Origin of the sequence: Luteimonas vadosa, assembly GCF_039543545.1 — a bacterium.
Taxonomy (GTDB): Bacteria; Pseudomonadota; Gammaproteobacteria; order Xanthomonadales; family Xanthomonadaceae; genus Luteimonas; species Luteimonas vadosa.
Map to the genome: position 1 here is coordinate 1 of NZ_BAABJY010000002.1, position 223,705 is coordinate 223,705.

General features: G+C 68.6%; 215 protein-coding genes, 12 tRNA genes, 1 other RNA gene and 1 pseudogene (1 of these 229 cut by a window edge). 125 read left to right on the forward strand and 104 right to left on the reverse strand.

The genetic code is table 11. From position 1 onward, the window contains the following. Positions 1–228: 228 nt before the first annotated feature. The 11 genes from ABD970_RS05765 to ABD970_RS05815 all read right to left on the reverse strand — a co-directional run bounded on the left by ABD970_RS05765 (position 229) and on the right by ABD970_RS05815 (position 8,181). Complete coding sequence (locus ABD970_RS05765; protein ID WP_345294578.1) at positions 229–564, reverse strand: hypothetical protein; 336 nt, start codon at positions 562–564, stop codon at positions 229–231. 83 nt (positions 565–647) lie between these two features. Beyond that, positions 648–938 carry an excalibur calcium-binding domain-containing protein gene (locus ABD970_RS05770; protein ID WP_345294579.1) on the reverse strand — a complete coding sequence of 97 codons (291 nt, stop codon included), beginning with the start codon at positions 936–938 and terminating at the stop codon, positions 648–650. Between the two features lie 133 nt (positions 939–1,071). Then, positions 1,072–1,596 carry a DUF2726 domain-containing protein gene (locus ABD970_RS05775; protein ID WP_345294580.1) on the reverse strand — a complete coding sequence of 175 codons (525 nt, stop codon included), beginning with the start codon at positions 1,594–1,596 and terminating at the stop codon, positions 1,072–1,074. A 130-nt stretch (positions 1,597–1,726) separates the two neighbouring features. Continuing rightward, positions 1,727–2,098, reverse strand: a complete 372-nt coding sequence (locus ABD970_RS05780; RefSeq protein WP_345294581.1) for a hypothetical protein — start codon at positions 2,096–2,098, stop codon at positions 1,727–1,729. A 124-nt stretch (positions 2,099–2,222) separates the two neighbouring features. Further along, a complete protein-coding gene (locus ABD970_RS05785) occupies positions 2,223–2,486 on the reverse strand; it encodes a hypothetical protein (protein ID WP_345294582.1) in 264 nt (87 codons plus the stop codon). A 132-nt stretch (positions 2,487–2,618) separates the two neighbouring features. Beyond that, positions 2,619–2,861 carry a hypothetical protein gene (locus tag ABD970_RS05790; protein ID WP_345294583.1) on the reverse strand — a complete coding sequence of 81 codons (243 nt, stop codon included), beginning with the start codon at positions 2,859–2,861 and terminating at the stop codon, positions 2,619–2,621. Between the two features lie 477 nt (positions 2,862–3,338). Then, positions 3,339–3,707, reverse strand: a complete 369-nt coding sequence (locus ABD970_RS05795) for a hypothetical protein (RefSeq protein WP_345294584.1) — start codon at positions 3,705–3,707, stop codon at positions 3,339–3,341. A 138-nt stretch (positions 3,708–3,845) separates the two neighbouring features. Beyond that, a complete protein-coding gene (locus ABD970_RS05800) occupies positions 3,846–4,586 on the reverse strand; it encodes an FRG domain-containing protein (protein WP_345294585.1) in 741 nt (246 codons plus the stop codon). 1,242 nt (positions 4,587–5,828) lie between these two features. Continuing rightward, the gene (locus ABD970_RS05805; RefSeq protein ID WP_345294586.1) at positions 5,829–6,200 is read right to left on the reverse strand and encodes a hypothetical protein; all 372 of its coding nucleotides are present in this window, start codon (positions 6,198–6,200) and stop codon (positions 5,829–5,831) included. 494 nt (positions 6,201–6,694) lie between these two features. Next, entirely contained in the window at positions 6,695–7,051 is a 357-nt protein-coding gene (locus ABD970_RS05810) for a hypothetical protein (protein WP_345294587.1), read from the reverse strand. Between the two features lie 464 nt (positions 7,052–7,515). Beyond that, entirely contained in the window at positions 7,516–8,181 is a 666-nt protein-coding gene (locus ABD970_RS05815; RefSeq protein WP_345294588.1) for a hypothetical protein, read from the reverse strand. An 811-nt stretch (positions 8,182–8,992) separates the two neighbouring features. On the opposite strand from ABD970_RS05815, the gene ABD970_RS05820 reads away from it, so the two are divergent. Then, positions 8,993–9,940 carry an integron integrase gene (locus tag ABD970_RS05820; protein ID WP_345295654.1) on the forward strand — a complete coding sequence of 316 codons (948 nt, stop codon included), beginning with the start codon at positions 8,993–8,995 and terminating at the stop codon, positions 9,938–9,940. Between the two features lie 75 nt (positions 9,941–10,015). Here the strand turns inward: ABD970_RS05820 and ABD970_RS05825 are convergent, their stop codons facing one another. The 8 genes from ABD970_RS05825 to ABD970_RS05860 are packed head-to-tail and all read right to left on the reverse strand — an operon-like array spanning position 10,016 to position 15,304. After that, positions 10,016–11,080 (reverse strand): acyltransferase family protein, encoded by a 1,065-nt coding sequence (locus ABD970_RS05825; protein WP_345294589.1) that lies wholly within the window; start codon positions 11,078–11,080, stop codon positions 10,016–10,018. A gap of 11 nt (positions 11,081–11,091) precedes the next feature. Beyond that, positions 11,092–11,892 (reverse strand): M15 family metallopeptidase, encoded by an 801-nt coding sequence (locus ABD970_RS05830; protein WP_345294590.1) that lies wholly within the window; start codon positions 11,890–11,892, stop codon positions 11,092–11,094. 9 nt (positions 11,893–11,901) lie between these two features. Next, a complete protein-coding gene (locus ABD970_RS05835) occupies positions 11,902–12,513 on the reverse strand; it encodes a hypothetical protein (RefSeq protein WP_345294591.1) in 612 nt (203 codons plus the stop codon). A gap of 10 nt (positions 12,514–12,523) precedes the next feature. Further along, entirely contained in the window at positions 12,524–12,649 is a 126-nt protein-coding gene (locus ABD970_RS05840) for a hypothetical protein (RefSeq protein ID WP_345294592.1), read from the reverse strand. A 46-nt stretch (positions 12,650–12,695) separates the two neighbouring features. Further along, positions 12,696–14,042, reverse strand: a complete 1,347-nt coding sequence (locus tag ABD970_RS05845) for an alpha/beta hydrolase (protein WP_345294593.1) — start codon at positions 14,040–14,042, stop codon at positions 12,696–12,698. A gap of 1 nt (position 14,043) precedes the next feature. Continuing rightward, the gene (locus ABD970_RS05850; RefSeq protein ID WP_345294594.1) at positions 14,044–14,223 is read right to left on the reverse strand and encodes a hypothetical protein; all 180 of its coding nucleotides are present in this window, start codon (positions 14,221–14,223) and stop codon (positions 14,044–14,046) included. Next, positions 14,220–14,405, reverse strand: a complete 186-nt coding sequence (locus ABD970_RS05855) for a type II toxin-antitoxin system antitoxin (RefSeq protein WP_345294595.1) — start codon at positions 14,403–14,405, stop codon at positions 14,220–14,222. The genes ABD970_RS05850 and ABD970_RS05855 overlap by 4 nt, the downstream gene beginning before the upstream one ends. 35 nt (positions 14,406–14,440) lie before the next feature. Continuing rightward, positions 14,441–15,304 (reverse strand): SPFH domain-containing protein, encoded by an 864-nt coding sequence (locus ABD970_RS05860; protein ID WP_345294596.1) that lies wholly within the window; start codon positions 15,302–15,304, stop codon positions 14,441–14,443. A 165-nt stretch (positions 15,305–15,469) separates the two neighbouring features. On the opposite strand from ABD970_RS05860, the gene purT reads away from it, so the two are divergent. Together purT and ABD970_RS05870 are read left to right on the forward strand one after the other, a co-directional pair. After that, positions 15,470–16,684: a formate-dependent phosphoribosylglycinamide formyltransferase gene (gene purT / locus ABD970_RS05865; protein ID WP_345294597.1), complete on the forward strand. Its 1,215-nt coding sequence runs from the start codon at positions 15,470–15,472 to the stop codon at positions 16,682–16,684. A gap of 37 nt (positions 16,685–16,721) precedes the next feature. Next, a complete protein-coding gene (locus ABD970_RS05870) occupies positions 16,722–17,288 on the forward strand; it encodes a hypothetical protein (protein ID WP_345294598.1) in 567 nt (188 codons plus the stop codon). A 181-nt stretch (positions 17,289–17,469) separates the two neighbouring features. Here ABD970_RS05870 and ABD970_RS05875 read toward each other — a convergent pair whose 3' ends face one another. From ABD970_RS05875 to ABD970_RS05885, 3 genes are read right to left on the reverse strand one after another with little or no spacing between them, the layout of a single operon-like run. Then, the gene (locus tag ABD970_RS05875; RefSeq protein WP_425563061.1) at positions 17,470–18,708 is read right to left on the reverse strand and encodes an endonuclease/exonuclease/phosphatase family protein; all 1,239 of its coding nucleotides are present in this window, start codon (positions 18,706–18,708) and stop codon (positions 17,470–17,472) included. After that, positions 18,705–19,424: an arginyltransferase gene (locus ABD970_RS05880; protein ID WP_345294599.1), complete on the reverse strand. Its 720-nt coding sequence runs from the start codon at positions 19,422–19,424 to the stop codon at positions 18,705–18,707. The genes ABD970_RS05875 and ABD970_RS05880 overlap by 4 nt, the downstream gene beginning before the upstream one ends. Positions 19,425–19,427: 3 nt before the next feature. Continuing rightward, on the reverse strand, positions 19,428–20,018 hold the full coding sequence (locus ABD970_RS05885; RefSeq protein WP_345294600.1) for a phosphatase PAP2 family protein: 591 nt from the start codon (positions 20,016–20,018) through the stop codon (positions 19,428–19,430). Between the two features lie 189 nt (positions 20,019–20,207). On the opposite strand from ABD970_RS05885, the gene ABD970_RS05890 reads away from it, so the two are divergent. Continuing rightward, positions 20,208–20,867, forward strand: coding sequence for a hypothetical protein (locus ABD970_RS05890; protein ID WP_345294601.1), 660 nt, complete (start codon positions 20,208–20,210; stop codon positions 20,865–20,867). Positions 20,868–21,266: 399 nt separating this feature from the next. Here ABD970_RS05890 and ABD970_RS05895 read toward each other — a convergent pair whose 3' ends face one another. From ABD970_RS05895 to ABD970_RS05905, 3 genes are all read right to left on the reverse strand, one after another. Continuing rightward, positions 21,267–22,097 (reverse strand): hypothetical protein, encoded by an 831-nt coding sequence (locus tag ABD970_RS05895; RefSeq protein ID WP_345294602.1) that lies wholly within the window; start codon positions 22,095–22,097, stop codon positions 21,267–21,269. A 16-nt stretch (positions 22,098–22,113) separates the two neighbouring features. Continuing rightward, on the reverse strand, positions 22,114–23,019 hold the full coding sequence (gene tesB, locus ABD970_RS05900) for an acyl-CoA thioesterase II (RefSeq protein WP_345294603.1): 906 nt from the start codon (positions 23,017–23,019) through the stop codon (positions 22,114–22,116). 195 nt (positions 23,020–23,214) lie between these two features. Continuing rightward, on the reverse strand, positions 23,215–23,763 hold the full coding sequence (locus tag ABD970_RS05905; protein WP_345294604.1) for an N-acetylmuramoyl-L-alanine amidase: 549 nt from the start codon (positions 23,761–23,763) through the stop codon (positions 23,215–23,217). Positions 23,764–23,849: 86 nt separating this feature from the next. Here ABD970_RS05905 and ABD970_RS05910 point away from each other — a divergent pair, with 86 nt between their 5' ends. The 4 genes from ABD970_RS05910 to ABD970_RS05925 all read left to right on the forward strand — a co-directional run bounded on the left by ABD970_RS05910 (position 23,850) and on the right by ABD970_RS05925 (position 27,996). Next, on the forward strand, positions 23,850–24,350 hold the full coding sequence (locus ABD970_RS05910) for an MOSC domain-containing protein (protein ID WP_345294605.1): 501 nt from the start codon (positions 23,850–23,852) through the stop codon (positions 24,348–24,350). A gap of 2 nt (positions 24,351–24,352) precedes the next feature. Further along, on the forward strand, positions 24,353–24,886 hold the full coding sequence (locus ABD970_RS05915; RefSeq protein ID WP_345294606.1) for an alpha/beta family hydrolase: 534 nt from the start codon (positions 24,353–24,355) through the stop codon (positions 24,884–24,886). A gap of 3 nt (positions 24,887–24,889) precedes the next feature. Further along, positions 24,890–27,034 (forward strand): bifunctional 23S rRNA (guanine(2069)-N(7))-methyltransferase RlmK/23S rRNA (guanine(2445)-N(2))-methyltransferase RlmL, encoded by a 2,145-nt coding sequence (gene rlmKL / locus ABD970_RS05920; RefSeq protein WP_345294607.1) that lies wholly within the window; start codon positions 24,890–24,892, stop codon positions 27,032–27,034. A gap of 98 nt (positions 27,035–27,132) precedes the next feature. Further along, complete coding sequence (locus ABD970_RS05925) at positions 27,133–27,996, forward strand: pirin family protein (RefSeq protein ID WP_345294608.1); 864 nt, start codon at positions 27,133–27,135, stop codon at positions 27,994–27,996. A 57-nt stretch (positions 27,997–28,053) separates the two neighbouring features. On the opposite strand, the gene ABD970_RS05930 is transcribed toward ABD970_RS05925, so the two are convergent. From ABD970_RS05930 to ABD970_RS05960, 7 genes are all read right to left on the reverse strand, one after another. Beyond that, positions 28,054–28,512, reverse strand: a complete 459-nt coding sequence (locus ABD970_RS05930; RefSeq protein WP_345294609.1) for a hypothetical protein — start codon at positions 28,510–28,512, stop codon at positions 28,054–28,056. An 83-nt stretch (positions 28,513–28,595) separates the two neighbouring features. After that, complete coding sequence (locus ABD970_RS05935; protein WP_345294610.1) at positions 28,596–29,456, reverse strand: pirin family protein; 861 nt, start codon at positions 29,454–29,456, stop codon at positions 28,596–28,598. Between the two features lie 102 nt (positions 29,457–29,558). Beyond that, entirely contained in the window at positions 29,559–29,978 is a 420-nt protein-coding gene (locus tag ABD970_RS05940) for a hypothetical protein (RefSeq protein WP_345294611.1), read from the reverse strand. A gap of 47 nt (positions 29,979–30,025) precedes the next feature. Further along, positions 30,026–30,700, reverse strand: a complete 675-nt coding sequence (gene nfi, locus ABD970_RS05945) for a deoxyribonuclease V (protein ID WP_345294612.1) — start codon at positions 30,698–30,700, stop codon at positions 30,026–30,028. Then, positions 30,697–31,227 carry a SixA phosphatase family protein gene (locus ABD970_RS05950; protein ID WP_345294613.1) on the reverse strand — a complete coding sequence of 177 codons (531 nt, stop codon included), beginning with the start codon at positions 31,225–31,227 and terminating at the stop codon, positions 30,697–30,699. Before ABD970_RS05950 ends, nfi begins: the two co-directional genes overlap by 4 nt. An 82-nt stretch (positions 31,228–31,309) precedes the next feature. Continuing rightward, entirely contained in the window at positions 31,310–32,023 is a 714-nt protein-coding gene (gene murU / locus ABD970_RS05955) for an N-acetylmuramate alpha-1-phosphate uridylyltransferase MurU (protein WP_345294614.1), read from the reverse strand. A 127-nt stretch (positions 32,024–32,150) separates the two neighbouring features. After that, positions 32,151–33,173, reverse strand: coding sequence for an aminoglycoside phosphotransferase family protein (locus tag ABD970_RS05960; RefSeq protein WP_345294615.1), 1,023 nt, complete (start codon positions 33,171–33,173; stop codon positions 32,151–32,153). Positions 33,174–33,259: 86 nt separating this feature from the next. Here ABD970_RS05960 and ABD970_RS05965 point away from each other — a divergent pair, with 86 nt between their 5' ends. The 3 genes from ABD970_RS05965 to cysC all read left to right on the forward strand — a co-directional run bounded on the left by ABD970_RS05965 (position 33,260) and on the right by cysC (position 37,618). Then, positions 33,260–34,678: a mannose-1-phosphate guanylyltransferase/mannose-6-phosphate isomerase gene (locus tag ABD970_RS05965; RefSeq protein WP_345294616.1), complete on the forward strand. Its 1,419-nt coding sequence runs from the start codon at positions 33,260–33,262 to the stop codon at positions 34,676–34,678. Between the two features lie 27 nt (positions 34,679–34,705). Then, complete coding sequence (gene cysD / locus ABD970_RS05970; RefSeq protein WP_345294617.1) at positions 34,706–35,650, forward strand: sulfate adenylyltransferase subunit CysD; 945 nt, start codon at positions 34,706–34,708, stop codon at positions 35,648–35,650. 144 nt (positions 35,651–35,794) lie between these two features. Next, positions 35,795–37,618, forward strand: coding sequence for an adenylyl-sulfate kinase (gene cysC, locus ABD970_RS05975; RefSeq protein WP_345294618.1), 1,824 nt, complete (start codon positions 35,795–35,797; stop codon positions 37,616–37,618). A 60-nt stretch (positions 37,619–37,678) separates the two neighbouring features. On the opposite strand, the gene ABD970_RS05980 is transcribed toward cysC, so the two are convergent. From ABD970_RS05980 to ABD970_RS05990, 3 genes are all read right to left on the reverse strand, one after another. Further along, positions 37,679–37,960: a GlsB/YeaQ/YmgE family stress response membrane protein gene (locus tag ABD970_RS05980; protein ID WP_345294619.1), complete on the reverse strand. Its 282-nt coding sequence runs from the start codon at positions 37,958–37,960 to the stop codon at positions 37,679–37,681. A 49-nt stretch (positions 37,961–38,009) separates the two neighbouring features. Further along, positions 38,010–38,333, reverse strand: coding sequence for a GlsB/YeaQ/YmgE family stress response membrane protein (locus ABD970_RS05985; RefSeq protein WP_345294620.1), 324 nt, complete (start codon positions 38,331–38,333; stop codon positions 38,010–38,012). 79 nt (positions 38,334–38,412) lie between these two features. Beyond that, positions 38,413–39,921 (reverse strand): M20 family metallopeptidase, encoded by a 1,509-nt coding sequence (locus ABD970_RS05990; RefSeq protein ID WP_345294621.1) that lies wholly within the window; start codon positions 39,919–39,921, stop codon positions 38,413–38,415. Between the two features lie 218 nt (positions 39,922–40,139). Here ABD970_RS05990 and ABD970_RS05995 point away from each other — a divergent pair, with 218 nt between their 5' ends. Both ABD970_RS05995 and ABD970_RS06000 read left to right on the forward strand, forming a co-directional pair. Continuing rightward, positions 40,140–40,490: a ComEA family DNA-binding protein gene (locus ABD970_RS05995; protein WP_345294622.1), complete on the forward strand. Its 351-nt coding sequence runs from the start codon at positions 40,140–40,142 to the stop codon at positions 40,488–40,490. A 212-nt stretch (positions 40,491–40,702) separates the two neighbouring features. Beyond that, positions 40,703–41,305, forward strand: a complete 603-nt coding sequence (locus tag ABD970_RS06000) for a HutD/Ves family protein (RefSeq protein ID WP_345294623.1) — start codon at positions 40,703–40,705, stop codon at positions 41,303–41,305. A 169-nt stretch (positions 41,306–41,474) separates the two neighbouring features. Here the strand turns inward: ABD970_RS06000 and ABD970_RS06005 are convergent, their stop codons facing one another. The 16 genes from ABD970_RS06005 to ABD970_RS06080 form a co-directional block, all read right to left on the reverse strand. Then, positions 41,475–42,113, reverse strand: coding sequence for a PepSY-associated TM helix domain-containing protein (locus tag ABD970_RS06005; protein ID WP_345294624.1), 639 nt, complete (start codon positions 42,111–42,113; stop codon positions 41,475–41,477). Between the two features lie 59 nt (positions 42,114–42,172). Continuing rightward, the gene (locus ABD970_RS06010) at positions 42,173–44,326 is read right to left on the reverse strand and encodes a TonB-dependent receptor (RefSeq protein ID WP_345294625.1); all 2,154 of its coding nucleotides are present in this window, start codon (positions 44,324–44,326) and stop codon (positions 42,173–42,175) included. Between the two features lie 104 nt (positions 44,327–44,430). Continuing rightward, positions 44,431–44,754, reverse strand: a complete 324-nt coding sequence (locus tag ABD970_RS06015) for a non-heme iron oxygenase ferredoxin subunit (protein WP_345294626.1) — start codon at positions 44,752–44,754, stop codon at positions 44,431–44,433. A gap of 113 nt (positions 44,755–44,867) precedes the next feature. Beyond that, positions 44,868–45,398, reverse strand: coding sequence for a GNAT family N-acetyltransferase (locus tag ABD970_RS06020; protein WP_345294627.1), 531 nt, complete (start codon positions 45,396–45,398; stop codon positions 44,868–44,870). Further along, entirely contained in the window at positions 45,395–45,652 is a 258-nt protein-coding gene (locus ABD970_RS06025) for a hypothetical protein (protein ID WP_345294628.1), read from the reverse strand. The genes ABD970_RS06020 and ABD970_RS06025 overlap by 4 nt, the downstream gene beginning before the upstream one ends. Positions 45,653–45,679: 27 nt before the next feature. After that, the gene (locus ABD970_RS06030; protein ID WP_345294629.1) at positions 45,680–46,966 is read right to left on the reverse strand and encodes a cysteine desulfurase; all 1,287 of its coding nucleotides are present in this window, start codon (positions 46,964–46,966) and stop codon (positions 45,680–45,682) included. After that, on the reverse strand, positions 46,963–48,204 hold the full coding sequence (sufD, locus tag ABD970_RS06035) for a Fe-S cluster assembly protein SufD (RefSeq protein WP_345294630.1): 1,242 nt from the start codon (positions 48,202–48,204) through the stop codon (positions 46,963–46,965). The genes ABD970_RS06030 and sufD overlap by 4 nt, the downstream gene beginning before the upstream one ends. After that, a complete protein-coding gene (gene sufC, locus ABD970_RS06040) occupies positions 48,201–48,968 on the reverse strand; it encodes a Fe-S cluster assembly ATPase SufC (RefSeq protein ID WP_345294631.1) in 768 nt (255 codons plus the stop codon). Before sufC ends, sufD begins: the two co-directional genes overlap by 4 nt. 85 nt (positions 48,969–49,053) lie before the next feature. Beyond that, positions 49,054–50,493 carry a Fe-S cluster assembly protein SufB gene (gene sufB / locus ABD970_RS06045; protein WP_345294632.1) on the reverse strand — a complete coding sequence of 480 codons (1,440 nt, stop codon included), beginning with the start codon at positions 50,491–50,493 and terminating at the stop codon, positions 49,054–49,056. A gap of 10 nt (positions 50,494–50,503) precedes the next feature. Then, a complete protein-coding gene (locus ABD970_RS06050; protein WP_345294633.1) occupies positions 50,504–50,986 on the reverse strand; it encodes an SUF system Fe-S cluster assembly regulator in 483 nt (160 codons plus the stop codon). A gap of 221 nt (positions 50,987–51,207) precedes the next feature. Beyond that, positions 51,208–52,263 carry a succinylglutamate desuccinylase/aspartoacylase family protein gene (locus ABD970_RS06055; RefSeq protein WP_345294634.1) on the reverse strand — a complete coding sequence of 352 codons (1,056 nt, stop codon included), beginning with the start codon at positions 52,261–52,263 and terminating at the stop codon, positions 51,208–51,210. 4 nt (positions 52,264–52,267) lie between these two features. Then, positions 52,268–53,173, reverse strand: coding sequence for a 30S ribosomal protein S6--L-glutamate ligase (rimK, locus tag ABD970_RS06060; RefSeq protein ID WP_345294635.1), 906 nt, complete (start codon positions 53,171–53,173; stop codon positions 52,268–52,270). Beyond that, positions 53,170–53,712: an ATP-dependent zinc protease family protein gene (locus ABD970_RS06065; protein ID WP_345294636.1), complete on the reverse strand. Its 543-nt coding sequence runs from the start codon at positions 53,710–53,712 to the stop codon at positions 53,170–53,172. Before ABD970_RS06065 ends, rimK begins: the two co-directional genes overlap by 4 nt. A 299-nt stretch (positions 53,713–54,011) precedes the next feature. Further along, complete coding sequence (locus ABD970_RS06070; protein ID WP_345294637.1) at positions 54,012–54,416, reverse strand: hypothetical protein; 405 nt, start codon at positions 54,414–54,416, stop codon at positions 54,012–54,014. Between the two features lie 75 nt (positions 54,417–54,491). Further along, positions 54,492–56,570 carry a TIR domain-containing protein gene (locus ABD970_RS06075; RefSeq protein WP_345294638.1) on the reverse strand — a complete coding sequence of 693 codons (2,079 nt, stop codon included), beginning with the start codon at positions 56,568–56,570 and terminating at the stop codon, positions 54,492–54,494. 107 nt (positions 56,571–56,677) lie between these two features. Then, a complete protein-coding gene (locus ABD970_RS06080) occupies positions 56,678–58,378 on the reverse strand; it encodes a hypothetical protein (protein WP_345294639.1) in 1,701 nt (566 codons plus the stop codon). Between the two features lie 276 nt (positions 58,379–58,654). Between ABD970_RS06080 and ABD970_RS06085 the strand changes: the two genes are divergently transcribed. Both ABD970_RS06085 and ABD970_RS06090 read left to right on the forward strand, forming a co-directional pair. Continuing rightward, positions 58,655–59,125 (forward strand): SET domain-containing protein, encoded by a 471-nt coding sequence (locus ABD970_RS06085; RefSeq protein ID WP_345294640.1) that lies wholly within the window; start codon positions 58,655–58,657, stop codon positions 59,123–59,125. A 155-nt stretch (positions 59,126–59,280) separates the two neighbouring features. Beyond that, positions 59,281–61,548: a DUF5916 domain-containing protein gene (locus ABD970_RS06090; RefSeq protein ID WP_345294641.1), complete on the forward strand. Its 2,268-nt coding sequence runs from the start codon at positions 59,281–59,283 to the stop codon at positions 61,546–61,548. 28 nt (positions 61,549–61,576) lie between these two features. On the opposite strand, the gene ABD970_RS06095 is transcribed toward ABD970_RS06090, so the two are convergent. From ABD970_RS06095 to fusA, 7 genes are all read right to left on the reverse strand, one after another. Next, positions 61,577–62,266, reverse strand: a complete 690-nt coding sequence (locus tag ABD970_RS06095) for a hypothetical protein (RefSeq protein WP_345294642.1) — start codon at positions 62,264–62,266, stop codon at positions 61,577–61,579. A 7-nt stretch (positions 62,267–62,273) separates the two neighbouring features. After that, complete coding sequence (locus tag ABD970_RS06100; RefSeq protein WP_345294643.1) at positions 62,274–62,837, reverse strand: YceB family lipoprotein; 564 nt, start codon at positions 62,835–62,837, stop codon at positions 62,274–62,276. Positions 62,838–62,924: 87 nt separating this feature from the next. Then, complete coding sequence (locus tag ABD970_RS06105; RefSeq protein WP_345294644.1) at positions 62,925–63,377, reverse strand: hypothetical protein; 453 nt, start codon at positions 63,375–63,377, stop codon at positions 62,925–62,927. Positions 63,378–63,469: 92 nt separating this feature from the next. Next, complete coding sequence (locus tag ABD970_RS06110; RefSeq protein ID WP_345294645.1) at positions 63,470–64,081, reverse strand: M23 family metallopeptidase; 612 nt, start codon at positions 64,079–64,081, stop codon at positions 63,470–63,472. A gap of 179 nt (positions 64,082–64,260) precedes the next feature. Then, positions 64,261–64,647 carry an HU family DNA-binding protein gene (locus ABD970_RS06115; RefSeq protein ID WP_345295656.1) on the reverse strand — a complete coding sequence of 129 codons (387 nt, stop codon included), beginning with the start codon at positions 64,645–64,647 and terminating at the stop codon, positions 64,261–64,263. A 163-nt stretch (positions 64,648–64,810) separates the two neighbouring features. Then, on the reverse strand, positions 64,811–65,221 hold the full coding sequence (locus ABD970_RS06120; RefSeq protein WP_345294646.1) for a DUF2784 domain-containing protein: 411 nt from the start codon (positions 65,219–65,221) through the stop codon (positions 64,811–64,813). Between the two features lie 261 nt (positions 65,222–65,482). Beyond that, the gene (fusA, locus tag ABD970_RS06125) at positions 65,483–67,531 is read right to left on the reverse strand and encodes an elongation factor G (protein WP_345294647.1); all 2,049 of its coding nucleotides are present in this window, start codon (positions 67,529–67,531) and stop codon (positions 65,483–65,485) included. A 219-nt stretch (positions 67,532–67,750) separates the two neighbouring features. On the opposite strand from fusA, the gene ABD970_RS06130 reads away from it, so the two are divergent. The 3 genes from ABD970_RS06130 (at position 67,751) to ABD970_RS06140 (ending at position 71,058) form a co-directional block, all read left to right on the forward strand. Further along, entirely contained in the window at positions 67,751–68,185 is a 435-nt protein-coding gene (locus ABD970_RS06130; protein WP_345294648.1) for an OsmC family protein, read from the forward strand. Between the two features lie 237 nt (positions 68,186–68,422). Continuing rightward, positions 68,423–69,148 (forward strand): glycine zipper 2TM domain-containing protein, encoded by a 726-nt coding sequence (locus ABD970_RS06135; protein WP_345294649.1) that lies wholly within the window; start codon positions 68,423–68,425, stop codon positions 69,146–69,148. A 242-nt stretch (positions 69,149–69,390) separates the two neighbouring features. Beyond that, on the forward strand, positions 69,391–71,058 hold the full coding sequence (locus ABD970_RS06140; protein WP_345294650.1) for an amidohydrolase: 1,668 nt from the start codon (positions 69,391–69,393) through the stop codon (positions 71,056–71,058). 154 nt (positions 71,059–71,212) lie between these two features. Here ABD970_RS06140 and ABD970_RS06145 read toward each other — a convergent pair whose 3' ends face one another. Both ABD970_RS06145 and ABD970_RS06150 read right to left on the reverse strand, forming a co-directional pair. Then, the gene (locus ABD970_RS06145; RefSeq protein ID WP_345294651.1) at positions 71,213–72,094 is read right to left on the reverse strand and encodes a PhzF family phenazine biosynthesis protein; all 882 of its coding nucleotides are present in this window, start codon (positions 72,092–72,094) and stop codon (positions 71,213–71,215) included. 195 nt (positions 72,095–72,289) lie between these two features. Continuing rightward, complete coding sequence (locus ABD970_RS06150; protein WP_345294652.1) at positions 72,290–73,165, reverse strand: PhzF family phenazine biosynthesis protein; 876 nt, start codon at positions 73,163–73,165, stop codon at positions 72,290–72,292. A gap of 106 nt (positions 73,166–73,271) precedes the next feature. Here ABD970_RS06150 and ABD970_RS06155 point away from each other — a divergent pair, with 106 nt between their 5' ends. From ABD970_RS06155 to murD, 3 genes are read left to right on the forward strand one after another with little or no spacing between them, the layout of a single operon-like run. Next, a complete protein-coding gene (locus ABD970_RS06155) occupies positions 73,272–75,866 on the forward strand; it encodes a bifunctional aspartate kinase/diaminopimelate decarboxylase (RefSeq protein ID WP_345294653.1) in 2,595 nt (864 codons plus the stop codon). After that, a complete protein-coding gene (murL, locus tag ABD970_RS06160) occupies positions 75,863–77,323 on the forward strand; it encodes a UDP-N-acetyl-alpha-D-muramoyl-L-alanyl-L-glutamate epimerase (RefSeq protein ID WP_345294654.1) in 1,461 nt (486 codons plus the stop codon). Before ABD970_RS06155 ends, murL begins: the two co-directional genes overlap by 4 nt. Continuing rightward, complete coding sequence (gene murD / locus ABD970_RS06165; protein WP_345294655.1) at positions 77,304–78,743, forward strand: UDP-N-acetylmuramoyl-L-alanine--D-glutamate ligase; 1,440 nt, start codon at positions 77,304–77,306, stop codon at positions 78,741–78,743. The genes murL and murD overlap by 20 nt, the downstream gene beginning before the upstream one ends. 21 nt (positions 78,744–78,764) lie before the next feature. Here the strand turns inward: murD and ABD970_RS06170 are convergent, their stop codons facing one another. Beyond that, positions 78,765–79,784, reverse strand: a complete 1,020-nt coding sequence (locus tag ABD970_RS06170; protein ID WP_345294656.1) for a polyprenyl synthetase family protein — start codon at positions 79,782–79,784, stop codon at positions 78,765–78,767. A 152-nt stretch (positions 79,785–79,936) separates the two neighbouring features. On the opposite strand from ABD970_RS06170, the gene ssb reads away from it, so the two are divergent. The 8 genes from ssb (at position 79,937) to ABD970_RS06210 (ending at position 90,056) form a co-directional block, all read left to right on the forward strand. Next, the gene (gene ssb / locus ABD970_RS06175) at positions 79,937–80,407 is read left to right on the forward strand and encodes a single-stranded DNA-binding protein (RefSeq protein ID WP_345294657.1); all 471 of its coding nucleotides are present in this window, start codon (positions 79,937–79,939) and stop codon (positions 80,405–80,407) included. Between the two features lie 86 nt (positions 80,408–80,493). After that, on the forward strand, positions 80,494–81,552 hold the full coding sequence (gene rfbB / locus ABD970_RS06180) for a dTDP-glucose 4,6-dehydratase (protein ID WP_345294658.1): 1,059 nt from the start codon (positions 80,494–80,496) through the stop codon (positions 81,550–81,552). Further along, positions 81,549–82,436 (forward strand): glucose-1-phosphate thymidylyltransferase RfbA, encoded by an 888-nt coding sequence (rfbA, locus tag ABD970_RS06185; protein WP_345294659.1) that lies wholly within the window; start codon positions 81,549–81,551, stop codon positions 82,434–82,436. Before rfbB ends, rfbA begins: the two co-directional genes overlap by 4 nt. After that, entirely contained in the window at positions 82,433–82,990 is a 558-nt protein-coding gene (gene rfbC, locus ABD970_RS06190) for a dTDP-4-dehydrorhamnose 3,5-epimerase (RefSeq protein ID WP_345294660.1), read from the forward strand. Before rfbA ends, rfbC begins: the two co-directional genes overlap by 4 nt. Next, complete coding sequence (gene rfbD / locus ABD970_RS06195) at positions 82,987–83,877, forward strand: dTDP-4-dehydrorhamnose reductase (RefSeq protein ID WP_345294661.1); 891 nt, start codon at positions 82,987–82,989, stop codon at positions 83,875–83,877. The genes rfbC and rfbD overlap by 4 nt, the downstream gene beginning before the upstream one ends. A gap of 98 nt (positions 83,878–83,975) precedes the next feature. Continuing rightward, on the forward strand, positions 83,976–85,967 hold the full coding sequence (locus ABD970_RS06200; RefSeq protein ID WP_425563062.1) for an alpha/beta hydrolase family protein: 1,992 nt from the start codon (positions 83,976–83,978) through the stop codon (positions 85,965–85,967). Positions 85,968–86,623: 656 nt separating this feature from the next. Beyond that, positions 86,624–88,732, forward strand: coding sequence for a S9 family peptidase (locus ABD970_RS06205; RefSeq protein WP_345294662.1), 2,109 nt, complete (start codon positions 86,624–86,626; stop codon positions 88,730–88,732). A gap of 73 nt (positions 88,733–88,805) precedes the next feature. Continuing rightward, positions 88,806–90,056 (forward strand): DUF819 family protein, encoded by a 1,251-nt coding sequence (locus ABD970_RS06210; RefSeq protein ID WP_345294663.1) that lies wholly within the window; start codon positions 88,806–88,808, stop codon positions 90,054–90,056. A gap of 160 nt (positions 90,057–90,216) precedes the next feature. Here ABD970_RS06210 and ABD970_RS06215 read toward each other — a convergent pair whose 3' ends face one another. Further along, on the reverse strand, positions 90,217–91,581 hold the full coding sequence (locus ABD970_RS06215) for a hypothetical protein (RefSeq protein WP_345294664.1): 1,365 nt from the start codon (positions 91,579–91,581) through the stop codon (positions 90,217–90,219). A 329-nt stretch (positions 91,582–91,910) separates the two neighbouring features. On the opposite strand from ABD970_RS06215, the gene ABD970_RS06220 reads away from it, so the two are divergent. Next, complete coding sequence (locus tag ABD970_RS06220) at positions 91,911–92,090, forward strand: hypothetical protein (protein ID WP_345294665.1); 180 nt, start codon at positions 91,911–91,913, stop codon at positions 92,088–92,090. 85 nt (positions 92,091–92,175) lie between these two features. On the opposite strand, the gene ABD970_RS06225 is transcribed toward ABD970_RS06220, so the two are convergent. The 4 genes from ABD970_RS06225 to ABD970_RS06240 all read right to left on the reverse strand — a co-directional run bounded on the left by ABD970_RS06225 (position 92,176) and on the right by ABD970_RS06240 (position 95,962). Beyond that, complete coding sequence (locus ABD970_RS06225) at positions 92,176–93,351, reverse strand: lipoprotein N-acyltransferase Lnb domain-containing protein (protein WP_345294666.1); 1,176 nt, start codon at positions 93,349–93,351, stop codon at positions 92,176–92,178. 136 nt (positions 93,352–93,487) lie between these two features. Further along, complete coding sequence (locus ABD970_RS06230; RefSeq protein ID WP_345294667.1) at positions 93,488–94,369, reverse strand: CorC family transporter; 882 nt, start codon at positions 94,367–94,369, stop codon at positions 93,488–93,490. A gap of 90 nt (positions 94,370–94,459) precedes the next feature. Next, positions 94,460–94,948: an rRNA maturation RNase YbeY gene (ybeY, locus tag ABD970_RS06235; RefSeq protein WP_345294668.1), complete on the reverse strand. Its 489-nt coding sequence runs from the start codon at positions 94,946–94,948 to the stop codon at positions 94,460–94,462. 9 nt (positions 94,949–94,957) lie between these two features. Then, positions 94,958–95,962: a PhoH family protein gene (locus ABD970_RS06240; RefSeq protein WP_345294669.1), complete on the reverse strand. Its 1,005-nt coding sequence runs from the start codon at positions 95,960–95,962 to the stop codon at positions 94,958–94,960. Positions 95,963–96,495: 533 nt separating this feature from the next. On the opposite strand from ABD970_RS06240, the gene ABD970_RS06245 reads away from it, so the two are divergent. The 4 genes from ABD970_RS06245 to ABD970_RS06260 all read left to right on the forward strand — a co-directional run bounded on the left by ABD970_RS06245 (position 96,496) and on the right by ABD970_RS06260 (position 100,335). Next, complete coding sequence (locus ABD970_RS06245; protein WP_345294670.1) at positions 96,496–97,119, forward strand: TetR/AcrR family transcriptional regulator; 624 nt, start codon at positions 96,496–96,498, stop codon at positions 97,117–97,119. A gap of 40 nt (positions 97,120–97,159) precedes the next feature. Continuing rightward, on the forward strand, positions 97,160–98,083 hold the full coding sequence (locus ABD970_RS06250; protein WP_345295658.1) for an HlyD family secretion protein: 924 nt from the start codon (positions 97,160–97,162) through the stop codon (positions 98,081–98,083). Between the two features lie 204 nt (positions 98,084–98,287). Next, complete coding sequence (locus tag ABD970_RS06255; RefSeq protein WP_345295659.1) at positions 98,288–99,223, forward strand: ABC transporter ATP-binding protein; 936 nt, start codon at positions 98,288–98,290, stop codon at positions 99,221–99,223. Then, entirely contained in the window at positions 99,220–100,335 is a 1,116-nt protein-coding gene (locus ABD970_RS06260; RefSeq protein WP_345294671.1) for an ABC transporter permease, read from the forward strand. The genes ABD970_RS06255 and ABD970_RS06260 overlap by 4 nt, the downstream gene beginning before the upstream one ends. A 68-nt stretch (positions 100,336–100,403) precedes the next feature. Here the strand turns inward: ABD970_RS06260 and ABD970_RS06265 are convergent, their stop codons facing one another. Together ABD970_RS06265 and miaB are read right to left on the reverse strand one after the other, a co-directional pair. Further along, positions 100,404–100,640 carry a hypothetical protein gene (locus tag ABD970_RS06265; protein WP_345294672.1) on the reverse strand — a complete coding sequence of 79 codons (237 nt, stop codon included), beginning with the start codon at positions 100,638–100,640 and terminating at the stop codon, positions 100,404–100,406. A 2-nt stretch (positions 100,641–100,642) separates the two neighbouring features. After that, positions 100,643–102,094 (reverse strand): tRNA (N6-isopentenyl adenosine(37)-C2)-methylthiotransferase MiaB, encoded by a 1,452-nt coding sequence (gene miaB / locus ABD970_RS06270; protein WP_425563063.1) that lies wholly within the window; start codon positions 102,092–102,094, stop codon positions 100,643–100,645. 255 nt (positions 102,095–102,349) lie between these two features. On the opposite strand from miaB, the gene ABD970_RS06275 reads away from it, so the two are divergent. From ABD970_RS06275 to ABD970_RS06300, 6 genes are all read left to right on the forward strand, one after another. Next, positions 102,350–103,282 (forward strand): lytic transglycosylase domain-containing protein, encoded by a 933-nt coding sequence (locus ABD970_RS06275; RefSeq protein ID WP_345294673.1) that lies wholly within the window; start codon positions 102,350–102,352, stop codon positions 103,280–103,282. A gap of 186 nt (positions 103,283–103,468) precedes the next feature. Next, positions 103,469–104,128 (forward strand): ubiquinol-cytochrome c reductase iron-sulfur subunit, encoded by a 660-nt coding sequence (gene petA, locus ABD970_RS06280; RefSeq protein WP_345294674.1) that lies wholly within the window; start codon positions 103,469–103,471, stop codon positions 104,126–104,128. Between the two features lie 3 nt (positions 104,129–104,131). Then, a complete protein-coding gene (locus ABD970_RS06285; RefSeq protein ID WP_345294675.1) occupies positions 104,132–105,391 on the forward strand; it encodes a cytochrome b in 1,260 nt (419 codons plus the stop codon). Further along, positions 105,384–106,145, forward strand: coding sequence for a cytochrome c1 (locus ABD970_RS06290; RefSeq protein WP_345294676.1), 762 nt, complete (start codon positions 105,384–105,386; stop codon positions 106,143–106,145). Before ABD970_RS06285 ends, ABD970_RS06290 begins: the two co-directional genes overlap by 8 nt. 175 nt (positions 106,146–106,320) lie before the next feature. Beyond that, complete coding sequence (locus ABD970_RS06295; protein ID WP_345294677.1) at positions 106,321–106,956, forward strand: glutathione S-transferase N-terminal domain-containing protein; 636 nt, start codon at positions 106,321–106,323, stop codon at positions 106,954–106,956. 62 nt (positions 106,957–107,018) lie between these two features. Continuing rightward, positions 107,019–107,453, forward strand: a complete 435-nt coding sequence (locus ABD970_RS06300) for a ClpXP protease specificity-enhancing factor (protein WP_345294678.1) — start codon at positions 107,019–107,021, stop codon at positions 107,451–107,453. A gap of 28 nt (positions 107,454–107,481) precedes the next feature. On the opposite strand, the gene ABD970_RS06305 is transcribed toward ABD970_RS06300, so the two are convergent. Then, a complete protein-coding gene (locus ABD970_RS06305; RefSeq protein WP_345294679.1) occupies positions 107,482–107,790 on the reverse strand; it encodes a DUF3301 domain-containing protein in 309 nt (102 codons plus the stop codon). 162 nt (positions 107,791–107,952) lie between these two features. Between ABD970_RS06305 and ABD970_RS06310 the strand changes: the two genes are divergently transcribed. Next, on the forward strand, positions 107,953–108,759 hold the full coding sequence (locus tag ABD970_RS06310; RefSeq protein WP_345294680.1) for an FHA domain-containing protein: 807 nt from the start codon (positions 107,953–107,955) through the stop codon (positions 108,757–108,759). 18 nt (positions 108,760–108,777) lie between these two features. Here the strand turns inward: ABD970_RS06310 and nadC are convergent, their stop codons facing one another. Continuing rightward, entirely contained in the window at positions 108,778–109,683 is a 906-nt protein-coding gene (gene nadC, locus ABD970_RS06315) for a carboxylating nicotinate-nucleotide diphosphorylase (RefSeq protein WP_345294681.1), read from the reverse strand. Further along, the gene (locus tag ABD970_RS06320; RefSeq protein WP_345294682.1) at positions 109,680–109,949 is read right to left on the reverse strand and encodes a Trm112 family protein; all 270 of its coding nucleotides are present in this window, start codon (positions 109,947–109,949) and stop codon (positions 109,680–109,682) included. Before ABD970_RS06320 ends, nadC begins: the two co-directional genes overlap by 4 nt. 70 nt (positions 109,950–110,019) lie before the next feature. Here ABD970_RS06320 and purE point away from each other — a divergent pair, with 70 nt between their 5' ends. The 7 genes and pseudogenes from purE (at position 110,020) to ppnN (ending at position 118,572) form a co-directional block, all read left to right on the forward strand. Then, positions 110,020–110,535, forward strand: a complete 516-nt coding sequence (purE, locus tag ABD970_RS06325) for a 5-(carboxyamino)imidazole ribonucleotide mutase (protein WP_345294683.1) — start codon at positions 110,020–110,022, stop codon at positions 110,533–110,535. A 37-nt stretch (positions 110,536–110,572) separates the two neighbouring features. Then, on the forward strand, positions 110,573–111,742 hold the full coding sequence (locus ABD970_RS06330) for a 5-(carboxyamino)imidazole ribonucleotide synthase (protein ID WP_345294684.1): 1,170 nt from the start codon (positions 110,573–110,575) through the stop codon (positions 111,740–111,742). A gap of 112 nt (positions 111,743–111,854) precedes the next feature. Beyond that, positions 111,855–112,181: a Grx4 family monothiol glutaredoxin gene (gene grxD / locus ABD970_RS06335; protein WP_345294685.1), complete on the forward strand. Its 327-nt coding sequence runs from the start codon at positions 111,855–111,857 to the stop codon at positions 112,179–112,181. Continuing rightward, entirely contained in the window at positions 112,178–112,936 is a 759-nt protein-coding gene (locus ABD970_RS06340; protein WP_345294686.1) for an SDR family NAD(P)-dependent oxidoreductase, read from the forward strand. Before grxD ends, ABD970_RS06340 begins: the two co-directional genes overlap by 4 nt. Beyond that, positions 112,933–113,464, forward strand: a pseudogene (locus tag ABD970_RS06345) (MarC family protein). Before ABD970_RS06340 ends, ABD970_RS06345 begins: the two are co-directional and overlap by 4 nt. Positions 113,465–113,734: 270 nt before the next feature. After that, the gene (locus ABD970_RS06350) at positions 113,735–116,983 is read left to right on the forward strand and encodes a TonB-dependent receptor (protein ID WP_345294687.1); all 3,249 of its coding nucleotides are present in this window, start codon (positions 113,735–113,737) and stop codon (positions 116,981–116,983) included. 185 nt (positions 116,984–117,168) lie between these two features. Then, positions 117,169–118,572, forward strand: coding sequence for a nucleotide 5'-monophosphate nucleosidase PpnN (ppnN, locus tag ABD970_RS06355; RefSeq protein WP_345294688.1), 1,404 nt, complete (start codon positions 117,169–117,171; stop codon positions 118,570–118,572). Between the two features lie 16 nt (positions 118,573–118,588). Here the strand turns inward: ppnN and ABD970_RS06360 are convergent, their stop codons facing one another. After that, entirely contained in the window at positions 118,589–119,002 is a 414-nt protein-coding gene (locus ABD970_RS06360) for a type IV pilin protein (RefSeq protein ID WP_345294689.1), read from the reverse strand. 168 nt (positions 119,003–119,170) lie between these two features. Here ABD970_RS06360 and ABD970_RS06365 point away from each other — a divergent pair, with 168 nt between their 5' ends. From ABD970_RS06365 to ABD970_RS06385, 5 genes are all read left to right on the forward strand, one after another. Further along, positions 119,171–119,761, forward strand: coding sequence for a pilus assembly FimT family protein (locus ABD970_RS06365; protein ID WP_345294690.1), 591 nt, complete (start codon positions 119,171–119,173; stop codon positions 119,759–119,761). Then, the gene (locus ABD970_RS06370) at positions 119,761–120,405 is read left to right on the forward strand and encodes a PilW family protein (protein WP_345295660.1); all 645 of its coding nucleotides are present in this window, start codon (positions 119,761–119,763) and stop codon (positions 120,403–120,405) included. The genes ABD970_RS06365 and ABD970_RS06370 overlap by 1 nt, the downstream gene beginning before the upstream one ends. A gap of 4 nt (positions 120,406–120,409) precedes the next feature. Further along, complete coding sequence (locus ABD970_RS06375) at positions 120,410–122,167, forward strand: pilus assembly PilX family protein (RefSeq protein ID WP_345294691.1); 1,758 nt, start codon at positions 120,410–120,412, stop codon at positions 122,165–122,167. A 24-nt stretch (positions 122,168–122,191) separates the two neighbouring features. Next, positions 122,192–124,543, forward strand: a complete 2,352-nt coding sequence (locus tag ABD970_RS06380; protein WP_345294692.1) for a prepilin-type N-terminal cleavage/methylation domain-containing protein — start codon at positions 122,192–122,194, stop codon at positions 124,541–124,543. 46 nt (positions 124,544–124,589) lie between these two features. Next, positions 124,590–124,666, forward strand: a tRNA-Asn gene (locus ABD970_RS06385). Positions 124,667–124,771: 105 nt separating this feature from the next. Here ABD970_RS06385 and ABD970_RS06390 read toward each other — a convergent pair. Beyond that, positions 124,772–125,317 (reverse strand): GspH/FimT family protein, encoded by a 546-nt coding sequence (locus ABD970_RS06390; RefSeq protein WP_345294693.1) that lies wholly within the window; start codon positions 125,315–125,317, stop codon positions 124,772–124,774. A 329-nt stretch (positions 125,318–125,646) separates the two neighbouring features. Here ABD970_RS06390 and uvrB point away from each other — a divergent pair, with 329 nt between their 5' ends. The 3 genes from uvrB (at position 125,647) to ABD970_RS06405 (ending at position 128,455) form a co-directional block, all read left to right on the forward strand. Then, positions 125,647–127,689 (forward strand): excinuclease ABC subunit UvrB, encoded by a 2,043-nt coding sequence (gene uvrB / locus ABD970_RS06395; RefSeq protein WP_345294694.1) that lies wholly within the window; start codon positions 125,647–125,649, stop codon positions 127,687–127,689. A 92-nt stretch (positions 127,690–127,781) separates the two neighbouring features. Continuing rightward, positions 127,782–128,276, forward strand: coding sequence for a peptidoglycan-binding protein LysM (gene lysM, locus ABD970_RS06400; protein ID WP_345294695.1), 495 nt, complete (start codon positions 127,782–127,784; stop codon positions 128,274–128,276). Positions 128,277–128,380: 104 nt separating this feature from the next. Then, positions 128,381–128,455: transfer RNA gene (locus ABD970_RS06405), tRNA-Val, on the forward strand. A gap of 163 nt (positions 128,456–128,618) precedes the next feature. Here ABD970_RS06405 and ABD970_RS06410 read toward each other — a convergent pair. Both ABD970_RS06410 and ABD970_RS06415 read right to left on the reverse strand, forming a co-directional pair. Further along, positions 128,619–129,362, reverse strand: a complete 744-nt coding sequence (locus ABD970_RS06410; RefSeq protein WP_345294696.1) for a sulfotransferase-like domain-containing protein — start codon at positions 129,360–129,362, stop codon at positions 128,619–128,621. Continuing rightward, complete coding sequence (locus ABD970_RS06415; protein ID WP_345294697.1) at positions 129,359–130,291, reverse strand: aminotransferase class IV; 933 nt, start codon at positions 130,289–130,291, stop codon at positions 129,359–129,361. The genes ABD970_RS06410 and ABD970_RS06415 overlap by 4 nt, the downstream gene beginning before the upstream one ends. Before the next feature lie 290 nt (positions 130,292–130,581). On the opposite strand from ABD970_RS06415, the gene thrS reads away from it, so the two are divergent. The 10 genes from thrS to ABD970_RS06465 all read left to right on the forward strand — a co-directional run bounded on the left by thrS (position 130,582) and on the right by ABD970_RS06465 (position 140,060). Then, positions 130,582–132,489 carry a threonine--tRNA ligase gene (gene thrS, locus ABD970_RS06420; RefSeq protein WP_345294698.1) on the forward strand — a complete coding sequence of 636 codons (1,908 nt, stop codon included), beginning with the start codon at positions 130,582–130,584 and terminating at the stop codon, positions 132,487–132,489. An 84-nt stretch (positions 132,490–132,573) separates the two neighbouring features. Then, the gene (infC, locus tag ABD970_RS06425; protein WP_345295661.1) at positions 132,574–133,107 is read left to right on the forward strand and encodes a translation initiation factor IF-3; all 534 of its coding nucleotides are present in this window, start codon (positions 132,574–132,576) and stop codon (positions 133,105–133,107) included. Between the two features lie 489 nt (positions 133,108–133,596). Beyond that, entirely contained in the window at positions 133,597–133,794 is a 198-nt protein-coding gene (gene rpmI, locus ABD970_RS06430; RefSeq protein ID WP_166295503.1) for a 50S ribosomal protein L35, read from the forward strand. Between the two features lie 11 nt (positions 133,795–133,805). Then, positions 133,806–134,165, forward strand: coding sequence for a 50S ribosomal protein L20 (gene rplT, locus ABD970_RS06435; protein WP_345294699.1), 360 nt, complete (start codon positions 133,806–133,808; stop codon positions 134,163–134,165). A gap of 235 nt (positions 134,166–134,400) precedes the next feature. Continuing rightward, a complete protein-coding gene (gene pheS / locus ABD970_RS06440; protein ID WP_345294700.1) occupies positions 134,401–135,411 on the forward strand; it encodes a phenylalanine--tRNA ligase subunit alpha in 1,011 nt (336 codons plus the stop codon). 10 nt (positions 135,412–135,421) lie between these two features. Further along, a complete protein-coding gene (gene pheT / locus ABD970_RS06445) occupies positions 135,422–137,830 on the forward strand; it encodes a phenylalanine--tRNA ligase subunit beta (RefSeq protein ID WP_345294701.1) in 2,409 nt (802 codons plus the stop codon). Between the two features lie 19 nt (positions 137,831–137,849). Beyond that, positions 137,850–138,161, forward strand: a complete 312-nt coding sequence (locus tag ABD970_RS06450) for an integration host factor subunit alpha (RefSeq protein WP_345294702.1) — start codon at positions 137,850–137,852, stop codon at positions 138,159–138,161. Further along, positions 138,154–138,510, forward strand: a complete 357-nt coding sequence (locus ABD970_RS06455) for a MerR family transcriptional regulator (protein WP_345294703.1) — start codon at positions 138,154–138,156, stop codon at positions 138,508–138,510. The genes ABD970_RS06450 and ABD970_RS06455 overlap by 8 nt, the downstream gene beginning before the upstream one ends. Positions 138,511–138,725: 215 nt before the next feature. Then, positions 138,726–138,802: transfer RNA gene (locus ABD970_RS06460), tRNA-Pro, on the forward strand. A 187-nt stretch (positions 138,803–138,989) separates the two neighbouring features. Further along, complete coding sequence (locus ABD970_RS06465; RefSeq protein WP_345294704.1) at positions 138,990–140,060, forward strand: TraB/GumN family protein; 1,071 nt, start codon at positions 138,990–138,992, stop codon at positions 140,058–140,060. A gap of 395 nt (positions 140,061–140,455) precedes the next feature. Here ABD970_RS06465 and dxs read toward each other — a convergent pair whose 3' ends face one another. The 12 genes from dxs to ABD970_RS06525 form a co-directional block, all read right to left on the reverse strand. Beyond that, on the reverse strand, positions 140,456–142,369 hold the full coding sequence (gene dxs, locus ABD970_RS06470; protein WP_345294705.1) for a 1-deoxy-D-xylulose-5-phosphate synthase: 1,914 nt from the start codon (positions 142,367–142,369) through the stop codon (positions 140,456–140,458). 79 nt (positions 142,370–142,448) lie between these two features. Beyond that, positions 142,449–143,528 (reverse strand): hypothetical protein, encoded by a 1,080-nt coding sequence (locus ABD970_RS06475; protein ID WP_345294706.1) that lies wholly within the window; start codon positions 143,526–143,528, stop codon positions 142,449–142,451. 238 nt (positions 143,529–143,766) lie between these two features. Then, positions 143,767–144,453, reverse strand: a complete 687-nt coding sequence (locus ABD970_RS06480) for an HNH endonuclease (protein WP_345294707.1) — start codon at positions 144,451–144,453, stop codon at positions 143,767–143,769. A gap of 153 nt (positions 144,454–144,606) precedes the next feature. After that, entirely contained in the window at positions 144,607–145,356 is a 750-nt protein-coding gene (gene mddA, locus ABD970_RS06485) for a methanethiol S-methyltransferase (RefSeq protein WP_345294708.1), read from the reverse strand. A gap of 120 nt (positions 145,357–145,476) precedes the next feature. Further along, a complete protein-coding gene (locus ABD970_RS06490; RefSeq protein ID WP_345294709.1) occupies positions 145,477–146,544 on the reverse strand; it encodes an alpha/beta fold hydrolase in 1,068 nt (355 codons plus the stop codon). Between the two features lie 148 nt (positions 146,545–146,692). Beyond that, the gene (locus tag ABD970_RS06495; RefSeq protein ID WP_345294710.1) at positions 146,693–148,483 is read right to left on the reverse strand and encodes an acyl-CoA dehydrogenase C-terminal domain-containing protein; all 1,791 of its coding nucleotides are present in this window, start codon (positions 148,481–148,483) and stop codon (positions 146,693–146,695) included. 124 nt (positions 148,484–148,607) lie between these two features. Continuing rightward, entirely contained in the window at positions 148,608–149,084 is a 477-nt protein-coding gene (locus ABD970_RS06500) for an LEA type 2 family protein (protein ID WP_345294711.1), read from the reverse strand. A 145-nt stretch (positions 149,085–149,229) separates the two neighbouring features. Further along, entirely contained in the window at positions 149,230–150,768 is a 1,539-nt protein-coding gene (gene ppx / locus ABD970_RS06505) for an exopolyphosphatase (protein ID WP_345294712.1), read from the reverse strand. Then, on the reverse strand, positions 150,765–152,819 hold the full coding sequence (gene ppk1, locus ABD970_RS06510) for a polyphosphate kinase 1 (protein ID WP_345295662.1): 2,055 nt from the start codon (positions 152,817–152,819) through the stop codon (positions 150,765–150,767). The genes ppx and ppk1 overlap by 4 nt, the downstream gene beginning before the upstream one ends. A 79-nt stretch (positions 152,820–152,898) precedes the next feature. Then, entirely contained in the window at positions 152,899–154,245 is a 1,347-nt protein-coding gene (phoR, locus tag ABD970_RS06515) for a phosphate regulon sensor histidine kinase PhoR (RefSeq protein WP_345294713.1), read from the reverse strand. Positions 154,246–154,254: 9 nt separating this feature from the next. Continuing rightward, positions 154,255–154,944 carry a phosphate regulon transcriptional regulator PhoB gene (gene phoB / locus ABD970_RS06520; protein ID WP_345294714.1) on the reverse strand — a complete coding sequence of 230 codons (690 nt, stop codon included), beginning with the start codon at positions 154,942–154,944 and terminating at the stop codon, positions 154,255–154,257. A gap of 83 nt (positions 154,945–155,027) precedes the next feature. Beyond that, positions 155,028–156,698, reverse strand: a complete 1,671-nt coding sequence (locus ABD970_RS06525; RefSeq protein WP_345294715.1) for a M48 family metalloprotease — start codon at positions 156,696–156,698, stop codon at positions 155,028–155,030. 191 nt (positions 156,699–156,889) lie between these two features. Between ABD970_RS06525 and grxC the strand changes: the two genes are divergently transcribed. From grxC to ABD970_RS06540, 3 genes are all read left to right on the forward strand, one after another. After that, positions 156,890–157,174, forward strand: coding sequence for a glutaredoxin 3 (gene grxC / locus ABD970_RS06530; protein WP_425563092.1), 285 nt, complete (start codon positions 156,890–156,892; stop codon positions 157,172–157,174). Continuing rightward, positions 157,171–157,563 (forward strand): carboxymuconolactone decarboxylase family protein, encoded by a 393-nt coding sequence (locus tag ABD970_RS06535; RefSeq protein ID WP_345294717.1) that lies wholly within the window; start codon positions 157,171–157,173, stop codon positions 157,561–157,563. Before grxC ends, ABD970_RS06535 begins: the two co-directional genes overlap by 4 nt. Positions 157,564–157,749: 186 nt before the next feature. Beyond that, positions 157,750–158,757: an isocitrate dehydrogenase gene (locus ABD970_RS06540; RefSeq protein WP_345294718.1), complete on the forward strand. Its 1,008-nt coding sequence runs from the start codon at positions 157,750–157,752 to the stop codon at positions 158,755–158,757. 79 nt (positions 158,758–158,836) lie between these two features. On the opposite strand, the gene ABD970_RS06545 is transcribed toward ABD970_RS06540, so the two are convergent. Beyond that, positions 158,837–159,598, reverse strand: a complete 762-nt coding sequence (locus tag ABD970_RS06545) for a Bax inhibitor-1/YccA family protein (RefSeq protein WP_345294719.1) — start codon at positions 159,596–159,598, stop codon at positions 158,837–158,839. Positions 159,599–159,776: 178 nt separating this feature from the next. On the opposite strand from ABD970_RS06545, the gene ABD970_RS06550 reads away from it, so the two are divergent. The 13 genes from ABD970_RS06550 (at position 159,777) to ABD970_RS06610 (ending at position 170,160) form a co-directional block, all read left to right on the forward strand. Then, positions 159,777–159,853, forward strand: a tRNA-Pro gene (locus ABD970_RS06550). 38 nt (positions 159,854–159,891) lie between these two features. Beyond that, positions 159,892–159,965 (forward strand) — tRNA-Arg (locus tag ABD970_RS06555). Positions 159,966–160,008: 43 nt separating this feature from the next. Continuing rightward, positions 160,009–160,085, forward strand: a tRNA-His gene (locus ABD970_RS06560). Between the two features lie 37 nt (positions 160,086–160,122). Continuing rightward, positions 160,123–160,198, forward strand: a tRNA-Lys gene (locus ABD970_RS06565). Between the two features lie 304 nt (positions 160,199–160,502). Continuing rightward, positions 160,503–160,587: transfer RNA gene (locus ABD970_RS06570), tRNA-Leu, on the forward strand. A gap of 565 nt (positions 160,588–161,152) precedes the next feature. Next, positions 161,153–162,454: a trigger factor gene (tig, locus tag ABD970_RS06575; RefSeq protein WP_345294720.1), complete on the forward strand. Its 1,302-nt coding sequence runs from the start codon at positions 161,153–161,155 to the stop codon at positions 162,452–162,454. A gap of 78 nt (positions 162,455–162,532) precedes the next feature. Beyond that, positions 162,533–163,162, forward strand: a complete 630-nt coding sequence (gene clpP / locus ABD970_RS06580) for an ATP-dependent Clp endopeptidase proteolytic subunit ClpP (RefSeq protein WP_345294721.1) — start codon at positions 162,533–162,535, stop codon at positions 163,160–163,162. A 145-nt stretch (positions 163,163–163,307) separates the two neighbouring features. After that, on the forward strand, positions 163,308–164,594 hold the full coding sequence (gene clpX, locus ABD970_RS06585) for an ATP-dependent Clp protease ATP-binding subunit ClpX (protein WP_345294722.1): 1,287 nt from the start codon (positions 163,308–163,310) through the stop codon (positions 164,592–164,594). 228 nt (positions 164,595–164,822) lie between these two features. After that, positions 164,823–167,291 (forward strand): endopeptidase La, encoded by a 2,469-nt coding sequence (gene lon / locus ABD970_RS06590; protein ID WP_425563064.1) that lies wholly within the window; start codon positions 164,823–164,825, stop codon positions 167,289–167,291. A gap of 223 nt (positions 167,292–167,514) precedes the next feature. Next, on the forward strand, positions 167,515–167,805 hold the full coding sequence (locus tag ABD970_RS06595) for an HU family DNA-binding protein (protein ID WP_345295664.1): 291 nt from the start codon (positions 167,515–167,517) through the stop codon (positions 167,803–167,805). Positions 167,806–167,843: 38 nt separating this feature from the next. After that, a tRNA-Val gene (locus tag ABD970_RS06600) sits at positions 167,844–167,918 on the forward strand. Positions 167,919–167,960: 42 nt separating this feature from the next. Next, a tRNA-Asp gene (locus ABD970_RS06605) sits at positions 167,961–168,037 on the forward strand. 146 nt (positions 168,038–168,183) lie between these two features. Then, positions 168,184–170,160 carry a SurA N-terminal domain-containing protein gene (locus tag ABD970_RS06610; RefSeq protein WP_345294723.1) on the forward strand — a complete coding sequence of 659 codons (1,977 nt, stop codon included), beginning with the start codon at positions 168,184–168,186 and terminating at the stop codon, positions 170,158–170,160. Between the two features lie 103 nt (positions 170,161–170,263). Here the strand turns inward: ABD970_RS06610 and ABD970_RS06615 are convergent, their stop codons facing one another. Genes ABD970_RS06615 through gloB form a run of 3 tightly spaced genes read right to left on the reverse strand, consistent with a single transcriptional unit; the run spans position 170,264 to position 173,119 of the window. Beyond that, the gene (locus ABD970_RS06615; protein ID WP_345294724.1) at positions 170,264–171,058 is read right to left on the reverse strand and encodes an enoyl-ACP reductase FabI; all 795 of its coding nucleotides are present in this window, start codon (positions 171,056–171,058) and stop codon (positions 170,264–170,266) included. Between the two features lie 28 nt (positions 171,059–171,086). Continuing rightward, positions 171,087–172,352, reverse strand: coding sequence for a lytic transglycosylase domain-containing protein (locus ABD970_RS06620; RefSeq protein ID WP_345294725.1), 1,266 nt, complete (start codon positions 172,350–172,352; stop codon positions 171,087–171,089). Next, positions 172,349–173,119 carry a hydroxyacylglutathione hydrolase gene (gene gloB / locus ABD970_RS06625; protein ID WP_345294726.1) on the reverse strand — a complete coding sequence of 257 codons (771 nt, stop codon included), beginning with the start codon at positions 173,117–173,119 and terminating at the stop codon, positions 172,349–172,351. The genes ABD970_RS06620 and gloB overlap by 4 nt, the downstream gene beginning before the upstream one ends. Before the next feature lie 46 nt (positions 173,120–173,165). Between gloB and ABD970_RS06630 the strand changes: the two genes are divergently transcribed. From ABD970_RS06630 to dnaQ, 3 genes are all read left to right on the forward strand, one after another. Continuing rightward, the gene (locus tag ABD970_RS06630; RefSeq protein WP_345294727.1) at positions 173,166–173,834 is read left to right on the forward strand and encodes a class I SAM-dependent methyltransferase; all 669 of its coding nucleotides are present in this window, start codon (positions 173,166–173,168) and stop codon (positions 173,832–173,834) included. After that, positions 173,831–174,295 (forward strand): ribonuclease HI, encoded by a 465-nt coding sequence (gene rnhA / locus ABD970_RS06635; protein WP_345294728.1) that lies wholly within the window; start codon positions 173,831–173,833, stop codon positions 174,293–174,295. The genes ABD970_RS06630 and rnhA overlap by 4 nt, the downstream gene beginning before the upstream one ends. Positions 174,296–174,398: 103 nt before the next feature. Then, complete coding sequence (dnaQ, locus tag ABD970_RS06640; RefSeq protein ID WP_345294729.1) at positions 174,399–175,115, forward strand: DNA polymerase III subunit epsilon; 717 nt, start codon at positions 174,399–174,401, stop codon at positions 175,113–175,115. Between the two features lie 40 nt (positions 175,116–175,155). Here dnaQ and ABD970_RS06645 read toward each other — a convergent pair whose 3' ends face one another. Together ABD970_RS06645 and ABD970_RS06650 are read right to left on the reverse strand one after the other, a co-directional pair. After that, positions 175,156–175,860, reverse strand: a complete 705-nt coding sequence (locus ABD970_RS06645) for a PP2C family protein-serine/threonine phosphatase (protein ID WP_345294730.1) — start codon at positions 175,858–175,860, stop codon at positions 175,156–175,158. 705 nt (positions 175,861–176,565) lie between these two features. Then, positions 176,566–176,656: transfer RNA gene (locus ABD970_RS06650), tRNA-Ser, on the reverse strand. Between the two features lie 116 nt (positions 176,657–176,772). On the opposite strand from ABD970_RS06650, the gene ABD970_RS06655 reads away from it, so the two are divergent. Beyond that, positions 176,773–177,180: a DUF6165 family protein gene (locus ABD970_RS06655; protein WP_345294731.1), complete on the forward strand. Its 408-nt coding sequence runs from the start codon at positions 176,773–176,775 to the stop codon at positions 177,178–177,180. 66 nt (positions 177,181–177,246) lie between these two features. On the opposite strand, the gene ABD970_RS06660 is transcribed toward ABD970_RS06655, so the two are convergent. Continuing rightward, on the reverse strand, positions 177,247–178,308 hold the full coding sequence (locus tag ABD970_RS06660) for a glycosyltransferase family 9 protein (RefSeq protein ID WP_345294732.1): 1,062 nt from the start codon (positions 178,306–178,308) through the stop codon (positions 177,247–177,249). A 19-nt stretch (positions 178,309–178,327) separates the two neighbouring features. Here ABD970_RS06660 and ABD970_RS06665 point away from each other — a divergent pair, with 19 nt between their 5' ends. The 7 genes from ABD970_RS06665 to ABD970_RS06695 all read left to right on the forward strand — a co-directional run bounded on the left by ABD970_RS06665 (position 178,328) and on the right by ABD970_RS06695 (position 183,218). Then, complete coding sequence (locus ABD970_RS06665) at positions 178,328–179,077, forward strand: 3-deoxy-D-manno-octulosonic acid kinase (RefSeq protein ID WP_345294733.1); 750 nt, start codon at positions 178,328–178,330, stop codon at positions 179,075–179,077. A 1-nt stretch (position 179,078) separates the two neighbouring features. Next, positions 179,079–179,837, forward strand: a complete 759-nt coding sequence (locus tag ABD970_RS06670; protein WP_345294734.1) for an MBL fold metallo-hydrolase — start codon at positions 179,079–179,081, stop codon at positions 179,835–179,837. Beyond that, positions 179,834–180,856 carry a GTP 3',8-cyclase MoaA gene (moaA, locus tag ABD970_RS06675; RefSeq protein ID WP_345294735.1) on the forward strand — a complete coding sequence of 341 codons (1,023 nt, stop codon included), beginning with the start codon at positions 179,834–179,836 and terminating at the stop codon, positions 180,854–180,856. The genes ABD970_RS06670 and moaA overlap by 4 nt, the downstream gene beginning before the upstream one ends. Before the next feature lie 97 nt (positions 180,857–180,953). Next, positions 180,954–181,478 (forward strand): cyclic pyranopterin monophosphate synthase MoaC, encoded by a 525-nt coding sequence (gene moaC, locus ABD970_RS06680; RefSeq protein ID WP_345294736.1) that lies wholly within the window; start codon positions 180,954–180,956, stop codon positions 181,476–181,478. Then, positions 181,475–181,720: a MoaD/ThiS family protein gene (locus tag ABD970_RS06685; protein ID WP_345295665.1), complete on the forward strand. Its 246-nt coding sequence runs from the start codon at positions 181,475–181,477 to the stop codon at positions 181,718–181,720. Before moaC ends, ABD970_RS06685 begins: the two co-directional genes overlap by 4 nt. Then, complete coding sequence (locus ABD970_RS06690) at positions 181,717–182,157, forward strand: molybdenum cofactor biosynthesis protein MoaE (protein WP_345294737.1); 441 nt, start codon at positions 181,717–181,719, stop codon at positions 182,155–182,157. The genes ABD970_RS06685 and ABD970_RS06690 overlap by 4 nt, the downstream gene beginning before the upstream one ends. Next, entirely contained in the window at positions 182,154–183,218 is a 1,065-nt protein-coding gene (locus ABD970_RS06695; protein WP_345294738.1) for a cytochrome D1 domain-containing protein, read from the forward strand. Before ABD970_RS06690 ends, ABD970_RS06695 begins: the two co-directional genes overlap by 4 nt. A gap of 329 nt (positions 183,219–183,547) precedes the next feature. On the opposite strand, the gene ffs is transcribed toward ABD970_RS06695, so the two are convergent. Further along, an RNA gene (gene ffs / locus ABD970_RS06700) (signal recognition particle sRNA small type) lies at positions 183,548–183,644 on the reverse strand. 43 nt (positions 183,645–183,687) lie between these two features. Further along, positions 183,688–183,780: transfer RNA gene (locus tag ABD970_RS06705), tRNA-Ser, on the reverse strand. Between the two features lie 170 nt (positions 183,781–183,950). Here ABD970_RS06705 and dnaX point away from each other — a divergent pair. The 4 genes from dnaX to ABD970_RS06725 all read left to right on the forward strand — a co-directional run bounded on the left by dnaX (position 183,951) and on the right by ABD970_RS06725 (position 187,137). After that, the gene (dnaX, locus tag ABD970_RS06710) at positions 183,951–185,651 is read left to right on the forward strand and encodes a DNA polymerase III subunit gamma/tau (protein ID WP_345294739.1); all 1,701 of its coding nucleotides are present in this window, start codon (positions 183,951–183,953) and stop codon (positions 185,649–185,651) included. 36 nt (positions 185,652–185,687) lie between these two features. Then, a complete protein-coding gene (locus ABD970_RS06715; protein WP_345294740.1) occupies positions 185,688–186,014 on the forward strand; it encodes a YbaB/EbfC family nucleoid-associated protein in 327 nt (108 codons plus the stop codon). Positions 186,015–186,143: 129 nt separating this feature from the next. Next, complete coding sequence (recR, locus tag ABD970_RS06720; RefSeq protein WP_345294741.1) at positions 186,144–186,743, forward strand: recombination mediator RecR; 600 nt, start codon at positions 186,144–186,146, stop codon at positions 186,741–186,743. Positions 186,744–186,789: 46 nt separating this feature from the next. Continuing rightward, positions 186,790–187,137, forward strand: a complete 348-nt coding sequence (locus tag ABD970_RS06725; protein WP_345294742.1) for a histidine triad nucleotide-binding protein — start codon at positions 186,790–186,792, stop codon at positions 187,135–187,137. Positions 187,138–187,224: 87 nt separating this feature from the next. On the opposite strand, the gene ABD970_RS06730 is transcribed toward ABD970_RS06725, so the two are convergent. From ABD970_RS06730 to ABD970_RS06745, 4 genes are all read right to left on the reverse strand, one after another. Then, on the reverse strand, positions 187,225–187,719 hold the full coding sequence (locus tag ABD970_RS06730) for a Slp family lipoprotein (protein WP_345294743.1): 495 nt from the start codon (positions 187,717–187,719) through the stop codon (positions 187,225–187,227). A 61-nt stretch (positions 187,720–187,780) separates the two neighbouring features. Further along, positions 187,781–189,736 (reverse strand): transglutaminase TgpA family protein, encoded by a 1,956-nt coding sequence (locus tag ABD970_RS06735; protein ID WP_345294744.1) that lies wholly within the window; start codon positions 189,734–189,736, stop codon positions 187,781–187,783. Positions 189,737–189,761: 25 nt separating this feature from the next. After that, on the reverse strand, positions 189,762–190,742 hold the full coding sequence (locus ABD970_RS06740) for a DUF58 domain-containing protein (protein ID WP_345294745.1): 981 nt from the start codon (positions 190,740–190,742) through the stop codon (positions 189,762–189,764). Positions 190,743–190,748: 6 nt separating this feature from the next. Then, positions 190,749–191,702, reverse strand: a complete 954-nt coding sequence (locus tag ABD970_RS06745; protein ID WP_345294746.1) for an AAA family ATPase — start codon at positions 191,700–191,702, stop codon at positions 190,749–190,751. A 105-nt stretch (positions 191,703–191,807) separates the two neighbouring features. Between ABD970_RS06745 and ABD970_RS06750 the strand changes: the two genes are divergently transcribed. Continuing rightward, positions 191,808–193,670 (forward strand): glycosyltransferase family 39 protein, encoded by a 1,863-nt coding sequence (locus ABD970_RS06750; RefSeq protein ID WP_345294747.1) that lies wholly within the window; start codon positions 191,808–191,810, stop codon positions 193,668–193,670. Between the two features lie 27 nt (positions 193,671–193,697). On the opposite strand, the gene ABD970_RS06755 is transcribed toward ABD970_RS06750, so the two are convergent. Further along, the gene (locus ABD970_RS06755; RefSeq protein WP_345294748.1) at positions 193,698–194,273 is read right to left on the reverse strand and encodes a Maf family protein; all 576 of its coding nucleotides are present in this window, start codon (positions 194,271–194,273) and stop codon (positions 193,698–193,700) included. Between the two features lie 11 nt (positions 194,274–194,284). Continuing rightward, positions 194,285–194,650, reverse strand: coding sequence for a hypothetical protein (locus tag ABD970_RS06760; protein ID WP_345294749.1), 366 nt, complete (start codon positions 194,648–194,650; stop codon positions 194,285–194,287). A gap of 137 nt (positions 194,651–194,787) precedes the next feature. Between ABD970_RS06760 and ABD970_RS06765 the strand changes: the two genes are divergently transcribed. The 13 genes from ABD970_RS06765 to ABD970_RS06825 all read left to right on the forward strand — a co-directional run bounded on the left by ABD970_RS06765 (position 194,788) and on the right by ABD970_RS06825 (position 205,594). Next, positions 194,788–195,312: a YceD family protein gene (locus tag ABD970_RS06765; protein ID WP_345294750.1), complete on the forward strand. Its 525-nt coding sequence runs from the start codon at positions 194,788–194,790 to the stop codon at positions 195,310–195,312. Positions 195,313–195,351: 39 nt separating this feature from the next. Next, positions 195,352–195,546 (forward strand): 50S ribosomal protein L32, encoded by a 195-nt coding sequence (gene rpmF, locus ABD970_RS06770; RefSeq protein ID WP_345294751.1) that lies wholly within the window; start codon positions 195,352–195,354, stop codon positions 195,544–195,546. Between the two features lie 129 nt (positions 195,547–195,675). Beyond that, positions 195,676–196,656 (forward strand): beta-ketoacyl-ACP synthase III, encoded by a 981-nt coding sequence (locus tag ABD970_RS06775; protein ID WP_345294752.1) that lies wholly within the window; start codon positions 195,676–195,678, stop codon positions 196,654–196,656. Positions 196,657–196,703: 47 nt separating this feature from the next. After that, positions 196,704–197,408, forward strand: coding sequence for a BUD32 family EKC/KEOPS complex subunit (locus ABD970_RS06780; protein WP_345294753.1), 705 nt, complete (start codon positions 196,704–196,706; stop codon positions 197,406–197,408). A gap of 123 nt (positions 197,409–197,531) precedes the next feature. Then, positions 197,532–198,473 (forward strand): ACP S-malonyltransferase, encoded by a 942-nt coding sequence (fabD, locus tag ABD970_RS06785; RefSeq protein ID WP_345294754.1) that lies wholly within the window; start codon positions 197,532–197,534, stop codon positions 198,471–198,473. 34 nt (positions 198,474–198,507) lie between these two features. Beyond that, on the forward strand, positions 198,508–199,254 hold the full coding sequence (gene fabG / locus ABD970_RS06790; RefSeq protein ID WP_345294755.1) for a 3-oxoacyl-ACP reductase FabG: 747 nt from the start codon (positions 198,508–198,510) through the stop codon (positions 199,252–199,254). 117 nt (positions 199,255–199,371) lie between these two features. Next, positions 199,372–199,611, forward strand: coding sequence for an acyl carrier protein (gene acpP / locus ABD970_RS06795; protein ID WP_345294756.1), 240 nt, complete (start codon positions 199,372–199,374; stop codon positions 199,609–199,611). 210 nt (positions 199,612–199,821) lie between these two features. Then, positions 199,822–201,060, forward strand: a complete 1,239-nt coding sequence (fabF, locus tag ABD970_RS06800; protein ID WP_345294757.1) for a beta-ketoacyl-ACP synthase II — start codon at positions 199,822–199,824, stop codon at positions 201,058–201,060. A 22-nt stretch (positions 201,061–201,082) separates the two neighbouring features. Further along, the gene (locus ABD970_RS06805; protein WP_345294758.1) at positions 201,083–202,447 is read left to right on the forward strand and encodes an aminodeoxychorismate synthase component I; all 1,365 of its coding nucleotides are present in this window, start codon (positions 201,083–201,085) and stop codon (positions 202,445–202,447) included. Positions 202,448–202,540: 93 nt separating this feature from the next. Further along, positions 202,541–203,596, forward strand: a complete 1,056-nt coding sequence (mltG, locus tag ABD970_RS06810; protein WP_345294759.1) for an endolytic transglycosylase MltG — start codon at positions 202,541–202,543, stop codon at positions 203,594–203,596. An 11-nt stretch (positions 203,597–203,607) separates the two neighbouring features. Then, on the forward strand, positions 203,608–204,273 hold the full coding sequence (tmk, locus tag ABD970_RS06815) for a dTMP kinase (protein ID WP_345294760.1): 666 nt from the start codon (positions 203,608–203,610) through the stop codon (positions 204,271–204,273). Beyond that, a complete protein-coding gene (locus tag ABD970_RS06820; protein WP_425563065.1) occupies positions 204,255–205,238 on the forward strand; it encodes a DNA polymerase III subunit delta' in 984 nt (327 codons plus the stop codon). The genes tmk and ABD970_RS06820 overlap by 19 nt, the downstream gene beginning before the upstream one ends. Then, complete coding sequence (locus tag ABD970_RS06825; RefSeq protein ID WP_345294762.1) at positions 205,235–205,594, forward strand: PilZ domain-containing protein; 360 nt, start codon at positions 205,235–205,237, stop codon at positions 205,592–205,594. Before ABD970_RS06820 ends, ABD970_RS06825 begins: the two co-directional genes overlap by 4 nt. Before the next feature lie 434 nt (positions 205,595–206,028). Here the strand turns inward: ABD970_RS06825 and ABD970_RS06830 are convergent, their stop codons facing one another. Beyond that, on the reverse strand, positions 206,029–208,083 hold the full coding sequence (locus tag ABD970_RS06830; RefSeq protein ID WP_345294763.1) for a 3-hydroxyacyl-CoA dehydrogenase NAD-binding domain-containing protein: 2,055 nt from the start codon (positions 208,081–208,083) through the stop codon (positions 206,029–206,031). Positions 208,084–208,333: 250 nt separating this feature from the next. Here ABD970_RS06830 and rpoE point away from each other — a divergent pair, with 250 nt between their 5' ends. The 9 genes from rpoE (at position 208,334) to recO (ending at position 217,383) form a co-directional block, all read left to right on the forward strand. Continuing rightward, positions 208,334–208,948 carry an RNA polymerase sigma factor RpoE gene (gene rpoE / locus ABD970_RS06835; RefSeq protein ID WP_345295666.1) on the forward strand — a complete coding sequence of 205 codons (615 nt, stop codon included), beginning with the start codon at positions 208,334–208,336 and terminating at the stop codon, positions 208,946–208,948. Then, complete coding sequence (locus tag ABD970_RS06840) at positions 208,945–209,931, forward strand: RseA family anti-sigma factor (RefSeq protein ID WP_345294764.1); 987 nt, start codon at positions 208,945–208,947, stop codon at positions 209,929–209,931. The genes rpoE and ABD970_RS06840 overlap by 4 nt, the downstream gene beginning before the upstream one ends. 87 nt (positions 209,932–210,018) lie before the next feature. Next, positions 210,019–211,548: a DegQ family serine endoprotease gene (locus ABD970_RS06845; protein WP_345294765.1), complete on the forward strand. Its 1,530-nt coding sequence runs from the start codon at positions 210,019–210,021 to the stop codon at positions 211,546–211,548. 149 nt (positions 211,549–211,697) lie between these two features. Continuing rightward, positions 211,698–213,494: a translation elongation factor 4 gene (gene lepA, locus ABD970_RS06850; RefSeq protein ID WP_345294766.1), complete on the forward strand. Its 1,797-nt coding sequence runs from the start codon at positions 211,698–211,700 to the stop codon at positions 213,492–213,494. A 153-nt stretch (positions 213,495–213,647) separates the two neighbouring features. Beyond that, positions 213,648–214,439 carry a signal peptidase I gene (lepB, locus tag ABD970_RS06855; RefSeq protein ID WP_345294767.1) on the forward strand — a complete coding sequence of 264 codons (792 nt, stop codon included), beginning with the start codon at positions 213,648–213,650 and terminating at the stop codon, positions 214,437–214,439. 30 nt (positions 214,440–214,469) lie between these two features. Next, positions 214,470–214,853, forward strand: a complete 384-nt coding sequence (locus tag ABD970_RS06860) for a DUF4845 domain-containing protein (RefSeq protein ID WP_345294768.1) — start codon at positions 214,470–214,472, stop codon at positions 214,851–214,853. A gap of 11 nt (positions 214,854–214,864) precedes the next feature. Continuing rightward, positions 214,865–215,557: a ribonuclease III gene (gene rnc / locus ABD970_RS06865; protein ID WP_345294769.1), complete on the forward strand. Its 693-nt coding sequence runs from the start codon at positions 214,865–214,867 to the stop codon at positions 215,555–215,557. A gap of 104 nt (positions 215,558–215,661) precedes the next feature. Further along, positions 215,662–216,582: a GTPase Era gene (gene era, locus ABD970_RS06870; protein ID WP_345294770.1), complete on the forward strand. Its 921-nt coding sequence runs from the start codon at positions 215,662–215,664 to the stop codon at positions 216,580–216,582. Positions 216,583–216,621: 39 nt separating this feature from the next. After that, positions 216,622–217,383: a DNA repair protein RecO gene (gene recO, locus ABD970_RS06875; protein WP_345294771.1), complete on the forward strand. Its 762-nt coding sequence runs from the start codon at positions 216,622–216,624 to the stop codon at positions 217,381–217,383. Here recO and ABD970_RS06880 read toward each other — a convergent pair. Further along, on the reverse strand, positions 217,359–218,072 hold the full coding sequence (locus ABD970_RS06880; RefSeq protein WP_345294772.1) for a response regulator: 714 nt from the start codon (positions 218,070–218,072) through the stop codon (positions 217,359–217,361). The two genes, recO and ABD970_RS06880, sit on opposite strands and share 25 nt — an antisense overlap. A 36-nt stretch (positions 218,073–218,108) precedes the next feature. On the opposite strand from ABD970_RS06880, the gene ABD970_RS06885 reads away from it, so the two are divergent. The 5 genes from ABD970_RS06885 to ABD970_RS06905 all read left to right on the forward strand — a co-directional run. Further along, positions 218,109–220,145: a translocation/assembly module TamB domain-containing protein gene (locus ABD970_RS06885; RefSeq protein ID WP_345294773.1), complete on the forward strand. Its 2,037-nt coding sequence runs from the start codon at positions 218,109–218,111 to the stop codon at positions 220,143–220,145. Between the two features lie 438 nt (positions 220,146–220,583). Then, entirely contained in the window at positions 220,584–220,886 is a 303-nt protein-coding gene (locus ABD970_RS12470; protein WP_425563093.1) for a YdbL family probable chaperone protein, read from the forward strand. A 92-nt stretch (positions 220,887–220,978) separates the two neighbouring features. Further along, a complete protein-coding gene (gene rlmD, locus ABD970_RS06895) occupies positions 220,979–222,310 on the forward strand; it encodes a 23S rRNA (uracil(1939)-C(5))-methyltransferase RlmD (RefSeq protein ID WP_345294775.1) in 1,332 nt (443 codons plus the stop codon). 126 nt (positions 222,311–222,436) lie between these two features. Then, entirely contained in the window at positions 222,437–223,444 is a 1,008-nt protein-coding gene (gene nagZ, locus ABD970_RS06900; RefSeq protein WP_345294776.1) for a beta-N-acetylhexosaminidase, read from the forward strand. Beyond that, positions 223,441–223,705 carry the start of a hypoxanthine-guanine phosphoribosyltransferase gene (locus ABD970_RS06905; protein WP_345294777.1) on the forward strand. It continues 293 nt past the right edge of the window, so 265 of the gene's 558 nt are visible here — the first part of the coding sequence; the start codon lies at positions 223,441–223,443; its stop codon lies beyond the right edge, outside the window. The genes nagZ and ABD970_RS06905 overlap by 4 nt, the downstream gene beginning before the upstream one ends.

Genomic DNA, 223,705 nt, shown 5'->3' on the forward strand with positions numbered 1-223,705 from the left:
TGCCACTGGCCGGGTCGTATGAGTCCACATGAAGCGTCAATTGCCTTTCAACGGGGCTGGGCGAAGTTGCGCAAGCAGAGAGGCATAGAAACAGAACAAGCAAGATGCATCTCATGGGCCCTAACGCTAGAGTTAAGCCGACCCGCAGCGGGGCGGCGACTGAGCGCAATATAGCCGAAGGCGGGCGCTTAGGCGCCGCCCTGATGCGGGTTCGGCTTGAACGAATTGTTAGGCGGCAGCCTGCTCAAGCAACACCGCCAGCCTACGAGCATCCTCACGCGAAAGAGTGATGGGAGTCATGCTGTAACTGGTGAAGGTCTTGCTGACGAGCTCAATCGCAACTGCGCAACTGGCCTTGGAGCCATCTAAGGCGTGGACGCGGATGGTGTTGCGTCCAAGAGTGGAGTAATCCGGAGAGATTTCGCCAACGGTGCGCTTGACGCTGGCGCCAAAGAACGCAGCTTTGAGTCCGCCATGCTTAATTGCCCGAACGACGATCCATAGGAAGATCGTAGCGAACGCGCCAATGGCTATGAACGTAAAAACATCTTCCACGTCGCGCACCCCTTGTTCTGCCGCCTAACGCCTGAATTAAGCCGACCCGCGAAGCGGGTTCGGCTTGAATGAATTGTTAGGCCACGTGGCCACTATTGGCACCACTGCCGCTCACAGGGGACGCCGTCACCATCTCCGTCCATTTCCGTATTGGGGCAGTGCTGCAGAAAGTACGTCGCCTCTGTGCAGGATCGCATTTGGGAGCAATGGGTTCGACCGTCACACTTTGCCGGGGAAGAACCCACGGGCAAAGAGGGTGATGCCGGCGGGGAGGCCGACGCAAACGATTCCGCTGCAGCCGGTTGGGCGCGTGGACCCTTGAAGTGGTTGTAGCCGGACCAGACGACGGCGCCGAGGATGAGGACGATCAGCAGGTTCTTCACGTTGCGGGTTCCTCACGCACGGGGCCTAACGCCTGAGTTAAGCCGACCCGCAGCGGGGCGGCGACTGAGCGCAATATAGCCGAAGGCAGGCGCTTAGGCGCCGCACCGATGTGGGTTCGGCTTGAACGAATTGTTAGGTGCCAATCTTGACACCAACAGGCACGGGCTCTACTGCCGCCAAGAACTGAGCCCGTACATCTTGGGGTGAATATGCGGCCTTAGCTGGAACCGTAAGAAGCGGCAAGTCAATGACCCGGCAAACATTGGCCAGAAGCTCGTCACGAGACTGCGCCTTGCGGCTACCGTGTGACTTGTCGTTGAGCTCAACGGCGCAGATCACCGAAAGATCCCCGGAGCGGCAGATAACGAAGTCAAAGTGCTTGGCAGCTATGCGATTGAGTGCTCCTTGCCGGGCAGAGTTGCTCAAGCCAGGTTTGACCGCAGCGACATCTGCGACCCGGACCTTGCCAAAGACTCGATGATCTGGCCCAACAGCCTGATCCAGCACGCCGAGGAAAGATCGCTCTGCGGCTGAAAAGAGCGGCTTGCCGCGCTGGTACGGGAAGTCGATGGAGCCGACGCGGCCAGATTTGCCTTTGAGCGCGCCCAAAACGACAAAGGCAGCGACTACGAGAAGGAGCAACCAGATCCATGACATGCGATGTGCTCCCCTTGGCACCTAACGCCTGAGTTAAGCCGACCCACAGCAGGGCGGCGACCGGGTGCAAATATAGCCGAAGGCGCGCACCTGGGCGCCGCCCTGATGGGGGTTCGGCTTGAACGAATTGTTAGGCGTCACCTGCACGACGGCTACGCCCGAATGCCAGAAGAACACACACTAGAGCAAGCCCGAAGCCACCGATGACCAGAGTGTCATGTGCGTCAAGCCAGAGCAAAGTGACAACGCCCAGCGCTGTTGCAATGCAGCCGCCCCAAAAAACAGCAGCGGGCCTGCCGCGCAGGCGAACCACATTTACACCATGAGCAAAGAGGCCCGACAGCGCGACGAAGCCGCCGCCAACCGCTAACGAGGCAGCTGCCATTGCGCCGAGTCCGAGCCAAGACAGAACCTCGATGTAGAGCAAGAATGCGAGCAGCGGTACTAGAACCGCAAGGTACCCAATCGCTTCTCCAAACTTTCCGTTGAGGCTGACTTTCATGTGACGCCTAACGCCTGAGTTAAGCCGACCCGCAGCGGGGCGGCGACTGAGCGCAATATAGCCGAAGGCGGGCGCTTAGGCGCCGCCCTGATGCGGGTTCGGCTTGAACGAATTGTTAGGCCTCTCAATCTGCACGATTGACGTCCGAAAGCTCATTGCGCCGGTTGAGGAATGCCAGCGCGAGACTCAAGAGTGAGAACAGCAGGCCGATTGCTACAAGTGCCCAAGCTACGTACCAAGGCCAGACAGAGCCAGGCATGAGTAGCGTGGCGATCCAGGCCAGCCCAAACCAGATGACAGCCTTAATCACAGTCTTTACTAAAACCCGCAGCGACAATGCTCCGAGCAAGTCTGATGCTGTCTGTGTGTCTTGCGATTGATCGCTCATGAGAGGCCTAACGCCTGAGTTAAGCCGACCCGCAGCAGGGCGGCGACCGAGTGCAAATATAGCCGAAGGCGCGCACTTGGGCGCCGCCCTGATGTGGGTTCGGCTTGAACGAATTGTTAGAGGGCGAACCCATCAGTTGAACTTCCTAGTATCAGCAACAGGGAACTCATACATGTACTCCGCCGCTCCGCCGAACTTATGCAAATGTTGCGGGTCGAGTGCAGCGATTGCTGCGGGAGTCTCATTGCCTCCGTCAGTTGACTCCCACTCGAAGACAAGATGCGGGACGTCATTGATAAAAATTAGGTCTGTTATGAAGTGGCCAAGAACCTGACCATTACGCTCTAGCAAGTGCCAGCACTTGTGAACATCCATGATGTATCCCGAGCCCTCTAACGCCGGAGCTAACCGGACCCGCCGTGGGCCCGTTCCGAGCCGATCATAGCCGCAACCCCAGGCGAAGGGGCAGCCGCGATGCGGGTTCCGGTTGAGCGACTTGTTATGGTGCAGCGGCCGGTCCACTCACGGCCTTGGAAGCATCAGCTCGGGTACGCGATCCGCCAGAGGTCCAGAAGCGGTTGCGAGGGTCCAGAAAAGCGGTGAACCCGCCGCCGCAAAGGCGGCTTTGCGGCGACGTGTCGCGCCGCTTTTCTAGCATTTTTCAGAGCAGAGCGGCAGTCGGTAAGCGGCGCCCTGTGCTGTCAGGCTTTTCCTAGGCAAGGAAGATCGTTCCCGCCTGCAGCATAACGCCTGAGTTAAGCCGACCCACAGCAGGGCGGCGACCGGGTGCAAATATAGCCGAAGGCGCGCACCTGGGCGCCGCCCTGATGGGGGTTCGGCTTGAACGAATTGTTAGGCGCCACGCTCACGCGCCATCTCAATTAGCGATTTCCCGCTGTCACGAAGCCTTGGTGAGATCTGTGTAACCCGCTCCGCAATTGCTAATGCCTCGTCTGGGCGGTCGAGCTCAAGTAGAGCTACTGCTTGGAACACTAGAGCGTCAGCGTTGTTCGGAAGTTCTTTCAGGCGACTAGTGGCGAATTGGTAGAGCTCTTGAATTTGGTTCTTGTCGAACATCGAGGCCATGACGTCCTCGGGAGAGGGCTTGTCACGCTCTTTGATGCGGGAATAGTTGCAGTACCCGGCGGCTAGCAGCAGCAGAAATAGAAGACCCGTCAGCACCCACAGGTGTGTCTGTATTGCATGGATCTCAGAAACCATCGGACCGTCCTGTGGCGCCTAACGCCTGAGTTAAGCCGACCCGCAGCGGGGCGGCGACTGAGCGCAATATAGTCGAAGGCGGGCGCTTAGGCGCCGCACCGATGCGGGTTCGGCTTGAACGAATTGTTAGGCCGCGAATCAGTACCCTTTGATCTGCAGAGCCGCATTGCAGTGAGCTCCCGCGCCGAAGAGATCAGGAAAAAGTGACAGATGATTAATGTTCATGCGGTTCAGGGTCCGCAGGCATTGTGGTCTGTCTGCGGTCGGGATCGAAATCTTTACCAGGCATGCTTCTCCTGAGGTTGAGGTGAAGTTGCTGGTTACCCATTTGTCAACTGTGATCTGTAAAGGTGTTTTCGTGAATAAGCCGCCTTGAGCAACGAGGCGAGCGTTCTCGTCCTGGCTTGGCCGTATGTATTCGAGGATAGGCGGATCATCTCCGGTGTGAGAAGCCTTGATACGCCGGTTAATTTTGGTAATCTCACCACCGCCAAGTGCCCAAACAGCCCGTTCACCGGAAGCCGGAGATGTATCTTTGTGGAATGCGAAGTACAGCGCAACGAAAGGTGACTCTGTCCAGTCGAGAAGAGGGGTGGCCATTCCGTTGTGCTGCGCAATAGCCCACCATTCGTTTTCGCTTTCGATCTTCTGTGGATTGCTTCCGCGCCGCCCACGACTGGCCAGTTTGAACTTGCCAAAGTGGCGTCGCACTAACGCCGGCCTGCCAGAGACCGGCGTGCCGCGAAGAGCGCGATCCAAGCTTGTCTCAAGCGGCCAGATGGCATCTCTCTGGCCTCGCCAAACATAGTTTGGAAAATCCAAAAACTCCTGTCGGATGTAATCGTGGAAGTATTTCCACGAACTAAGGCGGATATGCATGAATCCATCCGCGTAGCTAACTTGCTTCCATCTCGGGGTCTTTGCCATGGCGCACCTGTAACCTCGACTAGCGGCCTAACGCCTGAGTTAAGCCGACCCACAGCAGGGCGGCGACCGGGTGCAAATATAGCCGAAGGCGCGCACCTGGGCGCCGCCCTGATGGGGGTTCGGCTTGAACGAATTGTTAGGCTGCGTGACGCTGCAGCGGTGGGAAAAAGAGGAGAAGAAGGCCATACAGTACATGCGCCCCTATTAAAAGGAGAGATGCTGTCAGGCCAAAAATGATGGCGACAAGAGCAGAGGCGACTACGCCAACTAGGACAGTCGAGCCCACGTGGGGCCTTAGCAGCAGTAGAGACGCGAGCATAATGGGTAGCACGAGGTGCAAGTTTGACTTGACGATTGCCACCAGGGTATGTGGCGGTATAGGTCGTGGCTGCGGGTCTAGTGTTTGATGAAATGCCGCAATCTCTTCCGGAGATGCAGACGGATTGCGCTCAACATAGGCAGGCATCTCACTCTCGATGCGATGAGCAAGGTCCGGATCTTCCCAGTAGCCAGAGAACGCACCGAACAGTGTGCACAAAGTTAGCGCTAGCAACAGCGCTGCAAGTGCTCTAAGGATTTCAATTCGGTGACGCTTCATCAGCAGCCTAACGCCTGAGTTAAGCCGACCCGCAGCGGGGCGGCGACTGAGCGCAATATAGCCGAAGGCAGCGCTTAGGCGCCGCACCGATGTGGGTTCGGCTTGAACGAATTGTTAGGCCTCTCCACGCGGGAGGCCAGCGGCGACAAGCTTTAGCCGAACCATAGCCTCTTCGGGGCCAAAACGACCCGCCTTACCGTAACTACCCTTAGCAGCGTTGGTGTCAGAGCAGACATGGGCCAAGACGGTATTGGCCAATTCTTGGTGTGGTGCGATGCGCGCCGCGAACTTGTCCAGGACCGCTTGACCAGTAGGGTCAGACTCATGGCCGTCCAAGGCATACGCCCAATAGAAGTTGTCGTATGCCGCGCAGAAGTCCCAGAACCCCAAGTGCCCGTCAGCGCACTGCGATAGCAACCTATCGTGGTGATCGAGGGCAGCGACTAGCTCTGACTCTGAAGGGAAGGTAGCCATGTGCTCTGAGAGGCCTAACGCCTGAGTTAAGCCGACCCGCAGCGGGGCGGCGACTGAGCGCAATATAGCCGAAGGCGGGCGCTTAGGCGCCGCACCGATGCGGGTTCGGTTTGAACGAATTGTTAGCGCCCAAGTTGACGCCGCTCAAGGAAATAAGCGCCAAGCCCGGCCAAGAATGCTGCACCCACAAGCCATGCCGCAGCAGTAAGCAGCGGAATGGAAATTCGAACGCCGAGGATGAGGAAAGCCAGACAGACCGCAGTGCCGAGAAAGCCAACCAACGCTCCATGCCCTTGGGCGTTGGATTGGACCCAGCGAGCAGCAAAGGCGCCAGAAGCGAATGGAACGAGCAGAACAAGGCCAACAGAGAGAAGCCAAAGCGGGGAATACGGCTCATGCGGAAATAGTGAGCCAAGAAGCAGACAGGCGCCGTAGCCGATGACGTAGGCGATTGTGCCGAGAGAGATTGCTTTGAAGTCGCTAGGCAATGTCATTGGGCGCTAACGCCTGAATTAAGCCGACCCGCCCTGGGGCCGTGTCCGAAGCCGATGATAGCCAAATCTATCCGAGAAGCCGAAGCCGCGAAGCGGGTTCGGCTTGAATGAATTGTTAGGCGCGCCCAGCCGATCCACGCCGAACTCCAGCCAAACCGACGCAAACAAAAATAAGGCTAAGCAAGATGAGCCCGGCGTATATGAAGCCGGCCTCAAAGCCGAAGAATGTCATGCCGAATTTGCGCCAAGAGAAGTACAAGAAGCCGGCTTGCCACGACTGAAATAGCCCCAATGAGAACGCTACAAGACCGAACGCCCCAGCGAGCAAAAAGGTCCAGTCAAAGAAAGCGCTTCTTGTCTCCGTAGCCATCGTTGCGCCTAACGCCTGAGTTAAGCCGACCCACATCAGGGTGGCGACCGGGTGCAAATATAGCCGAAGGCGCGCACCTGGGCGCCGCCCTGATGGGGGTTCGGCTTGAACGAATTGTTAGGCCTTACTGGCCGGGTGTTTCAATTTGAATCGAAGGATTACGCGCCGCTAACTCAATGATCTCATTGGCGCTCAAGCCTGCGACCTTGTCTTTGATTCTACCTATCGACGGAGACTGAAGCTCCGGGTTGTCCACCACTTCACGGGCACTTTCCACTCCTTCCATGTTCAGCATCAGCACCGCAAGAGCGAGTCTTTGCTGATCAGCCTCAGATCGTTCGCTCATCATTGCTTTGTAGGACGCTTCGGCGGAGTCGGTACTAGTTGCGTCGATACGAAGAACATCCTGTGTTGCAGGGGCAGTGGCGCAGGCGACTGCGAAGAAGGAAGAAAGCATTACGATTGTGAAGGCTTTCAACATCAGTGAACTCTCCTTGTAAGGCCTAACGCCTGAGTTAACCCGACCCGCTAGCGAGAGACCATCAGGTCAGAGCGGTAACGATGCGGGTTCGGGTTGAACGAATTGTTAGGCGCGATCATGTGACCAACTAGCAGGCCCGGCAAGCCCGGGAACCGGGCACCGGTCAAACAACCGGGAGACGCACCGAGGCGGGGCAATGAGCACCAGGTCAGGCTTGCCCTGGCAACCACCAGCAGCGATCCGTTGGGGTGTTGTGTCCGAAGCCACCCGCCGGGCGGAGCGATGAACTCTCACGCGGTCCCACGCGGCCCAATCTGTAACCGAAGAAGCTCAACAAGCTTTGGCGTTTATCGCGCCTAACGCCTGAGTTAAGCCGACCCGCAGCGGGGCGGCGACTGAGCGCAATATAGCCGAAGGCGGGCGCTTAGGCGCCGCACCGATGCGGGTTCGGCTTGAACGAATTGTTAGGCGCCATCGCCGCCATGCTCAACTCGCCATCCCGACGCTCCGTGGACGAAGCGAACCACGTGCATCCCCGGCTCCCAATCACAATAGAAGGTTTGAACGAGACTAACGGCTTGATTTGTGGTCAAGCTGACAGCGGCGCGGCTCATCTTAACCAGACGCGCGTAAGGCAATGAACTACAACTCTTTGGCTCCCGTAGTGCCGGCCGATCTTCCGGAGCAGGGATGTAGATAACGCCGGGAACTTGTGGATCTGAGTTATAGGTCACGTCATCAACAGACCTCTGCAGCAATTGTTGCAACGGCAGAGGAATGTCAAGGTTGGAGCGGTCGATCAAAGTGTCGTCTCTCGCTGTTAGAATCGTATATTCGTCTATGGGCTCTGGCGTGGATATTGGAAGTAGCTGAGCTGCGTGCCTGTCGAAGTATGTTGTGAAATCGCTGCAACCTTCATTCTCGGGGCACCACGTCACTTGTTGATCGAGTTGAGATAAATAGGCCCGAACAATTAGATTCTGGGTCGTCGGGTCGGCAAGTACGAAGCTGTTCTTGAAATCACGGTCAGATTTCCACGCAACTACCAACGGAGCCACTAGAGCCAGCGCAACAGCCGCAGCAGCAACTACGGTGACTGCAAGAATGGTCTTGGGTTGAACTTTGGTCATGGCGCCTAACGCCTGAGTTAAGCCGACCCACAACAGGGCGGCGACCGGGTGCAAATATAGCCGAAGGCGCGCACCTGGGCGCCGCCCTGTTGTGGGTTCGGCTTGAACGAATTGTTAGGCCTACAGCGCACCGCCTACATGCACCTCTACCCCTGACGGAGAGTGAGGAAGGCACGCGACTAGCGCGGACTCAACCTCTGTGCTCTCACCAAACGATAAATGAAGTACTTCAAGGGTCGCCTCACGTAGGTAGAGAGAGTATTGGCCCGCACCGCTGGAAGTCGCGCGTGAGCGAACTAAAAAAGGCGACGTATGTGCGGAGCAGAGAAAGCTATTGCCAAGAAAAGCAGCTAGATCCGCATGGTCCAATGGAGTGAACTTGGCACGACCAAGTTTCTCCATAGCGCGTCCAAGGTGAGCGTAGGGGACTTCCCGAAATTCTTGGTCCGGAATGCGTTGAAGCTCATCCCAATCCTGCTGGGGGAAGGGGTCAAGTGAATCCCACGGGTCAGCAGCCGTGGCCGGACTGCCTAAGGCTAAGAGAATCAGTATGGGCAGAAGGGACATGTAGGCCTAACGCTTAGTAGACCCCTGAAGCGGGGTGTTCCACTGGATGTTCATGTTGGGGGCAGCTGGAGTCAAGGAGAGAATTCCTACCTGAAAACAGGGGGATAACCGCTATCCATCCGCAGCACCGCCGTCCACGCTGGACTGCAATATCCAGCAAGGACGGGTCGGTATGGGATATGCATCCGGAGGCGGGGTGGTATCTGGCGGCAGGGGTGAGGCGGCTCGAGCAGGCAAATCCGGCCTGTTGGAGGAAGTTCGCCGCAAGATCCGCTTCCGCCACTACAGCTTGCGCACGGAGCGGGCGTACGTTGGATGGATCTGGCGCTTCATCCTGGCCAATGGGCGTCGCCACCCCCGGGAATTGGGAGCGCCGGAGGTCGAGGCTTTCCTGACCCGGTTGGCGGTGGAGGGCCGGGTCGCGGCGAGCACGCAGAACCAGGCCTTGTCCGCCTTGCTGTTCCTCTACAAGGAAGTCTTGGGGCTCGACCTGCCGTGGATGCAGGAGGTGGTGCGCGCGAAGCGCCCGCAACGGATCCCGACGGTGCTGTCGCGCGGGGAGGTGCAGGCGGTGCTGGCGCAGATGGATGGCCGGCCGTGGCTGGTGGCCAGCCTGCTGTACGGCACCGGCATGCGGTTGATGGAATGCCTGCGCCTGCGGGTGAAGGACGTGGACTTCGCACGCAACGAGATCACGGTGCGCAACGGCAAGGGGGGCAAGGATCGGCGGACGGTGCTGCCGGCGTCCCTCGTCGAGCCGTTGCAGCGGGAACTCGAACGGGTCACGGTCCTGCACCAGCGGGACCTGCAGGCGGGGTTCGGGGCGGTGTACTTGCCGCATGCGCTGTCGCGCAAGTATCCCAACGCGGCGCGGGAGCCGGGCTGGCAATATGTGTTCCCGGCGAAGTCGCGGTCGGCCGATCCGCGCAGCGGCACGGAGCGACGGCACCATTGCGACGACGCGGTGCTGACGCGTGCGCTCAAGCGAGGCTGCCGCGAGGCGGGGATCGTCAAGCCGGTGAGCGCGCATACACTGCGGCATTCGTTCGCGACCCACATGATCGAGGCCGGATACGACATCCGCACGGTGCAGGAATTGCTCGGCCACGCCGACGTGGCCACCACGCAGATCTACACCCACGTGCTCAACCGCGGCGCCGGTGGCGTGTTGAGCCCGCTGGATCGGCGCTAGTTAAGGCGGATCGCGCGGGGCGGGGACGGCGGGTTGTCAGGTTGCCTCGGCGATCTCCCGGCGCGTTGCCCGGGGTCAGGTCGGGACTTCTTCCACCGGGATCGCCGGCGTGGCCTTGCGCCTCGGAACCCAGCGACGCTTCAGGCGCAATGCGGGTCTTTCGACTAGGAACCACGACAACCCGGCGCACGCGACGGCCAGCAGGCTGGCGGCCAGGGTATTCGAAACCACGCTCGCGGCACCCAGGAGCACTGCCACCTGCTGCATGGGCCAGCCATACAGGTAAAGGCCGTAGGAAAGGTCGGTGCGCTCGATGACGGGGAGTTGCGGGAGGAACGCGAGGCAGAACGTGCCGTGGACCACGGTGGCGAAGTAGGCCGGGACGAACCACGGCGTGCCCCGGGCCAGCACGGCGACCGCCACCATCGGCAGCAACCACCATGCCGAGAGCACGACCTTCTCGCGCAGGACCCAGAGCAAGGTGCCGGTGATGAAGAAGGCGGTGACCCAGGTGAGGTACTCGAGGTGCTCGGGCAACGGTCGTTGCGTCCATGCGAAGGCGCAGGCGCCCGCGATGGCGAGGCCCCACGCAGGCAGGTAGCGTCGCGGCACGAGCATGCCCAGGACGCCCGCGACCAGGAGCGCCAGATACAGGCGGATCTCGATCGGCAGCGTCCAGAGCGAACCGTTGGCGGCGGTGCGCGGCAAGGTGTCGAAGACACCCGGGAGGAAGTATTCGGCCCGCCACAAGGTGGCGTTGCTCCAAAGGTATCGCCATGTCTCGGGGTCCCGCCAGTAGGCGGGGTCCGTGGTCAGCAGCGGGCCCAGCACCAGGACGGTCAACGCGACGCAGGCCAGCAGGGCGGGATATATCCGGAGCCCCCGGGCCAGCAGGAACGGAACCACGCGGTTGCGCTGCAGGCTGGCGGCCACCAGGAAACCGCTGATGACGAAGAACACGTCGACGGCCAGGGCGCCGGCGGTGCGGCCGGTGAACTGTCCGAACGGATCGCTGCCCGGCGTCCCCGTGATCGGCCACGCGTGGCTCCAGATCACCAGCCACGCGGCGAACAGGCGGATGAGGTTGAAGTTGTTGCGCCGTCGCTGCCACGCCTCGGCCAGGGAAATACGCTGTGTCATGTGCGGTGCAATCAGCCGCGCCAGCACCAGTGCCAAGGCTCGTACACGATGCCGTGCGGGTTGTCGCGCGGGTAGGTCATCGCGAACCCGTAGCCGCCGGCGTGCTCGCGCAGCCAGGCGAAGGCGGGCGTGGCCTCGAAGGATTCCTCGGCAGGCGGTTCACCCGGCGTGCCGATGTCGAGTGCGCGGCCCGAGTGGTGTTCCGAGAAGCCGGGTGCCGCGTTGACGCGCAGGATGTCCTCGACCGTGTCGCCGCGGGCGCGCTTGCGCTCGAAGATGCCGAGCTGGTAGTCGTGGCTGCGATAGCCGGAGATGGCTTCGAGCACGACGTCGTCGCGTCGCGCGGCGGCTTGCAGGTGGTTCCAGGCGCGTGCGGCCGTGGCATGCAGCCAGAGTGGGCGACGGTAGCGGTCGAATCCCGCGAACGCGAGCCGTTCGGGTTCCGGGACCAGCACCAGGCCGGTGCGGTCGGCATAGGCGTCGGCGTCGATGTCGAGGGCGTCGAGGCGTTCGTGCAGGCGCTGCAGGGGCAGGGTGTGGTCGCGCTCCAGGCCGGTGCGAGCGGGCACGCCAACGGAATCGAGTGCGTCGAGGGCCTCGTCGATGCCGGGCTCGTGCACCAGGCGCGGCACCAGGGGCACCAGGCCTGTGTCCAGTGCGGCGGCCAGGTAGCGGCCATCGCGTTTGCGCCGCAGGACCTGGCGCGAACGCGCGAGCACGCGCGCATCGCGGTTGCTGCTTGGACGCAGCAGGCCGGCGGGCCACAGTTCGATATCGGGCGTATTGACCAGGATCCGGGGGGTGTTGCGCATGCGGGCAGCTTAACGACGCGCGGGGGTGCTTGCCATCTCGCGCAGGGTGTCAAGCAGTACCTGCGGCTGCCGTGCTTCCAGGAGCAGCACGTGCTTGCGCTGTGTCGGGATGTGCAGCGCGCGTCGGCCACCGGAGAGGGCGACGAAGGCGCGGCTGCGGTCGCGCAGCAGGTACCAGCCGCTGCGGAAGCCGGGAAGACCGGTGCCGTTGAGCTTCAGCATCGGCCGGCATTCGGTGCGCTCGTCGAGATCGATGGCGCGCGCCTGGTCGAGGCGCAGGTCGGCGAGTGCGAGTTTGCAGGTGTTGAATCCGGACGTCACGACCAGGCGGTCTGGCTCGAGCCGCAGCGCGTGCCGCTGCAGGAGGCGATCGAGCAGGAACCAGGCGGCTAGCGACAGGATCGCGACGCCGCCGAGCACGGCAGGCGTCGCATGGGTCGCGTCGGAGAATGCGGCGAGCTGCGGCAGTGCGGCTGGCGGGCCGGCGAGGGCGAGTGCCATCGCGGTCAGCGCGATCGGCAGTGCACCGGCAAGCACGAATAGCCACGCCCGGGACGCCGCCGGCGCGGGGACGAGATCCAGCCGCCCATCGTCGACCGGCTCGCCGCTTGCGGTGTTCACGTTGCCTTGCTCAACGCAGCACGAGCAGGGCGACGCCCAGGGCCAGGGCTGCTGTCAGCACCACCACCAGCAAGGGCACGACCAGCCGGTTGGCGGACGGGTTGCGGCGTTCGATCAGACGGACGAGGTGGAGCATGCGGCTTTCCTCTTCTCTCGCGCCATGCGCTTACGGGTCGCTCGGATCAATGCCTGCCGATCCACTCCGCGACATCCTCGATCAAGCCGGCATCGACGTGGCCGGGCGTGCCGTACTCGGCCAGCGAGCCCGGTCCCTCGCCGGCGATCGCCAGGTGGTTGAGCGCGGGATAGAGCTTGAAGGTGACCTTGGGGTCGTCGTGGAAGGCGCGCTTCCAGCGTTGCCAGTCGGCGTCGACCACCTGGATGTCGCGGGCGCCCTGCAGCACCAGCATGGGAAGCGCGAGGGCTTCGGCTTCCGCGACCGGGTCGACGGCGTCGGTGCTGCGCCAGTACGCGGCGGGCAGGCCCAGGGGCGTGTCGCCGGGCGCGACCGCTGCGTCGCCGTCGCCGGACGCGGCGCGGATCGCGTTCACCTGCATCCGCAGTTTGTCGATGGCGGTGGCTTCGGCGACGCTGGTGGTGGCGTCGTCGAGCACGGCCAGGCGGCGGTTCTGTTCGACCAGGATGTCGAGCAGCTTGCGCGCAGGCGCCGCCAGCAGGACCAGTCCGGCGACCGGCGTGCCGGCCGCGCCGGCCCGCGCCGCGATGCGTGGCGCCATCATCCCGCCCTGGCTGTGGCCGAGCACGAAGATGCGCGTGGGGTCGATGCCCGGCGTGGCCGCCAGCGCGGCGACGGCGGCGACGGCGTCGTCGGTGGTCTCGCCGTCGATCGTGAGCGTGCCGTCGGCGAAATCCTGCGGGCGAACCTTGGTGCGCTTGTCGAAGCGCAGCACGGCGATCCCCTGCGCCGCGAGGCCGCGGGCGATGTCGAGGAAGGGCCGGTTGGGGCCGATGGATTCGTCGCGGTCGTGCGGGCCGGAGCCATGGACGAGGACGACGGCGGGGAAGGGGCCGTCGCCTTGCGGCATCGCCAGCAGGCCTGACAAGGCGCGCTCGCCGTCGCCGACCTGCACTTCACGCTCTTCGTAGCCTGCATCGGCCGGCGGCGGTGCGGCCGCCGGGGCCGCGGCGGGCTGGACCAGGAACCCGGCGACCTTGCCGTCGGCATCGATCGCGATGCTCGCCACCAGGTCGGCCTTGGCGTGCTGCAACGGAACCCGGACCACGTGCATGCCGTCGCGCGACTTCACCTCGGGCTCGCCACGGCCCCTGGCCTCGCCGGCCTGCGCCGGCAGCGATTCCCACACCGCCTGGAGCTTGTCGGCGGGGACGGCCGCGGCCATGCCTGCGGTGAACATCGCTTCGGCCGCCGCGTAGTTGCCGGCGTCCATGTGGTCCAGCAGGCGGGTGGCGATCTCGGTGGGGGCCGCCGCTTCGTCCGCGGCCCATGCGCTGGTGGCGACGAGCGCCGACAGCAGGGCGGCGAACACGATCGACAGGGCTTTGGTCATGTCATGACTCCTTCTTGAAGTTCAGGCGGATCGGATCCATCGAGGACGGGTGCACGGGCGGCACCAGTTGCCAGCCCTCCGCGCCTTGCTTGCCCGGTACCGCCTGGACGTGCCCGGTGGGCTTGCCGCCGAACAGCTTGGCCTTCACTTCGAGCATCTTGTGTTGCCAGCGTCCGCTCATGGGGGCGTCCCCTTGTCGGGGGGTGCGGGTTCGCCGGGCAGCCTGTCCGCCTTGCGCAGCGCTTCGCGCAGCACGTATTCGATCTGGGCGTTGAGCGAGCGCAGCTCGTCGTCGCTCCAGCGCTGCATGGCCTGCAGCACCTCGGCGTTGATCCGCAGCGGGTACGACTTCTTGTCAGCCATGGGAGTGCGCCCGCACGGGGCTTCCCGTGTTCACGTCAGTACAGCGACCCGGCGTTGACCACCGGCTGTGTGGCGCGGTCCGAACACAACACGACCAGCAGGTTGCTGACCATGTTGGCCTTGCGCTCCTCGTCCAGCTCGATGACGCCGTTCTTCTTCAGTTCCTCGAGCGCCATCTCGACCATGCTCACCGCGCCGAACACGATGCGCGTGCGCGCCGCGACGATGGCGTTGGCCTGCTGGCGCTGCAGCATGGCGTTGGCGATTTCCGGCGAGTAGGCGAGGTGGCTGATGCGCGCATCGATGACATCGACGCCGGCCTTGGTCAGGCGCTCGTCGAGGTGGTGCTTGAGCCGGTCGCTGATCTCGTCGGGATGGCTGCGCAGCGAGACCTGGCCGTCCTCGTGCTGGTCGTAGGGGTATGTGGTCGCCATCGCGCGGATCGCCGACTCGGACTGGATGTGGACGAAGCTCTCGTAGTCGTCGACGTTGTAGACCGCCTCGGCGGAGTCGGTCACCTGCCAGACGATCACCGCCGCGATCTCGATCGGGCTGCCGTCCAGCTCGTTGACCTTGAGCTTGCCGCTTTCAAAGTTGCGTACCCGCAGGCTGACCTTGCGCTTGCCGAAGAACGGGTTGTTCCAGCGCAGGCCGTTCTCGTGCACGGTACCGACGTACTTGCCGAACAGGCTCAGCACGGCGGACTGGTTGGGTTCGACCATGTACAGGCCGACCAGGCCGAACACCGACACCATGGTCAGCAGGACGCCCGCGCCCAGGCGCGCGATGCCCCCGCTGCTGGCGCCGGAAATGATCAGGTAGACCGCGAACAGCAGGGCGGCCAGCAGGGCCAGCAGCATCGGGATGCCGGGCAGCGAGCGGACGGGATTCTCTTTCATGGCGAAGGCCCTCGATGGTTCTCCCCGGGTGATCCGAGGCCGGAGTAACTGATATCGAATTGATATCATCCTGTCAATTCTTGTCGTCTTGAGCGCCGCCTCGAAGGCTCAACTCGGCCTGCAGGCGGCCCGCTACACTGTCCGCCGCCTTCCCGGAGCCTCGCCATGGTCGCCCTCGGTACCCCGCTCAGCCCCCATGCCACCCGCGTGCTGCTGCTGGGCTCGGGCGAGCTGGGCAAGGAGGTGGCGATCGAACTGCAGCGCCTCGGCGTCGAGGTGATCGCGGCCGACCGCTATCCCGATGCGCCGGCGATGCAGGTGGCGCATCGCAGCCATGTGCTGGACATGCTCGACGGCGCGGCGATCCGCGACCTGGTCGCCCGCGAGCGGCCGCACCTGGTGGTGCCCGAGATCGAGGCCATCCATACCGACACCCTGGTAGCGCTGGAGCGCGAGTTCGCCGAGCGCGGCACCGACACCCGCATCGTCCCGACCGCTCGCGCGACGCGGTTGACCATGGACCGCGAAGGCATCCGCCGTCTGGCCGCCGAGACGCTCGGCTTGCCGACCTCGCCCTACCGCTTCGTCGATGACCTCGGGCAGTACCGCGCCGCCGTGCAGGCGCTGGGCCTGCCGTGCGTGGTCAAGCCGGTGATGTCCTCGTCGGGGAAGGGGCAGAGCCTGGTGAGCACCGCGGACGACATCGACGCGGCCTGGGAATACGCGCAGAGCGGCGGCCGCGCCGGCGCCGGCCGGGTGATCGTGGAGGGGTTCGTCGACTTCGACTACGAGATCACCCTGCTGACCGTGCGCTCCGCGTCCGGGACCGCGTTCTGCGCCCCGATCGGACACCTGCAGCGCGACGGCGATTACCGGGAAAGCTGGCAGCCGCAGCCGATGTCGCAGGCCGCCCTGCGCAAGTCGCGCGACGTGGCGCGCGCGGTCACCGACGAGTTGGGTGGCTGGGGCCTGTTTGGCGTCGAGCTGTTCGTCAAGGGCGACGAGGTCTGGTTCTCGGAGGTGTCGCCGCGCCCGCACGACACCGGACTGGTGACACTGGCCTCGCAGGTGTCGAGCGAGTTCGCGCTGCATGCGCGGGCCATCCTCGGGCTTCCGGTGCACGCCGATGCCGACGATGCCATCCCCTTGCTGGGACCCGCCGCTTCCTGCGCGGTCCTGGCGCAAGGCCATGGGGTGCCGGTGTTCGATGATGTCGAGGCGGCGTTGTCGCACCCCGAGGCTGGCCTGCGACTGTTCGGCAAGCCGCGCGTCGAGGGCCAGCGCCGGGTGGCCGTGACCCTGGCGCGTGCCGGCGACGTGGAGTCCGCCCGCGCCATCGCCCGCGATGCTGCCGCCGCGTTGACGGTGCGGCTGGAATGATGGCCCACGATCCCTCCAACGGACCCGACCCTGCCCCATGAACAGCACCTTCAACGGCTACGCCGTGTTCTTCTTCCCGCAGGCGCTCGAAGCCCTCGGCCCGGCCATCCAGCCCTACCTGCAGGACAGCCCGGTCGGCCCGCACGTGCTCTGCCGCGGGATCGACACTGGCGGCCCCTTGATCGAGCTGACCCTGGAGGGCCGCACCCCGGAAGGCGAGCCGCTGGACCTGGAGCTGATGCTGCCGACCAGCATGGTGCGCATGATCGTGTCGGCGCGCGCCGACCAGAGCTTCGGTTTCGGCCCGCGCACGGCCGTGGCGCCGTTGCCTGCCGAAACACCCGTGGTCCCCGATGCGCCGGGACCGGCCCTCCCGGCCGTACCGTCCCCCAAGCCGGCCGCGCCGCGGCGTGGGCGTCCGTCGCCGGCCGGCCGCGCCGCGGCGAAGGCGAGCGCGGCACGCAAGCGGCCCGCCGTGGCGAAGCAGGCGAAGGCCGCAAAGAAGACGAAGAAGCCCGGCGATCGCGCGGGGAAGAAATCCGCCGCGGCAAAAGCGGCCACGAAGAAAGCGGGCAAACCGCGCCGGGCGAAGAAGGCGCGATAGCACCGGGAAGATCCGGCTGGACCAGGCCGCCGCGCGGCCGCTTGCCGTCGCCGGCGGCATCACGCTATGACCCGACGCCACCGTCCGCCAAGTGCGGCCTCCGACGCTGGCGCGTGACCGGGCCGAAGCCGGCCGCAGCCCGGCACCACAATGGGCATGCGACGCCGCCCGCCGCGGCACGTCAGTCCGCGCGATCGTCGCCCTTGCGCAGGTCGACCCAGACAAGGCGGTGGTCGGATGCCTCGACCAGCGCGGCGCCGGGCGCGCCGGGCGGCGGCCAGAACACGCCGCTGTCGACGACGGTCCAATCGCGCGAGGGCAGCACGTAGTCGACGCGGAGCGGTCCGGTCGCCGCGCCGAAATCTGCGGTCGCGGTCGCCGGATTGCCGACGCGCCCGGGATGGCCGGCGCCGGTCGCCCATCGCGCGCCGTCGCTGCGCGGCGCGGGGGACCGCGCCAGGCGCGGGTGATCCAGCAACTCGCGCATCGCGGCATGCAGCCCGCCGCCATCGAGCGGGTCGTTGTTGAGGTCGCCGGCCACGACGAATGCCGCGTCGCCGGGCAGGCCGCCGCAGCGTCCGGCGTCGTCGCAGAGCCACGGCGCCGCGGGGTCCGAGACGTACTCGCGCCAGAAGCGGATCTCGTCGGCGTTGCGCGCGCCGTTGCGGTCCTCGGGCCCGTCGAACACCGGGGGCGTCGGGTGCGACGCGAGCAGGTGGACGGTGCCCAGCGGCGTGCGCACCGGCACGTCCCAGTGCGACTTCGACGACAGCCGGAGTGCCCGCCACACGGCGTCGGGATGGAAGGAGCGTCCGGTGCCGGGATCGCGCGGCCGTCGCGCGCCGGGCAGGGCGCTCCACCGGAAGTGCTGGAAGGTGCGGGCGCCGGCCGTGTCGATGGGGTGGCGCGACAGCACCAGCATGCCGTACTGGCCGGGATGCAGCCCGTAGCCCCAGGCGTCGTTGCCGCGCGCGCGGCCGTCGGTGCCGACGCTGCCGTCGCCGTCGAGGTCCAGTCCGCTGGGCACGCCGGTGTTGACCGGGGCGAGGTAGCGATACGGATAACGCAGGCCCTCGCCGCCGTCGGGCTGCGGAACGGCCAGGTAGTCGCGCTGGAACAGGTCGGCCGCGCGGCCGTCGGGATCGTGGTCGAACTCGTTGAGCAGGACCAGGTCCGGCCGGACCCGCTGCAGCACCGCGGCGATCTTCCGCGCGCCGTCCTCACCGCGCTGCAAGCGGGCGATGAGTCCGCCGGGGGCGTCGTCGTGCAGGGAGGTGTTGTAGGTGGCCACGCGCAGCGTGGCGGCAGGTCTGTTCATGGCGAGGGCGGCCTTCGGATCGCCGTGCACCTGCACGCGCACGCAGGCGGCGAGGACCAGGCATGGCACGAGGCCGGCGGCGATGGCGATGCGCGGCTTCATGGTGCCTCCGGTGCCTCCCGCTGCCAGCGGCGGCCGTCGAAGTATTCCAGCGGCTGGAAGTTGCGCTTGTAGTCCATCTTGTCGTGTCCCGATATCCAGTAGCCCAGGTACAGGTGGCGGCGTCCGTCGCGTCGCGCCCAGTCGACCTGCCGCAGCAGCGCCAGCGTGCCCAGGCCGCGCGCGGATTCGTCGGGATCGTAGAAGGTATAGACCGCCGACAGCGCGTCCTCGACCAGGTCGGTCACCGCGACCGCGATGAGCCGGCCGCCCACGCGCAGTTCCAGGAAGCGTCCCTGCGACCAGCTGCCGACCAGGAACTGGTCGAACTCGGCGACGCCGTGGTCGTCCATGCCGCCGCCGGCGTGGCGTGCGCCCAGGTACCGCCGGTACAGCTCGAAATGCTCCTCGCTGCGCTCGGCCGGGAGCACGCGCGACTCGACGTCGCGGTTGCGCGCCTGGCAGCGGCGCTGGCTCCTGCCCGGGACGAAATCCGCGACCGGGATGCGCACGGCGACGCAGGCGCGGCAACCCCGGCAGTGGGGCCGGTAGACGATGTCGCCGGAGCGGCGGAACCCCCATTGCAGCGCCTGGGGATAGAACGCGAGCAGGCGCGGATCCCGCGGGTCCAGGACCAGGTCGCGCGCGGTGCGCTCGGGCCAGTAGCCGCAGGGATGCTCGCCGGTGTGGAACAGCCGCAGGCCGTCGACGTCGCCCATGGCTCAGCCCTGCCATCCGGGAAGCAGGGGCACCATGCGCGCCAGCACGCCCGCCAGCGCGCCCGCCCAGAACCCGGCGACCAGGTCCCGGGGGGCGTGCCGGGCCAGGCGCAGGCGCGACCAGGCCAGCACGGCGGCGAAGGCCAGCATCGTGATCGCCGCGGCCGGCCAGGCGATGGCGAGCAGGGCAGCGGCATAGACCGCGAACGCGAGGTGCAGCGACGGCTTGCACCAGCGCGCGAGGAGCAGGGCGACGAGCACCAGCAGCCCTGCCAGCGCCAGTCGCAACGCCAGCAGCGGCAGCCCGGCCAATGCCGCGACCGCCGCTGCGGCGAGCAACAAGCCGAGCAGGAACCGGTTGAGGTGTTGGCGTTCCGCGGCCTGGCTGGCATCGACGTGGCGCCAGTGCCCTTGGCGCACGCGCCACCAGGAGTACCCCAGCACCACGGCCGCGAACACCGCCAGCCCGGCGCCGATGCCGACCAGCCCGGATGGGTCGGCCCCCTCGTGACGGGCCAGCGCCAGCAGCGTCAGCGACAGCACCGGCAAGGGGTGGCCGGCGATCGAGGCGGCACGCGCGAGACCCTGGGACATGCGGCCAGCATACCGCCGTGCGTCGCACCATTCGCGACATCGCACCCCACGCCCGCCCGCCGGAGGACGCAAGCTGAACGGGTTGCGACATCCGGCTCCTCTGGGCGGCCAGGCAGTCAACGCGCCGCGCATCGGTGCGTTCCCAGTGCCGACCGCAGCGGATTGGCTGCATCGGACATGGAGAACTGCATGAAACACCACGCCCTCTATCTCGCCGGCGCGCTCGCGTTGGTTTCCCTCGGCACCGTCGCGTTCGCACAAGACCCGGCGCCGGCGGCCAAGCCGCACGGTGGCCACGCGATGCGACTGGACACGAACCGGGACGGGGCGATCGACCGCACAGAAGCGGCCGCGATGCCGCGGCTGGCCGAGCGCTTCGAGCAACTCGACCGCAACGGCGACGGTCGCCTCGATGCCGGCGAACGTCCCCGCCATCGCATGGGCAGGCACGGCGGGGGCAGGCACGGCGGAGGCAGGCATGGTGGTCTCGCCAGCCTCGACACCGACAACGACGGCCGCATCAGCCGCAGCGAAGCAGCCGCCGCGACCGGCGGACGGCAGAAGCTCGCGGCGGAGTTCGCGGCGATCGACGCCAACAAGGATGGCTACCTGGTCCGCGGCGAACTGCGCGCCTACCACGAGCGCATGCGGCCGCGGCGCGAGGCGGAACGCGCGCAGCGCTTCGATGCGAAGTTCGCCGAGGCCGACCTCAACCGCGACGGCAAGCTCAGCCGCATCGAAGTGGGCGAGAAGATGCCGCGCCTGGCCGATCGGTTCAGCTGGATGGACGACGACCGCGACGGTTTCCTCAGCCGCGAGGAATTGCGGACAAAGGATCGGCGCCGCTGATGCGCTGAAGAAGGCCATGGAGCGGCCTGCCCGCGGAGGCACGCAGCGCCGGTCGGGACAGTGAACGACACGGTCGATCTGGACGCGGCATTCGAGTGGATGGCACCGCCCTGCGCGCGGGCGCTGCCACGACTGCTGCGAGTGGACGCCGTGGGATGCCACTGATGTCGCATCCGCGACCGGGGAAGTTCGTCGGTGGCGTCCCGCTTGCCGAAGGCATGGCGGAACGCCAGGTGTGCGGAGGCTGCCTGCGCATCGTGGCCTCCGTCCTGGCGTCCACGGGCAGGATCCCCATCTACCCGACCAGGCGCACGCCCGTGCAGTGGCAGGAGGGCAGCCGCGGCTTCGGTGACCTCGTGATCCCGGCTGTAGACGTCGTCGCTGCGCGGAGCGCGTTCGCTAGCGCTCGTCGAGCACGTGCCAATGGACGCCGTCGCGCGCGACCGTGAGGCGGAGGCGATCGGTGTCGATCGTGCGTCCGCCCTGCCGGGTCAGGACCAGCAGTTCGACGGTGCCGCTGCCGGAACCGTCGGTGCGGTACTGCCGCGCGTCCACCCAGGTGGCGTCGGCCTCCGTCGCGCACGCCGAGGCGACCTGCACGGCGCGGCGGCTGGCGGCCATCCGGGCGAGCAGGTCCGGGCCCGGGTCGTTGCCATCGATGGCCAGGCACAACGGGCCCGTGCGCTGGCCGGTCGCCACGCGCCTGAACAGGGTTTCGGCGAGCGCGGGCGGGGTGGGGATGACGAAGGTGTCGGCCCCGGCGATCAGCGGCGAGCGCGGCGTATCCGCCGATGCCACGGCCGGCGTCGCAGGATCCGGCGTGCGGGTCGTGTTGCGGCGGGTGGTGACCAGCACCAGGCTGGCCATGACCGCGATCAGCGCCAGCAGGCCGTAGCGCATGCGCGAGCGTTTGCGCGCCGCATCTGCCGTGGCGTCCGCGTTGCGCTGGCGAATCTCCGGGGGCAGGAAGCTGTCGTCCGTCGACGGACCCGCCTGCAGCAGGCCCGCCTCGCGCAGCAGCTGCCGGGCTTGCGGTTGCTGCTCGGAGCGCACGACCCAGACCGCCGGGCGCGGCGTGCCGCCGGCCTGGTCGCGATAGCTGAAATTGCCGCGGATCGCGCTGCGGTAGCCGCGGCCGTTGGTGATGCGCACCTCGATGTCCTGCGCACGCAGCATGTCGGCCACGGCCTCGACGTTTTCCAGCCGCGGACTGCTGAAAACCTGCCTCATGCCGGCGGCCGGGCGGTCACTTGCGCGCCGGCACCTGGCCGGCCGTGTTGCCCTCCGCGACCACGCGGATCAGGCCTTCCTGCGCGGCGCTGGCCACCAGCCGGCCGTCGCGGTCGAAGATCTGGCCGCGCGCGAGCCCGCGCGCACCCTGCGCGCTGGGGCTGTCGATGTCGTAGAGCAGCCAGTCGTCGGCCCGGAACGGGCGATGGAACCACAGCGCATGGTCGAGCGAGGCCATCTGCACGTTGGGCTGGTAGTAGCTGATCGCGTGCGGGAAGGTGGTGGTGCCCAGCAGGTGGAAGTCGCTGGCGTAGGCGAGCAGGGCGCGGTGCAGCTCGGGCGCGTCGCCGACGCGTTCGCCGAGGCGAAACCAGACCTGCTGGAACGGGGGCCGTTTCGGCGGTCTGAGTTCATCGCGCGGATAGACATGGCGGAACTCGAACGGCCCCATCCGGCTGAGCCAGCGCTGGATCTTGGTCGGCAGCGTGGCCATCACGTCCGTCGGCACCGCCGCCGCGGGTTCCAGGTCCTCCGGCTTGGGCACCTCCGGCATGGAGAGCTGGTGCTCGGCACCGTCCTCGGCCTGCTGGAACGAGGCCGCGACCACGAAGATCGGCTGGCCATGCTGGATCGCGGTGACGCGGCGCACCGAGAAACTGCCGCCGTCGCGGGTGCGGTCGACGTCGTAGACGATGGGATGGCGGATGTCGCCGGCGCGCAGGAAGTAACCGTGGAGCGAATGGGCCGCGCGCGGGGCGTCGACGTCGTCGAGCGTGGCCTGCGCCGCCGACAGCGCCTGGCCCAGCACCTGGCCGCCGAACACGTACTTGGTGCCGATGTCGCGGCTCTGGCCACGGAACAGGTTGTCCTCCAGGCGCTCCAGCGACAGCAGTTCGATCAGTTCGGCGACGGCGGAGGACATGGCGTGGTCGAGGGTGCGGGCCGCCGGATTATACGGGGCGGCCGCGCGCGGCCTGCCGGGCAGTGTCCGCTGCCCTCGCCGTGGGCGGTGCACGCGGCAGGCAAGGCGCGGGCATGCGCGGGCCGGTCCGATGCCGCGACTGCGGCGCTCGCGCGGGATGCGCGCTGCGGGATCGCCCAACGCGCCTTGCGCCGCTCAGCCCCACATCCGCTGCAGCGGCGTCGACGCCAGCACGCGCGACCAGGGGAACAGTGGACCCGGGTCGCGCTTGCGCCTGACCCGGATCGCGGGATTGTCGGTGGCCGGTTCGGTGCCGGTGTCGAGGTCCTCGTGGCCGGCGATCCATCGCAGCGATGGCAGGGTCGCCTGCAGCGTCGCCAGCAGTTGCACGAGGGCGTCGACCTGCGGTGCCGGGTAGGCCTCGTCCATTGCCTGGTGGCGCGAGTCCAGCCACTGCGGCCAGCGCCCGCGGTTGACCAGTTCGATGCCAAGCGCGCGCTCGTTGTAGCCACGCACGTGGTGGGCGATGCGATCAGCGCGCACGTAGCGCACCGTGCGGCCATCGCGGTCGATGTACCAGTGCCCGCTGTTGCCGGTCCCGCTCTCGGCGTAGACGATGCGCTCGCCGTATTCGCGCGCGGTGGCCAGGTCGGGCAATTCCGTGCAGTGCACGACCACCAGGTCCACCTGCGACAGTGGGCGCGGTTCGAGCCGGTCTTCGTAGGGCAGCGGATCGATGTGCATGGGTGCGGGGTGTCGTCGCGGCGATCGGGCGCCGGGCAGCGCGGTCGGGGCGGGTCGTGGGCGCGGGCCGATGCTAGCATTCGCGCATGAAGCTGCCCCGCGCCGATTCCGAGCTGTACCGCCTGATGACGTGCTTCCCGCGGGGCGGCCGCGTCGAGTGGATCGGCCTGCGTCCGGCGCGCGACGTGGACATGGAGGAGGTCGACGCGGCCGAGGCCGTCATCGGCGGAGGACTGCGTGGCGATCGTTACGCCGGCGGCAGCGGCAAGCGCGACGTCACCCTGATCCAGGCCGAACACCTGCCGGTGATCGCGGCGCTGGCCGGCCACGACGCGATCGCGCCCGCGCTGCTGCGCCGCAACCTGGTCGTTTCCGGCGCTCCCCTGGTCGCCTTCAAGGGCTTGCGCTTCCAGGTGGGCGAGGTGCTGCTCGAAGGCACCGACGCCTGCGACCCGTGTTCGCGGATGGAAGAGGCGCTGGGTCCCGGCGGCTACAACGCCATGCGCGGGATGGGCGGCCTGTGCGCGCGCGTGCTCGGGGGCGGGACGCTGCGCGTCGGCGATCGCGTCGTCGCCCACGCCGGATGAGCATGCGCGGGCACTGCATCCTGTCGCATGGCTTCGAAAGCGGTCCGGACGCGACCAAGGTCACCGCGCTGGCGGAGGCGGCCGCGCGACTGGGCTGGAGCCACGAGCGCCCCGACTACACCGACCTGGACGCGAAATGCGAGGTCAGCGAGCTCGGCGACGTCCCGGCGCGGCTGCAGCGCCTGCTGTCGACCGCGCGCGACCGCAGCGCGCGCGCCGACGGCGCCCCGCTGGTGCTGGCCGGGTCCAGCCTCGGGGCCTACATTTCCGGGCTGGCGTCATTGCAGATCCAGGTCGCCGGCCTGTTCCTGATGGCGCCACCGGTGCGCATGGGCCAGGCGCAACCGCTGGATGCGGCCGCGGTGCCGATCTCCATCATCCACGGCTGGGACGACGAACTGATCCCGGCCGCCCAGGTCGTCGAATGGGCGCGGCCGCGACGGGCCAGGCTGGTGCTGGTCGACGACGGGCACCGTCTGTCGGACCACGTCGAGGCGTCGGCCGCCGCCTTCTCCGCCTTGTTGTCCGCCCTCTAGCCCATGAAATTCTTCCTCAGCTGCGGCAAGGGGCTGGAGTACCTGCTCGCCGACGAGATCACGGCGCTGGGCTGCCAGCGCGCCAGTGCCACGATCGCCGGCGTGAACGTCGAGGGCGAGCTGGCCGACGCGCAGCGAGCGGTGTTGTGGTCGCGCCTGGCCAGCCGAGTGCTATGGCCGCTGGCCGAGTTCTATTGCGACGACGAGGACGTGCTCTATCGCAGCGTCAATGCATTGCCCTGGCAGGAGCACCTGGATGCAGGCATGACCCTGGCGGTGGATGCCCACGTCTCCGGCGACGGCATCACCCACGAGCGCTTCGCGGCGCAGCGGGTCAAGGACGCGGTGGTCGACAAGATGCGTGCCTGGTGCGGTGATCGGCCCAGCGTCGACGTGGACGCCCCCGACCTGCGCCTGAACCTGGTGCTGCGCAAGGGTCGCGCGATCCTGTCGGTCGACCTCGGCGGCGGTCCCATGCATCGGCGCGGCTGGCGCAAGGTCCAGGGCGAGGCGCCCCTCAAGGAAACCCTGGCGGCGGCGGTGCTGCTGCGCGGCGGCTGGCCGCAGGTGTACGCGGACGGCGGCACGCTGCTGGACCCGATGTGCGGCAGCGGTACCTTGCTGATCGAAGGCGCGGAGATGGCCGCGGATGTCGCCCCGGGCCTGCGGCGGCACGGTGAAGTCCCGCCAACGCGTTGGCTCGGCTTCGACACCGCGGGCTGGTGGCGGATGCACGACGATGCGCTGGTGCGGGAGCGCAAGGGCCGCGGCGCATTGCGGCATGCCTTCCATGGCAGCGACCTCGATCCGCACGCGATCCGGGCCGCACGCGAGAACGCGACCGCGGCGGGGTTCCGGGATGCCATCGCCTTCGACGAGCGCCAGGCCGGCGCCCTGCTGCCTCGTCCCGAGCCTCGCGGCCTGGTCGTCTGCAATCCGCCCTACGACGCGCGGCTGCAGGCCGATGCCGCGCTGTATGCCGCCCTGGGCGAGGCCCTGCGGCATGCCGTGCCCGGTTGGCGCGCCAGCCTGCTGTGCGGCAGCCAGGCGCTCGCCAGGGCGACCGGCCTGCGCGCGCAGAAGACCTACCAGCTGTTCAACGGCGCGCTCGAATGCAGCCTGCTGGTCTGCGACCCGGTGAAGCCGGCCGTCCTCGCCCCGGGCGAACCGCGCGAACTGTCGCCGGGTGCGCGCATGCTGGCCAACCGCCTGCGCAAGAACCTGCGCGCGCTCAAGGCGTGGCGCGCGCGCGAGGGCGTGGACTGCTTCCGGGTCTACGACGCGGACCTGCCCGAGTACGCCGCCGCCATCGACGTCTATACCGAGGCCGACGATCCCGACGCGGTCTGGCTGCACGTGCAGGAATACGCCGCGCCCAAGGACATCCCGGAGGCCGACGTGCGCCGGCGCTTCGGCGAAATCCTTGCCGCGGCGCGCGACGTCTTCGGCCTGCCGCGCGAACGGGTGGCGACCAAGGTGCGTGCGCGCGGCAAGGGCGGCAGCAAGTACGCGCAGGACCCGGGGCAGGCGCAGCGCGACGAGCGCATCGTCGTGCGCGAAGGCGCCGCGCGGCTGCAGGTCAACCTGTTCGACTACCTCGACACGGGCCTGTTCCTGGACCACCGCCCCGTGCGCCAGCGCATCGCGCAGGAAGCGGAAGGCCGGCGCTTCCTCAACCTGTTCTGCTACACCGGCGCGGCCACCGTGCAGGCGGCCGTGGGCGGCGCGGCGACGACCACCAGCGTCGACCTGTCCGCGACCTACCTGCAATGGCTGGCCGACAACCTGCAGGAGAACGGTCTGGGGGGATACCAGCACCGGCTGGTGCAGGCCGACGCCCTGGCCTGGCTGGAGGCGGACATGGGGATCTACGACCTGGTGTTCTGCGATCCGCCGACCTTTTCCAATTCCGCGCGCGCCGACGACTTCGACCTGCAGCGCGAACACGTGCGCCTGCTGCAGGCGGCGGTGGCGCGGCTGTCGCCCGATGGCGTGCTGTACTTCTCCAACAACTACCGCCGTTTCCGCCTCGACGAGGCGGCGGTACCGCGATTCGCGCGTTGCCAGGACCTCGGGGCGGCGTCGATCCCGCCGGATTTCGCCCGCAACCCGCGGATCCACCAGGCCTGGCGCCTGCGGCCGCTCTAGCGTCGTCCGGTGGGTGGCACCCAGTGTTGCAGCGATGGCACTGGCCTGCGACGCGATCGCCCCGACACTGCAAGCATCGACCCGCAGGAGCCACCGACATGCAGAACACGACCACCCCCGCCGATGCCGTTGTCGTGCGCCGCATCCGCGGCAGCGCCACCTCCGATGGCGCCGGGGTCAGGCTGACGCGGGTCATCGGCGGCGCCGAGCTGCCCGACCTCGACCCGTTCCTGCTGCTCGACGAGTTCGGCACCGACCGCCCCGAGGATTACCTCGCGGGGTTCCCGGACCATCCGCACCGCGGCTTCGAGACGGTCACCTACATGCTCGACGGGCGCATGCGCCACTGCGACAACCACGGCAACGAGGGCCTGCTCGTCCCGGGCAGCGTCCAGTGGATGACGGCGGGCCGGGGCCTGGTGCATTCGGAGATGCCCGAGCAGGAGTCGGGACGGATGCGCGGCTTCCAGCTGTGGGTCAACCTGCCGGCCCGGGACAAGATGACCGCGCCGCGCTACCAGGAGTTCGCCGCCGAGCGCATCCCGGTCGCGCGTCCTGCCCCGGGGGTCTCGGTCAAGGTGATCGCCGGTGAGGTGGGCGGCGTGCAAGGCCCGATCGTGCAGCCCGCCACCGACCCGCTGTACGTCGACCTCGTGCTCGATGCGGGCGCGGGCTGGTCGTTGCCGTTGCCCGAAGGCCACAACGCCTTTGCCTATGTCTACGAGGGCGCGGTGACGATCGCCGATGCCGGAGATGGCGCGCGCGACCTGGGCGCACAGGAACTGGGCGTGCTTGGCGGCGGCGGCCGGTTGCGCCTGCGGGCGGCGGGGCAGGGCGCCCGGCTGATCGTGGTGGCGGGTCGGCCCTTGCGCGAGCCCGTCGCCCGCCACGGCCCGTTCGTGATGAACACGCGGCAGGAACTGATGCAGGCCTTCGTCGACTTCCAGGAAGGCCGGTTCTAGGCAGCGGCGCGGGCGGACGGGACCCGTGCCCACGGACGCCCCGCGGGCATCAGCCGGTCAGTTGCTGGTCAACAGCGCCGGCTGGAAGCGCAATGCTTCCACCTGGCGCATCGCCTCGTCCTTCTGCGCCTGGCTGCTGGCCTGCAAGGTGATGTGGGCGACGCGGTCGCGGCCCAGCTCGACGAGGGTCTCGCGGATGATCGCGTCCGGATTGGACGCGACCTCGCTGCGGTACCAGCGCTGGGCATGGCCGTCGATCACCGATTCCTCGGCGCGGTCGGCGCGGCTGGGCTTGAACGGACTGTCCTTGCCGAGCATCACCGCGAAGGCCTGGGTCCCGTCAGCGGTCCGGATGGCCTTGCAGAAGGTGAAGTCGGGGCCATCGAGCTGGTCCCAGTGCAGGCCGCTGTCGGCCGGCAAGGTCGGGCAGTGGCCCGCGGACTGCGCGGATGCCCCGGCGGCCGGAAGCAGGCAGGCCAGGACGCACGCGAGCACTCTGGTCGTGGATGAAGTCATCGTTTTCCCCTTCTATGGCGTAGCGGCGTGGACACGCTACGACCGATACTCCCCCGTGCACGGCCTTCAAACCGTGACCGGGTTCAATGTTCGGGCAAGGGAATGCGCTCGTCGTCGCCCGGCACGGTGCCGAAACGCCCGGTTTCCCAGCCGCGCTTCGCCTCCTCGATGCGCTCCTTCGACGAGGACACGAAATTCCACCAGAGGTGGCGTGGGCCATCGAGGGGTTCTCCGCCCAGCAGCATGGCCTTCACCGGCGTGCGTGCGCGCAGCCGGGCGCGGTGGCCACGGTCGAGCAGGACCAGGTGTTGCGCCGGGATGTCGGCGCCATCGACCTGGGCGTCGCCAGCCAACACGTACAGGGCCCGCTCCGCGTGGCCGGCTTCGATGACGGTTTCGGCATCCGCTTCCAGGTCGATGGCGACGTTGAGGATCTCGCCGAAGACGCGGACCGGCGATTCCCGGTCGTAGGCGCGCCCGGCGATGACGCGCAGGCGCGCGCCGCGATGCGCCACCTCCGGCAAGGTCGCGGCGGCGTGGTGGTGGAACGCGGGTGCCGTTTCCTCGTCGGCGCGTGGCAGCGCCACCCAGGTCTGCATCCCGTGCAGCGGATGCTCGCCTTCGCGCAGGCGGCGGGGGGTGCGCTCGGAATGGACGATGCCGCGGCCGGCGGTCATCCAGTTGACGTCGCCGGGCTGGATGTCCTGGTCGGAGCCCAGGCTGTCGCGATGCCGGATCACGCCGGACCACAGGTAGGTCACCGTGGCCAGGCCGATGTGCGGGTGCGGGCGCACGTCGACGCCGCGGCCGGGTTCGAACACCGCCGGACCCATCTGGTCGACGAAGACGAACGGACCGACGCTGCGTGCCTGCACTGTCGGCACCGCGCGACGGACCTGGAAGCCCCCCAGGTCGTGGATGCCCGGGCTGATCACCTCGACCATGGCGCCACCTCCCATTGGCAACGGACCGTCAGCCTGCCATCGAAGCGGCCGGGTGTCGAAGTCCCTCGCTTGTTGGTGGCGGCGACGGCGTCGCCGGGCGCCTCAGTCAGGTGCGTGCAGGGCGAGCCGGATGGCCGGCGCGTCGCCGGGGTCCACCGAGACCAGGCGCAGGACGCGCGGACCGAGGGGATGGCTGTCGTCGCCGCCGTGGCTGGACAGGCGGAACGTCTGGGCGTCGGCATTGACCGGTTCCCAGTGCAGCGAGATCTCCGCGCTGCCGGCCCAGACGCATTGGACATCGACCGGGCAGCGCGAATCGGCGACCAGGGCGAGGTAGCTCAGCGCGCCTTGCCCGGCGAGCGACACGCGCTCGCCGATGGCCAGTTCGAAGGTGTCGCCCTCGCCGATCGTGCGCAGGGTCTCGGGATCCGGGCGCGCGGTGCTGCACGCGCAGGCCAGCATCGCCAACAGCAGGAGGGCCAGGAAGTTGCGGAACTGCGGTTGTGCAGGGGCATCGGCCATGCTTGGCTCCGTTCGGGCGGGTGGACCGTGATGCAGGGAAGGTGGTGTCACCGGTCGTCGCGTCGCGACGCCAGGCGATCGGCAAGGCGGGTCGGTTCGGGCAGGCGGTAGGTCGTCACCCAACGCATGACCAGGTCCGCGGCCGAAGCCATCGCCACGTGGTGCCCGGGAGAGACCACCAGGGGACGACAGTGCAGCTTGCTGCGCAACAGCCAGCCGACCTGGCGGCCGTCGTGGCGCAGCGCCGTATAGGCGCCGCGGGTGTCGTGCGGCTCGGGTCCGGAACCGGTCAGGATCTTCTTCGCCACGCCGATGCTCGGCACGCCGGTGGCCAGGCCGAAATGGGCGGCCACGCCCAGACCGCGTGGATGGGCGATGCCCTGGCCGTCGAGCAGCGCCAGGTCGGGTGTCTGCGACAACGCATCGAGCACCTGCAGCAAGGCCGGGAGTTCCCGGAACGACAGCAGGCCGGGGATGTACGGCAGCGAGGTCGGGATCCGGACGCAACGGGATTCCAGGACCTGCAGGCTGTCTGCGTCGAGCAGTACCGCGGCGGCGCGGGTGGTCCGGCCGGCGTCCTCGAAGCCGACGTCGAAGCCGGCGACGGTGCGCAGCGGCTTGCGGAAACCGTCGCGCAACCGCACCTGCGATGCCAGTTCGGCCTGCATGGCGCGGGCCGCCGCCGGCGTCCCGTCCCAGCCTTCGAACGCCGTGGGCATCATCGCGGACGATCCCCGTCGCGCGCGTGGACGAGGCGGGCGCGTCCATCCTCGCCGAACCGCACGGTATAGCGATTGTCGTACTCGGACTCGTCCATGGCAGCGACGGTGCAGGCGCACAGCGCGGACACGATCGCGGGCACGGTGTTGCTGTGCCCGACGACCACCACCGTGCCGGCGGGATGTCGGTTGCGCAGTTCCCGGGCGAACGTGTCCGCAGGCTGCGTGGCATCGTAAGGGCGCACCTCCAGCCCGTGCCTCGCCGCGACCGGTGCCGCGGTCTGGCGGGTGCGGCGGTAGTCGGTGGAATACACCGCCACCACGGGTTCGTCCGCCAGCGACGCGGCGAGGGCGGCGGCGCGTTGCCGGCCGGCCTCGGCAAGCACGGGATCGCTGGGGTCGTCGGCGGCCTTTTCCGCATGCCGCACCACGACGAACGTGGCGGCAGGCGCCGGGGCCACCGGAAGGGCGGCGCATCCGGCTGCCGCCAGGAGGAGGGATGCGGCGAAGAGGAGGGCGGTACGCGGCATGGCGTGGTTCCGTGGGTTGCCGTGACGCGCACATCCTGCCCCACCGGCGGTGAACTCCCGCCGAGTTTCCGCCGCGCAGTCTTCAGCGCAGCGAGGCATCGAGTTCCGCCAACCGTTGCGGCGTGCCGACGTCGGTCCAGCGGCCGTCGTGGCGCTCGCCGGTCACGCGACCACGTGCCATCGCCGCGCGGAGCAAGGGCGCGAGCTTGAAGCGGGGAGGCTCCGCCTCGGCCCCGGGCGCCGCGCCGACGATGCCACGCCAGTCGTCGAACAACCGGAGCCGGTACAGCCCGATGCCGGCGAAGGTCAGGCAATCCTTGCCACGCGAGGCCACGCGGCCATCCGCGGCCAATGCGAAATCCCCCGCCGGGTTGTGCGGCGGGTTGTCGACGAGCACGAGGTGGGCGTCGCCGGCGAAGTCGCGCGGCAGGCGCGCGAAGTCGTGGTCGGTCCAGATGTCGCCGTTGACGACGAGGAAGGCCGCGTCGGCATCGCCGCCTTCGGCGAGCCATTCGCGGGCGTGCCAGATCCCGCCGCCGGTCTCCAGCGGCACCGGGCCGTCATGGGACCAGCGCAGCCGGAGTCCCCAGCGGGCACCGTCGCCCAGCACCTGCGGGAACCGGTCGGCCAGCCAGGAGGTGTTGACGACCACCTCGCGCACGCCCATCGCCGCCAGCTTCTCCAGGTGCCAGGCGATCAAGGGTTTGCCGCCGACGTGGAGCAGGGGTTTGGGCGTGGTGTTCGTGAGCGGGCGCATGCGCTCGCCCAGGCCCGCCGCGAGGATCAGCGCCTTCATGGAAGTGCCCGCGTGGGCAGGGTCGCATAGCGAAAAGGGGTCACAGCGAAGTTGCGCGTCACCCTCCGAAGGGAATCTGGTGACGCAGGCGCGGAATTCACCGTGCCCGCTTTTCGATTCGAAGCCTTCACTTCGACCCCTTCTCGTTCGCGTCGCGCAACCTGGGCCGGACCCGGGTGTCGATCAACTCGGCCAGCGGCGCCAGCGCCGGGTACCGCGGCAGCACGGCGTCGAGGTAGGCGAGGAAGCGCGGCGCGTCCTCCAGGTACCGGGGCTTGCCGTCGCGATGCCGCAGCCGCGCGAAGATGCCCAGCACCTTGAGGTGGCGCTGGACGCCGATCAGGTCCGCGTCTCGGTGGAATCGCTCCAGGTCCGGCACCGGCAGCCCGGCGTCCCTTGCGCGCGCGTGGTAGCGCGCGAGCCATCCGTCCACGCGCGACTGCGGCCAGCTTACGAACGCGTCCTTGAACAGGCACAGCGGGTCGTAGGCAATCGGTCCGCGTACGGCGTCCTGGAAATCCAGCACCGCCGGGCCATCGGCGGCCGGCATCAGGTTGCGCGGCATGAAGTCGCGGTGGACCAGCACTTGCGCCTGGTCCAGGGCGGCGTCCACCAGCAGGCGATGGATGTCCTCCAGTCGTGCCGCTGCCTCGGGGTCGAGCGTGATGCCGAGGTGCCTGCCGAGGAACCACTCGTCGAACAGGCGCAGTTCGCGCAGCAGCAGGGCCTCGTCGTAGGCGGGGAACGCATCGTCCACGCGGACCGCCTGCAGCTTGAGCAGTTGCGTGATCGCCGCATCGAACAGGGCATCGGCGTTGCCGTCGCCGAGGACCTGCAGGTAGGTGTCGCCGCCCAGGTCCTCCAGCAGCAGGAATCCCTGCACTTCGTCGCGCGCCAGCACGGCCGGGACGCGCACGCCGGCGTCCCCGAGCAGGTCGCGGACGCGCAGCCAGGGCCACACGTCCTCGAGGTCGGGCGGCGAGTCCATCACGATGCGGGTCGAACCGCCGCCGTAAAGCCGCCAGTAGCTGCGGAAACCGGCATCGGTCGATGCGCGCTCGAGCGAGGCGCCGGGCTCGCCGGCGGCGGCGCGCGCCCATGCCAGGCGCTGTTCGTGGCGCGGGAGGTCCTGGGGGAGTGGCGTCGGCATGCGGGTCGCGTTCGAAGGGGTTCGGGTCTACAGGGTAAACTCCGCCGTATGCTGCGCGCAGGGATCCGCCCCAGGGGGCCAAAAAGATGACCAAGGTCCGGGCGGTCCTGTTGTCCGGGGGATCCGGTACGCGGCTGTGGCCCTTGTCGCGGGAAGCCTATCCCAAGCAGTTCCTGGCACTGGCCGGTGAGGCCACCATGCTGCAGGACACCTGGACGCGCGTCGCGGACATCGCCGACGGCCCGCCGATCGTGGTCGCCAACGAAGAGCATCGCTTCCTGGCGGCCGAACAGCTACGGATGGTTGGCGTGGAACGGGCGGCGATCCTGCTCGAACCGGTCGGCCGGAACACGGCGCCGGCGATCGCCGCAGCGGCCCTGCAGGCGATGGCCGAAGGCGGCGACCCCCTGCTGCTGGTGCTTCCCTCGGACCACGTGGTCGGCGACCCCGCGGCATTCCGCCAAGCGGTGACCCGGGCCTGCGCGGCAGCGCAAGAGGGCGCGCTGGTCACGTTCGGCATCCGGCCCGACGCACCCGAAACGGGTTTCGGGTACATCGAGGCCGAGCGCACCGACGAAGACGGGGGTGATGGCATCTTCGGCGTGCGGCGCTTCATCGAGAAGCCGGACGCCGCGACCGCGCAGTCCTACCTGGACGACGGCGGCTTCTACTGGAACAGCGGCATGTTCCTGTTCCGCGCATCGCGCTACCTTGCCGAGCTCGGGCGTTACCGGCCGGACATCGTGGCGGCTGTCCGGGGCGCGTTCGACGCCGCGGAGCGGGACGGCGACTTCCTGCGACTCGACAAGGACGCATTCGCGGCCAGCCCCTCCGATTCGATCGACTATGCGGTGATGGAGCGAACGGAGCGCGCGATGGTGCTGCCCGTCGACATCGACTGGAACGATGTCGGCTCGTGGTCGGCCCTGTGGGACGTCAGCGACCAGGACGACAACGGCAACGCAGGCCACGGGGACGTGATCGCGGTCGACTCGCGCAACAGCTTCGTCTGGTCGCGGCGCCTGGTGGCGCTGGTGGGCGTGGACGACCTGGTCGTCGTCGAAACCGCCGACGCGGTCCTGGTGGCGCACAAGGACCGGGTGCAGCAGGTCAAGGAAGTGGTCGCGGGACTCAAGGCCGCGGATCGCAGCCATGCGGTGCTGCACCGCGAGGTGCACCGCCCCTGGGGCAGCTACGACTCGGTCGATGTCGGCGACGGCTTCCAGGTCAAGCGCATCAAGGTCAAGCCCGGTGCCCGGCTCTCGCTCCAGTCGCACCGGCACCGCGCCGAGCACTGGATCGTGGTTCGAGGCACCGCGCGGGTCACCCGCGACAACGACGTGTTCGACCTGGTTGCGAACCAGTCGGCCTATATTCCCCTTGGCGCGCGCCACCGGCTGGAGAATCCCGGCGAGGACATGCTCGAATTGATCGAAGTGCAGTCCGGCGACTATCTCGGCGAGGACGACATCGTCCGTTACGAGGACGTGTACGGGCGCAGTTGAGGCGGGTCGACGTGCGCGGTCGCCCACGTGGCACGGGACTCTGCGAAAATGCGGGCCATGGCGAGCGATACGGCATCCGACGACGATCTCGACCGGCTCGAGGCCGAGAGCATCCACATCCTGCGCGAGGTCGCGGCCGAGTGCCGCAACCCCGTGCTGCTGTACTCCATCGGCAAGGACAGTTCGGTGCTGCTGCACCTGCTGCTCAAGGCGTTCTCGCCGTCCCGGCCCACCATCCCGCTGGTGCACGTCGATACGACCTGGAAGTTTCGCGAGATGATCGCGTTCCGTGATCGCCGGGCGGCCGAGACCGGCGTCGATCTGCGGGTGCACGTCAACGCGGATGGAGTCCGTGCCGGCATCGGGCCGCAGACCCACGGGGCCAGCGTCCATACGGAGATCATGAAGACCCAGGCCCTGAAACAGGCGCTGGCCGAGGGCGGCTACGACGCGGCCATCGGCGGTGCCCGGAGGGACGAGGAGAAATCCCGGGCCAAGGAGCGTATTTTCTCCTTCCGTGATTCGGCGCATCGCTGGGATCCGCGCCGGCAGCGTCCGGAGATCTGGAGTCTGTACAACGCCCGGGTGGCGCGGGGCGAGAGCGTGCGGGTCTTCCCGCTTTCGAACTGGACCGAGCTGGACGTCTGGCGCTACATCCAGCGCGAGGAGATCCCGGTCGTCCCGCTCTACTTTGCCGCCACCCGTCCGGTGGTGCAGCGCGACGGGGTTTGGATCATGGTCGATGACGAGCGTTTCCAGCTGGCGCCGGGCGAAGTCCCGCAGCACCGCCGCGTGCGGTTCCGCACGTTGGGGTGCTATCCGTTGACGGGCGCGATCGAGTCCGATGCCACCGCCATCGGCGCGGTCATCGCCGAGATGCGTGCGAATGGCCTTTCCGAGCGCTCGGGCCGGCTGATCGACAAGGCCGAAGGCGACTCGATGGAGAAGAAGAAGCGGGAGGGCTATTTCTGATGGAGTCCTGCCCGCCGGAGATCGTGGCGCGGTTCCGCATCGCCAGTCCGTCCTGCATCGACGTTTCGCTGCATGGCAGTGGGCCTGGCAGCCCCATGGCAGGTTCGCGGGGAGCGCGCGGGGGAGACAACGAAGATGTCGAACATGCGATCTGATTTCCTGCGGGTCGTCGCGTGCGGAAGCGTCGACGACGGGAAGAGCACCCTGATCGGGCGCTTGCTCCACGAGACCGGAAACATCCCGGAAGACGAGCGCGACGCCCTGGCGCTTGCGAGCGCGAGCCATGGAACCCGCGGCGGCGAAATCGACTATGCCCTGCTGCTGGACGGGCTTGACGCCGAGCGGGAACAGGGCATCACCATCGACGTCGCGTGGCGGCACTTGCAGACGTCGCGACGTCGCTTCCTCATCGCGGACTGCCCCGGGCATGCGCAGTACACGCGGAACATGGCCACGGGTGCATCGACCGCCGACATCGCCATCGTCCTCGTCGATGCCACCCGCGGCCTGCTTCCGCAGACGTTCCGCCACACCACGATCGCGGCCCTGTTCGGGGTAGGCCACGTCCTGCTGGCGGTGAACAAGATGGACCGGGTCGGCTACCGCCAGGATGTGTTCGACCGGCTCGTCGGCGAATATCTGGCGCATGCGCGGGAAGCGGGCGTCCATTCCGTCACCGCGATCCCCGTTGCCGCCGCCACAGGCGACAACGTCGTGGCGGGATCACGGAACCTGGCTTGGCACGACGGCCCCACGGTCCTTGAGTACCTCGAAACCGTGGAGGTCGAGCGCGCGCCGGGTCCGATGCGGCTACCGGTGCAGATGGTGCTGCGCGATGGGGGCGGGTCGCGCTGGCTTGCCGGAGTGCTGGCGTCGGGATCCTTGCGGACCGGCGATGTCGTGCGCGTGGGGCGGGCTGGCACCGAGGTCGGGGTCTCGGCGCTGCGCGTCGCCGGGGCGGATGCCGCGCTCGCTGGCCAAGGCGATGCCGTCGCCGTTCGCCTCGTCGAGGAAGTCGATGCGGGGCGCGGTGACGTGGTAACCCATGCGGGGGTGCCCTTGGATTACAGCGACCAGCTGGCGGCCGACCTGTTGTGGTTCGACGACGCGCCCCTGCTGCCCGGTCGGCGCTACCAGCTGAAGTTGGCGACGCGCAACGTCGGTGCGCGCGTTGGGGTGCTCAGGCACCGACTGGACCCGGGAAGCCTGCAGCGGCTGGCGGCGAAGAAGCTCGAAAAGCATGAGATTGGCGAGGTCACCCTCTCGCTGGATGAAGCGATCGCGTACGCGGCCCACGGGCAGGAGCCGGAACTGGGCAGTTTCATCCTCATCGACTCGTTGAGCCGCGCCACCGTCGCCTGCGGCATGGTGCGCCATGGCTTGCGGCGCGCGGAAAACCTTCATTGGCAGGCACTGGACGTCGATCGTGACGCCCGTGCGGCGATCAAGGGCCAGCATCCCCGCTGCGTGTGGTTCACGGGCTTGTCGGGTGCCGGAAAGTCCACGATCGCGAACCTGGTGGAGCGTGGCCTGCTGGAGCGGGGCTGCCATACCTACCTGCTCGACGGCGACAACGTCCGCCACGGACTGAATCGCGACCTCGGGTTCACGGATGAGGACCGGGTCGAGAACACGCGCCGGGTGGCCGAAGTGGCGCGATTGATGACGGATGCCGGCTTGATCGTGCTGGTCAGCTTCATTTCGCCGTTCCGGGCGGAGCGTCGTGCGGCTCGCGGATTGTTCGAACCGGGTGACTTCCTCGAAGTCTTCGTCGACACGCCCCTGGACGTCGCGGAAGCGCGGGATGCGAAGGGCTTGTACGCCAAGGCCCGGAGGGGTGAGCTGCCCCATTTCACCGGCATCGACTCGGCTTACGAGCGGCCGGAAGCGCCGGAGCTGACGCTCGATACCGTGTCGCAATCCGCGCAGGCACTCGCCAAGCGCGTCATCGCGAGGATCCTGGAGTGAGCCACGGATCCTGAAAGCCGGCAGCCGGGACTTGCCCGGCTTTCGGCTGGCGCCGACACGTCAGGGCAGCCGTCGGCGCTTGCCGCGGAACAGGCTGACCACCACCAGGATCACGATCGCACCGAGCAGGGCGCCGATGAATCCCGCCGGTTGCCCGGGTTGGTACCAGCCCATCACCTGGCCGAACCAGCCGGCCAGCAGCGCGCCGGCGATGCCGAGCAGCGTCGTCAGGATGATGCCCATGCGATCCCGGCCCGGCTTGAGCAGGCGCGCCAGGATGCCGACGACCAGGCCGATGAAGATGATGTAGAGCCAGTTGCTGCTGCCGAACAGGTTTTCCATGCGATCCCCTCCGTTGTTGGACTGCGGCCGAGCTTAGCAGCCCGCCGCCTCAGGAATCGGCAGGTTCCGGTTTCCTGCGCAGGAGCCTGCCACCCACGATGGCGACCAGCAGGCTGCCGGCGAACGCGGCCAGGAAGCGCTTGCCATGGCCGTCGAGCTCGATGCCGAGCCAGCGGCATGCGAAGAACGCCAGCACGGCGCCGGCGATCCCCAGCAGGCTCGACGACAACAGCCCCACCTTCGCCTCGCGCGTGGTGACGAACCCCGCGAGCAAGCCGGCGAAGATGCCGTACACGACGATCGCCACCCAGCCATCGCCGAGCAGGTCGAACAAGCGCACGAACTGGACGATCTGTACCGGGCCGAAATCCATGGTCGTTCCTCTTGGTGCCGGGCCAATCCTTCAAACCTGCTCCGCCTCGACGGAGCCCCGGCGCACCGGTATCCGGCGGTCAGCAGCAGCCGTGGTCCCCGTGGCGCGTACCGCTGTCCGCCGCCACCGCCGCACCCATGGTCTCACCGCGTTCGCTCGCGGCCTGGTGGTCGGCGATGACCCGGGCCACGCAGGCGGTGACCTTCTTGCCCATCGGGATGTGCAGGAACTCGTTGGGGCCGTGGGCGTTGGAGTGCGGGCCGAGCACGCCGGTGATCATGAACTGGGCACCGGGGAACTTCTCGCCGAGCATGCCCATGAAGGGGATCGAGCCGCCTTCGCCCATGTACATCGCGGGCTTGCCGTAGAACTGCCGGCTGGCGGCGTCGATGGCCTGTTCCAGCCAGGGCACCGTGCTGGGCGCGTTCCAGCCGGTGGCGGCCTTCTCCAGGTCCAGCGCCACCCGGGCCCCGTTGGGCGGGTCGCGCAGCAAGGTCTCCTTGAGCAGTTCGCCGGCCTGCTTGCCGTCGAGCGTCGGCGGCAGCCGCAGCGACAGCTTCACCGCCGTATGTGGTCGCAGCACGTTGCCGGCCGAGGCCAGCGGCGGCATGCCGTCCACGCCGGTCACCGAGAGCGCGGGCCGCCAGGTGCGATTGAGCACCAGTTCGGTCAGGTCCTCGGCCATTGGCGTCATCCCCGGCAGCAGGGGAAACTTGTCGTACACGGCGGTGCCCAACACCTCGGCGCACTTCTGCGCCTGATGGCGTCGCTCCCCGGGGATGTCGGCATGCAGCCCGTCGAGCAGGATGCGGCCCGTGCCCTCGTCCTCGATCCGCGACAGCAGTTGGCGCAGCAGGCGGAAACTCGATGGCACCACGCCGGAGGCGTCGCCGGAATGCACGCCTTCCTTGAGCACCTGGACGGTGAGGTTGCCGCCGGCCAGCCCGCGCAACGAGGTGGTGCACCAGAGCTGCTCGTAGTTGCCGCAGCCCGAATCCAGGCAGACCACCAGCGACGGCTTGCCGATGCGGTCGGCGAGGTGGTCGACGTAGGCGGGCAGGTCGTAGCTGCCCGATTCCTCGCAGGCCTCGATCATCACCACGCAACGCGCGTGCGGCACCTTTTGTGCCTGCAGGGCGAGGATCGCCGCGAGCGAGCCGTAGATCGCATAGCCGTCGTCCGCGCCGCCGCGCCCGTAGAGCTTGTCGTCGCGCAGGACCGGCTTCCAGGGGCCGAGGTCGTCGTCCCACCCGGTCATTTCGGGCTGCTTGTCGAGATGGCCGTAGAGCAGCACGCAATCGTCGGCGTTGCCGCCGTTGGCGGCCGGGATGTCGATGAAGATCAACGGCGTGCGACCCTCCAGCCGCACGACCTCCAGTTCCATGCCGGGGATCGGCTGCTTGCGCGCCCAGCCCTCCATCAGCGTGACCGCATCCTCCATGTAGCCGTGCTCGACCCAGTCCGCGTCGAACATCGGCGATTTGTTGGGAATGCGTATGTACTCGACCAGCTGCGGGACGATCTCGTCGTCCCATTTGCCGGAAACGTAGTCGTCGACGTGGCGGGTATCGACCCGGGAATCATCCATGGGAGGGCTCTGGTTCGGGGTTGAACCCATTCTAACGGTCGGGGCGTGTAGGACTTTTCCTACGCCGGGACGCGCCGTTTCCCGGCTTCGCGTGGGTGGCTCTGGCGATACGGTGGGGCAGTGGGGTCGCGGAGACTGTCCCTGTCGGCGAAATACCTCGTCGTGGCGCCGGCAGGGAAGTCACCCGAATGGAATCCAACACCCCAAGGAGAGTCACCATGCAATCGCTCAAGACCATCTTCGCCTCGCTGCTGTTGTCCCTGCTGATCGCCGGCTCGGCGTTCGCCGCGGACAAGGTCAACATCAATACCGCCGACGCCGCCACGCTCGCGGAAGTCCTGGTGAACGTCGGCCCGGCCAAGGCCGAGGCCATCGTCGCGCACCGCAAGGCCAACGGCGCCTTCAAGAGCGCCGACCAGCTGGCGATGGTCAAGGGCATCGGCCTGAAGACGGTCGAGAAGAACCGCGACCGGATCGTGGTGGGCTCCGCCGGCCCCGCTCGCCCCGCGGCCAAGCCGGTCGCCGCGAGCCCGGCCAAGGGCGCAACCAACGGCGCGACCAAGCGCTGACGCAGTACCGATCGCTGCCGGTCGCGCCCGGATGCGCGGCCGGCAGGCGGGAAGCAGGAGGCTTCGCAGGATCGGCAAGGATGCCTGACATGGACGTTTCGCCGCCCGTCGCCGCACACAGGAAGTGCGGGCGGGCGGCGGCTTCGTGCCTGGGTCGCAGGTAGGGTGTCGTTAAACTGGACGGGTTATTCGAACGTCGAGGCGTCAGCGGCATGCGGTCCCTGGTCATCCCCGCCAACGAGTACCGACGCAGCCGGTGGCGCAACGGCGCCGGCTGGACGCGGGAGATCCATGCCCGTGGCCCCCGTGGCGGCGCTGCCGACGGCGGAAGCGACTGGGACTGGCGTCTGTCGATCGCCGAGATCGAGCAGCCGTCGACGTACTCCCGCTTCGACGGCATCGAGCGCGAGCAGGTGCTGCTCCACGGCAACGGACTGGATCTGCGTTTCAGTGAAGGCACCGGCCGCGCTTTGGAACCTCCGCATGGGCGTTGCCGCTTCAGTGGCGAGCTCGGCGTCGAAGCGACCCCGGTCGACCAGCTCGCCCATGTCTTCAACCTCATGTGGCGTCGTGATGCCGTCGAGGCGCAACTGTGGCATCGGCCGCTGGTCGGGCCGATGGTGGTATTCGCGGAGCCGGGCGTGACCTGGATCATGCATTTGATCGCGGGCCAGGCACGCTTCGCAGATGACTCCGGGTTGCCCGGCCTCTGCGCGGGCGACACGGCACTGCTGGAGTCGGAGTCAGGCCGCCTGCGCCACGTCCTGGACGGCTCGGGCGAAGCGTTGGTGATCCGGATACAGCCGCTCGAGTGACGGCGTCCGCTGCCGACGCGCTTTGCGCGGCATGAAGCCCCCGTGTCATGGAAATCCCATCGAGTGCCGGGCGGCAGCACGCGCAGCACCCAGCCGTGTCGGCTCGACAGGCGAGAGGTGCGACCGCCGGGGCGGCGTGGTGCTGTTCGTTCTGAAAGCCCGCGCCGACCTAGGCCAGCGCCGAACCCATGACCACGGCGAATACGACGAGCCCGGCGGCGAACACGCTGAACACCATCTGCCGCAGGCTGCGACCCAGCGCCCACATCCACAATCCGGACAGGCCCAGCAGGATCATGCCGATGGCGAAGCTGTCGGCGAGCAGGATCCAGGCCGTGCCGCCGCCGACGGCCTTGTGCAGGCGGTTGATCGCCGCCAGCCAGGTCTGCCGGCTGTGCTCGACGGACACCGTCTCGTCACCGGGTGCGTACTCCATCGCCCAGGAATGGCGCGCATTGCCGCCAGACAGGCGCCATTGCTCGGGTGCGCCCGCTTCCGCGCCACGGGGCGGGCCCTTCCGGATCGTCTGCGCCTCCAGTGCGTGCTCGCGCTGGAGCCACAGCGACAAGGCCTCGGCCGAGGTGCGCGCCTGTGCCGGCACCTGCAACTCGACGGCCTGGCCATCGAGGCTCTCGCCCTGGGGCCAGGCGCCGTCGCCGAAGCGATGGTTCATGACCAGGCCCGTGAGTCCGTACAAGACCGCGGCAAGCGCGCCCCAGGCGCCGATCCACAGGTGCAGCTGGCGGATCCAGCGACGTGCGACCGGGGCACGCTTGCGATTGGCAGGCAGGGCGTCTTCGGGATTCATGCGGTTACTCGGGGCGATGCGCGCTGGGCGGCGGCGTGGTCGCCGCCGGCCGGTGCGGGTCAGAACTTCAGGCGGAGGGTCAGGCTCGCCGAACGCGGCGCGCCGGGGCTGAGGTTGTTGTCGTTGTGCGCGGAAACGAAGTAATCCTCGTCGAGCAGGTTTTCCAGGTTGAGCTGCAACTGCAGGTTGTCGTTGGGCACGTAGTAGACGGCGGCATCGTAGCGAGTGAAGCCATCAAGCCGCACCGCATTGCTGGTCGAGGCGAACATGTCCGCACGGTGGATGACCCCCAGCCCCAGGCCCCAGGTGCGGTTGATGTCGTAGCGATTCCACAGCGATGCCGTGGCGGACGGGAGCTGTGCCGGCTCGGCGCTGCTGCCCGGAAGGCTGCCGTCCTGCCAAGCGAACCCGCCCAGCACCTGCCAGGCGTCCGTGACCCGGCCGGCCAGGCCGAGTTCCACGCCGCGCACGCGCTGGCCGTCGACGAGGATCGAGCGGGCCGGGTCCGTCGGATCCGGCGCGATGACATTGGACCGGTCCAGGCGATAGGCCGCGGCGGTGAAGGCGAGGGACGGGCTGGCGTCCCACTTGGCGCCGACTTCGTAATTGCGGAAATCCTCCGGCTCGAAGGCCGCGTTGCTGGCATTCAGCGAGGACAGCTGGTCGCCGGAGCGCGGCAGGAAGGACACGCTGTAGCTGGCGTAGAGCGACAAGGGTTCGATCGGCTTGTAGACCAGGCCCGCGCGCGGGGAGACCAGGTCGTCCACGACGTCGAAGGTTTCGCCCGTGCGGTTGTTGCGGAAGTCGATCTCGAAACGGTCGTAGCGCAGGCCGAGGATCGCCTGCCACTTGGGTGAGAACTCGACCTGGTCCTGGACGTACACGGCGGCGATCTTCGCCACGCCATGGTTGTCGGCGTCCGTGGCGCTCTGCCCGAACGAAACCGGCCCCGCATAGCGCGGGTTGGAGACCGGCACGCAGTAGGCGGACGTGGTCGGGCCACCGTTGCAGTCGTTCAGCGGGAAGCTGCCCGTCTGGCGGAAGTTGTCGGTTTTCTGGCGGCCGAACTCGGCGCCGGCGAGCAAGGTGTGCCGGACCGTGCCGGAATCGCGCACCCAGACGAGGTCGGTCTGGTTGAACAGGTTGTCGCGGTCGGTGGCGTTGTTATAGGCGCGCAGCGGGACGACCAGGGTGCCCGAGCCATCGGCCCTGGCGGCGGCTCCCGGGTACACGTTCTGGTAGAACTTCTCGTAGCGGGCGAATCGCGTGCGGTTCTGCAGGCTCAGGCCATCGCCAAAGTCGTGCTCGATGACGGCGGTGAAGGCATCGACGTCTGCGCGGACGGGACTGTTGGCCGGGTCGCCGAAGAACGTGGAGCGGTCGGTGTCGAGGGGGCGGCCGCCGAGCGACGGCACGCCCCGATCGGCGACGCGGCGGTCCTGGAAGCGTTCGTAGCCCAGGGTCAGGGTCGTGGCATCCCCAGGGCGCAGCGACAGGGTCGGGTTGATGCCATGGCGCTCGACCGTGACGCCGTCGCGGAAGCTGTCGGAATCCTCGCGCATCGCGGTGACGCGGAGGGCAGCGCCGTCGCCGATCGCCTGGCCGAAATCGGCGGTGCCGCGGCGCCGTCCGTGGCTGTCGAACTGCAGGCCGAGTTCGCGGTAGTTGCCCCAGTCCGCGACCTTGGTGACGCGGTTGACCAGGCCGCCGGAACCGCCGCGCCCGAAGATCATCGCGTTGGGGCCCTTGAGCACTTCGACGCGCTGGATGTTGTACAGGTCGCGCACGTACTGGACGTCGTCGCGCATGCCGTCCACGAACATGTCGGCCGTGGAGTTGTTGCCGCGGAACACGAGTGCATCGCGGTTGCCTTCGCCCTGCGACAGCCCGACACCGGGGACGTAGGCCGCCACGTCGGTCATGCTGGCCATGGCCTGGTCGCGCATGAACTCCTCGGTGACGACGGTGATCGCCTGTGGCACGTCGCGCAATGGCGTGTCGGTCTTGGTTGCGGTGCGGGTGCGCTCGGCTTCGTAGCGCTGGCGCCTGGCGCGGACCTCGATCGAATCCAGGTCGGTGGCCTGGGCGACAACGACCACCGGTGGCGCGGCATCGCCGGGGATTTCGGGGGGCGTTGCCGCCAGGGCGGGCAGGGTCAGGGCGAGGCTGAGGGCGCCGGCGAGCGGCGTGGTCTTGCAGGTTTTCTTGGACACGGAATCCCCGGGGAGGTTGGCTTGCGCGGCTTCGGGCCGCCTCGGAGGGGAAGTCTAATGAGAAGCGTTCTCATTCGCAACAAGAAACCACACTCGGCTTCCGGTCAGGCGCGATCGTCGCGCGTCCAGACCGCATCCGATTCCACCTTGACCGGGAACCGGGTAACCGGCACGTAGGCCGGTGGGTTGAGCGCGCGACCGTCGCGGACGTCGAACTTCGAGCCGTGCAGCACGCACTCGATCGTGGCTTCCTCGCCGTCGAAGCAGCCGGCCGAGAGCTCGAAGTCCTCGTGGCTGCACTTGTCCTCGAGCGCGTAGTAGTCGCCGTCGTAGTTGCAGACCAGGATCGGCGTGTCGCCGTCCCAGGCGACCTTGGATTCGCCGGGCAGCAATTCGGAGGTGGCGCAGACGCGGATCCAGTCGGGCATGGGGCTACTCCAATCGGGCTGGGATGGATTGTAAGGAGCGGTGGCTCGCCCGCCTCGTCCTTGGCGCTCGAATGCCGGCTCGGCCACGGTCCGGTGCCGATCGACTGGCCGGGCTACAGGGCTTTTTCGAGGACCTCGAAGCGCAGGTCGTCGCGCTTGGGGAGGCCAAAGCGGTCGTCGCCGTAGGGAAACGGCTTGAACTCACCGGTGCGCCGGTAGCCCCGTCGCGCGTACCAGGCGATCAGCTCGTCGCGCAGGTCGATCACCGTCATGCGCATCGCCGGCAGTCCCCAGTCCTCGCGTGCGACGCGCTCGGCCTCCGCGAGCACGGCATGGCCAATGCCCTGGCCCTGCAGGCCGGGCTGGACCGAGAACATCCCGAAGTAGCCGGCGTCGCCTTCCGCGGCGACATGGGCGCAAGCCAGCATCCGGCCGTCGCGCTCGGCGACCAGCACGCGGCTGCGCGGTTTCCGCAGGTCGGCGCGCAGCACCTCGGGGTCGATGCGGTTGCCGTCCAAGAAGTCCGCCTCGGTGGTCCAGCCGGCACGGCTGGCGTCGCCGCGATAGGCCGAGGTGACCAGCGTGACCAGGGCGGGGATGTCGTCCTCGCCGGCATCGCGGAAGTGCAGGTCCCCGGTACTCATGCCAGGGCGCGCGACAACCAGGGCCAGAGCATCAGCGCCAGCAGCAGGAGCAGCATCGGGATCGCGACCAGGAGAACGAGCCTGAGCGCCTTCCCGGCCTTGGCCTGGATCGCTTCGGCGCGATCGTTGATGCGGTCGACGCGGTCCAGCTGGCGCTGGTAGAGCTCCAGGTGCTCGCGCTGCAGCTCGAGCGCCGTCGCCTGCTGGTCGCGGATCTGGCGCAACAGTGCGTTGGCTTCCTCGGTTTCGATCATGGCCGGTCCCCGTCGAATCCCTGGAGTCTAGCCCAGCAGCTTGCGCACCTTGCACAAGGCGGCGACGAACCTTTCGACTTCCGCGTGCGTGTTGTAGAACGCCAGCGAGGCCCGGCAGGTCGCCGCGACGCCGAGCCACTGCAGCAGCGGGTGGGCGCAATGCTGGCCGGAGCGGATGGCGACGCCTTCCAGGTCGAGCAGCGTCGCCAGGTCGTGGGCATGCGCACCCTCGACGAGGAAGGACACCACGGCGGCCTTGCCGGGCGCGGTGCCGAACACGCGCAACCCGTCGACCTGGCGCAGCTCCTCCGCCAGGTGCGCGAGCAGGGCCTGTTCGCGCGCTTCGATGTTGTCCATGCCGATGGTCGACAGGTAATCGACCGCAGCCCCCAGGCCGATGAACCCCGCGATGTTCGGCGTACCGGCCTCGAACTTGTGCGGCGGGGCGGCGTACACGGTGCCGTCGAAACTGACCTCGCTGATCATCTCGCCGCCGCCGATGAACGGCGGCATCGCGGCGAGGTGCTCCCGCCGCGCCCACAGCGCGCCGGTGCCGGTCGGGCCGCACATCTTGTGGCCGGTGAAGGCATAGAAGTCGCAGCCGATCGCGGCGATGTCCACCGGGCGATGGGGCAGGGCCTGCGAGCCATCGATCACGGTGACGATGCCGCGCTTGCGCGCCTGGCGGCAGATGTCGCGCACCGGGTTCACCGTGCCGAGTACGTTGCTGACGTGGGTGACGGCGAGCAGCCGGACATCGGGCGTCATCGCGGCGTGCAACGCGTCGAGGTCGAGCGCACCGTCAGGCGTGATCTCGGCGATCTTGATCCGGGCGCCGGTGCGCTCGGCGACCAGCTGCCACGGGACGATGTTGGCGTGGTGCTCCATCCGCGAGACCAGGATCGTATCCCCGGCCTTGAGCCGGGGCAGGGCCCAGGAGTAGGCGACCAGGTTGATCGCGAAGGTCGTGCCGCTGCACAGGACCAGCTCGTCGGCGCGGACGTTGAGGAACGCGGCCAGCTTCCGGCGCGAGGCCTCGTAGGCATCGGTCGCCTCGCTGCCGAGCTGGTGCACGGCACGGCTGACGTTGGCGTTGTGGCGGCGATAGAAATCGTCGACCGCCTCGATCACCACCCCCGGTTTCTGCCCGGTGTTGGCGGAATCCAGGTAGACCAGCGGCTTGCCGTGCACCTCGCGGTCGAGCAGGGGGAAATCGGCACGGATGCTTGCCCAGTCGATGGCGGCGACGCCTTCTCCCCCGGTCTCCGGCGTGGCAGGACCCGGCTTCGCGTGCGTGGCACCCGGTGCGTTCATCGAACCACCAGGGCCTGCAAGGTGCCGTCCAGGCGCGCCTGCAGCATCTCGCGGACGGCGGGTTCGCCCACGACCGCGAGCGGTTCGCGCACGAACGCCGTGGTCAACAGCCGACGAGCCTGGTCGATGGGCAAGCCGCGTGTCCGCAGGTAGAACAGCGCGGTCGGGTCGAGCTGGCCGACGGTGGCGCCGTGCGCGGCCTTGACCTCGTCGGCGTGGATCACCAGCACCGGCTGCGTATCGATCTCGGCCCCGTCGCCCAGCAGCAGGTTCTTGTTCGACAGGTTCGCGTCGCTGCCGTCGGCTCCCTCGTGGATCGTGATGCCGCCATGGAAGACGACACGACCGCGATCGGTACCGATGCCGCGCCACAGCAGCTCGCAGGCGGTCCCGGTCGCGGCGTGTTCGATGCCCAGCCGGGTATCGACGTGGCGCTTGCCGGTCGCCAGCAACACGCCGTTGGCGACCACCCGCGAGTCGGCGCCCTCCAGCCGGACGTCCAGTTCATGGCGCGACAAGGCGCCGCCGAGTTCCAGGTCGAGCCGCTCATAGCGCGCGGAGGCAGCCAACCGCGCATCGGTGTGCAGGAAGCTGGTGGCACCGTCCGCCGTCGACTGGTGCCGGGCATGCACGAGGCGGGCGTCCTCGCCGAGGCGGATGGTCGTGACGACGTTCTCGAGGTGGCGATGCCCGCCGTCGGCAAGCTGGTGTTCGACCAGGGAAATCGACGCGCCGGCCTCGAGTTCGATGCGATGGCGCAGGTGCCATGCGACGTCGGCGCCGGGGCCGACGCCGATGGAGACCAGATGGACCGGCAGGCCGCAATCCGTCCCGGCGGCTGCCCGTAGGTGGACGCCTTCCCGCGAAAGCGCAGCATTGAGCCGGGCGAACACGGCGGCGGGCGGCAGGCCCTCCCCGTTGACGGCCTGCTCGGCTGCAGCTGCCACGAAGGTGACGCCATCCGGCAGGCCACCGATGTCGGAATGCGCCGCGTCGAACCGGCCATTGACGAACACGATGCGCGGCGAGGGAATGCCGGCGACGAGGGACGCGTCGAAGGTTGCCACCGCTTCGCCCGGCACGGCGAACGCACGGCGCTCGAGCGCGCGCAGCGAGGTGTACTTCCACGCTTCGCTGCGCGGGCCGGGCAGGCCGTCGCGGAGGGCGGCGTCGAGCGCCGGCCTGCGGCGTTCGTCGCCGTCGAACGCCGTCGCCAGGGAATCGAGCAACGCGCTCATCCGGCGGACGCCTCCGGCGCGATGCGATCCTTCACCCAGGCGTAGCCGTGCGCTTCCAGCTCCAAGGCCAGCTCAGGGCCGCCGCTTTCGACGATGCGGCCGTCGGCGAGCACGTGGACGTGGTCGGGCCTGATGTAGTCCAGCAGCCGCTGGTAATGCGTGATCACCAGGAAGGCGCGGTCCGGGGAGCGCAACGCATTCACGCCCTCGGCGACGTTCTTCAGCGCATCGATGTCCAGGCCGGAGTCGGTTTCGTCCAGGATCGCCAGCTTCGGTTCCAGTACCGCCATCTGGAAGATCTCGTTGCGCTTCTTTTCTCCGCCGGAAAAGCCTTCGTTGACGCCACGGTTGAGCAGCTTGTCATCCAGGTGCAGCACGGCGAGCTTCTCGCGGACCATCTTCAGGAACTGCATCGAGTCCAGTTCCGGCTCGCCGCGCGCCTTGCGCTGGGCATTGAGGGCGCTGCGCAGGAAATAGGTGTTGTTCACCCCCGGGATCTCGACCGGATACTGGAAGGCCAGGAACACGCCCGCGGCGGCGCGCTCCTCCGGGTCCAGCGCCAGCAGGTCGTCGTCCTCGTAGCGAACTTCGCCAGCGGTGATCTCGTAGCCTTCGCGGCCGGCCAGGATGTTGCCCAGCGTGGACTTGCCGGCGCCGTTGGGGCCCATGATGGCGTGCACTTCGCCGGGCCTGACGTCCAGCGACAGGCCCTTGAGGATGTGCTTGCCGGCAACGCTGGCGTGGAGGTCGGTGATCTTCAGCATGTTCAATTCCGGTTGTGCGTTGTTCGCCGCGCAGCCAAATGCACGGCGCGGATCGTGGTGTCGGCCCGGGGCCAGGGCGTGGCGGTCAGCCCACCGAGCCCTCGAGGCTGACCTCGAGCAGCTTCTTGGCCTCGACCGCGAATTCCATCGGCAGCTCGCGGAACACCTGCTTGCAGAAGCCGTCGACGATGAGGCTGATGGCGTCCTCCTGGCCGATGCCGCGGCTACGGCAATAGAACAGCTGGTCGTCGCTGATCTTGGAGGTGGTCGCCTCGTGCTCGACGGTGGCGGTGGGGTGCTTGACCTCGATGTAGGGGAAGGTGTGCGCGCCGCACCGCTTGCCGATCAGCAGGCTGTCGCACTGGGTGTAGTTGCGCGCGCCCTCGGCGCTGCGCTCGACCTTGACCAGGCCGCGGTAGGAATTCTGGCCGCGCCCCGCGCTGATGCCCTTGCTGATGATCTTGGACTTGGTGCGACGGCCCAGGTGGATCATCTTGGTGCCGGTGTCGGCCTGCTGGTGGTGGTGGGTGAGCGCCACGGAGTGGAACTCGCCGACCGAGTCGTCGCCGATGAGCACGCAGGACGGATACTTCCAGGTGATCGCCGAGCCGGTCTCGACCTGGGTCCAGGTCACCTTGCTCCGATCGCCGCGGCATTCGGCGCGCTTGGTGACGAAGTTGTAGATGCCGCCCTTGCCGTTCTCGTCGCCCGGGTACCAGTTCTGCACGGTCGAGTACTTGATCTCGGCGTCCTCGAGCGCCACCAGTTCGACCACCGCGGCGTGCAGCTGGTTCTCGTCGCGCATGGGCGCGGTGCAGCCTTCCAGGTAGGAGACGTGCGAGCGTTCCTCGGCGATGATCAGGGTGCGCTCGAACTGGCCGGTGTGGCCGGCGTTGATGCGGAAGTAGGTGGACAGCTCCATCGGGCAGCGCACGCCCTTGGGAATGAAGACGAAGCTGCCGTCGGAGAACACCGCGGAGTTCAGCGCGGCGAAGTAGTTGTCGCCCGTGGGCACGACGCTGCCCAGGTATTGCTTCACCAGTCCGGGGTGGTCCTTGATCGCCTCGGACATGGAGCAGAAGATCACGCCCTTTTCCGCCAGTTCCTTGCGGAAGGTCGTGCCGACGCTGACCGAGTCGAACACGGCGTCGACCGCGACCCCGGCGAGCCTTGCGCGCTCGTGCAGGGGCACGCCCAGCTTGTCGTAGGTGTCGAGCAGTTCCTGCGGCACTTCGTCCAGCGACGCGTACTTGGCCTTGGGCGCGGAGTAGTAACTGATGGCCTGGAAGTCGATCGGCGCGATCCTGAGCTTGGCCCAGTGCGGTACCGGCATCGTCAGCCAGTGGCGGTAGGCGGCCAGGCGCCATTCGGTCATCCACGCCGGCTCGTCCTTCTTCAGCGACAGGGCGCGCACGACGTCCTCGTCGAGCCCGGGCGCGAAGCTGTCGGACTCGATGTCGGTGATGAAGCCCGCGTCGTAGCGACGGCCGAGCTGCTCGATGATCTGGGCGTTTTCGACGGACATGGGGGAACCTTCAGCCGGTGACCAGTTGCGCCGCGATGCCGCGCCGCGCATTGGGGGACGCTTCGGCCGCCGGGTGCGGCGCGATCGCCGCGGGCGGCGCCAGCATTTGCGCCAGGGTGATGCCGCGCAGGGCGTCGGCGACCACGTCGTTGATGCGACGCCAGTTGGCGCGCACCCCGCAGGAATGCTCGATGCCGCAGGCCCCGGCATGGAGGCTGCACTCGGTCATTCCCAGCGGCCCTTCCATCGCCTCGACGATCTCGATCAGCGAGATCGCGTCGGCGGCGCGCGCCAGGCGGTAACCACCGTTGGCACCGCGGAACCCCTCCACCAGGCCGGCCTGCGCCAGCGGCTTGAGCAGCTTGGACACGGTCGGGACCTCCAAGCCGGCCTGTTCGGCCAGGCCGGACGCGCTGAGCACGCAATCCGGGTCCGCGGCGAGCGCGGTCAGGACGACGGTGGCGTAATCGGTGAGCTTGGTGACGCGAAGCATGGGACTGGCCGTTAAAACGGACTGAAATTGTACTATTTCAGGGGGCGCCGGACAAACCTGCAACCGTGGACAGGCGAAGGGCGACCGGAGACTGGCGGCCTGGGATCGGCGTCCGGCCCCAGGGCGGGTCGCTCAGCCGGGATGCCCCGGGTTGCGGCGGGGAGGCGTGCGGCTCGGCCGGCAGGGATGATTCCGGCTCCGGGAGCTCGGGACGGGTGTCGCTAGAGGATCTCGTCCTCGTCGAGCAAGCGTTCCTCGTCCATCTGCCGTTCCAGGCGGCCGTATTCCCGCTGCACCGCGGAGGCGTTGTCGAGCGAGGCGATGTGGAACAGCGCGTCGCCCTGGTTGACCGCCGGGACGTTGGTCCGGCCGATGATCAGGCCGGACATCATCGCCCGCACTTCGCTCTGCGTCTGGCCGAACGGGTCGGAGATGATGCCGAGCAGCTCGTCCTCCTGCACGCGATGGCCCAAGGTGCGGCGGGCGCGGAAGATGCCGCCCTCGGGGGCGCGCAGCCACCGGCTACCGTGCGAAAACACCGGCGCGGCCGCCTGGGGCGAGCGCTTGCGTCGGGGCAGCATGTCGAGCGACGCCATCGCGCGCAGCACGCCCTTGATGCCGATCCGGATCGACAGTTCGTCGAAGCGCAGCGCCTCGCCGCACTCGTAGACGACGACCGGGACGCCGACGTTGGAGGCGGACTCCCTGAGCGAGCCCGGCCGCAGCGGCGAGTGGAGGATGATCGGCGACCCGAAGGCCTCGGCCAGCGCGCGCGCTGGCTCGTCCTCGGTATCGACGCGGATCTGCGGCAGGTTGGAGCGGTTGATCGCCGCGGTGTGCAGGTCGATGCCGTAGTCCGAGCGGGCCACGATCTCGGTCATGAACATGTGCGCCAGCTGCGCGGCCAGCGACCCGTTGGCGCTGCCCGGGAAGCTGCGGTTGAGGTCGCGGCGGTCGGGCAGGTAGCGGCTGTGGCTGATGAACCCGAAGGCATTGACGATCGGCACCATCAGCGCCGTGCCGGCGATGCCGTTGAGTACCTTGCTGGTCAGCAGCCGGCGCACGATTTCCACCCCGACCACCTCGTCGCCGTGGATCGCCGCGCTCACGAACATCGTCGGTCCGTCCTGCCTGCCATGCACCACGTGCACCGGCACGCCGACCGGCGTGCTGTTGGACAGCACGCTCAGTGGCAGGTGGACGCTGGCGCGCTTGCCGGCCTCGACGCTGATCCCGCCGATCGAGAACGGGGCGCGGCTGCTGCGTGAAGCGTTCACGCACTCATCCCTTGCCGCGGGTCTTGGTCTTGCCGGGCTTGGCGTTCTTCTCGATGAACTCGATGATCATGTCGGCCACGTCGATGCCGGTCGCCTTCTCGATGCCCTCCAGCCCGGGCGAGGAATTGACCTCCATCACCACCGGGCCGTGGTTCGAGCGCAGCAGGTCCACGCCGCAGACGTTCAGCCCCATGGCGCGCGCCGAGCCGACCGCGGTGGCGCGCTCCTGGGGCGTGATCTTGATCTGCTTCGCCGACCCGCCGCGGTGCAGGTTGGAGCGGAAGTCGCCTTCCTTTCCGCGGCGCATCATGGCCGCGACGACCTTGTCGCCGATCACCAGGCAACGGATGTCCTCGCCCTTGGCTTCCTTGACGAACTCCTGCACGAGGATGTTGGTGTTCACGCCGCCGAAGGCCTGGATGATGCTTTCCGCCGCGCGCGGCGTTTCGCCCAGCACCACGCCGATGCCCTGCGTGCCCTCGAGCAGCTTGATCACCACCGGCGCGCCGCCGATGATGTTGAGCAGGTCCTCGGCATTCGACGTCTTGTGCGCGAACACCGTCACCGGCAGGCCGATGCCCTTGCGCGACAGCAGCTGCAGGCTGCGCAGCTTGTCGCGCGAGCGGGAAATCCCCACCGACTCGTTGACCGAGTAGACGCCCATCATCTCGAACTGCCGCACCACCGCGGTGCCGAAGAACGTGACCGACGCGCCGATGCGCGGGATCACCGCATCGAACCCCTCCAGGGTCCTGCCCTGGTAGTGCACTTCGGGCCGGTGCGACGCGATGTCGAGGTAGCAGCGGATGTGGTTGATCGCCTCGATCTCGTGGCCGCGATTGCGGGCGGCCTCGAGCAGGCGCTCGTGGGAGTACAGGCCGGCGTTGCGGCACAGCAATGCGATCTTCATGCAAACCTCGGGGTATTCGGAGTGGTCCGCGCGGGCGCGGGATTGCGGGCGACGGACCCGGGGCGTCGTTCGGACTGCCGGTAGGAGCGCCCGGGATCGACCAGGAACCGCCGGCGCAGGGCTTCGCGGCCGAGCAGCATGCGGAAGCCCATCTGGTCGCGGTCGGCGAGGGTGAGCTCGATCGGCCATCGTGTCGCGCCAACCGCGACATCGACCAGGATGACGAAGCGGCGATCGCGCTGGCCGTTGGAACTGGTGATGACGCGTTCGTCGTGGATGTCGGCGACGCAGCGCACTTCCGGCGTCTTGCGCCGTTGCAGCGGATGCAGGCGGAACTCGACGCGCCGCACGCCGTCGGCGATGAACTCCCGGATGTGGAAGGCATGGATCGCGGAAGTGCGTGCGCCGGTGTCGATCTTGGCCTTGATCGGCTGGTCGAGCAGCCCCGGCAAGTGGACCCATTCACGCCACCCGATGGTCGGGCGCGGCGGTTTGGCGGCCGCCCGGACTGCCTTCTGCGCGTGCTTGCCAGCGGTCACGACGCACGACCGCGCGCGATGCAACGAGCTTGGTCGATCGGCGGTTCGGCATGGGCGAGCATCGCTGGCCAGCATGACCCAAGCCCGGCGACCCCGCAAGCCGATGCAAGGGCCTGAAGCCGTCGATGCGCGGCGAATCCCCGGGCGGCCGCGGCCACCACGGCGTTGCTGCACACGGGATGGATCGATGGGGCTTGAGGATCGCAGGGCGGGTCGAGGCCCGGCACGGACCGGGCGCCGCTGGCATCAGTGGCGACGACGCAGCGGATCGTCGACCCACCCTGCGGGATGACCGGGCATCAGGGATCGTTCTTGATGATCGGGTCGCACGGGATGATGCAGTCACCGTTGCCGCTATCCACGACGTTCATGGTGTACTTGGCCGTCTCGACCTGGGTGTTCGCATCCACGATGCTGCCCGCATAGTTCCCATTCCCGTTCCACGACAACTGGGCCTGCGTGTCGCCGGTAAAGACGCAGCCCCCGGGGTCCCGGATGTGGTAACGGCGGTCGGCGTCCAGCTGCAGCGGTGCCGTGTCGCGCCCCTGGCCGACCCGCAACTGGATGCCGCCGGCGCCATCGTCGCCACCGGTGTAGCGATAGGCATAGGGCTCTCCGTTGCTGGCATTGACGTTGACCCAGCCGGGTGCGCTTTGCGAGCTGTTGCGGATGTCGAGGTGGATGACGGGGGTGGCGTTTGGCATGTCAGTTCTCCTGGGGATGGCCGTTTGGCCGGGGAAGCGGATCCATCAGCCGGGTCCGCTGATGTCGAGCAAGCGTCACCGCGCCGCAACGGGTGCGATGTCGGCGAACGGGTGCAGGGGGACGTATCCGGCGGCGTCGAGCCGCCGTCGGGTCGCGACGGCCTTTTCCTGGGCGCCGAGGGCGACCTGGGCGCGCAACAGAGGCTCCAGGCGCAGGAAGGGGACTGGACCCCGGCGGTCGGGCTGCTCCAGCAAGTGCGTGGCCTCCGTCCAGGAGCGGACGCCATCGGCGCGATTGCCGCTCGATGCGTCGATGTCGCCCTGGAGGAGGCGGGTGCGCGCCAGCCACAGGCGGAGGTCTTCGTTCTGGCGTGCGCGCCACGCCGGCTCGATGAGCGCGAGCGCGCCGGCGACGTGCCCGCGCGCGGCGCGCAGGTCGCCCCGGCCCAGCGCCAGCTGGGCACGCAGGTGGCGCGTCCGCGCGAGCCAGACCACCAGGCGCTCCTTCTCCGGCTCGGCCGCAAGCGCGGCGACGAAGATCCTTTCGGCCTGGGCCGCCTCCTCCTCGGCCAGGGGCGCAGCGTCGTCCGTCGCGAGGCGGGAACGCCACCAATGGCAAGCCCCGAGCCAGGTCCGCCATGCGTTGTTGGCGGGGTCCTGTGCCGCGAGCGCGGCGGCGACCGGCAGCGTTGTGGCGGTCAGGGAACGCGCGTCCTCCAGCTTGCCTCGCTGGGCCAGAGCATCCACGAGCAAGAGGCGCGCGCGGACGAGGTAATCGCGCCAGACGGCGTTGTCCGGTTCCTCGGCGGCGTTCCGCTGCAGGACGTCCACCTGCTCGGCGAAATAGTCTTCGGCTGAATCCAGCTGGCCCCGGGCCAGGGCCAGGGTTCCCAGCCAGGACATCGCATCTGCGGCTTCCGACCGCAGCGGAAGGTCGCCGGGCCGCTGGCCGATCCAGTCGCGGTAGAGCGAGATGGCCGCGCGCATGCTGCGCTCGGCCTGGACGTATCGCCCGCGCTGCTCATCCATCACGGCGAGGTTGTGGAGGGCGTAGGCCTGTTCTTTCTGCCAGGCGAAGTTGCCGCGGTCCATCGCGGCGACCCGCATGGCGCTGTCGTGGTACTTCCGTAGCCAGGCATCGGCTGCACCGTACTTGCCCTGCTGGAAGGCGACGAAGCCGAGCCAGAACTCCGCCTGGGCCAGGTCGAACAGCCGCTGCCCGTTCCCCGGGTCGCGCGCCTGCAACGCGGTGCTGCGTGCATGGGCTTCGCGGAACGCGGCCGTCGCCTCGTCGTGGTTGCCCTCGTCGAGGCGCACCTGGCCGATGCCGGTGAGCGATCGGGCCTGCTCCTCCAGCGTGCGATCGCTGAGGTCGCGCGGATCCAGCGTGGCGAAGTAGACGGTGGCCTTGTCGTCCACCGTGCGCATCAGGTCGAGCCGGCCCACCGTGGTCAGCTTCTCGCGCAGGTCGCCCAGCATGAAGCCGAGGATGTCCTCGGCCTGGGCCTGCCGGCGTTGCGCGTCGTTGCGGGCGACGTGGGCGGTGACCGCCAGGCCGATGGCAAGGGTCATGCCGGCGAGCGAAGCGACGGCTACCTGCACCAGCCGGCGTTGCTTGCGTTGCGCCTCGCGTTGCGCCAGTTGGTCGAAACCGACGCCCAGCAGGCCGGCCACCAGCTTGAGGAAGGCGCGCTTCCGGCCATCGCCCTCCGGACGGGCATCGGCGGCCAGGGGTTCGACCGGCTGGCCGTCTTCGCCCGGCGCCGTCAGGGCCGGCGGGAAGCAGCCGCCATCGTCGATGCAGCCGGGTTCGCCGCCGACCACGAATGCGTAGATGCGCTCGCCCCGGCCGCTGGCACGGAAGGCCTCGACCTCGGCATTGACCCAGCGCGAGGCGGCGGCGGCGGGCGAGCAGATGACGATCAAGGCGTCGGACTCGGCCAGCGCGTCCTGGATGGTGGCGCTCAGGTCGCTGGCGGCGGTCAGCTCGTCGCGGTCCCGGAAGAAAGCGCCCAACCTCGCACCGATCTTGCCCTGGCCGGTTTGCCGCCCCACCAGGCGCGGTGGCACGCGATAGGTTTCCAGGCGCTTGAACAGCCACGTGGCCCATGCCTCGTCGGCGTGGCTGTAGCTGATGAAGGCCCGGTAGCGCACGTCCGCTCCCCAATGGCGTCCATGGACTCGGACACGTGCGGAAACAACGCGGGGAGCCGCCGGGATCGGCCAAACCGCCCGGCGTCCCGGCCCCCGGGACCGAAGGCCTATCCGCCCAGGCGGGTATGTTCCAGCGGGCGTTCGCGGTGCATCAGCGTCCACTCGGCATGTTCGGCCAGGGCGGCTTCGCCAAGCACCCGCAGGATCTCGCGCTTTTCCTCCACCGTCGTGGCCGTGTCCAGGCGCCGCCGGGCGCCGCCGTAGATCCGTTCCATGAAGCGGTATTGCTTGACCAGTTCCTTGTCGGCCTTCTTGTGGGCGTAGGCCTCGTGCACGCCGGCGCCGACCGACAGCAGCCCCATCGCCACGACCAGGACGGTCTTGGTGTCATGGCCCCATTGGTGGGCGAACAGCGCCAGGATGACGCTGATCCCGATGCCCAGCGCCAGGCTGGCGTGACCCAGGAACTCCGCTTGCCTGTGGTGCCGCGCCCGCTTGGCGGCGGTGACCGTGAAGTAGCGCAGCTGGCCATCGCTGCGCGACGTGCCGATCCATTCGTCGATGACCGCGTCGACCTCGGGTTCGGCCGCCCGCATGGGCGCAAGCAGTCCCTCCAGGTTGGCGGCGCGCATGACGTTGCGGATCCAGCCCAGTTCGACGTCCTGCTCCTGCATGAAGTTCTCGTTGGCGTGGGAGGGGTTGGCGATGTCGACCACCCCGGAGCGTCGCCAATAGGACTGCACCCGCAAACCTTCGGCGAGCGCGCGGTAATCGAGGTACTTGCGATGCCATTCGCGGCGCCTGGCCAGCATCGCCAGGATGACGCCCGCGCCGAACAGCAGCAGGTAGAGGTAGATCATCGCGTCCTGGGAATGCACGTGCGCATACAGGATGAAGGCCGCGCCGGTGGCGGCGGCCAGCACGTAGGTCACCCGCAACACGCGCGCCACGCGCTGCTGGTACGTGCGGGCCATCCAGTCGGCGGCCATGAACAGGCGGTGGATGGGGCAGCCGGGCGCCTGTCCGGAGCGCCGGCGCTCCTGGTCGATCTCATCGGCGTACTTGTCGATGTCGGCATTGAAGTCGGCCTGGTTCCGGAACATGCGATCGAAGGCCTCCGGCACCGCATCGCCGGTGTGCACCCCGTCGCGCGAGGTCAGCCAGCGAGGCTCCGTGTTGTCCTGCTGCGGCGCGACGCGCCGGGAGACGGGGATGTGGCGGACCAGGGTGTTCTCGTCGATGCCCAGCAGGTTGAGCGCGGCCGGTCGGTGCGAGATCTGCCCCGGCAGGTCGCCGTGCAGGTGGAACCGCACGACGTGCGACGTGCCACCGAGCGATTCCTGGTCGCGACCGTCCCAGAGCGCGAGCAGCACGTGGCAGTGCCGGGAAACGAAGAACCCGGCCTCCGCGTACTGCCGGTCGCGCGCCGCGCCGGGGACGGCGGGCGAGCCGAGCCCATCCTCGTGCAAGGGCAGCACCAGCACTTCGGCGCGCGCAAGGCGCTGTTCGAATCGTTCCCGCGCGCCGGGCTCGTCGAAATCCTCCCGGTAGAGCTCGACCGGCAGCGGCAGCGGCGCGATGACGCGCAGGCCGAGTTCGAAGGCGACATCGGCCACCAAGCCGTCCGCGCCTTCGGCCAGGGGCGAGAGCAGGAGCAGGGGCGTCTCGGGATAGCGCGCCTGCAGGTCGAGGAAGAACGCGCGGACCTGCTCCTTCACCCGGTCGATGTCCGCGTCGCGGAGCTTGCGGTGTCCGGTGACGCCGACGACGAGGTGCGTGGTCGATGGGGTGTCGGGTTGCTCGGGCATGCTTTCCTCGCGGTCGGGGACGTATCGGGCGTCGCGGCGCCACCGACGGCCCGTCGACGCGGCCGCCCGCATCCGCCGCAAGGCACGTGCGGGCGGGTCGCGATGCCTCTCGGGCAACGATGATGGCACAGGGCGAACGCCGCACCATGGCTGGACGTGCCCGCGCGAACGCCGATCGGGGAAACGTCAACGACGCGTCGGATCGGCCAGCGCCTTGGCCTGCGGCTGGCATTCGGGCGAGAATGCAGGCCTCCTTCCAGCCTGCCTGCGGACCCGATGCCCAAGAAGAAGAAGATCGAAGCGCGCCTGTCACCGATCCATGGCAATGGCGTGTTCGCGACCGACCGGATCGCCAAGGGCGAACGCATCATCCGTTACAAGGGCAAGCTGCGCAGCCACGACGAGGTCGACGAGGAATACGGGGAAGTCGACGAGGACGGGCATACCTTCCTGTTCACGCTCAACGACGACTACGTCGTCGACGCCAACGTCAAGGGCAACATCGCGCGGTGGATCAACCACAGCTGCGATCCCAACTGCGAGGCCGAGATCGAGGAGCACGACAGCAACCGGCGCAAGGACAAGGTCTACATCCAGGCACTGCGCGACATCGCGCCCGGCGAGGAGTTGACCTACAACTACGGCATCACCCTCGACGAGCGCCACACGCCGAAGCTCAAGAAGCTGTGGGGTTGCCGTTGCGGCGCCAGAAACTGCTCCGGGACGATGCTGCAGCCGAAGCGCTGATCGCAGGGCGCATCCGGCGAGCGCAGCCGTACATGCCGCAGGACCCGGGATGCAGCAGCGCGCCGCGGGGTTGCAACGGGCGTCCATGACTTACGACAGGCGCGCCCCCGGGGGGCATCCGCCAAGCTGCGCGCATCCCACGTTGGACCCCCCCGATGCCGCCAACCCGGAACGCCACGATCCCGGCCCTGCTCCTGCTCGCATCGATGGCGATGCCTGCGGATGCCGTGGAGATCGACGGCCGCATCGCTGAAGGCGAGTGGGCGGGCGCCCGCCATGTCACCGACTTCCGCCTGACGCAGCCGCTCAGCCGCGAGCCCGCGACCCTGGCGACCGAGGCATGGATCCTCGCGACCGAGGAGGGGCTGGCCATCGCGTTCCGCAATGCGCAGCCGGCGGGCGTCCCCCGCAACCGCCAGCGCGGCCAGCGCGACCGCACCGGCGCGGTGGACCGCGTGAACGCCTACATCGACTTCGATGGCGACGGTCGCACCGGCTACAACTTCACCTTGTCGCTGTCGGACAGCATCAGCGACAGCACCATCACCAACGAGAACCGCTTCAGCGACGACTGGGACGGCATCTGGACGCACGCGGTGACCGAGGATGCGGACGGCTGGTCGGCCGAGATGCTGATTCCCTGGCACGTGGCGACCATGCGGCGGGCGGCCGACGGCCGCAGGACGCTGGGCATCGGCCTGGACCGGGTCGTCAGCGAAACCGGCGAGCGCTTTTCGTGGCCCGCCGTCGGATTCAACGAGGCGCGTTTCCTCAGCGTGCTGGAGCGCGTGGAGGTGCCGGCCTACAGCCAGTCGCTGCTGGCGGTCACGCCCTACGTGGTCGGCGTCCACGACAACGTCGCCGGCAGCAGCGACTTCGACGCGGGTGCCGACGTCTTCTGGAAGCCGCACGGCCGCTTCCAGCTCAGCGGCACCCTCAATCCCGACTTCGGCCAGGTCGAAAGCGACGAGCTGGTCGTCAACTTCAGCGCGACGGAAACTTTCTTCAGCGACAAGCGCCCGTTCTTCACCGAGAACCAGGGGTTCTTCGACGTGCCGTTCGGCTCCCTCAATCAGGTCAACCGGCTGGTCTACACGCGCCGGGTGGGCGCGCCCGCGGACGATGGCAATGGCGCGGGCGACGTGCGCGCCGCGGCCAAGTTGAACGGCAGCCTGGGCGCCTTCAACTACGGCATCTTCGCGGCGGTCGAGGGCGAGGAGGCGGGAAGGGATTTCTACGCGGTGCGCGGAACGCGGGACTTTGACCTCGGCGGATTCGGCAGTCACGGGCTCGGGGCGATGGTCACCCGCGTCGTGCGTCCATGGCTCGACCGCACCGCCAACGTCTACGAACTCGACCATCGCTGGGCGAGCGCGCCGTGGAACGTGCGCACGACGGTGGTGGCCAGCGACATCGAACAGGCAGGGACCGACATCCGGGACAGCGGCGCCCAGGTCATCGTCGACCGGGACGATGGCGGCGCCTGGCGCCAGCAGCTCTATGCCCTCCATCTGGGCCGCGACCTGCAGCTCAACGACTTCGGCTTCCTTGAGCGCAACGACTTCAACTACCTGCGGTACGAGCTGGGCCACCGCATCACCTCCCTGCCGGAGGACTCACCCTACTCGGGCCACCAGTGGCGCTTCGCCGGATCCACCCGCTACAACGACCGGGGTGACCTGCTTGCGAACGCCGTTTCCGTCAACCGGAGCAGCGAGCGCCGAGACGGGGGCAACAGTTTCTTCGACGTGGCGGTGTTCGGCGCCGGCAAGGACGACCGGATTACGCGCGGCAACGGCATCGTCGAGGTGCCGGAGAAACTCTATGCCTTCTACGAGCGGTACCGGCCCCGGCGCGGGCACTGGAGCCTGTACGGCAATGCGCGTTACGCCGCGGAAGGGCTCGACGGCGCGGACGCCGGTTCGCTGGCGGTGTACGTCCAACCGACCTTCCACTTCAACGATTCCCTGACCTTCAATGCCGGCATGCAGTTCCGGCACAACCCCGACTGGCTGCTGTGGCGGGGCGGGAACCTGCTGGGTAGCTACCGCGCGAACCAGCTGTACCTCAATGCCGGAGCTACCTGGTTGATCGACGATCGGCAGGAGCTGCGCGTGCGGCTCGAGGCCATCGGCCTGGACGCGGAGGCGCGACAGGCCTGGCGCGTGGCCGAGGACGGCACGCCGGTCGCGGTCGACGAGGCGATCCCCGACTTCGCGCTGCGCAACCTGGGCTTCCAGATCCGCTACCGCTACGAGCTCGCGCCGCTATCCCACCTCTACATCGCCTACGTGCGGGGTGGGGCGCTGTTCGAGCAGTCGGTGGGCGGGAGGTTCAGCGCGATCGACCAGTTCAGCGATGCCTTCGACCTGCGCGACGACGAACAGCTCCTGGTCAAGCTGGCGTACCGGTTCGAGATCTAGCCGCCGGACCGGGTGGGCGCCGGCGCACTTAAGGCTGTACTTCGCGCAGATCCGCGGAGGCGATCCGCCAGGCGGCCGGGCCGCCATCGCCTGCCGGACGCCGCAGCACGTAGGTGCCGCGGTAGCGTTGCACGGTGCCGTCCCGGCGCGTGCTCGTGAACGCCACCGGGACCTGCACCAGGCTCGACCCCGACGTGCCTCCAGCGGGTTCGAGCTCGCCGACCTGCACCTCGATGCCCGCGACGTTCGTGAACGCATCGGCGAACTGGTCCGGGGACTGTCCGCTGCTGCGGCCGCCATCGGACCACAGTGAGTACGCGTGGCCGTAATTTCCGGCGTTGATTGCCGCGTAATAATCGCGCACGACGCCTGCGGGGCCCGGGCCGGCCGGATCGCCGGGCACCGTAGTCGCGTCTTCCTGGGCGAGCAGTCCGGTTTCGGGGTTGTCTTCCAGCGGGGGCAGCTCGAAGGGGTCACCGGGCAGCGCGTCGGGCGCGGGGGCGGGCGGGGCGCCGCTGATCGCGACCTGGCGCGGTCCGGGGGCATCGGGCATCCCCGTCACCGAACCACTGCCGCCTTCCGGGGCAGGCAGGGTGCCGTCCGCCGCCGTGCCGCCGTTGTGGCCGCCGGCGCGGTCGCCTTCGTCGCCGCAGGCGGAAAGCAGCAGTGCCGCCAGGAGGACCAGCAGGCCTGCGGAGAGGGTTCGAATACGTTGCATGGCTTCCTCAGCGATCCAGGTGGACGACAACCAGCCCGCGCTCGATCGCGACCTTGCCGATGCGACTGCCGGCCGGCATTTTCGACAGCAGGTCGGGTTCGAGCTGGTAGACCGGTTCGCTGCGCGCGTATTCGGCCAGCAGGGTGTTCAGGATACCGCGTGCGCCGCCGCCAAGTGCCGTGCCGGAGTCGGGCAGGTCGAATTGCAGCAACTCCGGATCGCTGAGGTGGAGTCCGCGCGTCGCCGGGTCGTAGCGCAGGCCGCTGGCGAGCGCCAAGCGTCCGGTCGGGTTGCCACTGCCGCCCAAGCCATCGATGCCAACGTCGAAATCCAGCCGCAGCCGGGATTCCCCGGGCACGATCGACAGGCCCGGGTTGGCCATCGTCACCGACACCAGCCCGCCGAGCTTGTCGAAGGTGCGGGGGAACCGCCGGTCCATGGACCGTTGCAGCTGCGGCGCGGTGAACGCGACCTGGTTGTTGAGCCAGGCCGAGACCAGCCCGAGTGTGGTGCAGGCGGCCAGGACGGAGACAAGGGCGGCGATGCCGATGGCTCGGAGGGAGGACGACATGGGCAGTTCCGCTCGGGGGACGATCGCGCGCACCCTAGCGCATCACGGTGAACGCGGCATCATCGACGAACGATGCCGTACCTGGCGTCAGTCGGGATCGGCCAGCACCCGCCGGCCGGGTTGCAGCCAGGCGACGAATACGCCCAGCAACAGCAACGCGACGGTGCCCGCCAGGATCTGCTTGGCGACCAGCACTGCCGGCAGGGGTTGGACGGCGTAATAAACCAGGTAACCCGGAATGGCGGAGAACAGCGCCAGCGCCAGGCCGAAACGCAGGCCCTGGCCAATGACCGGTTTGCCCCTGTCGTCGCCCTGTGCGTACAGCCAGGTCAACGCGGTGCCGATGCACGCATGGGCGAGCAGCATCCAACCGAAGTAGGCACCGGCTTCTGCCTTTGGGCGATACAAGCCCGGGAGCGACTGGTAGTCCGCGTCCAGCCACCAGCCATGGATGGCGAAGTCGAGCATGAGCGTGGCGATCGACACCAGCGCGGCGCAGACCCAGAAGCGCTTGCTGGAGACCAGGCGTGTGTTCTGCATGCGGCATTCCTGGAACGCGACGGCGGCATGCTAGCGCGGGACCGGGTGCGCGTCGATGGCGGCAATACGGGCCATTCCACGGGCGCAAAAGGTCATCGGCCGGCGCGCGGGTCCGCGCCACCGCCCCGGGCGCGCAGCAGCGGCAATGGATCGTAGGCCCCGTTCGCTCCGTAAATGCCGTAATGCAGGTGCGGCGGCGTGCCTTGCGCATTGCCGCTGTCGCCGACCGAGCCCAGTCGATCGCCGGGCATGACGACCTGCCCGACCGCTAGGTCCTTGGTCCAGGCATCGAGGTGGGCGTAGTAGTGCCGCTCCCGTGCCGGGCCAATGATCCAGACCTGCTTCCCGCCCAGCCCGCCTTCCTGGATCGCCGCCACCACGCCACGCGTCGCGCTGAGCACCGGGGTGCCGCGCGGCGCGAAGATGTCGACCCCGGCATGGGACCGATCCTTGCCGCGTGCGGCACCGAACGTATCGGCCACGCGCGCCGGCGCAACGCCTTCGACGGGCATGGCCAGCGACGCCGGGGGCGGCAGCCGGGACAATTCCCACAGCGCGCGCGGCCTCGCCATGAAGGGCTGGTGCCAGGCCCAATAGCCCGCGGCCGACAGGAGCGCGATCGTCGCCAGCCATGCGAGCGTCGAACGCAGGACCTGGGTGTAGTCCACGGGTGTCCGGCGCGACCGGGTGATCTCGTCATCCATCCGGCGAGGTTATGGCGTGGTGCCGACGCGAGGCGTCAAGGCAATGGACGCGGACCCGGGCCGCTTCCTGCAAGCGCCATCGAAGCACCACCATCAAAAAGGCCGGGCCTTCCACAGGGAAGGGCACCGGCCCGTTTCGGCGTCGCGCGTTACCGCGCGCCGCCGCTTGGCAACTGCGATCAGGCCGCAGCGTCCTTGAGCTTCTTCAGCGGACGTGCCTTGACCTTCACCGTGGCCGGCTTGGCGGCGAACCACTGCTCTTCCTTGGTGAACGGATTGATGCCCTTGCGGCGCGGCTTGGCGGGCACCTTGACCGAAGTGATCTTCAGCATGCCCGGCAGGGTGAAGCTACCGGCACCACGCTTGCTGAGCGATGCATGCGCGGCGGATTCGAGCGAATTCATCACGGCACGGACGTCCTTGGCGGCGACGCCCGAGTGCTCCGCGATCTGTGCGACCAGGCCCGACTTGCTCAAGGGCTCCTTGATCGGCTTCATCGCTGCGGGCTTGGCAGCGGCTTTCCTCGGCGCGGCTTTCTTGGCCGCTTTTTTAGCTTTCTTCGCCATGTGTGTGTGGTTCCGTATTCGTAGGTGGATTGTCTGGCCGACCCCGTCGGCCCCTGCAATGTAGGGCATGCGCGTCGCCGCGCCAAGTGGAAACCGCAAAAAAGAGCGGGAATTTCCGTGCCCGCAAGGAACATGCCGGAAACCGCGCGAGTGCGCGCCCGGTTCAACGCCGACTCCAGCGGGGGCGTACCCACCACCAGGCACCGGCGACCAACGCGGCGAAACCGGTGTATGCAGCGACGAAGACCCACCCGGGTGCTTCGAAGAAGATCAGCCGGGAAAGCCAGTGCTGCATGAAGGACTCGCCGTAAGTGGCTTGTCCTGCACGGTTTCGCAGTCCTTGCTCCCAGGTCGTGAGGGGACACAGCCTGCCCAGCCAGGCCTGCAGCGCGATGAAGAGCACCAGCACCAGGTGCGCGAGGCGAAAGCCCGGGTTCCGCACCCAACGCCAACCCCGCCAGCCACCGGCCAGGATCAACAAGGTGCCCAGGACGACGAACGCGACGATGCCGACATGCAGGAGCAACAGGGCATCGGCGAGCGCGATCGAGATGGCGGGGGACAGTCCAGGCATGCGGGCAGCGTAGCGGGTGGGTGGCGAGGGGAATGATTTTGGCGCGAGAGGCAGGGATCAGGCCTCCCGGCTGCTTGCGGCCGGGCATTGCGTCGCCTGTGCGGGACGCAACGCTTGGAAGGGCCGGGGATGCGCGGCAAACGAACCCGCGGGCGCGAGGCGCATGTTCCCTGCGTCGCATGGGCGCTTCGCGACCATTGCACGTTTCCCGGACGTGCGCCTGGATCGCGTGGCGCGGGCCGTGGCCGATGGCCGCGTGCGTCAGTCCTCGTCGTGCCGGGGCTTGTAGGCCTCCACCAGCTTCTGCTGCACCTGCGCCGGCACCGGCTCGTAGTGGCTGAAGTCCAGCGCGTAGCGCCCGCGCCCCGCGGTCACCGATTTCAGCTCCGCCGCGTAGCCTTCAAGTTCGGACAACGGCACCTGGGCCTTGACCACGATCTCGCCGCCCTTTGTCGCGTCCGTGCCGTGGATGCGCGCGCGCTTGCTGGCGAGGCCACCGCTGATATCGCCCATGTGCTGCTCGGGGGCGTGTACGTCGAGGTCGACGATGGGTTCGAGCACCTGCGGACGGGCCTTGGAGACCGCTTCCAGGAAGGCTTTCTTCCCGGCTGCGACGAAGGCGACTTCCTTGCTGTCCACGGGGTGATGCTTGCCGTCGTAGACGATCACGCGCACGTCCTGCATCGGATAGCCAGCGACCGCGCCGCTGCCCAGCACCTGGCGCACGCCTTTCTCCACCGCCGGCAGGAACTGGCCGGGGATGGTGCCGCCCTTGACCTGGTCGACGAACTCGAACCCGCCACCGCGGGGCAGCGGTTCGATGCGCAGGAACACCTCGCCGAACTGGCCCGCGCCGCCCGTCTGCTTCTTGTGCCGGTAGTGCCCCTCGGCCTTGCCGCCCACGGTTTCGCGATAAGCGATGCGGGGCGGGCGAGTGTCGACCTGCACGCCGTGCCGGTCCTTGAGCTTGTCCAGGTGAATGCGCAGGTGCAGGTCGGACAGCCCGCGGATCACGGTCTCGTTGGTTTCGGACTCGTGCTCGATGGTGAAGCAGGGGTCTTCCTCGGCCATCTTGTGCAATGCGTTGGCGAGCTTCTGCTCCTGTCCCTTGCTGGCGGCCGTGACCGCCAGCCCGAACATCGGCTTGGGGAAGTCCAGCGGCGCCAGGTGGATGTGGTCTTCGGCGTGCGAGTCGTGCAGCACGGCGTCGAAGTGCAGGTCGTCGATCTTCGCCACCGCCGCGATGTCCCCGGGAATGGCGCGGTCGACCTCGACGTGGTCCTTGCCCTTGAGCTTGAACAGGTGGCCGACCTTGAACGGCTTCTTGCCATCGTCGATGAACAGCTGGGTGTCCTTCTTTACCGTGCCCTGGTAGACCCTGAAGATGCCGAGCTTGCCGACGAAGGGGTCGTTGACCACCTTGAACACGTCGGCGATGACGTGCGCCTCCGGATCGGGCTTGCATTCGACGGGCGTCGCGTCGCTGCCACTACCCTTCAGGAAGGGCGGCGCATTGGCCTCGCCCGGGTGCGGGAACAGCGTTTCGGCGATGCCCAGCAGCTCCTTGACGCCGACGCCGCTGCGCGCGGAGACGAAGCACACCGGGACCAGGTGGCCTTCGCGGAGGCACTGCTCGAAGGCGTCGTGCAGCTCCTCACCCGACAGGCCTTCCTCGCCCAGGTCCAGGTAGTGGTCCATCACCGTTTCGTTGACTTCCACCACCTGGTCGATGATCTTCTGGTGCCAGTCGGCGACCGGGCCCAGGTCGCTGTCGCCCTCGGATCGGCCGAAGCAATCGACGACCTTGCTGCCGCCCTCGGCAGGCAGGTTGAGGGGAAGCACCTCGTTGCCGAAGGTCGCCCGCAGCTCCTCCAGCAGGCCGGCGAGGTCGGCGCCGGCGTGGTCGATCTTGTTCACCACGATCACCCGGCAGAGCCTGCGCCCCTTGGCGTGCTCCATCATCCGGTGCGTGCCGTAAGCGATGCCGGTCTCGGCGTCGACCACGATGGCGACCGTTTCCACGGCGGCCAGCGCCGACAGGGTCGGGCCGCGGAAGTCGGGATAGCCCGGGGTGTCGATCAGGTTGACGTGGATGCCCGCATGGTCGGTGCTGGCGATCGCGGCGTCGATGGAGTGGCCGCGTTCCTTCTCGATCGGGTCGTGGTCGGAGACGGTATTGCCGCGTTCGATCGTGCCTGCCGCCTGGAGGGCGCCGCCGGCGTGCAGCAGGGCTTCGAAGAGGATGGTCTTGCCGGCGCCGGGATGGCCCGCGAGGGCCACGTTGCGGATCTGCTCGGTACTGTAGGACATGCGTCCGTTCTCCCTGGATAGCGGGGTGGAATGGGACGTCATGGCTGTCCGCGGGGTAGCGCAGCGACCGAGCGTGCGCTCGGCGGGCGGTCATGGCGGACGAGCAAGATAGCGCGGAGCCGAAGCGAGCGTCCCGTTGCAGCGCAACAAAACGCACGTGGGCGTAACAGGCGCGCCGCTAGCCTCGCAGTCCCTTGCTTCCCCAACAGGAGTTTCCCCATGGTCGATACCCGCCACGCCACCGCACACTGGTCCGGCGACCTGAAGTCCGGTGGCGGCACCATCAGCACGCCCGCCAGCGGCTTGATGCAGGAAACCGAATACGGTTTCAACACCCGCTTCGGCGACAAGAAGGGAACCAATCCCGAAGAGCTGATCGCCGCCGCGCATGCCGCCTGCTTCACCATGGCGCTGTCGCACAAGCTCGCCGAGGCCGGGCACCCGCCGGAGGCGGTCGACTCCCGTGCCGAGGTCGACCTGTCGATGGATGGGGGCCCGCAGATCTGCGCGATCAGGTTGTCCACGAAAGCCAGGGTGCCCGGGATGGAGGGCGCGCAGTTCCGCGCGATCGCCGACGATGCCAAGCAGAATTGCCCGGTTTCAAAGGCCTTGTCCGCCGTGCCGATCACGCTGGAGGCCGAGCTGCTGGGCTGAGCGCTCCAGGTGACGTCGCGGGCAAGCCGCCACGGCGCCGCCTTGCGATGCGCGTTGACCATTGCATGGTGCCGCCTGGCCAGGCGCTGGTGCGGATGCGTGGCGGACCGCCCGGCTGTCGGGAACATGAATGCGCGTCGCCGATCGACGGTCAATCCAGCCGGATTCAGCGCGATGTCACCCCCTGCCGCCTAGGGTGAACCAAAGCGCCAGTCGGGCGCCGGGAGCCAGAACCCTATGAAACGTCTTAGCGCATCCATCCTCGCACTGGGCCTCGCTGCCGCCGTCGGCACCGCGTCGGCGCAATCGGGTTACCACAACTACCAGCCGACCGTGGACCGCTACGGCCAGGCCTACGGGGCGCAGTACGACTATGCCCGCGTGGTCCGCGTCGATCCGGTGTTCGATTCTCGGTCCGGGTACGGCACGCCCACAGCCGGGCAACGCTGCTACAGCCGGCAGGATGGGTATTACGCAGGTAGCGATCCCTACAACGACCGGAATTACGGCCGCGACGATGGCTACTACGGCAGCGGGACCTACGGCCGCAGCGACGGGTACTACGGCAACGATCCCTATCGGCGCGACGCGGGGAGCCAGACCGGGCGCACGGTCGCCACCGTGGTCGGCGGCCTGGTCGGAGCGGTGGTCGGCAGCAAGGTGGGCGGTGGTTCGGCCCGCTACGCCACCTCCGCGTTGGGCTCGGTGGTCGGTGGCATGGCCGGCCGGGAGATCTACGAGGCGAGCCAGCGCAACCGCTATCCGCGCCAGGGCAACGTGACGGTCTGCGATCCGGTACCCGTGGGCAGCGGCGGGGGCTACTACCCCGCCAACGACGGCTACGGTGGCGGCGTCCGTGCCTACGACGTGACCTACGAATACGCCGGTCGCCGTTACACCACCCGCACCAACTACCACCCGGGCGACAGGATCCGGGTGCGCGTGGACGTCCGTCCCGAGTAATCGCAAACAGTCCCTTCGTCGGCATTCCGGACGGAGGTGCTCCGAGGTGAGTCTGTTGAAGGGGCCTTCCGGCCCCTTTTTTTTTGCGTTCGGCGCGTGGCCGGAACGATGGCGGGCGCAATGCCGCGCTGGTGCCGGGAACGCCGAGGGCATCCGCCGTACGCATCCGGACAACGGCGTGAGCATTGCCGGCGTCCGCGACCGTCGGCATAGTGGCGCGACATCGAACCCCGGACCCTCCCATGCCCCGTTTCGCCTGGATCGTTTTGCTTTGCGTGTCGTTCGCTGGAACGACGCCTGCTTCCGAGGTGCAGTTGCTGACGGCGGCGCGCATCCACACCTCCGATCCCGCACGCCCGGTTGCACGTGCGATGGCGTGGGATGCGTCCGGCCGGATCCTCGCCGTCGGGGAAGCCGCCGAGCTCGCCGCCCGCTACCCGCGCGCCAGGCGCATCGACGTCGGCGATGCGACGGTGATCCCCGGCCTGATCGATGCCCACGGCCACGTCATGAACCTCGGTTACGCGTTGTTGCGCGCCGACCTGGTCGGGGCGTCCGACAAGGCCGAAGTCCTCGCGCGGCTGCAGGACTTCGAGAAGACCCTGCCCCAGGGTGCCTGGCTGCTCGGTCGCGGCTGGGACCAGAACGACTGGCCGGACCAGGTGTTCCCGACCAGCGCCGATCTGGACGCGGCCTTCCCCGATCGGCCGGTCTGGCTGGAGCGCGTGGACGGGCATGCAGGCTGGGCGAATTCGGCCGCGATGCGCACGGTCGAACGGGACCTGTCGGGCGACTGGCAGCCGGACGGGGGCCGCATCCTGCGCGTGGACGGCAAGCCGACCGGCATCTTCGTCGACAACGCCTACGAGATCGTCGACCAGGTCGTGCCCGCGCCCGATGACGCCTTGCGCGAGGAAGCACTGGAGCGGGCACTGGAAGCCGCCGTGCGTAACGGGCTGACCGGCGTCCACGACATGGGCACCCGGCAGGGCGAACTCGCCTTGCTGCGCCGCTTTGCCGACGCGGGCCGGCTGCCGCTGCGCATCGATGCCTATGCCGACGGCGACCGCGAGGCGCTGGCGGACCTCTGCGCCATGGGCCTGTACCGCCATCCCGGCGGCCGATTGCAGATGCGTGGGGTCAAGCTTTACGTCGATGGCGCGCTGGGCAGTCGCGGCGCCGCGCTGATCGAAGACTACAGCGACGAGCCAGGGCATCGCGGCCTGCTGGTGACGGCGCCGGGAGACTTCGAGGCGATCGTGCGCAAGGCCCATGGTTGCGGCGTGCAGGTGGCGTCGCACGCGATCGGCGACCGTGGCAACCGCATCGTGCTCGACACCTACGAAAAGGTGCTGGGCGATGCGGCCGGGGGCGACCACCGCTGGCGGATCGAGCATGCGCAGGTGGTCGCGCTCGAAGACATCCCCCGCTTCGCGCGGCTGGGCGTGATTGCGTCGATGCAGCCGACCCATGCGACGTCCGACATGCCGTGGGCGGAAACCCGTATTGGCGCCGAGCGGCTGGAGGGCGCGTATGCCTGGCGGCGTTTCCTCCAGGCCGGTGCGCGACTGGCCCTGGGTTCGGATTTCCCGGTCGAATCGGTGGACCCGCGGCTTGGCCTGCATGCCTCGGTCACGCGGCAGGATCGCGACGGCCAACCGCCGGGCGGCTGGTTGCCCGGGCAGCGGCTCACGGCCGCCGAGGCGTTGCGAGGATTTACCGTCGACGCGGCCTTCGCCGGTCGCGACGAGGACGTCGTGGGCCGGCTTGCCCCGGGATTGCGCGCGGACTTCGTGGTGCTGGCAGACGACCCGCTCGGCGTGGATGCATCGCGCCTCGACGACCTGCCCATCCGTTCGACCTGGGTCGACGGCCAGCCGGTCTACGAGGCGGAAGCGACGGCTGATTGATCCTGTCGCCGGGCCCTTCGGCAGGCCAGGGCAGGCTGGGCGCGGCGAGCACCGTGTTGGCAACAGCGATGGAACTCGTGACATCCATTGCCCGCACGCGCACGGTCGTGAAACGGGCGGGAGCGGGTCCGGTCCGCGTCACCGATCCATTGCGTCACCACTCGATGCGACCTGAGACGATCGGGCACGCGCGACCGCCGGACCAGACCTCGCCGTCATCGTCCACGTACAGGTCGATGATGGCGTCGTAGCCGACTTCGCGTCCCTGGCTGACCCGGTAGCGGCCGTCCCGCCCGGGCAGGGCGTCGCGTGAAGCCAGCCAGGCCGCCAGCGTGGCGTTGGCGGCGCCGGAAGCGGCGTCCTCGAACGGCGTCGGCGTGCCTCCCACCCAGGCGCGTACGGCCAGGTAGAACACGGGATCGTCGCTGCGCGCAAAGACGCACAGGCCCATGGTGTCCGTGGATTCGGCGAGCGCGGCGATGGCATCCCAGTCCGGCTCGGACGCGCGCAGGGCGCTTTCGCTATCGACTTGCGCCAGCCACCATCGGCGGCCCCCTTCCACCAGCGCGGGCGGCAAGGGCCCCACCGGCAGTCCCCGTAGCGCTGCGCGCAAGCGCGGATCGTCGTGCGTCGCGACCTCGACGACGCGCGACCGCGGCGTGCGTACCCCGATGGTGCGGTGCCGGCCGTCGCCGACGACACGCAAGGGCAGTTGCCCGGCCAGTCCCTCCTGCACCAGCAGTCCGTCGCGCGGCACGGCCAGGCCCGCGTCGAGCACGGCGTGCGCGGTACCCACGCTGGGATGTCCGGCGAAGGGGACTTCGCGCCGCGGGCTGAACATGCGCAGCGAGTAGCTGGCATCGCCGGAAGCAGCGGGGAACACGAACGTGGTCTCCGGCAACCGGGTCCAACGGGCGATCGCCTGCATGGCGGCATCGTCCAGGCCGGCCGCATCCAGCACCACCGCCAGCGGATTGCCCGCGCCGGGGCGGTCGGCGAACACATCCATCTGCACGTAGCGGCGCGCGAGGGTCATGCGCCCGCCTTGCATGCAGGGGTGCTGCAACGATCGCGCCGCGCGCGCGGGTTGTGCCAGTGACTCACGGTCGTCACCAATGGAATTCTCCCCGGAACACCAACTGGACTTCTCCGCCGATCCCGCCCGCCGCGCACCCTGAGACGCTGCGCCGAAGAAGCCGCGCGCGCGGCTTGTGCCAGTGAGTCAGGGACGTCACCAATGGAATTCACCTTCGATAACCCGCTGGACTTGTCCTCCGATCCACACCTCTGCATCCCCATCCACCTCGACCTGCACACGCCCATCCCGCCCGACCTCGCGCCCCTGGCTGGCGACGTAGCGCCTACCCTCGGCTCGTTCGCCAGCGTTAGGCCACTGATCGGCAGCATGCAACGCCGCCGCGATGCAGGCATTGGCGCTGCCGGTCACTGGGTCCTCCGGGATGTTGTCGGCGGGACAGAAGGCGCGGACGACCAGGTCGTGCCCCGGATCCGTGGCGCTGCCGAAGACGGCCAGACCCACCGCACCGGTGGCCCGGGTCAGGGCCGCGATCGCCGGCAGGTCCGGAACGGCGCGGCGCACCGCCTGGTCATCCGCCAGCTGGACCAGCCACCAGCATGGCCCGTTGTTCCAGAGCGCAGGCGCAAGCTGGCCGGGAGCGAAGCCTGCCGTGGCGCGATCAAGCAGGCTGCCGGCATCGGTCTCCAAGCGGGTGGCTCGCGGTGCGCGGACGTGGGCGAGGCCGGCGCCGTCGATGCGCACGGGCAGCAGTCCCGCGGCGCATTCCTGCATCAGGCGGCCGCCGTTGGCCGCGTTCTCATTGGCCTGGTGGATCGCCCAGGCCGCACCCACGCTGGGATGCCCGGCGAACGGCAATTCCTGCCGCGGGGTGAAGATACGGACGCGGTAGTCGGCGCCATCGACGGTGGGTGGCAGCAGGAAGATCGTTTCCGACAGGTTGGTCCACGCCGCGATCGCCTGCATGGTGGCCGGCGCCATGCCCTGCGCGTCGACGACGACGCCCAAGGGGTTGCCGGCACCCGGCCGGTCGGCGAAGACATCGAGCTGGAGCCAGCGACGCTTGGTCATGCTTTCCTCCGGGACGTGGACGGGAGTGGATCTTCCCGGATTCGACGCTGCGCCACGCGCCCGTACAATGCTCGGTTCGTGCCCCGCGCGGGCGAGCGCCCATTCTATGCCTTCCCCTTCCGCAAGCGCCCCGTGGATCGTGCTCAAGTTCGGCGGCACCTCGGTGTCGGAGCGCGCACGCTGGGACACCATCGGGCGCCTGGCGCAACAGCGCGCCGACGAACACGCCGCGCGGGTGCTGGTGGTCGTCTCGGCGCTGTCGGGCGTGACCAATGCGCTCACGGCGGTCGCGGCGGGCGAGGGCGATGCCAGCGCGGCGATCGAGGCCCTGGCGCAGCGGCATGTCGACTTCGCACGCGAGCTGGATCTCGATCCCGACACGGTGCTGGGCGAACGCATCGCGCGGTTGCGCGCGTTGCTCGTCGACCCGCGATTCGAGGCACGCCCCTACGACTGGCAGGCCGAGTTGCTGGCGCAGGGCGAGTTGCTCTCCTCCACGCTCGGCGCCGCCTACCTGGGCGCGCAAGGGCTGGATTTCGGCTGGTGCGACGCCCGCGACTGGCTCGATGCGCTGGCCATGCCCAACCAGAATGCCTGGGCGACGCGGCTGTCTGTCAACTGCATCGACGCCCGCGACGATGCGTGGCGCCGGCGCTTTGCTTCGCAGTCCCCACGGATGCTGCTGACCCAGGGGTTCATCGCCCGGCACGCGGACGGCAGGACCGCGATCCTCGGGCGGGGCGGGTCGGACACATCGGCGGCGTACTTCGGTGCGTTGCTGAGTGCCAGGCGGGTGGAGATCTGGACCGACGTCCCCGGGATGTTCACCGCCAACCCGCGCGAGGTCCCCGATGCCCGCCTGCTGACCCGACTCGATTACTCGGAGGCCCAGGAAATCGCCACCACGGGCGCGCGCGTGCTGCACCCGCGTTCGATCAAGCCCTGCCGCGACGCCGGCGTGCCAATGGCGATCCTCGACACCCAGCGCCCGGACCTGCCGGGCACGTCCATCGATGGCGAGGCCGCGACGGTGCCGGGGGTCAAGGCCATCAGCCGCCGCGACGGCGTGGTGCTGGTGTCGATGGAAAGCATCGGCATGTGGCAACAGGTCGGCTTCCTAGCCGACGTCTTCGAGCGTTTTCGCAGGCATGGCCTGTCGGTTGACCTGATCGGGTCTTCGGAAACCAACGTCACCGTGTCGCTGGATCCCGGCGAGAACCTGGTCAATACCGACGTGCTCGCCGAGCTGTCGGCCGACCTGGCGCAGGTCTGCAAGGTCAAGGTGATCACGCCCTGCGCGGCGATCACCCTGGTCGGACGCGGCATGCGCTCGCTGCTGCACAAGCTGTCGGAGGTCTGGGCCACGTTTGGCCAGGAGCGAGTGCACCTGATCTCGCAGTCGTCCAACGACCTCAACCTGACGTTCGTGATCGACGAGGCCGACGCCGAGGGCCTGCTGCCGGAACTGCATGCGGCGCTGATCGACAGCGGCGCGATGCCCGTGCAGGACGCCGGGGTGTTCGGGCCGAGCTGGAGGCAGATCGTGCACGGCCATCGGGTGCGCGAGGCGCCCTGGTGGATGCGGCGGCGCGGCGAGTTGCTCGAGCTTGCGCAGGCAGGCACACCGCGCTACGTCTACGACTTGCCGACGCTGCGCGCGCGGGCGCGGGCGCTGGCCGCCGTGGAGGCGGTCGACCGCCGCTTCTACGCGATCAAGGCCAACGCGCACCCGGTCTTGTTGCGCGCCATCGTCGACGAAGGCTTCGGCCTGGAATGCGTGTCCCGGGGCGAGCTCGACCACGTGTTCGACGTGCTGCCCCGAATCGATCCGGCGCAGGTGTTGTTCACCCCGAGCTTCGCGCCCCGCAACGAGTACGCCGGCGCGTTCGCGCGGGGCGTCACCGTGACCGTGGACAACATCGAGGCGCTGCAGCGCTGGCCCGATGTCTTCCGGGGCCGCAGCCTGTGGTTGCGCCTCGACCTGGGCCGTGGCGATGGCCACCACGCGAAAGTGGTCACCGGGGGCGTGGCGTCGAAGTTCGGCCTGCCGGCGCCGGAGCTCGAGCGGTTCGCCCAGTGCGCCCGCGCGCTCGACGTACGCATCACCGGCCTGCACGCGCACCTGGGCAGCGGCATCCTCGCGCCGTCGCACTGGCGGGAGGTCCATGCCGACCTGGCCGGGTTGGCGGACGACCTGGGCACCGTCGAGACGCTGGACATCGGCGGCGGCCTGCCGGTCCCGTACAAGCCGGATGCGGAACCGTTCGACGTGGACGCTTGGGCAAGCGGGCTGGCCGGGATCAAGGCGGCGTGGCCGCGCTACCGGCTTGCGATCGAGCCGGGTCGCTTCCTGGTGGCCGAGTGCGGGGTCGTGCTGGCACGCGCCACCCAGGTCGTGGAGAAGCAGGGCGTGCGCCGGGTGGGCCTCGACGCCGGGATGCACACGCTGATGCGGCCGGCTCTCTACGACGCCTGGCACGCCGTGCACAACCTCAGCCGGAGCGACGAGACGGCCGACACGCGCGCCGATGTCGTCGGCCCCATCTGCGAGTCGGGCGACGTCATCGGGACCGCCCGCATGCTCCCGGCCGGGACCGTGGACGGCGACGTCATGCTGGTCGCCGACGCCGGCGCCTACGGGTTCGCCATGGCCAACACCTACAACCTGCGGCCGCTGCCGCAACAGGACGTCCTGGAATGACCGACGCCGCCTTCGACCGCGACAAGGTGCAGTGCTTCCGCTTCGTGCGGTGCCGGTTCGACGCCGACACCGGCATCGCGCACCTCGTCTACGCCTTCGACGACGGCCCGGAGCTGGTCGAGATCGTCAGCGTGCCCGGCGCACCGTTCCAACTGGAACCCGGGCGCGCGGAAGCGGTGGAGCGGGCACTGCGCCTGCTGCACCTTGTCGCCGGCGTCAGCTACTACAAGGCGGCGGTGCCACCCGACATCCGCATCGATGGCTATTCGATCGACTCGGGCACGGCCGCGCTGTTGCGCGAGGTCTACGTCAATGGCCTGGGGGAATTCGCCTATCGCAACGGACTGGCCCTGCACGGGCGGATCCGGTTCCCGGTGTCCGATGCGCTCCCTTCCCGGCTCGAAAGCGGGGAAGGGAGCGGTGCCTTCGCCTCCACCAAAGTTGGGGGCAGGGACGATTCAAGCCCCGCTTCCGCCTCGCGTGAGCAGGGTGAGGGTGCGCCCGTGCTCGGCCTCCGCCGCCACGCCCTCACCGCCATCGGCGGCGGCAAGGACTCGCTGGTGTCGATCGAAGCCTTGCGGGCGGCAGGCATCGAGCAGACCGTGGCGTGGATCGGCAGCTCCCAGCTCATCCGGACCTGCGCCGAGCACACCGGGTTGCCGACGCTCGCCATCGGGCGCCAGCTCGCGCCGCAGCTGTTCGAGTTCAACCGCCAGGGTGCGTGGAATGGCCACATCCCCGTGACCGCGATCAATTCCGCGATCCTGGTGCTGGCCGCGTTGCTGCACGATGCCGACCAGGTCGTGTTCTCCAACGAGCATTCGGCGAGCTACGGCAGCCAGATCGAGGGCACGGGCGAGGTCAACCACCAATGGTCGAAGGGCTGGGCGTTCGAGAAGGCCTTCGCACGGCACGTCCGCGGGCGCGTGGCGGCCGACCTGTCGTATTACTCACTGTTGCGCCCGCTGAGCGAGTTGGCGGTGGCCCGCCAGTTCGCGAAGAACGATCGGTACGACGCGCATTTCTCCAGCTGCAACCGCAACTTCCACATCCTGGGGCAACGTCCCGTCAACCGCTGGTGCGGTGTATGCCCGAAATGCCATTTCGTGTTCCTGGCGTTGGCGCCGTTCCTGCCGAAGCCGAGGCTCATGCGCATCTTCGGCCGGAACCTGCTCGACGACCCGGCGCAGGTGCCGGGGTTCGATGCCCTGCTGGAATACCAGGGCCACAAGCCGTTCGAATGCGTCGGCGAAGGCCGCGAATCCAGGGCCGCGATGGCGGCGCTGTCGAACCGCCCCGAGTGGCGCGAGGACGCGGTGGTGCGTCGGTTCGCCCGCGAGATCCTGCCGCAGCTCGAAGAGGCCGGGCTTGCGCTGGCGCCGCTGCTGGAGCTGGACGACCGCCACGGCATCCCACCCGAAGTATGGAACCGGCTGCATGCGCGTTTCGCAGCTTGAGGCCATCGTCGCGTCCGGCGGCCGCATCGCCCTCTGGGGTTGGGGGCGGGAAGGGCGGGCGGCTTACGGGGTGCTGCGCGGCCGGCAGTCGACGGCGGCAGGTGCCGCGTCGGCAGGCGCGGACGCGACCCTGCCGTTGACGCTGTTCTGCAACGAAGGGGAGGCCGCCGAGGCGCGCGCGCTGGCCGATCCGGCGTTGTCCATCGAAACCGATGCCAGCGCCGAGCGGCTCGGTGCGTTCGACGTGGTGGTCAAGTCGCCCGGAATCAGCCCGTACGGCCCCGAAGCCGTGGCGGCTGCCGCGCGGGGGACGCGCTTCATCGGCGGCACCGCGATCTGGTTCGCCGAGCATCCCGAGGCGCGCACCTTGTGTGTCACCGGCACCAAGGGCAAGAGCACCACCTCAGCCCTGCTCGCACACCTGCTGCGTTCGGCGGGACTGCGGACGGCGCTGGCCGGCAACATCGGCATGCCGCTGCTGGAACTGGTGGACGGGCAAGCCGAGGCCTGGGTGGTCGAGCTCTCCAGCTACCAGACCCGCGACGTCGCCGGCAGCGGCACGCGGCCCGGAGTCGCGGTCGTCACCAACCTGTTCCCCGAACACCTGGACTGGCACGGCAGCGAGGAGCGCTACGTGGCCGACAAGCTGGCGTTGGTGACGGAAGCGGCACCACGGATCGCCGTGCTCAATGCCGCGGACAATCGGCTGGCCGCCCTCGATGGCCAGTTGCCGTCCAGCACCCTGCGCTGGTTCGGCCGCGCCGACGGCTGGCACCTGCGCGACGACGCGCTCTACCGGGGCGCCGAGCATGTCCTGGATACGCGTGGCTTGCCGCTGCCCGGTCGCCACAACCGCGGCAACCTGTGCGCGGTACTGGCCGCCCTCGATGCCTTCGGCCTGGACGCGGCCGCGCTGGCCCCGCACGCGGCGAGCTTCCAGCCGCTGCCGCACCGTCTGCAGGTCCTCGGCACTTGCGAAGGCACCACGTGGGTCAATGATTCGATCAGCACCACGCCCCACGCGACCCTGGCGGCCCTGGATTTGTATCGGGAGCGGCGCGTCGCCTTGCTGGTCGGCGGCCATGATCGTGGTGTCGACTGGAGCGAGTTCGCCGCTGCCATGGCGCGCCAGGCGCCGGCCGTGGTGGTGACCATGGGTCGCAATGGAGCCCGGATCCGGGACCTGCTGGCGCCGGTCGCGGCGGCGGGGGCGTTCCAGTTGCTGGAGGCCGAAGATCTCGAACGCGCCGTCGCGCTGGCGAGCGACGCCCTCGGCGGGGAGGGCGTGATGCTGCTGTCGCCGGGCGCCCCCAGCTTCGGGCAGTACCGCGACTACACGCAGCGCGGCCGGCATTTCGCGGCGCTGGGCGGTTTCGACCCCGCCGCCATCAGCGACATTCCCGGGATCGGCATCGCCTGAGCCGCGGCCCGCGGGGTCAGTTCAATGCCCGCGCGCGACCGCATAGCGCGCCAGGCCCCGCAACCCGGCGACAGCGGTGTTCTCGTCGAGGCCATCCAGCGCGGCCTCGGCCGCCGCCGCGTACGCGCTCGCTCGCGCACGGCTGTAGTCCAGGCTGCGGGCGGACTCGATGGCCGCCAGCACTTCCGGCAGTGCATCGATGTCGCCCTCTTCGACGATCGTGCGCAGCCGCGCGCGCGTCGCGCCGTCGGCCTGCGCCATGGCGTGGATCAGCGGCAGCGTTGCCTTGCCTTCGGCCAGGTCGTCGCCCAGGTGCTTGCCCAGCGCCGCCTCGTCCGCGCTGTAGTCGAGCACGTCGTCGGCGATCTGGAAGGCGAAGCCGAGGTTCAGGCCGTACGCATGGAAGGCTTGCTGCGTCGACGCCTCCGCGCCCGCCAGCAGGGCGCCCAGCCGGGTCGCGGCGGCGAACAGCACGGCGGTCTTGCGCTCGATCACGCGCAGGTAGGCCGCCTCGTCGGTGTCCGGGTTGCGCACGTGCAGGAGCTGGAGTACCTCGCCCTCGGCGATCGCGTTGGTGGTATCGGCGAGGATCCGCATCACCTCGACGCGGTCCAGCTCGACCATGAGCTGGAAGCTTCGCGAATAGAGGAAATCGCCGACCAGCACGCTCGCGGCGTTGCCGAACAGCGCATTGGCCGTGCTGCGGCCGCGCCTCAGGTCGGATTCGTCGACGACGTCGTCGTGGAGCAGGGTGGCGGTATGGATGAACTCAACCACCGCGGCTAGCTGGTGGGCCTCCGGACCGGAATGCCCCAGGGACCTGGCCGCCAGCAGCAGCAGCATGGGGCGAAGCCGCTTGCCTCCACCGGCCACGATGTGCTCCGCGACCTGGTTGACCAGGACCACGTCGGAAGCCAGCCGGCGGCGGATCAGCCCGTCCACGGCGGCCATGTCCTCTCCGGCCAGGGCCTGGACGTCCCGGAGCGACAGGGCCGGGCCCGGGGGCAGGGGCCGTGTCGTCGGGCTTGGTTCGTGTGCCATGCGGGATCCAGCGGGGGCGAGCGCGGATTATACGAACCGCCGGCAGCGCGGCGCGGGGTTTTCCGACGGGTTCCCGGGCCTGCTGCCGATCCCCGTCGAGCGCTTATAATTCGACACTTGTCGCCCGTACTGGCGAAATCCAAGGAAAAGCAATGGCCCGCGGCATCAACAAAGCGATTCTGGTCGGAAACCTCGGCAACGACCCGGAGACCAAGTACACCCAGGGCGGCATGGCGATCACCAAGATCAGCCTGGCCACCACTTCGGTGCGCAAGACCAAGGACGGCGAGACCAAGGAAGAGACGCAGTGGCACAGGGTGACCTTCTTCGGAAAGCTCGGCGAGATCGCCGGCGAGTACCTGCGCAAGGGGTCCCAGGTGTACGTCGAAGGCGAGATCCGCTACGACAAGTACACCGGCCAGGACGGCGTGGAGAAGTACTTCACCGAAATCGTCGCCAACGAGATGCAGATGCTCGGCGGGCGAGGCGAGGGCGGTGGTGGCGGCGGTGGCGGTGGCGGCCAGCGCCCCCAGCGCCAGGACTCCGCGCCGCAGGCCCGTTCGGCACCGGCGTCCAGGCCCGCGCCTGCCGACGACTTCTCGGATGACGACATTCCGTTCTGACGTCGGTTCCCGCGCTTGAGCGCATCCCGCGGGCGTCGACCGACGCCGTGGGCTGAAGTCATTCCATTTCAATGCAGGAGCTAGATGTGCCGACCTGGCTAGTGACCGGTGGAGCCGGTTTCATCGGTGGCAATTTCGTGATCGATGCCGTCGCGAAAGGCATTCGCATCGTCAACCTGGATGCGCTGACGTACGCCGGCAACCTCGACACCCTGGCCGGCTTGCAGGGCAATCCCGATCATCTGTTCGTCCACGGAGACATCGGCGACGCCGGCCTCGTGGGGCGGCTGCTGGCCGAGCACCGGCCGGATGCAGTGGTCAACTTCGCCGCCGAAAGCCATGTCGACCGTTCGATCGACGGCCCGGCGGCCTTCGTGCAGACCAACGTCGTCGGCACGCTGTCGCTGCTGGAGCAGGTGCGGGATTATTGGCGGCGGCTCGAAGGGGAGCGCCGGGACGGCTTCCGCTTCCTGCACGTGTCGACCGACGAGGTCTACGGCTCGCTGGGGGACAGCGGCAAATTCACCGAGCAAACCCCATACGCACCCAATTCCCCGTATTCGGCCTCCAAGGCCGCCTCCGACCACCTGGTACGTGCCTTCCACCACACCTACGGCCTGCCGGTTCTGACCACCAACTGCTCCAACAATTACGGTCCGTACCAGTTTCCGGAGAAGCTCGTCCCGTTGATCATCGCGAAGGCGTTGGCAGGTGAAGCCCTCCCGATCTACGGCGATGGCAAGAATGTCCGCGACTGGCTCTACGTCGGCGACCACTGCAGCGCGATCCGCGCGGTGCTGGAGAGGGGCCGCGTGGGCGAGACCTACAACGTCGGCGGCGACGCCGAACGCGAGAACATCAGCGTGGTCCGCACCTTGTGCGGGCTGCTGGACGAACGCCGGCCGCGCGCCGATGGGGAGCCGCGTTTCTCGCAGGTGACCTACGTCGCGGATCGCCCGGGACACGATCGCCGGTATGCGATCGATGCCGGGAAGCTGAAGGCCGAACTGGGCTGGCAGCCGGCGCATAGCTTCGAGCAGGGCATGGCCGATACCGTCGACTGGTACCTGGCCAACGAGGACTGGGTCGGCCGGGTCCTCGACGGCAGCTACCGCCTGGAACGCATCGGCGGGGTCGCGGCATGACGGCGCGCAAGGGCATCGTCCTTGCCGGCGGCTCGGGCACGCGGCTTTATCCCCTCACGCAGTCGATCAGCAAGCAGTTGCTGCCGGTGTACGACAAGCCGATGATCTACTACCCGCTCAGCGTGCTGATGCTGGCGGGCATCCGGGAGGTGCTGGTCATCAACACCCCGCACGAGCAGGCCTTGTTCAAGGCCTTGCTCGGCGACGGGTCGCAGTGGGGCATGCGGATCGAATACGCGGTGCAGCCCAGTCCCGACGGCCTGGCGCAGGCCTACCTGATCGGGCGCGAATTCATCGACGGGCAACCAAGCTGCCTGGTCCTTGGCGACAACATCTTCCACGGCCCCGGGCTGACCGGCCTGTTGCAGCGGGCGGATTCGCGCGACCGTGGCGCGACCGTGTTCGGCTACTGGGTGCGCGACCCGGAGCGTTACGGCGTGGCGGATTTCGACGCGCAGGGGCGCGTGGTCGGCCTGGAGGAAAAGCCGGCCAAGCCACGTTCCAACTATGCGGTCACCGGGCTGTACTTCTACGATGGGCGCGCCAGCGACTTCGCCGCATCGCTGAAGCCGTCGCCGCGCGGCGAGCTGGAAATCACCGACCTCAATCGCTGCTACCTGGATGAATCCTCGCTCCATCTCGAGCAACTCGGCCGGGGTTACGCATGGCTCGATACCGGCACGCACCAGTCGCTGCTGGAGGCGAGCAACTACATCGAGACCATCGAGGCGCGCCAGGGGTTGCGCGTGTGCTGCCCGGAGGAGATCGCCTGGAACAATGGCTGGATCGATGCGGCGCAGCTGGAGTCGCTGGCCAGGCCGCTGGCCAAGAACGGCTACGGACAGTACCTGCTAGGCCTGGCCGAGCGCGGGTTCGTGCCGTGAAGGTCATTGAAACCGATCTGCCAGGATGCCTGGTCATCGAGCCGGAGGTGTTCGGCGACGAGCGTGGATTCTTCTATGAGTCCTTCAACCACGACAAGCTGGCAGCGCATGGCCTGGCCCCGGCATTCGTGCAGGGGAATGTTTCCTCGTCCGCGCGCGGCGTGCTCCGCGGGCTGCACTACCAGTGGCCCAATCCCCAAGGCAAGTACGTCTCCGTGCTCGAGGGCGAGGTGTGGGACGTCGCCGTCGACATCCGCCAGGGCTCGCCCACGTTCGGCCGTTGGACGGGGGTGACGCTCAGCGCCGCGAACCGCCGCCATCTCTGGGTACCGGAAGGCTTCGCGCATGGGTTCGTGACGCTGAGCGAGCGCGCCTTGTTCACGTACCTGTGCACCGCGACCTACGACCGCGAAGCCGACGCGGGCATCCGCTGGAACGACGCGGACCTCGGCATCGACTGGCCCGTGTCCGAGCCGGTGCTCTCGGGCAAGGATGCGGCGGCGCCGTTCCTGACCGAGATCCCTGCGGAGCGGTTGCCGCCTTTCACGGCATGAAGATCCTGCTGCTCGGTGCCAACGGCCAGGTCGGTCGGGAGTTGGGCCGCAGCCTCCTGCCATTGGGCGAGCTGGTCAGTGCCACGCGCGACGGCAGGCTCACCGATGGCTCGAACTGCGAGGTCGCGGACCTTGAACACCCCGGCGAACTGGGCGCGCTGGTCGAGCGGATCCGGCCCGAGGTCGTGGTCAATGCCGCGGCCTACACCGCCGTCGACCGTGCCGAGGAAGAGCGCGGGACGGCATTCAGGATCAACGCCGAGGCGCCCGGGGTCATCGCCGAGGCGTGCGCGCGCATGGATGCACGCCTGGTGCATTACTCGACGGATTACGTGTTCGATGGCAGCGCCACGCGCCCGTATGCGGAGCGGGATCCTACGGCGCCACTGGGCGTGTATGGCGAGAGCAAGCTGGCCGGCGAGCAGGCGATCGAGGGAAGCGGTGCCAGGCACCTGATCTTCCGGACTGCGTGGGTGTATGCCGCGCACGGGCGGAATTTCATGAACACCATGCTGCGCCTCGCCCGGGAGCGAGACGAGTTGCGGGTCGTGGCTGACCAGGTCGGGACGCCTACGCCGGCCGCGCTGATCGCCGACGTGACCGCCATCTCGATTTCACGCCCTGGCATGGCTTGCGGGCTGTACCACCTCACGCCGCACGGCTCGACGACCTGGCACGGATTCGCAATGGCGATCCTTGCCGGGGCGCATGCGCGTGGACTGCTGGAGAAACCCCCGCGCGTCGTCCCCATCGCGACTTCGGAATTCCCCACCCCTGCGCGAAGACCCGCCTACTCGTGCCTGGACGTGGGCAAGGTGGAGGCGGCGCTCGGCCGTGTCCTGCCTGAATGGACCGCCGGGTTGGAAACGGTCTTGGCAGCCTCCTGATCCTGGGACAAGATGTGCGGGCAGGAAAGGGATCCTGCGCCGGGGAGGCGACCGAAGGTCGTGCCGGAATCACGCGTTGCGCCACACCAGGGGAAGTCATGAAACACATCTTCGGATACGCCATCGCCGTGGCGGCGATCTTCTGCGCGGGGCTGATGGAAGCCGCGGCCGCTGTCGACGTCTCGCCTTATGTCAAGAACGACCGATTCGAGAGCCTGCAGATCTCCCCGACCGGGGAGTACTACGCAGCGGCCGTGCCGCTGGAGGATCGCACCGTCCTGGTGGTCATGCGCCGCGGCGACAATGCCGTCACCGGAACCTTGAACCTCGGCAAGAACACGCATATCCACGAGTTCACGTGGGTCAACGCGGATCGCCTGATCATCGGCACGTCCGAGAAGTTCGGCCTGCTCGAGCAGCCGGTCCTGACCGGAGAGCTGTACGGCATGAACGCGAACGGCGGTCAGGTCGAGCTGCTGGTCGGGCAGCGCATGCGCGGCGAAGGGCTCGGCACCAAGATCCAGAAGCGGAAGGTGGAGCATGTCGCGGCCTTCCTCATCGACACCTTGCCCGCGGAGGAAAAGAACGTCCTCATTTCCGTGAGTCCGTTCAACGACGATCCGTTCACGCGCGTGGACAAGATGGACGTCAACTCGGGGCGCCGGATCCCGGTGGCGAGGGCCCCCGTGCGCAATGCGCGGTTCACTGCCGACAATGCCGGCGTCGTTCGGTTCGCGCTTGGCGCGGGCGTCGACCTGGCAAGCAAGCTGTACTACCGGGATGGCGAAGGCGCCGAGTGGCGCCTGGTCAACGACGAGAACGCGACCGATCGCGTCGAGGTACCCCTCGGGTTCTCGGAGGACAACAAGACCGCCTACCTGCGCGCCGAACAGGACAAGGGGCCGGACGTGATCGTCGCGCTCGATGTCGCGAGCGGGACCCGCAAGACCATCCTCCGCGACGACAACACCGATCCCCTCATGGTCATCCGCAAGCCCGGCACGCGCGTGCCCGTCGGTGCGGTGTTCATGGATGGCAAGCCACGGAACGCCTTCTTCGATGAGAGTTCCGAGGTGGCGCGGCTGTACCGCAGCCTGGAGGCGGCGTTCGGCGGACTCCTGCCATACATCACGTCCAGCACCGCGGACGGGAAATTGACGCTGGTGCAGACCTACAGCGATCGCAATCCGGGCGACTTCTACGTGTTCGACACGCAGGCGAAGAAGGCCGATTACGTGATCAGCCGGCGTGAATGGTTCGACCCGGACCAGATGGCCGAGATGCGGCCCATCTCGCTGGTCGCGCGCGACGGGACGCCGCTCGCGGGTTACCTGACCGTGCCCAGGGGCTCGGACGGCCGGAACCTTCCGGTCGTCGTCGTCGCGCACGGTGGGCCCTACGGGGAGTTCGACACCTGGGAATTCAATGGCGAGAACCAGATGCTGGCCGCCGCCGGCTATGGCGTCTTGCAGGTGAACTTCCGTGGATCCGGGAACCACGGGCGCGCTTTCACTCAGGCAGGTGCGAAGCAATGGGGCGGCACGATGCAGGACGACGTGACGGACGCGACCCGCTGGGCCATCCAGCAGGGGATCGCGAACCCGAGGCGCATCTGCATCTACGGAGCGAGCTACGGTGCCTATGCCGCCTTGATGGGCGTGGCCAAGGAACCGGCGCTCTACCAGTGCGCCGTCGGTTACGTGGGCGTGTACGACCTGCCGACCATGCACACCCACGGCGACATCCAGAATCGCGGTTCGGGCGCAACCTACCTGCGCGATTGGATCGGGGAGCGCGATGCCCTCGGGGCCGTCTCGCCCAACCGCATGGCGGACCGCATCAAGGTCCCGGTGATGCTGGCGGCGGGCGGCGAGGACGAGCGCGCCCCGATCGAGCACAGCAAGATGATGGAAAAGGCCCTGGTCGCCGCCGGTGTGCCGGTCGAAACCCTGTATTTCCCCAGGGAAGGCCACGGCTTCTACGTCGAAGCCAACCGCAAGGCCTACTACTCCAAGTTGCTGTCGTTCCTTGGGAAGCATATCGGCGCCGCGCCCCAGGGCGGCAACGCCGCGGCCGGTGCGTCCGATTGATCTTCCACCGTTGATGGCTAGCGACGGGAAGGCGCCTGCGGGCGCCTTCCTTCTTCCAGGCGGCAGCGGCGCGGCTCCCCCCTTTTTCACCCCATGCATCCAGCGCTTCGCGAGCGGCGTGACCAGCAGGAACATCACGCCCGAGCCGATGCCGGACCAGAGCATCAAGGGGAACAGCTCGCCATGCTTCCCGGCGGCGACCGCCATGTCGATGGCCTCGCCCTCGACCACCTCGAGCGACGCGATTGTTCCGAACTGCGCTGCCAGCACTTCCGAATAGATTGTGCCCAGCCAGAACGTGCCCATCATCAGCCCGACCACGCGCGGCACGGACAACTGGGTCACCACCGACAGGCCGATCGGCAAAAGGCACATTTCCGCGAGTTCCAGCACGAAATAGGCCAGCCCGAGCCCCCACACGCTGGCCATGACGCCCGTTGCGCCGGCCTCTTGCGCGGCGGCCATGATCGGCATGAACGCAAGGCCCGCGAAGACGAGCCCATCTTGGCGGGCTTGCTCGGATGTGGACACGGGCTGCTCCGTCGGGATGGGCCGCGCCGAGTAGAGTCATCGCGCGGCGCGCAAAACCCGGCATGCTTTGCCCGGCGAGGCCAGCCGGCCTAAGATCGCAACCTTGTTGCCTGCCGGAGCCGGCCATGGATGTTCGTTTCCTCGTCCCGGGTGTCATCGCCCTTGCCGCGCTGCCTTTGCAGGCGCTGGCCGAGCGCGGATTGCAGCCGCGCGACCTCGCCACCCTGCCGCGCGTGTCCTCGCCGACCCTGTCTCCCGACGGGAGCGTCGTGGTCTTCGCGCTGCGCGAAGTGGATTTCGCGGCCAACAAGTCCAGTACAACGCTCCATGCCCGTAACCTCCGCACCCGGGACAATGCCCCGCCCCGGCGCGTGACGCCGGAAGGGTGGAACGTCAATTCGTCGTCGTTTTCGCCCGATGGCAGGACGCTCTACTTCCTCAGCGCCCGGAACGGCACGCAGCAGCTCTACGCGATGCCGGTGGAGGGCGGCGCGCCGCGCCAGCTCACGGCGTTCCCGCTGGACGTGGGCACCTACCGGCTCTCGCCCGCCGGCGATCGGATCGCCTTCACCGCCGAGACCTTCGCCGGGTGCGCGGGGGAAGCGGATGTGTTCGTCTGCACGAAGAAGCGTCTCGACGCCACCGCCGCCTCCAAGGCCAGCGGCGTCGTCTACGACCAGTTGTTCGTGAGGCACTGGGATACGTGGAAGGACGGTCGCCGCAGCCGGCTGCATGTCGCGAAGCTCCCGACCGGCGCCAAGGCCAAGGCCGTCGCCCAGGCCGTGTCGCTGGCAGCCACGCTCGACGGCGATGTTCCCTCCAAACCCTTCGGGGGTGCGGAGGACTACACCTGGGCGCCCGACGGCAAGTCGCTGGTCGCCAGCGTGCGCATCGCCGGCCGCACGGAACCCTGGTCGACGAATTTTGACCTGTATCGGTTCGATGCCGAGGGCAAAGCCGCCCCGGTCAACCTCACCGCGGGGAACCCGGCGTGGGACGCGGGCCCCGTGTTCGGCAAGGACCCCGGCACGTTGTACTACCGCGCGATGCGGCGGCCCGGCTTCGAGGCCGACCGCTTCGCGCTGATCGAATTGGACCTGGACAAGGGGACGCGGCGCGAGATCGCCCCCCGGTGGGACCGTTCCCCGGGCAGCATCGCGGTGTCGCCGGACGGGACGGCCCTCCTGGTCACGGCCGATGACGTCGGCGAACACCCGCTGTTCCGCGTCGACATCGGCACCGGCGAAGTCACCGAGCTGGTCGGAGACGGCACGGTGTCGTCCGTCGACGTCGCCCCGGGCACGCTCGCATTGACCCGCGCATCGTTGCAGACCGGCGACATCCTGTACGTGGCGCAGCCCGACGGCAGCGGCCTGCGTGCGATCACGCCGACCGCGTCCGAGCGACTGCCGGACGTGGCCTTCGGCGACTACCAGCAGTTCTCGTTCAAGGGCGCCAACAACGACACGGTCCATGGCTACGTGGTGAAGCCGTGGAACTTCGTCGAAGGGCGCGACTATCCGGTGGCGTTCCTGATCCACGGCGGACCGCAGGGCAGCTTCGGCAATGGCTGGAGCTACCGCTGGAACCCGCAGACCTACGCGGGCCAGGGATACGCGGTGGTCATGATCGATTTCCACGGTTCCACCGGTTACGGCCAGGCCTTCACCGATTCGATCACCGGCGACTGGGGCGGCAAGCCGTTCGAGGACCTGAAGAAGGGTTGGGCCGCGGCGCAGCAGCAATTCCCGTTCCTGGACGGCGACCGCGCCTGCGCCCTGGGCGCGAGCTACGGTGGCTACATGGTGAACTGGATCGCTGGCAACTGGTTCGACCGCCGGGGAAACTCGCCCTGGAAGTGCCTGGTCAACCACGACGGCGTGTTCGACACGCGCACGATGGCGTTCGAGACCGAGGAGCTGTGGTTCACCGAATGGGAGAACCTCGGCACCCCCTGGGACAACCCCAAGGCCTACGACAGGTTCAATCCCGCCAACCATGTCGGCAAGTGGAAGGTGCCGATGCTGGTCGTTCAGGGCGAAAAGGACTACCGGGTGCCTGTCTCGCAGGGCTTGTCCACGTTCACCGTGCTGCAGCGGCGTGGCATCGAATCGAAGCTGCTGTACTTCCCGGACGAGAACCACTGGGTGCTGAAGCCGCACAACAGCGTGCTGTGGCACGACACCGTCAACGCCTGGCTCACGCGCTTCATCGGCCCCGCCGCCGCGCCGTAGCGGGCGGCGGCCCGCAACGGGATTCAATCATGCAGGGTGGGCACGGCCCCGCCTGCGACCTCGAGGAATGGACATGGAACCGGAAGTCATCGAAAACACCGCGCTGATCACCAACGACGCCGTCGTGCTCGGCCTGCTGGCGGTGACGCTGGGCGCCATTTTCTGGACCTCGTCGCGCACCTCGGGCGGCTGGAGCCGCTTCTACACCTACGTGCCGGCACTGCTGCTGTGCTACTTCGTGCCGGCGCTGTACAACTCGTTCGGGATCATCGACGGCAACGCCAGCGGCCTGTATCCGGTCGCGCGCGACTACCTGTTGCCGACCGCGCTGGTGCTGCTGACCCTGTCGATCGACTTCAAGGGCATCGCCAGGCTAGGTCCGAAGGCGATGATCATGTTCCTGGTCGGGACCGTGGGCGTCATGCTTGGCGCGGTCATCGCCTTCGTGTCGTTCGAGGTCGTTTCCCCCCAGACCGTCGCCGGCGATACCTGGCGCGGGATGACCACGGTGGCCGGCAGCTGGATCGGCGGCGGCGCCAACCAGGCGGCAATGAAGGAGGTCTTCCTCGTCGACGACAACCTGTTCGGGCAGTTCATCGCGGTCGACGTGATCGTGGCCAACGTGTGGATGGCCATCCTGCTGTTCCTAGCGGGTCGCGCGCAGGCCTTCGACCGCTGGACCGGCGCGGACACCAGCGCCATCGACGACATGAAGCAGCGCATCGAGGCCTACCAGGCCGAACACGCGCGCATCCTCTCGCTCCCGGAGCTGATGATGATCCTGGCGGTCGGCCTCGGTGCGACCGGCCTTGCGCACGGCCTGGGCCAGCCGACGGCCGCATGGATCGGAGAGGTCGCGCCGGAGTTGTCGCGCTACAGCCTGACCTCGGGCTTCTTCTGGGTGGTCGTGCTGGCGACGACGATCGGCCTGCTGCTCAGCTTCACCCGGGCGCGGCACCTGGAAGGGGCGGGCGCCTCCAAGATCGGATCGGGCGCGCTGTACCTGCTCGTGGCGACCATCGGCATGCACATGGACCTGGCGGCGCTGTTCGACCGGCCGCGCCTGTTCGCACTGGGGTTCCTCTGGATCTCGGTCCACGCCGCGCTGATGCTGGGCGTCGCCAAGCTCATCCGCGCGCCGCTGTTCTTCATGGCGGTCGGTTCGCAGGCCAACATCGGTGGCGCGGCCTCGGCGCCGGTCGTGGCCAGTGCGTTCCATCCGTCGCTGGCGCCCGTCGGCGTCCTGATGGCGGTGCTGGGCTACGCGCTGGGGACCTACTGCGCCTACATCACCGGCTTGGTCTTGCAGGCGCTGGCCGGCTGATCGCGTCCTGGAGGCGGGGCTGCGTTAGCAGCCCCTTGCGCCGGAGGCCGTCTCGCGCTGCCCGGTGGCCGCATGCCTCTTCGATGGCCAGGCAAAGAAAATCCGGGCATCCCTGCCCGGATTCCTGGGTCCCGCCTTCAGCAGGCCGAACCTGCCGCCGCTACGGGAAGGTGTAGGCGCATGGCGTCGGGGAAAGCACGCCCGCGCCATTGTTCAGTTCGTCGAGCCAGTTCTTCAATGTTTCCTGGTTGCTACGCTGGCCGAAGATGTCGTTGCTGGAAGTAGTGATCGGGTACAGCCCGAGCGAGGCATTCGCGGCGGCCATCAACTGGTTGATGGTCATGCCGGCAGGCACGTAGTAGCCGCCGCCGTCAACGAACCCGTTGTAGACATTGAGTTCCATCGCGGCAAGCTGCACCGACAGCATGTAGGCCATGTTGACGGCGTCGCCGTTGAGCAGCCAGGCGCGCAGTGCGGCGTAGTTGCCCGGATCGAAGTTGCTGCCGTTCTTGTTGCGCAGGTTCAACGCGGCCAGGAGCGCGAGGTCGTCGGCGGCGACGTACCGCTGTCCGTTCTTGTTGCTCCAGAAACCCAGCGTCCGTCCATTGCTGGGGATGGTGCAGTAGTTGCCGAACGCCACAAAGGTGGTCTGGCCGGCGGCAACGGACAGCGGACCGGCGGGATTCTGCGGCGAGCCGTCATGCGCGCCGTAGATGGTGGCCGAATGGACCCAGTTTCCTTCCACCGGCGTCCCTTCGGTGACGTAATAGTCGTTGTCCGGGATCAAGGGCGTCCAGGTGGTCGTTCCGTCGGCCTCGGTGGCCTGGGTGGAGTCGACGCCTTGGTTGACGGAAGTCAGCGTCATTACCCAGCCTTCGAGTTCGACGTCCGTGCCATCGAAGATCCCGTTGGCGTTCGCGTCATAGAACTTGAAGGCCTCCAGCGAGCCGACTTGCGGGATCGTCGGCTCCTCGCCGACGCGGAAGTTGTCCGTCTTGGTGTGGCCAGGCACGAAGCCGGCGAGGCCGCAGTCGACGCCGACGCCGCACGCAGCCTCGAAGTCGTCTGCGCGGGTGATCCAGACCTTGTAGACGCCGCCCGTGTTGGGGGTGTCGTCGAACGGGAAGAGGCGGATCGCAAGGCTTCCGCAGGGGCTCACGTTCCCGTTGGGATGCTTGGCCTGGTTCCCGAGGTTGCTCGAGATCACGCCGCCGGAGACCTCCATCGTCCGTTCCCAGATGGTGCTGCCGGTCGAAAGGAGGACGGAACCGGACGGGTTCGTCACCTGGAAGTGGTAGATGCCGTCGTCGAGGCTGCCGCCCTTGCAGCCGCTGTTGCTGGGGCCGCCGTTGAGGTAGACCGCGTCCTTGGTCGCGTACTGGTTGGCGTTCACTTCGGTGTGGTCGAACGTACTGGTGTAGATCGCGCCATTGATGGCGTGGGCGGACGCCGGCGAGGTGGCAAGGGTTGCAGCGAGGAATACGAGCAACGCCGCGCCGAGGCGCGGGCCAGGGTAGCTGTTCATGATTTGCCCTCGAGTGATATGCGGAAATCCGGCCCCCGCCTCCTGCCCCTGCCGGGCAGTACCGCATCGCCTGAAGCCGTCTGCCGAAACTACGACTGCTATCACAGTTTGCGGCCAATTTTCCGACGGACGGTCAAGGGTCAGCATTAGGCGGGCGTGGGCTTGCGGGCCAGCGGCTGCCCTACCGGGAGGGGGTCGCTTTTCCCGGGGGCGGTTCGAGGCCGATGGACGGGTTGGGACGGGCCTGTCGGGCGAGCCGCGTGTACTCTTCGGGGTGTTGGGCCCGGGCGCCATGTTCGGCATGGCGGGGCTGTCCTGAAGGTGATGGCATGGCTGAGCAGCGGGACGAAAAGGATCGTTACCGGGGACCCGAACGGCGCAGCGGCGTGGAGCGCCGCAAGGGCGACGAGCGGCGGGAAGAAATCCGATGGGAACCGGAGAAGGAAGACCGGCGCAGCGGCAAGGACCGCCGCAAGCATGGCGGCTGGGACGACACCCGGGTCTGGTAGACGACGGTAGCCCGCGAGGGCACCCAGGCTCGAGCATCATTCGCCCGCCAAGGTGCCCGGATACGCCTAGCTTTACGGCCGCGGTTTACGGCCCCCGGCGCCAATCGGCCGGGTTCGGCCCGCCGGGGGTTAGCGCCCAGGCGAAAGCCACGTGCAGCGGGAGCAGCAACGCAATCCAGTGGCCGTTGCGCTGCGGCAACGCCGGCAACCAGGCCAGGAAGGCTGCGAGCGCTGCGGAGCCGGCCACCACCCACAGCAGCTGGCGGAAGGTCCGGCCGCCGTCCCGGCCGCGAGCGATGCGCCAGGCACCGGGCAGCAGCCCCAGGCACAGCGGGCTGAGCAGCAGCAGGTTGTGGTTGGCCCACGCGAAGCAGTGTTCGGTGAAGATCCACAGGAACAGCATCAGGATCGACGCCAGGCCCGCCGTGCCCCAGAACGGAAGTGCGAGCCCGGCGACGGTCGACGGCCGACGCCGGCCGAGCCAGGCCAGGCCCACCGCGATCGCCGATCCGGCCAGCAGCCAAGGCCACCAGGGCCGCGCGGAGCCGGCCGGTTCGGGGGCGATGCGATGCGGGAGGATCTCCACTTCTTCCGCGACCAGGGGCCGGCCGTCCGCGCGGCGGGCGTCGCGGAGCGCGGCGGCCAGGCGCATCGGCACGAAGGCGTCTTCCCAGAGGGAGTTCGGCCGGTCCGCGGCGGGCCCCAGGCCGAGGTCGAAGCCCAGCCACATCCACCACGCAGGCGAGGCCAGGCGCACCGCTTCGCTGCGGTACGTGTTGCCTTGCGACCGCGGGCGCAGCTGGCGCTGCAGGGCACCCCCCAGGGCGCGGTCGATGGCGTCGCGCACCCGCGTGGAGCAATTGTCGGTGAAGTAGTCGTAGCGATAGCGCGCGTTCTCCGGCCTCGCGTTGACGGCCAGCGCGGCGGCGAGTGCGGTCGCGGAGCCGGGATCGAGGTCGAGCCACTGGATCGCCACGCCGCGGCCGACCTCGTCGTAATACGCCAGGTCGTCGGCCAGGGGCAGGGCCACCAGCATGTAGCGCATGTCGCCACGGATGAAGCGCGGGAAGAACCCCGGCTCGTCCATGTCGAAGTAGCCGAAGTTGTAGGAGATCGGCCCGGCCCCGGCGGGATCGTCCACGACGATGGCGTTGTGGCCGAAGCGCTCGAAGAAGATCTCCCCGGGCTGCATCGTCACCACCCCGATGCGCGGTGCTGCCAGGGCGGGCAGGCTGCACAGCGCGAGCAGGAGGATCGCCACGAAGCGCCACCCGGGCGCCCGGTGCGGGCCGCCCGGGATCGGGCGAGACCTTGGGGCCGGCGATTTCCCTAGTCGGGACAGGGGCTTGCCGGCAATCCCGGCATTGCGGCGAAACGGCGGGCCGTCCGCCGCGTCGTCAATCCTCGGCATGGATGCTCATGTGCAGCGCATGCAGCCGGCGTGCGTCGGCACGCGCCACCCGGAAGCTGAAGCGGTCCAGCGTGACTTCCTCGCCGGCTTCGGGCAGGTGGCCGATGGCGGCGGTGAGCAGGCCGCCGATGGTGTCGTATTCGTCGTCGTCGAAGTCGGCGCTGAACCGCTCGTTGAAGTCGGCGATCGGCGTCAGCGCATCGACCACGAACTGGCCGTCCGCCTGGGCCGCGATCAGCGCATCCGGATCCTCCGCGTCGTCGTGCTCGTCGTCGATCTCGCCGACGATTTCCTCCAGCACGTCCTCGATCGTCACCAGGCCGGCGACCCCGCCGTACTCGTCGATCACGATCGCCATGTGGTTGCGCGATTGCCGGAACTCGCGCAGCAGCACGTTCAGACGCTTGGATTCGGGGATCAGGACCGCAGGACGCAACAGGGCGTGGATCGACTCGGGGGGGCGCCCGGCATAGGCGCCGCGCAGGAGGTCCTTGGCCAGCAGGATGCCGAGGATCTCGTCCTTGTCCTCGCCATGGACCGGGAAGCGGGAATGGCCGGACTCGACCACCTCGTGCATCAGGGCATGGAACTCGGCGTCGGCGGGCAAGGCGACCATCTGCGCGCGCGGGACCATGACGTCGCTGACGCTCAGGTCCGCGACCGAGATGGCGCCCTCCATCATGCGCAGCGTGTCGGCCTCGATCAGGCCGTCGCCCTGCGCGTCGCGGAGCAGTTCCACCAGATCGTCGCGGGAGCTGGGGTCCCCGGAGATCGCCGAACTCAGGCGGTCGAGCCAGGTCCGGCGTTTTTCGGGAGCCTCGAGTTCTTCGTCGAGCGGCGGAACGGGACTACTGTCGTCTTCTGGCATTGCTGGGGTTGGGGCGCCGGTGCGGCGACGGCTCAAGTCTAGCGCGGTCCGGTGACGGGGCGATCATCGGCGCGGGCGCCGGCTCCTGCCTCACCGCTCCCGGTAAGGGTCCTCGATCCCGAGACCGGCCAGGATGTCGCGTTCGAGCTGCTCCATGCATTCGGCCTCGCGGTCGTCGCCGTGGTCCCAACCGAGCAGGTGCAGGACGCCATGGACCGTGAGGTGGGCGTAGTGCGCGGCCAGCGGCTTGCCCTGTTCCCGGGCCTCGCGGGCGATGACCGGGGCGCACAGCACCAGGTCGCCGAGCAGGGGCATCTTCACGCCCTTGGGCAGCTTGACGCCCTCGGCGATGTCGGCAGGGAAACTCAGCACGTTGGTGGGCGCGTCCTTGCCCCGGTAGTGGCGGTTCAGCGCACGCCCCTCCTTCGCATCCACCAGCCGGATCGCCAGGTCGGCCTCGCGGATGCGCCCGTCCAGCGCGGCGGCCACCCACTTCCGGAAGCTCACCGCCGCCGGTAACCCGGCGCGGGGCAATGCATACCCGACGGAAACATCCAGGCGGACCGGTCCCTGCGTCATCGGGCCAGTCTACGCCGCGCCCGGGTCGGCGTCGCGCGCGTCGCGTCCCTCGTAGGCATCGACGATGCGCGACACCAGCGGGTGGCGGACCACGTCGCGGGCCTCGAAGAACGTGAAGCTGACGCCGTCCACGCCGCGCAGGACGTCGACCGCGTCGCGCAGCCCGGACTTGACGTGCTTCGGGAGGTCGACCTGGGTCATGTCGCCGGTGACCACGGCGGTGCTGCCGAAGCCAAGCCGGGTCAGGAACATCTTCATCTGCTCGATGGTGGTGTTCTGGGCCTCGTCTAGGATGACGTAGGCGTCGTTGAGCGTGCGCCCGCGCATGTAGGCCAGCGGTGCGATCTCGATGACGTTCTTCTCGATCAGCTTGAGCACCTTCTCCACGCCCATCATTTCGTACAGGGCGTCGTACAGCGGACGCAGGTAGGGGTCGACCTTCTGGCTCAGGTCCCCGGGCAGGAATCCGAGCTTCTCGCCGGCTTCCACCGCAGGACGCACCAGCACCAGGCGCTGGACGCGGGTCTCGTTGAGCGCTTCCACCGCGCTGGCCACGGCCAGGAAGGTCTTGCCGGTGCCGGCCGGCCCGACGCCGAAGTTGATGTCGTGGGTGGCGATGGCGTGCAGGTACTTCTGCTGGTTGGGGCCGCGGCCGCGGATCGTGCCGCGGCGGACGCGGATCGTGACGTCCTGCGGGACGTAGCCCTCCGCTGGCGCGGGCGGCGTGCTGTCCGCCAGGTCCTGGCCAGCGGCGTTCAGGCGCAGGTGGATGGCATGCGAGTCGAAGGTTTCTTCCTCCGTCTCCGCATAAAGGGCGCGCAACAGGCGCTCGGTGCGGGCCACCGTGCCGGCGTCCGCGCCGGTGACGCGGAAGAGGTTGCCGCGATTGGAGATTTCCACGCCAAGCGCCAGTTCGACCTGGCGCAGGTGCTCGTCGAAGGGGCCGGCCAGGTTGGCCAGGCGCTCGGTGTCGGCGGGATCCAGGGCGAAGTTGGTCTGGGCGGGCTGTGGCATGCGAATCCGGAGCAGGCTGTGGGCGTCGGCGTGTAGCGGCCGCCATGGCGGGGGGCAGCAAGTGTAGGCCGTCGGCGCATGTGCCTCGCGTGCACGCGGTGGTGGATGGCGGATGGGGCCCCGGCCAGGACAGACGCCGTGGAAAGGGGGACGAGGCGACGCCTTGGGATGGGGAGACGAGTGGTCTGCCCCGGGGCGGAGGTCAGGTCGCCGCCTCGCACGGCGGCCCTGCGCGGCGCCGTGCTCAGCCAGTCCTCCTTAGCTGCACGCGAAACGTTGGTCCAAGTCACTGATCCCAAAGACGCTGGGAGGCAGGAGGCACGTCCACTTCCATGTCGGCTCGGACTCGGCCTTGTCACACGTCCCAGTTCACTTGAATGTAATTAAATAATCAATTAATTTCTGGCGAGATGACAGCGAGCGGACGGCCGATGAAGACAGGGACTCCTCCGAAGGGCGCGGCCGGGAGCAAGGGACCGAGATCGCACAGGGCCGCTCGGGCACGCACGCCCGGCCGTCCGGAAGGAGGCGCCATGGACCAGCGCGCGCAGCTGCTCGATGCGGCGCTGGCCTGTTTTTCGCGCACCGGCATCGCCGGGACGTCCTTGCGCGCAATGGCGGACGAGGCCGGGGTCACGCCGGCGCTGTTGCACTACTACTTTGGCGACAAATCCCGGCTCGTCGATGCCCTCGTCGACGAGCGCCTGATGCCGCTGTTCGCCCGGTTGCGTGCCCCGATGCAACAGGCAGGCGATGATCCCGGTGCGCTGGTCGCCGCCTTCGTCGGTGGCATGACGGCCCTTGTCGCGAACAACCCCTGGCTGCCGTCGCTCTGGGTCCGCGAGGTCCTGACCGAGGGCGGCGCGCTTCGCGAATTGCTGGTCGAGCGGGTGGCGCCGCAGATCCCCGTGCTGCTGGCCGGACGCTTCGCCGCCGCGCAACGGGCGGGACGGCTCAATCCCGACCTGGACCCCAGGCTGCTGGTGGTGTCGCTGGTCGGGTTGACCCTGTTCCCGGCCGCCGGCGCGCCGATCTGGCAACGGATCTTCGCCGGAGGCGACGCGGGCGAAGGCCTGCCGCCGCTGGACGCGGACGTCCTGCAAAGGCATACGCTTGCGTTGCTCCAAGGCGGAATGGAGGTGCACCGTGCGCCCTGAAACGCGGGATCTGCTCGCGCTTTCCGTCATCGCCGCCGCCATGTTGCTTCCGGGCTGCCGTGCCGATCCCCCAGATGCCCTGGGCACGCTCGAGTACGACCGCATCACCCTGCCGGCCCCGGCGGCGGAACGCATTGCCGCGGTCGAGGTGCGGGAGGGGCAGCGGGTCGCAGCCGGTGACGTGCTGATGGTCCTGGAACGCGCGGGCGCAGAAGCGCAGACCGCCGCGGCGGCCGCGGAAGCCGATCGACGGCGCGAAGTCCTGTCCGAGCTCCAGGCAGGCGCGCGCAGTGAAGCCATCGCAGGCGCAAGCGCCAGCCTGGCCGCCGCCGAAGCCCGGGCGCGCGATGCGCGCGCCTACCGTGCGCGGGTGGAGCCACTGGGCCGGCGGCAGCTGGTCGCGGCGGCCGAGGTCGACCGGGCCCGGGCCGCGGCCGGCACCGCCGACGCCGAGGTCCGCGCCGCCCGGGCGAGGCTGGACGAACTGCGCAACGGGTCGCGCCCGGAGCAGGTGGCGCAGGGCCGGGCTGCCTTGCGCGCCGCCGAAGCGCAGGCCCAGGCGCAAGCGGTGTTGCTGGACAAGTTGCGCGTGGTCGCGCCGCGCGCCGGGCGCATCGACAGCCTGCCTTACAAGCTGGGCGACCAGGCGCCGCCGGGTGCACCGTTGGTCGTGCTGCTGGTCGGCGATTCGCCGCACGCGCGCGTCTACGTCCCGGAGCCGCTGCGCCTGCAAGTCGACGTGGGGACGCCGGCAAAGGTCCATGTCCACGGCCGCGAAGACGCCTATCGCGGGGTCGTGCGGATGATCCGCAACGACCCGGGCTTCACGCCGTACTACGCGCTGACCGGGGACGACGCCGCGAGGTTGAGCTACCTGGCCGAAGTCGCGCTGGAGGGTGCCGCCGACCTGCCAGCCGGCGTGCCCGTGCGCGTCGAATTCATGCGCCGCGATGATGGCGACTAGCGGCCCGGCAATGCCGCTCCCTTCGTCGCCGCGGCACAGTCGCGCCCGCCCGCCGGTCGCCCGCGGTTTCCGTGCCTGGTCGATTCCGCCGGCCCGGCTTCGAGGCGTCTGCGGTCGTCACGGCAGGGGCTTGCCCGGTTTCCCTGCCGACCTTCGAGGGCCGGTGCGACGGGACTACGTGTCGTGATGGCCGCCGGACCTGCCATCCGGGCGCGGGGCTTGTGCAAACGCTTCGGCGAGCTCGTCGCGGTGGATGGCGTCGACCTCACCGTGCCTCGCGCAAGCGTCCATGGGTTCCTGGGACCGAATGGTTCCGGCAAGTCGACCACGATCCGCATGCTGTGCGGCCTGTTGACGCCGACGGCGGGCGACATCGAAGTTCTCGGGCTGCGCATTCCAGAACAGGCCGAGTCGTTGCGCACCCGTGTCGGCTACATGACCCAGCGGTTTTCGCTTTTCGAGGACCTGACGGTGCGCGAGAACCTGGAATTCATGGCCGCCGTGCAGGGCCTGTCGAAGGCGGCGACCGGCCAGCGCGTCGAGGAACTGCTGGTCGAGTACCGCTTCGCGGATCGCCGGAGGCAACTGGCCGGCACCCTGAGCGGCGGCCAGAAGCAGCGCCTCGCGCTGGCCTGCGCGGTGATCCAGCGACCGGAACTGCTGTTCCTCGACGAGCCCACCAGCGCGGTCGATCCCGAGTCCCGACGCGACTTCTGGGAGAAGCTGTTCGAACTGGCGGATGCCGGCGCCACCATCCTCGTCTCCACGCACCTGATGGACGAGGCGGAGCGATGCCACCGCCTCGCCATCCTCGACCATGGCGCGCTGGCCGCCGACGGCACGCCTGGTTCACTGACCGGTGCGCTGGCCGGCCGCACGCTCGTCGTCGAGTCGCAACACCCACGCCAGGTGCAGCGCGTGTTGCTGGGCGTCGCAGGCGTCATAAGCGTCGCCCAGGTCGGCAACGCGTTGCGGGTGCTGATGGACGCGTCCGAGGCAAGCGCCGGGCCGGCCACGCGATTGCAGGACGCGTTGCGGAATGCCGGGCTGGCGGCCAGCATCCAGCCAGTGCCACCGAACCTGGAGGACGTCTTCGTCGCCGTCACCCGCGGAGAGCGTGCCAGCGAGGCGGCGGCATGAAATGGCGGCGATTGATGGCGGTGATGGTGAAGGAGGTGCGCCAGCTGCGCCGGGACCGCGTCACCCTGGCGATGATCGTCGGCATCCCGGTGATGCAGCTGGTGCTGTTCGGTTACGCCATCAACCTCAACCTGCGCGGACTCGACGCGGGCATCGCCGACCAGTCGAACACGGCGGCGTCGCGCGCGCTGGTCATGGACATGGTGGCGACCGGCGTGATCCGTCCGACCCTGAGCGCGACCGCGCCGCAAGAGCTGATGGACGGGTTGCGCCGCGGGGAGATCAGCGTGGGCGTCGTGGTGCCGCCGGATTTCGAACGGCGTCGTGCAGAAGGCCGCGAAGCGGTGCAGGTGCTGGTCGACGGCAGCGACACCGTGGTCCAGAGTGCCGCGATCCAGCTCGCGCAGGTGCCGCTGGACAGCGCGGATCCGCCCCGGCCTGGCGGACGTTCCACGATGTCGCGCACCGGCGGTGGCCAGGTGGCGGTGGTGAGCTTCTACAACCCGGAGCGCCGCTCCGCGGTCAACATCGTGCCCGGGCTGATCGGCGTGATCCTCACCATGACCATGATCCTGTTCACCGGCGTGGCCATCGTCCGCGAGCGCGAGCGCGGCAACATGGAACTCCTGATCGCCACGCCCGTCAGCCGCACCGAACTGATGGCCGGCAAGGTGCTGCCGTACGCGGCCATCGGCATGGTGCAGACCACGGTGGTGCTGGCGCTGGGGATGTGGCTGTTCCAGGTGCCGATCCGCGGCAGCGTGCTCGACGTCTACGTCGCCGCGGTGCTGCTGATCCTCGCCAACCTGACCCTGGGATTGCTGATCTCGACCAAGGCGCGATCGCAGTTCCAGGCGATGCAGATGACGTTCTTTGTGTTCCTGCCCTCGATCCTGCTGTCGGGCTTCATGTTCCCGTTCGCCGGCATGCCGAAGCCGGTGCAGTGGCTGGCCGAGGTCCTGCCGCTGACCCACTTCATCCGCCTGGTGCGCGGGGTGATGCTGCGCGGCGCGGGTTTATTCGAGTTGTGGCCGGATGCCGTGGCGCTGGTGGCGTTTTCCGCCTTGATGATGTCGCTGGCGATCCTGCGCTTCCGCAAACGCCTCGACTGATGCACGTATCAGCACCCGATGGGCGCGATGGATTCAACGAGGGAAAAGATCGCGCCCCTGGGGCGCTCCTACGAGTTCGTGGATGTCTCGATGTTGATGCGGCGTTGCCGACGCCGCTCCCGCCGCAGCATCGCGATGCCGACCAAGGCCAGGACCGCCGAACCTGCGAACCACAACCAGAGCTGCACATCGGGGGACGGAGCGCGCACCAGTTTCATCCATGCACGCAGCAAGCCCAACAGCCCGAGTCCGCAGAACCAGAACGCAAGCGCGTTCCGGCGCAGCCAACCGTCAGCGTTGGCCATCGCTAGACCGCAGCCAACGTCACCCGCCCGCGCAGGGAATTGGTCATCGCTTCGGTGATTTCGACATCGACGAATTGCCCAATCAGCCGCGGCGGGCCGGGAAAGTTCACCGAGCGCATGTTTTCGGTCTTGCCGGTGAGTTCGTTCGAATCCTTCTTCGACGGGCCTTCGACCAGCACGGATTGCACGCTCCCCACCATGGCGCGCGAAATGCCCGCGGCGTGGGCATTGATGTGTGCCTGCAGTCGCGACAGGCGGGCGTGCTTCTCGGCGTCGCTGGTGTCGTCGTCCAGGTCCGCGGCCGGGGTGCCGGGCCGGCGCGAATAGATGAACGAGAACGACTGGTCGAAGCCCACGTCCTCGATCAGCGCCATGGTCTTCTCGAAATCCGCCGCGGTCTCCCCGGGGAATCCGACGATGAAATCCGACGAGATCGAAATCCCGGGCCGCACCGCGCGCAGCTTGCGGATCTTCTGCTTGAACTCCAGCGCCGTGTAGCCACGCTTCATCGCCGACAGCACGCGGTCGCTGCCGGACTGCACCGGAAGGTGCAGGTAGTTGGCCAGCTCGGGCACGTCGCGGTAGGCCTCCACCAGCGAATCGCTGAATTCCAGGGGGTGCGAGGTGGTGAAGCGGATCCGGTCGATGCCGTCAATGGTGGCCACGGCGCGGATCAGCAGGCCGAGGTCGGCGACCTCGCCGTCGCCGTAGGGGCCGCGATAGGCGTTGACGTTCTGGCCGAGCAGGTTGACCTCGCGCACACCCTGGGCCGCCAGCTGGGCGACCTCGACCAGCACGTCCTCGAACGGACGGCTGACTTCCTCGCCCCGCGTGTAGGGCACGACGCAGAAGCTGCAGTACTTGCTGCACCCTTCCATGATGGACACGAAGGCGCTCGGCCCCTCGGCGCGCGGCTCGGGCAGGCGGTCGAACTTCTCGATCTCGGGGAAGCTGATGTCGACCTGCGGCCGCCCCGACTCTCGACGGGCCCGGACCAGCTCCGGCAGGCGGTGCAGGGTCTGCGGCCCGAACACCAGGTCGACATAGGGGGCGCGCTCGAGGATGGCGGCGCCCTCCTGCGAGGCCACGCAGCCGCCGACGCCGATCAGCACCGGCCGGTCGCCTGCCTTGAGGCTTTTCCATCGGCCCAGCTGGCTGAACACCTTCTCCTGCGCTTTTTCGCGTATCGAGCAGGTATTAACCAGGATCACGTCGGCATCTTCGGCGATCGTGGTCAGTTCAAGACCATCTGACGCGGCCAGCGCATCCGCCATCCTGGCCGAGTCATACACGTTCATCTGGCAGCCGTGGGTCTGGATGAACAGCTTCCCGCCGCGAGGGGCGTCCGCCGGTGGCTTCCCGGTGCCTCGGGGGCCTTGGGAGGCCTGGAGGCCATCCGGGGAGGGTGTGGCCAGGACGCCGGTCGGCGTGGCGGCGCTGCCTGATTCGGTCATGGGAGTCTCCGGGGCGCGGCGCTGAGTCCGGGCCGGAAAGCGGCTTGAGCGGGTGCTGGAGCCTGAATCGGGCGAAAGTGTAGCGTGCGCGGCCCGTTCGGACGCCGGTTGGCGTGAAGTCATGGTGGGATTGCCGGATTCGGGCCGGGGGGCAGGGGCGCGAAGGCCGTGTCAACGCGTGGATCCGCCGAAGCAGGGTTTCCGTCACGGATCAAGGACTTGGCAATTGAAGCTGAAGGGGGGACACTCGGCACCATGAAACGGGGAGCGACCTGGGGATCGGCGGGCGTGCTGGCCATCGCACTGGCGGCGACGGGCGGGCTACCCGGTACGGCGCAGGCCGGCACGGTCTACCGATGCGAAAGCGCCGATGGCGGCCTGAGCTACGTCAGCAAACGCCTGCCCGGCGCCAAGTGCAAGGCCGTCAGCAGCTATCGCTCCACCAGCGCACCCGCGCCCAAGGTGCCGGACTGGGTCGCGCCTGCCGCCGGCGCCGCGACGACCACTGCCAATGCCGCGGGTTCGCCGGCGTCGCTCGACGCCAACCCCCCGGCGGCCATCGTGTCCAGCGACGTGCCGAAGCCCGCGACCAGCGGGGCGAACACCACGCGCCTGGTCCAGGGGCAGGTCTACTCGTACATCAAGGACGGCGTGCGCCACTACACCAGCAAGCCCCCTAAGGGCGGCGGCGCAACGGCGCTGCGCACCATCCAGTACCGCTTCCTGGAAACCTGCTATGCCTGCGGCGCCAATCCCGGCCTCAACTTCAAGACGCTGCGGCTCAACACCACCGCCTACCAGAACGAAGTCAAGGCGGCAGCGGCCGAATTCGGGGTCGAGGAGGCGGTGATCCGCGCCATCATGCACGCCGAGTCCGCCTTCAAGCCCAATGCCCTGTCCCGGGTCGGTGCGCAGGGACTGATGCAGCTGATGCCGGCCACCGCGCGCCGCTTCGGGGTGAGCAACGCCTTCGATCCGCAGCAGAACATCCGGGGCGGCACCAAGTACCTGTCCTGGCTGCTCAAGCGCTTCAACGGCAACCTGACCCTGGCCGCGGCGGGCTACAACGCCGGGGAGGGCGCGGTCGACAAGTACAAGGGCGTGCCTCCCTATTCCGAAACCCGCCGCTACGTCGAGCGGGTGGCGGTCCTGGCGGACCGTTACCGGGGCCAGGTCGCGGCCAACTGAGCGCGGCTCGCCCGGGAGGGCGCGCGCCAGCGCGGTGCCTGCGTCGCGTGGCGGGAAGCATTGTCGGGCCAATCGGGCTTCCGTTACACTTCGTGGTCTTTGCGCCCCCGGCTGGAGACGGGCGGGGTACGCAGGCAGGCATTTCGGCTTTTCGACTCGATCTACGAAGGTTTTGCGGAGTGGCGGATGGGCAATGAAGCGGTTTTGGGCTCGAGCGAGCAGACGCCTGATGGCAGCGAGGGAACGGTCGATGCCGGCCGGCGCCGCTTCCTGACCGCCACCACCGCCGTGGTCGGCGCGGTCGGCGTCGGCGTGGCGGCGATTCCCTTCATCAAGTCCTGGAACCCCAGCGCCCGGGCCAAGCTCGCCGGCGCCCCGGTCACCGCGGACATCAGCGCCCTCGCCGAAGGCCAGCGCATGGTGCTGGAATGGCGCGGCCAGCCGATCTGGATCGTCCGCCGCACCAAGGCGGTGCTCGAGGCCCTGCCGACGCTCGACGACAAGCTGCGCGACCCCTTGTCGCAGAACGCCGACCAGCAGCCGGCCTACGTGCTGGAGAGCAACCCGGAACTGCGCTCGATCAAGCCCGAGGTCTCGGTCCTCGTCGGCCTGTGCACCCATCTGGGCTGCGCGCCGGAGATGGTTGCCGAAATCCGGCCCGAGCCTTTCGACGCCGACTGGAAGGGCGGCTACTTCTGCCCCTGCCACAAGTCCAAGTTCGACATGGCCGGCCGGGTGTTCGAGGGCGTGCCGGCGCCGACCAACCTGATCGTGCCTCCGCACCACTATGCCGACGACAACACCATCGTCATCGGCGTAGATCCGTCGCAGTCGGGGGCCGCGTAAGCCATGGCGAACGTCATCACCCGAACGGCCAACAACGTGATGGACTGGGTCAACGAGCGTGCACCCGGCATGATGCCGATGTACCGCAAGCACATGACCGAGTACTACGCGCCGAAGAACTTCAACTTCTGGTACTACATGGGTTCGCTGGCCCTGCTGGTGCTGGTCAACCAGATCGTCACCGGCATCTTCCTGACCATGCACTTCAAGCCCTCGGCGGCGGAGGCATTCGGGTCGGTCGAATACATCATGCGCGACGTGGAGTGGGGCTGGCTGATCCGCTACATGCACAGCACCGGCGCTTCGCTGTTCTTCGTTGTCGTCTACCTGCACATGTTCCGCGGGCTGATGTACGGCAGCTACCAGAAGCCGCGGGAACTGGTGTGGATCCTAGGCATGCTGATCTACCTGGTGCTGATGGCCGAGGCCTTCATGGGCTACGTGCTCCCCTGGGGGCAGATGTCGTTCTGGGGCGCCAAGGTCATCATCTCGCTGTTCGGCGCGATCCCGGTCATCGGCAACGGCCTGACCGAATGGATCATGGGCGACTACCTGCCCGGCGACGCCACCCTCAACCGCTTCTTCGCCCTGCACGTGATCGCCCTGCCGCTGGTCCTGCTGCTGCTGGTGGTCCTGCACCTGGGCGCGCTGCACGAGGTGGGATCGAACAACCCGGACGGCGTCGACATCAAGAAGGGGCCCAAGGGCAACCGCTGGGATCCCAGCAAGCCCGCCGACGGCATCCCGTTCCACCCGTACTACACGGTCAAGGACCTGGTCGGCGTCGGGTTCTTCCTCATGCTGGCCGCCTTCATCATCTTCTTCGCGCCGGCGTTCGGCGGCTGGTTCCTCGAGCACGACAATTTCGTCGAGGCCAACCGCCTGGTGACGCCCGAGCACATCAAGCCGGTGTGGTACTACACGCCTTACTACGCGATGTTGCGCGTGGTCCCGCACAAGCTGTCGGGCGTGCTGGTGATGTTCGGCGCGATCGCGATCCTGTTCCTCGTGCCGTGGCTCGACCGCGCCAAGGTCAGGTCCTACCGCTACCGTGGCCTCCTCTCCAAGGTGCTGCTGGGCGTGTTCGCGGTCAGCTTCGTCTGGCTCGGCAAGATCGGCGCCGGTCCCGGCACCGATCCGGTCGAGACCATCATCGGCCGCGTCCTGACCTTCCTCTACTTCGCCTTCTTCATCACCATGCCGCTGTGGACCAGGATCGACAAGACCAAGCCGGTGCCGGAACGGGTGACCACGCATGACTAAGTCCGTGTTCGCGCCCACCCTGCTGCAACGCGCCGCCGTGCTCGCCGGGGGAATGCTCCTGTCCTGCGCAGCCCTCGCGGCGGGAGGCGGCGCCACCGAGCAGGCAGGTACCGACCTGGGCGACCGCGCCTCCCTGCAGCGCGGCGCCCAGCTGTACATGAACTATTGCTCCGGATGCCATTCGCTCAAGTACATGCGCTACTCGCGCTTGGCCGAGGACCTCGGCCTGAGCGAGGAGATGGTGATGGACAACCTCAACCTGACCGGCGCGAAGTTCGGCGAGCAGGTGCAGGTGGCGATGCCCGAGGAAGGCGCGGAACAGTGGTTCGGCAAGATGCCGCCCGACCTGAGCGTCATCTCGCGCGTCCGCGGCAGCGACTGGATCTACACCTACCTTAAGTCGTTCTACCTCGACGAGTCCCGGCCCCTGGGCTGGAACAACACACTGTCCCCCAACGTCTCGATGCCGAACCCGCTGTGGCAGATGCAGGGCATCCTGCGCCCGGTCCACGGCGAGAAGGACGAGACCACGGGCGAAGCCCGCGTCGAGCGCCTCGAGCTCGCCACGCCCGGGACCGAGAACGCGCAGCAGTTCGAGCAGACCGCGCGCGACATCACCGCATTCCTCGAGTACGTCGGCGAACCGGCCGCGATCAAGCGCCAGAGCCTGGGCGTCTGGGTCATCCTGTTCCTGGCGTTCTTCACGTTCCTGGCATGGTTGCTCAAGATGGAGTACTGGAAGGACGTGAAATAGCCGGCTGCCCACGCGCCTCGTGCGGGGCGCGATGCCGTCCCGCGATGCAGGGATCCGCGGCGAATGCGGACCCGGGGCGGGAAGCCAGGTGGTTGGGGAACCGGGGCGACCGGCTGCGAGGGGCAGGCGGCGTCGATGCGACTGGCCGAGCCCGGTCGCGGGAGTTGAACCGATGATGGCTGCGAGTCCGCGTATGCGAAACGCCTTGACCTTGTTTTCCTCCGTCGACGATGTGCTCTGCCATCGTGTCCGACTGGTGCTGGCCGCCAAGGGCGTCACCTACGACCAGATCGCCGTGGATCCACAGAATCCGCCGGAAGACCTGATCGACCTCAATCCCTACCACTCCGTGCCGACCCTGGTCGAACGCGACCTGGTGCTCTACGCGGCGAGCGTGGTCAGCGAGTACCTCGACGAGCGCTACCCGCACCCGCCCTTGATGCCGGTCGATCCGCTGTCGCGCGCGCGCCTGCGGCTGGCGATGCTGCGCGTCGAGCACGACTGGGTCCCCCAGGTGCAGGCGATCCAGTTCGGCAACAAGACCCAAGCCGATGCTGGACGGAAGCGGCTCAAGGAATTGCTGACCGCGTCGGTCCCGCTGTTCAAGGCCAGCAAGTTCTTCCTCAATTCGGAAATGAGCCTGGCCGACTGCGCGATGGCGCCGATCATCTGGCGCCTGGAGGCGCTGGACGTCCCGCTGCCCAAGGACGGGAAGGCGATCGAGGACTACGGCAACCGGATCTTCCGCAACCCCGGCTTCGCGCGCAGCCTCACGCCGCAGGAGAAGTTGTTGCGCGACATGCCCGGTTGAACGGGTCGGGACCGGTGTCCCGGCGCTCCCGCCACGCGCGGGCGACCGGCTAGACTGGCGCCATGAGCGACCAGGCGATTCCGATGACCAGCCACCGGCCGTACTTGCTGCGGGCGCTATACGAGTGGATCACGGACAACGGAATGACACCGCACGTGTTGGTGGATGCGACCCTCGACGGGGTCAACGTACCCCCGCACGTGGTCAAGGATGGGCGGGTGGTGCTCAACATCGCCGAGCGCGCGGTCGCCAAGCTGGAACTCGACAACCAGAGCATCCGGTTCACGGCCCGGTTCGCGGGCGCCAGCCATCCGGTCGTCGTGCCCATCCCGGCGGTCCTGGCGATCTATGCGCGCGAGACGGGGCAGGGAATGGCGTTGCCGGAAGATGCCGGGGACCCGGCCGGACCGGACGACGCCCCGCCATCGCCCGATGGGGGCGGCGAAGATCCGCCGCATTCGCCCAAGCGAGGCGCCCACCTGCGCGTGGTCAAGTAGCGAAGGCGGCACGACGCGCGTTGCACCGCTAGCGTGCGCGCGTCGGACCGGTGAAGGCCACCAGCTCGTCCCCGCGCAACACCAGGCGTCCGATGTAACGTTGCATCCCGTCATCGGAGTATTCGAAGCGGAAACTGCGTTCCACCCCCAGGCGGCCATCGTGGCGACGGCGCAGCCGGAGCCCGGTGGCATGCACGGTCTGGTCGAGCAGCTGGACCCCGGCGTCCCGGCACGCGTCCCGGCCCACCTCCACCGCCCGCTCGGCGGCCGCGCGCGCTGCGCTCCACCAGGCGAAGGCGGCGGCACCGACGATCATGAGCAGGATCAGGCTGGGCATCTGGAGCGGTCCGTGGCGGGAAAGGGGAGCCGGGGCATTCCGCATGATCCCGGACCGGGGGCGCGTCCTGCGGACCGCCGAAGTGGGACGTAGCGCAAGATTCCGGCGAACACGCGAACGCTATTGTCGCAGCCTTCACCCTTGTGATCGCAACGTGTAGGCATGAAGCTCGTCTTCCCTGGTGGCGAACACCCCCAAGCCCTGCTCGGGCATGGCGTCAACCGCATCGGCTCGGCACCGGATGCGAGCATCGTGCTCGACCAGCCCGGGGTGCGCCCCAGCCATTGCGAGCTGCACGTGAATGGCCATGGCGTCGTGCTGCAAGTCGCACACGGGGCCCGTGTCAGGGTCAACGACCGAGACGTGGAGGGCCTGATCGCACTGCGGGCAGGCGACCTGCTGGACTTCGAAAGCATCCAGGCCAGGCTGGCGCCGCTCGAGGCGCCGGCCGCGGCGGGCAAGCCCAATGGCAAGGCGCCGATGCCGGCGGCGGGCAATGACGAGCCCGCGGCCACCGCCGTGCGTCCGGCCATGCCGCGCTACGTGCTTCGCGGCATCTCCAGCGCCGGTTTCGGCCGCACCTTCCCACTGCTTGCGCCCACCACCCTGGGGCGTGCGCAGGAATGCGGGATCCGGTTCGAGCACCCAGGGCTGTCACGGCGCCATTGCCGGTTGACGCCGACCGACGAGGGATTGCTGATCGAGGACCTGGGGTCGACCAATGGCTGCGTGCTCAACGACAAGCGGGTCGATCGGGCGTGGGCGCAGCATGGCGACGAGATCGGCATCGATGCCCTGCGCTTCCGCGTGGTGAAACCGGGCGTGGACGACACGGTCGAGGTCCGGGCCCGTAGCGCCCCGGCGTCTGCGGGGAACCGCGGCGGGATCCGGAAAGGTCGATGGGTAGTGGGCGCCGCCTTGGCCGCGATGGCCATGGTCCTGGCCGTCCTGGTGCGCGCCGCCGTCTGAGGGGCCGCGCGCCCGGGTTCAGCCGCCGGGGACCGCCGCCAGTTTCAGGGACAGGTCGATGGCCCGGACATGCTTGGTCAAACCGCCGATCGATACGTAGTCGACTCCGTCCTCGGCGATGCCACGCACGGTGTCGAGGTCGACGCCGCCCGAGACCTCCAGGGGGATCCGTCCGCCGAAGGGCGGACCGTGGGCGATTCTCACGGCCTGTCGGCGATCCTCGGCGGTGAAGTCGTCGATCAGGATCCGGTCGCAGCCTTCGCCCAATGCCTCCTCCAGTTGGGCGAGCGTTTCCACCTCGACGATCAGCGGCAGGCCCGGGTGCCTGGCCTTGGCGGCGCGGATGGCCGCGCCCAGCGAACCCGCTGCCCGGACATGGTTCTCCTTGAGCATCACCGCGTCGTGGAGCCCCATGCGGTGGTTCACGCCGCCGCCTGCACGCACGGCGTACTTTTGCGCCTGGCGCAGGCCGGGCAGGGTTTTCCGGGTATCCAGGATCCGCGTCCCGGTTCCTTGCACGGCGTCGACGTAGGCCGCCACCCGGGTCGCCGTGCCGCTCAGGGTCTGCAGGAAATTCAGCGAGGCACGCTCCGCGCTCACCAGCGGCCGGGTCCGGCCGGCCAGGGTGGCAAGCACGGTCTGCGCCGGGACGCGATCTCCTTCCGCGACCCGCCAGTCGATCCGGACGCCCGGATCCAGTGCGCGATGGCAGGCATCGAACCACGGGCGTCCGCAGACCACCGCCGCTTCCTTGCACAGGAGCACGGCGGTGTCGGCGGCGTCGGGCAGGAGTTCGGCGGTCACGTCGCCGCTCCCGATGTCCTCGGACAACGCGCGCGCGACATCGGAATCGACCACCTCCGCCGGGGGCGGCACGAGTCCAGCCACCGATGCCGATCCGGGAGCGGGGGAAACGGGGTTCATGCCCCCGGGAAGTCCGCGACCTGGGACGTCGCGATGCCCTCGTCGACCAGCAGCACCGGGATCCCGTCGTCGATGCGATAGGCGGTACGGCGGTCGCGCGTGAGCAGCGCTTCCTGGAGCGCATCAGCCTGCGTGCTGCCGTCGATGCGCCGGACGCCGCCCGCCCGGATCGCTTCGTTGAGCGCGGCCAAGCCCTGCTTGTCGAGCAAGGACAGCGGCTGGCGGGACGAAGGACAGACGAGGATGTCGAGCAGCTTGCGGTCCATGTGAGGCGCTCCAGGCGGTGAAGCCGCCGCCGAAGGCCGGTAGAATACCGTTTTGCCGCCGGAAGCAGCCATGGTCACTGCCAAGGACACAGACGCCGGACGTCCGCTGGTCGGACTGGTGATGGGCTCGCGCTCCGACTGGGGCACGATGCAACACGCCGCACGGAGGCTCGAAGCCCTTGGCGTGCCCCACGAAGCCCGCGTAGTGTCCGCGCACCGCACCCCGGACGTCTTGTTCGAATACGCCGCGCAGGCGCACGCGCGTGGCTTGCGCGCGATCATCGCCGGCGCCGGCGGGGCGGCACACCTGCCGGGAATGCTCGCCGCCAAGACGGTCGTGCCCGTGCTCGGCGTGCCGGTGCAATCGAAGGCGCTCAACGGCCTGGACTCGCTGCTGTCGATCGTGCAAATGCCGGCCGGCATCCCCGTGGCGACGTTCGCGATCGGCGATGCCGGCGCGTCGAACGCCGCCCTGTTCGCCGCCGCGATGCTCGCTCCCGACCACCCCGGCATCGCCGAGGCCCTGGCTGCATTCCGCGCCGCGCAAACCGAGGACGTCGCTGCCAACAGCGATCCGCGGCAATGAGGTCGGTCCACGCAAAGACACGCAGCGGCCGCCGCGCATGACGACGGTCGGCATCCTCGGTGGCGGGCAGCTGGCCCGCATGCTCGCGCTATCCGGCGCGCCGCTGGGCCTGCGTTTCCTGGTGATGGACACGGTCGCCGATGCCTGTGCCGGCCAGTTCGTGCCGCTGTTGGTGGGCGACTACCGGGACCGCGACGCGCTAGCGGAGTTCGCCTCCAGGGTCGACGTGGCCACGTTCGACTTCGAGAACGTCCCCGCCGAATCGGCGCGGTGGCTCGCCGAGCGCATCCCGGTCTTCCCCAACCCCGGTGCGCTGGCGATCGCCCAGGACCGGCTGGCGGAGAAGTCGATGTTCCGCGAACTCGGCATCCCGGTACCCGGGTTCGCCGACGTGGACACGCGAAGCGCCCTGGATTCAGCCATCGAGCGGATCGGTGCGCCCTGCATCCTGAAGACCCGCCGCCTCGGGTACGACGGCAAGGGCCAGTTCCGCCTGCAGTCGGCTGGCGATGCCGACGCCGCGTGGCAGGCGCTGGGGAACCAGGCCTCGACCGTCGGCCTGATCCTGGAAGCCTTCGTGCCTTTCGAACGCGAACTGAGCGTGGTCGCGGTGCGCGGGCGTGACGGCGAGTTCCGGGCGTGGCCACTGACCGAGAACTGGCATGTCGACGGCGTCCTCTCCGCGAGCCTTGCGCCGGCCCCGGTCGCCGTGGACATCGAGCGGACCGCGTTCGCGCACGCACGCGCCCTGTCCGAACGCCTCCAGTACGTGGGCGTGTTCGCGCTGGAGCTGTTCTGCCGCGATGGCGAATTGCTGGCCAACGAACTGGCGCCACGGGTCCACAACTCGGGCCACTGGACCATCGAGGGCGCGCAGACCTCGCAGTTCCAGAACCACCTGCGCGCCGTGCTCGGCCTGCCGCTGGGCGCGACCACGGCGCTGGGGCATGCCTGCATGCTCAACTGGATCGGCGAGATGCCGCCGGCCGGCGCCGTGCTCGGCGAGCGCGCGGGCCACTGGCACGATTACGGCAAGACGCCGCGCGAGGGGCGCAAGGTCGGACACGCCACCTTCCGCTCCGACTCCGCGTCCGAACTCGCTGCCGGCCTAGAGCGGGTCGGTGACGCGCTGGGCCGGCAGGCCCAGGTGCGGCCGGTGATCGGGCGCCTGGCCACCGTCGTGGCAGGGCGGGGTGGCGGGGAATGACCGCCCGGCACGCCTTGGGGCACGAGCCTTTACAATAAGCGGCTTCCATCCCCACCCGCCGCCGCGCCCTTCGGGCGATCGTGGCGGCGCATCGCAGGAGTCCGTTTTCCCCATGGCGATCCTTGAACGCATCCAGGCCGAGGTCGAGGGCCACCCCATCGTGCTCTTCATGAAAGGCACGCCACAGTTCCCGATGTGCGGCTTCTCCAGCCGCACCGTGCAGGCGCTCAAGGCGGCCGGCGCGGACCCCGCGAGCTTGCACACCATCAACGTGCTCGAAGAGCCCGAAGTGCGTGCGAACCTGCCGCGCTACTCCAACTGGCCGACGTTCCCCCAGCTGTTCATCCATGGCGAGCTGATCGGTGGTTGCGACATCACCATGGAGCTGTACGAATCCGGCGAGCTGGCGCGCATGGTCGCGGAGACGCGGCAGGCGTGAGCGCAGGCGCGGCCGCAGCAGGCGCGCGCGGCGCGCTCGACGGTCGCGTCGTCCTCGTCAACGGCGCGCACGGCGGCCTGGGCAAGGCGGCGTCGCTGGCCTGCGCCCGCGATGGCGCGACCGTGGTCCTGCTCGGACGCAAGACGCCAAAGTTGAACCGCGTCTATGACGCGATCGCCAGGCATGCGGAAGGACCGCTGCCGGAACCGGTCAACCTGCCCGTGGATCTTGCCGGTGCCGGCCCCGACGATTACGCGGACCTGGCGAGGCGCATCGAGGGGCAGCTGGGCCGACTCGACGGCCTCCTGCACTGCGCTGCGGAATTCAAGGGCCTGACGCCGCTGGAACATACCGACCCGGCCGACTTCGCGCGGACCCTGCACGTCGACCTCACGGCGCGCTGGTGGCTCACGCAGGCGTGCCTGCCCCTGCTCAGGCGAGCCGAGGACGCCGCCGTGGTGTTCGTGGTCGACGATCCGATCGCGACGGCAGGGGCGTACTGGGGTGCGTATGGACTCGCCCAGTCCGGGCAGGCGGCGATGGTGACGATGCTGCACGCGGAACTCGCGTCAGGTGCCGTGCGCGTGGCGGGCCTGCAGCCAGGCCCGATGCGCACGCCGCTGCGCGCCAATGCGTACGTGGAGGCGGACGATGCACGCGCCCGCGATCCGGCCGAGTACGCCGCCGCCTGCGTCCACCTCCTGTCCGCCCAGGGCGCTGATCGGCGCGGGACGATCTGGAGGCCAGCGGCATGACCGTCGCTTCCGCCGCCCTGCTGCTGTTCCTGATCCTCGATCCGCTCGGCAACATCCCGGTGTTCCTGAGCATGTTGCGCACCCTGCCGCCGCGGCGGCAAGTACCTGCTTGAACTGATGCACCTGCGCCAGGAGTCCGTCTCGATCGCCGGCGGCATCGTGCTCTTCCTGATCGGGCTGCGCATGATCTTCCCGCCGCCGGAGGGACTCATGGGCGAGCTGCCCGGAGGCGAACCGTTCATCGTGCCCATGGCGATCCCCTTGGTCGCCGGCCCGTCGGGGATGGCCGCGGTGATGCTCATGGGCAGCAACGACCCGGGACGGCTCGGCGACTGGAGCCTGGCCCTGATGATCGCGTGGGCGGCGACCGCCGCGATCCTGTTCTCGGCCACGTCGCTGTACAAGCTGCTCGGGGCACGTGCGTTGACCGCCGTCGAGCGGCTGATGGGGATGCTGCTGGTGGCGATCTCGGTGCAGATGCTGCTCGATGGGCTCACCAGTTACCTGCAGGCCGGACCGACGTTCTGACGGGTCCACCATGCGTCAAGGACTTGCCCGACATCGTTCAGGCGATCCTTGCATAGCGACCCTCTCCGCCACTTGTTGGCGAGCCAAAAACGGTAACTTTCTTGTCATTACGGCGGGCTACCGTGTTAATCTGATGTTAACCCAACGTGATCGGCATGTGATCACGACGGGCGGGGGACCCCCAATCGCTCCAACCAGGTGCCAGCGCGGCCGTCGATCCGCGCCCGCAGACCCAGCTCACATCCGATCACAGATCGAAGGCCAAACAACATGACCCATCGCAACCGCATCCGAGTCTCGAAACTCTCCCTCGGGCTGATCGTCGCGCTCGCCGCAGCGCCCGCGTTCTCGCAGAACATCTCCGCCGGTGTCGGCGGCCAGGTGACCGGTGCCGACGGGCAGCCCGTGCCGAACGCGCAGGTGACCATCGTGCATACGGAATCGGGCACGGTCAGCCGGGCGACCACGGACGCCAGTGGCCGCTACAACGCACGCGGCCTCCGCGTCGGTGGGCCCTACACGATCACCGTCAACGCCGCGGGCGCCGGTTCCGATTCCGAGGAGAACATCTTCCTCGCGCTGGACAAGGTTTCGCAGGTCGACGTCGTGCTCAACAACGACGTCACCACCCTGGGCACCGTGCAGGCCATCGCCGTCGGCGGCTCGGAAGTGTTCAGCGCCACCAAGATGGGGGCAGGGACCAACGTCAGCCGCGACGAGATCGAGGCGTTCCCGTCCATCGAACGCAACCTGCAGGACTATGCGCGCCTGGATCCGCGCGTCGTGCAGACCGACAAGTCGCGCAACGAGATCTCGGTGGGCGGGCAGAACCCCCGCTACAACGCGATCCGTGTGGACGGCATCAGCACCAACGACGCATTCGGCCTGGAGTCCAACGGACTGCCGACGCCGCGCCAGCCGTTCTCGATGGACACCATCCAGGAGATCTCGATCGACGTCGCCAACTACGACGTCACGATCACCGGTGGCGTGGGCGGCGTGATCAACTCGGTCACCAAGTCGGGCACCAACGAGTTCCACGGCTCGGTGTACGGCCTCTACCGTGACAACGACATGGTTCGCGACAACGAGGACGGCAGCAAGTTCTCCGGCTTCGAGGACGAGACGACGTATGGCCTGACCTTCGGCGGCCCGATCGTCAAGGACAAGCTGTTCTTCTTCTTCAACTACGAGAAGTACGAGCTCGGCGCGCCCGGCCCGACCTTCGGTCCCGTCGGTTCGGGGGCGTCCAATATCGTCAACGTCACCCAGGCGAACATCGACCAGATCCGCACGATCGCGCAGGGGTATGGTTTCGACGCGGGCCAGTTCGGCACCAGCGGGGCGGACACCACGGGCGAGGAGTATGGGCTCAAGATCGACTGGAACATCACCGACACGCAGCGTGCCAGCTTCCGCTACGGCACCTCGGACCAGAGCGTCGCCGTGTTCCCGGGCTTCGGCAGCACCCAGATCGCCCTTGACACGTACGCCTACCAGCGCGACTTCACCTTCGACACCTACACCGCGCAGCTGTTCAGCGACTGGACCGACACCTTCTCCACCGAAGCCAAGCTGTCGTTCCGCGACTACTCGGCCATCCGCAGCCCGGTGGTCGACCTCCCGGCCATCGCCGTGCGCGTGGGCAACGCCACCGTGAACTTCGGCACCGAGGAGAACACGCACGCCAACATCCTGCGCACCGAGACCTGGAACGCGTTCTTCGCAGGCAACCTGTTCCTGGGCGACCACACGCTCAAGTTCGGCTTCGACTACGAAGACAACGACATCTACAACCTGTTCGGCCGGCGCAGCAATGGCGTCTACACCTTCAACAGCATCTCCGACTTTCAGGCCGGTCGCCCGAGCTTCTTCCGCTACTTCCGTCCGGCCGGCGATGACATCAACAACGTCGCGGCGATCTGGGGCCTGAAGAACATCGGCCTGTTCATCCAGGACAGCTGGGCGGTCAACGACAACCTGACGCTGACCTACGGCTTGCGCTACGACCGTCCGATCGTCGACGAGGAGCCGCGTTTCAACGCCGCGGCCCAGGCCGCGTTCGGTTTCGACAACAGCGCGACGATCGACGGCAACAGCCTCCTGCAGCCGCGCGTCGGCTTCAACTACACCTTCGACAGCGATCTGCCGACGCAACTGCGCGGCGGTTTCGGCCTGTTCCAGGGCGCCGCGGCCAACGTCTGGCTCTCCAACCCCTTCACCAACACCGGCTTCGGTTACATCGACTACACGTTCAGCAGCGGGCGTACGCCGCCGTGCGCGACGCCCAGCGGACGCTGCTTCGTCGCCGATCCACGCGGACAGCTGGCACTGGTCCCGGCGGGTGCGCGTGAGGGGACGCAGTCGGTCGACTTCATCGATCCCGACCTGGGACAGCCCGCCGTCTGGAAGGCCAACCTGGCCTTCGACAAGGAGCTGCCGTGGTGGGGCATGGTGGCCTCGACCGAGCTGGTCCTGACCAAGGTCAAGGAAGCGATCTACTACGAGCAGCTCAACCTCGGCGCGCCCACGCGGACGGGCCAGGACGGGCGCCTGCTGTACTGGAATGCCCGTGGTTTGGATCCGAGCCGCTGGAACGTGTTCGGCAGCGGCACGAGCGTCGGCAACCGCGCCAATGCCAACCCTGCGTTCACCGACGCGCTCATCGCGCGACCGACCAGCAAGGGCGCATCGCAGCAGCTCACGTTCTCGCTGGAGAAGCCGTTCAACGACACGCCCTGGTACTGGAACCTGTCGTACACCCACACCAATGCCACCGAAGCCAGCCCGCTGACCAGCTCGACGTCGGGTTCGCAGTGGGGCAACGTCAACACCTTCCATCCGAACGAGAACGTGTCGGCGCGGTCTTCCTACGAGATCGACCATCGCTTCACCGCCGCGCTCAGCTGGAAGCAGGCCTTCTTCGGCAACTACAACACCACGGTCTCTGGCTTCTTCGAGGCGCGGTCCGGCCGGCCGTACAGCTACGTGTTCGACAACGACGCCAACGGCGACGGACGTTTCGGGAACGACCTGTTGTTCATCCCGTTCCAGCCCGGCGAAGTGGTGTTCGGGACGCCGGCCGAGGAAGCGGCATTCTGGAACTACGTCTACGGCAACGACTACCTCAACAGCCGTCGCGGCACGGTCGTCAACCGCAATGGCGCCACGGCACCTTGGGTGCAGCAGTTCGACATCCGCATCTCGCAGGAGCTGCCGGGCTTCACGGCGGGGCACAAGTCCGAGATCTGGCTCGACATCCTCAACGTCGGCAACCTGCTCAACAAGGACTGGGGGCAGATCGAGGAAGTGGGCTTCCCGGGCAGCCGTGGCATCGTCGAGTACGGCGGCATCTGCGGTGCGGCCGGTACGGGCGGACCCAATGCCGTTCCTGCGGCCTGCGCCGGGAATGCCGGAAAGTACGTCTACCGCTTCAACGATCCGGACGACACCCGCATCTACGACGACCGCGGCATCTCGCGCTGGTCGCTGCAAGTGGGTTTCCGCTACAAGTTCTGAGTCCCGCGCTTAGCGTGGAGCGCATCGACGAGGCGGCCGGGGCGACCCGGCCGTTCTCGTTTCCGGGAGTCCGTCGCCGACCCGGGAATCGGGGACGCACCAGCCGTCGGAATACGTCACGCCAGGACGGCGGCCTACGACGAATCCGTTCCTAAGCGGCGCCTCGCTGCGTTACAGTCGCGGGCATGAACGACACAGCATCCGGCATCACCCGCTCCCCCGACTCGGCAAGACCCACCGTCGATGCCCGCATCTATCCGAAGGGCGGCCTCGACGTGCTCTCCCGCGACGAAGTGGCGCGCCTGAAGGACGCATCCAGCGGAGGCATGCACGACCTGTTGCGCCGCTGCGCGCTGGCGGTGCTGACGTCCGGCAGCGCGTCGGACGATCCGCGTGCTGCCCAGGAGCTTTACCCCGATTTCGACATCCAGGTGCTGCAGCAGGATCGCGGCGTGCGCATCGACCTGGTCCATGCGCCGGCGATGGCCTTCGTCGACGGCGTGATCATCCGCGGCGTCGCCGAACTCCTGTTCGCGGTCGTCCGCGACCTGGCCTACACAGCCATCGAACTCGGACCGGAATACGCGGACGAACTCGAGAGTTCCTCGGGCATCACCAATGCGGTCTTCGGCCTGTTGCGCAACGCGCGCATCCTCAAGCCGGCCGAGCCGAACCTCGTGGTGTGCTGGGGAGGGCATTCGATCGGCCGCAACGAGTACGAATACACCAAGGACGTGGGCTACGAGCTCGGCCTGCGCGGCCTGGACATCTGCACCGGATGCGGACCCGGCGCGATGAAGGGCCCGATGAAGGGCGCCACCATCGCCCACGCAAAGCAGCGCAAGCGCCGCAAGCGCTACATCGGCATCACCGAGCCCGGCATCATCGCCGCCGAATCCCCGAATCCGATCGTCAACCACCTGGTGATCATGCCGGACATCGAGAAGCGGCTCGAGGCCTTCGTGCGCATCGGCCATGGCATCGTGGTGTTCCCGGGCGGGGTCGGCACGGCGGAGGAGATCCTGTACCTGCTGGGCATCCTGCTCCGCGAGGAGAATGCCCGCCTGCCGTTCCCGCTGGTGTTCACCGGCCCCACGGCCGCCGCGCCGTACTTCGAGCAGATCGACCGCTTCCTGCGCCTCACGCTCGGCGAGGCGGCCACGTCACGCTACGACATCATCATCGACGACCCGGCAAAGGTCGCCAGGCGCATGACGGCAGGCATCCGCCAGGTCCGCGAGTACCGCATCGCGCACAAGGATTCCTTCTATTTCAACTGGGCGCTGAAGATCCCGCTGGAGTTCCAGCAGCCCTTCGCGCCGACGCACGAGGCGATGGCCGCGCTGGCCCTGCACCGGGGCAGGGCGTCGCATGCACTCGCGGCCGACCTGCGACGCGCCTTCTCGGGCATCGTCGCCGGAAACGTCAAGGAAGACGGCATGCGCCACATCGAGGCCCACGGACCGTTCCAGATCCGGGGCGACAACGACATGATGCAGGCCATGGACGCGCTGTTGCGTGCGTTCGTCGAGCAGCGGCGGATGAAGATTTCGGGGGAGTACCGGCCCTGCTACCAGGTCACGTCCTGAACCGCACGGCCGCGGTTCAATTGCAGGCCGTGTTCGCCCATTGCGGCTTGCCGGCCTTGATGGCCGGGTCGAGCGTCAAGACGCCGCAACGATCCCCGTTCTGGGCGGCCGTCGGCGTGGCGGTGATGCTGTAGCCGGCCGCCGTCGCATTGGCGATCGCGATCGTGTAGTTGGGGGACACGGTGGCGTCAGGCGCCACTGGATAGGTGCCGGAGCCGCACGGGGCGGGTGTGCAATTGGCATACGACGGATTCTCCGCGCGCCAACGCTCGAGCTCCAACTGCAGCTGTCCGACGAACCGGGACGCATCGGCGCGCCGGGCCTTTCGTGCCTGTTCGTTGTAGGCGGGGATCGCGACGGCCGCGATGATCGCGATGATCGCGACCACCACCATCAGTTCGATGAGCGTGAAACCGGTTTGCCTGCGCATTGAGATCCCCGAATCCCTTGGCCTAGTGGCGGATACTAGCATTGGCAGGGAGTCGCGACGGCGCCCTCGACCGACGCCTGTCCCCCCCATCCTGCCGCCCGTCCGTTGATGCTTGCCGCGGCACCCCCGGCTCCCTAGAGTGCCCATCAGTGCCCGGAGGGAAGGCAGATGCCCGTCACAAATTCCGCGCGAGCCAGGGGATTCACGCTCGTCGAACTCATGATCACGTTGGCCGTCCTGGCGATCCTGCTGGTCGCCGCGGCGCCTTCCTTCACGGATTTCTTCGACCGTTATCGTGTGCGCGGCGCCGTGGACGACGCCATCAGCGTGATCGCGAACGCGCGAGCGAGTTCGGTCAAGACCAATCGCGACGTGAGCATTTCCTTCGGGGGTTCGGCCGCGAACAACTGGTGCCTCGGCGCGAACATGGCGGCGGCTCCCGCGGCCGGGGCGCCGATTCCCGCCGCGGCTGCCTGTGACTGCACGAACGCAGCGGCCTGCCAGGTGGAAGGGCGGAGGTTGGCGGTCGACCAGGGCAAGCATGGCACCGTGTCCGTCAACCCGTTCAATACGGCGTTCATCTTCAACAGCCGGCTCGGCACCGCGGTCAATGCGGGGGCCATCACCCAACCAGCGGCCGTCACGTTCACCTCGCCGACCGGCAAGTACGACCTGAGGCTGGATGTCACCGCGCTCGGCCAGTCGCGGATGTGCGTACCGGCGGGCAAGCCCGCCATCCCGGGGATTTCGTCATGCTGATGCGCAGTCTCAAGCGGCCGGGCAAGCAGTCCGGCGTGACGCTCGTCGAGATGATGGTCGCCATCGTCGTCGGCTTGATCGTGATCGCAGCGGTGCTTGCGCTGATCGTGTCGATCATGAAAGCCAACCGCCAGAGCATCGAGGCCACGCGGCTGATGCAGGAAATGCGGGCGACGGCGGCGGTGATCGCGTCCGATGTCAGGCGTGCCCGGGGCGTCACCGATCCCCTGGCCACCGTGAAACTGGTGGGGGGGAATCCGTACAGGGACATCTTGACCACGCCCGTCGCGAACACCGCGGGCTGCATCCGGTATGCCTATGACGGCGGTGCCAGCGGTCCGTTCCGCGTGGTCTACCGCGATGCGAACACGAACAAGGTGATCACGGCCGGCGGCGCGGCCGCGGGCAACGCGACCTGCACATCGAATGGCGTCGCGCTGACTTCGGACCAGGTGCAGATCACGGCGCTGTCGTTCCAGCGGCTTCCGCTTGATGCGGGCGGCAACGAGCCACCGGTCGCCCGCGCGCGCGAGATCCGGATCACCATGACCGGCCAACTCGTGAACCCGGACGCACAACTGGCCGGGATTTCCAGGACCATCACCCAGTCGATCTTCATCCGTGCGCTCGGAGAAGGGAGCTAGACCCATGCATACCTCGATCATCCAACCCTCCCTGCCAGTGAGCCGCCGGCAATCGGGCACCGTGCTCGTCACGGCGATCGTCCTGCTCCTGCTGGCAGGGGTCATGACGTTGCTGGCCTTGAATGTCGGCGTGTTCGAGCAGCGCACCACCGGTAACGACCTCCGCGCCAAGATGACGCACGAGGTGGCCGAGGCGGGCCTCGCGCAGGGCTTCGAGTTCCTGATGCGGCAGAACGCGAACTGGATTGAGGACAACACGCGTTGGGAAAAATGCGGGTCGACGGATACTTCGTTTCCCTGCGGCGCCCTGGAGCGATTCGAGCCGGACGGAGTCACGGAGCGGCGCTCGACCTTCTACCGTCTGAGGGCCACCAACAATCCGATCGGGAGCCTGGCACCGGAGATGACGCGCCACATGCTGCCCCTGACCGCCACCATGGCAACGGCCGGGAACGGCGAGCCGGTCGAGTATGGCGTCGCACCCTTGCTCTGCCGTGCGGAGCGTCCGAATGCGGCCGATCCGCCCACCACGCCCATCCGCTGCGGCGACGGCACCGGCTCGTTGATCACCGACCTGGAGATCGTCACCTTCGTCAGCGTCGCCAGCATTCCCGGCGACGCCGCCCGCACCACGCTGACCCAGACCATTGGCAACTACCCGCTGCTCAGCGACCTGCTCGGCAAACCGCCGCTCACCACCTCGGGTTCTGCCGACCTGACCGGCGGACTCCAGGTCGTCACCAACCCCAACGCGGGCGGCACCGGCGTGCCGGTGTCGGTCTGGACCCGCCGCGACGTGCAGAAGACCGGTACGCCCAATACTTGCTATGCGGACGAGTTCTTCCGTTACACCAAGAACAACGTCACGCCCACGCTGGAGCCCGCGACCTGCCCGGTGGCCGGTTGCAAGCAAAGCATCCGGTGCGATGCGTGCCAGTGCGATGTCAACGGCGCACCGACGACCCTGTCCTATGACAACAGCGGCAACGTGCAGGACGAGGGCATTGATATCCTCGACGTCGAGACCGGTACCAACTCCTCCAATTTCGGGACCGGAACCAACCACAACGTCAAGAGCGATGCGCTGACCCATCCGGTCTGCGAGTTCCCGCCTGACATGTTCAAGTTCGTCTTCGGCATCGATACCTGGCGCGACACCAACGCCGACTGCTTCGGCGACACCAAGATCATGACGCAGTACGCCAATCCGAACACGGGCGTGCTGGTCGGCATGGGCGCGGACGAGCGCTGGCTGTTCGAGAACGCGGCACGCATCATCCCGGCGAACGATGCCGCGCACACCTATAGCGGCGTGCCGTCCGCGAGCCTACTCAAGCCTGGCCAATCGGCGACCAATGCGATTTTCGGCCCCGCAGCTTCGGGGATCATCTGGTGCCAGACCGGCTGCAACATCGGTTCGAACGTCGAGGTCGGCTCGCAGCAGAATCCGGTCATCCTGATCCTCGACGGCCCCATCGATATCCGGGGCATTGTCTGGGGCTTCATCTTCGTCCGCGACACCGGGACCACGCTCAGCCCGGCGACCGGTGCCAGTTCCGCTGCCGCCTGCCCGAACAATTGCGCCGTCCAGATGAACGCCGGGGCCGTGGTCTACGGCGCCATGGTCGTGCAGGGACAGATCAAGGCCAACGGTACGGCGGCCGTCGTCTACGACGGCGACGTCCTGGGCAACATCATGGCGAACCTGCCACCGAAGTCCGCGACCCTGCCGGGTGCGTGGAACGACCGGCGATCCTACTGACGGGGCATGACCATGCGAAACCACATGAACTCTTCACGCGCGCATCGGGGATTCAGCCTGATCGAGGTCCTGGTCGCCGTCGTCATCCTGTCCACGGGCCTGCTGGCGCTGGCGGCGTTGCAGGGAAGCCTGACCAAGGCTTCCGCCGACGCCAAGGTGCGCACCCAGGTGGCAAGCCTCCTGCAGGGGCACCTCGACCAGATCAGGACGACCGGGTACCCCGCGCCGGGTACCGTCACCGATACCTGCGCGACCAACGCCGGCGGGGATTTCGTGCCGACGGCGTTCTGCACGCAGAACGGGCTCGCCGGGATGTCCGTCACGCGGACGATCACACGGTTCACCAGCCCGGCGGGCGGCGCGTTCGCCAGTCCCGGGAATGCCACTGATCCCGCGCAATTCGCCCGGGTGACGCTGGCCGCGACCTGGACGGATGCCAACGGCGCGACCAACCGGCGACTGGCGATGACGTCCGACATCAGCGCCCTCGCGCTGGAGGACGAGATCATCGTGCCGCCCGACGACAGCGGGCAGGGCGGGCAATCGCCGATCGTCCGTCAGCTGACCCCCGCGACCGCGGGCGTGATCCCGATCGCGATGGGTGGCAACGATGCCACGGCCGCGACCAACCCGAAGCCGGAGTTGGTCGGCCAGCGCAACAACCAGAAAGTGGTCTCGACCAACTTCAATGTCCTGACGTACACGAACGAAGGCAGCAATATCGTGCGCGTGCAGCGCCGGATCGAGAATTCCCTCGTCAAGTGTTCCTGCCAATACGGGGCAGGCGGGACGAACCTGCCGCTGATCTTCCGTGCGCCGCAATGGCCCGCGATCTGGACCGGCGACGCCTACGAGGTTTACAAGCCGGATCCGGCCGCGACCGCGCCCGGGGCGACCCTCGCCAACCCGGCCGGCCCGACCCCCGGCGTCGACCAGAGCGCGCTCTGCCAGGAGTGCTGTCGCGACCACCATGACGTGGCATCGAACCTCGTCAAGTTCGATCCCGAGCGGACCACCAATGGCGTAAGCAAGTACCGCCGCGACAACAGCAACGCGCTGGTGACCGTGAATCCGACCAACAACCAGACCTACCTCAACGCCTGCCGCGTGATCCGCGTGGACGGCTTCTGGCGGACGGCGGCGGACACGTACCAGCGCCAGTTCGGATTGCTGGAGACGGAGACGGTGAATTTGGGTCAGGCACGCACGGGCTTGCCGACGGCAACCGCCACCACGGCCTATACCGGTTTCGTGAGGGACTACCTGAAGCAATACAACGGCACGTTTGCGAGCGGGCCCCCGATTTCGGCAGATACGATGTTCAATACGCCGAGCCGTGGCTTGAACAATCCCTCCACCGTGCTCATCGCCAGCGTCAGTGCCACGGACTACCGCTACCTCCATGGCCGTGGGCTCTACGTCGACTACCTGGAGGCGAAGGCACGGCAGAGGCTGCAGGACGTGCTGGCCGACACCGGGCAACGGGGCCGTTGCCCCCAGACGCCCACGGCAACGCCAATCGAGGAGTGCATCCTGCCCTACCTGCCGTTCACCACCGTCAACCTGACGGAGATCGCGCAGTGGCTGGCAAGCGACACGACCGTATTGACGGTGAATAGCCGGAACCTGCTCGCCACGAACCCCGCGCAACCTTCCGGAAGCCGCACCATCGGCCGAAAGATCGGAACCTCGGACAATACCGGCAGCGCGCGCAAGTCGAACTCGGGCATCGCGATTATCGCCAGCGTCGACCGTAACCAGGAGTTGATCGACCTGCAGGTCGGCGGCGTCGATCCGACCGACGACAGCGACATCGCCTCCGACGTCCAGCCCTTCCTGGTCGGCGGCATCGTCACCACCAAGGATAGCTTCGACGTCCGCGTCAGCGGCGGCGGTCTCGCACCACGCGTCTTCTACAGCCTTAACCTGGACGTCGGCGAGTGCCTGAAGCCCGCGAACAGCGACCATCGCTGCGTCACGAACTCGATACTCCCGCTGGGCGGCTCGATCAGGCTGGAGAACTACTGGATCGAGACAACCACGACGCTCTCCCGGACCACCACCTGTTTGTTCAACGGGAGCCCACGCACCGCGACGGACACCATCCCGGTGCCGACGTTCCGCAACTACGCGGTGACTTCGGTGACCCGCAACGGTTCCGCCTTCGGAACGATCGGCGCGGCCGCCAACGACGGCAAGACCTCCGAAACCACCACGATCACCTTCGGGTCCGTCGGCGCTAACGACCTGCTCGTGGCGACCCTGACTGAACAGGCCGGCAGTCCCACCTACGCGACGATCGCCAGTTGCACCACCAACGGCGGCGGGAACCAGATCAACAACATCGTCTGGACGAAGCCCTGGACGTTGCCCTGACTGCGCGGTTGACGGCACTCCGGGCGGGCCGCAGAATATGCGGCCCGCCCGAATAGCTCAGCTGGTTAGAGCACTTGACTGTTAATCAGGGGGTCGTTGGTTCGAGTCCAACTTCGGGCGCCAGATGCGGCCAGTACCGGCAAAAGCCAGCCTTCGGGCTGGTTTTTGCGTTCCTGGGCCGGCCTCGGGCGTCGTGGCGGCCAGGCCCGGTTCGCACGCTGGTCGGCGTCAGGGCAAAGCCAGCACGCAGCGATCGGCGGCGGCCTGGCTGGGGCGGCCCGCACGCAGGCGGCCGTCGTTCGCCAGGACCAGCGTAGTGGCGTGCGCCGGTCCGCGGCGGTCGCACAGGGTAAACGTCACGTTGGACCCGGCGTTGCCGCCATTGGGCTGGAAGACGAGGCGGGTCCGGCCGGAGGTGGACTGCAGGCGCACGTTGTCGTCCAGCGCAGGAGCCTTGTGGAGGAGTATTTCGCCGGCATCGCGATTGCGATTCCCGTTCGCGTCGGCAAACGCCATCCAGCCGCCGCTCCAGTCCAGGTCGCCGCTGCAGGTCAGCTTCGACTGATCGGGGCAGGCGACGACCTCCACCGTTGCAAGCGCGGAGTATCGGACCGCCTCGAGCAGGGTGGCGGCAAGCTGCCCCCTCGCGGCGCTGCCGTGGGCCGCCGCCGATGCCCCGGTCCAGGCCGATACCGCCACGACCAGCAACACCGCTACCACGCACAGCGCGGCCAAGGCCTCGATCAACGTGAATCCGGCAATGCGCCTCGACATGGGGGCTCCTGCGGCGGGGGGTCTGGGACAGGTTGCATCGCATTGGGCCCGGTGAGGATCGGGCCCATGATGTCGCTGGGGTAGGGAAATCCCCCGGGTGAATGTCAGCCGTGGATTGGACGGGATGACACTCCCGCAGGCCCGCGGCACGGGCCGGTGCCGCCGTCTGGAAAAGGCAAGCGCCAATGTTTTCTGCTGCTGCCACGGCCACCTAGGAGCGGGCGCCCCGGCGGCGCCAGAGCGATGCCCCCCGTCGGTGAACCGGCGGACGCGGCCCACATGGGCAGACGGGTGACGATAGACTGGCCGATGCTTCCCACGGGTATCCCATGAACGACGCCAAGCAAGATGCCGCGCCAGCCCCGGATCGGTTCCGCCTCGTCTCGCCGTACTCTCCTGCCGGCGACCAACCGCAGGCAATCGAGCGGCTCATCGACGGATTCGAGGCCGGGCTCGCCCACCAGACGCTGCTCGGCGTCACCGGCTCGGGCAAGACCTACACCATCGCCAACGTGATCCAGGCGGTGCAGAAGCCGACCCTGGTGATGGCGCCCAACAAGACGCTCGCGGCGCAGCTGTATGGCGAATTCAAGTCGTTCTTTCCGCACAACGCGGTGGAGTACTTCGTCAGCTACTACGACTACTACCAGCCCGAGGCCTACATCCCCTCCTCGGATACGTTCATCGACAAGGACAGCTCGATCAACGAGCACATCGAGCAGATGCGGCTGTCGGCGACCAAGGCGTTGCTCGAGCGCCGCGACGCGATCATCGTGTGCACGGTGTCAGCGATCTACGGCCTCGGCGACCCCAACGAATACTTCAAGATGGTCCTGCACATGGTGCGCGGCGAGCGCATCGACCAGCGCGAGCTGATACGCCGCCTGACCGAGATGCAGTACACGCGCAACGACACCGAGTTGCGCCGTGCCACCTACCGCGTACGGGGCGAGGTGATCGACGTGCATCCGGCCGAGTCCGACGCCGAGGCGCTGCGCATCGAACTGTTCGATGGCGAGATCGAGAAGCTGACGTTGTTCGACCCGCTCACCGGCGAGACGATGCGCACCCTTCCTCGTTACACCATCTATCCCAAGTCGCATTACGTCACCACCCGGCGCACCGTGCTCGACGCGATCGAGGCGATCAAGGCGGAGTTGCCGCCCCGGCTGGAGCACTTCTACGCGGAGAACAAGCTGGTCGAGGCGCAGCGGCTGGCACAGCGCACGCAGTTCGACCTGGAGATGATGGCCGAGGTCGGCTACTGCAACGGCATCGAGAACTACTCGCGACACCTGACCGGGCGCATGCCCGGCGAGGCCCCGCCATGCCTGTTCGACTACCTGCCGCCCGACGCGCTGCTGGTGGTCGACGAGTCGCACGTGACCGTGCCGCAGATCGGCGCGATGTACAAGGGCGACCGCTCGCGCAAGGAGACGCTGGTGGAATTCGGTTTCCGGCTGCCGTCGGCGCTGGACAACCGGCCGCTGCGCTTCGAGGAGTGGGAGCTGCGTTCGCCGCGCACGATCTTCGTCTCGGCCACCCCGCGCGACTACGAGCGCCAGAAATCCGAAGGGCAGGTGGTGGAGCTGGTCGTGCGGCCGACCGGGCTGGTCGACCCGGAAGTGGAGATCCGCCCCGTCGCCACGCAGGTCGACGACGTCCTCGGCGAGATCAGCGCGCGCGTGGCGATGGGCGACCGCGTGCTCATCACCACGCTGACCAAGCGCATGGCAGAGAACCTCACCGAGTACCTCGCCGAGCACGACGTGCGCGTCCGTTACCTGCATTCCGACGTGGACACGGTCGAACGCGTCGAGATCATCCGCGACCTGCGCCTTGGCAAGTTCGACGTCCTGGTCGGGATCAACCTGCTGCGCGAGGGCCTGGACATGCCCGAGGTGTCGCTGGTTGCGATCCTCGACGCCGACAAGGAGGGATTCCTGCGGTCGGCCGGCTCGCTGATCCAGACCATCGGCCGCGCCGCGCGCAACCTGCGCGGCAAGGCGATCCTGTACGCGGATCGCATCACCGCTTCGATGCAGGCAGCCATCGACGAAACCGACCGCCGCCGGCAGAAGCAGGTCGAGTACAACCTCGAGCACGGCATCACCCCGAGGAGCATCGAGCGTGCGGTGATGGACGTGATGGAGGGGGCGCGCAGCGAGCCCGCGCTGGTGAAGAAGGGGGGCACGCGGCGGGTGGCGGAGGCGTCCGAGGATTACGCCGCGCTCGATCCCGCCCAGATGGCCGCCAAGGTCAAGGCGTTGGAGCAGCGGATGTACGAGCACGCGCGCGACCTGGAGTTCGAGGACGCCGCGCGCGTGCGCGACCAGATCCGGCGCCTCAAGGATGTCGCGCTGCGCACTTGAATCGTGGCTCCGCGGTCCCGGTGGCCCAGCGCGGAAACATTGGCTTCACCCCCTTGGTGGGACAGTGGGCGCCCCCACCAAGGAGCAGTCGCATGGGTCTTTTCGATTTCGTCAGGAACGCCGGCAAGAAGATCTTCGGCAAGGACGACGACAAGCAGGACGTGACCAAGCCGCTTAGCACGCATCTTCGCGAGCATGGCATCGATCCATCCGGCATCCAGTTCAAGTTCGAGGGGGATGGCACCGTCGTGATGACGGGCGTCGTCCCAGACCAGGAGACGCGCGAGAAGGCGGTCCTCGTCGTCGGAAACGTGGAAGGCGTGGCGCGCGTGGACGACCGGCTGTGGATCGGTGCCAAAGGCTCGGCCCCGGGCGCCGGCACGACGGTCGAGCATGGCTCGGCAGGCAGCCAGACCGGGTGGTCCTCCAGGACGTATACGGTGAAGTCCGGCGACACCTTGTCCAAGATCGCCAAGGAGATGTACGGGGACGCCGGCAAGTACCCGCAGATCTTCGAGGCGAACCGGCCCATGCTCAAGGACCCGGACGAGATCTACCCCGGACAGGTGCTGCGCATCCCGAACTGAGCCGATCCGATCCTGGCCGCCGAGGGGGGCGCGCCCGGCTTGCCGGGTTGGGGGCCGACGGGCTAAACTCCGCGCCCCTTGCCGGTGGTTTTCCGCCGGCCAGCGGGCGGTTAGCTCAGCGGTAGAGCACTACCTTGACATGGTAGGGGTCACAGGTTCGAACCCTGTACCGCCCACCACTCCCTGGGGGTGGATTTCGGCAACGGCGCGGCGTCCCGTCCGCGCCGTTTGCGTTTCCGGGGCGCGCAGCCGGCGGCATGCGGCAACGTCTCCCCCATTCGCCGCCCGGCCCGACAGGCTTCCTGCGACATTCCCTGCGACATTCCGGCCGAGACGCCGTCCTCAGACGAGCATCCGGGCAGCGAACAGCTTCTCGTAGTCCGGTCGGCACGCCTCCGCGACGGCTGCCGCATCCCCTGTCAGCCCGACCGATCGGCGAGCGGGCGGTCCGAATCCGGTCGAGGACAGCACGGCGTCGTACCAGTAGGGCGCCCAGACGCCGTCGCTTTCGCGGGGCCCTGGCGGCCAGGACAGCATGTCCGCGAGGAAATCGATGCCCAGCTCCTCGCACAGGGCCCGCAGGTGCGATTCCGGGTCGCGCAGGAATTCGCCGGAGTCGATCACCGGCGGTGGGATGCCGTCCGCGGAGAGCCGCTCGAACAGCAGCGCCTGCTGGGGACTACCGATGTCCTCGGGGCTGACGGTGTCGCGGGTGCGCAGGTAGGAGGCGACGACCTGGGCCGGGTCGCGGATCAACAGCACGTTGTGCAACCTGCCGATCCAGCTGAGGTCCATGCCCGGCAGCAGGTGGTGGGTCATGTGTTTCTGGTACCAGATCGGCCGCTCGCCGGGCGCGGGCCCGTTGGCCAGCGCATCGACCACCCGCCGCCAGTCGCAGTCGCCGGCCGCGATGACCTCGTCGCGCCCGGGATGGTCGGCGCCCGTCGCGGACAGGTAATGGGCATACAGGGGCTCGTCGCTGACCGCGCAGTCGGGACGGTTTGCCCAGGCCCGCATCATCGCGGTGGAGATGTTGCGCGGACCGCTCCACATCGCGATGCGCAACGGTTGCGCGGTCGCCCTCATGCCAGCCGGACGCCGGCGCGGAACGCCGCGTCGCGGTCCGCCAGCTCCCGATACAGGCGTTGCAGGCGCTCGACCATCGGTCCGCGTCCGTCGCTGATCGCCCGCCCGTCGATCTCGCGCACCGGCACCACGCCGGCGAAAGTGCCGGTGACGAAGGCCTCGCTGGCGCCGTAGGCCTCGGTCAGGCTGAAGTTCTTCTCCCGGGCGGGGATGTCGTGCTGGCGGCACAGGCGCAGCACGTTGTCGCGGGTGATGCCGCCAAGGCAGTAGTCGCCAGTCGAGGTCCAGACCTCGTCCCGGCGCACGATGAAGAAGTGGGTCGAATTGCAGGTCGCGACGAAGCCATGTGGATCCAGCATCAAGGCCTCGTCGGCTCCCGCGGTATACGCCTGGATGCAGGCGGTGATGCAGTTGAGCTTGCTGTGGCTGTTGAGCTTGGGGTCCTGCACGTCCGGGTAGCCACGGCGGACATGGACCGTGGCGAGGCGAATCCCGCGCTCGATGATGGCCGGTTGCGGCGTCTTGTACTCCGGGATGATGACCACGGTCGCCTTGCCGACGGTCAATCGCGGGTCCTGGTACGGGGTGAGCTTCGTGCCTCGGGTGACCATCAGCCGGACGTGGACGCCATCCTCCATGGCGTTTGCGGCCAGCGTGTCGTGGATCGCGCCGGCCAGCGCGCCGCGGTCGAGTCCCACGTCCAGCGCGATCGCCTTGGCGCCCTCGTAGAGGCGATCCAGGTGGGCGTCGAGGAACAGGGGCTGGCCCTGGTGCACGCGCAGGCCCTCCCAAACGCCGTCGCCGAGCACGAAGCCGCCGTCGAACACCGAGACCATGGCCTGGTCGCGCGGCTTGAACTCCCCGTTGACGTAGATGCGGACGTGCGCGTTGCGGGGGTCGTCGACGAAATCGTGCGTGCCGTGGGCCATGCGCTACTCCCGGTGTCCAGCCGATGGTAACCAAGCCCGCCGGGCCTGGGGATTGCGTTGACTTGGCCCGTCCCAGCCACTAAGTTTGCCGCAGCGACACATCCACTAGGCGGCCCGCGGCAACGCCGGCCGAGCGTGCGACATGGACACTACCACCGCCCAAGCTTGAGCCGTCCCGAGGCATCCGCATCCCGCAGGCGCCCTCGTGGCGCTTTTTTGTTGCCCCACGGCCGGGCCAGGCCCCGCCGCACCGTCCGACCTTCTCCTGCGCAGACCCAAGAGCCGCACCCATGATCAACATCACGCTCCCCGACGGCAGCCGCCGCAGCTTCGACCATCCCGTGTCCGTCATGGACGTGGCCCGCGACATCGGCCCGGGCCTGGCCAAGGCCACCGTGGCCGGCAAGGTCGACGGCCGCCTGGTCGATGCCTGCGACACCATCGACCATGACGCGGCGCTGCAGATCATCACGCCGAAGGATGCGGAAGGCGTCGAGATCATCCGGCATTCGGCGGCGCACCTGGTCGGGCACGCGGTGAAGCAGCTGTACCCGGACGCCAAGATGGTGATCGGCCCGGTGATCGAGGAAGGCTTCTATTACGACATTTGGCACGAACGCCCCTTCACGCCCGAGGACCTGGCCGCGATCGAGAAGCGGATGGGCGAACTGATCGAGACCGAGTACGACGTCGTCAAGAAGATGACGCCCCGCCAAGAGGTGATCGACACCTTCACGGCGCGTGGCGAGGACTACAAGCTGCGCCTGATCGCCGACATGGACGACGACGTCACCCACATGGGCCTGTACCACCATGAGGAGTACGTCGACATGTGCCGGGGTCCGCACGTGCCCAACACGCGCTTCCTGAAGGCCTTCAAGCTGACGCGCATCTCGGGGGCCTACTGGCGCGGCGACGCGAAGAACGAGCAGTTGCAGCGCATCTATGGCACGGCCTGGGCCGACAAGAAGCAGCTCTCGGCCTACATCCAGCGCATCGAGGAGGCCGAAAAGCGCGACCACCGGCGCATTGCGCGGCAGCAGGACCTGTTCCACCTCCAGGAGGAGGCGCCCGGCCTGATCTTCTGGCATCCCAAGGGTTGGGCGATCTGGCAGGTCGTCGAGCAGCACATGCGCCGGGTCTATCGCGACAGCGGCTACGCGGAGGTCCGCTGCCCGCAGATCCTGGACGTCGCCTTGTGGAAGAAGTCCGGGCACTGGGACAACTACAAGGACAACATGTTCTTCACCGAGTCCGAGAAGCGGACCTACGCGCTCAAGCCGATGAACTGCCCGGGGCACGTCCAGGTGTTCAACCAGGGCCTGCACAGCTACCGGGACCTGCCGATCCGCTACGGCGAGTTCGGCGCCTGCCACCGCGACGAGCCCTCAGGCGCGCTGCACGGCATCCTGCGGGTGCGCGGCTTCACCCAGGACGACGGCCACGTGTTCTGCACGGAAGACCAGGTCGAGGGGGAGGTCACCGCCTTCCACCGGCAGGCCATGCAGGTCTACGGCGACTTCGGCTTCGAGGACGTCCAGCTCAAGATCGCCCTGCGCCCGGAGTCGCGGCTGGGGGAGGATGCCACCTGGGACAAGGCCGAGGAGGCGCTTAGAGCGGCCTTGCGGTCGGCCGGGGTGGAATGGGAGGAGCTGCCGGGCGAGGGCGCGTTCTACGGGCCCAAGATCGAGTACCACCTCCGCGACGCCATCGGCCGGACCTGGCAGCTGGGCACCATGCAGGTCGACTTCATGATGCCGGAGCGGCTCGGGGCCGAGTACGTCGACGAAGCCAGCCAGAAGCGCCATCCGGTGATGCTCCACAGGGCCATCGTCGGCTCCATGGAGCGCTTCATCGGCATCCTGATCGAGCACCACGCCGGGAGCCTGCCGGCATGGCTGGCGCCGGTCCAGGCGGTGGTGATGAACATCACCGACGCCCAGGCTGACTGGGTGGGCGAGGTCCGGAAAACCCTTGCAAATCAAGGCTTCCGGGTCGCCGCGGATTTGCGCAACGAGAAGATCGGCTATAAGATCCGCGAGCACACGTTGCAGCGCGTGCCGTACCTGCTCGTGGCCGGGGACCGCGAGAAGGAAAACGGGACGATTGCCGTGCGCACGCGGTCGGGGGAAGATCTGGGGACGATGACGGTCACGGACTTCGCCGCGCGCTTGCGCAGCGGGCACGCAGCGGCATGATGCATTGAAACAGGGGCGCGCCCGGCGAGGGCGCGCACCCGCAGCCCCGGAAGCTTCGCGCGTCCGGCACGAGTCACTTTGGAGATCGACACAATCAGCAACCTTGATAAGCAGCATCGCAGGAACCAGGACATTCGCGTCCCGAATGTCCGCGTCATCGGCGACGACGGAGAAATGATCGGCGTACTGACGCGCGAGGAGGCCCTGCAGAAGGCCCAGGACGCCGGCCTCGACCTGGTCGAGATCCAGCCGCACGCCGATCCGCCGGTCTGCCGGATCATGGACTTCGGAAAGTTCAAGTTCGAGGCCCAGAAGAAGGCCAACGCGGCCAAGAAGAAGCAGAAGCAGGTCGAGATCAAGGAAGTGAAGTTCCGGCCGGTCACCGATGTCGGCGACTACGAAATCAAGATGCGCAAGATGCGCGCCTTCCTGGAAGACGGCGACAAGATCAAGGTGAACATCCGCTTCCGCGGCCGCGAGATGAGCCACCAGGAGCTGGGCCGCGAGATGGCCGCACGGATCGAGGCCGATCTTGGCGAGGACATCGTCGTCGAGTCCCGCCCTCGGCTGGAAGGCCGCCAGATGGTGATGATGATCGCCCCCAAGAAGAAGACCTGATCCCGTACAGCACGCGCATGCGGACCCTTTCTCCTGCGCAGCGCGGGATGGGAATGGGGTGGAGGAGCGCTGCTGGCGCGGGTAATCCGCGTCGCACCCCGATGAACGCGCTCCCGCGCCTCCTCGCGAAGTGCGGAGGGGAGCGGCGCCGCGGCGGGCGGCTCGTCCTCCACCGGTCGCGCATCGTCATGTCGTGACGGGGCCATGGCCGGGAAATCGCACCCGGGAGGATCGAGCGCCGTCCAGGCGAGGCAGGCCGCCCGCCAAACCGCGCCTGCCGGGACGGAACCCGCTGATTCGCAAGGAAACATTGCAAGCCGGCCGCACAGCCGCCATAATGGCCGGCCCGGTGCGCCGGGACAGCCCGTAGGGCACCAGGACCCCTCGTCGATCCGCCCAGGATCAACGACTTACAACCGGCAAGGGCAGGACGGAAAGCGTGGCGACAGCCACCGCCCAGGCCAGTATCGATTTCGCAAGGACACTCCAATGCCTAAGATCAAGACACATCGGGGCGCGGCCAAGCGCTTCCGGAAGACGGCTTCCGGCAAGTACAAATGCGGCCACGCCAATCGCAGCCACATCCTCACCAAGAAGGCGACCAAGCGGAAGCGCAACCTCCGGCAGACGAACCATGTTCGTGCCGAGGACGCGGGCCGCCTGGACCGCATGCTTCCCTACTTGTGAGGAGATAAGAAATGGCACGAGTCAAACGTGGTGTACAGGCGCGCCGGCGCCACAAGAAGGTCCTCAAGCAGGCGAAGGGTTACTACCACGCCCGCCGCAAGGTGTTCCGCGTCGCCAAGCAGGCGGTCACCAAGGCGCTGCAGTACGCCTACATCGGCCGCAAGCAGAAGAAGCGCAACTTCCGCTCGCTGTGGATCACCCGCATCAACGCGGCGGCCCGCATCAATGGCATGAGCTACAGCCGCTTCATCAATGGCCTCCTGAAGGCCGGCATCACCCTGGATCGCAAGGTGCTGGCGGACATCGCCGTGCACGACGCCAAGGGCTTTGCCGCGTTGGCGGAGAAGGCCAAGGGCGCGCTCGCAGCGTAAGTTCGTCGACCCCGGGCGGCCTGCGCCGCGGCGCAGGCTGGTGGGGTTCGCCAACGAGGTACACGCATGGGGAAGGGCGCAAGTCCTTCCCCATGTTCGTTTTCGGGGATTGCCTGATCGACACGGCCACCGAGTTGGACGGCCGGCGAACGATCCAGCCGCCATCCGTTGCAGCCGCACCTGAGAGGGGCCAAGGCTGTGCGAGGATGGCGATTCGTTTGGGAATGACCGTCAAATGAGCGACATCGAATCGTTATCGGCGCAGGCGCTAGCCGACATCGCGGAGGCTCGAACGCCGGAGGTCCTGGAGGCCCTGCGCGTCTCCCTGCTGGGCAAGCAGGGCAGCATCACCGCGCAACTCAAGACCCTGGGCGCGTTGCCGGGGGACCAGCGCAAGGCGGCCGGCGAGGCGATCAATCGCGTGCGGGACAGCATCGGCGCGGCATTGTCGGAGCGCAAGGCGGCGCTGGAGGATGCGGCGCTCGACGCCCGGCTCGCGACCGAGTCCATCGATGTGACCTTGCCCGGGCGCGATTCGGGGCTGGGCGGATTGCACCCGATCAGCCGGACCATGGAGCGGATCGCGCAGATCTTCGGCCAGCTCGGATACGAGTCCGCGGACGGTCCCGAGATCGAGGACGACTGGCACAACTTCGAGGCCCTGAACTTCCCGCCCCACCACCCGGCGCGGGCGATGCACGACACCTTCTATTTCGACGACGGCCGGCTGCTGCGCACGCACACCTCCGGGGTGCAGGTGCGCTACATGCAGGACCTCCTGGCAGCGGGCGGGGCGCCCCCTCTGCGGATGATCGCGCTGGGCAAGGTCTACCGCTCCGATTCCGACCAGACGCATACGCCGATGTTCCACCAGTGCGAGGGGCTGCTCGTCGACGAGCACGCCAGCTTCGCCGACCTCAAGGGCACGCTCGCCGCCTTCGTCCGTGCCTTCTTCGAGCGCGATTTCGAGATGCGATTCCGGCCCAGCTACTTCCCATTCACCGAGCCATCGGCCGAGGTCGACATCGCCTGGCAGCAGGCCGATGGTTCGTCGCGCTGGCTGGAAGTGCTCGGCTGCGGCATGGTGCACCCAGCCGTGCTGCGCAACGTCGGGATCGATCCGGAGCGCTACACGGGTTTCGCGTTCGGCATGGGCGTGGAGCGGCTGGCGATGCTGCGCTACGGCGTCGACGACCTGCGCAGCTTCTTCGAGAACGACGTGCGCTTCCTGCGCCTGTTCGCATGAGAACGCCGCGATGAAATTCTCCGAAAACTGGCTTCGGCAGCACGTTCGCATCGACGACACTCGCGAGCGGCTCGTGGAGACGCTCACCGCCATCGGCCTGGAGGTCGAGGATGTCGCACCGCTGGGCGAATCGCTGGACGGCATCGTGGTGGGGCGGATCGTCGAATGCGCCCCGCATCCGCAGGCCGATCGGCTGCAGGTGTGCCAGGTGGACGCGGGGACCGGGGCGCCTCTGCAGGTCGTGTGCGGCGCGCCGAACGTACGAGCAGGCCTGTGCGCGCCGCTGGCGCTGGTCGGCGCCACCGTCGGGGCGATGCGGATCAAGGCCGCCGAGCTGCGTGGCGTGGCGTCGAACGGCATGCTCTGTTCGGCCAAGGAACTCGGGCTGGACGAGGACGCCTCCGGCCTGCTCGAATTGCCCGCCGATGCGCCCGCGGGCACGCCGCTGTCCGATTACCTCGGCCTGCCGGACGCCAGCATCGAACTGAAGCTGACCCCCAATCGTGCCGACTGCTTCAGCCTGCGCGGCATCGCGTTCGATGTCGCCGCCGCCTGCGGAGGCATGGCGGTGGAATCCGTGGCCACGCCGATGCCGGCCCTCGGGGAGGGGAGCGTGGCGGTCGAGCTGGACGCTGGCGCCGACGCGCCTCGCTACGTGGGGCGCGTGATCGCCAACCTCGATCCCGGGGCCAGGACCCCGGTGTGGATGGCCGAACGCCTGCGCCGCAGCGGCATCCGCCCGCTGTCGTTGCTGGTGGATGTCACCCAGTACGTGATGCTGGAAACCGGCCAGCCCATGCATGCGTTCGATCGCGACCTGCTGCAGGGTCCGGTCGGCGTGCGCCGGGCCCGCGACGGCGAGACGCTGACCCTGCTCGACGGACGCGACGCGCGGCTCGACGACGGCTTCCTGGTCATCACCGACGGGAACGGCACCAGCGGCGGTCGCCCGATCGCCCTGGCCGGCGTGATGGGCGGTCTCGACACCCGGGTCACCACGGACACCCGCAACGTGTTCCTCGAAGCTGCGCATTTCGCCCCGTCGGCGATCATCGGCCGGGGCCGCAAGCTGGGGCTGCACACCGACGCCTCGCATCGCTTCGAACGCGGCGTCGACCCCGAGTTGCCGCGCACCGCCATCGAGATCGCCACGCGGCTGATCGTCGAGATCGCGGGCGGCGCGCCCGAGCCCGTCGTGGAGGCCGTGCTGCCGGAACACCTGCCGAAACCCGTGCGCATCGGCTTGCGCCGCGACCGCCTGCAACGGGTGCTGGGACTCCGGATCGAGGACACGGAGGTCGAGCGCATCCTGCGTGCCCTCGGACTGGCCGTGGAAGCGGATGGACAGGGATGGCAGGTGACGCCGCCCGCGCGCCGCTTCGACCTGGCCATCGAGGAAGACCTGATCGAGGAAGTCGCCCGCATCCATGGCTACGACGCCATTCCGGCGACCCTCCCCGGCGGCGCGACCCGGTTGGTGGTGGCGCCGGAGAGTGAGCTCGCCGAGGCGGACCTGCGCCGCCAGATGGTGGCCCGGGACTTCATCGAAGCGGTGAACTACGCATTCGTGGACGCGAACCTGCTCGAGACATGGCAGGCGTCCGAGTCCAGCGTCCCGCTCGCCAATCCGCTCAGCGCGGAACTCGGCGCGATGCGCACGCACCTCCTGCCCGGGCTGGTCGACGCGCTGGCGCGCAACGCGGCGCGCCAGCAGGCGCGCGTACGCCTGTTCGAACTGGGGAAGGTGTTCGCGCGCGCCAGCGGGGACGCCGGCCTGGCGCCGGTCGAGACGCGGCGCATCGCGGCCGCTGCCATCGGCGACGCCCGGGCCGCGCATTGGGATGCCGCATCGCGCCCCGTCGACTTCCATGACCTCAAGGGCGACCTCGAGAGCCTGGCCGGATTGTCGGGCGCGTCCCTCCGGTATCGACCCTCCTCGGCGGCGTGGGGCCATCCCGGCCGCTCCGCCGACGTTTACGCCAGCAATGATGGCGAGGACGTCCACGTCGGCTGGATCGGCGAGCTGCATCCACGGCTCCTGCGCGCGCTCGACCTCGACCATCGGGTGCTTGCCTTCGAGGCCGACCTGGCGGTGCTGCAGCGCCGCAGGATTCCGGGCGCAAGACCGTTGTCGAAGTTCCCGTCCGTCCGCCGGGACCTCGCGTTCGTCGTTCCCGAGGACGTGGCGTGGGCAGCGGTGTCAGGCACCGTGCGAGCAGCGGCAGGCCCCGTGCTGCGTGGCCTGGAGCTGTTCGACCGCTACGTCGGCAAGGGGGTCGAAAGCGGTTGCAAGAGTTTGGCCATGGGCTTGATTCTGCAGGAAGATTCCCGCACTCTGACCGACCGCGAAGTGGACGAGGTGGTGGCCCGGGTCATCGCAGCGTTGCAAGGGGACCATGGCGCGGTGATGCGCGGCTGATGTTGCTCAGGGGGACGACATGGCATTGACCAAGGCAGAGATGGCCGAGCGCCTCTACGAAGAGGTCGGGCTGAACAAGCGGGAGGCGAAGGAATTCGTCGACGCCTTCTTCGCCACCTTGCGCGAAGCGCTGCACGAGGGTCGGCAGGTCAAGCTGTCGGGTTTCGGCAACTTCGACCTTCGACGCAAGAACCAGCGGCCTGGCCGCAACCCCAAGACCGGCGAGGAGATTCCGATCTCGGCGCGTACCGTCGTCACCTTCCGCCCCGGACAGAAGCTCAAGGAACGGGTCGAAGCCTACGGTGGGGACGGGGGATCGCGACATGCTTGACCCCGGCAGCAACCGCGAACTGCCCCCGATCCCGGCCAAGCGTTATTTCACCATCGGCGAGGTCAGCGAGTTGTGCGACGTCAAACCGCACGTGCTTCGCTATTGGGAAACCGAATTCCCGAGCCTGAGTCCGGTCAAGCGCCGCGGCAACCGGCGCTACTACCAGCGCCACGACGTGCTCATGGTTCGCCAGATCCGGGGCCTGCTCTACGAGCAGGGCTACACCATCGGGGGCGCCCGGCTTCGGCTGGAAGGCGACGGCGCCAGGCAGGAGTCCGCCCTGAGCAGCCAGATCATCCGGCAGGTCCGCATGGAGCTCGAGGAAGTCCTGCAGCTGTTGCGCAGGTGACTTGAAGCCGTGGCGCCGCCAGGCGCCCAGTCAGCTGGTCGCCCCCGCTCTGAGCATCAGTGCCCCGGCGGCGTGACCCGCAGCCGAGGCGGGTTCGGCCAGGGGCGCGACTCGCGGGCGACGCCTTGCACGCGGGGGACCGAAGGCCGACTCCGTCGCTGGCAGGGCGCGATGCGCTTGAGCGCCGAGGGCTAGGCTATAATCCATCCCCCAATCGGGGTATAGCGCAGCCTGGTAGCGCACTTGTCTGGGGGACAAGTGGTCGTCGGTTCAAATCCGGCTACCCCGACCAAACATGTACGCTTCGTCGCGCGACGCGTACACCTGGAATGCCCGGCCTAGCCGGGCATTTTCTTGCCCGGGATCCAGGCCGCGGCGGGAACTTGCAAGCCGCGTGTTTGTCCCATTCCGGTCGCGGCCTCCGTCGCGTCGCGCGCACCAAGTCGGGTGTCCGGACATCCGGGGATACGGAGAAGGTAATGCCGTCATCAGGTAGCTTCAGTGCCAGCGCAGCCGTGCTGTTGGGCATGGCGTGCGTGGCGTTTCCGCTACAGGCCCGGCTCCAGTCGTCGTGGGCCGCGGACGGTGGACCGGACGCGACCCGGGTGGTGGAAGTGCCAGCGGATCCATCCGTCAGGACCCTGGAAACCGTCGTCGTGAGCGGCGCGCAACCAGGCCCCGGCGTCTGGAAGCTGCGCAATGCAACCGGCCACGAACTCTGGATCCTGGGGTCGGTGAATCCGCTGCCGAAAAGGATGGAATGGCATTCGGCCGAGGTCGAACGTTTCCTGGCGCGCGCCGAGGAAGTGATCTGGCCACCCTCGCTATCGGTAGGCGCCAATGCCGGTTTCTTCGGGACCTTGGCGTTGCTGCCCAAGGCGATGGCTGCGCGCAACAATCCCGGGGGCCAGCGACTCGTGGACGTGTTGCCGGCCAACGACTACGCGCGCTGGCAGGCGTTGAAGCAGCGCTACCTGGGCCGCGACCGAGGGGTGGAGAAGCGCCGTCCAATGTTCGCGGCGATGACCTTGTACGAGGCCGCGCTGGACCGGGCCGGCCTGGCGACCGGCGGCGTCATCAGTCCGGTGGTCGATCGCGCCACCAGGGGACGCAAGGTGCGCGTGACCAAGCCCCGCTACACGATCCGGCTCGCCGATCCCAAGGCCGCGCTTGCGCAGTTCCGGGACGCCGGCATGGACGATCGCGCATGCCTGGACAAGACCATGCGCCGGCTGGAAACGGACCTGGACAATATGGTCTCGCGCGCAAACGCCTGGGCCACGGGCGACCTGGACGCCTTGCGCGCATTGCCCTACGACGACCACGCGGCCTCCTGCATTGAAGCCGCGATGGAAAGCGCCGCCCTGCGCGAGCGCGGGGGCGCCGGGTTCAAGGCCGAGATGCGGCGCGCCTGGCTCGAAGCCGCGGAGTCGGGTTTGCGGTCGAACCAGGTCACCTTCGCGGTATTGCCGATGCGCGAACTGCTGTCGGATGACGGCTATCTCTCCCGCCTGCAGGCGCGGGGATACCAGGTGCAGGCGCCGGAATAGGCGATCCTGCGTTTCGCGTTCAACACCAGCGTGGGCGCCGAGTTTCCATGAGGCCTCGGCCGGCCTCCGGCTCCTGCGTGCGCGTTCGAGGCGGGCCGACATCCTTTACGTCGCATGATTGATGACCTGGGACGGGGACCGTCTCGACGCGCGGGAGGTCCATGCATCCGGTGATCCTGCTACTCGCCCGGTCGGCCATGGCGACGACCCACTCACTGGAATCCCCCGCCCGACGGAGCCACGCCACGAAGCGACCCGGGAATGGCAATGGGTTTCGGCGGCACGCTCGGGGTCGCTTGGGCTTTCCCCCCGAAGCTCGGCCACTGGGTTGCATACCCGGGAGTGCCTAGCCGGGAGTAGGCGTACAAAATGGCAACGACCGAAGCCGGCGTCCTTCAGCCAGTCGCGGACTGCTGCGCGTGCGGCACCGTACCAGCGAGATCGGGCCAGCGCTGCAGCACGGCCTTGCGGATTCCTTCCGCATCCAGACCGGCTTCGGCCAGCAGATCTTCGCGGCTGGCATGGTGCTGGAAGGCGTCTGGCAGGCCCAGTTGAAGGATCGGCAGCACGACGCCTTCGGCTTGCAGCAGCTCGCTCACGGCGGAACCGGCACCGCCCATGCGCACGTTGTCCTCGAGGGTGACGAAACCCTCGTGCGATCGTGCCAGTTCCAGCAGCAGCGCGTGGTCCAGCGGCTTGACGAAGCGCATGTTGACCACGGTCACGCCGAGCTCGCGTCCCACGGCTTCGGCGGCCGGCACCAGCGCGCCGAAGGCGAGCAGGGCGACACGCGAGCCGTGCTGGCGGACCTCGGCCTTGCCGATGGGCAAGGCGTCCAGGTCGGGGCGGATGGCGACGCCGGGGCCGCTGCCGCGCGGATACCGCACCGCGGCCGGGCCGGCGTGGCGGAACCCGGTGCTGAGCATCTGCCGGCACTCGTTCTCGTCGGCCGGCGCCATGACCACCATGTTGGGCACGCAGCGCAGGTACGAGAAGTCCAGGTTGCCGGCATGGGTGGCGCCGTCGGGACCGACCACGCCGCCACGATCGATGGCGAACAGCACGTCGAGGTCCTGGATCGCGACATCGTGCACCAGCTGGTCGTAGCCGCGTTGCAGGAAGGTCGAGTAGATCGCGACAACCGGCTTGGCGCCTTCGCAGGCCATGCCCGCCGCCAGCGTCACCGCGTGCTGCTCGGCGATGGCGACGTCGAAGTAGCGCTCCGGGTATTCCTTGCTGAATCGCACCAGGCCCGACCCCTCACGCATCGCCGGCGTGATGGCCATCAGCGTGTCGTCGGCCGCCGCCATGTCGCACAGCCAGTCGCCGAAAACGTCGGTATAGGTCGGTTTCTTCGCGCCGGGCTTGCTGGTCACGCCCTGGGTCGGGTCGAAGGGCGACACCGCGTGGTAGCCGATCTGGTCGCCTTCGGCGCGCTCGTAGCCCTTGCCCTTCGTGGTGATGATGTGCAGCAGCTGCGGGCCCTTCAGTGTCTTCAAGGTCTTCAGCGCCGCGACCAGGGCCTTGACGTCGTGCCCGTCGATCGGCCCGGTGTAGTGGAAGCCCATTTCCTCGAACAGGGTGGACGGCACGAACATGCCCTTCCAGTGCTCTTCCCAACGGCGCACGAATTTCGCCGTCGGGTTGTTCTTGTCGCCCAGGAGCTTCTTGCCGCCCTCGCGCAGCGCGTTGAGCGTGCGGCTGCCGGTGAGCTTGCCGAGCATCCGCGTCATGCCGCCGACGTTCTCGGAGATCGACATGCGGTTGTCGTTGAGCACCACCAGCACATCGGGCTCCGGGTCCATCCCCCCTGCGTGGTTGAGCGCCTCGTAGGCCATGCCCGCGGTCATGGCACCGTCGCCGATCACCGCGACCACGCGACGGTCGTTGCCGGCACGGGCATTGGCGATGGCCATGCCCAGCGCGGCGGAAATGGACGTGGACGAGTGGCCGACGCCGAAGGTGTCGAATTCGCTCTCCTCGCGCTTGGGAAAGGGCGCGACGCCGTCCTTCTGCTTGACCGTGTGGATGCGGTCGCGACGGCCGGTCAGGATCTTGTGCGGGTAGGTCTGGTGGCCGACGTCCCAGACGATCCGGTCGTCGGGGGTGTCGTACAGGTAGTGCAGGGCGACGGTCAGCTCGATCACGCCCAGCCCGGCCCCGAAATGGCCGCCGCTGCGGCCGACCGATTCGATCAGGTAGGCACGCAGCTCATCGGCGATGGCGGGCAAATGCGCTTCGTCGAAGTCGCGCAGCTGGGCGGGCGTGTCGATGCGCGCCAGGTGGGGATAGCGGGCGGAGTCGATCATGGTGGACATTGTAAGTCCGTCGCCGCATCCGGGGCGTCGGTACCGGGCCGACGCCGCCCGGCGGCGGCCCAGGCGTCGCTCAGCGGTTGCGCAGCCGTCCCAGCAGGCCGCCGCCGGGCTTCTTCGGGGCCTCTTCCGGCTCCGGGGGCGTCTCGGGGACGAACTGCGCGTAACCGGTCACCAGGTTGGCGTTGATGAAATCGGCGACGTCGGCAGCCGGGACGCTGCTGGCGTCCGCGATTTCGGCAACCGTCGCCGGCCCCTTCATCATCGCGGTGGCGATGCGGAAGTGCTTGGGGTATTCGCGTTCGGTTTGCGGCCATTTCGCCAGCGCATAGCGCCCGTCGGCCTCGTGTTCTGGCAACAGGCTGCCTTGGCCGGCGACCAGGCCGGCCAGCCAGGCCAGCCGGGGCAGGGGTTGGGGGTCGCCGGCGGCGGCCGCTTCCGCGGTCCAGCGCGCATCGTCAAGCGTTTCGAAGTCGGATTCTTCCACCGTGCCGGAGATCGAGGGAGCGACGGACTTCAGGGCGCTTGGCCCATGCCAGGCCTGGGAGGCGGGGTCAATGAACAGGGCCGGCCCATCGCCGCGTCGATACCGAACGCGACCGGCCAGGGCGCCGGGTCTTAGCCAGTCGGCGAAGACCGGGTCGCGTGCGGGGATTTCGGGTTCCGGCGCGGCCGGTTCGGGGACCACCGGAGCCTCCACCGGCTCCGGGACGGCGTGATCGTCCTCGAATGCGTCGCCCGCCGACGCATCGGCGGGTTCCGGCTCGGCGGCGCCGCCGGCGTCGGTGGGTTCGGTGCGAACGGTGGCCTCGGGCGATGGCGCGTCGACGGAGTGGCCCGCCGCGCTTGAAGGTTGCTCGAGTTCCACCAGCAGGGCGTGCACCTTCTGGCCGTCGAAGGGGCGGCTCAGCCGGAATTCGGTCTGCGTACGCTCCACCGAGGTCAGGCCGACCACGGTCTTGCCCGCGGCGTGCAGCCGCAACCAGCTCATCGGTCCGTACATGCTGTCCATGTCGACGATGACATGGTCGGCCTCGTTCTCGGGCACCAGCTCCCAACGCTCGTCCAGCCGTTCGTTGGCCTCTGCGAAGGCGATCTTCAGGGCCACTTCGGTGTCCGGATCCATCCCGGTCAGGCCGAGGGTGAGGCTCATGGTCAATTCCTGTGAAGGCGAGATGGCAGCGCATCGAGTGTTGCGGACTCCCGCGCGCGCGTCAACGCGCGCAGGGCGACAGCTTTGGGTGGCGCCGGTCAGACCCTGACGCTTCCCGTCGCATGGCGCGCATGCCGGCCAACCGAGGCCCGTCCGTTGTGCGATGCGCCATCGCGCCGCTGGCCGGGTGCGCGTGGCCTGGTGACGAGGGCGGCGCGCCTGCAAGCAGGTCCCGGGTTCAGTTGATGCGCCGTTTCCGCCGGGGCAGGTGGTTCTTCAGGAAGTTCATCTGGTCGGCCAGGATGTTCCGGTTCGACAGGATCAGGTGCTCCACCCAGCTGGGGCGGAAGGGCACGGCGAGCAGCGGCATCGAGGCCTGGTGGGGCGTGCGGCCGCCCTTGCGCGAATTGCAGTGGAAGCAGGCCGAGACGACGTTCTCCCAGGTGTCCCGCCCGCCCTGCGACAGCGGTTTCACATGGTCACGGGTGAGCTGCTGGCGGGTGCAGTCGCGTCCGCAGTACAGGCACAGGTGCTGGTCGCGCGCGAACAGGGCGTGGTTGGTCAGCGCCGGAGTCGGATCAAGGGCATGGGGCCGGGCATGGCCGCGCGAGGCGATGATCGGGTGCAGGTCCATGGTGCTGCGCAGCCCGGTGATGCGGGAAGTGCCCCCATGCACGGTGAGGCAGGGGTCGCCCAGTGTCCAGGCCACTGCGTCGCGGGCATACAGGCAAGTCGCGTCCTGCCAGCTGATCCAGTCCAGCACGCGGCCGTGGGCGTCAAGCGAGAGCAGGCGCACGGCATCCAGGCGGGCGGGCAGGGCGTCCGAGGATGCGAAGGCGGACGCGTCATCGATCGGGGAAGCCTGCGCGGCATGGCCGCTGCCCCCGTCCCGGATCAGGCGAAGCTTCGCTCTGTCGGTCTCCATCGGGAATCCAGCTTATACGCTTTTGCCGCCGCGATGGATAGGCGCGCCTTCCACCCAGTCAGGTGCCTGCGCGGATGCGTCGCTGCTGCCTTGCATCGAGGGCGCTTGCGCTTGCAGGGCGTGCTCGAGCGGGCTTCGACCGCAACGAAGACGCTATTCAGCGGCGCCCGCCCTGCGCCCGGGGATCGGCAACAGCATCGGGACCCTGCGTTGGTAGTCGCGGTAGCGTTCGCCAAGCGCCGCGACCAGGTCGCGCTCCTCGAGGAACTTCACTGCCACGAGGATGTAGCCGGTGGTCATCAGCGCGAACAACAGGTGGCCCTGGCTCATTTCCGGCGTCGCCCAGAAGGCGACCAGGAATCCGAGCATCAACGGATGCCTCACGAAACGGTAGTAGGCCCGGGTCACGAAGGGCATGTCGGGTTCCGGCTGGCGCCTGGCATGGAGCCAGACCTGGCGCAGGCCGAACAGGTCGAAATGGCTGATCAGGAAGGTGCTCGTCAGCACGATCAGCCAGCCGGCGGCTTGCAAGCCATGCAGCAGCCACCGCACGGGTTCCGCATCGACGTGCCAGGCCATCGCCGGCAGGGGCCGCCACCACGCGAACAGGACGACCAGCACCAGGCTCGAGAACAGGACGTACGTGCTGCGCTCGATCTGCACGGGCACGAACCGCGTCCACCAGCGCTTGAATGCGGGGCGCGCCATCAGGCTGTGCTGGACCGCGAACAGCGACAACAGCGCGATGTCGACCACCAGCGCCGGCATCGCATCGCCCGGGATGCCGCTGTCGATGTGCTTGGGTACCACGAATCCGCCGACGAAGCCGATCGCGTACAGGAAGGTGAGCAGGAACACGGCGTAGCAAAGGAGGCCGTAGGCCAGTGCAACCCAGCGGATCATGGCGGTTGACTCCCAAGGGGTTCGACACGCTCGATTCTCGGCGCATCTCCGCTCCATTCATACGGGAAGCTTGTCCCGCATCGGGCATCGCACGGCGGCGAACCGGGACGAATGTCCCGGTCAGCCGTGCAGGCCCCGCCGGTGGGCGTAGACGATGGCCTCGGCGCGACTGTGCACGCCGAGCTTCTCGTAGAGATGGGAGACGTGGTTGCGTGCCGTCTTCTCGGCGATGTCGAGTTGCCATGCGATCTGCGCGTTGCTGTGGCCCTCGCACAGCAGCGCCAGCACCGCGTTCTCGCGGGGAGTCAGTTTCGGCTGGTCGGACGCCGCGATACCGTCGCTGGCTGCATGCTGCCCCGTGAACTCGAGGATGGCCTCGCGGAAATGCAACCAGGCCGACTCGTTCTCCAGCAGCACGTGGTTGGCTGACTCCAGCAGGACGAATTGCGCGTCCGGGATCTCGCGGGCAAGCCGCCGGCCCATGGCCGGGTGGTTGACCTGATCGTTGCTGGCTTGCATCACGAGGGTGGGCGTCCGCACCTTCGACAGGAGGTCGCCGACATCCACGTTGCCGCGCGCCTCCATCAGCCGCGCCCCGATCTCGGCCGACGTCGTGCGCCGGCACAGGTCGTTGAACCACTCGAGCTGCTCGGCGCTGCCCCCCGGGATGAATCGGGAGGTGAACAGCTGCCGGAACACCGGGTTGTCCTTGTCCCATCCGCTGCGCATCAGCTCGGTGATGGCGTGGAAGGTGCGGATGGCCCCGGCGTCGCCGCTCTTGTGGATGCCGGTAGCGTACCCGCCGTACAGGATCAGGTGCGAGACACGCCCCGGGTGGCGGACGGCGTAGGCGATGGCGATCGCCGCGCCCTGGCTGATGCCGAGCAGGGCGAAGGGTTCATCGATGCCCGCCGCCTCGACGACCTGTTCCAGGTCCCGGACCCAGCGCGAAAGCGAGAGGTCTCCCGCGTTCCAGTCCGTCATGCCGCAGCCGCGTTCGTCGTGGCGGACGTAGCGGTAATGGGTGGCGAAGAATCGCGTCCAGTGCCGCCAGACCGGGCTTTCCCAGTCGTACTCCAGGTGCGTCAGCCAGTTGGCCGCCTTGACCAGCGGCATTCCGCGCCCGACTTCCGCCCAGGCCAGGCTGATGTCGTCGGACGTGCGGATGTATCGGACGCTCTGTTTCATGGGCTGCCGGCACGGTGCAGTCGGGCGAGCATAGCGCGTCGCGCTTGCCGCATGCCCAAGGCGATGTCCCATGTCCAGGCAGCCGGATCGAACCGCTGCCTGATACGCGTCCAGGTCGCCGGGCTCGTCTGGCGGGCGCGTCTTGGGCTCAGGCGTCGAATGCTTCCGCAGGCAACGCCATCAACGACGACGCGCCGCTTTCCATTGCGGCGGCATGCATCCGGGTGCGGGGCAGGATGCGGGCGTAGTAGAAGCGGGCCGTTTCGCGCTTGGCGTCCTTGAATGCCTCCGGCCGGTCCGATGCCTCGGCAGCCGCGACGCTTCGCGCCCACCAGTACGCCAGCGCGACGTAGCCCGAATAGAAGAGGTAGTCGTAGCTCGCGGCGCCCAGCTCCTCCGGAACATCCGTCGCACGGGTCAGTATCGAGCGGGTCAGGGCTGCCCATTCCGTGGCCTTGTCGCGCAACGGTGCGACGAATTCCGCAATCCCGGCGCGGTGTTCGTACTCGTCGCAGAAGGCTTCGACCTCGGCGAGGAAGAGCTTCAGTCCGGCGCCCTGCGTCGCCGCGGTCTTGCGCCCGATCAGGTCCAGCGCCTGGATGCCGGTGGTGCCTTCGTACAGGGTCGTGATGCGGGCGTCGCGCGCCAGCTGCTCCATGCCGTGTTCGGCGATGTAGCCGTGGCCACCGAAGCACTGCAGCGCGTGGTAGGTGTTCTCGACGCCCCATTCGGTCTGGCAGGCCTTGGCGATCGGCGTCAGGAAACTCACGAGCACGTCGGCGCGCTCGCGCTCGCCGGGATCCGCGGCGTGCTCGGCGACGTCGACCAGCGTCGCCGCGTGCAGCGCGAGCAAGCGGCTGCCTTCGGTGAGCGACTTGATGGTCAGCAGCATGCGCCGCACGTCCGGATGCACGATGAGCGGGTCGGCGGGTTTGTCGGGGAACTTCGCTCCCGACAGCGCGCGCGATTGCAGCCGTTCTCGCGCGTAGCGCAGCGCATTCTGGTAGGCGCGGTCCGAGAGGCCGAGCCCCTGCAGTCCGACGCCCAGCCTCGCGGTGTTCATCATGGTGAACATCGCCTGCAGCCCGCGGTGCGGCTGGCCGACCAGGTAGCCCTGCGCGCCGTCGAAATTCATCACGCAGGTCGCCGAACCCTTGATCCCCATCTTGTGCTCGATGGCGCCGCAACGCAGCGCGTTGCGTCCGCCGAGGTTGCCGTCGCGGTCGACCTTGAACTTCGGGACCACGAACAACGAGATGCCCTTGGGCCCGGGTGGCGCATCCGGGAGCTTGGCGAGCACCAGGTGGACGATGTTCTCGACCAGGTCGTGCTCGCCGGCGGTGATGAAGATCTTGGTACCGGTGATGGCGTAGCTGCCGTCGTCCGCGGGCTCGGCGCGGGTGCGCAACAGGCCCAGGTCGGTGCCGCAATGGGGTTCGGTGAGGCACATGGTCCCCGTCCACCGCCCCTCGACCAGCGGCTTGAGGAAGGCGTCGTGCTGCCAGGGTTCGCCATGCTGGGTCAGCGCATCGATCGCGCTGTGCGAGAGCAGCGGGAAGTTGCCCCAGGCCAGGTTGGCGGCGTTGACCATTTCATTGAGCGGCACGCCCATCGTGTGCGGCAAGCCCTGCCCGCCCAAGTCCGGCGATGCCGTCAGCCCGGTCCACCCGCCCTCGACAAAGCGATCGAACGCTGCCTTGAACCCCGGTGGGGTGGTCACGTCGCCGCTGTCCTTGTCGTAGCGGCAACCATGCCGGTCGCCCACGGCGTTGAGCGGCGCCAGCACAACCTCGGTAAAGCGCGCGGCCTCGTCGAGCACCGCGTCGAGCACGTCGCGGGTGGCGTGCTCGTAGCCAAGCCTGGAGAACATTTCGTCGGCGCGCAGCACGTCGTAGAGCGCGAAGCGGATGTCGTTGAGCGGCGCGTGGTACGTGGTCATGGATCCTCGCCTGGGAATGCCGGGTGGTTGCCGCCGCTATTCCCGGGGCGCGCGCCCCAGGCCTTTCGTTCGAACATACTTGCGTGGGCGGCGCGTTCGATCGGCGCTTGCCGGTGTGCCCGGCTCAGCGCAGCACCCCGGCAAGGCCGGGCACGGGGCTGAGCTGGCTGTTCCGCTCGATCGTATAGGTGCGCGACCGGGCGCGGTCTTCCGGTGCCGCATCGAGGCTGCCCTCGAGCCGGTAGGCGATGCCACGCCCCGAGGCCAGCGCGTCCGCCATGCGCATGCGCGCGCCCGCCGAGGGCGTGAGCGGAACGCTCACCACGTCCGCCGATTCCGGACCGATGGTCAGCCCGGGTTGCGCCTGCAGGGTCCCGGCGGCCTCTCCGGCCACCGAGACTTCGAGCGTCACTTGCTCGAAGCGCATCGGCAGGCTGCTGTAGTTCTGGAGGCGCAAGTCGACGGTCCAACCGCCGTCGGCGCGCACGGTGAGCTGCTGGATGCTGGCCGCCGGCTCGGAAACGCGGCGCGGCGGGCCGCTCGCGCAACCGGCCAGCAGGGCGCAAGCCAGGAGAATCGACAATGCTCGCAGGTGGGTCATGCCCCGGCTCCAGGTCGTTAGGGGTCGAGAATACTACGGCCACCCGCGCCTGCTCCCGCGCGGCCGCGCTCGACTGCGGCCGCGCTAGCTGCGTCAGCGCGGTGTGCATCGGGCCGATCCCCGCCGTGAACGATGCGCGGCGGCGTCAGCGCGGCCGGATGTCCAGTTCGATGCCGACCGCCTGCAGGTCCTGCGGCTCGCCTTCCAGGTCGGCGCGGAGCAGGGGGCGGCTCTCAAGCCATGGCCTTGGCAGCTTGATGGCGAGCCTGCCGTCCGAGGCCGTGGCCTTGAGTTCGGGGATGTCCTGCGCCTCGTGCGCCCGGTGCAATAGCACGGCGATGCGCAACAGGGTGGCGGTCCGCACGGCAGGGTCGACCAGGCGGTCGGGCAACGCGTTGAAGGCGGACTTCGGGATCCTGCGGCGATGGGTGCGGACCAGGGCGGCCAGGAATTGTTGTTCCTGCCGCGAGAAGCCGGCGATGTCGGAGTTCTCCAAGATGTAGGCGCCATGCACGTGGTATTGGCTGTGCGCGATGGTGAGGCCGAGCTCGTGGATCCGTGCCGCCCACGTCAGCATCAGTCGGTCGTCCAGCGATAGCTTCCATGCATCCGCGACCTGGTCGAACAGCCGCAGGGCCGTGCGCTCGACGCGCGCGGCCTGGTCGCCGTCGATCGCGTAGCGCTGCATCAGGGCCGCGACCGAGGAGGCGCGCGGGTCGTCCTCGCTGGCGCGCCCGACCATGTCGTAGAGCACCCCCTCCCGCAAGGCCGCCTTGCTCACGGCCATGCGCTGGAGCCCGAGGGCGGCGAAGGCCGCTTCGAGCACGAGCAGGCCGCCGGCGATGACCGGCTTGCGCTCCTCGGACAGGCCGGGCAAGTCGATGTCCCGGATGCGCGTCGCCTGCAGCAGGCGCTCCCGCACCTGCGGCAATGCCTCCGCCGTGACCGCACCCTTGGTCAGCGACATGCCGGCGCAAATGGCACCGATCGCCTTGGCGGTCCCGGAGGCACCCAGCGCCTCGTCCCATCCCAGGGCCCGGAAGGGCCCGGTGAACTGCTGGAACTCGGCGGTGACTTCGGTCAGCGCCGCCTTCCATTTCTTCGCCGACAGCCTGCCGTTGCCGAAGAAGCGACGGGTGCTGGCGACGCACCCGACCTGCAGGCTTTCGCGTTCGATCGCCTCGAACCCGCTGCCGATGATGCATTCGGTCGAGCCGCCGCCGATGTCGATCACCAGGCGCAACTGGTCCGGCTTGGGCGGCTGCGCGTGGGCGACGCCCAGGTAGACCAGGCGCGCTTCCTCGCGGCCCGACACGACCTCGATGCCATGCCCGAGCGCGGCTTCGGCCGGCTCCAGGAACGCCTGCGGCGCGGCGAGCCTGCGGACGGTATTGGTGGCGATGGCGCGGACGCGGTGCGGCGGGATGTCACGGATACGCTGGCCGAACCGGGCGAGGCATTCGAGCGCGCGCTGGCGGACGACGGGATCCAGCCCGCCCTTGTCGTCCAGGCCCTCGGCCAACCGCACCATTTCGCGCAGCCGGTCGACGATGCGCAGCTGGCCCAGCATGTAGCGGGCGACCACCATGTGGAAGCTGTTGGAGCCCAGGTCGATGGCGGCGAGGAGGTCGCCGTCGCGCAGCGGGGCGGAGAGCGACTGGCTGCCGGCGACGGCGACGTTCATCCGCAGATCCTGTCGAGCAGCGCGGCCTGCGCGGAATGGGGCGTGGCGCCGTCGCCCGGCACCAGCTTGCAGTAGCTGCCGTCCGCTTGCAGTTCCCAGGCATTGAGATTGTCGGCGAGGTAGTTTTCCAGCGCCTCGTCGCGCGCGCGTGCCGCGAGTGCGGGATCGAGCACCGGGAAGCAGGTTTCCACCCGCCGCAGCAGGTTGCGCTCCAGCCAGTCGGCACTGGTGCAGAACAGCTCGGGCTTGCCGTCGTTGCCGAACCAGTAGACGCGGCTGTGTTCCAGGAAGCGTCCGACGATCGAGACCACGCGGATGTTCTCCGACACGCCCGGAACCCCGGGGCGCAGGGTGCACGCGCCGCGGACGATGAGGTCGACCTGGACCCCCGCCTGCGACGCCGCGTACAGCGCGCGGATGACCTGCGGCTCGTTGATCGCGTTCATCTTGGCGACGATGCGCCCTGGCCGGCCGGCCCGGGCCAGCCGGGTCTCGCGCTCGATGCGTTGCAGCACGCCGGCATGCAGGGTGAATGGCGACTGGAGCAGGCGCTTGAGCCGGATGGCGGGCGCCAGGCCCGAGAGTTGCTGGAACACCTGGTGCACGTCGTTGCCGATTTCCGGGTCCGCGGTCATCAAGCCGATGTCGGTGTAGGCGCGGGCGGTGCCGGAGTGGTAATTGCCGGTGCCCAGGTGGGTGTAGCGGCGCAACTTCCGCCCCTCGCGACGCACGATCAGCAGCATCTTGGCGTGGGTCTTGAAGCCGACCACCCCGTAGACGACCTGCACGCCGGCGTCCTGCAGGCGGTCGGCGAGGCCGAGGTTGGCTTCCTCGTCGAAGCGTGCGCGCAATTCGACCACCACCGTCACGTCCTTGCCGTTGCGCGCCGCCTGCACCAGGTGCTCGACGATGGCCGAGTCGCGCCCCGTGCGATACAGCGTCTGCTTGATCGCCAGCACGTTGGGGTCCTCGGACGCCTGCTTGATCAGCTCGAGCACCGGGGTGAAGGCATCGAAGGGGTGGTGCAGCAGGACGTCGCCGTCGGCGATGCGCGCGAACATGTCGTCGCCATTGCGGAGCTGCCGCGGCTGGAACGGCGGGAACTTCAGGTCCGGCCGCTGCACCAGGTCGTAGACCTGGATGACGCGGTTGAGGTTGACCGGGCCATTGATCCGGTAGACGGCGTTCTCGGGCAGCTCGAAGTTGCGCAGCAGGGTCCGCACGATCGCCTTGGGGCACTGCGCCGCGATTTCCAGCCGCATGGCGCGAAGGTAGCCCCGGCCGACCAGCTCGTCGCGCAAGGCGAGGGCGAGGTTCTCCACCTCCTCTTCGTCGACGATCAACTCGGAGTTGCGGGTCACGCGGAACTGGTAGGCGCCCTTGACCTGCATGCCCGGGAACAGCTCGTCGACGAAGGCCGAGAGCACCGCCGAGAGGAAGACGAAGTCGTACTCGCCGCCCGAGACCCGTTCCGGGATCTGGATGATCCGGGGCAAGGAGCGCGGCGCACGCACGACCGCCAGGTGCCCGCTGCGGCCGAAGGCGTCCTTGCCCTTCAGCACGACGATGATGTTGAGCGACTTGTTGAGGATCTTGGGGAAGGGGTGCGCGGGGTCGAGCCCCAGCGGAGAGAGCACGGGCAGGATCTCGTCGCGGAAGTGGCTGCGCAGCCAGCGTGTCTGCTTCGCCGTCCACTGCTCGCGCGGGATCACCTTGACGCCGGCCTCCGACAACGCCGGCTTGAGGACCTCGTTCCAGCAGCGGTACTGCGCCTCGACCAGTTCGGCGGTGCGTTCGTGGATGCGCTTGAGCACGGTGGCCGGCGACAACCCGTCGGATGGCAGGGGCATGTCGAAGTCCTGCGCATGGCGCACGGTGGCGGCGCGGATCTCGAAGAATTCATCGAGGTTGGTGCAGGAGATGCAGAGGTAGCGCAGCCGCTCGAGCACCGGGACCGCCTCGTCCTGCGCCTGCGCGAGCACCCTGAAGTTGAAGTCGAGCTGCGACAGCTCGCGGTTGAGATACAGCGCCGGATCGCACAGGGGATCCATCGCGCCGTCGCCGCATGGGTGCGTCGCATCGCCGGTCGCGACGGCTGCGGCCGGCTTGCGCTTCTTGCGGGGCGGGGTGTCAGGACTGGCCAACGGGGTCTCCCTTGTTGCCACCATTGTGGCCCGTCTCGCGCGCAATGACGCGATCGGCGCCAAACGAGCACGAGAACGTGCTGCCCTGGCCGATCTCGCTTTCGATCGACAGCCGTGCGTTGTGCAGCTGCAGCACGTGCTTGACGATCGCCAGGCCCAGGCCGGTCCCGCCGGACTCGCGCGAGCGGCTGGTGGATACGCGGTAGAAGCGCTCGGTGATGCGGGGCAGGTGCGCCGCCGGAATGCCGTAGCCGGTGTCGTGCACCGACAAAGTGGCACCCCTGGCATCGCCGTCGAAGCGCACGGTGATGCGGCCGCCCGTGGGCGTGTAGCGCACGGCGTTGGCGACCAGGTTGGAAAAGGCGCTGTGCAGTTCGCGAGGGGATCCGAGCAGGTCGACGCTGGCGTCGTCGTCGATCGAGATGGCGTGCCGGCGCTGGCTCAGGGCCTCGGCCTCGCGCTTCAGGGTCGCGAGCATCGGGGCCATCGACACCGCTTCGGCGGAGACGGCTTCCTGCGCCTCGAGCCGCGACAAGGTCAGCAGGTCCTCGACCAGCTGCGTCATCCGCTGGGATTGCAGCTGCATCTCGGCGAGCATCGGGGCCCACGCCGGCTGCTCCTCCGGATCCAGCATCTCCAGGTAGCCGTGGATGACGGTCAGCGGCGTGCGGAGTTCATGCGAGACGTTGGCGACGAAGTCGCGGCGCATCTGCTCCAGTCGCATGAGCTTGCTGATGTCGCGCACCACCAGCAGCCACAGGTTCTCCGAATACGGGATCAGGCGCAGGCTCAGCCGGAGGTCGGGGTCGACCGGCGAGGGCACGTCGAGCAAGGGTTCGGCATGGCGGCCGCTGGCGAGCCAGCGCGAGATCGGCAAGGGCCGCAGGCGGTCGCCCAGCGGGGCGCCACTGTCGGCGGGATATTGCAGGCCAAGCAATGGCGTCGCCGCTTCGTTGAACCATTGGATGCGCTGCCCGTTGCGCTCGACCACCAGGACCGCGTCCGGCAACGCCGCCGCGGCGGCGCGGTAGGCACGCAGCATTTCGACCAGTCGCCGCTGTCGGGTGCGGGTATCGTCCTGGCTGCGATGCAGCTGGCGGTCAAGTTGGTTCCAGGCACCCTGGCCGCGCGGCGGTGGCAACCGCTTCCCGGCGGCCAGGCGCCGCAGCACGCCGTGGAGTCTCCAGTGATGCCAGGCCAGCAAACCGAGTGCCGCCACGGCCAGCGCGGGCCACGCCTGGCCGATGAGGATGCCGAACAGGAGCGCAACCGACAGCGCCAAGGCCAGGCGGCCGAGGGTGTGGGTCCAAGGGGAGTGATCGGATGGCGGCATGCCGCCAGTCTAGAGCGAGGCCGAGAAGCGGTAGCCCGCGCCACGCACGGTCTGCACCATGCCCTCCAGTCCCGCCGGTTCCAGCGTCTTGCGCAAGCGGCGGATGTGCACGTCGACCGTGCGCTCCTCGACGTAGACGTTGCCGCCCCACACGTGGTCGAGCAGCTGCGATCGCGAGTACACCCGTTCCGGATGGGTCATGAAGAAATGCAGCAGCCGGTATTCGGTGGGACCGATCTGCACCGGGTCGTCGCCGGCGAAGACCCGGTGCGCCGCTCCGTCGATCCGCAGCGCGCCGATGCTGACGCTGCCGTCCTCGTCGTCGTCGCGCGACCGGCGCATGACGGCGCGGATGCGGGCGAGCAGCTCGCGCGCGGAAAACGGCTTGACCACGTAGTCGTCGACGCCCGCTTCCAGCCCGCCGACGCGGTCGTCCTCCTCGCCGCGGGCAGTCAGCATGATGATCGGCACGTCGCGGGTCAGGGATTCGCGGCGCAGGCGGCGCGCAAGGTCCAGGCCGCTGGTCCCCGGCAGCATCCAGTCGAGAAGGATCAGGTCCGGCACCTTTTCCGAGATCGACTCGTGCGCCTGCCGGGCGTCGCCGGCATGCGCCGGTTCGTAGTCGCCCTTGCGCAGGGCGAAGGCGACCATCTCGCGGATGGCCGGCTCGTCGTCGACGATCAGGATGCGCTTCTGCATTGGCGGTGCCGTACGCGTTTCGGCGTCGTTGCCGGGTGGTTCGCGCCAGTAGACGACAGTTTAGTGTCAGCGGCGTGACAGCGTCATCGGCGGTGCAGGTCCTCGTCGCGGATCCCCTGTCGCTTCAGTTCAAGGACCGTCGGCGTGATTGCCGCGATGCGGGCGTCGATGCGCGCGCGTGCGTAGTAATCCAGGTCGTCCCGCTTGCGCAGCGTATTGAGCTGTACGAGGGCCTGCTCCGGTCGTCCGCTCAGGTAAGCCGCTTCGGCCCAAGCCTCGCCGGCGCGGGCCGTGTCGCCCGCGATCTCGCTGGCGCGCGCGAACGTGCGCTGGAAGACCGGGTCGTCGCCCGAGCTTGCCGCCAACGGGCGCAGGATCGCCTGCGCGCGCCGCCCTGCTTCCGCGGTGTTGCGCTCCCCGAGGACGCCCGCGTAGGTCAGGGTCACCGCGCGATTGCCCGGCATGCGATCGACCAACGCCTCGAAGCGGGCATCGGCCGCCGCCAACTGGCCGGCACGCGCTTCGGCCTGTGCCAGGGCCAGGCTCACCCAGACATCGCCTGGATGACGGGCAAGCAACGGCTTGAGTTCCGCTGCCGCGGCAGCGCCCTGTCCATCGAGCAAGCGCGCCAGCGCCAGTCCGTAGGCCTGGGCGTCGCTGAATTCACCACTGCCGGAGCGCGTGCGCTCGTACTCCCGGATCGCGGCGTCCGGCGTGATGGCGCTCAGCACGCGCAGGCGCTCGCGGGCCCAGCCGAAGTGGCCGCTGCCACCCTGGGCCAGCGCGTCACCGGGCAGGCGAAGCGAAGAGGGCAACAGCGGGTTCTCGCTGGACCATGGCGACCCGGGCGCGCCGAGCAGGCTGCGGTCGATGCGCTGCACATTCTCGATCCGGCCGCCCTCCGGCGTGGTTGTGGCCGTGGTCACGCGCACCTTCCCCTCGGCGAGCTTCTCCGCGCGCTGCTTGGCTTCGCTGATGCGGGTGGCGGTGACCGGGTGGGTCTTGAGGTAGTCCGGCGCGCGCTCGCGGGCACCGCCCTGGTTGGTGCGAAGCAGCGCCTGCATCCGCTCGAACATCGCCGCCATCGCATCCGGGTCGTAACCGCCACGGTCGAGGGTCCGGATCCCGATGCGATCGGCCTCCGATTCGTTGGAGCGCGTGTAATCGATCTGGCGCTGGACCATCAGCCCCTGCGCCCCGGCGACAGCGGCCATGGCGGCGTTGTCTCCGGATCGGCTGTCCGATTGCGAAGCCAGCGCGATCGCGCCCAGCATCGCCAGCAGGATCGGCACGCTGTCCTTCTGCGCGCGCTCCACGCTGCGCAGCACGTGCTCCTGGGTCACGTGCGCGATCTCGTGGGCAAGGACCGCGGCCACCTCGTCCTCGCTTTGCGCGGTCAGCACGAGCCCGGCATTGGTGCCGATGTAACCGCCCACCGTGGCGAAGGCGTTGACTTCGCGGTCGTTGAGCATGAAGAACGTGAACGATTGCTCGGGATCGTCGCTGGCCGACGCCAGCCGGCTCCCGAGCGAACGCAGCCAGCCGTCGACCAAGGGGTCTTCCAGCACGTAACCGTAATGCCGCAGCTGCGCCAGCATCATTCGCCCGTACTCGCGCTGCTGCGCCGGTCCCAGCACCCCGCCGGCCGAGGACCCGATGTCCGGGAGCCGGCTGTCCTGCGCCGGCGCATGCAGGCTGGCCAGGGCGAGCGTGATCGCGGCGACGGGGAGCAACAGGTGGAGGGTGGGGCGCATGCGTTCGACTCTACAGGGGTGGTGACCAGGCGGGCGTGGCGAGCCAGCATGAGGCTGCCGTGGGGTCCGGGCGTGAATCCGCCGTTAACCCGCCATGCGGGAAGCTGGGGTCGGAGGATGCGCGGAAGGGGTGAAAAGCCCAGCCCGCGGCCCCACAATCTGACCCCCGCCGCCCACTGAAGTTTCCGGAGATCCCCTTGAGCGATTCGCAATGCCCGCCCATCACCCTCTATACGAGTGCCATCTGCGGCTACTGCGTCGCGGCCAAGAACTTCCTGAAGAGCAAGGGATTGGAGTGGCAGGAGGTCAGGATCGACACCGACCCTGACGCGCGTGAGCGGATGATGGCCCTGGCGAGGCGCACCAGCGTGCCGCAGATCTTCATCGGCGATATCCACGTTGGGGGGTACAGCGACCTCATGGCCATGCACCGCGAAGGCAAGCTCGAAGCGCTGCTGTCGGGGGGCGGCGCGTGAGCGGCGACGAGTCGGATCGCTTGCGCGCGTTCACGGACTTCCGCAAGCGCATGAACGAGCGCATCCTCGCCGAGCCCAACCAGGTCGTCCGGCGGTTCTTCGCCCTGGACACGCAGACCTACCAGGCGGGCGCGCTGGACCGGAAGACGAAGGAGCTGCTGGGCCTGGTCGCTTCCCTCGTCCTGCGCTGCGACGATTGCATCAGCTACCACGTGGCGCAGTGCCGCGAGGCGGGCGTCGCCCGCGACGAGATGTTCGAGGCGTTCTCGGTCGGGCTGGTGGTCGGTGGCAGCATCGTCATCCCGCACCTGCGACGCGCGGTGGATTTCCTGGACCAGCTGGAACAGGGAGCGACGGACGAGCCGGAGCCCCATGACCACGACGGCTGAGCCTTCGGGCGCCATGGCACCCTAGTCGGCGCCTGGGCGTCGCGGTCGTCCGCGGCTGGCCTCGCTCCACTCGGGATCCGCGACCGGCTGCGTCGCCTGCCTTGGGCGGGGCGGGCTGCTCCGGCATAATGCACGCCCGTTTTCCCGGCGTTGCGCGATCGCGCGCGTCCCTTTCCGGAACCCCACATGTCCCAAACCATCACGGTCATCCGCGGCGATGGCATCGGCCCCGAGATCATGGCCGCCACCCTGCACGTGCTCGACACCATGAAGCTGGGGCTCGAATACGAGGACGCGGATGCGGGCCTCGTGGCCCTGGACAAATGTGGCGAGCTGATCCCGCAGGCCACCATGGATTCGATCAGCCGCAACAAGGTCGCCCTGAAGAGCCCGCTGACCACACCGGTGGGCGGCGGCTTCTCGTCGATCAACGTCGAGCTGCGCAAGCGTTTCGACCTCTACGCAAACGTGCGCCCCGCCAAGTCGTTCCCCAACACCAAGTCGCGGTTCCCCAGCGGCGTGGACCTGATCACGGTGCGCGAGAACACCGAGGGCGCCTACAGCGGGGAGGGCCAGCACGTCACCGAGGACGGCGCCACGGCGACCCTCATCCAGAAGATCACCCGCCATGGCTCCGAGCGCATCGTGCGCTACGCCTTCGACCTGGCGCGCCGGACCGGGCGAAAGCAGGTCACCATCGTGCACAAGGCGAACATCCTGAAGTCGACCTCGGGGCTGTTCCTCAAGGTCGCGCGGGAGGTTGCGGCGCAGTATCCGGAGATCGACTGCAACGAGATGATCGTCGACGCCTGCTGCATGAAACTGGTGATGCAGCCCGAGAGCTTCGACATCATCGTGACGACCAACCTGTTCGGCGACATCATCTCCGACCTGTGCGCGGGGCTGATCGGCGGGCTCGGGCTCACCCCCGGCGCCAATATCGGCACCGACGTGGCGATCTTCGAGGCGGTCCACGGCTCGGCGCCCGACATCGCCGGGAAGGGCATCGCCAATCCCTGCGCGCTGCTGCTGGGCGCGGCGCAGATGCTCGACCACATCGGGATGCCGGACAAGGCCACCGCGCTCCGCGAGGCGATCGTGGCGACGCTGGAGGCCCGGGACAACCTGACGCCGGACCTCGGCGGTACCGGCACGACGCGGAGTTTCGCGGACGCCATCGCGAGCCGGGTGTAGCCTTCGCCGGAGACACCGCCGTTCCCGCCACAAAAAAGGGCGCCCGCAGGCGCCCTTTTCCATTGCGACTGGCCCAGGGCTAGTTCCGCGACTGGAGCTTGGAGAGCAGCCGCAGGAACTCGATGTACAGCCACACCAGGGTCACCATGAGGCCGAACGCGCCGTACCACTCCATGTATTTCGGCGCGCGTTGCTCGACACCGGTCTCGATGAAGTCGAAATCCAGCACCAGGTTCATCGCCGCGATGACGATCACGAACAGGCTGAAGCCGATGCCGACGATGCCGTTGTCGTGGATCATCGGGATGTCCTTCCCGAACATCCGCAGCACGATCGTCGCCAGGTAGACCAGCATGATGCCGCCGGTGGCGGCGACCACGCCCAGCTTGAAGTTCTCGGTGGCCCTGATCAGCCCCGAGCGATAGGCCATCAGCAGCGCGAACAGCGTGCCGAAGGTCAGCATCACCGCCTGCAGCACGATGCCTTCGTACAGGTGGTTGTACATCGCCGAGATCGCGCCCAGGAAGAAGCCTTCGACGAGCGCGTACAGCGGCGCGGTGACGGGAGCCCAGGTCTTCTTGAAAACCGTGACCATGGCGATGACGAAGCCGCCGATGGCGCCGCCCCAGACGTACACGCCGAAGCCCGGCGCCAGTTCGCCCTGCGGGGTCAGCGCCTGGGTCCAGGCAAAGGCAGCGGTGAGCATGGTCAACAGGAGCAGGAAGGCGGTCTTGTTGACCGTGCCGTTCAGGGTCATGGCGGTGCTGTCGCCGGTGACCACGCTGCCCGTGCCAAGGTCGAGGAAGGTGGAATCCTTGAGGGCGGGGTTGCCGCTGCGCATGGGTGTGCTCTCGGGGTGGTCGGGTCTGCCGCCGAGGATACATGGACGCAACGGGCGCGAGCGAGCCTCCACCGTCGGCCCGCCGGCCTGCGTTGACACCACGGGGGGGCGCCCGGACAATACCCGCCCTTGCGCGGACCGGGGCCAGGAAGCAAACGGACGGTCCGCACGAGACCGGCGGGGTATAGCGCAGTCTGGTAGCGCGCCTGCTTTGGGAGCAGGATGTCGGGGGTTCGAATCCCTCTACCCCGACCACCCTGGCGGCTCACCGGCAACCGCTATCATGGGCCCAGGCGCCCGTAGCTCAACCGGATAGAGCACCGGCCTTCTAAGCCGGTGGTTGCAGGTTCGAGTCCTGCCGGGCGCGCTCCTCGCGGCAGGGCGTTTTGTGGCATCGTTCCAGTTCAATGGTGGATGTAGCTCAGTTGGTTAGAGCACCGGATTGTGATTCCGGGGGTCGCGGGTTCAAATCCCGTCTTCCACCCCAGTTTCGGCAGTGTTTTTGGTACACTGGCAGATCATTCGGGCCGTTAGCTCAGTTGGTAGAGCAGTTGACTCTTAATCAATAGGTCCAAGGTTCGAATCCTTGACGGCCCACCATCTTCGGAACGCCCGGCTTGCCGGGCGTTTTTTTTGTCCATGGATCGAGGCGCCGGCCTGTCGCTGCCGCAAGCCGCGGGCGCGGCCTCGTTGCCGTCGGCACGGACGGTCCGATCCGGGCCGGTTCGAATCCTTGACGGCCCACCATCTTCGGAACGCCCGGCTTGCCGGGCGTTTCGCTGTCCTGGGGCCATCCTTAATTCCGGGCTGCAGCGTGCGGCGGCGCGCTCGAGGCTTTGCATGGGCACTGCTCGCGGCGGCGCTTTCCGCGACGCGCGTCCGCACATAAGATGCCCGGACGGACGCGAAAGTGGCGGAATTGGTAGACGCCCCGGCTTTAGGTGCCGGTGCCGCAAGGCGTGGGGGTTCGAGTCCCCCCTTTCGCACCACGCCTGGGCAGAATCCAGGCCAGGATGCCGGCGAGCGCGTCGTCACGCCTGGCGACAATGACTGACCGATGACATCGCCTTCATCGACCCAGGCAGTCAATCGCCAGCCGGCCATGCCTGAACGAGCGTTCGCGAGCCGGGAATTGTCCGTCGCGCCTTGCAGCCAACAAGCCGAGGGCGGCGCGCAGGCGTGGCCGGGCATCGGAAATCGACTTCCGACACGGTGCGAGCGCCTTCATGCGGGGATAGGCGGCCCGGTAAGCGGGCGCCACACCCGTGGACATCCTGATCCCGGCGCCCCTTCCGGGAACGGCGAAGACCTGGCGTCCTCCGGCGGGATCCCCCGCCGCAAGGAACAACCAACGCTTCACGGGCCGCCGCGAACGGTGCTGAACGACCAGGATCCGTCGGCACGAGCCTGGCAAGCTGGAAAGCAGCCCGCAAATCGGCCAAACTACTCCGTTCCGCCGGCTCGCCGCGGTTGCTCCCCCGGAGGGGCCCGCGCGCAGACGGCCAGGCACCCCACAAGAGTCACGCGGCCGCGGCCGCGGCTGCAGGAGCGAACATGCAAGCATCGGTCGAAACCGTCGGCGGCCTCGAACGCCGCATCACCTTCCGGCTCCCGGCCGAGCGCCTGGAGACGCAGGTCGGCGGTCGCCTGCGGGAGATCGCACGCACGGCGCGGATCAAGGGCTTCCGGCCGGGCAAGGTGCCGGCGAAGGTCATCGAGCAGCGTTACGGCGAGCAGGTGCGCGCCGAGGTGCTCGACGGCCTGCTCCGCGAGGAATTCGAGGAGGCGGTCCGCGCCAACGAACTGCGACTGGCCGGTGCCCCGCGGATCGAGCCCAGCGACTCCGGCGCCGACGACGCCCTGGCCTACGTCGCGACCTTCGAGGTCGTGCCGGACTTCGGCGAGATCGACGTCTCCGGGCTGAAGGTCCAGCGCGCGACCGCCGAGGTCTCCGACGAGGACATCGACCGCATGATCGAGAACCTCCGCCTGCAGCGACGCAGCTGGACCGCGGTCACGCGGGGTGCGAAGGATGGCGACGCGGTCGACGTCCAGACGTGGTCCCAGGCCGGCGACGAACGATTGCCCGCCGAGGGCAGCGAGAAGGGCGTGACGGTCATCGCTACCGGCGGTATGCATGCGGACCTGGAGGCAGCGCTGGTCGGCATGGCCAAGGGCGATGAAAAGACGGTCGAGGTCGCCTTCCCGGCTGACTGGAGGGTGGCCGTCCTGGCCGGTAAGACGGCGCAGGTCCACCTGGCGGTGGAGCAGGTGTCCGAGCCGGTGCTGCCTGAAGCCGATGCCGCGTTCATCCGCAGTTTCGGCGTCAAGAGCGGCGAGATGGACCAGTTCCGCGCCGAGATCCGCAACAACCTGGAACGCGAACTTAAGGGCGCGCTCATGAACCGCCTGCGGCGCGAGGTGGGCGAACAGCTCATCGCCGCCTACGACAGCGTCGAGCTGCCGCAGCGGCTGGTCGAGAACGAGGCGCGGGCGATGGCGGCGCAGGCGGTGGACCAGGCGCGTCGCCAAGGGCGCAAGATCGACCCGCCGGCCGATGCGCACCTGTCGTTCATGGATGCCGCGCGCAAGCGTGTCCTGGTCGGCCTGCTGGTGGGCGAGGTCGCGCGCCGCAACAGCCTCAAGCTGGACGAGAAGCGGCTCAACGAGAGCCTGCGCCTGATCGCCTCGACCTACGAGGAACCGCAACAGGTCGTTGACTTGTACCGCAACGACCCCCAGTTGATGTCAGGGTTGCAGAACCGCGTCATGGAAGAGCAGGTGATCGACTGGATCGCCGAGCGGGCCGAGCACAGCGACCAGCCGATGTCGTTCCAGGAGGCGATCGGCCAATAGGCAGCGCCCGTCGCGGCGCCGGCCGCGTGACCCAGGCGACCCGCACCCCATCCGTCCGCGACGAAACAGGATCCCATGATGAGCAGCAACCCGACGAAGGCCCTGAACCTGGTACCGATGGTGGTCGAGCAGACCAGCCGTGGCGAACGCGCCTACGACATCTACTCGCGGCTGCTCAAGGAGCGCGTCATCTTCCTGGTCGGCGGCATCGACGACCACGTCGCCAACGTGATCGTGGCGCAGATGCTGTTTCTGGAGGCCGAGAACCCCGAGAAGGACATCAACCTCTACATCAATTCCCCGGGCGGCATCGTCACCGCCGGCATGGCGATCTACGACACCATGCAGTTCATCAAGCCCGACGTGAGCACCATCTGCGTGGGGCAGGCGGCCAGCATGGGTGCCCTGCTGCTGGCGGCGGGTGCCGCCGGCAAGCGCTATGCGCTGCCCAATTCGCGCGTGATGATCCACCAGCCGCTGGGTGGCTTCCAGGGCCAGGCGACCGATATCGACATCCACGCCCGCGAGATCCTGTCGATGCGCCAGCGGCTCAACGAGATCCTGGCCAAGCACACCGGGCAGTCCTTCGAAACCATCGCCCACGACACCGAGCGGGACAACTTCAAGAGCGCCGAGGCCGCGCGTGAGTACGGGCTCGTCGATTCGGTGCTCGAGCGGCGTCCGGAAGACACGATCCAGCCCGGCTGATCAGCAGGCGGAGCGGTTTGTCGCAACCGCTTGATTTCATTGCAGCATTTCCGTGCCGGGGCACTCCTTCCGGCTGCGGGCGCTATGTTATTCTCGAACCGGTGCCGCGCGCACCGCATATCCAGCATCCAGGTGGCGTAAAGGCATGAGCGAAGACAGCCAGGGCCGTTCCGGCGACAGCAGCAAGATCCTGTACTGCTCCTTCTGCGGGAAGAGCCAGCACGAGGTCCGCAAGCTCATCGCCGGCCCGAGCGTGTTCATCTGCGACGAGTGCGTGGAGCTGTGCAACGACATCATCCGCGAGGAGCTCGAGGAGAAGGCGCAGTCCGCCCGCAGCTCCCTGCCCAAGCCCAAGGAAATCCAGGAAGTCCTCGACCAGTACGTCATCGGCCAGGCGCGGGCCAAGCGGACGCTGGCGGTCGCCGTCTACAACCATTACAAGCGGATCGAAAGCCGGCAGAAGAACGACGACGTCGAACTGGCCAAGTCCAACATCCTGCTCGTGGGCCCGACCGGCTCGGGCAAGACCCTGCTGGCGGAGACGCTCGCGCGGCTGTTGAACGTGCCGTTTACCATGGCCGATGCCACCACCTTGACCGAGGCCGGCTACGTCGGTGAGGACGTCGAGAACATCATCCAGAAGCTCCTGCAGAAATGCGACTACGACGTCGACAAGGCGCAGCAGGGCATCGTCTACATCGACGAGATCGACAAGATCTCGCGCAAGTCGGAGAACCCGTCGATCACGCGCGACGTGTCCGGCGAAGGCGTGCAGCAGGCGCTGCTGAAGCTGATCGAGGGCACGATCGCCTCGGTGCCGCCGCAGGGCGGACGCAAGCACCCGCAGCAGGAGTTCCTGCAGGTCGACACGCGAAACATCCTGTTCATCGTCGGCGGCGCGTTCGCCGGCCTCGACAAGATCATCCAGCAGCGCAGCACCGACGCCAGCGGCATCGGCTTCGGCGCCAAGCTCAAGAGCTCGGAGCGCAAGACCGAGATCGGCAAGGTGCTGGCCGACGTCGAGCCCGAGGACCTGATCAAGTTCGGCCTGATCCCGGAGTTCGTCGGCCGGCTGCCCGTGGTCGCGACCCTGGAGGAGCTGGACGAGGCCGCCCTCATCCAGATCCTGACCGAGCCGAGGAACGCCATCAGCAAGCAGTTCCGGAAACTGTTCGAGATGGAAGGGGTCGAGCTCGAGTTCCGCCCCGATGCACTGGCGGCGATCGCCCGACGGGCGCTGAAGCGCAAGACGGGTGCGCGCGGCCTGCGCACCATCGTCGAATCGGTTCTGCTCGACACCATGTACGACCTGCCTTCGCTTGAGAATGTCAGCAAGGTCGTGGTCGACGAATCGGTGATCGAGCACAAGTCCGACCCCTACCTCATCTATGAAACGCCGGCCGCCGCGCCGAAAGTCGCCTCTGGCGACTGAGCGACGGGTACGACGCCGCGCGGGCCCAGGCGCCGCGCCTTGCCGTCCGCCCGAAGGGCGCTCCCGTTCGCCCGTGCCGTGGCTTGCAACCGCCGTCCGCACGCCCCATAACGGGGGTCATGCGGTCTCGGAGGTACCTTGGTGCCGGACTGGTTGCCGGACGACGTCCCGGCCGCACGCCAAACGCCCCATGCAATCCGCACCCATTCGATCCGTAATGGAGACACGATGACCGACCGCCCCGAACAATCCATGCCGGAAACCGGAACCGAGCCGTCGCAGGCCCTGCCCGTGCTGCCGTTGCGTGATGTCGTGGTGTTCCCGCACATGGTCATCCCGCTGTTCGTCGGACGCGACAAGTCGATCCGGGCCCTCGACCTGGCAATGGAGTCCGACAAGCGCATCCTGCTGGTGGCGCAGAAGTCGGCCGAGACCGACGACCCGGCCGCCGGCGACCTCTACGAAGTCGGCACCGTGGCCCAGGTCCTGCAGCTGCTGAAGCTGCCGGACGGGACGATCAAGGTCCTCGTGGAAGGGGTCTCGCGGGTGAACGTGGTCGACGTCGCCGAGCGCGAAGGCACGCTGACCGGCCGCGGCACCGAGGTCGATGCCCCCGAAGAGCGCGAGCCGAGGGAAGTCGAGGCGATCGCACGCTCGCTGATGTCGCTGTTCGAGCAGTACGTGAAGACCAACCGCAAGCTGCCCCCGGAACTGCTTCAGACCCTGGCGGGCATCGAGGAGCCGGGCCGCCTGGCCGACACCATCGCCGCGCACCTTGGCGTGCGCTTGGCCGACAAGCAGAAGCTGCTGGAGACGATCGACACCGCCGAGCGGCTGGAGCTGCTGGTGGGGTTCGTCGATGGCGAGATCGACGTGCAGCAGATGGAGAAGCGCATCCGCGGGCGCGTGAAGTCGCAGATGGAGAAAAGCCAGCGCGAGTACTACCTCAACGAGCAGATGAAGGCGATCCAGAAGGAGCTGGGCGACATCGAGGATGCGCCCAACGACCTCGAGGAGATCGCGCGCAAGATCGCCGAGGCGGGCATGCCCGCCCCGGTGGAGGCAAAGGCCAAGAGCGAGTTCAACAAGCTCAAGCAGATGTCGCCGATGTCGGCCGAGGCCGCGGTCGTGCGCAACTACCTCGAATGGCTGCTGGGCGTGCCCTGGAAGAAGCGCAGCCGCGTCCGCAAGGACCTGAAGGTCGCGCAGGACGTGCTCGACGCGGACCACTACGGCCTGGAGAAGGTCAAGGAACGCATCCTGGAGTACCTCGCGGTGCAGACCCGGGTCAGGAACATGAAGGGCGCGATCCTGTGCCTGGTCGGTCCGCCGGGCGTCGGCAAGACCTCGCTCGGGCGCTCGATCGCGCGCGCGACCAATCGCAAGTTCGTGCGCATGAGCCTGGGCGGCATGCGCGACGAGGCGGAGATCCGGGGCCACCGGCGCACCTACGTCGGTTCGATGCCGGGCCGCATCGTGCAGAACCTCAACAAGGCCGGCACCAAGAACCCGCTGTTCGTGCTCGACGAGATCGACAAGATGTCGATGGACTTCCGCGGCGATCCGTCCTCGGCGCTGCTGGAGGTCCTGGACCCGGAGCAGAACAATGCCTTCAACGACCATTACCTGGAGGTCGACCTCGACCTGTCCGAAGTGATGTTCGTCGCCACGTCCAATTCCCTCAACATCCCCGGCCCTTTGCTGGACCGCATGGAGGTCATCCGCATCCCCGGCTACACCGAGGAAGAGAAGATCAACATCGCCACGCGCTACCTGATCCCCAAGCAGCTCAAGGCCAATGGCCTGAAGGACAAGGAGCTGAGGATCGAGGAAGACGCGATCAAGGACATCGTCCGCTACTACACGCGCGAATCCGGCGTGCGCAACTTGGAGCGCGAGATCGCCAAGGTCTGCCGCAAGGTGGTGAAGGAGATCGCGCTGGCGGGACCCCGCAAGCCGTCGGCGAAGAAGCCCAGAGCGCTGGCTGTCTCGGGCAAGAACCTCGAGAAGTACCTGGGCGTGCGGCGCTTCGACTTCGGGCGCGCGGAGGAGGACAACGAGATCGGCCTCGTGACCGGATTGGCCTGGACGGAAGTGGGCGGCGACCTGCTGCAGATCGAATCCACGCTCGTCCCGGGCAAGGGCCAGCTGATCCTCACCGGCCAGCTCGGCGACGTGATGAAGGAGTCGGCCTCGGCCGCCCTTTCCGTGGTCCGTGCCCGCACGGAGCGCCTCGGGATCGAACTCGACTTCCTGCAGAAGCTGGACGTGCATGTCCACGTCCCCGACGGGGCAACCCCCAAGGACGGCCCGAGCGCGGGCGCGGCCATGACCACGGCCCTGGTCTCCACCCTGACCAAGATCCCGGTGCGCGCCGACGTGGCGATGACCGGCGAAATCACCCTGCGCGGCAAGGTCACGGCGATCGGCGGGCTGAAGGAGAAACTGCTCGCGGCGATGCGCGGGGGTATCACCACCGTCATCATCCCCGAGGAAAACCGCAAGGACCTCGCGGACATTCCGAAAAACGTTACCGACGCGATCAGGATCGTCCCGGTCAAGTGGATCGACGAAGTCCTCGACCTGGCACTCGAGCGTCCCTTGTCGCCAACCGCGGTGGTGGACGGGATCGAAGATGCGAAGGAGGTTGCCCGTACAGCGGAAAAGCCAACGGCGCAACCTGGCGTGAAGCATTGAATCCACGTTTGCGCAAGCAGGCCATTGCTGCACGGATCACGCCGCAAAGCGTTAAACATGCGGCTTTTCCAGCCTTTTGTGTTGCGCGTTGGCGCCCGCCGCTGGTATAACGACGCCACCGCGACGCCACCAGAGTCCAGGCGATCGCAGGTCCCCCTTACCGGTTTCGGCGTGGGCCCGCTTCCACGGCGACCGACCATGACATCCCGCGGCATGAGTCCGCATCAGGAGTTCCAAACACATGAACAAGAACGATCTCGTCGAAGCCGTCGCCAGTGAAGCCAACCTGTCCAAGGCCGATGCCGGCCGTGCAGTCGATGCCGTGGTGTCGTCGGTCACCAGCGCCCTGAAGCGGGGCGACAGCGTCAGCGTCCTTGGCTTCGGTACCTTCACCGTCCGCGACCGCGCGGCCCGCACCGGCCGCAACCCGCGCACGGGCGAGGAGATCAACATCGCGGCCTCGAAGAATCCCGCCTTCAAGGCTGGCAAGGCCCTGAAGGATGCCGTAAACTGAGCGGCCCCGGCAGGCTGCCTGATCGCCGCCTGCCAATCGGGTGCTTAGCTCAGCGGTAGAGCGTCTCCTTTACACGGAGAGGGTCGGGGGTTCGACACCCTCAGCACCCACCAGTCCCCGAAGGTCGGGCTGGAAGCACCACGAGTTCCAAGCGCGGAGTGGTAGTTCAGTTGGTTAGAATGCTGGCCTGTCACGCCGGAGGTCGCGGGTTCGAGTCCCGTCCACTCCGCCAATTCTTCCAAAAGCGCCCGCCAGGGCGCTTTTTTTTGGCTCGCCTGCGGACCCGCGTGGCGGGCGGCGCGGCGACCCGTCGATTCCCGCCAGCCCCGGGGCGGGCTTGCGGTAAACTGCGCGGCTTCGCAACTGCCCGCGCCCGACATGCTGCAAGCCCTCAGAGACAAGACATCCGGCTGGATCGCGGTGGTCATCGTGGCCATCCTGGCGATCCCGTTCGCGTTCTTCGGCATGGAGCAGTACCTGTTCCAGAATTCGGCGAGTTATGCCGCCAAGGTGGAGGCCCCGCCGACCTGGTGGCGCTCCGCCCCGGACCTGTGGCCGGTGCGCAAGCTGTTCTGGCGGGTCGAATTGATCGATCCCTCGGATTTCCGCAACGAGTTTGAGCAGGCCAGGCAGCAGGAGCGCGAGGCGCAGGGCGAGCAGTTCGACGCGCTCGGATTCGAGGACATGCTCAACAAGCGGCGCGTGCTCGACAGGTTGATCGACCGCGCGGCATTGCGCCTGTACGCGGATGGCGCCGGCGTCGCGATCGGCGATGCCCAGGTCCGCAACGAGATCCAGTCGATCCCCGCGTTCCAGGTCGAGGGCAACTTCGACCCACAGCGCTACCAGCTTGCCCTGCAGTCCCAGGTCCCGGCACGGACCCCGCGGCAATTCGAGGACCTGGTGCGCGAAAGCTTGCAGCAGTCGGTGGTCCCGTCCCGGATCGCGCAGTCGGCCTTCGCCACGCCCTCCGAGGTCGACCGCGTGATGACCTTGCTTGCGGAGCGCCGCGACGTGTCGTTCGCGACCCTGCCGCCTCCCGGCCCGGATACGGGTCCGATCAGTGCCGAGGCGATCCAGGACTGGTACCGCAGCCATGCGCGCGAGTACACGGCGCCTGAGACAGTGACGCTGGAGTACGTGGAGATCGACGCGAATGCCATGCCCGCGCCAGCGCCGGCCGACGAGGCCGCGCTGCGCGCACGGTACGAGCAGGAAAAGGCGCGCTTCGGCGCCCTGGAACAGCGCCTCGCCTCGCACATCCTGGTCCGGGTCGAACCCGACGCCGATGCCGCCGCGCAGCAGGCTGCGGAGCGGGAAGCACGCCAGCTCGCCGCGCAGGCGGGCCAGCCGGGTGCGGACTTCGCCGCGCTGGCGCGCGCGCATTCCGACGACGACGGCTCCAAGGATGCCGGCGGCGACCTGGGCTGGATCGAGAAGGGGATGATGGCCGGCCCGTTCGAAGAGGCCTTGTTCGCGATGCAGCCGGGTGACGTGCGCCCGGTGAAGACCAGTTTCGGCTGGCACGTGGTCCAGCTGCGCGAGGCGCGTTCCGGGCAGCAGGTGGGGTTCGACCAGGTGCGCGAGGAGCTGGCCGAAGAGCAGGCCGCCGCCGACCGCGAGCGTGCCTTCAACGAGCTGCTCGGCCGCCTCGTGGACCAGGTCTACCGCAACCCGAGCAGCCTGGCGCCGGCCGCGCGCGAGGCCAACCTCCCGGTCCGCAAGACCGCGCCGTTCGCGCGAGGGCAGGGGACTGGGATCGCGGCGAATGCCGCCGTGCAGCGGGCCGCGTTCTCCGATGCGCTCATCCAGGACGGCACCGCCAGCGATCCGATCGAGATCGCGCCGAACCACAGCGTGCTGATCCGCGTCGTCGGGCATACCCCGGAGCGGGCTCGTGCGCTGTCGGAGGTGCGCGACCAGGTGGTCGCCGCGATCCGGCGCGACCGCGCCGCCAAGGCCGCCGAGGCCGCCGCGGCGGACATGGTCGAGAAATTGCGTGCCGGGCAGGCGCTGAATGCATTGGCGGACGCGCGTGGACTGGCCGTACAGGCTCTGTCGAACATCCCGCGTGGCGCACCGGTGCCCGACCCGGTCGCGACCGAGGCGTATTTCTCGGCGCCCGCTCCGAAGGGCGGCAAGCCTTCGGTCGGGAAGGTCACGCTGGCCGACGGCAGCATCGTGGTGTTCGCGGTGACCAAGGTGACGCCGGGCAACCCGAAGGAGGCCACCGCCCAGGAGCGCCAGGCCCTGCAAGAGCAGCTCGCCGCGATGCGCGGGACCGAGGCGGCGAGCAGCCTGCTGCAGGACCTTCGCAAGCGGTTGAAGGTGACCGTGATCGAGTCGCAGCTGTAGCGACGCGGCCCACGCAGAGAAGCAAGAAGCCCGGCGATGCCGGGCTTTTTTCTGGTGCCGGATGGACGCGTCCGCGGGTGCACCGTCGCGACGCGAGCCGGGGTCAGTCGCCGGCGTTGATCCCGGTCATGCCGATGATGTTGTAGCCGGCATCGACGTAGGTCACTTCGCCGGTCACGCCTGACGCCAGGTCCGAGCACAGGAAGGCGGCGACGTTGCCGACGTCCTCGATGGTCACCGTGCGCCTGAGCGGCGCGTTTTCCTCGACGTGGCCGAGGATCTTGCGGAAGCCTGCGATGCCGGCGGCGGCCAGGGTCTTGATCGGGCCGGCGGAGATCGCGTTGACGCGGGTGCCCTCCGGTCCGAGGTTGTACGCCAGGTAGCGCACCGTGGCCTCCAGGCTGGCCTTGGCCACGCCCATCACGTTGTAGCCGGCCAGCGCCCGCTCGGCGCCGAGATAGGTCAGGGTCAGGATCGAACCATTGCGTCCGGCCATCATCGGCCCGGCGGCCTTGGCCATCGCGGCCAGCGAGTAGGCGGAGATGTCGTGCGCGATGGCGAAGTTCTCGCGGGTCAGGCCATCCAGGAACTGTCCGGCGATCGCTTCCCGCGGCGCGTAGGCGATGGCGTGCACCAGGATGTCGAAGCCGTCCCAATGCTTGCCCAGCTGCTCGAAGCAGGCGGCGATCTGGGCGTCGTCGGCCACGTCCAGCGGCAGCACGATCTCCGAACCGTATTCGGTGGCGGCGGCTTCGACGCGGCTCTTGAGCTTGTCGTTCTGGTAGGTGAAAGCCAGTTCCGCGCCTTCGCGCCGCATCGCCTCGGCGATGCCGTTTGCAATCGAACGCTGGCTGGCGATGCCGGTGACCAACGCCCGCTTGCCTTGCAGGAAACCCATCGTCTGCTCGCTGTGTCCGTGGATGCGGCTAGTTTGCCACGGAGGCCTGGTTCGCGCCCGGTCCGGGGCGGTCCGCATCGAGCTCGAGCACCATGCCCGGTTGCAGCGTGCTGTCGTGGTCGAGTCCGTTGCGGGAGAGCAGTTCGGCCACGCCCATGGCGTAACGGCGCGCGATCAGCCAGGCCGATTCACCTCGCGCGACCGTATGCGTGCGTCGCGCGGTTGTCATGGTTGCCGCGGGGGCCGAGGTTGCCGCGGCGGCGGCATCCGCCGAGCCTTCTGCGGCAGCGGCGGGGCTCGCGTCCATCGCGACCGGGCCGTCGACGCTGCCGGGGACCGGGTCGATTGCGGGAGCCTTCGGGCTCGCGCCCGCCGGCACCAGGATGCTGGAGCCAGCAGCCACGCGGCCGAGCCGTCCCTTCGGGAAGGCGGGGTTGAGGCGCTCCACGACCGCGGCATCGAGGCCTTGCCGGTCGGACCAGGCCCGCAGGCTGTCGACATTGGGCGGGAGGTCGAGGACGACCAGGCGCGGGACCTTGCGATCCAGGGATTCGACCCACTGTTCCCGGTCCTCGGCCGCGGCCAGCACGCAGGACAGGGCATGGAGTTTCCGCACGTAGGCGCGGGTGATGCTGGGAAGGCTGGCGAGCTGGTCGGGACGCGCGTCCCTCGCACGCTGGCCATGGCGCTTGAGCGCGCCGAACACCCGGTACTCGCCGGCGTTGTATGCCATCACCGCCAGCCGCCAGTCGCCGGCGAACATCCCGTGCAAGGTCTTGAGGTAACGCACCGCGGCCCGGGTGGCGTCGACCGGCGACAAACGCCCGTCGTAACCCGGGCGGATCGCGATCTTGTGGTTGCGCGCGGTGATCTGGATGAACTGCCAGAGCCCGGCGGGGCCCGACGCGCTCCGGGCCCCCGGCTTGTAACCGCTTTCCACGAAGGGGATCAGTGCGTATTCCGTGGGGAGCCCGGCGTCGCGCATGGCGTCGACGACGTAGCCGAACAGCGGCAGCACGTCGCCGCGCCCGTGGGCCAGCTGCCTGGGCACGTGCGAGAAATGCTTGCTCCAGCGCGTGCTGGCATCCGTCTCGCATTCGGGTTCGGCGAGGCCCTCGCGGAACCGGTCGAAGATCTCGCGACCGCTGCGCAGGGTCGGGTCGGCGATCCCGGCCGGCGGCGGGTGGGCGACGGCTTCCGCCCGGGCCACGGCGTCGCCCGGATCGGCGAAGGCGGGCAGTGCCAGGGCGTACAGCGACAGGGCCAGGAGGGCGGCGCGCGCGGGCGACCTCATGCGCGGAAGTCGTCCTTCCAGCGCCGCAATGCGGCGAACGTCGAGGTGCGGTCGTCCGCGGCCGGAGGCGCGACTTCGTGCGCGGCGACCGCGGCGCGGACGGCCGGCGCATCGACGCGCAGGAAGGGATTGCAGGCTTTCTCGTCGGCAAGGGTGCTGGGCACGGTGGGTCGATTCGCTGCGCGCATGCTGGCGGCCTCTTCGCTGCGGCGCCGCAGCGCCGGGTTGTCGGGGTCGACCACGCGCGCGAAGGCGGCATTCGACAAGGTGTATTCATGGCCGCAGCAGACCCGCGTCCCGCCGGGCAGCGCGGCCAGCCGGTCGAGCGACTCGAGCATCTGCGCCGGCGTACCCTCGAACAGGCGGCCGCAGCCCAGACTGAAGAGGGTGTCCCCGCAAAACAAGAGCCCATGGCCGTGGAATGCGATGTGGCTCACGGTATGGCCCGGAACCGCGTGGACATCGAAGGTCCAGCCGCCGAGCACGACCCGCTCGCTGTCGCCCACGCGGCGGGTGGCATGGCCGATCCGTTCGTCGTCGGGCGCGAACACGGGCAGCCCCGGCCACTGCGCCAGCAGGTCCGGGACCCCGCCGACGTGGTCCGGGTGGTGGTGGGTCAGCAGGATGGCGGCCGGGCGCAGGCCGGCACCGGCTGCCGAGAGCACCGGCGCCGCTTCGCCGGGATCGACGACGATGGCGTTCCCGTCGTCGTCCGCGAGTGTCCAGATGTAGTTGTCCGACAGCGCGGGCAGGGGGCGCAGGTGCATCGATCAGGCCTCCGGGTGGGCGGACGGGACGACTAGAATGGCGACCATGCCCCTCCCGTCCCCGACCGGTCAACCCGAAGCCGCCCTGGCGTGGTTCCGTTCCGAAGCCGGCCTCGCACTGCTGGGGAGCGAGCGCGAACTGGTCGATGGAGCCCTGGCTGACCGGCCCGGCCAGCCGTGGCTGTGGCTGGCGCCGACCCTGCCGTCGCCTGACGGTCCGGAAAAACGGAGCCTGGGCCGGGGTTTGGCGCTCGAGGCCAATGGCCGGGGCTGGTCGGGCGCGGTGACCTGCGGCTTGCCGCTGCCGCTGCCTTCCGAATCGTTCGGCGTCGCCGTGCTCCAGCACGTCTTCGCTTCGGCATCGCATGCCACGGGGTTGCTGGACGAGGTCCACCGCGTCCTGGTTCCCGGCGGCCACGCCTGGCTGATCGTGCTCAATCCCATGGCGCCGTACCGCTGGCGTTGGCGCGGGACCGGCCTGCGCGCGCCCGAGCCGGTGACCTGGCGCCGCCAGCTGCGCGCCGCCGGCCTGCAGCCCGATCCCGTGTCGCGCGGGCTGGGACCCATCTGGCGCGAGGACGTCTCGACCCGTGTGCAGCACGGCCCGGGGCTCCGTGCCGCCTACGCGATCCGTGCGGAGAAGCGCGCCCTCCCGTTGACGCCCATGCCCCGTCGCCGGGAACTGCGTTTGGCACAAGGCGCGCCGGCGGCATGAAAGGGGACGGGGCCGCCAAGCGCGTCGAGATCCACACCGATGGTGCCTGCCTGGGCAATCCAGGTCCGGGCGGCTGGGCGGCGCTGCTGCGCTACGGCGAGCGGGAGCGCGAACTGGTGGGCGGCGAATCGCTGACCACCAACAACCGGATGGAGCTGATGGCGGCCATCGTCGCCCTGGAAACGCTGACCGAGGCCTGCTCGGTCGTGCTGCACACCGATTCGCAGTACGTGCGCCAGGGCATCACCGAGTGGATGCCCAACTGGGTGCGGCGCAACTGGCGCACGGCCGGCGGCAGCCCCGTCAAGAACCGGGACCTCTGGGAGCGCCTGCACGCGGCGACTGCGCGCCACGGCATCGACTGGCGCTGGGTCAAGGGCCATTCGGGCGACGTGGACAACGAACGCGTCGATGCGTTGGCCCGCACCGAGGCCGAGGCCATCAAGCGCGGCCTGCGCTGATCGCCGGAATCCCGCGCGCTCCAGCGGCCCGGCCTGGCGCCGGGTCGGAGGGCCCGGGGATCAGCGGTTATCCTGTCCGCGCCGACGTTCAACCGGGAACCCGATGCGCCAGATCGTCCTCGACACCGAAACCACCGGCCTGGAATGGAAGAAGGGCAATCGCGTGGTCGAGATCGGCTGCGTCGAACTGGTCGAGCGCAGGCCCACCGGGCGGACGTTCCAGCAATACCTGAATCCGGGCCGGGAATTCGAGCCCGGGGCCCAGGAAGTCACCGGGCTGACCCTGGAATTTCTCGCCGACAAGCCGAGGTTCGAGGAAGTCGTGGACGCCTTCCTGGAGTTCATCGACGGCAGCGAGCTGGTCATCCACAACGCCGCGTTCGACGTCGGATTCCTGGAGCATGAGCTCTCGCTGCTGGGCGGGAACCGGGGCAGGCTGCAGGACCGGGTGCGGATCCTCGATTCGCTCGAACTCGCCCGCCAGCGTTTTCCCGGCCAGCGCAACTCCCTGGATGCCTTGTGCAGGCGGCTCGGCGTCGACAATTCGCATCGCCAGTTGCACGGCGCCCTGCTCGACGCCCAACTGCTCGCCGATGCCTACCTGGCGCTCACCGCGGGGCAGAGCGAACTGGGCCTGGTGGCCGGCACGGATCGGGGACGGCGCGCCGTCGCGGTCGCGCTCCCCGGCGCCAGGCCCGATGCGCCGAGGCCACGGGTGCAATGCACGGCGGAAGACCTGGCCTTGCACAGCGGTCGGCTGGCGGCCATCCGGTCGAAGGCCGGCCATTGCGTCTGGGACCTGGTCGAAGCCGGGGCCTGAGCCGCGCCACCGGATTGAATGCGGGCCCAGGGCCGCCGCCCTAGTGGCGACGGATGAGGACCACCGTGACATTGTCGGAGCCGCCGCCGTCCAGGGCCGCGGCGACCAGGCCATCCACGCACTCCTGCGCGCTGCACTCGGTGTGCGCCAGCACCTGAGCGATGCCCTCGTCGTCGACTTCCTCGGTCAGGCCGTCGCTGCACAGCAGCAGCTGCATCCCGGGCGCCAGCTCCCCCGACAGGGTTTCGACATTGAGGCTTTGCGGATCGGTCACGCCCAGCGCCTGGGTGACGACGTTGCGGTGGGGATGGCTGCGCGCCTGGTCGGTGCTGATCGCACCCTGGCTGATCAGCTCCTGGACGTAGCTGTGGTCCTGCGACAGCTGGGTGAGCTTGTTGTCGCGCCACAGGTAGACGCGGCTGTCGCCGACCCAGGCCACTTCGAAGCGATTGCCCGTGATCCTGGTCGCCACCACCGTCGTCCCCATGGGCAGCGCGTCCTGTCGCTGCTTGGAGGCGCGGATGATTTCCTCGTCCGCGATGCGGATCGCCTGGGCCAGCGGGGTCCCCTGCCGGGTCTCGCGCACGATGGCCTCGCGCGCAAGCGCACTGGCGACTTCGCCGTATTCATGCCCGCCCATGCCGTCGGCGACCAGCCAGAGGCCCAGTTCGCTGTCGCCGTAATAGGTGTCCTCGTTCAGTTCCCGTCGCAAGCCGACATGCGTGAGGTGGCCGAATTCGATCATGCAAGCGCCGTGCGGCGTGCCGTGAGGGCTCGGGGGTTCAAACGCATCGTTGGACTCGGACCGGTCAAGGGACATGGGGTGCGCTTGGAGGTTACAGGGCAACGGAGCGATGGTGGGAGGCGCCTGCCGTCCAGTCGCCGGCAGGATACGCGTGGAGCGTACCCACGGATGCGAGGCATACCGGCACGTCCTGTCACCGGAAATCTGGATGGCGTGACTTGATGCGTGTCAGGTGAGGGTTGGCGAGAGGGAGAGTCGGGCGAGAGGGAGAGTCGATGGTTCGGGCACTTCCCAGCAGTTACGGAATCGGCCTCCAGTTCCGGCCATGGGACCGCTCGGGATCCGGCGCGCACACCGTTACGGGTAATTCGATTCAGGGGCGGCAGGCGGGCGACGCAGCGGGATTGCGGCGCTCGCCCGGCGATTTTGCTGCCGATGCGCCGGATTGGACTCGGTGTCCCAAGGTTTCCGGGTGCGCGAGGCCTCCCTGCCGGCGAGAGGCGGCTCGGCGCCGGGGACGGGCGCGGCCCCGGGGATCCAACCGGGCCTTCCTGGTTGCTCGTCCATGAGCGCGATGGTGTGTCCTTCGCCGCTAGGCCGCCACTCCCGTTGATGCGTCGCTCCGCACGCGCCGCCGCCGCAGGTCTGCATCCATGCCGCCTGGCCCAGGACGCAAAACGCCCCTTTCGGGGCGCGGTGCGTATTTGGCGGAGAGGGGGGGATTCGAACCCCCGAGGCGCTATAAACGCCTGCCTGATTTCGAGTCAGGTACATTCAACCGCTCTGCCACCTCTCCGATGCGGCCGGGCCGCGGGCGCGCCGCGGCCGGGGGCGCAATAATGATACGGGCGGGCGCTGGGCCGGACAAGGCGCGGCGGTACACTGGCGGCCGGTTCCAGCCACAGGCCCGCCATGTCCGAGATTTCCGTCCCCGTGTCCTTCGGCGAGCTGCTCGACAAGATCGCGATCCTGCAGATCAAGTCCGAGCGCATGACCGACCCGTCCAAGCTGGCCAACGTCCGCAACGAACTGTCGGCACTGGAAAGCACTTGGATGGCCCATCCCGCCGCGGGCCACGACATCGTTCGGCTCCGCGCCGAACTCAAGGCGGTGAACGAGCGCCTGTGGGCGATCGAGGACGACATCCGCGACAAGGAGCGGGCGCAGGCGTTCGACCAGGACTTCGTCGAGCTGGCCCGCAGCGTGTACTTCGAGAACGACGAGCGCGCGCGGATCAAGAAGGAAATCAACCAGGCCCTCGGGTCCACCTACGTGGAGGAGAAGTCCTACCAGGACTACAGGACCGGCGCCGGATCCTAGGGCGTTCCCGGCCACGGCCGGCTCCGACTGGTCTCCGGTGAACGCGATTCGCCGCCCAGCGGGCGATCAAGGTCGTCGGTCCGCCCGATATCGCTCGAACGCCGCGACGACGTCCTCGACTTCCACCAGGTCCATCACGCCTTCCCGCTCGATCTTGGCCCCCCATTTCAGCGCAGCCGCGGGCTTGCCGAGGTATTTCCTCGCGGCATCGTCGTAACGGTCCACGCAGTAGCGCGGATCCGAATACGGGCCGCTGCGCGCCGGATTGCTGGCCGCGTGCAGGCCCAGGACCTTGCTGCCCATGGCATTGGCGATGTGCATCGGACCCGAATCCGGCGTCAGCACGAGGTCGGCCCGTTCCAGCAGGGCAGGCAGCTGCTTGAGGGTGTCCTTGCCGACGAGGTCGAGTGCCGGCGACCGCATCGCCGCCAGGATGGCATCGGTCGTCTCGCGCTCCAGCGCGCTGCGCCCCCCGCACAGCACGACCCGCCAGCCACCCGACGCGGCATGGTCGGCGACGGCCGCGTAACGTTCGGCGCGCCAATTGCGCAGGGCGTGGCTGGAGCACGGCGAGACGAGCAGGACGGGGGCGCCGTCCCCGGGCCACTGCGACCGTGCCCACGCGCGGGCCTCGTCGGGAACGGGCAGCTCCCAGGCCACCTGGTCCTGCCGCAATCCCAGCGGCTCGCAGAAGCTGCCGATCGCGTCGAGGACGTGGATGCCCGGACGATCCGGGATGCGTTCGTCGACGAACAGGCCGTGCAGGTCCTTGGCCCGTGAGCGGTCGTAGCCGATCCTGCGGCCCGCCGGGATGAACGCGGAAAGCAGGTTGGCGCGCGCCGCCACCTGCATCTGCAGCAGGGCATCGAAGCGGCGCCCCTGGAGTCGCCGCCGCAGGGCGCGCATGCCGGCCAGTCCGGTGGCCTTGTCGTAGACGAGGAACTCGACGCCGTCGAGTCCTTCCAGCAGGCGATGCTCGGCCTTGCCGATGACCCAGGTCAGCGCGACGCCTGGCCATGCGCGGCGCAAGGTGCGGACCAGGGGAACGACGTGCGTGGCATCGCCGAGCGCCGACAGCCGCAACAGGCAGATCGAGCGGGGCGGGCCGGGCGTCTGGGAGGGCGTCAAGGCTTGTTAGACTCGCTGGATGGTCGCATTCGACGCCACGGAAAGCCTGACGCCGTACCGCAATGCGGACGGGGAGGGGGCGATTCTGTTCGACGCCTCGCAGTTGCGGCAAGTCGATCCACGCTGGTTCGATCCGGCGTTGTGGGGCGACCGGGCACGGCCGGTGGAGGGCAGCGGACGGGGCGGCGCATGGTTCATCGAAGCCTCCCATGGGCCTTGCGTGCTGCGCCAGTATCGCAGGGGCGGGTGGGCGGCGCGCATCAGCAAGGACCGGCACCTGTGGCAAGGCGCCTCGCACGTGCGGAGCTTCGCCGAGTTCCGACTCTTGCGCGACCTTGGCCGCAAGGGGCTGCCGGTGCCGGCGCCGATCGCCGCCAGTTACGTGCGTCGCGGGCTGGGATACCGCGCGTCGATCCTGCTTCAACGCATCGTCGACGTGCGCTCGCTCGCGGAGCTGGCCTCGTCGTCGCCGGACGACGCCCCCTGGTCGGCCGCCGGCCGGTTGCTCGCGCGCTTCCATCGCGCGGGCCTGGACCATGCCGACCTCAATGCGCACAACCTGCTGTTCGACGCCGACGGCAAGGGCTGGCTGATCGACCTCGACCGCGGCAGGCTGCGGATCCCGGAGACGGCATGGCGCGAGGCCAACCTGTCGCGGTTGAAGCGCTCCCTGTTCAAGGTCTGCCGCGGCAGGGCGCGCGCGGACGTGGAGGCGGACTTCGCCCGCCTGCGCGCGGCCTACGACGAAGCCTGGTCGAAGGGGTACTGAGATGGCCTGGTCGTTGCGCTTCAACGGGGTGGGCAATGCATTCGCCGTCGAGCTGGGCTCGTCGATGGCGACCATCGAGCGCGACGGCAAGCCGTGGCTGGCCATCGACTGCGGCGGGGAAGGACTGACCGCCTACCTCGCGCACTACGGCGAGCCGCCACCGGCGTTGTTCATCACCCATACCCACCTCGACCACGTCTCCGGGTTCGAGCGCCTGTTCGTGCACGAGTACTTCGACCCGGCGCGTCGCGGCCGCACGCCGGTGTACGTGCCGGTGACGGTCCTGCCGCTGCTGCACCAGCGCGTCGGCGACTACCCCAACGCGCTGGCCGAGGGCGGGGTCAATTTCTGGGAGGCGTTTCACGTGATACCGGTGGGCGACGCCTTCTGGCATGACGGCCTGCGCCTGGAAACCTTTCCGGTCCGGCACCATTGGCCGCGCACCGCCTATGGCTTGCGATTGCGCGGCAGCCTCGTGTGGACCGGCGACACCCGGCCGATCGGCGAATTGCTGAAGGTTTACGCGGACGCCGGTGAGCTCATCGCCCACGACTGCGGCCTGCAGGGCAATCCATCGCACAGCGGCCTGGACGACCTGGAGCGGGAATACCCGCCGGAACTGCTGCAGCGCTGCGTGCTCTACCACTACGGCAGCGAGGCCGATGGCGATGCGATGCGTGCGCGCGGCCATGGCGTCGCCCGCCAGAACGACGTGCTGGTGCTTGCCGAACCCACGCCGCTGGAGCTCGACCAGGCGTGAGCGCGATCGCCCACCCGCAGGCGTTGCCGCTGGACAGGCTCGGACGCCCGTTGCGCGACCTGCGCCTGTCCGTGATCGAGGCCTGCAACTACCGTTGCGGCTACTGCATGCCCGCCGACCGGATCCCGGAGGGCCATGGGCTGGATGCCGCGTCGCGGCTGTCGTTCGACGAGATCGAGGTCCTGGTGCGCGGCTTCGCGCGGCTGGGCATGCACAAACTGCGCATCACCGGCGGCGAACCCTTGCTGCGCAAGGGGCTGCCCGAGCTGGTCGCGCGCCTGGCCAAGGTGCCGGGCGTCGATGACCTGGCCCTGACCACCAATGGATCGCTGCTCGCCGCGCTGGCGCGGCCGCTGCGCGACGCCGGCCTGCACCGGCTCACCATCAGCCTGGATGCGCTTGAGCCCGCGGTGTTCCGCGAGTTGTCCGGTGGGCGCGGCGAGCTGGCGGATGTCGAGGCAGGCATCGCCGCCGCCGAGGCGGCGGGCTTCGACCGCCTCAAGTTCAATTGCGTCGTGCAGCGCGGAGTCAACGATGACCAGGTGTTGCCCCTGGTCGAACGCTTCCGCGGCACGCCCCACGTCGTGCGTTTCATCGAATACATGGACGTCGGCACCTGCAATGGTTGGGACCGGAGCCGCGTGGTGCCGTCCGTGCAGTTGCGCGACCGGATCGACGCGCGCTGGCCGCTGCGCGCGCTCGATGCCCGCTACCGCGGGGAAGTCGCGTCACGCTACGCATTCGAGGACGGCTCGGGTGAAGTCGGTTTCGTCAGTTCGGTCAGCGAGCCGTTCTGCGGAGACTGCCACCGCGCCCGCGTCTCCGCCGACGGACGCCTGTACACCTGCCTGTTCGCAGGCGATGGCCACGACCTCCGGCCGCTGCTGCGCCACGGCGAACTCGCGGTGGCCGATCGCGTCGCTGGCCTGTGGGACGGCCGGGAAGATCGCTACAGCGAGCTGCGCGGGAGCGCGGCGGGTTCGCGTCGGCATGTCGAAATGTTCCTGGTCGGTGGATGAGCGACGTCGGTTCTCCGGGCTGGCGCCTGGCCTGCCACCAGGGCACGCCCTTGCCGCGGGGCGTTACCATCTGGTGCCGACCGCGCGCCGGCCTGCCATGAAGCCCAAGATCGACAAACCCAAGCCCGGAGAGCCCGGGCCGGAGTCCCCGCTCAGCCACCTCGATGCGGACGGTCGGCCGGCCATGGTCGATGTCTCCGGCAAGCCGGTCACGCCGCGCGAGGCCTCGGCCGAGTGCCTGGTGGCATTTCCCCCGGAGGTCGCGTCCCAGCTCCGCGCCAGCGGCTTGCGCAGCGGCAAGGGCGGCATCGTCGAAACGGCGATCGTCGCCGGCACCATGGCGGTCAAGCGCACGCATGAACTCATTCCGTTCTGCCATCCGCTTCCCATCGAAGGCGTGCGCATCGGCATCGACTGGCGCGACGCACGGGTGCTGGGAATCGAATGCTCGGTCAGGACAACCCATCGCACCGGCGTGGAGATGGAGGCGCTGACCGGCGCCACGGTCGCCGCCCTGGTGGTCTACGACATGTGCAAGGCGTTGTCGCATGCCATCGTGCTCGGACCGGCGAAGTTGCTGGGCAAGCGCGGCGGCAAGCGGGACTTCGGGAAGCTCGGCTGATGGCACGGGTCAAGTTGCTGTACTTCGCCAGCCTGCGCGATGCGGCCGGTGTCGCATGCGAATCGGTGGAAAGCACGGCCGCGGACCTGCGCGACCTGTACATGGAAGCGCGTGCGCGCCATGGATTCTTGCTCCCGCCGGAAAGGCTGCGCGTGGCCGTCGATGGCGAGTTCGCCGATTGGGGCAGCGCCCCGCCCGCGGGCGGGGAGATTGCGTTCATCCCTCCGGTTTCCGGCGGATGAGCGAAGGCACGCCGCTGTTCCGAATCGCTTCCGGGCCCATCGACATCGGTCCGCTGCAGGCACGACTGGCCAACCCGCGCGCCGGCGCATGCACGGTGTTCGAAGGCCGGGTCAGGGCCCACCACGACGGCCGCAGCGTCAGCGGGCTCTTCTACGAAGCCTATGTGCCCCTCGCCGAATCCGAGGGCACGCGGATCGTCGCCGATGCCATCGCGCGCCACGGCTGCATCGCCGCCTGCTGCGTGCATCGCATCGGCGACCTCGGCATCGGCGAACTGGCGGTCTGGGTCGGCGTGTCCGCCGCGCATCGCGGCGCGGCCTTCGACGCGTGCCGCGAGATCATCGACGAGGTCAAGGCGCGTGTCCCGATCTGGAAACGGGAACGTTACGTGGAGGGAGACGCATGCTGGCAACATCCGGTCGGGGACGTTCCATGAGGCTTCCGTCCACGCCGGCGGCCCGTCGAACAGCGTTGGTTGCCTTGGTGGTCCTGCCGCTGGCGGGTGTCATTCCCGTCCACGCCTGCGATGCGCTCTGGGTCGGCAACAAGGCGGCGGATACGGTCTGGCGCCTGGACCTGCGGGATGGTCGCCGCCTGCGCTCGGTCCCGAGCGACCCGGGCCCGCATGAAATCGCGGTCGCTCCGGACGGGCGCGCCGCATTGGTGACCAGCTACGGGCGCGCCCAGCCGGGACACACCTTGGCGGTTCTCGACCTGGGCAAGGGCGAGCGGGCGGCAGGCATTGACCTCGGCGAGCATCGCCGCCCGCATGGCGTTGCCTATCTCCCCGATGGCCGCCGCGCCGTGGTGACGACCGAGGACAGCGGGTCCCTGCTGGTCGTGGATGTCCAGGCCCGGCGAATTGAACGCGTCATCGACATCGGCGGAGGCACCGGCCACATGGTGGCGTTGTCGCGGGACGGCAGGATCGCCTACGTGACCAAGATCGCGGCCGGCACGATCAGCCGCATCGACCTGCATGCCGGCACCAAGACGGCGGAACGCCCGGCGGGCGCGGGCGCGGAAGGCGTGGCGGTCGCGCCCGATGGCGCGGTCTGGGTGGGCAACCGGGCCGACGATACCGTCACCGTGCACGATCCGGACACGCTGGCGGTTCGACGCACCCTGGCCAGCACGGGGTTTCCCATCCGGGTGGTGTTCACCCACGACGGCCGCCATGCGCTGGTGACCAATGCCCGTTCCGCGACGCTCTCCGTGTTCGACGCGGCTTCCGCGGAGTTGGTGTCCACCGTGGACCTGGCACCGGTCGGGGTGCGGTACGACGACACCTTGCTCGGACGCGACCCATTGCCGATCGGGGTCATCGCCGATCCCGGCCGCCCGCGCGCGTACGTGGCGATCAGCGGCGCGGATCGCATTGCCGTGGTCGACACGGAGGGCTGGAAGGTGGTCGGGCACTGGCAGACCGGGCGGGAGCCCGATGCGCTCGGGATCGAACGGTGCCCCGGCGCGGAGCCGGGCGCCAAAGGCCGATGAGGCGACGCGAATGCGATCGCGATGGCTCGCGGAAACGGGTCGCCGCATTCCGGTCTTGAGGATGGAAAGGCGGCGGCGCCGCCCATTGACCCGGGGCGGCTTCAAGCGCCACCTGCGCGACAGCAATGCGAATGCGCGTGCCGCAGCCGCGGAGACGAGTCGCAAGCGGCTCCAAAGGACGACGCCCTGGGTGCTTGGTGCATGCGCGCGCCGGCGCGTCTTGTTGCAAACACCCGACCCAAGGAGGTTTCGGCGGGACGACCCGAATCCGCACATGCCGCGCCACGGATGGCAAGCAATCGCAGTTCGACTGCCCCAAAAAGGTGGCGACCCTGCCGGCTGGCCTCGGCGCCCGCGTCAGTCGATACCGTTGCTGCCTTCCGGCCCTGGCGGGGTTTTCGACCTAGCGTCGCGAGGGGCCGACAGGGCCACCATGGGACTGCGATCGCATCGCGATGCGCATTTGAACTGGCGGAGAGAGGGGGATTCGAACCCCCGAAGCGCGGTTTAGACGCTTACACACTTTCCAGGCGTGCTCCTTCAACCACTCGGACACCTCTCCGGGCCTGAATCACGGCATCCTTGCGTTCAGGGCCGGAAATTCTAGCGGTCGCGGGCGGTTACCACAACAAAACCCGCCTTGTGCGGACGGCGTGCCCGCGGCCCCGGGGGGCGTTGCGCCCGCCGACGCCGTGCTTCGGCCGGCGCAGCCTGGCGTGGCAGAATGGACGCATGTCCTATCTCGTCCTCGCCCGCAAGTGGCGTCCGAAGCGTTTCGCCGAGCTGGTGGGCCAGGAGCACGTGGTCAAGGCGCTGACCAATGCGCTGGATTCCGGCCGCGTGCACCACGCCTTCCTCTTCACGGGCACCCGGGGCGTCGGCAAGACCACGATCGCCCGGATCTTCGCCAAGTCACTGAACTGCGAGCAGGGCACCTCGGCAGAACCTTGCGGGCAGTGCGCGACCTGCGAGGCGATCGACGCCGGGCGATTCATCGACCTGCTGGAGATCGACGCCGCCAGCAACACCGGCGTCGACGATGTCCGCGAACTGATCGACAACGCGCAGTACATGCCGTCGCGCGGCCGGGTGAAGGTCTACCTGATCGACGAAGTGCACATGCTGTCCAAGTCGGCGTTCAACGCCTTGCTCAAGACGCTCGAGGAGCCGCCCGGGCACGTGAAGTTCCTGCTCGCCACCACCGACCCGCAGAAATTGCCGGTGACGGTGCTTTCGCGCTGCCTGCAGTTCAACCTCAAGCGCCTGGACGAAGCGCAGATCGGGGGCCAGATCGAGAAGATCCTTGCGGCTGAAGGCATCGATGTCGAGCCGGGGGCCGTGCGGCAACTGGCCAGGGCCGCCGACGGTAGTTTGCGCGACGGCCTGTCCCTGCTCGACCAGGCGATCGCCTACACCGGCGCGGCCGCGGGCGCCGGCAGCCTGCAGGACGAGGCCCTGGCGACCATGCTGGGAACGGTGGACCGGACCCGCGTCGGCGAGTTGCTCGCGGCATTGCAGGCCGGCGATGGCGCGGCATTGATGCGCGAGGTCGAGGCACTCGCGGATTTCTCGCCGGACTGGGCGAGTGTGCTGGATGCGCTCGCGGACGCGCTGCATCGGGTGCAGGTCAGGCAGCTCGTGCCCGATTGCGGCATCGAGGGCGACGGGATCGACCTGGCGGCGCTGGCCGCGGGGCTCCGTCCCGAACTCGTGCAGCTGTGGTACCAGATGGCGCTGCACGGGCGTCGCGACCTGCCGCTGGCGCCGAGCCCGCGCGCGGGGTTCGAGATGTGCGTGTTGCGGATGCTGGCGTTCCGGCCCAGCGACGAGACGGAGGTGGCACCCACCCGCGAGTCCAAGCCATCGCGACCAGCGACGCGCAGCGCTGCCGACACCGCGCGTGATGCCGTGCAGGCTGGACCGCCCCCGAAGCCGGCGGCCGCGCGGGAACCGGCCGTTTCCCGGCAGGTGGATGGGGAGGCAACCGCCAGCGACCCGGTCACCGCGGCGTCCGATCACTCCGATGCTCCCCGGCTTGCGCTGGACGCCGTCCGCTGGGTGGAGCTGGTCGCCGGCCTCGGCCTGCGCGGTCCCGTCAAGGAGCTTGCGGCGCATGCCGGGTTCGTCGGGCATTCGGGCGGCGTGCTGCGGCTCTCCCTCCCGGCCAGCGACGACCACCTCAAGGCACCGTTCCTGGTCCAGCAACTGGCGGAAGCCCTGGCCGGACCGCTCGGCGCCGCGCCGCAGTTGCGCTTCGAAACCGTGGAAACCGAGGCAGCCGACACCTTGCACGAGCGGGCCGCACGTGAGCGCGATGCGCGCCAGGACGCCGCCGAGAACGCCTTCCTGGCCGACCCCAACGTGCAAAGGCTGATGTCGCAGCAAGGCGCGACCGTGGTACCGGGCTCGATCCGGTTGCACGACGACGCTTGACCGGACCTAATTCAAATACGAGAGAGAGAGAAGACCATGCGAGGAAACATCGCCCAACTGATGCAGCAGGCGCAGAAGATGCAGGAGAGCATGCAGCGCGCGCAGGAGGAACTCGCCAGCATCGAGGTCACGGGAAGCGCCGGCGGCGGCCTGGTCACCGTGACCCTCACCGGCCGCAAGGAATGCCGCAAGGTGCGCATCGACCCGAGCGTGCTGGCCGACCCGGAGATGGCGGAGGACCTGGTCGCCGCGGCGTTCAACGATGCGTCGAACAAGGTCGACGCGGCCTCGCAGGAAAAGCTGGGCGACGCGACCGCTGGCATGAACCTGCCGCCCGGGATGAAGCTGCCGGGGTTTTCCTGAGCGGATGACGGGGCGACCTGCCGCCACCTCCGCGCCGCCGTCGTGGCGCAGGATCCTCGACTGCCGACGGATCGCGCTGCCGGCGGGGTGCGCGCGCACGTCCCCGTGCGCTGAGGGCGGGTCCCGGTCGTGACGGCGTCCCTGCTCGAACAACTCATCGAGGCCTTCCGCGTGTTGCCCGGCGTCGGGCAGAAGACCGCGCAGCGCATGGCCTACCACGTGCTCGAACGCGAGCGCGAAGGAGGCGTGCGGCTCTCGAAGGTGCTGGGCGAAGCGATGGAGCGCATCGGGCATTGCGCGCGGTGCCGGGATTTCAGCGAAGCCGAGCTCTGCGCCACGTGCGCGAGTCCGTCGCGCGACACCCACCTGCTGTGCGCGGTCGAATCCCCGGCGGACCGGATGGCGATCGAGCAGGCCACCGGTTACCGCGGGCTGTACTTCGTCCTGCAAGGCCGGTTGAGCCCGCTGGACGGCATCGGCCCGCGGGAGCTCGGGCTCGAGCAGTTGGCCGAGCGCCTGTCGGAAGACCAGGTCCGGGAACTGATCATCGCCACGAATCCGACCGTGGAAGGCGAGGCGACCGCGCACTACCTCGCCCAACTCGCCCGCCAGCGCGGCGTGCGCCCCAGCCGGCTAGCGCATGGCGTGCCGCTGGGAGGGGAACTGGAGTACGTGGACCGCGGCACGCTGTCCCACGCGTTCGGCAGCCGCAGCGAGATGTACGACTGACCACTGCGGCGGCCCTGCAATGGCCGCCGTCCACAGGAGCCGCGCCATGGCCGACACCATCTTCCACAAGATCATCCGCCGCGAGATCCCCGCCGACATCGTCTACGAGGACGAGCACCTCATCGCGTTCAAGGACATTGCCCCGCAGGCGCCGGTCCACGTCCTCTTCGTGCCCAAGCGCGACGTGGCGACACTCAATGACCTGCCCGAGGACCCTGCGGTGGTGGGACGGCTGGCGACGGCCGCGGCGCGCTATGCCAAGGAGCAGGGACTGGCCGACGAGGGCTACCGGCTGGTGATGAACTGCAACGACCATGGCGGCCAGACGGTGTTCCAGTTGCACCTGCACCTGCTGGGCGGGGCGCAGCTCGGGCGGTTCGGGACGCCGGCCTGACAGGTCGCCGTCCCTCGCCGCGGATCTCGCGCGAGCAGGGCGCCAAGACGATTGGCCTGGGCGGTAGGCGCGGCCTGCGGAACTTGCCTACCAATACCCCCACCACGGCCAGGGCGAGGGCCGGGTGACGACGTTGATGCGGTCGTACTTGGGCCACAGGTAGACCACGTCGGCGGCGATGCGCGGGAGGCGGTAGTCGTAGCCGCCGATCTGGCGGTTTTCGTAGCCGTCGATGCGACCGGTGAAGGTTACCTCGCGATTCCGCTCGAACAGCGCGGGATCGTAGAAGCCGGCGCGGCAGGCGATGAAGCGTCCACCCGTGTCGTCGCCGGACCAGTAGTGCGGATGGCCGTAGAGGTCCAGCCGGGCAGAGAGCATCTCGAAACAGGTGCTGTTGGTCCGGGGGTCGACCTGCACGATGCGCCCGCCCCAACGCACCAGCGCACCGGTGCGGTCACCGGCGACCGCGTCCTGCGGGCTGATGGGCAGGTATTCGCCCTGCAAGGGCCTGGGCTGCGAAGCGCACGCCGAGAGCAGGGCGCTGGCGACGGCGACGAGGATGAGCGGGGATCGGGACTTCATCTCGGGGCTCCGGTAGGCGTGCAAGGAATCGTACTGCTTGCCGTGAGATTCGACGACGGATTCAGGGACGATGCGACCGCAGGTCGCGGACCAGCCTGCGCCAATCGAGCGTGCCAGCGTCGGGGTGAGCGTAGCGCCAATGCGCAAATCGCGCGCCGAGCGCGGCAAGCCCTGACGAAGTGGGGCGGGCCGCGACCACGCGGGCCACCCAGTCGCCGGCGGTTTCGTGCGTCGCGGGTGCCAGGCCGAGGCGTGCGTAGCGCCGCCCCAACTGGTGCCACGCGCGCAGCACCGGATCGCGTTCGCGTTCACCCCGCGTGCTGAGCCACAGCATCCACGCCAGCGCCAGGCCCGCGGCCAGGCCGAACAGCCCGATCAGGCTCGCCGGCTCGAGGTCGTCCACGCCCAGCGGCTGGAGCAGTTGTTGCTGGCGGACGGCGTCGAAGCCGAGCATGAAATCGTTCCAGCCGCGGCGCATCCAGTCGCCCATGTCGTACACCGGCGCCAGGCCCGGTGCGGCGCCGGCCGCGCCACGGTCGTCCAGGGTGTCGTAGATGCGCTCAGGCGCGACCGCGGCGGTGGGGTCGACGCGTACCCAGCCCCTGCCAGGGAGCCAGACCTCGGCCCATGCGTGGGCGTCGGAACGGCGGAGCAGCCAATAGCCGCCGCCAAAGGGAACCCGGTAGCCGCCCACGTAGCCGGTGACCACCCGCGCGGGGATGCCGGCGGCGCGCATCAGCACCACGAACGAAGAACTGAAGTGTTCGCAGAAGCCGGCCTTCTGTTCGAACAGGAACTCGTCGACCGCGTGGCGGCCGGGGAGCGGGACCTCGAAGGTGTAGGCGAACTCGTCGTTGATCAGCGCCAGCGCGCTGGCGACGATGGCGTCGTCTCCGGCGGGTCCGTCGCCATGTCGTCGCCGCCATTGCCGTGCAAGTTCCACGGTCCGCGGATTGAAGCCGTCGGGCAGTCGCAGCGCCAGTCGCCGCAAGGTCACCTTCAGTTGCGGTTCGAACCGCCGCGGCGGTGCGGACTGCATCCGCCAGCGCGTCAGGTTCGACAACGGTCGGTCCGCGTACAGGCCGTAATCGAGCGTGAGCCGCGTGCCATCGGGTGCAGCCAGCGGAAGATCGAGCGCGACCAGCTGGCGGCGGTCGGTGGGCTCGAGTTCCAGCTCGTAGTCGTAGCGCGCCGCGGAGGGAACCACCTCGGCGGGCGGGAGGTTGCGGAACCAGCCCGATTGCGTCCACGCGCGGCCGTCGTAATCCCAGAACACGGGTCCGCGCCAGTACATCTCCTCGCGCGGGGGTTCGTCGCCGTAGAAGGTCGCCCGCAGGGCGGGGGAGTCGTCGGTCAGGATGTCGAGCCATTCGCCAGGGGCCATCCGGTCCGACAGGCCGGGGCGCGCAATGGCGCGTTCGGGCACGCCCCAAAGCGGCGAGGCGATGCGCGGGAACAGCCAGAACGCGGCGAGCGCGAGCGGCAAGCCGATCAGGACCATGCGCGACACGGTCGCCAAGCGTCGCGTCGTCGCGCGCAGCGCGGCGCCGGCCTCGGAGGAAGAGACACCGGATTCCTGCTCCGACAGGCGCACTAGCGCCATGAGAGCCAGCATGGTCCCGGACAAGCCGAGGACCAGCGACATGGGCCCCTGGTCCAGGAGAAAGGTCGCGAAGGGTGCGAACAGGGCAAAGCCCAGCAGGCTGCGGGCGTCGCGCATGCCAAGGAGTTCGACCGGCTTGATCGCCAGCATCGCCGCCAGCAGCGCGCAACCGGTGTCTCGGCCGAAGGCGAAGCGGGCGCTCGACAAGACATAGCCGACCACCGCCAGCGCGAGCAGGATGCGGATCCATCCGGGCACCTTCACGCGCCAGCTCAGCGCCATCGCTGTCGCCCCGACGAGCGAGATCGCCGCGCCCATGTCGCCCGGTAGCTGGACCAGCAGGGGCAGGAGGCAGGCCGCCGTCGCCACGAGGACCCAGGCCCGGCTCGACCGGTCGAGCGCAAGCGGCGCCATTGGGCGAACGCGCGGCGGCAGGGACTCAGCCACCGCGTGCATGGCCGGTCACCAACGGGGGCAACAACGCAAGCGCGCGCAGGCAGGCGTGCCGGTGCGCGCTTCCACGCCCCGGGCCCAGCGTCGGTTGCCCGGGAAGTTCGAGCCGGTAGCGTCGCCCGTCGCGTTCGGCTTCGTCCACCCATCGCGCCAGGCGGCGGATCCTGCCCTCGTACGGCAGCGCCGACAGCGCGCGCCACTCGAGCACCACGTCGGCGCCCTGGGGCTGTTCGTATTCGCGCACCAGCAGCGAATCGCGCCTCGCCGACGGCTTCCACGCGATCGCGCGGCGCGCGTCGCCGCGGCGGTAGTCGCGCAGGTGGTGGACGTCGTCGCCGGCCGGGTGCAGGCGGGCCCTTGCCGTTTCGCCGCGCCCCTCCGGTAGCGGTGGGCCGTCGGGTTCCGGGGCCGGATAAACCAGCAGCGGTTCGCTCGGCCAGATGTACGCCCACGCGCGGGCGAGTCCGAGCGGTCGCGTGGTGGAGATGCGGACGCGTTCCAGGTCCAGCCAGCCGCGCATCCGCGTCGGCAACGACAATTCGGCTTCGCCGTGGCCCGCCGACAGGCCCAGCGGGGCATGGGCGGTGCCGTAGTGCACTTCGAGGCCGCGGCGATCGCGGCCCGGTTCCGCCGCGGCATGCAGGCGCAGCCGCAGCGGCTTGCCGGCGGGAACCGGCTCGGCGTCGATGGCCACGATGCGCAGGCCGCTCAGTTGCAGGTGCGCGGCGAGGAGGCTGCTGTGCGCCGCGCCACCGAGGAGCAGGACCAGCAGCAGGGCGGGGTTGTTGTTGTAGTTGAGCGCACCCACGCCCATGGTGAGCAACAGCCCCAGCAGGAACATGCCGAACGCGGTCGGCAGGATGTAGATCCGGCGTCGGTCGAAGGTGACCGGAAGGGTTTCAGGCTGCCTCGGCCTGGCCAGCGATTCCAGCCGTCCGCGGAGTGCCGGCCAGCGCCCGTCCGCCACGGCCGCTCAGTCCACCGGCACGCTGTGCAGGATCGCCTTGGCGAGCGTGGTGTCGTCGCCGGCGTCGGCGTCGGCGACCAGCCGGTGCGAAGCAACGGCGCCGAACAGGGCCTGCACGTCCTCGGGCAAGACGTGGTTGCGGCCCAGCAGCAGGGCATAGGCGCGCGACGCACGCAGCAGGGCGATTCCGGCGCGGGGCGACAAGCCCACGCGGACCCCGGCATGGCGGCGGCTGCGCGCCAGCAGGGTCTGGATGTAGGCCACCAACGCCTCGCTGGCATGCACGCCTTCGACCGCCGCGCGCAGGCGCAGCACGTCCTCTTCGCCGAGCACGGCGCTCGAGCGCGAGATCAGTTGGCGGCGATCGCTGCCGGCGAGCAGGGCGCGCTCGGCCTCCTCGCCCGGATACCCGAGGTTGAGCCGCAGCAGGAACCGGTCGAGCTGCGAATCCGGCAACGGGTAGGTGCCGGCGAGGTCGACCGGGTTCTGCGTGGCGATCACGAAGAACGGGCGCGGCAGGGCGTGCGTGGTGCCGTCGACCGTGACCTGGTGTTCGGCCATCGCCTCGAGAAGCGCGCTTTGCGTACGTGGCGGTGCGCGGTTGATCTCGTCGGCGAGCAGGACGTTGGCGAACACCGGGCCGGGATGGAATTCGAATGCGCGGCTCCGCGCGTCGAAGATCGACACGCCGAGGATGTCCGATGGCAGCAGGTCCGAGGTGAACTGGACCCGCTGGAAGCCGAGGCCCAGGGTGGCGGCGAGGGCATGCGCCAGCGTGGTCTTGCCCAGGCCTGGCAGGTCCTCGATCAGCAGGTGGCCGTCCGACAACAGGGCGACGAACGCCAGCCTCACCTCGTGCGCCTTGCCCAGGACCAGGGTATTCACCTGCGCCAAAGCCGCGCGCAGGGAATCGCGCAGGGCGTCGGGTAGCATGTGCGGGCTTGCGGGGATGGCGGACATTCAAGGCTCCGTCGTGGCGGCGGTGGCGTCGCGTCCGGCAACGGGCGCTCTGCCGGACCGGATGCCGTCACCGGGTTGCCGGCAGTGTAACGAGGACGAAGCGGGATGCGAAAACCGGTGGCCACCTTCCCCGACGCGCGCGCGTGGTTCGTCGCGCTCTGGGTGCTGTTGACGGCCGCCAAGGTCGCGGTGGCCGCGCACCTGCCGCTTTTCGTCGACGAAGCTTTCTACTGGCAGGAAAGCCGGCACCTGGCCTGGGCCTATTCAGACCTTCCCGGTTTGACGGCCTGGCTGATCCGGCTTGGCGGGCTCGCGTTCGGCGACGGCGTGCTGGCGGTGCGCTTGCCGTTCCTGATGATCGCCGCGTGCCTGCCATGGCTGGTCGCAGGCATCGCGGCGCGCGAAAGCGAGCACGGAGATCCGCGGCATGCCTGGCTGGCCGCCACGGCGACGCTGTTGCTGCCGTTGGCCGGCACGCTCGGCGTGCTGGCCTTGCCCGACGTGACCCTGGCGCTGGCGACCCTGCTCTGCGTCGACGCCGCGACTCGCCTCCTGCGCGGCGTCAGCGATGGGGCGGCACTCGAGCTCGCCCTGGGGCTGGCGATCGGCGCGCTCAGCCACTATCGCTTCATCGCCGTGATCGGCGTCGGATTCGTGGCCCTGCTCCTGCTTCCGCGTGCCCGGGTCGTCCTGCGCGATCCCAGGGTGTGGATTGCGATCGCCTTCGGCGCGGCGGCATGGACCCCGTTGATGGCGTGGAACTTCGAGAATGCGGAGGCGGGGCTCCGCTTCCAGCTGGTCGACCGCCACCCGTGGTCCTGGCAACCGGCCGGGGTCTGGTTCGTCCTGGTGCAGGCCGTGCTGGTGACGCCGCTGCTGTTCGTCGCGTTGTTGTGGTCGGGCGCGCGGGAACTGCGGGACGGCACCGAATCCAGGCGCCTGCTGGCGTGGCTCGGCGGATTGGTCATCCTGGGCTTCTTCGTGCTCGGCTTCTTCGCCGACACCCAGCGGGTGAGTTTCCATTGGCCGCTGCCGGGCTACCTGGCCTTGCTGCCATTGCTGCCGGCAGCGTTGGCGCGTTGGCCTCGGCCCTGGCGCGCAGCGACCTGGGCGGTGGCCGCGACCGGCCTGCTGTGCGCGCTGGCCTATTACGCCTTCGTCTCGGTGCCATCGGCGCGGGCCCAGTCCGCGGCGCTCAAGTGGTACCCCGCAAACTTCGCGGGCTGGGAGTCCCTGGCCGACGCCGTGCGCGAGGAGCGGGCGGCGATGCCAGGGGACACTCGAATCGTCGCCGACAATTTCAAGATCGGAGCGGAACTGGGATTCGCACTGGACGATCCCCGCATCCAGGTCCTCGACCATCCCTTGAATCGCGCGCACGGACGTGCACCGCAACTGCGTTTGTGGGGCCTGGAGACCGCGGGACGGGAGGACTGGGACGAGAAGCCGGTGCTCCTGGTGGTGGGCGCGACCGATGTCGCCTACAAGTTCCTGCTGCAGCGTTACAAGGCGTTGTGTCGCCGGGTCGGCCCCTTGCCGCCGCCGCGCGTGGTCAACATCGACCACGGGCGGACGCGCTACCTCCTGTTCGCGTTGCTGCCCGGGCGCGAGACCAGCGCCGGATGCGTCGCCCCGGCGATGGCGTGGATCGACGCCCCGCAGCCCGGGGCCACCGTGGCCGGACGCTTCGAATTGTCCGGATGGGCATTCAAGGAAGGCGTGGGTATCGATCGCGTCGAAGTGCTGATCGACGGCGAAGTGGTCGCCGAAGCCGAGTACGGCCTGCCTGATCCGGGCGTCGTGGCGTTCTGGGGAGGGTCCAGCGATCCCGGGCAGCCGGACGTCGGGTTCCATGCCACGGTGTCCACGCGGGGCGTTCCGTCGGGCAGGCGCTGGCTGGGCCTGCGGCTCCACGGCCGCGATGGCAGCCTCGAGGATTGGAGCGAACAGCCGATCGAAGTGGAATGAGGGGCGTGCCGGTGGCGCCTGCCGCGGTCAGGGCACGGCGAACCCGGCCTGCCGCAGCAGCCGCGCGGTCGCGACCAAGGGCAGTCCCACCAGCGCGGTCGGATCACTCGTGTCCACGGCCTCGAACAAGGCGATGCCCAGCGACTCGGACTTGAAGCTGCCCGCGCAGTCGTAAGCGGGTTCGGTCGCCAGGTAGCGCGCGATCTCCTGCGGCTCCAGGCTGCGCATCCGCACAATGGTGGTGTCGACGGCTTCCAGGCAGGCGCCGCCACTGCGCACCAGGGCCACGGCGGTTTGGAACCGGATGGTCCTGCCGGACAGCAGGGTGAGCTGAGCCACTGCCGCTTCGTGGCTGCCGGGTTTTCCCAATGGTTGGCCGTCGAGGTCGGCGGCCTGGTCCGATCCGATCACACAGGCACCGTCGTCAACTTGACGCGCGACCGATTCAGCCTTCGCCCGTGCCAGGCGCACGACCAGGTCGCGTGGCGTTTCACCGGGCAGGGGCGTCTCGTCGACGCAAGGATTGGTGGTGTCGAAGGGCAACCCCAGGCGGGCGAGCAACTCGCGGCGATACGGGGACGTGGAGGCCAGTCGCAGCTGCATGTTCAACGGAATCAGTGCAGGGGCGCCCGGGCGCGCTCGATCTCCAGCAGTTGCTGGTCGATGCGGCGGCGCGCGGCGATCAAGGCGTCGCGGACGGTGCGGAGCTGGTCGAGTGTGGCCGCCTGGCCGTGCTGCTGCAGCCAGAGTCGCTGCCGGAGCATGTCCTGCATGGCTTCGCGCATCGGGTTGTCGTCGCTGCCGGCGATGGCCTCGATTTCCGCCCTCGCGGTCCGCAGGCGCGCTTCCAGGGTATCGGCGGCATCCAGGACCTGCGAGACGAGCAGGTGCCGGCGCCCGCTGCGCTTGCGCAGGCCCGCGGCCAGCAGGAAGGCGATGGCCACGATCGCGGCCAGGAGCAGGATGAGGGGCTGGGACACGTGTCGCGCCGTGCGAGGGTGGCGTGCAGTCTGCCGCGACGCCGCCCCGTTCGGCAAATTCACCCGGCGGCACAAGCACTTGGCGAGCCCCGGAGGGTTTGACACCCGGGGGCCCGCCGCTTACCATTCCGCGGCTTATGTCCGCAGAAGTGCCCGAGGTCGTGGATGCTTGGCGCATGGTCGCGGCCCGGCGCGGGTTCGAGGGGCGGCTGCCCCTGGCGTCCCTGAGCCGATTGCGCGATGCGCTGGTCGATGCCGAGGGCGAGGTGGAGTACTCGCTGCAGTTCGACCGCGACGCGCTGCAGGTGCCCTACGTGGAGTTGCGGATCGAAGCGTGCTTGCCGCTGCAGTGCCAGCGCTCGCTGCAGCGTTTCCTGCTCCCGGTCGTCCTGACGCAGCGGCTGGGGTTGCTGCGCGAAGGCGGGGACGCGGAGGCGGACGAGGCTGCGTTGCCGGAAGGCTACGAAGCGCTGCAGGTGGCCGCGGATGGCGAACTGCGGCCGGCGGAACTGGTGGAGGACGAACTCATCCTCGCCGTGCCCGTCGTCCCGGTCGACCCGGCCTCGGAATCGGTCGAGCGCGACTGGCCGGTCCAGCCGGACGAGGAAATGCGCGCCAATCCGTTCTCGGCGCTGGCGGCACTGAAGAAGCAGCAGCGTTAAACAAGCAATTCAATCGAATCCATCGTTGGAGCAAGACCCATGGCAGTGCAGAAATCCCGCGTGTCCCCCGCCCGTCGTGGCCAGCGCCGTTCCCATGACGCGCTGACCGCCAAGCAGCTGTCCACCGACCCGACCTCGGGCGAGACGCACCTGCGCCACCACGTCACCGCCGATGGCTACTATCGCGGCAAGCAGGTGATCCAGCCGAAGGTCGTCATCGTCGACGAAGATTGATCGTCCTGCGCGCGCGCAGGACCCTTTCCCGCCGTTGGCGCGCCCCCGGGCCGCTCAACGCCGGAACAGCCGTCCGCAGCCGGGTTGCCGGTTGAGTCAGGCGGGCCAATCCTCCAGACGGGACCGATCATGACCCAGCGAGTGTTCGCGCGGATCGCAGGCACCGGCAGCTACCTGCCGGAGAAAGTCCTGACCAACGACGACCTGTCGAAGTTCGTCGATACCACCGACGAATGGATCGCCGCGCGCACCGGCATCCGCGAGCGCCACCTGGCCGCCGACGGCGAGACCACGGGTGACATGGCGTACCACGCGGCCGTGCGCGCCATGGAAGCGGCCGGGGTCGAGGCCTCCGAAATCGATCTGATCGTGCTCGGCACCACCACGCCGGACCTCGTCTTCCCCTCCACGGCCTGCCTGCTGCAGCACCGGCTGGGCGCCAACGGGTGCCCGGCCTTCGACGTCAACGCTGCCTGCTCGGGCTTCATCTACGCCTTGGCCGTGGCCGAGAAGTTTATCGCCTCCGGTTCCGTGAAGACAGCGCTGGTGGTCGGGTCCGAAACGCTGACCCGCATGGTCGACTGGAGCGAACGCACCACCTGCGTGCTGTTCGGCGACGGCGCCGGCGCGGTGGTGCTCCAGGCCGACAACGAGACCGGCATCCTCAGCACGCACTTGCATGCCGATGGCGGCAAGAAGGAACTGCTGTGGTGCCCGGTCGGCGTTTCGGTCGGGCTCAAGGAGAACGAACGCAACGCCGGCGTGCGTATCAACATGGCCGGCAGCGACGTGTTCAAGCATGCGGTCAAGGCGCTCGATTCCGTGGTCGAGGAAACGCTGGAGGCCAACGGCCTGGACCGGCACGACATCGACTGGCTAATCCCGCACCAGGCCAACCTGCGCATCATCGAGGCCACGGCCAAGCGCCTGGACATGCCGATGGACCGGGTGGTGGTGACCGTCGACAAGCACGGCAACACCTCGTCGGGCTCGGTGCCGCTGGCACTGGACGTGGCGGTGCGCTCTGGCCGGGTCGAGCGCGGGCAACTGCTCCTGCTGGAAGCCTTCGGCGGTGGTTTCACCTGGGGATCGGTGCTGCTGCGCTACTAGCGCGGGCAGCAACCGGGAACGGGGCCAACCAGCGCCACGGGGGTTGCATGGCAGTCGAGGCGATCTTGGTCGACGGGCGCCGCGCATGGCGCAAGCGCTATCGCGACGACCCGCGCAGGCTGTCGCTGGCGGCCCTGGACGCGCTGGCCCGCGCGTTCGACCTGCCGCCCTTGCGGCCGCCCCCCAGGCATCCGTCGGCCACGAAGCGGAAGCAGGTCGAAGCAGGGCGGCTACGCGCATTGCGTGCCAGCGGAGTGCGCGTCCCGGAGATCCTCGCCGAGGACGACGACAGCCTGACGCTCTCCGACCTGGGGGCCACCCTCGCCACGCGGCTGCGCGAGCTCGCGCAGGAGCCGGCCGCGGTGGACACGCTGTCGCAGGCGGCGATCGACGCGATCGCGGACGCGCACGCACGCGGGGCATGCATCGGCCAACCCGTGCCCCGCAACCTGTCGACCGGCGACGGAGGGATCGGCTTCTTCGACCTGGAAGAAGACCCGTTGGAAACGATGACGCTGCCCGAGGCCCAGGCACGCGACTGGATCCTGTTCGCCTACGGCATCGCCAAGCACTACGACGCCCGCCCCGGCGTCCTCGCCACCCTCCTCGCCGAGCCGCTGCAGCGCGCACCTGCTGAGGTGGCGACGCTGGTGCGGCGCGTCGGGCGCCGCCTGCATCCGTTGGGGCTCCTGGCTTCCCTGGGCAGCCGCTCGATGCGCGCCCTCGCGCATGCGGTCGATGCGCTGCGTTGAACCTACCGCCCCAGGGCACGTGGCGGCGCGCGGCTCTCCCGCCCGGCGCGCATACGCCGTCGTACAGACGCGGATCGGCCTTGGCATTTATCATGCGCGCTCGTCTTGCCACCGGGTGACCGCGTGACCGATCCGCAGCTTGCTTTCGTCTTCCCGGGCCAGGGCTCGCAGTCCGTCGGCATGCTCGCGGACCTCGCCGAGCGCCATCCGCAGGTGCGCGACACGTTTGCAGAAGCCTCGGAGGGCGCGGGGATCGACCTCTGGGCGCTGTCCCAGATGGGACCGGCGGACGCATTGAACAAGACCGAGTTCACGCAGCCCGCGTTGCTTGCCGCAGGCGTGGCTGCATGGCGTGCGTGGCAGGCCAGTGGCGGCCCCGAGCCCGCGCGCTTCGCCGGCCACAGCCTGGGCGAATACGCCGCGCTGGTCGCGGCCAAAGCGCTTTCGCTGCATGACGCCGCGCGGCTGGTTCGCCGGCGCGGCCAGTTGATGCAGGATGCCGCGCCGGAAGGCGTGGGGGCGATGGCGGCCGTGCTTGGCACGGAAGACGCCCTGGTCGCCGAGGTCTGCAAGCAGGCCTCGGGCGAGGAGATCGTCGTGCCGGCCAACTTCAATTCGCCGGGACAGGTGGTGATCGGAGGCCATGCCGCCGCCGTGGATCGTGCGCTGGCCTTGCTCGCCGAGCGCGGCGTCCGCAAGGCCGTGAAGCTCGCGGTGAGCGTGCCCTCGCACACGCCGCTGATGCGCGAGGCGGCCAATCGCCTGTCCGAAGCGATTTCCGGCCTGCAGTGGCGTGAGCCGGACCGTCCCGTCGTCCAGAACGCAGACGCCGAAGTGCACGAAGGCACGCAGGCGATCCGCGACGCGCTCGTGCGCCAGTTGTACCTGCCGGTGCAATGGACGGGATGCGTGCAGGCCCTGGTGTCCGCTGGCGCCACGAGGGTGGCTGAATGCGGTCCCGGGAAGGTGCTGGCCGGCTTGGCCAAGCGCATCGACGGTTCGATCCAGGCGCGGGCGATCGGCACCGCGGCGGAGTTCGACGCGGCCCTGGCGGACTGGACATGATCCCCGCAGGCAAGATGCACAAGCGAGGCAGGCAATGACCGACACACCGCTGAAGGACGAAGTCGCACTGGTCACGGGCGCAAGCCGAGGCATCGGCGCGGCCATCGCGGACGCGCTTGCCGCGCAAGGCGCGACCGTCATCGGCACGGCGACCAGCGACGCCGGGGCCAAGGCCATCGGCGAGCGGCTTGCCCCCGCGGGCGGCCACGGACGCCGCCTGGACGTCACCGAGGCCGGGGGGATCGAATCGCTCGTCGACGCCATCGCCACCGAGTTCGGCGGAGTGTCGATCCTGGTCAACAACGCCGGGATCACACGCGACAACCTGCTGATGCGGATGAAGGACGAGGACTGGCAGGCGATCCTCGACACCAATCTCACCAGCGTCTACCGCAGCTGCAAGGCGGTGATGCGCGGGATGATGAAGGCGCGCAAGGGCCGCATCATCAACATCGCCTCCGTCGTCGGCATCACCGGCAACGCGGGCCAGGCCAACTACGCCGCGGCCAAGGCCGGGATCATCGGTTTCAGCAAGTCGCTGGCCAAGGAGATCGGGTCGCGGGGCGTCACGGTGAACGTGATCGCGCCAGGGTTCATCGCCACCGACATGACCCGCGACCTCCCCGAGGCGTCACGCCGGGCGCTGGAAGGCCAGATCGCGCTCGGACGCCTTGGCGAGCCTGCCGACATCGCCAACGCGGTCGCCTTCCTGGCCGGTCCCGCGGCCGCCTACATCACCGGCGAAACCCTGCACGTCAACGGCGGCATGTACATGCCTTGAAGCCGCAGCGTCCGACCACAAGTCCTTGAACCGGAAGGGCTGTCCCCACCGCGCGCCCACCGCCGGCGTTTGCCTTACACTATCGGCTGAAACAGCCTCCACCGGAGCCAACAACCCATGAGCAGCATCGAAGAACGCGTCAAGAAAATCGTGGTCGAACAACTGGGCGTCAAGGAAGAAGAAGTGAGCACCAGCGCCTCCTTCGTCGACGATCTGGGTGCCGACTCCCTGGATACCGTCGAACTGGTGATGGCGCTCGAGGAAGAGTTCGAGTGCGAGATCCCGGACGAGGAGGCCGAGAAGATCACCTCGGTGCAGCAGGCCATCGATTACATCAAGGCCCACGTCAAGGGTTGATCCGCGCCCGGGTCCACGGCCCGCCGCACGCGGCGGGGCAACGCAGGATGCAGTGACGATCGTGCGATTGCCGGCGTGGCCGACAAGTCGTCATCCCGGGGCCGCGCACGCGGCCTCGGTCGTGTTGGACGCCCAGGCGCGGCATGGCCGCGGCGGGTCCCGCATCGGCCGGCAGCTGGCTGGCCACAGTCCATCGGCAAGGAGTTCGCAATGTCCAAGCGTCGCGTCGTCATCACCGGCCTCGGCATCTTGTCGCCGCTCGGCAACGACCTGGCCAGCAGCTGGGACGGCATCGTGTCGGGTCGTTCCGGCATCGGGCCGATCACCCATTTCGATGCTTCGGGGTTCGCCACGCGGATCGCGGGCGAGGTCAAGGATTTCGACCCGACGGCGTGGATCGCGCCCAAGGACGTCAAGAAGATGGACCCCTTCGTCCACTATGGCGTCGCGGCCTCGATGATGGCGATCGCCGATGCGGGCCTGGAGATCGCCGAAGCGGACGCCGAACGCATCGGCGTTGCGATCGGCGCCGGGATCGGTGGCCTGAAGGGCATCGAGGAAACCACGATCAAGTACAGCGAGGGCGGGGCGCGCAAGATCTCACCCTTTTACGTCCCCAGCACCATCATCAACATGATCGCGGGGCAGGTCTCGATCATGACCGGCGCCAAGGGCCCCAACATCGCCGCGGTCACCGCGTGCACGACCTCGACCCACAACATCGGCCTGGCGATGCGCATGATCCAGCATGGCGATGCCGACGTGATGGTCGCCGGCGGCGCCGAGTTCGCGACCACGCCGACCTCAGTCGGCGGCTTCTGCGCGATGAAGGCGTTGTCCACGCGCAACGACGAGCCGGAGAAGGCGTCGCGGCCGTGGGACGAGGGCCGCGACGGTTTCGTCATGGGAGACGGCGCCGGCATCCTGGTGCTGGAGGAATACGAGCGCGCCAAGGCACGCGGCGCCCGCATCTACGCCGAGCTCGCCGGCTTCGGCATGAGCGGCGACGCCTACCACATGACCGCGCCCAGCGTCAGCGGCGAGGGTGCGGCACGCTGCATGGTCAATGCGCTGCGCGACGCCGGCATCGACGCCGACGCGGTCGGCTACATCAACGCCCACGGCACCTCGACGCCGGCCGGCGACCTGGCCGAGACCATGGCGGTCAAGGCCGCGCTCGGCGGACATGCCGGCAGGACGATGGTGAGCTCGACCAAGTCCATGACCGGCCACCTGCTCGGCGCGGCCGGCGGCGTGGAGGCCGTGTTCACCGCCATGGCGATGCATGCCGGCGTGATCCCGCCGACGATCAACCTGGACAACCCGTCGGAAGGCTGCGACCTGGACTACGTGCCGCACACGGCGCGGGAGGCGAAGGTGGACGTGGCGCTGTCCAATTCCTTCGGGTTCGGCGGCACCAACGGCACGCTGGTGTTCAAGCGCACCTGACGCGCCCGACGCGCAGCGCGCCATGATCGTCACCCAGGCATTGCCGGCCGGCGTCGACCTGCTGGCCCTGCATCGTGTGGCGCCGTCGCGCTATCCGCTGCTGCTCGAATCGGTCGCGCACGGCACGGCGCAGGCCCGCTGGGACATGTTGCTGCGCACCGACGGCACCGGTCTTCGCCTGGACCCGGCAGGATTGTCGCGGATCGAGGACGGGGGGCGCTGCGCCGGCGGGTTCCTCGACGCGCTCGACGCCGCCTGGCAGGCCGCCAGGCAACCGCGCGAGGAGCCGCGCTGGCCCTTCCGTGGTGGTTGGGCCCTGCTGCTCGCGTACGAACTGGCCGAGGAAGTCGAGCCCGTGCTGCGCTTGCCGGATGCCGCCGGGCCGGTGCCCGTCGCCCTGGCATTGCGCTGCCCGGCGGCGATCCTGCGCGACCGCGCCACCGGCGCCTGCATCGCGATCGCGGAAAACGAATCCGCATCCATGCTCGGCGCGATCGGTTCGGACCTCCTCGCCATGCCGTCGTTGCCACCGTTGCCTCCGTGGCGGCCCCCGGCGTCGCTGGAGGAGGATCCGCCCGCGGCATTCCTGCAGGGCGTCGAGCGCATCCTGGGCTACCTCGCGGCCGGCGACGTGTTCCAGGCCAACCTTTCCCGTGGCTGGCGGGCCCGCTTCGATGGCCGCCTGGATCCCGCGGCGTTGTACATGCGCATGCGGGAAGCGAACCCGGCGCCGTTCGCCGGCCTGCTGGCCGGCGACGGCTGGGCGGTGGCCAGTGCATCGCCCGAACGGCTGGTGTCGGTGCGCGGCGACCTGGTGGAAACGCGTCCCATCGCGGGCACGCGGCCCCGCGTCGCCGGTGACGACGAGCCCGCGCGCATCCGCGAACTGGCGGGACACCCCAAGGAGCGTGCGGAACACGTGATGCTGGTAGACCTGGAGCGCAACGATCTGGGACGAATCTGCGTGCCAGGCAGCGTCGAAGTCGATGAACTGATGTCGATCGAGAGCTACTCCCACGTCCACCACATCGTCAGCAACGTCCGCGGCCGCCTGCGCGCGGACGCCACGGCGGGTCAGGTGATCCGTGCCGTCTTCCCGGGCGGCACCATCACCGGCTGCCCGAAGGTGCGCTGCATGCAGGTCATCGCCGAACTGGAACCTTGCGGCCGGGGCGCATACACCGGCGCCATGGGCTGGTTGAACCGCGACGGCGACCTGGACCTCAACATCCTGATCCGCAGCGCCGAGCTGGAGAGCGACCCCGGACAGGGAGACCTGCTGCGCTTCCGTACCGGCGCCGGCATCGTCGCCGACTCCGAGCCCGCGCGCGAACTCGACGAAACCTGCGCCAAGGCCCGCGGCATGCTGCGCGCCCTCGGTGCATGACCCTTCGACTGGGGGAAGCAACCGTGCACTGCCGGGGCGGCGGGTTATCCTCGTCGCCATGACCTGCAACGCAAATCCGGACGATCCACGCCCATGAGCTTCGCAAGCAGTTTCAAACGCATCCTCGGCGTGTTGTTCGTGCTCACGGCGCTGCTCGCCGGTGCCGTCGCGTACTACGGCTACAGCCGCTTCAGCGGCTTCGCCGACCAGCCGTTGGACGGGTTGCAGCCGGACAGCAAGGTCGTGGTCGAAAGCGGCGACTCGTTCCGGCGGGTGCTCGGCAGGCTGCGCGAGGCCGGCGTCCGGCAGGGAAGCGACCTGGACTGGCAGGTCCTCGCGCGCCGGCTGGGCGCCGCGGGCAAGATCCAGGTCGGCGAATACCCGCTCGCGCCAGGCACCACGCCCCGGGACCTGCTGCAGCGGATGCGCGACGGCAAGGTCGTCAGCCATCGCTTCACCATCGTCGAAGGGTGGAACATCCGGGAGTTGCGCGCCGCGCTGGCCCGCGCCGAACCCTTGCGGCAGACCATTGCCGAGCTCGACGACGCCGCCTTGATGGCCAGGCTTGGCCGCGAGGGCGTGCATCCGGAAGGCCGCTTCCTGCCGGAGACCTACCACTACACCAGCGGCGACAGCGATCTCGACCTCCTCCGGCGCGCCAACGTGGCCCTGGAGAAGGCGCTGGACGCGGCGTGGGAGTCGCGTGCCGACGACTTGCCGCTGGACGACAAGGAGCAGGCGCTGGTGCTGGCGTCAATCGTGGAAAAGGAAACTGGCATCGCCGAGGAACGCGGCCGGATCGCCGGGGTATTCATCCGCCGGCTACGCAGCGGCATGCGCCTGCAGACCGATCCGACGGTGATCTACGGATTGGGCAGCGCCTACGACGGCAACATCACGCGACGCCACCTGGAAACGGACACGCCATACAACACCTATACCCGCGACGGGCTGCCACCCACGCCGATCGCGATGCCGGGCGTGGCCGCGCTGCGTGCGGCGACGAGGCCCGAAGCGGGGGACACGCTTTATTTCGTGGCCATCGGCGACGGCACCGGCCGCCACGTGTTCACGCGCACGCTCGCCGAGCACAGCGCGGCGGTTCGCGAATACGTGCGGCGTTACCGCGAGCAGCACGCCCCGCGATGACCGGCCTTGGGATGCCGCCAGCGACGGACTTGCCGTCCCATCCGCGATTCGTCTCGCTGGAGGGAGGCGAGGGCGCCGGCAAGACCACGGTGCTCAATGCGCTCGGCGACGCCCTGCAGGCCGAGGGGCTCGAAGTCGTGCGCACCCGCGAGCCCGGGGGCACCCCGCTGGCGGAAATGATCCGCGAGCTGCTGCTCGACCCCAGGCACGAGCCCGCCGCGCCGGAAACCGAGTTGCTGCTGATGTTCGCGGCGCGTGCCCAGCACGTCCGGGAAGTCATCGCCCCGGCGCTCGCGCGCGGCGCGTGGGTGATCAGCGATCGCTTCACCGATTCGAGCCATGCCTACCAGGGCGGGGGGCGCGGGCTGGATCCCGGCCTGATCGCCGGGCTCGAACGATGCGTCGTCGGCCTGCAGCCCGGGTTGACCCTGCTCCTGGACATCGGCGTGAGCCAGGGGCGGGAACGGACTCGCGGGCGCGACCTCGAGTTCGCGGGCGGCGCCCCGGACCGCATCGAAGGTGAACGCGACGAGTTCTTCGAGCGCGTTCGCGCGACCTACCGCGCGCGCGCGGCCGCCGAACCGGAGCGTTTCCGCGTCCTCGATGCCTCGCGCCCTGCGGCGGAGGTCGCGGCCGAGGCGGTCGCCCGGTTGCAGGCATGGAGAAGCCGGGCTTGAGCACGCTGCCGCCGTGGCAGGAGCGCATCCTCGTCCAGGCCAGGGAGGCGCTGGCAGGTGGCCGCATGGGCCACGCCATGATCCTCAGCGGCCCCGCGATGCTGGGCAAGCGCACGGTCGCCGAGCGCCTTGCCCGGCACCTGCTCGGCGCGGCCGGCGAAGCCCGCGCCCGGCACCTGCTCGACGCCGGCACCCATCCCGACTTGCACGTGGTGGGCCTGGTCCCGAACAAGGAAGGCACGCGATTGCGCACCGAGATCGTGATCGAGCAGATCCGCGAGCTCTCCGGGCAGCTGTCGCTCACGCCGCAGTACGGAGACATCCAGGTCGCCATCGTCGAGCCCGCGGACGCCCTCAACCGGGCGGCTTGCAATGCGCTGCTCAAGACCCTGGAAGAACCGCAACCCGGGCGCTACCTGTGGTTGGTCACGGCCCACCCCATGCGGCTCCCGGCCACCATCCGCAGCCGGTGCCAGCGGCTCGAGTTCCGGCTGCCGCCGCGTGCCGAAGCGGAGCAATGGCTGCTGGGGCAGGGACACGATGCAGCCGCAGTCTCCGAGGCCCTCGACGCCGCGCGTGGACACCCGGGGCTGGCCGACGCCTGGCTCCAGGGCGGCGGCATGGTCTTGCGGCGCGAGGTTGGCGCGGACCTGGGCAAGCTCGCGCGCGGCGATGCGTCCGTGATCGAGACCGCGCGCTCCTGGACGGCCGACGAGCACGCGGATCTCCGCCTGCGCCATGCCGCCGACCTGGTGCTGGCCAAGGCGCGCGGCTTGACCGACCCGCCGCGAACCCGGAAGCTGGCCGAGTGGTTCACGGAAGCGAACCGTACCCGCGAGCTCCTGCGCACCACCGTGCGCGCTGACCTCGCGGTCGCGGAACTGCTCCTGGCCTGGCGCGACCAGTACGCGGCGGCGAACGAACCGACGACGGCAACCCGGACAAACGCAGGAGGCAGGCGATGAATGCAACAGCAGGCGGCGCGCGGCAGGGCATCCTCTCGCTGGCGGTCAAGGACAAGGCCACCCTCTACAACGCCTACATGCCGTACATCAAGCAGGGCGGCATCTTCGTGCCGACGGTGAAGCGCTACTTCCTGGGGGACGAGGTCTTCCTGCTGCTGACCCTGCCCGAATCCAACGAACGCCTGCCGGTCGCCGGCAAGGTCGTCTGGGTCACGCCTCCCGGCGCGCAAGGCAACCGAACCGCCGGCATCGGCGTGCAGTTCGCCGAGACCAGCGAGGGCGAGAGCGTCAAGGGCAAGATCGAGACCTTGCTCGCCGGCACGCTGACCGGGGACAAGCCGACGCATACGATGTAGCGCGTCCGGCGTGAGGCGCAGGGCTCAGCAGCCCGTCGCTATCGCGCAGGCAGGGATCGGACGTCGTGAGCCTGCCACTTGGCGCAAGCCGGGATCCATTGCATTCCTTGAAGACACACCCTTGACCCGCTTGGGGGCTGAAGAGCGTTTCACGCTAGGCGCGAGTTCGCTTCTTTTGACCCTAATCCAAAGGAATGAACTCGCCGAAGGCGATACGCTTTTCAACAGCGAAGCTAGTCGAGCTTTGGCCATATGCACTCGTCAAGGAGACGGTACCTCGCGCAACGGGGCGAAAACGCGTGCATCGCAAGCCACCACGCTGGCGCGAATCGCCATGGCAGGGTCAAGTCGAATGCCGTCGTCCAACGTGACGATGAGCGAGAGTCCAGGCAGCTCGGGCTCCGTACAGGACGACCCTGGGCCGCCCGCTTGGATCAGCCCCGCAACACTTCCGCATCCCACCCCGGCCGCCGCGCGAAGCGCTCGCCGTGCTTCAGCTCCAGGGAACGCAACCGCGTCAGGACCTCGTCGACGCCGGTCTCGCGGATGTACTGGATCGGGCCGCCGCGGAAGGGCGCGAAGCCGGTGCCGAAGATCACGCCGGCGTCGAGCAGGTCGGCGTCGGCCACCACGCCTTCGTGCAGGGCGGCGACGGCCTCGTTGAGCAGCGGCAGCACCAGGCGATCCTGCAGGTCCTCGGGGGCCGCGTAATCCTTTGGCACGTCGGGTTTCTTCGCCTTGCCGTCTTCCCAGGCATACAGCCCCTGGCCATCCTTCTTGCCACGCTTGCCGTCCGCGGGGGGCGTGGCCAGCGCCGGCGGGATGGCGAGGCCGAGGAAGGGCGCGAGTTCCTGGCCGACGCCGTAGGCCACGTCCAGTCCGACGGTGTCGATCAGCTCGATCGGCCCCATCGGCATGCCGAACCTCACCGCCGCCTGGTCGATGACCTTGCCGGGGATGCCTTCCGAGTACGCGCGGGCCGCTTCCAGCAGGTAAGGGAACAGCAGGCGATTGACCAGGAAGCCTGGCGTGCCGGCCACGGGCACCGGCAGCTTGTCCAGCGCCTTGCAGAAGGCCGCGAGCCGTTTTTCGGTTTCCGGCGACAACTGGTCGTGGCGCACGATCTCCACCAGCGGCATCAGCGCGACCGGATTGAAATAGTGCAGGCCGGCGAACCGGGCGGGGCGACTGATGTGCCCGCGCAATTCGGCCAGCGGGATGGACGAGGTGTTCGTGGTCAGCAGGGCGTCGGGCTTGAGTCGCGGTTCGACGTCGGCATACAGGCCGCGCTTGGCCTCGGCGTTCTCGATGATCGCCTCGATCACCAGGTCGGCGCCGGGGATACCGTCGCCGGCGAGGTCCGACTTCAGTCGCGAGGCGGTTTCCTGGCGCCGTGCTTCGTCCTTGACCTTCTTCTCGAACAGTTTCCCCGCACGCGCCATCGCCTTGTCGATGTACTGCTGTTCCCGGTCCTGCAGGGTCACCTGGAAGCCCTTGTAGGCCGACCACGCAGCGATGTCGCCGCCCATCACGCCAGCGCCGACAACGTGCACCGTCTCGATCCCCGGATCCTTGCCGCCGATGCCCTTCAACCGCTCCTGCAGGAAGAACACGCGGGTCAGGTTGCGGGCGGTGGGCGTCCCCGCCAGCTTGACCACGGACCGGCGCTCGGCCGCCAGCCGGGCGTGAATGTCGCCCCCGCTGCGTCGCCAGGTCTCGATCAGGGAATACGGTGCGGGGTAGTGGTCCCTGCGCGCCTTGCGGGCGACCTGCTTGACCAGGATCGGCGCGAGGATCTGCCGCGCGGGCCAGGTGTTGGTGAGCCAGCCCAGGAAGCGCTGCTTGAACGGCCGGGTCGTGCCATGCAGGGCCAGGTCCGCGGCGGCATCCACCAGCAAGGCCGGCTCCACGACCTTGTCGACGAGGCCGATCGCCTTCGCGGCCGAGGCCGAAAGGCTGCGTCCGGTCAGCATCATATCCATCGCCGCCGGCGCGCCCACCAGCTGCGGCAGCCGCGCGCTGCCGCCCCAACCGGGGAAGATCCCCAGCTTCACCTCCGGCAGGCCGATGCGCGTCGACGGATCGCTGCTGGCCACCCGATAGCGGCAGGCCAGCGAAATCTCGGTGCCACCGCCCATGCAGAAACCGTGGATGGCGGCAACGGTCGGGCAGGGCAATTCCGCGAGGCGCTGGAACACCTGCTGGCCACGGCGGATCGAGTCACCGATCGTGCCTTGTTCGTCGAAGGCCCGGAACTCACGGATGTCGGCGCCGGCGATGAAGCCCTTGTCCTTCGCCGAGCGCAACACCAGACCCTTGGGCGGGTCGATGGCGATGCGTTCCAGCAGCCCGTCCAGCTCCAGCAGCACGTCCTGCGCGAAGGTGTTGACCGACTCGCCGGCGCGGTCGAAGGACAGCACCACGACGCCATCGCGGCGTTGCTCGGCTTGCCAGTGGCTGAAGCGCAATCCGTCCAGGCCAGCGATCATGCGGCAGCATCCGTTACGGTAGGGGAGCACCCTATCATCCAGAGGGCGCTCAGCCGGCGTCAAATGCCCCACGGGGCGGCGCAGGAAGCACCGCCGGGCACGCCGCCATGGCTTGTGGCATTGGCGTCCGGCCCCCAGTTCAGGCCAACCTGATCCTCCGCTCGCCGGAACTTTCCGTTCCGGGGCAGGTCACAGAGCCCAGCCGGAAGGCCGGGCGACAAGGAGCGCCGGCCCGATGGCCGAACAACGGATTCAACAAGCGGAAACCGAGCAACTCGACCAGGAGCTGGTCAAGCGCGTGCAGCGCGGCGACAGCGCGGCCTTCGACCTGCTGGTGCGGAAGTACCAGCACCGCATCGCCGCCCTGATCGGGCGTTACGTCGCCGACTGGAGCGAGTGCCAGGACATCGCGCAGGATACCTTCATCCGTGCGTACCGCGCGATCGGGAATTTCCGCGGCGATGCACAGTTCTATACATGGTTGCACCGGATCGCAGTGAACACCGCAAAGAACCACCTCGTCGCCAGCAACCGCCGACCACCGACCGAGGACATCGACGTCGGGGACGCCGAGCAGTTCGATTCGGGCATCCGGCTGCGGGACACGGACACCCCCGAGCGGGAGCTGGCGCGGCAGCAGATGGAACGAACGGTGATGCGCGCGGTCGAAGCCTTGCCGGACGAGCTGCGTAACGCGATCACCCTGCGCGAAGTCGAAGGATTGAGCTACGAGGAGATCGCCAAACGCATGGACTGCCCGATCGGGACGGTGCGCTCGCGCATCTTCCGCGCCCGCGAGGCGATCGACAACGAACTCAAGCCACTGATGGACACCGAACACTCCCGGGAACGCGCGATCCGATGACCACCGCCGACGACATGGCAGACGATATCGAGCTGGTGCCGCCGGACCGGCTCGCCTTGCACCACCGCCAGCAGCTGTCGGCGATGCTCGATGGCGAGCTGTCCCCGGATCGCGCGAAATTCATGCTTCGCCGCCTGCAGCACGACGAGGAACTCGCGGCCTGCTGGGAGCGCTGGCAGGTGTGCGGCGACATGCTGCGCGGGCGCGGCCATGCGCTGTTGCCGCCCGACTTCGCGCAGCGGGTCGCCCGTGCCATCGCCCATGGCGGCGTCGGCGCGGAGGCGCCAACGGCGGCGGCGGGTCGCGAGTCGCGCCTCGCGCGATGGGGCGGCAGCGCCGCGCTGGCGGCCTCGGTTGCCGTGGTCGCGTTCTTCGTCGCGCGCCAGTTGCCCGCGGACGTGGCGCCGGCCACCGATGGCATGCCGGCCGGCCTGGCCGCCGAACCCGCCGGTTCACCACCCGGTCTCCCGGTCGCGGAGACGGGCCAACCGGGGGCTCCGGACCTGGGTGCCGCCGCCGTGGCGGGCGCGTTCGCCGTCGCCGAGGTCCCGCGCCGCGCGGTGCAGCGTTCGCGGGGGCAGGGTCAGCGCGCGGCAACCCGCCAGCGGCAACAGAATGCCCAGGCGCCGATGGTGGCGGTCGCAAGCCAACGCCAGGCGCCGTCAACGAACGGCGCCAATGCGCCGTCACCCGACGCAGCCGAGGCGGTGCCGGCCTTCACGCATCAGGGGGATCCGTTCGCCGCGTCGGTGGCGACTTCTCCGCGCCCCTGGCCAAGGGCGATCCTGCCCGGGCTCGCACCGGTAGGCGGCGGTTTCATGGTCAGCGCGAACCCGGGTGCACAGCCGACGATGGTCGACACGGCGTTCGCGGGCTTCGAGCCGCGCTTGCAGCAAGTGGAGCGCGCCGAACGGCCGCAGGATCCTTCGGACGCGCTGGCGACCGAAGGACCGGGTACCGTCCCGCCGAAGGATGCGCCTTGACCATTGCCTGGCGTGCGTGCGCGCCCTGGCCGGGCCGGATCGCCCTGCCTGCCTGAATCGAATCCCTTTATCGAGAGTCCGATCCCGATGAATCGAGTCCCAGTGAAGTCTTCCCTGATCGCCCTGGCCCTGGTCGCCACCACCGCGGCCACCACGGCCCTCGTGCTGCCGGAGGCGACGGCGCAGTCGACGACGGCCGCGTCGCCGCAAGCCGCCCCGCCGCCACAGATGGTGACCGGCCTGCCGGACTTCACCAATCTCGTCGAGCGGGTCGGCCCGGGCGTGGTGAACATCGAGTCGACGATCGGCGTGCGCAACGCGCAGCGCACGCAGGGCCCGCCCCTGCCGGACGACATGCCGGAGTTTTTCCGCAGGTTCTTCGGTCCCGGCGGACCGGGGGAGGGCGTTCCCGGCATGCCCCAGGGGCCGGGAGGGCGCCACGGCGTATCGATGGGCAGCGGCTTCGTGATCTCAAGCGACGGGTACGTGCTCACCAACCACCACGTGGTCGATGGCGCGGACGAGGTCAAGGTGACCTTCTCGGATCGTCGCGAATTCCCCGCCAAGGTCGTGGGCAGCGATGCCCAGTCGGACGTGGCGTTGCTCAAGATCGATGCGCGCGGCCTGCCGGCCTTGCGCATCGGCGATTCGCGCACGCTCAAGCCGGGCCAGTGGGCGGTGGCCATCGGTTCGCCGTTCGGCCTCGACCAATCGGTGACGGCCGGGATCATCAGCGCCGTTGGCCGCGCCAATCCCTATGCCGCGCAGCGCTACGTGCCCTTCATCCAGACCGATGTCGCGATCAACCGCGGCAATTCGGGCGGTCCGTTGCTCAACACGCGGGGCGAGGTCGTCGGCATCAATTCGCAGATCTTCAGCAACTCCGGCGGCTACATGGGCGTGAGCTTCGCGATTCCGTCCGAGGTGGTGATGAACGTGGTCGAGCAGCTCAAGACCACCGGCGAGGTGCGTCGCGGCCAGATCGGCGTGCAGGTGCAGGGAATCACCACCGAGCAGGCGCGCGGCTTCGGACTGCCGGACACGCGCGGCGCGCTGGTGGCGGACGTGTTGCCGGGCAGCCCTGCGCAGAAGGCGGGGATCGAACGCGGCGACGTGATCCGGGCCGTGGACGGCAACCCGATCAACGTGTCCAGCGACCTGCCGCCGATCATCGGGGCGATGGCGCCCGGCACCCGCACCACCGTGACGATCTGGCGCGAAGGCAGGACGCGCGACCTGGCCCTGACCCTCAGCCGCCTGGAAGAGGCGACGGCGAGCGCAGCACCCACGCGCCCCAGCCCGTCCCCCGCGCGCTCCTCCAATCCGCTGGGCCTGGTCGGCCAGCCGCTGAGTGACCGCGAGCGCAGCCGGCTGGGCCTGGAGCCGGGCGAGGGTGTCGCCATCGCGCGCGTCGAGGGTCTGGCGGCGCGCCAGGCGGGCCTGCAACCGGGCGACGTGGTGTTGTCGGTGGGACGTACCGACGTCGGCACGCCGGCCGAGCTGGATCGCGAACTTGGCAAGGTCAGGGCCGGCCAGACCGTGATGCTGCTGGTGCGGGACGCCAATGGCGGCACCCAGTACCGGGCGGTGACGCCGCGCGTGGACGCCGACCAGTAGACGCCCCGGGCGGCCGGAGCGCATTGCCCGCCGGCCCGTGCGCGGAGGGCGGGCCGGATGGCTGTGCGACAATTGCACGTTTACATCGCAATGGCCGTGCATCCGGCCCGGCCGCCATCCCCATGTCTCCCGAACCAGCCCGAAATCCGATGGAGAGCATCCGCAACTTCTCCATCATCGCCCATGTCGACCATGGCAAGTCGACGCTGGCCGACCGCATCATCCAGCTGTGCGGCGGCCTGAGCGAGCGCGAGATGGAAGCGCAGGTGCTCGACAACAACCCCATCGAGCGCGAGCGGGGCATCACCATCAAGGCCCAGTCGGTGTCGCTGCCGTACACCGCGCGCGACGGCCGCACCTACCACCTCAATTTCATCGACACCCCGGGCCACGTCGACTTCAGCTACGAGGTCAGCCGTTCGCTCGCGGCCTGCGAGGGCGCGCTGCTGGTGGTCGATGCCGCCCAGGGCGTGGAGGCGCAGTCCGTGGCCAACTGCTACACCGCGGTGGAGCAGGGCCTGGAAGTCGTGCCGGTGATCAACAAGATCGACCTGCCGACCGCGGACGTCGACCGCGTCAAGGAGGAAATCGAGGCCGTGATCGGCATCGATGCGAGCGACGCCGTCGCGATCAGCGCCAAGACCGGCCTGAACGTCGTCGACGTGCTGGAGGCCATCGTCCAGCGCATCCCGCCGCCCACGCCCCGCGGATCCCACAAGCTGCAGGCGCTGATCATCGACTCCTGGTTCGACAACTACCTGGGCGTGGTGATGCTGGTGCGCGTGATGCAGGGCGAGGTCCGGCCCGGCGAGAAGCTGCAGGTGATGTCCACCGGCCGCAACCACCAGGTCGACAACCTCGGCGTGTTCACGCCCAAGCGCAAGGAACTCGACAGGCTTCGCGCGGGCGAGGTGGGCTGGATCAACGCGTCCATCAAGGACGTGCACGGCGCCCCGGTGGGCGACACGCTCACGCTCGCCGCGGATCCTGCGCCCAAGCCGCTGCCGGGGTTCCAGGAGATGCAGCCCCGCGTGTTCGCCGGCCTGTTCCCGGTCGACGCTGACGACTACCCGGACCTGCGCGAGGCGCTGGACAAGCTGCGCCTCAACGACGCGGCGCTGCGCTTCGAGCCCGAGTCCTCCGAGGCGATGGGCTTCGGGTTCCGCTGCGGGTTCCTGGGCATGCTGCACCTGGAGATCGTGCAGGAGCGGCTGGAGCGCGAGTACGACCTCAACCTGATCACCACCGCGCCCACCGTCGTCTACGAGGTGCTCAGGACCGACGGCAGCGTGATGCCGCTGGACAATCCCGCGCGCCTGCCGCAGTCGAACCTGGTGGACGAGATCCGGGAACCGATCATCCGCGCCAACATCCTCACGCCGCCGGACTACGTCGGCAACGTGATCACCCTGTGCGAAGAGAAGCGCGGCAGGCAGATCGGCATCCAGTACCTGGGATCGCAGGTGCAGGTGAGCTACGAATTGCCCATGGCCGAGGTGGTGCTGGACTTCTTCGACCGGCTCAAGTCGGTCTCGCGCGGCTACGCCTCGCTGGACTACCACTTCCTGCGCTTCGAGCCGGGGCCGTTCGTCCGGGTCGACACGCTGATCAACGGCGACAAGGTCGATGCGCTGTCGCTGATCGTGCACCGGCAGTACGCCGACCGCCGCGGCCGCGAACTCGTGGAGAAGATGCGCGAGCTGATCCCGCGGCAGATGTTCGACGTCGCCATCCAGGCCGCGATCGGATCGCAGATCATCGCCCGCTCCACGGTCAAGGCGATGCGCAAGAACGTGCTGGCCAAGTGCTACGGCGGCGACATTTCGCGCAAGAAGAAGCTGCTGGAGAAGCAGAAGGCCGGCAAGAAGCGCATGAAGCAGGTCGGCAGCGTGGAGATTCCGCAGGAAGCCTTCCTCGCGGTGCTGTCGACCAGCCGCGACTCGTGACCGTACCGTTGCCCGAAGACCCGCCCTGCCACCGCCGCGCCCCGGCGGCCGCGTCCCCCGTTTCGTCGGACCCGACGTCCGCGCCGCATGGCGCCGCGCGGTGCGGCGGACCGACCGTCAAGACAAGCCGACCGGCTTTGCGAAGGAACAAAAATGCGCTGGTTTGAAATCGCCCTGGTCGTCCTGACCTTCGCCACCGGCCTGGTGTGGTTGCTGGACAGGCTGCTGTTCGCCCGGAAGCGCGCGGAGCGCTCCGGCCTGATCGAGGAGAAGGAGCCGCTGGTCGTCGACTACGCGCGCGCCTTCTTCCCGGTGCTGGCCGTGGTGCTCGTGTTGCGCAGCTTCGTCGCCGAGCCGTTCCGCATCCCGTCGAGTTCGATGATGCCGACCTTGCTGATCGGCGACTTCATCCTGGTCAACAAGTTCGCCTACGGGCTCCGGCTCCCGATCAACAACCGGAAGTTCGTCGAGATCGGGGAACCCGAGCGCGGCGACGTGGTGGTGTTCCGCCCGCCGCATCGCCCGGACGAGGACTGGATCAAGCGCGTGATCGGCCTGCCGGGGGACACCGTGGCGTACCGGGACAACACGGTGTACGTCAACGGCGAACCGCTGCGTTATCGTCGCCTCGGCGAATACCAGGGTCGCGGCCGCGGCGCGGACATGAGTGGCGCCAGCCTGATGGTCGAGGACCTGCCCGGCAGGCCGCACCAGGTGCTGGAGGTCGACCAGACGCCGTTCATGGATCCGGGCGATGGCGAATGGACGGTGCCCGAGGGCCATTATTTCGTGATGGGCGATAATCGTGATAGAAGCGACGATGGCAGGTTCTGGGGCACGCTGCCGGAAAGCCAGTTGCGCGGGAAGGCGTTCCTAGTGTGGATGAACATCGACAGCAAGGCCGGCGGGATCGGTTTCGACCGGATCGGCAACGACATTCCGTAAACCATTAGCAAGGACATGGAGGGGAGAGGCATGAAACGCACGCAACGCGGGATCACCTTGATTGGCTTCATCGTCGTGCTGGGCGTGGTGGGCCTGTTCGCCTACGTCGGCATGAAGCTCTTCCCGATGTACATGGAGTATTACGGCGTCAAGCAGGCCATGCGCGAGCTGGCGTCCGAGCCCGGGGTCGCGACCTACGAGCCGGCCAAGATCCGCGACCTGTTCTTCCGCCGGCTGTACATCAACTACTCCGACGACAACATCACCAACGAGAACGTCGACGTCAAGCGCGTCGACAACGGCTGGCACATGACGGTGAAGTACGAGGTGCGCAAGTCGATGATCGGCAACCTCGACGTGGTCGGGAAGTTCAACGCATCGCAGCAGCTTTCGCGCAAGGACGGCATCGAATAAGTGCGTCGCCGATGAGCGTCTTGGCTGGACAACCGGGGTCGGCGACCGATGCCTGGCATGCGTTCCGCGACCCGGCACTGTTGGCCCAGGCGCTGCGGCACCGCAGCGCGGGTGTGCCGCACAACGAACGGCTCGAGTTCCTCGGCGATGCCCTGGTCGGGCTGATCGTCGCCGAAGCCCTCTACGCGCGATGGCCGAAGGCGGACGAGGGCGCATTGACCCGCGCGCGCGCAGAACTGGTGCGCGAATCGGCCCTGGCGCAGATCGCCCGCGAACTGGACCTGGGCGCGCAGCTGACCCTGGGCCCGGGCGAGATGAAATCGGGCGGCCACCGCCGCGAGTCCATCCTGTCCGATGCGCTGGAAGCCCTGGTCGGTGCGATCTATCTCGACGCGGGGTTCGAGCACTGCCGCGCCGTGGTCCTGCCCTGGTTCGAGCGCAGCCTCGCCGCGTTGCCGGTGGGCAAGGTCGAAAAGGACCCGAAGACCCGCCTGCAGGAATGGTTGCAGGCACGCCAGAAGCCGCTTCCCTCGTACGAGCTGCTGTCCGAGTCCGGCGACGAGCATGCCAGGCAGTTCCAGATGCGTTGCCGGCTGGAGGAGCCCGAGTTGGTGACGGTGGGCGAAGGCAGTTCGCGGCGCGCCGCCGAACAGCAGGCAGCCGAAGCCGCGCTGGCGGTGATCGGCGCGGCCACGGGGTCCTAGCGGCCCCGCCGGCCGTCGAAACGGCCGACGCTGACCGCCGGCGCGGGCCGGGCAGGGACCCGTGGGGCACCGAAGCGGGCCAAGCCAGGCCCTACAATGCCCGCATGACATCCCCCCATCGCGCCGGCCAGGTGGCCGTCATCGGCCGACCCAACGTCGGCAAGTCGACCCTGGTCAATGCCCTGGTCGGCGCCAAGGTCAGCATCGTCTCCAATCGTCCGCAGACCACTCGGCACCGCCTGCTGGGCATCGCCACGGTGCCGGGCGGCCAGCTGCTGCTGGTCGACACCCCCGGTATCCACCGCGAACAGGGCCGGCAATCCTCCACGGCCATGCACCGGATGATGAACCGCGCGGCCCGAGGCGCACTCGAGGGTGTCGATGCCGCCTTGCTGGTGGTCGAGGCAGGGCGCTGGGACGAGGAGGACAGCCTAGCCCACGACGCGTTGCGCGAGGCAGGCGTGCCGGTGGTGCTGGTCGTCAACCAGGTCGACCGCATCCGCGACAAGGCCGCCCTGCTGCCCTACCTGCAGCAGGCCAGCGCCGGCCGCGCGTTCGCCGCGGTGCATCCGGTCTCCGCGCTCAAGCGCAAGGGCCTGGAGGACCTGGTCGCCTCGCTCCTGGCCCTGCTGCCGGAGCAGCCGGCCCCCTACGGCGAGGACGAGATCACCGACAAGAGCCAGCGCTTCCTGGCCGGTGAATTGCTGCGCGAGCAACTGATGCGCCAGCTCGGCAACGAGCTGCCGTATGCGACCACGGTCGAGATCGAGTCCTTCACCGAGGACACCTCCGGCAGGTCCGACATGCTGCTGCGCATCGGCGCGGTGATATGGGTCGAGCGCGACGGGCAGAAGGCCATCGTCATCGGCAAGGGCGGCAGCCGGCTGCGCGAGATCGCAAGCAAGGCGCGGCTGCAGATGGAGCGCCTGTTCGACTGCAAGGTGTTCCTGGAAACCTGGGTCCGGGTCCGCGCCGGCTGGTCGGACGACGAGGCCGCCCTGCGCACGCTGGGCTATGACCAGTAGCGACACCTGGCTGCAGGCAGTGCCGCCCCCGGGCGACCGATGATCCGCTACGCCGCCGAACCGGCCTACGTCCTGCATGCGCGCGCCTGGCGCGAGACCAGCCTGCTGGTCGAGGTACTCAGCGAACACCACGGCCGCGTCGGCCTGGTGGCGCGCGGCGTGCACGGGCCGCGCAAGCAGGCGCTGCGCGCGGCGCTGCAGCCGCTGCAGCATGTCCGCTTCGACGCGGTGCAGCGCGGCGAGCTGGCCTGGCTCAATGCCGTCGAGGCGATCGACGTCGCGGCGCGACTGCCGCGCGATGCCGCCCTGGCGGGTTTCTACGTCAGCGAACTGGTGATGCGACTGGCGCCCCGCGAGGATCCGCATGCCCAGCTCTATGCGCTGTACGGCCAGGTGCGCGGACGGCTGGCCGGGGATGGCTCACTGGCATGGACGTTGCGCCGCTTCGAACGCGACTTGCTCGAGGCCCTGGGCGTCGGCTTCGACCTGTCCCGCGACGGCGACGGCGATCCGATCGACCCCGCGGCGCGCTATCGGATCGATCCCGAGCACGGTCCCCGCCGGTCGAGGATCGAGCGCGACGCCGACCGTGATCGCCATGCCAGCGGACGGGCGCTGCTCGCGCTGGCGGCCGACCACGACCAGCCGCCGCCGGTCGAGGACCTGTCCGGCCTGCGACGCGCCTTGCGCGAGGTGCTCAGCGTCCACCTCGGCGGCCGAGGGTTGAAGTCCTGGGAGATGATGGGGGATCTGGCGCGGATGTCGGCCGTCCCCGCTCAGGCCGACGACAGCGTCTCCTGAACCGCCGCCTGGAAGCCGGGCAGCGCCTCGGCCGGGTCGGTGGCGTGTTCCAGCATCGCCACCGCCGCGGCAATCCGGGCGGCGCCGACGAACCCGCAGCTTGCCTTGAGCCGGTGCAGGAGGGCGCGCAAGGCTGCGGCGTCGTTGCGTGCGGCCGCGTCCGCGACCTGGTCGCGCACGCCCGGGAGTTCGGCCAGGAACAGCCCGCGCAGGGCGGACACGTGCGTCGGCTGCCCGTTGAGCGCGGCCAGGGCAGCGCCGTCGTCCCAGACGCCTGCCCCGGCAGGGATCGAGGCGAGGCATCGCGACTCGGCCACGCGGGCCTGCCCGGTGCCCAGCGCCCGCCGCATCGCGGCATGCAGGTCGGCGGTCGACACCGGCTTGACCAGGACCTCGATGAAGCCGGCGCCGAGCAGGGCCTCCAGCAGGGCCGGGTCCCGCGACGCGGTGTGCGCCAGCGCCGGCGCCCGGTCGCAACTGGCCTGCAGTTCCGCGAGGAGGCTGGCGCCATCGCTGTCGGGCAGGTGGGCGTCGAGCAGCCACAGCGCATGGCGATGGCGGGCGCAGCACGCGCGCGCCTGCGCGGCGCTGGCCACGGCGTCGACCTCGGCCGGCAACGATTCCGCCGCCGCGGCCAGGAACGCGCGCGTGGTCGGGTCGTCCTCGACAAGAAGGATCCTGGGCTTCACCGAGAGGAGTCCCCCGTCCTCGCTATGCTGCGGTCCATGCCGCGCCCGATCTTACCCTCGTCGATGGTCTGGTTGGTCGTGCTGGCCAGCCTCGTGCTGTCGATCCCGCCGGCGCAGGCGCGGACCCTGAGCGCACGGATCGCCCGGGTCACCACGGCCGTCGCGACGCTGGAGGACGTGCGGGTCGAACTGGACTGGCCGGCCAGCGCCCCACGCGGCGAGCTGCGCATGCGGGCGGCGCGCGTGGATGCCGATGGCCTGGGCTACCGGTTCCGCAGCGTGGCCTGGCGCTGTCCGCTCGAGCGCGACGGCCCGGACCGCTGGCGGTGCGATGGCGAAGTCCGCGCGGCGGGGGGTGCGCCGCTGCGGCTGGCCATCGACCTCGCCAGCGGCAGCACGGATGCCAGCCTGTCGCGCGGGTCGAGCCGGGTGGCCCTGCAGCGCAGCGCCGCCACGCCCGACCTGACCACGCTCGACCTGACCCGCGTGCCGCTGCTGTGGACGCAGGCGTTGGCGTCGCGGGCCTGGGCGGACGGGCGACTGCAGGCCGGGACGCTGGACGGGGCATTGCGGGTGCACACGCCGAAGGACGGACCCTTGCGCGTGCACGGGACCTTGCGCCTGGACGGGGGCGCACTGGAAACGCCCGATGCCCGCATCGCCGCCCAGGGCCTGGGCGGCCGGTTCGACATCGACTACCGGAGGCAGGGTGCGACCACGCTGGTGGCCGTCGATGCCACGCTGGAAGACGGGGACCTGCTTTACGGCAATACCTACGTCGGGCTTCCCGCCACGCCCGTGGCCCTGGCGATCTCCGCCGTGAGCGAGGACGGGGCCGGCTGGGACGTCCCCCGCTTTTCCTGGATCGACGGCCGGGTGCTCACCGCCACCGGGTCGGCAGGTTTCACTCCCGCAGGCGACCTGCAGTACGCCGAGGTGGACCTGCACAGCGATGACATGCAGCCCCTGGGCGAGCGCTACCTGTCGGGGTGGTTGGGGCTGGCGGGCCTGACCGGACTGGAGATGCGGGGCGCCTTCGATGCCAGGCTGCGCGTCGCCGAAGCGGGATTGCAGGCCTTCGACGCCCGCGTGCGCGGCGTGGACCTGCGCGCCGCCGACAACCGCTTCCGCTTCGACGGCCTGGACGGCGACGTGCGCTATTCGGCCGACGCCCCCGTCGACAGCCGGCTGCGGTGGCGCAGCGGCGCGCTCGGCGACGTCGCCTTCGGGCCCGGCGTGCTGCCGCTGCGCAGCGGCGATGGCGCACTGACCCTGGTCGGCGACGCCTCCATTCCGCTGCTCAAGGGGGCGCTCTCGATCCACGGCCTCGAGATCCGGCCGCCCGCCGGGGGCAAGGCGCTGGAACTGCGTGGCGGCCTGGCGCTCGACGGGCTCGAACTCGGCGCGCTGGCCAAGGCACTCGGCGGGCCGGAGTTCGGCGGCACGCTGAGCGGGCGCATCCCCAGCGCGCGCTACGTCGACAACCGCCTGGTCTTCGACGGCGGCCTGACGATGCAGGTGTTCGATGGCACGGTGCACGTGTCGGCGCTGGAGATGGAGCGCCCGTTCGGCGTCGCACCGACCTTGTCGGCCAACCTCGACCTCGACGGCCTGGACCTGCTCCTGCTCACCGAGGTCTTCGATTTCGGCAGCATCACCGGTCGCCTGCATGGCCGCATCCACGACCTGCGCCTGGTCGACTGGACCGCCACCGCCTTCGACGCCGAGCTGCACACCGAACCGCGCAAGGGCGTGCGCCAGCGGATCAGCCAGCGCGCGGTGCAGAACATCTCCAGCGTGGGCGACGCCTCCTTCGTCAGCAGCCTGCAGGGCCGGCTGATCGGCCTGTTCGACGACTTCGGCTACCGGCGCATCGGCATTTCCTGCCAGCTGGTGAACGAGGTCTGCCTGATGGGCGGGCTGGCGTCGGCCGGCAATGCCTTCACCATCGTCGAGGGCAGCGGCATCCCGCGCCTGACCGTGGTCGGCTACAACCGGCTCGTCGACTGGCCGACGCTGGTGGAGCGCGTCGCGGCGGTCGGCAAGGGCGACGTGAAGCCGGTGTTCGACTGATGCCCGTGGGGCATTGCCGCGCCAGTCATCGACCTTGGGGTACCGTAACCCCAGGTCACGCCCCGCGTCCACCCCAATCATCGTAGTTCCCGAGGAGAACAGTCCATGAGCAGCCTTCGCATGCGTCGTTTCATGGGAATGCCCGTCGTCGCCGCGCTGGCGCTGAGCGCCTGCGTCACGATCAACGTCTACTTCCCGGCCGCCGAGGCCAAGGAAGCGGCGAGGGAATTCGTCGAGAAGGTGATCGGCGACGAGGTCCCCGCGGACCGGCGCGCCGTCCCCGACGGCAACGGCGGCATGGCCCTGCTGCGCCCGGGAGCGGGCGCGACGCGCGCCGGCTTCGATCCCTGGATCCTGCTCGGCATCGCGCCGGCCCATGCCCAGGGCCAGCCGGACATCACCATCAAGACCCCGGCGATCCAGGCCATCCAGGCGCGGATGGAAGGGCGCTTCAACAGCGTCCTGCGGCCGCACTTCGACTCCGGTGCGCTGGGGTTCGGCGGCGACGGCCTCGTCGTCGTGCGCGACGCGTCCAAGCTCGAGCTCAAGGACCGGGTCTCGGTGAACGCCGCGGTGGCCGACGACAACCGCGACCGCAAGGCGGTGTACCGCGAGATCGCGGTCGCCAACGGCCACCCGGAATGGGAAGGCCAGATCCGCGACGTGTTCGCCCGGCAGTGGATCGAGAGCGCCCGCAGCGGCTGGTGGTACCAGAGCGGCGGCAGCTGGAAGCAGAAGTAGTCCGGCGCAGGTCCGGGCGCGGCATGACGCCGCGCCTGGCGCGCGCCGCGCATCTGCGACAATAGCCGGCCGTTTCCCGCCGGCCACGCCCCTTGGCGCGCATCGACCAGACCCCGTTCCCCGCCGAGATCATCGACCTGTCCCATGACGGCCGCGGCGTCGCCCGCCGCGAGGGGGGCAAGACCGTGTTCGTCGCCGGCGCGCTGCCGGGAGAGCGCGTCATGGCGAAGCAGACGCGCCGCTCGCGCAACTTCGACGAGGCGGTCACCGTCGAGGTGCTCCAGGCCTCGCCCCATCGCGTCGAGCCGCGCTGCCCGCATTTCGGCACCTGCGGAGGCTGCGCGCTGCAACACCTCGATCCGCCGCAGCAGATCCTCGCCAAGCAGCGCGTGCTGGCCGAGAACTTCGAACGCATCGGCCACGTCACCCCGCGCCAGCTGTTGCCGGCGTTGACCGACCAGGCCTGGGGATACCGCCGCAAGGGGCGGTTCTCCGTGCGGCGGGTGGAGAAGAAGGACAAGACGCTCGTCGGCTTCCGCGAGCGCGACCCGCGCTTCGTGGCCGAGCTGTCCGAATGCCACACCGTCATCCCGCAGGTCGGCAGCCGCATCGAGGCCCTGGCCGCGCTGGTCGACGGGATGGACGGGCGCCGCGACATCCCCCAGATCGAGTTCATCGCCGGCGAGCCGGGCGAGGACTTCGACGGCGTGGCCCTGGTGTTCCGCCACCTGCAGCCGTTGTCGGAAGCCGACCGCCTGGCGCTGGTGGCCTTCGCGCAGGCGCAGCGCATGGCGGTGTTCCTGCAGCCAGGGGGCGTGGATTCGGTGCACCCGCTGTGGCCCGAAGCGCCCGGGCTTTCGTTTCGCCTCGAGCCTTGGGACCTCGACCTCGCGTTCCGACCGCTGGACTTCATCCAGGTCAACGCCGGACTCAACGCCGCGATGATCGCGCGCACGCTCGACCTGCTGGAGCTGCAGGGCGACGAGCGCGTGCTCGACCTGTTCTGCGGCCTCGGCAACTTCACGCTCCCGCTGGCGCGCGTCGCGCGCACCGCCGTGGGCGTGGAGGGCGATGCCGGGCTGGTGGCGCGCGCGCGGGAGAACGCCGCGCGCAATGGCCTGGGCAACGTCGAGTTCCACGCCGCCGATCTCGCGCAGGACCTGTCCGGGCTGCCGTGGATGCGCGCCGGCTTCGACAAGCTGCTGCTCGACCCGCCGCGCTCCGGTGCCGACGGCGTGCTGCGCCAGTTGCCGATGCAGGACCTCACGCGGATCGTCTACGTCAGCTGCCACCCGGCCTCGCTGGCGCGCGACGCCGGCTACCTGGTCAACGAGGCCGGCTGGACGTTGGACAGCGCCGGCGTCATGGACATGTTCCCGCAGACGGCGCACGTCGAGTCGATCGCGCTGTTCGTGCGCCGCTGACGGCCGCTGCAGGCCGCCTTGCGGCGTGAAGCGCCGCCCCGGCTGCGCCCTTACAATGCCTGCCTGCCGTCGCGCCGCCACCCCACGGGTCCGGCGCGGCGAATCGAAGCCGCGGGAGGAGCGGACATGCTCGTGATCGGCGTCGCCGACACCGAACTCAATGCGCAGGAGCGCGACTGGCTCCGGCACGAGGCCTGCGCGGGGGTGATCCTGTTCAAGCGCAACTTCGCGTCGCGCGCGCAGGTCGCCGAACTCTGCGCCGCCATCCGCGAGGCCGCGGCACACCCGCAGCTGGTCTGCGTCGACCAGGAAGGCGGCCGCGTGCAGCGATTCCAGGAGGGCTATAGCGCGTTGCCGCCGCTGGAGACCTTCGGCCTGGACTACGCCAACGATCCCGAGGGCGCGCTCGCACGCGCCCGCGAGCACGCCTGGCTGATGGCCAGCGAAGTGCGCGCCAGCGGCGTCGACCTCAGCTTCGCGCCGGTCGTGGACCTGGGTCGCGGCAACCTCGCCATCGGCAACCGCGCGTTTTCCCCGGACCCGCAGGTTGTGGCCGCGTTCACCCGCGCCTACGTGGCGGGCATGCACGACGCCGGCATGGCGGCCACGCTCAAGCACTTCCCCGGCCACGGCTCGGTGCTGGAGGACACGCACTTCGACGACGCGGTCGACGATCGCCCGATGTCGGCGTTGCACGCCGAGGACCTGGTGCCGTTCGCCGCGGGCATCGCGGCCGGTGCCGACGCCGTGATGCTGGCGCACGTGGTCTACCCGCAGGTCGCGCCGGAACCGGCCGGCTACTCGCGCTACTGGATCGAGCAGGTGCTGCGCCAGGAGATGGGCTTCGGCGGGGTGGTGTTCTCCGACGACATCGGCATGGCCGCGGCGTTTTCCGCCGGCGGCGTGAAGCAGCGCATCGACGCCCACCTCGACGCCGGTTGCGACGTCGTGCTGGTCTGCCATCCCGACCTGGTCGAGGACTCGCTCGCGGCGGTCGCCGGACGATCACTGGACACCGACGTGCTGTCGAGGTTCATCGCGCCGCAGGTGCCCGACTGGGATGGCCTGCAGCAGGACTCGAGGTATGCCGCCGCAAGATCCGCGGTGGTGCCCGCACCGGAGACGCCGGCATGAGCCAGCCCAGCCTGTCCGAAGCCCTGGCCACCGCCGAGTTGATCCACGACCGCGACACCCTCGAGGACGCGATCGAGGAAATGGCCGACGAGATCCGCGAAGACTACGACGACGGCGACACGCCGCTGTTCGTCACCATCATGCACGGCGGCATGCCGTTCGCGACGCAACTGGCGTTCGCGCTGGGCGAGCGCGGGCTGGACCTGGAATTCGACTACCTGCACGCCACCCGCTACCGCGGCCAGACCTCCGGGTCCGGCC

Coding starts and splice junctions, on each gene's coding strand:
- ABD970_RS06820 (WP_425563065.1), top strand. CDS start 204,255: ATGGAGAAGCCGGGCTTGAGCACGCTGCCGCCGTGGCAGGAGCGCATC.
- ABD970_RS06105 (WP_345294644.1), bottom strand. CDS start 63,377: ATGCAGAACACACGCCTGGTCTCCAGCAAGCGCTTCTGGGTCTGCGCC.
- era (WP_345294770.1), top strand. CDS start 215,662: ATGACATCCCCCCATCGCGCCGGCCAGGTGGCCGTCATCGGCCGACCC.
- ABD970_RS06390 (WP_345294693.1), bottom strand. CDS start 125,317: ATGTCGAGGCGCATTGCCGGATTCACGTTGATCGAGGCCTTGGCCGCG.
- rnhA (WP_345294728.1), top strand. CDS start 173,831: ATGAAAGGGGACGGGGCCGCCAAGCGCGTCGAGATCCACACCGATGGT.
- ABD970_RS06210 (WP_345294663.1), top strand. CDS start 88,806: ATGGAACCGGAAGTCATCGAAAACACCGCGCTGATCACCAACGACGCC.
- ABD970_RS05845 (WP_345294593.1), bottom strand. CDS start 14,042: ATGACCAAAGCCCTGTCGATCGTGTTCGCCGCCCTGCTGTCGGCGCTC.
- ABD970_RS06230 (WP_345294667.1), bottom strand. CDS start 94,369: ATGCCAGAAGACGACAGTAGTCCCGTTCCGCCGCTCGACGAAGAACTC.
- dxs (WP_345294705.1), bottom strand. CDS start 142,369: ATGATCGACTCCGCCCGCTATCCCCACCTGGCGCGCATCGACACGCCC.
- grxD (WP_345294685.1), top strand. CDS start 111,855: ATGGCGATCCTTGAACGCATCCAGGCCGAGGTCGAGGGCCACCCCATC.
- fabF (WP_345294757.1), top strand. CDS start 199,822: ATGTCCAAGCGTCGCGTCGTCATCACCGGCCTCGGCATCTTGTCGCCG.
- recO (WP_345294771.1), top strand. CDS start 216,622: ATGATCCGCTACGCCGCCGAACCGGCCTACGTCCTGCATGCGCGCGCC.
- clpP (WP_345294721.1), top strand. CDS start 162,533: ATGAGCAGCAACCCGACGAAGGCCCTGAACCTGGTACCGATGGTGGTC.
- ybeY (WP_345294668.1), bottom strand. CDS start 94,948: ATGACGCAGGGACCGGTCCGCCTGGATGTTTCCGTCGGGTATGCATTG.
- ABD970_RS05855 (WP_345294595.1), bottom strand. CDS start 14,405: ATGGCTGACAAGAAGTCGTACCCGCTGCGGATCAACGCCGAGGTGCTG.
- ABD970_RS05925 (WP_345294608.1), top strand. CDS start 27,133: ATGCAGAACACGACCACCCCCGCCGATGCCGTTGTCGTGCGCCGCATC.
- ABD970_RS06000 (WP_345294623.1), top strand. CDS start 40,703: ATGCGGTCCCTGGTCATCCCCGCCAACGAGTACCGACGCAGCCGGTGG.
- ABD970_RS06025 (WP_345294628.1), bottom strand. CDS start 45,652: ATGATCGAAACCGAGGAAGCCAACGCACTGTTGCGCCAGATCCGCGAC.
- ABD970_RS06695 (WP_345294738.1), top strand. CDS start 182,154: ATGAGGCTTCCGTCCACGCCGGCGGCCCGTCGAACAGCGTTGGTTGCC.
- ABD970_RS06665 (WP_345294733.1), top strand. CDS start 178,328: ATGGTCGCATTCGACGCCACGGAAAGCCTGACGCCGTACCGCAATGCG.
- tesB (WP_345294603.1), bottom strand. CDS start 23,019: ATGTCCTCCGCCGTCGCCGAACTGATCGAACTGCTGTCGCTGGAGCGC.
- ABD970_RS05985 (WP_345294620.1), bottom strand. CDS start 38,333: ATGGATTTCGGCCCGGTACAGATCGTCCAGTTCGTGCGCTTGTTCGAC.
- ABD970_RS06465 (WP_345294704.1), top strand. CDS start 138,990: ATGCCGTCATCAGGTAGCTTCAGTGCCAGCGCAGCCGTGCTGTTGGGC.
- ABD970_RS05960 (WP_345294615.1), bottom strand. CDS start 33,173: ATGCCGACGCCACTCCCCCAGGACCTCCCGCGCCACGAACAGCGCCTG.
- ABD970_RS06015 (WP_345294626.1), bottom strand. CDS start 44,754: ATGCCCGACTGGATCCGCGTCTGCGCCACCTCCGAATTGCTGCCCGGC.
- ABD970_RS06845 (WP_345294765.1), top strand. CDS start 210,019: ATGAATCGAGTCCCAGTGAAGTCTTCCCTGATCGCCCTGGCCCTGGTC.
- mddA (WP_345294708.1), bottom strand. CDS start 145,356: ATGATCCGCTGGGTTGCACTGGCCTACGGCCTCCTTTGCTACGCCGTG.
- ABD970_RS06630 (WP_345294727.1), top strand. CDS start 173,166: ATGCCCCTCCCGTCCCCGACCGGTCAACCCGAAGCCGCCCTGGCGTGG.
- sufC (WP_345294631.1), bottom strand. CDS start 48,968: ATGCTGAAGATCACCGACCTCCACGCCAGCGTTGCCGGCAAGCACATC.
- petA (WP_345294674.1), top strand. CDS start 103,469: ATGGGCAATGAAGCGGTTTTGGGCTCGAGCGAGCAGACGCCTGATGGC.
- rlmKL (WP_345294607.1), top strand. CDS start 24,890: ATGAAATTCTTCCTCAGCTGCGGCAAGGGGCTGGAGTACCTGCTCGCC.
- ABD970_RS05840 (WP_345294592.1), bottom strand. CDS start 12,649: ATGCTCCACCTCGTCCGTCTGATCGAACGCCGCAACCCGTCCGCCAAC.
- ABD970_RS05885 (WP_345294600.1), bottom strand. CDS start 20,018: ATGTCCCAGGGTCTCGCGCGTGCCGCCTCGATCGCCGGCCACCCCTTG.
- ABD970_RS05775 (WP_345294580.1), bottom strand. CDS start 1,596: ATGTCATGGATCTGGTTGCTCCTTCTCGTAGTCGCTGCCTTTGTCGTT.
- ABD970_RS06475 (WP_345294706.1), bottom strand. CDS start 143,528: ATGAGCCTCACCCTCGGCCTGACCGGGATGGATCCGGACACCGAAGTG.
- ABD970_RS06410 (WP_345294696.1), bottom strand. CDS start 129,362: ATGAGGGCGACCGCGCAACCGTTGCGCATCGCGATGTGGAGCGGTCCG.
- ABD970_RS06330 (WP_345294684.1), top strand. CDS start 110,573: ATGACGACGGTCGGCATCCTCGGTGGCGGGCAGCTGGCCCGCATGCTC.
- ABD970_RS06755 (WP_345294748.1), bottom strand. CDS start 194,273: ATGCAGCTGCGACTGGCCTCCACGTCCCCGTATCGCCGCGAGTTGCTC.
- ABD970_RS06380 (WP_345294692.1), top strand. CDS start 122,192: ATGAACTCTTCACGCGCGCATCGGGGATTCAGCCTGATCGAGGTCCTG.
- ABD970_RS06540 (WP_345294718.1), top strand. CDS start 157,750: ATGTCCCAAACCATCACGGTCATCCGCGGCGATGGCATCGGCCCCGAG.
- lysM (WP_345294695.1), top strand. CDS start 127,782: ATGGGTCTTTTCGATTTCGTCAGGAACGCCGGCAAGAAGATCTTCGGC.
- ABD970_RS06130 (WP_345294648.1), top strand. CDS start 67,751: ATGGTCGATACCCGCCACGCCACCGCACACTGGTCCGGCGACCTGAAG.
- ppnN (WP_345294688.1), top strand. CDS start 117,169: ATGAACGACACAGCATCCGGCATCACCCGCTCCCCCGACTCGGCAAGA.
- ABD970_RS06690 (WP_345294737.1), top strand. CDS start 181,717: ATGAGCGAAGGCACGCCGCTGTTCCGAATCGCTTCCGGGCCCATCGAC.
- ABD970_RS06110 (WP_345294645.1), bottom strand. CDS start 64,081: ATGGATGACGAGATCACCCGGTCGCGCCGGACACCCGTGGACTACACC.
- ABD970_RS06200 (WP_425563062.1), top strand. CDS start 83,976: ATGAAACACATCTTCGGATACGCCATCGCCGTGGCGGCGATCTTCTGC.
- ABD970_RS06655 (WP_345294731.1), top strand. CDS start 176,773: ATGTCCGAGATTTCCGTCCCCGTGTCCTTCGGCGAGCTGCTCGACAAG.
- ABD970_RS06140 (WP_345294650.1), top strand. CDS start 69,391: ATGCCCCGTTTCGCCTGGATCGTTTTGCTTTGCGTGTCGTTCGCTGGA.
- lon (WP_425563064.1), top strand. CDS start 164,823: ATGACCGACCGCCCCGAACAATCCATGCCGGAAACCGGAACCGAGCCG.
- ssb (WP_345294657.1), top strand. CDS start 79,937: ATGGCCCGCGGCATCAACAAAGCGATTCTGGTCGGAAACCTCGGCAAC.
- tmk (WP_345294760.1), top strand. CDS start 203,608: ATGCCGCCAGCGACGGACTTGCCGTCCCATCCGCGATTCGTCTCGCTG.
- rimK (WP_345294635.1), bottom strand. CDS start 53,173: ATGAAGATCGCATTGCTGTGCCGCAACGCCGGCCTGTACTCCCACGAG.
- rfbA (WP_345294659.1), top strand. CDS start 81,549: ATGACGGCGCGCAAGGGCATCGTCCTTGCCGGCGGCTCGGGCACGCGG.
- ppx (WP_345294712.1), bottom strand. CDS start 150,768: ATGAACGTCGCCGTCGCCGGCAGCCAGTCGCTCTCCGCCCCGCTGCGC.
- ABD970_RS05930 (WP_345294609.1), bottom strand. CDS start 28,512: ATGACTTCATCCACGACCAGAGTGCTCGCGTGCGTCCTGGCCTGCCTG.
- ABD970_RS05890 (WP_345294601.1), top strand. CDS start 20,208: ATGAAACACCACGCCCTCTATCTCGCCGGCGCGCTCGCGTTGGTTTCC.
- ABD970_RS06245 (WP_345294670.1), top strand. CDS start 96,496: ATGGACCAGCGCGCGCAGCTGCTCGATGCGGCGCTGGCCTGTTTTTCG.
- mltG (WP_345294759.1), top strand. CDS start 202,541: ATGAGCTTCGCAAGCAGTTTCAAACGCATCCTCGGCGTGTTGTTCGTG.
- ABD970_RS06260 (WP_345294671.1), top strand. CDS start 99,220: ATGAAATGGCGGCGATTGATGGCGGTGATGGTGAAGGAGGTGCGCCAG.
- ABD970_RS06120 (WP_345294646.1), bottom strand. CDS start 65,221: ATGCCTGGACTGTCCCCCGCCATCTCGATCGCGCTCGCCGATGCCCTG.
- ABD970_RS06005 (WP_345294624.1), bottom strand. CDS start 42,113: ATGAATCCCGAAGACGCCCTGCCTGCCAATCGCAAGCGTGCCCCGGTC.
- ABD970_RS06765 (WP_345294750.1), top strand. CDS start 194,788: ATGTCCGCAGAAGTGCCCGAGGTCGTGGATGCTTGGCGCATGGTCGCG.
- ABD970_RS05790 (WP_345294583.1), bottom strand. CDS start 2,861: ATGGATGTTCACAAGTGCTGGCACTTGCTAGAGCGTAATGGTCAGGTT.
- pheS (WP_345294700.1), top strand. CDS start 134,401: ATGAGCGACATCGAATCGTTATCGGCGCAGGCGCTAGCCGACATCGCG.
- ABD970_RS06620 (WP_345294725.1), bottom strand. CDS start 172,352: ATGAGGTCGCCCGCGCGCGCCGCCCTCCTGGCCCTGTCGCTGTACGCC.
- ABD970_RS06070 (WP_345294637.1), bottom strand. CDS start 54,416: ATGCCAAACGCCACCCCCGTCATCCACCTCGACATCCGCAACAGCTCG.
- ABD970_RS05990 (WP_345294621.1), bottom strand. CDS start 39,921: ATGGATGATTCCCGGGTCGATACCCGCCACGTCGACGACTACGTTTCC.
- ABD970_RS05810 (WP_345294587.1), bottom strand. CDS start 7,051: ATGTTGAAAGCCTTCACAATCGTAATGCTTTCTTCCTTCTTCGCAGTC.
- ABD970_RS06240 (WP_345294669.1), bottom strand. CDS start 95,962: ATGCCACAGCCCGCCCAGACCAACTTCGCCCTGGATCCCGCCGACACC.
- ABD970_RS06715 (WP_345294740.1), top strand. CDS start 185,688: ATGCGAGGAAACATCGCCCAACTGATGCAGCAGGCGCAGAAGATGCAG.
- ABD970_RS06450 (WP_345294702.1), top strand. CDS start 137,850: ATGGCATTGACCAAGGCAGAGATGGCCGAGCGCCTCTACGAAGAGGTC.
- murU (WP_345294614.1), bottom strand. CDS start 32,023: ATGAAGGCGCTGATCCTCGCGGCGGGCCTGGGCGAGCGCATGCGCCCG.
- ABD970_RS05860 (WP_345294596.1), bottom strand. CDS start 15,304: ATGAAAGAGAATCCCGTCCGCTCGCTGCCCGGCATCCCGATGCTGCTG.
- ABD970_RS06375 (WP_345294691.1), top strand. CDS start 120,410: ATGCATACCTCGATCATCCAACCCTCCCTGCCAGTGAGCCGCCGGCAA.
- ABD970_RS06735 (WP_345294744.1), bottom strand. CDS start 189,736: ATGGCGCCGCTTGCGCTCGACCGGTCGAGCCGGGCCTGGGTCCTCGTG.
- ABD970_RS06455 (WP_345294703.1), top strand. CDS start 138,154: ATGCTTGACCCCGGCAGCAACCGCGAACTGCCCCCGATCCCGGCCAAG.
- ABD970_RS06415 (WP_345294697.1), bottom strand. CDS start 130,291: ATGGCCCACGGCACGCACGATTTCGTCGACGACCCCCGCAACGCGCAC.
- sufD (WP_345294630.1), bottom strand. CDS start 48,204: ATGAGCGCGTTGCTCGATTCCCTGGCGACGGCGTTCGACGGCGACGAA.
- ABD970_RS06750 (WP_345294747.1), top strand. CDS start 191,808: ATGCGAAAACCGGTGGCCACCTTCCCCGACGCGCGCGCGTGGTTCGTC.
- gloB (WP_345294726.1), bottom strand. CDS start 173,119: ATGCACCTGCGCCCCCTGCCCGCGCTGTCGGACAACTACATCTGGACA.
- ABD970_RS05910 (WP_345294605.1), top strand. CDS start 23,850: ATGAAGCTGCCCCGCGCCGATTCCGAGCTGTACCGCCTGATGACGTGC.
- cysC (WP_345294618.1), top strand. CDS start 35,795: ATGCGATCTGATTTCCTGCGGGTCGTCGCGTGCGGAAGCGTCGACGAC.
- sufB (WP_345294632.1), bottom strand. CDS start 50,493: ATGTCCGTCGAAAACGCCCAGATCATCGAGCAGCTCGGCCGTCGCTAC.
- murL (WP_345294654.1), top strand. CDS start 75,863: ATGACCGACGCCGCCTTCGACCGCGACAAGGTGCAGTGCTTCCGCTTC.
- ABD970_RS06090 (WP_345294641.1), top strand. CDS start 59,281: ATGCCGCCAACCCGGAACGCCACGATCCCGGCCCTGCTCCTGCTCGCA.
- ABD970_RS06350 (WP_345294687.1), top strand. CDS start 113,735: ATGACCCATCGCAACCGCATCCGAGTCTCGAAACTCTCCCTCGGGCTG.
- ABD970_RS06360 (WP_345294689.1), bottom strand. CDS start 119,002: ATGCGCAGGCAAACCGGTTTCACGCTCATCGAACTGATGGTGGTGGTC.
- ABD970_RS06885 (WP_345294773.1), top strand. CDS start 218,109: ATGCCGCGCCCGATCTTACCCTCGTCGATGGTCTGGTTGGTCGTGCTG.
- ABD970_RS05965 (WP_345294616.1), top strand. CDS start 33,260: ATGACCAAGGTCCGGGCGGTCCTGTTGTCCGGGGGATCCGGTACGCGG.
- ABD970_RS06150 (WP_345294652.1), bottom strand. CDS start 73,165: ATGACCAAGCGTCGCTGGCTCCAGCTCGATGTCTTCGCCGACCGGCCG.
- ABD970_RS06285 (WP_345294675.1), top strand. CDS start 104,132: ATGGCGAACGTCATCACCCGAACGGCCAACAACGTGATGGACTGGGTC.
- ABD970_RS06305 (WP_345294679.1), bottom strand. CDS start 107,790: ATGCCCAGCCTGATCCTGCTCATGATCGTCGGTGCCGCCGCCTTCGCC.
- ABD970_RS06050 (WP_345294633.1), bottom strand. CDS start 50,986: ATGCTTCGCGTCACCAAGCTCACCGATTACGCCACCGTCGTCCTGACC.
- ABD970_RS05805 (WP_345294586.1), bottom strand. CDS start 6,200: ATGACATTGCCTAGCGACTTCAAAGCAATCTCTCTCGGCACAATCGCC.
- phoB (WP_345294714.1), bottom strand. CDS start 154,944: ATGCAGAAGCGCATCCTGATCGTCGACGACGAGCCGGCCATCCGCGAG.
- clpX (WP_345294722.1), top strand. CDS start 163,308: ATGAGCGAAGACAGCCAGGGCCGTTCCGGCGACAGCAGCAAGATCCTG.
- ABD970_RS06135 (WP_345294649.1), top strand. CDS start 68,423: ATGAAACGTCTTAGCGCATCCATCCTCGCACTGGGCCTCGCTGCCGCC.
- rpmI (WP_166295503.1), top strand. CDS start 133,597: ATGCCTAAGATCAAGACACATCGGGGCGCGGCCAAGCGCTTCCGGAAG.
- ABD970_RS05950 (WP_345294613.1), bottom strand. CDS start 31,227: ATGCCGCGTACCGCCCTCCTCTTCGCCGCATCCCTCCTCCTGGCGGCA.
- ABD970_RS06215 (WP_345294664.1), bottom strand. CDS start 91,581: ATGAACAGCTACCCTGGCCCGCGCCTCGGCGCGGCGTTGCTCGTATTC.
- ABD970_RS06145 (WP_345294651.1), bottom strand. CDS start 72,094: ATGACCCTCGCGCGCCGCTACGTGCAGATGGATGTGTTCGCCGACCGC.
- uvrB (WP_345294694.1), top strand. CDS start 125,647: ATGAACGACGCCAAGCAAGATGCCGCGCCAGCCCCGGATCGGTTCCGC.
- ABD970_RS06495 (WP_345294710.1), bottom strand. CDS start 148,483: ATGACCACGTACCACGCGCCGCTCAACGACATCCGCTTCGCGCTCTAC.
- ABD970_RS06320 (WP_345294682.1), bottom strand. CDS start 109,949: ATGGACCGCAAGCTGCTCGACATCCTCGTCTGTCCTTCGTCCCGCCAG.
- ABD970_RS06095 (WP_345294642.1), bottom strand. CDS start 62,266: ATGCAACGTATTCGAACCCTCTCCGCAGGCCTGCTGGTCCTCCTGGCG.
- ABD970_RS06205 (WP_345294662.1), top strand. CDS start 86,624: ATGGATGTTCGTTTCCTCGTCCCGGGTGTCATCGCCCTTGCCGCGCTG.
- tig (WP_345294720.1), top strand. CDS start 161,153: ATGCAAGCATCGGTCGAAACCGTCGGCGGCCTCGAACGCCGCATCACC.
- ABD970_RS05875 (WP_425563061.1), bottom strand. CDS start 18,708: ATGAAGCCGCGCATCGCCATCGCCGCCGGCCTCGTGCCATGCCTGGTC.
- ABD970_RS06830 (WP_345294763.1), bottom strand. CDS start 208,083: ATGATCGCTGGCCTGGACGGATTGCGCTTCAGCCACTGGCAAGCCGAG.
- ABD970_RS05980 (WP_345294619.1), bottom strand. CDS start 37,960: ATGGAAAACCTGTTCGGCAGCAGCAACTGGCTCTACATCATCTTCATC.
- pheT (WP_345294701.1), top strand. CDS start 135,422: ATGAAATTCTCCGAAAACTGGCTTCGGCAGCACGTTCGCATCGACGAC.
- ABD970_RS06275 (WP_345294673.1), top strand. CDS start 102,350: ATGAAACGGGGAGCGACCTGGGGATCGGCGGGCGTGCTGGCCATCGCA.
- fabG (WP_345294755.1), top strand. CDS start 198,508: ATGACCGACACACCGCTGAAGGACGAAGTCGCACTGGTCACGGGCGCA.
- ABD970_RS06670 (WP_345294734.1), top strand. CDS start 179,079: ATGGCCTGGTCGTTGCGCTTCAACGGGGTGGGCAATGCATTCGCCGTC.
- ABD970_RS12470 (WP_425563093.1), top strand. CDS start 220,584: ATGGAAGGGCGCTTCAACAGCGTCCTGCGGCCGCACTTCGACTCCGGT.
- fusA (WP_345294647.1), bottom strand. CDS start 67,531: ATGTCCTACAGTACCGAGCAGATCCGCAACGTGGCCCTCGCGGGCCAT.
- ABD970_RS06300 (WP_345294678.1), top strand. CDS start 107,019: ATGAGCGACCAGGCGATTCCGATGACCAGCCACCGGCCGTACTTGCTG.
- ABD970_RS06525 (WP_345294715.1), bottom strand. CDS start 156,698: ATGCGCCCCACCCTCCACCTGTTGCTCCCCGTCGCCGCGATCACGCTC.
- rnc (WP_345294769.1), top strand. CDS start 214,865: ATGAGCGTCTTGGCTGGACAACCGGGGTCGGCGACCGATGCCTGGCAT.
- purT (WP_345294597.1), top strand. CDS start 15,470: ATGGTCGCCCTCGGTACCCCGCTCAGCCCCCATGCCACCCGCGTGCTG.
- purE (WP_345294683.1), top strand. CDS start 110,020: ATGGTCACTGCCAAGGACACAGACGCCGGACGTCCGCTGGTCGGACTG.
- ABD970_RS05870 (WP_345294598.1), top strand. CDS start 16,722: ATGAACAGCACCTTCAACGGCTACGCCGTGTTCTTCTTCCCGCAGGCG.
- ABD970_RS06220 (WP_345294665.1), top strand. CDS start 91,911: ATGGCTGAGCAGCGGGACGAAAAGGATCGTTACCGGGGACCCGAACGG.
- ABD970_RS06295 (WP_345294677.1), top strand. CDS start 106,321: ATGGCTGCGAGTCCGCGTATGCGAAACGCCTTGACCTTGTTTTCCTCC.
- ABD970_RS06545 (WP_345294719.1), bottom strand. CDS start 159,598: ATGCGCAGCGGCAACCCCGCCCTCAAGGATTCCACCTTCCTCGACCTT.
- ABD970_RS06610 (WP_345294723.1), top strand. CDS start 168,184: ATGCTGCAAGCCCTCAGAGACAAGACATCCGGCTGGATCGCGGTGGTC.
- ABD970_RS05905 (WP_345294604.1), bottom strand. CDS start 23,763: ATGCACATCGATCCGCTGCCCTACGAAGACCGGCTCGAACCGCGCCCA.
- nfi (WP_345294612.1), bottom strand. CDS start 30,700: ATGATGCCCACGGCGTTCGAAGGCTGGGACGGGACGCCGGCGGCGGCC.
- ABD970_RS06020 (WP_345294627.1), bottom strand. CDS start 45,398: ATGAGTACCGGGGACCTGCACTTCCGCGATGCCGGCGAGGACGACATC.
- murD (WP_345294655.1), top strand. CDS start 77,304: ATGCGCGTTTCGCAGCTTGAGGCCATCGTCGCGTCCGGCGGCCGCATC.
- ABD970_RS06745 (WP_345294746.1), bottom strand. CDS start 191,702: ATGTCCGCCATCCCCGCAAGCCCGCACATGCTACCCGACGCCCTGCGC.
- rfbD (WP_345294661.1), top strand. CDS start 82,987: ATGAAGATCCTGCTGCTCGGTGCCAACGGCCAGGTCGGTCGGGAGTTG.
- ppk1 (WP_345295662.1), bottom strand. CDS start 152,819: ATGGATCCCCTGTGCGATCCGGCGCTGTATCTCAACCGCGAGCTGTCG.
- dnaQ (WP_345294729.1), top strand. CDS start 174,399: ATGCGCCAGATCGTCCTCGACACCGAAACCACCGGCCTGGAATGGAAG.
- ABD970_RS05825 (WP_345294589.1), bottom strand. CDS start 11,080: ATGACACAGCGTATTTCCCTGGCCGAGGCGTGGCAGCGACGGCGCAAC.
- ABD970_RS06250 (WP_345295658.1), top strand. CDS start 97,160: ATGTTGCTTCCGGGCTGCCGTGCCGATCCCCCAGATGCCCTGGGCACG.
- dnaX (WP_345294739.1), top strand. CDS start 183,951: ATGTCCTATCTCGTCCTCGCCCGCAAGTGGCGTCCGAAGCGTTTCGCC.
- ABD970_RS06310 (WP_345294680.1), top strand. CDS start 107,953: ATGAAGCTCGTCTTCCCTGGTGGCGAACACCCCCAAGCCCTGCTCGGG.
- ABD970_RS06080 (WP_345294639.1), bottom strand. CDS start 58,378: ATGCCCGAGCAACCCGACACCCCATCGACCACGCACCTCGTCGTCGGC.
- rplT (WP_345294699.1), top strand. CDS start 133,806: ATGGCACGAGTCAAACGTGGTGTACAGGCGCGCCGGCGCCACAAGAAG.
- ABD970_RS05880 (WP_345294599.1), bottom strand. CDS start 19,424: ATGGGCGACGTCGACGGCCTGCGGCTGTTCCACACCGGCGAGCATCCC.
- nadC (WP_345294681.1), bottom strand. CDS start 109,683: ATGAACCCCGTTTCCCCCGCTCCCGGATCGGCATCGGTGGCTGGACTC.
- ABD970_RS05795 (WP_345294584.1), bottom strand. CDS start 3,707: ATGGTTTCTGAGATCCATGCAATACAGACACACCTGTGGGTGCTGACG.
- ABD970_RS06840 (WP_345294764.1), top strand. CDS start 208,945: ATGACCACCGCCGACGACATGGCAGACGATATCGAGCTGGTGCCGCCG.
- rpmF (WP_345294751.1), top strand. CDS start 195,352: ATGGCAGTGCAGAAATCCCGCGTGTCCCCCGCCCGTCGTGGCCAGCGC.
- thrS (WP_345294698.1), top strand. CDS start 130,582: ATGATCAACATCACGCTCCCCGACGGCAGCCGCCGCAGCTTCGACCAT.
- ABD970_RS06365 (WP_345294690.1), top strand. CDS start 119,171: ATGCCCGTCACAAATTCCGCGCGAGCCAGGGGATTCACGCTCGTCGAA.
- ABD970_RS06155 (WP_345294653.1), top strand. CDS start 73,272: ATGCCTTCCCCTTCCGCAAGCGCCCCGTGGATCGTGCTCAAGTTCGGC.
- ABD970_RS06775 (WP_345294752.1), top strand. CDS start 195,676: ATGACCCAGCGAGTGTTCGCGCGGATCGCAGGCACCGGCAGCTACCTG.
- moaC (WP_345294736.1), top strand. CDS start 180,954: ATGAAGCCCAAGATCGACAAACCCAAGCCCGGAGAGCCCGGGCCGGAG.
- ABD970_RS06645 (WP_345294730.1), bottom strand. CDS start 175,860: ATGATCGAATTCGGCCACCTCACGCATGTCGGCTTGCGACGGGAACTG.
- ABD970_RS06480 (WP_345294707.1), bottom strand. CDS start 144,453: ATGGAGACCGACAGAGCGAAGCTTCGCCTGATCCGGGACGGGGGCAGC.
- ABD970_RS05780 (WP_345294581.1), bottom strand. CDS start 2,098: ATGAAAGTCAGCCTCAACGGAAAGTTTGGAGAAGCGATTGGGTACCTT.
- ABD970_RS06500 (WP_345294711.1), bottom strand. CDS start 149,084: ATGACCCACCTGCGAGCATTGTCGATTCTCCTGGCTTGCGCCCTGCTG.
- ABD970_RS06615 (WP_345294724.1), bottom strand. CDS start 171,058: ATGGGTTTCCTGCAAGGCAAGCGGGCGTTGGTCACCGGCATCGCCAGC.
- ABD970_RS05935 (WP_345294610.1), bottom strand. CDS start 29,456: ATGGTCGAGGTGATCAGCCCGGGCATCCACGACCTGGGGGGCTTCCAG.
- ABD970_RS06100 (WP_345294643.1), bottom strand. CDS start 62,837: ATGTCGTCCTCCCTCCGAGCCATCGGCATCGCCGCCCTTGTCTCCGTC.
- ABD970_RS05800 (WP_345294585.1), bottom strand. CDS start 4,586: ATGCATATCCGCCTTAGTTCGTGGAAATACTTCCACGATTACATCCGA.
- ABD970_RS06290 (WP_345294676.1), top strand. CDS start 105,384: ATGACTAAGTCCGTGTTCGCGCCCACCCTGCTGCAACGCGCCGCCGTG.
- ABD970_RS06030 (WP_345294629.1), bottom strand. CDS start 46,966: ATGAACGCACCGGGTGCCACGCACGCGAAGCCGGGTCCTGCCACGCCG.
- ABD970_RS05830 (WP_345294590.1), bottom strand. CDS start 11,892: ATGCGCAACACCCCCCGGATCCTGGTCAATACGCCCGATATCGAACTG.
- ABD970_RS05915 (WP_345294606.1), top strand. CDS start 24,353: ATGCGCGGGCACTGCATCCTGTCGCATGGCTTCGAAAGCGGTCCGGAC.
- ABD970_RS06490 (WP_345294709.1), bottom strand. CDS start 146,544: ATGAAACAGAGCGTCCGATACATCCGCACGTCCGACGACATCAGCCTG.
- ABD970_RS06730 (WP_345294743.1), bottom strand. CDS start 187,719: ATGAAGTCCCGATCCCCGCTCATCCTCGTCGCCGTCGCCAGCGCCCTG.
- ABD970_RS05995 (WP_345294622.1), top strand. CDS start 40,140: ATGCAATCGCTCAAGACCATCTTCGCCTCGCTGCTGTTGTCCCTGCTG.
- lepA (WP_345294766.1), top strand. CDS start 211,698: ATGGAGAGCATCCGCAACTTCTCCATCATCGCCCATGTCGACCATGGC.
- ABD970_RS06265 (WP_345294672.1), bottom strand. CDS start 100,640: ATGGCCAACGCTGACGGTTGGCTGCGCCGGAACGCGCTTGCGTTCTGG.
- ABD970_RS06370 (WP_345295660.1), top strand. CDS start 119,761: ATGCGCAGTCTCAAGCGGCCGGGCAAGCAGTCCGGCGTGACGCTCGTC.
- phoR (WP_345294713.1), bottom strand. CDS start 154,245: ATGCCGCCATCCGATCACTCCCCTTGGACCCACACCCTCGGCCGCCTG.
- ABD970_RS06085 (WP_345294640.1), top strand. CDS start 58,655: ATGCCCAAGAAGAAGAAGATCGAAGCGCGCCTGTCACCGATCCATGGC.
- ABD970_RS05895 (WP_345294602.1), bottom strand. CDS start 22,097: ATGAGGCAGGTTTTCAGCAGTCCGCGGCTGGAAAACGTCGAGGCCGTG.
- ABD970_RS05785 (WP_345294582.1), bottom strand. CDS start 2,486: ATGAGCGATCAATCGCAAGACACACAGACAGCATCAGACTTGCTCGGA.
- ABD970_RS06780 (WP_345294753.1), top strand. CDS start 196,704: ATGGCAGTCGAGGCGATCTTGGTCGACGGGCGCCGCGCATGGCGCAAG.
- ABD970_RS06825 (WP_345294762.1), top strand. CDS start 205,235: ATGAATGCAACAGCAGGCGGCGCGCGGCAGGGCATCCTCTCGCTGGCG.
- lepB (WP_345294767.1), top strand. CDS start 213,648: ATGCGCTGGTTTGAAATCGCCCTGGTCGTCCTGACCTTCGCCACCGGC.
- ABD970_RS06860 (WP_345294768.1), top strand. CDS start 214,470: ATGAAACGCACGCAACGCGGGATCACCTTGATTGGCTTCATCGTCGTG.
- ABD970_RS06805 (WP_345294758.1), top strand. CDS start 201,083: ATGATCGTCACCCAGGCATTGCCGGCCGGCGTCGACCTGCTGGCCCTG.
- ABD970_RS06725 (WP_345294742.1), top strand. CDS start 186,790: ATGGCCGACACCATCTTCCACAAGATCATCCGCCGCGAGATCCCCGCC.
- ABD970_RS06115 (WP_345295656.1), bottom strand. CDS start 64,647: ATGGCGAAGAAAGCTAAAAAAGCGGCCAAGAAAGCCGCGCCGAGGAAA.
- ABD970_RS05940 (WP_345294611.1), bottom strand. CDS start 29,978: ATGGCCGATGCCCCTGCACAACCGCAGTTCCGCAACTTCCTGGCCCTC.
- acpP (WP_345294756.1), top strand. CDS start 199,372: ATGAGCAGCATCGAAGAACGCGTCAAGAAAATCGTGGTCGAACAACTG.
- nagZ (WP_345294776.1), top strand. CDS start 222,437: ATGCTCGTGATCGGCGTCGCCGACACCGAACTCAATGCGCAGGAGCGC.
- ABD970_RS05815 (WP_345294588.1), bottom strand. CDS start 8,181: ATGACCAAAGTTCAACCCAAGACCATTCTTGCAGTCACCGTAGTTGCT.
- ABD970_RS05850 (WP_345294594.1), bottom strand. CDS start 14,223: ATGAGCGGACGCTGGCAACACAAGATGCTCGAAGTGAAGGCCAAGCTG.
- ABD970_RS06170 (WP_345294656.1), bottom strand. CDS start 79,784: ATGGCACACGAACCAAGCCCGACGACACGGCCCCTGCCCCCGGGCCCG.
- miaB (WP_425563063.1), bottom strand. CDS start 102,094: ATGACCGAATCAGGCAGCGCCGCCACGCCGACCGGCGTCCTGGCCACA.